Below are 230,686 nucleotides of genomic sequence, written 5' to 3'. Positions count from 1 at the left end.
TGTGCAAGCGAGTGTCCAAGTAATGTAGATGTTTCTGCATTGAAATCGGAATTTTTATATCAATATCAAGAAACGAATGGCTATTCTTGGAGAAATAAAGTTTTTGCTTACAATGCTAAACTGAATGGTTTGGGAAGTCTTTTTCCCAGACTTACTAATTACATGGTTAATTTGCCATTTGTAAAAAAAAGCATGGGAATTGCACCCAAAAGAGAAGTACCATTATTAGCTAAACAAACTTTTAGAAAGTGGTATGAGAAAAATAGTGAAAACGAAATTACTCGTGTTTTTGAAAACGGAAAAGTATTCTTGTTTTGTGATGAGTTTACAAATTATTATGATGTTTCAGTTGGAATAGACTCTTATCAAGTATTAACAAAATTAGGGTATCAAGTAATTCTTTTGGATCATGAAGAAAGCGGACGTGCGTTTATATCAAAGGGTTTTTTGGAACAGGCCAAAGCAATTTCTAATTATAATGTTTCTGTTTTTTCAGAATATGTTTCTGAAGATGCACCGTTAATTGGTATCGAACCATCAGCAATTTTGACGTTTAGGGATGAATACCTTCGCCTAGCAGATGATAAAGTAAAAGCGAAAGAGTTGGCTGAAAATGTTTACACTATCGAGGAATTCTTTAAAAATGAGATCACAAAAGGTAAAATTACAAAAGCTCATTTTTCAAATAAAAAACAAACCATAAAAATACATGGGCATTGTCATCAAAAAGCATTGAGTTCTACACAAGCTACATTTGCCATGTTAAATCTACCTGAAAATAGTACGGTTACTATTTTCAATTCGGGTTGTTGTGGTATGGCAGGTTCTTTTGGTTACGAAAAAGAGCATTATGAAGTGAGCATGAAAATGGGAGAGGATACTTTATTTCCAAAAATTAGAACTGCTGATCCTGAAATAGTTCTAGTTGCAGCAGGTACAAGCTGTAGACATCAAATTTTTGACGGAACAGGGAAAAAAGCAGAACATCCTATTACAATTCTGAAAAGTTTCTTAATCTAAATTATTAAAATAACATCAAATAAGTTAAAATTAAGTGAATTTAATTTTTTAAAGAATATTAAATAATTTATTTGACTTTTATTTTCATAATTCAAGTCATTTAAATCAAAAAATATTTAAAAAATAAGTGTATAAAACCGTATTAATTCAATTAGTTTTATACTTTTGAAACCGCAACTAACTTTTAGGAACATTTTGCATAGAAGTTTTGCACGAATAGTATCAATTAAAATAGTCAACATGGCATTAAAGGGTTTGTTTAGAAAAAAAACTGTTCAAGATATTTTGAATCAAGTTGAAAAAAACAATGCAGATGGTCACAACGCATTAGGAAAACATTTAACAGCTAGAGATTTAACTGCTTTTGGAATTGCTGCAATTGTAGGGGCTGGTATTTTTAGTACTATTGGAAAAGCAAGTGCTGATGGTGGACCTGCGGTGATTTTTTTGTTTCTATTTACCGCTGTCGCTTGTAGTTTTGCTGCTTTTGCTTACGCTGAATTTGCCTCAATGGTTCCTGTTTCTGGAAGTGCCTATACGTATTCTTATGTTGCTTTTGGTGAAATTATAGCTTGGATAATAGGTTGGGCGTTGATCATGGAGTATTCCGTCGGGAATATTACAGTAGCCATATCTTGGAGTGATTATTTTACCAGTTTACTCTCTAGTGGGGGTATTCATTTACCCCAATGGATCCAAATGGATTTCCTATCGGCGTCACGTGGATTTGACGAAGCCACAGCGCTCATGCAAGCTGGAAAAAGCTATGCAGATTTAAGTCCTGCATTACAAGATGCTTATACTGCTTGGAATACCTCTCCAGTAATTGGTTCTTTTCATTTCGTAGCTGATTTACCTGCTTTACTTATTATTGTATTGATTACTGCCTTAATTTACCGCGGTATGAAAGAGTCGCGTAATGCGAGTAATATCATGGTAGTTATAAAATTATGCATCGTTCTTTTAGTAATAGCCGTGGGTGTTTTTTATGTTGATACTGCAAATTGGGATCCGTTTGCTCCAAATGGAGTTTCGGGTGTTTTAAAAGGAGTTTCAGCCGTATTTTTTGCTTACATTGGTTTTGATGCAATATCTACAACTGCAGAGGAGTGCAAAGATCCACAACGTGATTTACCTCGAGGTATGATGTGGGCTATTATTATATGTACGATGTTGTACATTGCTATTGCACTTGTGCTTACAGGTATGGTGAGTTATGATTTACTTAATGTAGGTGATCCGCTTGCTTTTGTATTTGAAAAACTAGATTTAAAATGGATGTCTGGTATTATTGCGGTAAGTGCAGTAGTAGCAATGGCAAGTGTTTTATTGGTTTTTCAAATGGGACAACCTCGTATTTGGATGAGTATGAGTCGTGATGGATTATTGCCAAAACGTTTTTCTAAAGTGCATCCTAAATATCAAACTCCTTCGTACGCTACCATCGTTACTGGTTTTGTTGTTGCTATTCCTGCTCTGTTTTTAAACTTAACATTGGTGACTGATTTATGCAGTATTGGGACTTTGTTTGCTTTTGTGCTAGTGTGTGCGGGTGTCTTGGTTTTGCAAAATAAAAAAGATATTCCTCGTGGTAAGTTTAAAACACCTTATGTGAATTCAAAATTTATAATGCCTGTTTTATTACTTATAGGAATTGCTGCAGCATTTGGATATAACAAGAAAGCAACAATGGATTTTATTACGAATGAAACTCAGGCTAACAGTTCGTCAGCAATTATTACTGCTCTAAATAAAGAAGAAACTCAAAAAGTGTACCAATACTTAGTTACAGTTGATCCAAAAAATGGTACAACAGAAACACCTGATTTAGAACAGTTGTTAAGTCAGTATCAAGATGATGATGCGGCGTATGCAAAAATTATTTCGGGACTTCCTGTTGATGATGCTATTAAATATGAAAGTGGTTTTAGCTTGTTCAAGCACAAAATTCCAATGTGGATTTTTATCATCACACTTTTAGGACTTACAGTTTGGTCTTACAAAGAAAATTTATCCCTAATTCCTTTACTTGGACTAATATGTTGTTTGTATATGATGGCTGAATTAAGTGTATGGAACTGGATTTATTTTGGAGTTTGGTTGCTTATTGGGCTGGTGATTTATTTTGGCTTTAGCCAAAAAAACAGTAAACTTAACATTTAAAACTTTTTTAAATATCTTGACAAACCTTTATGCAAATAAAGGTTTGTTGTTTTTAAAAGCTTTTTTTGCTAGACCTGAAAAATTTTTCAAGAGTTTTAAATCTTTATTTTAAAAATAATTGCAATAGAAAGGATATTTATAATTTTGACAATCCAAAATCCATTTTCCTATATTTGCTATCTAAAATGTACACCCATAGTGACTCAAATCAATAAACTCAAAATATTTAATGATCCCATTTACGGTTTCATTACCATTCCAAATGCTTTAATTTACGACTTAATTCAGCATCCTTATCTTCAGCGTTTACGAAGGATTTCTCAGATGGGATTGTCCTATTTAGTTTATCCAGGTGCTAATCATACTCGTTTTCACCATGCTTTAGGTTGTATGCACTTGATGCAGAAAGCGGTCGATGTATTGCGTTTTAAAGATGTTACCATCTCTACAGAAGAAGAAAATGCACTCTATATTGCAATTTTATTACATGATATAGGACATGGACCTTTTTCCCATGCCATGGAAAAAAGTATTGTAGAGGATGTGCATCATGAAGCCATTTCATTGCTTTTTATGAATAAATTAAACAATGAATTTAATGGGCAACTCAGTTTAGCAATCCAGGTTTTTAAAGGAGAATACAATCGAAAATTCATGTTGCAATTGATCTCTAGTCAGCTAGACATGGATCGAATGGATTATTTAAAACGAGATAGTTTTTACTCTGGTGTTGCTGAGGGCAATGTTAATTCAGAGCGTTTAATCCAAATGATGAATGTGGTTGATGATTATTTAGTTATTGAAGAGAAAGGAATATACTCGGTAGAAAAATTCTTAATGTCAAGAAGATTGATGTATTGGCAAGCGTATTTACACAAAACAAGTCTTGTAGCCGAGTTGATATTAATGAAAATTTTGAAACGTGCAAAAGAACTTACTCTTAAAGGGATTGAACTTCCTTGCAGTGATCCACTTTTGTATTTTATGCAAAATAAAGTTACCATTGATACATTTGACGAAACTACATTAGATTTATTTGCGCAATTAGATGATTTTGATATTATAGGAGCCTTAAAAAGTTGGCAAAAAAACGATGATTTTATTCTGTCTTCTCTAAGCAAAATGATTGTTAACAGAGATTTGTTAAAAATTAAATTAACAACTGATAAAGTAACTCTTGAGGATTTACAGCCTATGCAAGAACGTTTTGCTGCTCAAAATTCTATTTCTATTGCCGATACCAATTATTTTATTTTTAAAGGAAAAATCAAGAATCAAGCATACAGTAAAGAGGCTGAGCCCATACGTATTCTTAAAAAAGACAGCACAATTGAAGACGTAATTGAGTCATCTGATCAGTTAAATTTGAAATCCTTATCAAAGTTAGTGACCAAGTATTATTTATGTTTCCCAAAACAACTGTTATAAAAACAGCATTTAAAATCTATTTTTTTATATTTTTGTCGCAATGAAATTTACAGCAGCACAAATAGCGGAGATTCTGGAGGGAGAAGTAATAGGGAATCCTATGGCTGAAGTTTCTACATTATCAAAAATTGAAGAAGGAATTGAGGGTTCACTTACTTTTCTTTCAAATCCTAAATACAACAACCATATCTATACTACAAAAGCATCTGTTACGATTGTTAATCAAAGTTTTGCACCCGATAATATGGTAAACACAACAATGATTAAAGTTGATGATGCTTATGCCTCGTTTACAAAATTATTAGAATTTTATAATCAAGTAAAACTCAATAAAGCAGGGGTTGAAGAACCTTCTTTTATTTCTAAAAATGTAATTTTAGGAGCTAATTTTTATTTAGGAAGCTTTAGTTATATTGGCGAAAACGTTTCAATTGGTGATAATGTGAAAATTTATCCAAATTGTTTTGTAGGGGATAACGTAGTTTTAGGAGATGATACAATTCTTTTTGCTGGTGCAAAAGTGTATTCGGAAACAATTATTGGAAAAAATTGTACCATTCACTCTGGAGCAATTATCGGATCTGATGGTTTTGGTTTCGCACCAAATCCTGACGGGACGTACACAAAAATACCTCAAATAGGTAATGTAATTATTGAAGATAATGTTGATATAGGTTCCTGTACTACTGTAGATAGAGCAACCATGGGATCTACTATAATTAGAAAAGGAGTAAAGTTAGACAATCAAATTCAGATTGCTCACAATGTTGAGATAGGGGAGAACACGGTTATTGCAGCTCAAACTGGTGTAGCTGGTTCTACAAAAATCGGCCGAAACTGTATGATAGGAGGTCAGGTTGGCATATCTGGCCATTTAACAATAGGTAACAATGTTCGTATTCAAGCCCAATCAGGTGTGGGGAGAAACATAAAAGACAATGAAGTTTTACAAGGTAGTCCTACCTTTGGGTACAATGATTTTAGTAAGTCATATGTGCATTTTAAAAACTTACCTAAAATTGTAGCTGAAATAGAAGAATTAAAAAAGAAAATTTTAAACCAAAAAAATGGAAACAATGGTTAAACAGAAAACCATCAAAACAGAAATTTCACTTACAGGAGTGGGCTTACATACCGGAAAAGAAGTTAAAATGACTTTTAAACCAGCTCCAGTAAATAATGGTTTTACTTTTGTGAGAGTTGATCTAGAGGGGCAGCCAGTGATAGAAGCTGACGCTAATTATGTGGTAAACACACAAAGAGGAACTAATCTTGAAAAACTTGGTGTAAAGATTCAAACTCCAGAGCATGTTTTGGCGGCATTAATAGGTTGTGATCTTGATAATATTATAATTGAATTAAATGCTTCTGAACTTCCTATTATGGATGGTTCTTCTAAATATTTTGTTGAAGCGCTAGAAAATGCAGGTTTTGAAGAGCAAAATGCAAAACGCAAAGTATATGTTGTAAAAGAGGTAATCTCTTATCTTGACGAAGCTTCTGGAAGTGAAATTCTAGTAATGCCAAGTGATCAATACTGCGTTACAACCATGGTTGATTTTGGAACTAAAATATTAGGAACTCAAAACGCAAACTTAAAAAGTATTACCGATTTTAAAAATGAAATTGCTGATTCTAGAACTTTTAGTTTTCTACATGAATTAGAGTCCTTATTAGAAAATGGATTAATTAAAGGTGGCGATTTAAACAACGCAATTGTATATGTTGATAAGGAAATTTCAGCATCTACAATGGAAAATTTAAAGGTTGCATTTGGTAAAGATGAAATTTCGGTTAAACCAAATGGAATTCTAGATAACCTAACGTTGCATTATCCTAATGAGGCTGCAAGACACAAATTACTTGATGTAGTTGGTGATTTAGCTTTGATAGGTACACGCATTCAAGGAAAAGTAATTGCAAATAAACCCGGTCATTTTGTGAATACACAGTTTGCAAAAAAGATGGCAAAAATCATAAAAATTGAACAAAGAAATTACGTTCCTGTTTATGATTTGAATCAAGAACCTTTGATGGACATTCATAAAATTATGGCGGTGTTGCCTCACAGACCTCCATTTTTATTAATTGATAGAATCATTGAAATGTCTGAAAGTCACGTGGTAGGTATGAAAAATGTGACCATGAACGAGAATTTCTTTGTAGGACATTTTCCAGAAGCTCCCGTAATGCCAGGTGTTTTAATTGTTGAAGCTATGGCTCAAACAGGAGGAATACTGGTTTTAAGTACGGTTCCAGATCCTGAAAATTATTTGACATATTTCATGAAAATTGATAATGTGAAATTCAAACATAAAGTATTACCTGGTGATACATTGATATTTAAATGTGATTTGATCACGCCTATCCGTAGAGGAATATGTCACATGCAAGCAAATGCTTACGCAAATGGTAAGCTTGTAGCCGAGGCAGAACTTATGGCGCAGATTGCAAAAAAACAGTAAAATTGGATTGATATGTTTTAAAGCATTAAACTTTCAATTGCAATAATTTAAAATTAATAAAAAAGAGCTGATGAATCAACCACTAGCCTATGTTCATCCGGGTGCTAAAATTGCCAAAAATGTTGTAATAGAACCATTTACAACCATTCACAATAACGTTGTTATTGGAGATGGAACTTGGATAGGTTCAAATGTTACCATTATGGAAGGTGCAAGAATTGGAAAAAATTGTAATATATTCCCTGGAGCAGTCATTTCAGCAGTTCCTCAAGATTTAAAATTTGGCGGAGAGGATTCACTAGTAATTATAGGCGATAATTGTACCATTAGAGAATGTGTAACTATCAATAGAGGTACTATTGCTTCTGGTCAAACTGTAATAGGTGATAATTGCCTTATTATGGCAACGGCGCATATTGCTCATGATTGCCATGTTGGTAATAATGCCATTATTGTTAATGGTGTTTTACTTGGTGGCCATGTAACCATTGGAAATTATGCCATAATAGGTGGATTGTCAGCAGTTCATCAATTTATAAGTGTAGGTGATCATGCTATGATTTCAGGAGGATCTTTGTTGAGAAAAGATGTTCCACCATATACAAAAGCGGCTAAAGAACCTTTGTCATACGTAGGGATAAACTCTGTAGGTTTACGAAGAAGAGGATTTTCTTCTGATAAAATAAGAGAGATTCAAGACATCTATAGAATTTTATATCAAAAAAATTACAATGTCACTCAAGCTTTGGGAATTATTGAAGCCGAAATGGAAGCAACTCCAGAAAGAGATGAAATAATTGATTTTATTAGAAATTCTTCACGAGGTGTTATGAAAGGATATTCTGGGAACTATTAATTCTATTTCCAAAATAAGAATCAAAAAAAACAAAATAATTAAGTAACTCATTTTCATTTCCTATATTCTCTTATTTTAGAATTAGGATAGATAAATTAAACAAACATTCAAATGGCATCTACATCAGATATTAAAAACGGATTGTGTATCAAGTACAACAATGATATTTATAAAATTATTGAATTTTTACATGTTAAGCCAGGAAAAGGGCCAGCATTTGTGAGAACAAAATTAAGAAGTTTAACAAATGGTAAAGTATTAGATAACACTTTTTCGGCAGGTCACAAAATTGATGAAGTTCGCGTTGAAAACCACAAATTCCAATTTTTGTACCCAGAAGGAGATCAGTTTCATTTTATGAACACAGAAACTTTTGAACAAATTACATTAAACAAGAATATTTTGGACTCTCCTGATTTATTAAAAGAAGGTGAAAATGTAATGGTAAGTATCAATACCGAAACTGACCTACCTTTATCTGTTGATATGCCAGCTTCAGTTATTCTTGAAGTTACGTATGCTGAACCAGGGATAAAAGGAAATACAGCAACCAATGCTACTAAATCTGCTACGGTAGAAACGGGTGCAAGTGTTAATGTACCTTTATTTATCAACGAAGGTGATAAAATTAAAATAGATACGGCAAGCGGTTCATATATGGAGCGCGTTAAAGAATAAGTTCTTACTTGTTCTATTTTTCAAGATATTTTGATTTTAATAAAAAATAGTAAATGAAGTTCAAAAAAAGACATGCTTTACAAGAAATAGCAAGCATCATCAATTGTAAATACATTGGTGATGCTGATTTTCCTGTTTACGGCATGAATGAAATTCATGTTGTAGTACCAGGCGATATCGTTTTTGTTGACCATCCTAAATATTATGATAAAGCATTACAATCTGCGGCAACCATAATATTAATCAATAAAGAGGTTGATTGTCCAGAGGGTAAAGCATTGTTATTGTCTGATGATCCTTTTAGAGATTTTAATGTTTTAACAAGGCATTTTAAACCTTTTCAATTTTCGAATGTTGCTATTTCTAACACTGCTGTAATTGGTGAAGGAACAGTCATTCAACCCAATACTTTTATTGGAAATCATGTGGAAATTGGTAATAATTGTTTAATCCATTCTAATGTGTCTATTTATGACCATACTGTAATAGGTAACAATGTTATTATACATGCTGGTACTGTTTTAGGGGCTGATGCTTTTTATTATAAAAAACGTCCAGAGGGTTATGATCAATTGGTTTCTGGTGGTAGAGTTGTTATTGAAGACAATGTTGGGATAGGTGCTCTTTGTACCATTGATAAAGGAGTGACTGGAGATACAACCATAGGTGAAGGAACAAAAATTGACAACCAAGTTCATATTGGACATGATACCGTTATTGGTAAAAAATGTTTAATTGCATCTCAAACTGGTATTGCAGGTTGTGTAATTGTTGAGGATGAAGTAACCATGTGGGGACAAGTAGGCACAACTAGTGGAATCACAATTGGGGCAAAAGCTGTTATTATGGGACAAACTGGAGTTACTAAATCTGTTGAAGGTGGTAAATCCTATTTTGGTACACCTATAGAAGAATCTAGGGAAAAGTTGAAGCAATTGGCTAATATTAAAAAAATTCCAGAAATTTTAAATAAACTGAAGTAATATGTCTGCTAAAGAAATAGTTCAAAATTTTTATAAATCAGATGCTTTAATTGATAGTACCCTTCTAAAAGAATTTTTGCATCCAGAAATAGTTTTAGAGTGGAATAGTAGCAAAGGATTTGTCGAACATGATTTTGCTTCATTATTATTACTTTCAGATGAATTAAGTAAAGCTTATGTTCGATCAAAAGTTAGAATTAGTCACATTATTGCCGAAAATGATTTGGTATCAGTGCGTTATTCTCATTTTGTTAAAACAATTGAAAATCCAAGAGAAGAAATGCTTTTAGCTCATTTTATTGTAATTTGGCAAATTAAAGATCAAAAATTATATCGCGGATATCAAATGAGTCAATTATCATAATTTAGTGTCAAAAAACTGAACGCTGAATACTGATTACTGATTACTATTTTATACTTTTGCATAACCATTTTAAAAACTACATAAAAAATATATCATGAGTGTTTTAGTTAACAAAGATTCCAAAATAATTGTTCAAGGTTTTACAGGAAGTGAAGGTACTTTCCATGCTTCTCAAATGATCGAGTATGGTACCAATGTTGTAGGTGGTGTAACTCCTGGTAAAGGAGGAACAAGTCACTTAGATAGACCTGTATTTAATACTGTAAAAGATGCTGTTGACCAAGCAGGTGCTGATACAACTATCATTTTTGTACCACCAGCTTTTGCTGCTGATGCTATTATGGAAGCTGCTGATGCTGGAATTAAAGTAATCATTGCAATTACCGAAGGAATTCCTGTTGCTGATATGATAAAAGCAAACAGTTATGTAAAAGAAAGAAATGCAAGATTGATAGGGCCTAACTGTCCTGGAATTATTACTCCAGGTGAAGCTAAAGTAGGGATTATGCCAGGTTTTGTATTCAAAAAAGGAACCGTAGGTATTGTGTCTAAATCAGGAACTTTAACGTATGAGGCTGCTGATCAAGTAGTAAAACAAGGTTTAGGAATCACTACTGCAATCGGTATTGGTGGAGATCCAATCATTGGAACTACTACAAAAGAAGCTGTTGAATTGTTAATGAATGATCCAGAGACTGAATGTATCGTAATGATAGGTGAAATTGGCGGTCAACTGGAAGCTGATGCTGCAAAATGGATCAAAGCGGATGGAAACCGTAAGCCAGTTGTAGGTTTCATTGCAGGAGTTACTGCTCCAGCAGGACGTACAATGGGGCATGCAGGTGCAATTGTTGGTGGATCTGACGATACAGCCGAGGCTAAAAAACAAATCATGAGAGAATGTGGTATTCACGTTGTGGATTCACCTGCTGAAATTGGTAAAAAAGTAAAAGAAGTTTTAGGTTAATCTAAGCTTTTTCTAAATAATAGTAAAGCCTCACAATTTGTGAGGCTTTTTTATGATTAATAGAATTAAAAAAATACCTTTGCACTTTATTGAAAATCTGATTTTACAGCAAAATCAATAAAATGCAAATGAACTTGTTATGGTTTATTTTACTACTCGTAAAATGATGTTCATGGCTAGTTCCTAATAAATAATATATATGTACAAAGAATTAGAAAAATTCAAAGTTACCAATCAATTTTCTTTCACAATTGAAGATAGTCTTGCTGAAGTTTGCAATGCTTCGGATGGATCAGGGGTGTTTTTAGTGTATGCCGTAGGTGATTCAAAAGAATTGATTATGGTAGGTTCTACAGGAACTGTTCAAAATAATGGTGCTTTAAAAGCAAAAAATGGCGGACTTTATGACAAGATTGTAGAGGGGCATCAATTTGCTAAAACGGGAAGAAAATATTCTTGGCCAGCACAAATGAAAATTGAAGACATTACCGCGCTTGAAGTAGTTTGGTATGAAACTTTTAATACAGACTCAAAAGGAATTCCAACTGCAGTTGAAGGTGTAATTTTACAAAATTTCTTTGATGAAAATGGAAGATTACCAAGATGGAATGTAGCTTTTTAAGTTCATTTTGATTAAAAATTAAAAGTCCCCAAATCTACATTTGGGGACTTTTATGTTATTTAAAAGGTGTTGACCATTTTGTATCTACATAGACATTTGTTCCAGTTAAGGTTTTTAGAAAGGCGATTAAAGCGTCTACTTCTGAGGCATTTAAATTTAATTTTTGACCAAAACCATTTGGCCTTAACCTAGCGTCAAGATTTGTATTTCCAGGTGCTAGGTTTATTGTGCCGTAATGGCCAATTACATTTTGAAGCGTATTCAAATTTGCGGTATGCATGAAAGCGCCATTGGTACTTCCATCTGCTTTTACCAAGTCTCTAAGTGATGGAGATTTAGTATTTGTGATGTCAATTCCATTTCCATTTAGTATCCCGATTATTCCATTATTTCTACTGTTTGGGTCAATACTAAATTCAGGAGCTTGATGGCAACCCGCACAACCTACTCCTCCAGCAGTTCTATTTCCAGTAGCGTCAAAAACAGGTGGTGTTAAAAATAAATTTTTACCTTGGTTTTCTTGAGCTGTGAAATTAGGAAACTGTTGATTGTCATTTGCAACAAGGGCGCGACCCACATCATATTCTGCATCGAATGATTGAATGCTTCTTACAAATTGTGATAAAGCAAGTTGAATTTTGTTTTCAGTAATATCCTCTGATCCATATACAAACTTGAACAATTCTTTATAATACCCTATGTTTTGTAGTTTAGTAATTAACGCAGTAAAGTTGCCATCGCCTAGTGTACCACTAAAGCCCATTTCAATATGGTCTTGAATAGGTTGGGTTACTTGATTTTCTAAAGTTGAAGCTCTCTCATCCCAAAAGAATTTATTTTCATTTGAAAATCTAGTATTTATCAATCTCATGGAGTGTCTGCTAGTTGTTCCATTTACTCCTGTACTAGCTACTGCAACATCTCCAAAAGCATTTGCTTGAATGTGACAAGAGGAGCAGGAGATGGTATTTTTTGACGATAAATTCTTATCGTAGAATAAGACCCGTCCTAAAGTAGCGCCTTTATCTGTAATGGCATTCCCTGCAGTATTATCTTTAGTGATATAGCTAGGAATCGTTTGGTTCGAATAATTATCTAGTTTGTTAACATTTATTTTGCCGGTAAATGTTGTTGTAATATTAGGATAGGGATCAATAGCCACATATTCATTTGCGTCATCATTTTTACTACAACTTAGAACTAAAATTAAGCCGATTAATAATATGAATTTTTTCATAATTATTCAATTAATGTTAATATTATATGAATTATATTATTTATTTTGATATTCATTAGACTATGTTTATCTAAAATAGTTTAATTTATGATAATTTTTAATTTGATAACACTTTATTTTATGAGATTTTTAATTTTAAATAAAGTTCCGTTTGTTAAATATTGCATAATATTTTAAATTTTAAAGTGTTTGTTTAGTTTATCATAAAATATTAATTACTTTTGCACCCGTTATCACGAATCCTTCAATAGGATAGCAACCTGCAACAACAAGCAAGGTGCTAAAACGATAAGCCAAATCTTTTGGAAAAAATGTTGTTTACATTCCCAATACCAGCTTTGTTTTTCGTCATAACACTTAATTTAAAATTATTTTTATGACAAAGTTTACTAAGGAATCTGGAAATCCTTTTGCATTGATTCCGCTATTTATTTTTATTTTTACTTTTTTAGGAGCAGGTATTTTGCTTAATGATTTTTATGCTTTTCCTTCTCCTGTTGCTGTTTTGGTAGGCATTGTTGCTGCTTTTATTTTGTTTAAAAACAGTACAGAAGATAAAGTTGATACTTTAATTGCTGGTTGTGGTGATAGTAAAATTATAACCATGTGTTTGATTTATTTATTTGCAGGCGCTTTTGCAGTTGTTAGTAAGGCAATGGGTGGAGTTGATGCAGTAGTGAACCTAGGTATTAATACCATTGATGTAGCGTACTTTCCATTGGGGATTTTCTTGATAGCCTCGTTTTTATCAACTGCTACAGGTACATCTGTTGGAGCTATAGTTGCAATAGGACCTATTGCGATATCACTTGCTGATAAAAGTGGTGCTTCTATGCCATTGATAGCAGGTGCTTTACTAGGCGGTTCTATGTTAGGAGATAATTTATCAATGATATCAGACACTACCATCGCTGCCACTCAATCTCTAGGTTGTGATTTAAAAGATAAGTTTAAGATTAATTTGTTTATCGCGCTTCCGGCGGCAATTGTAACTATTTTAATTTTCTTTTATTTGGGATTTAATTCAGATGTTGTTTCTGTGGATATTGCAAAAAGTGATTATTCATTATGGGCTATCTTGCCTTATGTTTTAGTGATAATTTTAGCAGTTGTAGGTGTCAACGTTTTTTACACTTTACTATTAGGTACCATAATTGCGGGTTTTATTGGTTTTTATAATGATTCTTTTACAGTAATGGAGTTTACTCAGAAAATTTATGAAGGATTTACGAGTATGACAGATATCTTTTTACTTTCTATGCTTACAGGTGGATTAGCAGCTATGGTGGACACAGCTGGTGGTATTACATGGGTTTTGAATCAGATAAAGAAAAGAATTAAAAGTAAAAAATCAGCACAAACAGGAATTGGAGTATTAGTAGGTTTTGCAAATTTAGCTATTGCAAATAATACGGTTTCTATTGTTATTACCGGGCCCATTGCAAAGGAAATTAATGATGAATACGGGTTGAGTGCTAAAAAATCGGCTACTATATTAGATATTTTTTCGTGTGTAATACAAGGGATATTGCCATATGGTGCTCAGATATTGTTGATATTAAACTATGCAAATGGTAAATTAAATTTTATAGATATTTTAAGTAATGCGTGGTATCATTTGTTTTTGCTAGTATTTACATTGATTGCCATTTATGCTGCTTTTTGGGATAAACTAGCATATCGTTTTTTGAAGGTTTAATTGTAAAAATTATTGTTCATAATCAAAGCTAAATTTTTTTTAAAAAAGGAAATAGTATATATTTGGCAAGTCGTTTTTAGCCCTGATAGCAACGGAAATCCTTTTGGGTAAGCGACAGCGGACCTAAAAGATTGCAGTGAATAGCAGGAATAGCTTCAAATAAAAAATAAACTAATTTTTGAATATGAAATTACTAGAAGGAAAAGTTGCCATTATCACAGGCGCAAGTCGCGGAATTGGAAAAGGGATTGCAGAGGTTTTTGCTAAACATGGAGCCAATGTTGCTTTTACATATAGTTCATCAGTAGAATCTGCGATGGCTTTAGAAAATGAGTTAAACGCTCTAGGTATTAAAGCAAAAGGATATCAATCAAACGCTGCAGATTTTAATGAAGCGCAAACATTTGTGGATGCTGTTTTGGCCGATTTTGGAACGGTTGACGTATTGATTAATAATGCTGGAATCACAAAAGATAATTTATTGATGCGTATGTCCGAAGAAGATTTTGACAACGTGATGGATGTGAATTTGAAATCGGTTTTTAATATGACAAAAGCGATTCAACGTACTTTTTTAAAGCAACGTGCTGGTTCAATTATTAATATGAGTTCAGTGGTAGGGGTAAAAGGTAATGCAGGACAAACGAACTATGCAGCATCTAAGGCTGGAGTTATTGGTTTTTCAAAGTCTGTAGCACTGGAATTAGGATCTCGCAATATTCGTTGTAATGTAATTGCGCCTGGATTTATTGAAACCGAAATGACTGCAAAGTTAAACGAAGATGTTGTAAAAGGTTGGAGAGATGGAATTCCGTTAAAAAGAGGTGGCTCTACAGAGGATGTGGCTAACGCTTGTCTTTTCTTTGCTTCGGATATGAGTGCTTATGTTACAGGGCAAGTACTGAATGTGTGTGGAGGAATGCTTACCTAGCTTTGTGAAATGAGTATTTAATTCATTCTACACTTCTATTGAATTCTAGATTACATTTAAGTTTTCAAATTTAAAATATTTTAATAAACACTACATGACAACATCTACCTTGCTACTATTAGTTTTATCATTATTAATAGCGGGCGTATTGTCATATTTTCAATATTTATATAAAGCTAAAAACAAGTCAAAATTGAGTTTGTTTTTAGCTTTTTTTCGTTTTACCTCTATTTTTTGTCTGTTTTTATTATTGCTAAATCCGATTATATCTCGGGATAATTTAATCATCACAAAGACGCCTCTTGCTGTTGTGGTTGATAATTCAAGTTCTATAGCTTTTCTTAAAAATGAAAAGAAAACTAAAGCAATTCTCCAAAATATTCAGAACAATACGGCTTTGAATGATAAATTTGACGTTCAAGTTTTTCAATTTTCTGAGGATTTTAGTCCTTTGTCAAGTATTGATTTTAAAGGCAGTCAAACCAATATTGATCTTGTAGCGAACAATCTAAAAAGTATATTTAAAAATACAGTTTTCCCAACGGTTTTGCTTACTGATGGAAATCAAACATCAGGTAACGACTATGTTTATAGTTTTGATCCATCAAATAGGGTATTTCCTCTTGTAGTAGGAGATACTGCTACTTATCTTGATTTTAAAATCAATCAGTTGAATGTTAATAAGTATGCTTTTCATAAAAATAAATTTCCAGTAGAGGTGTTTTTACAGTATTCAGGTTCAAAAACTATGGATGCTGATTTTTCATTGTCTCAAGGGAAAACTATTTTGAATAAGCAAAGCATGCGTTTTTCTCCTTCAAAACGAACACAATCCCTAACGTTGTTTTTACCTGCAGATAAAATCGGACTTCAACTTTATAAAGCGACAATTACTTCAAAGGTAAAAGAAAAAAACACCTTTAATAATGTAAAGAATTTTGCAGTTGATGTTATAGATCAAAAAACAAATATTGCAATAGTATCAGCAATAAATCATCCGGATTTAGGAGCTTTAAAACGAGCAATAGAATCTAATGTACAGCGTAAAGTTACAGTTGTTAAACCAAACGATATTAAAGATTTAACACCATATTCGGTTTTGATTTTGTATCAACCTAATTCAGATTTTAAATCAGTTTTTGATGCCAATACAAAATTGAAAATCAACAGCTTTATTATTACTGGTAATAGTACTGATTTTAATTTTTTGAACAATCAGCAAACGTCACTTAATTTTAAAATGAGTGGACAAAAAGAGGATTATTTACCTGTTTTTAACAATCAATTTAATTTGTTTGCTGCTGAAAATATTGGCTTTGAAAATCTGCCTCCTATTCAAAATCCATTTGGCACTATAACTACAAATGCTGGCGTTACCGTATTGTTATCGTCAAGAATTAGAGCAATTGATACGCAGATGCCTTTACTGGTTTTTGCAGAAAGTCAATCCGGTAGAAATGCTTTTTTAATGGGAGAGAATAGCTGGAAATGGCGTTTACAGTCTCATGTGACTAACAAATCTTTTGAAAAATACGATGTATTCCTTGATAAAATTATTCAGTTTCTAGCTTCAAACAATTCCAAAAAATCATTGGTGGTTGAGCATGAACGTTTTTACAACTCAGGAGAACCTATTGAAATAACGGCACAGTTTTTTAATAAAAATTATGAATTTGATGAAAAAGCTCGACTATCTATTTCTTTAAAAAATAAAGGCAATAAGCAAACTAAAAATTACGATTTAGTTAAAGGGAACAATACTTACAAAGTCAATCTTGATGGTTTAAAGGCGGGATCTTATGATTTTGTAGTTCAAGAATTGAATTCTAAAACATCTTATACAGGTAGTTTTGAAATTTTAGATTTTGATATTGAAAAGCAATTTGTAAATTCAGATGTTGAAAAACTAAGCCAATTAGCAACTCATACTAGCGGAAAAGTATTTTTTGCAAATCAAGAAGAACAATTAATAAAAACCCTACTCGAAAGTCAAGAATACAAAGCGATTCAAAAAAGCAATAGTGTTAAAACACCATTAATTGACTGGATTTGGTTACTCATAATTATTGCTATTTCACTTGCTACAGAATGGTTTGTACGTAAATACAATGGTTTACTATAATTCAGATTTATTATGGATTTTAGACTAAAAGTTTTTTATACCGTTGCCAATCGATTGAGTTTTACAAAAGCCGCAGCTGAATTGTTTATCACTCAACCTGCCATTTCAAAGCACATACAAGAATTAGAAGAAGAATACGGAATCAAATTGTTTGATAGAAATGGTTCTAAAATTGCTTTGACGCACGCCGGGACTGTATTATTAAAACATGCCAAAAATATTTTTGAAATGTATCGTGAGATCGATTTTGACATGAGCACGCTTATCAATCAGCGCTCAGGGTTATTACGATTGGGCGCGAGTACAACAATTTCACAATATATTATTCCGCCATTATTAGCTAAATTTCATTTAAAACTACAGGACGTCAAAGTAAGTTTGTTAAACGGCAATACGGAACAAATTGAGTATGCATTGGTACAGCAAGAAATTGAAATGGGCATTGTAGAAGGGCAGTCTAAAAATAAATTAATAAAATACATACCATTTTTAAAAGATGAATTGGTTTTAGTTTGTAATAGCTCCAATCCGCTGGTGCAACAAGATGAGATTGAGCTAACTGACCTCAAAAAAATGCAATTTTTAATACGTGAACAAGGTTCAGGAACACTTGAAGTAATTGAGCATGCTTTAAAACCTTTTGAAATTAAAGGCTCTGATTTGCAAGTAGAAATGCAATTGGGAAGTACTGAAAGTATTAAATCGTATTTATTGAACTCTGACTGTGTTGCTTTTATGTCAATTCATGCGGTGCAAAAAGAGCTTCAAAACAATGAATTGGCTATTCTAGACATTAAAGACTTAGTAATAGAACGTTATTTTTATATCATTACATTACAAGGAAAAACAGATTCTTTGTCTGAATTGTTTATTCAAAATATTTCGAATCATTATAATTTAAAGTTATAGTAGATTATAATTTACAATTGGTGCTTTTAGATTAATGTACGCACCTTTGTAAAGTACTAATTCAACAACTTTACATTGGAAATTCCTCATAAAGATATTCATAAACAATCCTATTTATTTTTTAGCGAAAGTAAACTTATACAACAACTTTTTTTTGTTGGGATGCTTTTAATTTGTACCACCGTTTTTGTTTCGCCTCCAATTGCTTTAGGATTAGGATTGATTGTGGCTAATGTATTTGGGCATCCTTTTTTAGCATGGAATCAAAAAGCTACTAATTATTTACTGCAATTTTCAGTTGTCGGTTTAGGATTTGGGATGAATTTTCATAGTGCAGTTACCGCAGGAAAAGAAGGTTTTTTATTTACTATTATTTCAATTGTAAGCACATTAATTTTAGGAACATTGTTAGGTAAATGGTTTAAAGTTGAAAGTAAAACAACTCATTTAATTTCTTGTGGAACAGCAATTTGTGGTGGAAGTGCTATAGCAGCAATTGCACCAGTAATCAAATCTGACGAAAAACAAACCTCAGTAGCTTTAGGAGTGATATTCATATTAAATTCGGTTGCTTTATTTTTATTTCCAGCTATAGGTCATTATTTTAATGTGTCTCAAAGTGATTTTGGAATGTGGTGTGCAATCGCTATACATGATACTAGCTCCGTTATTGGAGCAGCTAGTAAATATGGACCAGAGGCGTTACAAATTGCGACAACCGTAAAATTAGCACGGGCATTGTGGATTATTCCAGTTGCCTTATTCACGGCTTTTATTTTTAAAAACAAATCGGGTAAAGTGAAAATTCCATATTTTATCGGATTCTTTATTTTGGCGCTAGTTGCCAATACATATTTGCCACAAGTGCAGATTTTTGCACCGCAATTGGTTTCCATTTCTAAAATAGGACTCACGATTACCTTATTTTTGATTGGAGCAGGTTTAAATAGAAAGGTTTTAAAATCAGTTGGATTTAGACCACTTGTTCAAGGAATAACACTTTGGGTTTGTATTGCGAGTTTTACTTTTATATGGATTGTCTTGTTTTGAATTTAAAAATAAGCATCTAGCTAATCATTATATTTTAGTCAAATTTTTTTAGAAATGATTTAACATAATCTCAAAATGTTTTTCTTTATTATCACAAATTAATGAAATACATTTGCTTTTCTAAAAAAATAACATTTAATGAAAAATTTTAAATTTAAATCTACATTTATTGCATTATCGTCAGTTGGAGTTGCGTTTTTTTTAATTTCATGGGGCGTAATTGGTCATGAACGTATCAACCGAGCAGCTGTAATGGCATTGCCTAAACCACTGCAGACTTTCTTTTACAATCATATTGATTTTATTACTCAGGAATCAACAGTTCCAGATTTAAGACGTAATGTTTTGAATGATAAAATGGAACCACCACGTCATTATTTTGATATGGAAAACTTTGGTGATGCAGCTTCTTTTCCTAAAACAATGGAAGAAGCTAAAGCAAAATATGACGAAAAGTTTTTAACCAAAAATGGAATCTTACCTTGGCACATTCAAGATTTAATGGTAAAATTAACAAAGGCATTCAAAGAAAAGAGAAAAAACGAAATTCTTTTTATTGCAGGTGATTTAGGGCATTACATAGCAGATGGTCACATGCCTTTGCATACATCTGATAATCATGACGGGCAAAATACAAACCAAAAAGGAATTCATTCTTTGTGGGAAAGTCGTTTGCCAGAGTTGTTTGCTAAGGATTATAAATTCAATGTTCCTCAAGGCGTGTATTTAGAAAATGTAGAAAAATCTACTTGGGATCTGATTTTTGATACACACAGTTTAGTAGAGCCGTTATTAGCCATTGATAAAAAATTAAGAACTGCTACGGCTGAAAACAAAATTTTTGTTACTGATGCAGTTGGTGAAATTGTAAAAAATAAATACGGAGGTACTATGTATTCTGATGAATATGCAAAACAATTGCATGCTGATATGAACGGAATGGTTGAAAAGCAAATGCGAAAAGCTATAACTGTTACAGCTAGTTTTTGGTATACGGCTTGGGTAAATGCAGGAAAACCTGATTTGAGTGGTCTAGATACTCCAGAATTGACTAAAAGAAATAGCAAATTGCTAAAAAAAGACATAAAAACGTACTTGAAAGGGAATCTTTTTGGTTTAACAAGCGATAAAGAATAAGCTGTATTAATTGTCTAGTCCTGAAAAAGTGATACAGGATTAATAAAAAATAAAAGTACAATTTTAGACAGTAGCAAGCTCTGGTTTGCTACTGTTTTTTGTTTTATAGGTTCTCATTTTAATTTTGTTTTGGTGATGCATCTGATTTGGAGTAAGCATGTAATTAGAATAATGAGGTCTGATTTCATTATAGATATCAATAGCTTCTTTTACAATTTTTTGCATGATTTCTGCTTTTTGATTGTATTTGTCAATCCTAAATTCCTGTTTTAAAATACCATTGATCCTTTCTGCCACTGCATTTTCATAAGGGTCAGAGTTTTGTGTCATACTGCATAGAATTTTATTTTTATTAAGTTGCATTTGGTAGTCATTAGCACAATATTGAATCCCTCTGTCTGAATGATGTATCAATGGTAAGTTTTTGTTGTTTCTGTGTTTAAGAGCCATTTTAAAAGCCTTCAAACTGCTTTCTGTGTTCATGTTATCGGCAACATAATATCCCATAATCTTTTTAGAATAAGCATCTGTGACTAAGCTTAAATAGCAAGGATTATCTCTTTTTCCTATATAGGTTATATCAGAGACCCAAACTTGCTCTGGTCTGTTAATTTCTAAATCTAGAATTCGATTTTGATGTTTATTAAATCGATGATGTGAGTTAGTCGTTACATGATAACTTCGTTTAGGATGTATCAATAAATGATTGGCTCTGAGTATATCAAAGAACTTATCTCTTCCAATTTTCATTAATTGAAGTTTATCAAACAAAAGATAATATAGTTTTCGAGTACCTATTCTAGGCATTGTCTTCCTGATATTATTCACCATCAAAATCACTTCTTTGGCTTTGTTTTGTTTGGATGCTATTCTTCTAGTCTTTCGATAATAAACCTGTCTGTCTATCCCGAACAAATAACAGGTAAACGCTACTGTTTTTTGTTCTTTTGCTCTAAAGCGGGCGATTGTTCGGGTGCAGAGTTTTTTCGGATATCTATATGATATTCTTTCTCAGCTAAATCAATCATCATGTCAAACAAGATTGCTTTTTTATCTGCAACGTAAGCTTGTCGTTCTAAAAGAGCCTTTTGTTTTTCTAATAGCTTGACTTGGACTTCAAGTTCCATAATTTTTTGTTCGGGTGACTTTGCCATATTCAAAGGGGGTTGGTTTTCCCAATCAAAGTTACCAAATTTTCGTAACCAGCCCAGAACTGTAGCATGGCTTTGAATGCCATATTGTTTTCTAATTTGGGTAATTGATGAACTACCTTGCTCAACTTCTCTAACGATTTGAAGTTTTAAGGACATGCTGTTATCTCGCTGGGTGCGCTTTACATAATTCGTGTATTCTTCCATAACGATTGTTTTTGTGTATCGCTATTTCAGGACGGGACAAATTTAAAAATGAAGCGGGTGATACTTATGTTTCACCCGCTTTTTTTTGTTAATTTATTTTTTGATATTTTTTATTCTTTAGGATATCAGATGCCGATTGGTAATAGGAAATGGTTTCTTTAACAAGATCGGTTCTCTCGTTTTTTAAGGGAACTTGATCGTAATAAATTTGAAAAATTGGATCCACTTTTTGGTCTGTTTTTAAATGCAACTCAAATTGTTTAACCCTCTGTTTTGGTGAAATAATGGTTAGAACGTTATCTTTAATTAATCCTAAATCTTGATACGTAGCAATCAAAGCTCTTGGTTTATAGTCTGCTTTTAGTACGTCTTGTCCATAAAATTTACTTTGGTAATCAAAATTTAGAAGTCCAAATACCGTAGGCATAACGTCTATTTGTGACATTAGGTTAGTGTATTGAGCTGGTTCAATATAACCAGGACTGTAAATCATAGCAGGAATACGGTATTTATCAACCGGTAATTCTGTTTTTCCTGCACTTGAAGCACAATGATCAGCTAGAATTACAAAAACAGTGTTTGCAAACCAAGGCTGTTTTTGTGCCATTTCAAAAAATTTGCACATAGCATAATCCGTATACTTCACGCCACCATCACGTGATTTAGCATCTCCAGGAATGTCTATCTTTCCATTCGGGTACGTAAATGGTCTGTGATTGCTAACAGTCATGATGTGATTGAAAAAAGGTTGACCTGTTTTTGCTTCTTGATTCATTATTTTAATAGCCTTGTGATACATATCTTCGTCACAAACACCCCAAATATTGGCAAAAGTGATTTCTTTAGGTTCAAATGTTTTTTTATCTACAATGTCATAGCCATTGCCTGTGAAAAAATCCTCCATTTTATCAAAAAAAGCATCACCTCCATACATGAATTTAACTGCATATCCCTTTTGCTTGAAAATGCTCCCTGTTGAAAATTTATTTTTATTGTCTTCGCGCTTCACAACACTTTCGCCTGCAGTAGGAGGAAAGCATAAGGTTACGGCTTCAAGGCCTCTCACGGTTCTATTTCCAGCCGCATAAAGATTGGTGAAAACCAAACTTTTTGTCGCCAAACTATCTAAAAAGGGAGTAATACCATTTTCGTTACCATACATTTTCATAAATTCAGCACTGTAACTTTCAATCGTGATTAAAACAACATTTTTATGTTGTTCAGCAGCTACATTTTGAATGTCTCGTAAAGAGCTATTGTCTGTAATATTTGGAATTTGTTGCTTTAGCTGAGAAAATGCTTCTTGAGTTGGTATCGTTTTATAAAATTTTAAGTAATCCAATTCGCTGTGTACGAAAGCAAAATAAAATTTATAAATACCATTAGCTTGTAGCTCATTCGCAAATACATTTCTCGAATTTTCTTTAATCGATAAATAAGGCAAAGCAAGCAATGCGACACCAAAAAGGAAGAGATAGATTCCTGATATTTTAATTTTTTGTATAAAAGTGGGAATGTTTTCTATATAGCTTTTTGATTTTTGGACAATGAAGTACGTAATGAATCCCGCTAATGTAAACAAAGCCGAGAACAATGGAATTACGGGATAAGATTCCATGATGTTTCCTATTACTTCATTAGTATAAATTAAATAATTGACTGCAATAAAATTGTAGCGAACACCAAATTCATTCCAAAAGAAATATTCACTGATACCATTTTGTAAAATCAACAGAACATATAGTAAAATAACAAAAGAGAACAACCAAAACCGAATTGTATTACGATATTTCGGTAAAAAAAGTAAAAGTCCAAAAAGGATTGTTTTTATAGAAAGAAAACCAATTGCAATTTTTGGTAACGCGCTACCATATTCATTCAAAATAGTATTGCCAAAAGTTATGTAGCAAAGCATTGCTACAAAAAGTCCTAGGATTATATATCCGTAAGGAGAATGATATTTGGCGTTTGAAATGAATATTAAATAAAGCCACAAGAATGAGCTAATCACAATAAAAACCAAAACGTCCGAAAGAAATCCTAAAATATAAATCGAGAAAGTTTCAGTAGCAGTAAATGAAGACTGTGTTATCGGATGAAAATAAAGTGCGAGCCGAATTACCAAACTAATTGTCAGGTAGAACATCAGTAAATAATTAAATGGCGCCGTTAACTTAAAAAACTTCATAATTCTTTTTTCGGAAAATGTAACGGTAGTTAAAACATTGATATTTTAAGATTTGCTTAATGTTGCTCGCTAAATTAATATTAACTTAAGAAAGGCCATTGTGGAAATCAGCAATCAATAAAATGAATAATTTTACAGAGAATTTTAATTCAAGGTCAAATGAAGAAATCCATTATTTTTTTATTCCTCATGATAGGAACAATAGGTTTTTCACAAAGCTGGAAAACATCTTTTACCGAAGCAAAAGCTCAAGCTGCTGCCGAGAACAAAAACATACTTTTAGTTTTCTCAGGATCGGATTGGTGTGCTCCTTGTATAAAATTAGACAAAACCATTTGGCAATCGGAAGAGTTTAAAAGTGAATCTGCTCAAAAATGGGTGATTTACAAAGCGGATTTTCCAAAGAAAAAAGCCAATTTATTGCCAGCAGAATTAACCGAAAGCAATAAAAAGTTAGCTGAGCAATACAACAAAGCAGGAAATTTTCCGCTGGTACTGTTGTTAAATCCTGCAGGTTCAATATTAGGAATTAGTGGTTATAAAAACGTGAGTCCACAAGAGTATATTCAATTGATTCATTCTTTCGAACAAAAATGAAAAAGATAGCCTTTTTAATAGCAGTTATTTGTAGTCTTTCGGCACAGTCACAAATCATTCACAAACGCAAGTTGTTTATGTTAGGGAGCCCATTTGAGGTTACTGCCGTTGCAAAAGATACAATTTCCGCCAACGTTTATATAGATTTGGCTATAGCCGAATCAAAACGAATAGAGAACTTAATCTCAGATTGGATTCCCACCACTCAAATTTCTCAAGTCAATAAAAATGCGGGTATTAAGCCAGTTAAAGTGGACAAAGAAGTTTTTGAATTGGTCGAAAGAGCTATAAAAATTTCGAAGTTAACCAATGGAGCTTTTGATATTTCGTATGCTTCGATGGATAAAATCTGGAAGTTTGACGGGACAATGAAAGTAATGCCTACTGAAGAAGCCATTAAAAAATCAGTAGAAAAAATTGGCTATCAAAACATCATATTAGATCCTAAAGAGCAGACCATTTTTCTGAAATTAGAAGGAATGAAGTTAGGATTAGGAGGAATAGGACAAGGGTACATAGCCGACAAAATAAAGAGTTTATTATTTTCTAAAGGATGTTTGTCAGGAATCATAAATGTTTCAGGTGATATAAATGCGTGGGGAAAGCAACCTGACGGGAAACCATGGACAGTAGGAATTGTAAATCCCGTAAATAGAAATAAAATTTTCGCCACTTTTCCACTAACCGATAGTGCGGTGGAGACTTCAGGAAACTACGAGAAATTTGTTGTTTTTAATGGCAAAAGATACTCACACATCATTGATCCAAGAACTGGTTATCCTGCCACGGGAATTGTAAGTGTGTCTGTATTTGCAAAGCAAACAGAAATTGCAGATGCCTTAGCTACAGGAATTTTTGTGCTTGGAGTAGACGTTGGTTTGGATTTAGTCAATCAAATAAAAGGAGTAGAGTGCATCATTGTAGATGATACGGGTAAAGTTCATTCCTCAAAAGGAATAGATACCAAAAATGCAATCAATTAAATAGTAGTGCGATGATAAAGAAATTAGGATTAATACTAGTAGGATTGTTTGTTTTGCAATCTTGTAGCTCCGTAAAGGAATATGAAAAAGAAAAAATTAACGATCCTGATATGAAGCTATCAGCAAGAACGGCAGAACGTTATGAAACTTCTTTTCAAGTATATCGTGAAGCTTCAGCTGGAGCGAATGGTGGTAAATCAGGTGGTGGCTGTGGTTGCAACTAACCTTGCAAATATTTGACTTTAATAGCAATTCAATTAAAAATGAAGATAAAAATTATAGCACTCTTGCTTATTGGTACAGCAACTGCATTTGCACAAGATACAGCCAAGGAACCTGCATTTAAAAAGCGCGTATTAGAAACTACCGAAGTTGATTTTTTGGCAAGTTACTATACGCAAGATGGTTCAAGATCGGCTGTTTCAGGTGGGCTTGGTTCTGAAAAACTTACTGATGTAGCTTCAAATATTGTAGTGGCAATGCCATTAAATGATGATGATGTTTTAACTATTGATTTGGGTATTTCGGCTTACTCGTCAGCTTCCTCAAGTAATATCAATCCGTACGATACGACCAACGGTACGCCTTGGCAAGCCTCTTCAGGTGCATCACAGAGCGATCAGCTTACATCTATCGTAGCTAATTACAGCCATAGTAGTGATTCACGAGATCTTATTTGGAACGGAGATGTATCTTTTTCTAATGAGTATGATTACACTTCCGTTGGAGTAGGTGGTGGAGTAGCACGTTTGTTCAATGAAAAAAACACAGAGCTTAGCGTAAAAGTGAATGCCTATTTGGACCAATGGAGACCTATTTACCCAAAAGAATTATCAGATTTTGATGGTAATGGAAATAATTTTTTAAGTCAAGGTATTTTCAATGGTAGAACTATTTGGGATCAAAACGGACAAGCTTCGACAGCTTATTTACCGAGTGCTTTTAAGCCAGTTACTGCAGTTAATAGGAATTCATTTTCGGCTTCATTTGGATTTTCACAGGTTTTAACCAAGAAATTACAAGTTTCATTTTTCTTTGATGTGTTGCAACAACAAGGACTTTTATCCTCACCGTATCACAGAATGTATTTTGCTGATAAAGCAAACTTTTATGTAGGGCAGCCGCAATTTATTGCTAATTATACCAATGAAAACAATAAAGGAACGTATCAATTAGCCGATGATATTGAGCGATTGCCTGATAATCGTTTTAAACTTCCAATTGGAGCACGATTGAATTATTATGTAAATGAACGTGTTGCTTTGCGAACCTATTACCGCTATTATTCAGATAATTGGGACATACAATCGCATACCGCGAGTATTGAAGTTCCGGTAAAACTGACGGATAAGTTTACGGTTTTTCCAATGTATAGGTATTATACACAAACACAGTCTAAATATTATGCGCCTTACGAAACCCATTTGTCAACTGAAAAATTTTATACGTCAGACGCTGATTTAGCTACTTTTGATGCCAATCAATATGGTTTTGGAGTGAATTATACCGATATTTTCACAGTTGCAAAAGTTTGGAAATTTGGATTGAAAAATATTGATTTTAGATTCAATCATTACAAACGAAGTGATAATCTTACAGCCGATATTGCAACCGTTGCATTTAAATTTATAATGCAATAAAGCTTAATTTTACAAAAAAAGAAACATGCACTTATTAATTGTAGAGGATGAGGCTGGGATTATTCAGTTTTTGAAACAAGGATTAGAAGAAGAAGGCTATACCGTGAGCAGCGCTGCTGATGGGAGTCTTGCATTTGAGAAAATCCAAAAGGAAAATTTTGACCTCATTTTATTAGATTGGATGTTGCCCAAAATGACAGGTTTAGAGTTGTGCAAAGCCATTCGGTTAAAAAATAATACTACACCCATTATTTTTTTAACTGCTAAAGATACGGTTCAAGAAACTATTGAGGGGTTGAAAGCAGGAGCCAATGATTATATCAAAAAACCTTTTAGTTTTGATGAATTATTAGAACGAATCAAGATCCATTTTAGGAATCAAGGTGAGATTACAAAACTCACTTTAGGAAGCATAACAATTGACTTAGCGCAGCATAGGGTTTTAGTAAACAATGCGGAAGTTGCCTTTACACAACGGGAATTTGAGCTTTTGACATATTTAATTAAAAATAAAGGTAAAGTTTGTACCAGAACACAAATTATTGAAGATGTTTGGGACATTCATTTTGAATATGACACTGGTGTTATTGATGTTTTTATGAATGCAATTCGTAAAAAACTGAATTTAAAATTAGAACAAGACAATATAAAAACTATTCGTGGAGTAGGCTATATCGCTAATGATTAAATAAAAATGCAACAACTTTCATTTAAAAATAGAATTGCTTTCAATTATATTGTCACCACTGCTTTATTGATTTTTGTGGTGTTTTGTATTATCTATTCAATCGTAAAATTTAGTGTCTACAATCATGTCAACACTGATATTAAAAGCGAGGCAGACAAGCATTTAACCGAAATCGAAGTCGTTGGCAATTCATTTCATTTGACTCATAAAGAGGAATGGAAGGAACGCGAACACAACACACTTGATGTGAATCCTGTTTTTATTCAATTTATTGATCAAGATGGAAAATTAATTGAAAAGTCACCAAATCTTAAAAATATGACTTTGTCTTTTGATCCTAAGCATGTTTCAAATGTACTTTATGATGATGTTCTAGCCAATAGCGCCATCAGGCAGATGCAAGTTCCCATTTACAATAAATCTAAAATTATTGGATATTTAATCGTTGCTATGTCGCTTGAAGATGCTACGATGGTTCTTGATAATATCTCCAAAGTATTGATTATTACTTATCCTCTAATTTTATTAGTACTTTTTTTTCTGGCTCGTTTTATTGCTGGTCGCTTTATAAAGCCAATTAGTTCCATCATTACTACTTCAAACGATATTACAAAAGACAATTTGACTTCGCGAATTGTATTGCCTTTTCAAAAAGATGAATTATATGTTTTATCGCAAACAATAAATAATTTGTTGGACCGCATTGAAACTGCTGTAGAACGAGAAAAACAATTCACTTCTGATGCATCGCATGAACTCAGAACTCCACTAACAGTTATCAAAGGAACACTCGAAGTTTTGATCAGAAAACCGAGAGAACACGCTGAATATACCGAAAAAATAAACTTTTGTGTCAACGAAGTAAACCGCTTGAATAACTTAGTAGATCAATTGTTATTATTAGCTCGTTTTGAAAATCAAAAACAGACATTAAAAACAGAAAAAGTATATTTAAACGCCTTGTTTTTAGACACTATTTCTCGATTTTCAGCAATTATTCAAAGCAAGAAAATCAATGTTATTACCAATTTTTCGGCAGAATATTACACAGAAACAGATGGGTATTTATTTTCGATTGTAATTAATAATTTAATATCGAACGCTTTAAAATATTCGAATCAAAACGGAAACTTGACAGTAGTTTTGAAAGAAGTTGACTCTATAATTGAATGCCAAATTAGTGATACTGGGATAGGAATTCCTGCCGAAGATGTAGATAAAATTTTTAATCAATTTTACAGATCTCAATCCAGTAGTCATCCCGAAATTAAAGGCACCGGTTTAGGACTTTCTATTGTAAAAAGACTATGTACTTTACTGAACATTGATATTGCAATTAGCAGTCAAGAAAACAAAGGAACTACGATAATTTTAAGATTATTTGAAGCACACCTTAAGTAGTTCTTAAGGAAATACCTATCTTTAAACCTTACTTTTGAGGTATAAAAAAAGATTAAAATGCTTGAAAAAATAATTGCTTTCAGTTTAAAAAACAAACTCATTGTTTTACTATTCACACTCGGAATTTTTGGATTTGGTCTCTTTTCTGTTTTCCAAATTTCAATTGGTGCAGTTCCAGATGTCACCAATAACCAAGTTCAGGTAATCACAACTTCTCGTAATCTTTCTACACAAGATATTGAACAATTTATTACTTATCCGGTTGAAATAGAAATGGCTAATTTGCCTGGCGTAAAGGAAATTCGATCGATTTCTAAATTTGGTTTGTCTGTAGTCACCATTGTTTTTGATGAGAATTTAGGAACCTATCTTCCAAGACAACTTATCGCAGAGAAAATTAAAACAGCTTCTGAGAAAATTCCGCAAGGTTTTGGTACACCAGAAATGGGTCCAATTACCACAGGACTAGGAGAAATCTATCAATATACTTTAGAAGTTAAACCAGAATTTAAGAATAATTATTCAGTAACAGATTTACGCACCATTCAGGATTGGGTAGTAAAACGCCAGTTATCTGGAATTAAAGGTGTTGTGGAAATTAACACATGGGGCGGATTTTTAAAACAATATGAAATTGCAATTAGTCCATCGAGTTTAAAAGCGATGCACATTACTACCGCTGATGTTTTCACCGCTTTGGAAAAAAACAATAGTATTGCAGGCGGTGCCTATATTGAAAAAGTGAATCAAAGTTATTTTATCAGAGGCGAAGGTAAAGTTAATTCACTAGAAGATATCGGCAATATTGTGGTTACAACTACAAATGGTTTGCCGGTTTACATCAAGAATGTTGCGCAAATTCGTTACGGTCATGCCAATCGTTTTGGTGCCATCACTGGCAATGGCGAAGGTGAAAAAGTTTTGGGTCAAGTCATGATGCTAAAGGGCGGAAACTCCAAACAAGTTATTGATGATGTAAAGACTAGAGTTACCGAAATTCAGAAATCACTTCCTGAGGGAGTTTACATCAACGGATTTTTAGAACGAAGCGAGTTAGTAGGGAAAACGACTTTTACCGTTGCCGAAAACTTGATTTTAGGATGCTTAATCGTAATTTTTGTTGTGGTACTATTGCTAGGAAATTGGCGTTCTGGCTTGGTTGTGGCCTCTGTAATTCCATTATGTTTGTTGTTTGCCATTTCGTTCATGAATATATTTGGAATCGATGCCAATTTAATGAGTTTGGGTGCGATAGATTTTGGAATTATCATCGATGGTGCTGTGATTATTGTCGAATTTATTGCGTTCCAAATAGCCAGTAAATCAGCTCATTTAGGAAATCTTAGTAAGGAAGAACGCCAGTTAGAGATTGACCAAATCACCTATAAAAGCGCTTCTAAAATGATGAATTCGGCTATTTTTGGCCAATTGATTATTCTAATTGTTTTTATTCCAATTTTATCCTTATCCGGAATCGAAGGTAAAATGTTCAAACCAATGGCAATGACGTTTAGTTTTGCTTTGTTAGGCGCTATGATTTTTTGTTTTACCTACGTTCCTGTCGTTTCTTCATTGTTTTTGAAACCAAAAGAAGAAAATCCAAATTCATTATCCAGCAGGTTAATCCGTAAATTGAATTCTTGGTATTTTCCTATTATTACTTGGGCTATAGCCAATACCAAAAAGGTTTTATATGGCGCGCTTGGTTTATTACTGCTGGCTGCTGGTCTTTTTGCAACCATGGGTGGAGAATTTATTCCTACTCTTGACGAAGGCGATTTTGTAATTCAGCCCGTTTTAAAAACAGGAACATCATTGACTAAGACAATTGCAATTACTACAAAAATTGAAAAAATAATCCTTAAAAATTTCCCAGAGGTCACTCAAGTTGTGAGTAGAATTGGTGCTGCTGAAGTGCCTACTGACCCGATGTCTATGGAAGAAAGCGATGTCATTGTGAAATTAAAACCAAAATCCGAATGGACTTCGGCTGCTACCAAAGATGAATTGGCAGATAAAATAAAAGAAGCTTTAGAAAATCAAATTCCAAATATGGAAATCGAATTTACGCAGCCGATAGAAATGCGTTTCAACGAATTAATTTCGGGCACCCGTTCTGATGTTGCTGTTAAAGTTTTTGGCGAAGACCTAACTATTTTGGCTGAAAAGGCTGAGGAAATTAAAAATTCAATTGCAAAAGTAGAAGGTGCTTCGGATATTATCATCGAAAAAACGGAAGGTTTACCACAAATGTCCGTAGTTTATGATCGTTCGAAAATTGCCCGTTATGGGTTGAATGTTGCTGATTTGAACGAAATGATTGCCCTTGGCTTTGCCGGAAAAACCGTTGGAACTGTTTTTGAAGGCGAAAAACGTTTTGATATGGTTGTGCGTTTGGATCAAACCAACCGACGAGATATTGAGGATTTACGTAATTTATACGTTCCAACTCCAAACGGCGAACAAATTCCCTTGCGCGAGTTGGCTTCGATCGAATATACTGAAGGTCCTGCGAAAATTTCTAGAGATAATACCAATAGAAGAATTGTAGTGGGAATCAACGTTAGGAATCGTGATTTACAGAGTGTAGTTACCGATATTCAGCAAATTGTTGAAAACAAAATCAAATTACCAGCAGGTTATTACGTAAAATACGGCGGGCAATTTGAGAATTTACAAAGTGCCAAAGCCCGATTGATGATAGCAGTTCCTATCGCTTTATTTTTGATTTTTATCCTTTTGTATTTTGCATTTGGATCCGTGAAAGAGGCGTTAATGGTCTATTCAGCAATTCCGTTGTCAGCAGTTGGTGGTGTTTTGTTTTTATGGCTGCGTGATTTGCCGTTTAGTATTTCAGCAGGGGTTGGTTTCATTGCACTTTTCGGAATTGCAGTTTTAAACGGAATTGTCCTAATCGAACATTTTAAAGAACTTAAACATCAAGGAATGAAAGACATGGATGAATTAATTTTGAAGGGAACTACAGATAGATTGCGTCCGGTATTATTGACTGCAGCTGCTGCCGCACTAGGATTTTTACCAATGGCAATTTCATCTTCGGCTGGAGCCGAAGTACAGCGACCTTTGGCAACGGTTGTTATTGGTGGATTGTTTACGGCAACTATTTTAACCATGATTGTATTGCCTATTTTATACAAAGTTTTTGAAGGTCAGTCTTTCAAAAAAGCAAAGTTCAAAAAGAATCAAACTACTACTTTTATCATTTTGTTACTGTTGAGTACATCATTTGCTTTCTCGCAAAATACTAATCCAGAATTAGATAATTTATTGTCGAAAGCAATGCAAAACAATAAAGGAATTAAAGCGGCTCAATTGCAAGTGGATAAGACTAAAGCTAATATCAAATCGGCGAATACTTTTGATAAAACCAATATTTATTACAGTTACGATCAAAATAATTTGGCATTGAATGAACTGCCCTTGCGTGTTTTTGGCGTGCAACAACGTTTTGCTTTCCCAACGGTTTATGGGGCGCAGAAAAAAGTATTTTCATCTGAATATGAAAAGGAAAAAGCAAATTTTGAAATTCAGAAAAACAAACTTTCTTTGGCTGTAGCCAAATCGTATCAGCACATTGTTTATTTGCAACATCAAGAAAAACTCTATCAGTATTTGGATAGTTTGTATCAAAATTTCTCCAAAGCCAGCGATAGGCGTTTTGAATTAGGAGAAACAAATTATCTGGAAAAAATTACGGCTCAAGCCAAGTTTAGGCAAATAAGAACCAAGCTTTCACAAATTGAGAATGACAAAAAAGCACAATACGAACTGTTACAATCCTTACTTCAAAACGATGAAACAATTGTGGTAAAAAGCAATAAAATTATACCCTTAGAATCTTCTATTGATGAAACAAGTAAAGCGATATATGTTGCTTATTTAGAAAGTATTACATCTAATTACAAAAGCCAAATTATGTTGCAAAAACAACATTGGCTTCCGGATATTAACCTAGATTATTTTCAAGGTAGAAATAATGGATTATCGCAGTCGTTGTATGGTTTTCAAGTTGGGGTTGCGGTACCCATTTTATTCTCAGGACAAGTAGCAAAAAGTAAAGTAGCAAAGCTTGAATTGCAAAGTTGGGAACAACAAAAGCAAAATGAAGCCACAAAAATAGAGAAGTACATCACTCAAAAAAAGAATGAATTAGCAAAGCATCAAGAAGCAATAAACTACTACAATCAATACGGAAAAAAATTATCGGATGAGATTATAAAAGTTGGAAATAACAGCTACAAACATGGTGAAATTGATTTCTTTCAATACATCCAAAGTCTAGAAAATGCCACAACTATTCAAGTGGATTATTTAGATACTATTTTGCAATTCAACCAAACCCAATTAGATTTACAATACCTCAATTTTTAATATTTTACCAATGAAAAACGCACTCTATATAATTACTTTATCTCTTTTTTTATTTTCTTGCAAAGAAGCGAAAACAGAAGAATCAGAACCAAAAGATAACGGTTTAATTACAGTATCTGAAACTCAATTCAAAACCTCGGGAATGGAGATTGGGAGTCCAACAGAACAGGATTTTGATGTTACCGTAAAAGCATCCGGAAATATTGATGTACCGCCACAAAACCGAGCTAAAGTGAACACTTTTATGGGTGGTTACGTAAAATCGACAACGCTTTTGGTTGGAAATAGAGTCACAAAAGGTCAAGCTTTATTGACTTTGCAAAACACCGAATTTCTGGATATTCAAAAAGAGTATATGGAAGTAGCGGAGCAATTGAATTTCTTGAAATCAGAATACGACCGCCAAAAAACCTTGTACGATGAAAAAATTACTTCGCAAAAAAACTACTTAAAAGCCGAAAGCGACTATAAAAGAGCCAAAGCTATGCATCAAAGTTTAAGAGCCAAATTGTTGCTTTTGAATATTAATCCTAGAAATGTGGAGAGAGGAATTTTGACTTCAACAATCACCATTTTTTCTCCAATAACAGGTGATATTGTGATTATGAATGCCAATGTAGGTATGTATGTAGCGCCTTCGGATGTGATTTTAGAAATTGTTGATACGGATCACTTGCATTTAGAATTAGCCGTTTTTGAAAAAGATATTTTGAATGTGAAAATTGGACAAAAAATACAATTTAAAGTTCCCGAAGCATCAAAAGAAGTGTTTAATGCCGAAGTACATTTAGTAGGAAAATCAATTGAAGGAAACGACAGGACGATTAATATTCATGGACATTTAGACGATGCCATAAAACAAAAGCTTTTGACAGGAATGTTTGTAGAATCTGAAATAATTATCGATTCTAAAGAAGGTTTAGCGATTCCTGCTGAAGCATTGGTGACAGAAAACAATAAAAATTTTGTACTTTTAGTCAAGAATGAAAAAAATGGATATTCGTTCCAGAAAGTAAGTGTTACTGTTGGTTCGAAGTCTGAAAAGTTTGTCGAAATACTGCCAAACACAACAATATCTGCTTCTTCAAGACTATTAACAAAAGGAGTTTTTGATTTGGTTAATTAATAAAAAATGAAATAATGGACTTGAATAAACTTAAAGATCAGTTGCAAACAGAGGTTGATACGGCCTTTTTGTACGATAGTATTGCCGCCATTCAGTCTGATGAAAATCTTTCGAGAGTTTTACTAAGCTTAGGCGAAATCGAGAAGGGACACGCCAAACACATGTTAGATAAAGTTCGTACCATAGAACCGAATTTCAACATGCCTTTGCCATCTGGTAGAGCAAAATTTCAACTGAAGTTGGGTAAAATTTTTGGATACAGTTCCATAATTAGTTCCTTGTCTTCAATAGAAAAACAGTTTGCCGAAAATTCGGTTCGAAACAAAATTAAAACGGGTGAAAAACCAACTGGTTTTGAGCACAATCACCTAAATATTATTGAGGCTGTAAATAATAATGCTGCTCTAAATGTTTCTGGAGGGTTGTTGTCTAAATTTGAGAGTAGGCATAAATCCGTAGGCGGAAATGCTTTGCGTGCCGCCGTTTTAGGATCTAATGATGGATTGGTTTCTAATATGAGTTTGGTCATGGGAGTTGCTGGAGCAGCCGTTTCTAATGATACAATATTGTTAACCGGAATTGCAGGACTTCTGGCAGGCGCTATATCAATGGCATTAGGCGAATGGCTTTCGGTACAAAGTTCCAGAGAATTAAACCAGCGCCAAATTGATTTGGAAACCGAAGAATTAGAAGCTTCTCCTGAAGAAGAAAAAAAAGAATTGGTTTTATTGTATCAAGCCAAAGGAATGAATGTGGTCGAAGCACAAAAATTAGCTGACAAAGCTTTTGAAAATCCGCAAACAGCGATTGATGCCATTATTATTGAGGAATTAGGAATTGACAAAGAAGAATTAGGAGGATCAGCCTGGGAAGCAGCTATAGCATCGTTTGTGCTCTTTGCAATTGGAGCGATTATTCCATTATATCCTTTTATGTTTTTAGACGGAAAAAATGCTCTTTTATTGAGTGTCGGAAGCAGTGTGGTAGGGCTTTTTGGCATAGGAGCAGCCATCACTTTATTGACAGGAAAAAGCATTTTATTCTCGGGATTCAGACAAGTGGCTTTCGGTTTGTTAGCTGCAGCAGTTACTTACGGAATTGGTTCGTTAATTGGCGTTTCCTTAGCAGGATAAAACTCTTAAAAATTAAATATCACTAATAAATACTAACTTAAACTATAAAATTATGAATGATGCACACTTACACCTAGTTGTAAACCATTTTCCTATTATTGGAACAATTCTTGGACTTGGGATTTTAATCGCTGGAATAGTACTCAAGAATAAATCGGTACAAAATACTGCCTATGTATTATTTGTCGTTGCAGCTGTTTTTGGCTTTTTTAGCATGTCTACCGGTGAAGGAGCAGAAGAAATAGTGGAAGATTTCCCAGGAATAGGAAAAGCAATTATTCATGAACATGAGGAAATGGCTGAAAAACTTGCAATTGTTTTATATGCGCTAGCGGTTACATCTCTTTTTGGCCTTTATTCTAATTTCAAAAACAAGCCAAAAGCAAATCTAGTTTCTTATATCGCGACAGTTGTTGCAATCATCGCTGTATTTTTTGCACAACAAACGGGTACAACAGGAGGAGAAGTTCGTCATACTGAAATCAGAACAAATAGTGCGACAGTGCAGGGTAATACAGAAAAAATCAGCCCTTCAAAAGAGGAGGAAAAGGAATAAAAAAATATTCTAACAAAAAAGTAATATTTAGTTAAAGTATTAATTGCTTTTTAAAGAAAAAAGAATCTATCTTTGCAAAGAAAAATAAAACACATGTTTACAATACAATTACATCATCATCATTTTCATTATTGCTCTCAAGCGATGTGTTAATGGTATGCATGTAAATCATCATATTTAAAAACCCGTTTGAGTACATCAAACGGGTTTTTTATTACCTCACATTGTACTCAAACATTATCATTCTAAAAAAACAAAAAACAAAAAAATGAGTACATTAAAAATTGCAATTCAAAAATCAGGTCGTTTAAACGAAGACAGCATTCAAATTCTAAAAGATGCTGGTATCTCAATTGATAACGGAATCGACCAATTAAAAGCCGAAGCATCTAACTTTCCTCTTGAAGTTCTATACTTAAGAAATTCAGATATTCCACAATATTTAATGGATGGCGTAGTAGATATTGCTATTGTTGGGGATAATTTATTGGTTGAAAAAGGCGGAAATATTGAAGTTATTCAAAAATTAGGGTTTTCAAAATGCAAAGTATCTGTTGCTGTCCCAAAATCTTTTCAATATACATCTGTAAAAGATCTTGACGGAATGCGCATTGCTACATCTTATCCTAAAACAGTACTGGATTTCTTTAATTCAAAAGGTGTTACGGTTGACATTCACCAAATTTCAGGTTCTGTTGAAATTGCACCAAATATTGGTCTTGCTGATGCTATTGTAGATATCGTATCTAGCGGAAGTACCTTGTTTAAAAATAATTTAAAAGAGGTTGAAGTTATTTTTAAAAGTGAAGCGGTGTTGGCTGTTTCGCCAAAAGTAAGCCCAGAATCTCAAAAAATTATCGACACCTTGAAATTCAGAATCGAGTCGGTTTTAAGAGCTAGAAAATCAAAATATATTTTGATGAACGTTCCTAATGATAAAATTGAGGCAGTTGGTAAAATTCTTCCAGTATTACGCAGCTTAACCGTTTTACCATTGGCACAAGAAGGTTGGAGCAGTGTACACTCGGTAATTGACAAAGATACTTTTTGGGATGTTATCGATCAGTTGAAAGAGGCTGGAGCCGAAGGAATTTTGGTATGCCCAATTGAAAAAATGGTACTGTAACAATTTTGAATTATAAGTTATGAATTATGAGTTTAAGAACTTAATAATTCTATTTTTTAAATTTTGAATAAAATTAAAAATGAACAAAATATACAATCCAAAACCAGAAACGTGGTCTAGTATTTTAGAACGACCTACAAAAACGGTAGATGATATTGAGGCTACTGTAAAAGAAATTTTCAAAGAGGTACAGAAAAAAGGGGATGAGGCTGTGGCCAAATATACCTCGCTTTTTGATGGCGTTGCAGTAGACACAATGATTGTTTCTGAAGCTGAAATTCAAGAGGCCATCGCTGCAGTACCTCAAGAGTTAAAAGAAGCAATCGCTTTGGCAAAGGCTAATATTATGGCCTTTCACCGTGCTCAAAAAACAGAGCGTGTTGCTGTTGAGACTGTACCTGGAGTTTCATGCTGGCAAGAAAAAAGACCTATTCAAAAGGTAGGTTTGTACATTCCGGGTGGAACAGCGCCTTTGTTTTCGACTGTTTTGATGCTAGCCGTTCCTGCTGAAATTGCGGGTTGTAATGAGATTGTTTTGTGTTCACCACCTGATAAAGAAGGCAAAATTAACCCTGCTATTTTATTTGCGGCCAATTTATGTGGCGTAACTAAAATCATGAAAGTGGGCGGAATTCAAGCCATTGCAGGTTTAACTTTTGGTACAGAAAGTATTCCTAAAGTGTACAAAATTTTTGGACCAGGAAATCAATTTGTAACTGTAGCCAAACAATTGGCAACACAATTTGGCGTTGCTATTGATATGCCTGCTGGCCCGTCAGAATTATTAATTGTAGCTGATGATACTGCCGTTCCTGCTTTCGTAGCGTCGGATTTATTATCACAAGCGGAACATGGAGCAGATAGCCAAGTGATTCTAGTTTCGACATCAAAAAAATTGATCGATGCTGTTGCTGATGAAGTTGCTACTCAAATTGAGGCTTTGCCAAGAAAAGCCATTGCTGAAAAAGCCATTGCCAACTCTAAATTAATTTTTGTCGAAAATGATGCTATAGCTTTAGATTTAATTAATGAATACGGTCCTGAACACTTTATTATTTGTTCTGAATTTGATGATTTTTATAGCAATAACGTACTAAATGCAGGATCAGTTTTTATAGGAAACTATACGCCTGAAAGTGCAGGTGATTATGCCTCGGGAACCAATCATACCTTACCAACGAATGGTTATGCCAAGAATTACAGTGGTGTAAACTTAGATAGTTTTATGAAAACGATGACTTTTCAAAAAATTAACGAACAAGGAATTCAAGCCATCGGAAAGGCAATTGAAATTATGGCTGATGCCGAAGGATTACAAGCACACAAAAACGCAGTTACATTACGATTAAAAGCACTTGAAAATGGAAAATAAGTTCGATATTACTAATTTAGTTCGGGAGAATGTAAAAAACATGAAACCGTATTCATCTGCTCGCGATGAGTTTGAAGACTTTGATACAGCCGAAATGATATTTTTGGATGCCAATGAAAATCCGTTTGAAAATGGAGTAAATAGATATCCAGATCCGCAACAAATGCGTGTAAAACGCCTTTTAGCAAAACAACGTCGTGTACAAACGAATCAGATTGTATTAGGAAATGGAAGCGATGAAATTTTAGATTTACTTTTCAGAGCATTTTGTGAACCGAATACTGATAACGTGATTACTTTGCCTCCAACGTATGGCATGTACGGCGTTTTATCTAATTTGAATGCAATTGAGAATAGAGAAGTTTTACTTTTGGAGGATTTTCAGCCTGAGATTGAAAAAATCATGGAAGCGGTTGATGTTAATACCAAAATGATCTTTTTATGTTCGCCAAATAACCCAACAGGAAACTCCTTTTCGGATGAAAAAGTAGCCTATTTGTTGCAAAATTTCAAAGGACTCGTTGTTATTGATGAAGCGTATATTGACTTTTCTAAAAAAGAAAGTTGGATCAATGAATTGGATGAATATCCTAATTTGATTATCACTCAAACGCTCTCTAAAGCTTATGGATTGGCGGGTATCCGTTTAGGAATTTGTTATGCTTCTAGCGCGGTTACTACTATATTAAACCGAATTAAACCTCCTTATAATGTAAACGAATTGTCGCAAAATAGAGCGGTAGCAAGACTTGAAGATCAGCAAGCTATTTCTGCTGAAATTGAGTCAATTATATCACAAAGAGAACTTTTAATTGAAGCTTTGTCAGAAGTGAGTTATGTGGAAAAAATTCATCCTACAGAAGCAAATTTTGTTTTGGTTAAAGTGGATGATGCCGATAAAAGATACGCTGAATTGATTGCAAAAGGAATTGTAATTCGAAACAGAACCACACAAGCACTTTGTGAAAATACATTGCGTTTGACAGTAGGAACTGAAGAAGAAAATAAAAAATTAATAGTAGCTTTGAAAGCTATTGGAAACTAGTTAGGAACTTTGTTTCCGCGTGAGGGATAGCAGTGGAGCTCTTTGTAGGGCCGCGAAGCTGGGCAGTACAAAAGCGGGAACGAATAGCCCGACCCGACTTTTTTTGGAGGGTCACGCCCAAAACTTGAAATATTAAATTAAAATAACAGAACGCAACCGCACATGCCAATGCGTTTATTAGTAGGATACCATGAAAAAAGTGCTTTTTATAGATCGTGATGGAACGATGGTTTTGGAACCGCATGACTACCAGTTGGATAGTTTTGAGAAATTAGAATTTTACCCAAATACCTTTCAATATTTGGGAAAAATTGCAAAAGAATTGGATTTTGAATTGGTTATGGTTACCAATCAAGATGGTTTAGGAACGGCTTCTCATCCCGAAGAGAATTTTTGGCCGGTGCATAATTTGGTTATGAAAGCTTTTGAAAATGAAGGCGTTGTTTTTAGTGAAGTTTTAATTGATAAAACATTCCCACATGAAAATGCTCCTACACGCAAGCCAGCAACGGGTTTACTAACTAAATACATTGATAGTTCTAACTATGATTTGGTAAACTCATTCGTAATTGGAGACCGCATTACAGATGTGGAATTAGCAAAAAACTTGGGTGCAAAAGGGATTTTCATCAACACAGATGAAGCCTTAGGAAGTGACGAAATAGCTTCAAAAAGAGAAGAATTAGATTCGGTTATAGCACTACAAACTACAGATTGGAAAACGATTTATGAGTTTTTAAAATTAGAAGAACGTTCAGCAACCATTTCAAGAAAGACGAATGAAACTGATATTTATATCAATTTGAACCTTGATGGAACTGGGAAGAGTAAAATTGAAACCGGAATTGCGTTTTTTGATCACATGCTGGACCAAATTGCACGTCATGGTCAAATGGACCTGGAAATCCTTGTAAAAGGTGATCTAGAAGTTGATGAACACCACACGATTGAAGATACTGCTATTGCGCTTGGAGAAGTTTTTGCAAAGGCATTGGGTAATAAATTGGGTATAGAACGTTATGGTTTTTGCTTGCCAATGGACGACTGTTTAGCTCAAGTGGCAATCGATTTTGGTGGTAGAAATTGGTTGGTTTGGGAAACCGAATTCAAACGAGAAATGGTAGGTAAAATGCCAACCGAAATGTTCTTTCACTTTTTTAAATCGTTTTCTGATGGTGCCAAAGCCAATATCAACATCAAGGCTGAAGGTACGAACGAGCACCACAAGATTGAAGCGATCTTTAAAGCTTTTGCAAAAGCAATAAAAGTAGCTGTGAAACGTGATACCGAGAAAATGATTTTACCAAGTACAAAAGGTATGCTTTAAAAATGTTTCAAGTTTAAAGATTCAGGTTGATTCGAGCAACTTTAAACGTTAAACTTGAAACTTGAAACAAAAGTCAAATGAAAATAGTAATTATAAACTACGGAGCCGGGAATATTCAAAGCATTATGTTTGCCATCGAGCGCTTGGGTTTTACAGCAGTGCTTAGTAACGATTGGAAGGAAATAAAAGCGGCGGATAAAGTGATTTTTCCCGGTGTTGGTGAGGCAAGTTCTGCAATGAAAATGCTTATCGATAGTGGTCTTGATGTATTAATTCCTACTTTAAAACAACCTGTTTTAGGGATTTGTTTGGGTATGCAATTGATGTGTAACAAATCCGAAGAAGGAAACACTGCTGGTTTGGAAATTTTTGATGTAGACGTGGTCAAATTTACTTCAAAAGTAAAAGTTCCACAAATGGGGTGGAATCAAATTTATAATTTGAAATCAGATTTGTTCAAAGGAATTGCTGAAAAGGAATACATGTATTTGGTACATAGTTTTTATGCTCCAAATTGCCCCGATGCCATTGCTACCACAAATTATGAAGTAGAATATGCCTCAGCATTGAAGAAAAATAATTTTTACGGAACTCAATTTCACCCCGAGAAAAGCGGTGATGTAGGCGAACAAATTTTAGGGAATTTTTTAAAACTTTAAGTTGAGTCTTTTTGACTTTCGACTTTCAAACTTTAAGACTAATTATAATGAGAATAATACCAGCAATAGACATCATCGACGGGAAATGTGTCCGTTTGTCCAAAGGAGATTACAATACCAAAATTATTTACAACGAAAACCCCCTTGAAGTTGCTAAAGAATTTGAAGCGCACGGAATTGAATATTTACATTTGGTAGATTTAGACGGAGCAAAATCAAGTCAGATCGTGAATTATAAAATATTAGAACAAATTGCAACACAAACCAATTTAAAAATTGATTTTGGAGGTGGTTTGAAAGCAGATTCCGATTTGAAAATTGCATTTGAAAGTGGTGCGAATCAAATTACTGGTGGCAGTATTGCGGTAAAAAATAGAGAATTATTCGGAAAATGGATTGCAGAGTATGGTGCGGATAAAATTATTTTGGGAGCAGATGCCAACAATGAAAAAGTAGCTGTTTCAGGCTGGTTAGAAGATTCAAATGAAGATTTGATTCCCTTTATTCAAGACTATCAAAACAAAGGAATTCAATACGTAATTTGTACTGATATAGCTAAAGACGGTATGCTTGAAGGACCAAGTTTTGATTTGTATGCGAAGATTTTGGCGGAAGCCAATGGCATAAAATTGATTGCTTCTGGTGGAATTTCTACTTTTGACGAGTTACCTAAATTAGCGGAATTAGGTTGCGAAGGAACGATCATAGGTAAAGCTATTTACGAAGGACGAATCTCATTGAAACAGTTAGAGCAATACATATATTAAACAAATAGATTATTTCGCGAAGAAGCACAAAGAAGACGCAAAGATTCACCAAGATTTTTGTGTATCTCTGCGAAACCTTTGCGAATCTCTGTGTAACAATTATAAAAAATGTTAACAAAAAGAATAATCCCTTGTCTTGACATAAAAAACGGAAGAACCGTAAAAGGTGTCAATTTTGTAGACTTACGTGATGCCGGCGATCCGGTTGAATTGGCCAAAATCTATTCGGATGAAGGAGCTGATGAATTGGTTTTTCTAGACATTTCGGCAACGGAAGAAAGAAGAAAAACATTAATTGATTTGGTTCGGAAAGTAGCTGCAACTATTAATATTCCATTTACAGTTGGTGGCGGAATTTCCTCTGTCAAGGACGTTGATGTTTTATTGCAAAATGGAGCTGATAAGGTTTCGATCAATTCATCAGCGGTAAAAAATCCGCAGTTAATCAATGATTTGGCACAAAAATTTGGAAGCCAATGTGTTGTGGTTGCAATTGATGCTAAGCAAATTGACGGCCAGTGGATTGTGCATTTAGTTGGTGGAAAAGTACCTACTGAATTGAATTTATTTGATTGGGCAAAAGAAGTTGAGCAACGTGGCGCAGGTGAAATATTGTTCACCTCGATGGATAATGACGGAACTAAAAACGGCTTTGCTAATGAGGCTTTGGCCAAACTTTCGGAACTAGTTAATATTCCAATTATTGCATCGGGTGGTGCAGGAAATATTCAGCATTTTGTAGATTCATTCATCGATGGAAAAGCCGATGCAGCCTTAGCAGCAAGTGTATTTCATTTTAAAGAAATTGAAATCAAAACATTAAAAGAGGCTCTTAAAAATAATAATATCGAAGTTAGGATATAGAAACAGATACTAGAATAAAGAGAAAAGAGAATCGTACTAGATAATCTTTCAGTTTTTAATCTTTCAATCTTTAAATTAAAAAAATGAACATAGATTTCTCAAAAAATACAGACGAATTAATTCCGGCTATTATACAAGACAGTGACACGAAAGCCGTTTTGATGTTGGGTTACATGAACGAAGAAGCATATCGTAAAACTATCGAAACGCAAAAAGTAACTTTTTTTAGCCGCTCTAAGCAAAGACTTTGGACAAAAGGCGAGGAGAGTGGCAACTTTTTAAACTTGGTTGATATAAAAAATGACTGCGATGGCGATACATTATTGATTCAAGCAAAACCAGTTGGCCCAACATGTCATACAGGTGCTGATACTTGCTGGCAAACAGATAATAAAGCTGATTATGGGTTTATTTCACAATTAGAGCAAACTATCGAAACTCGTAGAGAAAAAGCTGACTCTGAAAAGAGTTATGTTGCTTCATTATTTCAATTAGGAATCAACAAAATTGCACAAAAAGTAGGTGAAGAAGCAATAGAAGTTGTAATTGAAGCCAAAGATGATAATGATGATTTGTTCTTAAGTGAAAGTGCCGACTTATTATTTCATTATTTGATTTTACTTCAAGCGAAAGGATTCAAATTGAATGATGTTGTTGAAGTGCTAAAAAGTCGCCAAAAATAGTCTGACGAAGAAATAAATTGTAACCCAATAGAAAATTTGATTTATTGGGTTATTTTTTTGAAGCAGTTTAGATTTTGTAACCTATTGCAAGTAATAGAAAAGCGATATGTTTATCCTTTTTAACAATTTTGTTAAATAACATTTAGGCAACATTGCTTTTAAGTTTCTGTCAAAATTGTTTTTATATCTTCGTGCGCATTAATAGTATTGCGCTAACCGTTTGAATCCCCTTTTATGAAAAAATTTGTTTGCATTTTTAGTTTTTTAGGATTCTTAAGTTGTAAAGCACAAATTCCTTCAACAGCAAGTCAACCATTAAAAAATAATGAAAACACTAGCTTTACTATTGCTTTTGGTTCCTGTGACAATCAAAAAATTAAAAATGAACTCTGGCCTGAGATAAATAAAAACAATCCTTCAGTTTGGATTTGGGGTGGTGATAATGTGTATTCGGATACAGAAGACATGCAGTTTCTTAAAAACAATTATACTATTCAGAAACAAGATCCAGAATATCTAAAATTCATTGATGGCAAAATTATTCTTGGAACTTGGGATGATCATGACTATGGCGCTAATGATGCAGGAGAAGAATATCCACACAAAAAAGAAAGTCAGCAATTGTTTTTAGATTTTTTAGATACTCCAAAAGATGCTCCAGAACGCAGTAGAGAGGGAGTTTTTAGCTCAAAAACAATTGAAGTTGATGGGAATAAAATTAAAATTATCATATTAGACACCCGTTATTTCCGAACAACGTTAACCAAAGATCCTAATTCAAAAAAGCGTTTTATGCCTAATAAGTTTGGCGAAGGAACTATTCTTGGACAAGCGCAGTGGGAATGGTTATCAAAAGAGCTATATAATTCAGATGCGCAATTCCATGTGATAGTGAGTAGTTTTCAATTTTTATCCAATAAGCATGGCTTTGAAACTTGGGGCAATTTCCCGCATGAGGTCGAAAAACTGGAACAATTACTAGTTTCCTCAAAAGCAAAAGGAGCCTTTATAATATCTGGTGATAGGCACATTTCGACATTTTCCTTAAAAAATGTAACGGGTTTGTCTTATCCTCTTGTTGATTTTACTTCAAGCGGCTTAACTCACACCTATACTGCATTCTCTGGTGAAGAAAATCCTTATGTGCAAGGTGAAGTTGTTAAAGAGATTAATTTTGGTTTGTTAAAATTTGATTTTAAAAATCAGAAAGTCCTAATGGAAATTCGTGGAAAAGAAAATAAAATATTACAAGATTATTCTTTGTCTTTTCCGAGAAATTAAGAAATAGCTGTTTTTTTTGATTCTAAAGTCTATTTTTGTTTTAAAATATAACACTATGAAAAAATATATCGGTTCTGCTTTATTATCCATTTTACTTTGTAATTCAATAAAAGCACAAGGATTATTGAATCAGAAACAATTAAAATTTACGAAACAAGATACCCTAAGAGGAAGTATTACACCAGAAAGAGCTTGGTGGGATTTGAAAAAATACCGTTTAGATGTTAAAGTAAATCCGCGAGATAGTACTTTAACGGGATCTAATACAGTTGTTTATAAAATATTGAAAGAGAATCAAGTCATGCAGATTGATTTGCAAAATCCAATGCAAATTACAAAGGTACTACAAGATAAAAAGAGTTTAAACTTCACAAGAGAAGGCAATGTTTTTTACATTCAGTTACTGGAAAAACAAGTAATAGGGGCCTTAAAAGAGCTTACTATTTTTTATAATGGTAAACCTAAAGTAGCAGTAAACCCGCCTTGGGATGGAGGAATTACTTGGAAAAAAGATAAAAATGGTAATCCTTTTATCGCTTCATCATGCCAAGGATTGGGAGCTAGTGTTTGGTGGCCAAACAAAGATCACATGTATGATGAAGTGGATGAAATGACTATTAGTGTTACTGCACCAAGCAAACTTGTTTCTGTGTCAAATGGAAGATTAACTAGGGTAAAACAGAATAATGATGGTACAAAAACGTATAATTGGGAGGTTAAAAATCCAATTAATAATTACGGAGTCAATATTAATATAGGTGATTACGTTACTTTTTCAGAGAAGTACAAAGGTGAAAAGGGTGAATTAGATTGTACGTATTATGTGTTACGAGAAAACTTAGAAAAAGCAAAAAAGCATTTTCAAGATGTCCCTAAAATGCTTAAAGCCTTTGAACACTGGTTTGGACCTTATCCATTTTATGAAGATAGTTATAAATTAGTTGAAACTCCCTATTTAGGAATGGAGCATCAAAGCAGTGTGACTTATGGAAACGGGTATCAAAATGGCTACCGTGGAAGGGATTTAAGTGGTACTGGCTGGGGATTAAAGTTTGATTTTATAATTATTCATGAATCTGGGCACGAGTGGTTTGCAAATAACATAACTTACAAAGATATTGCTGACATGTGGATTCATGAAAGTTTCACAAACTATTCTGAAAGTTTATTTTTAGAATATTACTATGGCAAGGAAGCTGGATATACTTATGTTAGAGGTCTTAGAAATATTATTGAAAATGATAAACCTATAATTGGTAAATACGATGTAAACAATGAAGGTTCAGGGGATATGTATCCTAAAGGAGCAAACATGTTGCATACTATACGTCAATTAGTGAATAACGATGAAAAATGGAGAGGAATACTAAGAGGTTTGAATAGTACTTTTTATCACCAAACGGTGACAACCAAGCAAATTGAAGATTATTTATGCAAGCAAACAGGAATTGATTTGTCCATTGTTTTTAATCAGTATTTAAGAGATACTAGAATACCTTCACTTGAATATTATTTGGATAACAACACTTTAAAATACCGTTGGACAAATATAGTTGCCGGTTTTAATATGCCTGTAAAAGTCATTCTAAATGGTGCGGAAGTTAACTTGAATCCAAAATCAGAATGGTCTGAATTTATCAACTCTAAAAAAATTGAAACTATTGTATTGGATCCTAATTTCTATGTTTTGAACAAAAAGATTGAAAAATAAGAATTTTTTAATTTAAATATTTAAAATAATAGAAACTCATTTTAAAATTGTCGGTTTAAAAAAGCTCAAGCATAATAAAAGTTTGAGCTTTTTTTGTTTAAAATTATTGTGTTAGGATTATAGTCTTTGATTAAATCATTTAAGTTATAATATTCAAAATCAAATCAAATTAGTGTATTTTTAGTTTATTAACAATCAGATACTTAATCGATTTCGTGATAATTTATTAACATTCAACTCTACTACAACGATAGAGTGCTAATAACTTTAAAAAAGCAAAATATAAATAAGAATAATAGCGAAAATTATATAAATAAAATATTAATTTCATAAAATATTAACTAAAAATAAACTTATGAAAGCAAAAAAATATTTATTGTTGCTCTTTTTACTATTATTGCACCCCATTGTTTATTCGCAAACAACTGCCACTGGGAGAGAAGTAATGATGCAAGGTTTTCATTGGACCACTGATGTTTCAACAACCAAATGGTACGATGTGATAAAAAGTAATTCAACAGCATTGCAAACTGGTGGATTTGATGCTATTTGGTTACCTCCACCAAGTAAATCAACTGGAGGAATGGGTTATATACCAACAGTTTGGTATGACTTGAATAATGCTCATGGTACCCAAGCACAATTAACATCATTAATAACTGATCTTCATTCAAAAAATATAAAGGTTATTGCAGACATTGTAGTCAATCATCGTGGAGGAACTACTGGGTGGTATGATTTTTCGACACCATCATGGAATACTCCAACACAAACTTGGTCTATTTGCAATAATTCAAATATTAGTCCTTCTGGACAAAAAGGAACTGGAAATCCAGATTATGATCCTGTTCAAGCAGGTTTAAAATCTCAAGGGACTTCAGGTTTGTTTTCTGCAGGTAGAGACTTAGATCATTCTAATGTTGAAGTTAGAAATGGTATCAAAACTTGGATGCTTTGGTTGAAAAATCAGATAGGTTTTGATGGTTGGCGATATGATTTTGTTCATGGATTTGATGGAAAATATATTAAAGAATATAACGATGCTACCTCGCCTTATTTTTCTGTAGGGGAATTGTTAGAAGGTGACCGAAATAGAATTGTAAAATGGTTAGATTACACAAAGGGTGGAACTAATACAGCTTCTTCAACTGCTTTTGATTTTGCAACCAAAAGTGCACTCCAAAATGCTTTTAATGATAATAATTTAAGTTATTTAAAAGATGGTTCTGGCAAAGCTTCTGGTTTAATTGGAGTTTGGCCAGATAAAGCAGTAACCATGCTTGATAATCATGATACGGGACCTGTGCCTTATGGTCAAGATTTATGGATTTTTCCTGGATCAAAAGTATTAAATGGTTATGCCTATATTTTAACTCATCCTGGAACTCCTATGGTTTGGTGGCCTCATTATTTTAATTGGGGAATCAAATCTCAAATTGACGCTATGGTTAAAATTAGAAAAGACAATTTACTATCTAACACCTCTACCTTAAATATAGTAGCAGCTTCAAATAATCTATATGCAGCTATTATTGACAATAAAGTGGCAATGAAATTAGGATCAGATAATTGGTCTCCTTCTGGAACTGGCTGGACATTAAAATTATCTGGAACAGGTTTTGCAATTTGGGACAAGGCAAGTGTTGTTGATGTACCAAGCCTTACAGTAAGTCAAGTAGGAGGGTTTTTTACAACCGGAACAACGGTTAACACTACTTTAACAGCTAATACTTCTACATCTACAATTTATTATACTCTAGATGGTACAACACCAACCATTGCATCGCCATCCGCAGTTGGTACAGTTACACTTTCCATAAATAGCACTAAAACTCTAAATGCTTTTGTGAGAAATACTGTAGGTGTAAACTCTACAATCAAAACAGAAACATACACTTTTGGTACACTACCAACATTTACTGTATATTTTAAAAAACCAGCAAATTGGAATTCAGCTGTAAAAGTATACTACTGGTCCCCAACAGGTACAGCACCAACAGTAGCCTGGCCTGGAGTTGCAATGACAAAAGATTGTGGTGATTGGTACAAATTTACTTTCCCATCTACTGTAAGCGCCACAAACTTAATATTTAACGATGGAACATTAAAAACTGCTGATCTTGCTACTACTGCCGGAATTAAGTATTATGATAATGCTTGGTTAGCTGGTGAACCAGCAAATCGTTGTCCTACTCAAACAACTATGACAGTTTATTTTAAACCTCCAACAAACTGGACAACAATACCAAAAATTCATTATTGGAATGCTATTCCTGCTGGAAGTGTAGCCAATACAACATGGCCAGGTGTTGTTATGGTAGCCGATGTAAATGGTTTTTATAAATATACTATAACAGGACCTACATCAATCAATTTGATTTTTAACAATGGCTCAAGTGGGACTGCTAATCAAACACCAGATTTATTAAATAAAATAAATGGATTCTCTTACTCTTGGGGCACTAGTACAGCAAAAGTTACACTAAATAAAGAACTTAAAACAGAAGATACAATCATTTCAGTATATCCAAATCCTGTAAGTAGTCTTTTATATATTAACTCAAGTTCTCCAGTTTTAAATTATAAAATTCAAGATATGAATGGCATACAAGTGAAATATGGAAAATCAAACAACAATGCTATTGATATGAATTATTTGAATAATGGGATATATATAATTCATATTCGCTTTGAAAATGGACTAGAATTAAAACAGAAAATTATAAAAAATTAAAGTATCTTTTAGATTATTAGAGGCTGTTCATGACAGCCTCTTTTTTTTTTTTTTTTTTGATGAAAAATTTAGATCCAAAAAAAAATAATTAAACTTTTAAAAAATAAAACTACAGTAAAACTTTTTTTACGCTATAAACTACAAAATCTGAAGAATTAAATTTTTGATTGTAAAAATACTTAACAAAAAAATCCTAATTATTATATGTTTAATAACTGAATTTGACTTTTTAATCGCTCTATGAGCATACTCATCATGCGTTTGTTAATGTTGGATGTATTAGTAATGTAATTTTCATATTCAGAAATTGTAAACAATCCAATAACTATTCCTTTAAGTGAATTTCTAAATTTAATATCTTTTTGAACTGCATTATCAATAGTTTTTAATTTCTTGTCTAATGAGAAACTATTAAAATCTATTTTATTCTTTTTTAGGTGATGTAGAAAAACTTTACAAATCATTTCGTTTTGAAGTTTTAAAATAGGTCTCAAAACCTCATTCTGAAAGGATTCTTCGGTTGTGGATTGACTAGTTATAATGCCTAATGTTTTTCCTCTAAATTCAGCTATAAATTGATCTCTTGTATTCATTATTTTTTCTTTAAAATTAAAAAATATAAAAGTAAAAAAGTATTATTTTTACCTATAAAATTATAAAAATGAGATTTCATACCAGAAAATGGGTTAAACCCGAAGATTTAAATCCCAATGGTACTTTGTTTGGCGGGAAACTGCTTGCTTGGATTGATGAAGAATTAGCTTTATACACTATTGTGCAGCTAGAAAATCCAAGAATTGTAACCAAATATATGTCTGAAATAAATTTTAGGAGTTCAGCAAAACAAGGCGATATAATTGAGATAGGCATAGATGTTATCAAGTTTGGAACCACATCAATTACTTTAAAATGTGAAGCTCGTAATATGATGACTCGAGAAACCATTATTTCTATTGATCAAACCACAATGGTTAATGTTGATGAGCATGGAAAACCTAAACCCCACGGAAAATCAGTTATTGAGTACGTAAAAGACAGGTTGTAAACAATTTTATTGATTGTTCAATTCAATTTTAGATTCGAATATTTCTAAGTCAAAGTATCCAACAGCAGCGATGATGTGATCAAAAATATCAGACATGATAAATTCATAATTTTCAAAACGTTTGTCATAAGAAAATGCATAAACCTCAAGAGGAACTCCATGCTCTGTTGATTGCAATTGTCTACAAAGCATGAGCATATCTTTGTTGAGTCCAGGATAATTGAATAAATATTCTGTGATGTATTTTCTAAAAAGACCTAAATTAGTCAAATTTCGACCGTTTATTGCAAGTGATTTGTCAATTTTATTTTTTAAGTTAAAAGAGTCAATTTCATTTTTTCGTTCGTCAATATAATCGCTTATCAGGTGTATTTTTTTTAACTCTACCAGCTCAGCTTCTTCAAGAAAGCGAATGCTACTTGTTTTAATTAAGATGTGTCTTTTTATTCTTCGTCCATCTGAGTTGAGCATTCCGCGCCAGTTTTGAAAAGAATCTGAACTTAGACTATAGGTAGGAATTGTAGTGGTAGTATTGTCAAAATTTCGAACCTTAACAGTTGCTAAATTGATTTCAATTACATCTCCGTCTGCGCCAAATTTATCCATCGTAATCCAATCCCCAATTCGAACCATATCATTTATAGAAACTTGCACACTCGATACAAAACCCAAGATTGTGTCTCTAAAAATCAAAATAATCACCGCAGACACGGCTCCTAATATGGTTAAAAGTTCTTTTTTGTCAATATCAAATAATTTAGAAACAATCAACGTGCTACCCACAACCCAAAGCATAATCATGATTACTTGAATAAAACTATCTATCGGCTTGTCACTGTATCGAGGTTTTAGTTTTAAATAATCTCGTAACGCATTAAAAATAGTTCTGATAATCCATAATACGAGTACAATAATATAGATACCAACTATTTTTGCAAAAATCCCTTCCCAATATTCAAATCGATCTAAAATTACGGGTACCGATTTGTAAATAAATAAAAGCGGTATCAAATGCGCAATGTATTTTGCGGTTTTATTTGATACCAATAAATCGTCAAACTTGGTTTTAGATTTCTGAGCAACTATAGCTAGAATGGTTACTAGTACAAGTCTGAAAACAATATAAATAACATACGAAAGTACACATAAGACAATTATATTTAGCAGTAAACTTAAATACGAAGCTACGCCACTACCCATACCTATTTTGCGTAAAATGGGATATATAAAAGTGAAAATTTTCTCGATGTATTTAAACATTTTTCAGGTATTTTCGCTCTATGTAAAATGTTCCAAATGGAGGTATCGAAGCAATACAAATGATAAAATATTTTTTAAAACCCCACTTTTCAGTAAATTTTAAAATAGTAGCTAAAACTATATAAGCAGTAAATAATACACCATGAGCCATACCAATATGTTTCACATAAATAGGATCGTTGAAAATATATTTCATTGGCATAGCAAAGAAAAACAATAATAAAGCTGAAATTCCTTCAACTATAGCTGTGATTTTAAAAATTTTAAGCATTTGTATTTTTTATTTTGAACACAAAATTAAGTATAAACATTGATTTTAGATGCTTAAATCATAAAACTAAATTACTTTTGTTTCTCTAAACTTTGATAATGAGCAAGCGAGATTTAAAAAAATATGTGGCACAATTGACTAAAGAGCAACTTGAAGAACAAATTATAGAGTTGTATGAGAAATTTAGTCCCGTAAAAGTCTATTATGATTTCGTTTTTAATCCAAAAGAAGAGACTTTATTAAAAGAAGCTAAATTAAAAATAGCGTACGAATATTTTCCAGTAAAAAAATCAGGTAGGCGTAGCCGACCCAAAATGAGACGTTCTGTGGCTCAAAAATACATCAAGCACTTTACAGCCTTAGGTGTTGACCCATTTGTCATAGCTGATCTCATGTTGTATAACATTGAAATTGCTCAAACATTTGCTTCAGAGAACATCATAAAACAAGATTTATTTTTCAAAAGTATGTTCAATTCCTTTGAGCAAGCTGTAATTTATCTCATTGCAAATGCTATTTTAACTGATTTTAAATCCAGACTCAACGCTATTCACAACAACGTATTAGATCAAAAATGGCATAATACTCCTGAATTTGATGCTATTATGGATCGATTAGAGTATTAAAAAGTTTCCTTAATTTAAATTAATTAATCAGATGCGGTTTTTTTTAAATAAAATTGACAATTAAACTGTTTTTTAGGTGTATTTTTGCAAAAATCCAATAATTAGCAATGTCCCAAAACACCTTAGAAATAGAAATAGAAGACAAAAAACAACTCTACGCATACCAACAAGGCGATATTGATGCCATTTTTGAGCGTATAGATAATGCACCACCACAACACCATTTATTATATCAATTACCTACAGGTGGTGGTAAAACAGTAGTTTTTTCAGAGATTGTGCGTCGTTACTTATCTCAACACGATAAAAAAGTGGTTGTGCTAACACATAGAATTGAGTTGTGTAAGCAAACTTCAAAAATGCTTAAAGGTTTTGATGTAAAAAATAAAATAATCAATAGTAAAGTAAAAGAACTGCCAGATCAAAATGATTATTCCTGTTTTGTTGCCATGGTAGAGACTTTAAAAAACCGTATCAATGATGATAAATTACACCTTGACAATGTAGGTTTAGTAATTATTGATGAGGCGCACTACAACTCTTTCAGAAAATTATTAAGTTCTTTCAAGAATGCTTTTATACTAGGAGTAACTGCTACGCCATTGAGCTCTAACATAAAATTGCCCATGCATGAAAGCTATGATGAATTAATAGTAGGTGATACCATTAACTCATTAATAGAAAAAGGTTTTCTTGCAAAAGCAATTACCTATAGTTATGATGTAGGCTTAACTTCTCTTAAAGTAGGTATTAATGGAGATTACACCGTAAAATCTTCTGATGATTTGTATACCAATATGGCTATGCAAGAAAAATTATTACATGCCTACACCGAAAAATCATTGGGCAAAAAAACCTTAATTTTCAATAATGGTATCAATACATCACTTTATGTATATGAAACCTTTAGAGAAGCTGGTTACGCTATAAGACATCTTGATAATACCAGTAGTAATGAGGAACGAAAAGACATTTTATATTGGTTTAAGCATACTCCAGACGCTATTTTAACCTCAGTAGGGATTCTTACAACCGGTTTTGATGAGCCTACTGTTGAAACTATTATTTTAAATAGAGCTACTAAATCCCTTACTTTATACTATCAAATGATAGGCCGTGGATCTAGAAAATTACCTGGCAAGGACAGTTTTAATGTAATTGATTTAGGTAATAATGCAGCCCGTTTTGGACTGTGGAGTGAACCTGTAAACTGGCAACACATCTTTAAATCTCCTGAGTTTTATCTAGAAAATTTAAGAGACGACACTGAAATCGAAATGTATTTTAAATACACGATGCCTCTAGATGTGCGAGCCAAATTCAGTAAAACCGAAGTCGTAACTTTTGATGTAGAGGAAGAACATAAACTAATTATAAAACAAAACTTGCGTTCAAAGGAAGTTTTAGATAAATCATTAGATCAACATGCGTCTATGTGCGTTGACAATTCCGAAACCTTGCAAGAAGCAAAAGCTTTAGGTAAATTATTAGATGATGATATTGAGTGCCGCATCAAGCGCTATGCAAAATGTTTGAGTCAGTGCAGTAAAAACTATAGAGAATGGCTTGTAGATGATTATAAACTTAAATTGGTTCTATTAACAGGTAAAAAATACCGAGAAAAAATTATGAATGAACCTGATGAAGATTAATTTCTTTATTAGGAGCTAATCCTGCTGTACACTGTATCTTTTGTGGTCTCAAAAAAGAGACCATAAAAGGATGCCGTTCCCATCAGGGCTAAAATTACGTTACAAAAGAACTATTATTTTAAAATACAAAATCCAAATACAAATGCAAAAACAATTCTCAGATTTAGGATTAGCAACACCGATACTTAAAGCAATAACCGAATTGAAAATTGTTATTCCTACTGAAATTCAAGTACAAACCATTCCATTGTTACTCACTAACAAGCAGGACTTAGTGGGTATTGCAAAAACCGGTACTGGAAAAACAGCTGCGTTTGGACTTCCTATTTTACAATTAATAGATACCAGCATACCTGCCATTCAAGCCGTAATTTTAGTGCCAACTAGAGAATTGGGACACCAAATCTTTAAAAATTTAGAAGATTTTGCAAAATATCTACCTCAAGTTTCTATAGCTGCAACTTGTGGAGGAATACCTATAAAACCTCAAATAGAAAGACTTACTTTGCCTACACATATTGTTGTAGCAACACCAGGACGACTAATTGATTTGATACAACGCAATGCCATAAATCTCAATGAGACAAGATTCCTTGTCCTTGATGAAGCTGATGAAATGGTCACGATTCTAAAAGAAAGTTTAGATGAAATTGTGGCTCAATTGCCTAGTTCACATAAAACATTTTTGTTTTCGGCAACTATGCCGGGTACAATTAAGCAATTGATTCAAAACTATTTGAATAAGAATGTTGTGCATGTAAGCGCTAACATGGAAACAATAGGTAATCAAGGGATAGATCATCAATACATTGTAGTAGATCCTATTGAAAAACTAGATGTTTTAATGCATTTTCTTACTACAAAAGAGGGTCAACGCGGAATCATTTTTTGTAAAACAAAAGCAGCCGTAAACAAATTGGCCAAAAATTTAGCGATAAATAGATTTTCATCTGGCGCCTTACACGGCAGTTTGTCTCAAGGTATACGGGATCGAATCATGGAGCAGTTTCGTGAAGGACACATTAATATTCTAGTAGCAACAGATCTTGCAGCTAGAGGAATAGATGTTAAAGAAATTTCATATGTTGTAAATTATCACTTACCAGATGTATACGAAGCATATGTACATCGAAGCGGTAGAACAGCAAGAGCAGGAGCAAAGGGGCTTGCCTTAACTGTGTTACAACAAGAAGAAGTAGTTGAAATTGCTGATTTTGAAAAAGAATTGGGCATCAAATTTTTACCTTTTGCTAAACCTAACAAAGCAAGTATTGAAGAGAACAATACTTTGTTGTGGGCAAAACAAATTTTCAAAACCAAACCCAATCATGAGGTTGCAGCTGAATTAAAAGAAAAAATAAAAACGGTTTTCCATCATTTAACTAAGGACGAGTTAATTGAAAAACTAATAGCAAATCAAGTGCAACAAACTAAAAATGAAGCACTACAAAAATTAGAAAAACCTATCAAAAAACAAAAAAAATAGTTTTTCTGCAAAAAGACATACAACTAGTACTCCCTCAATTTAAACAGAGGGTGTACTAGTTTTTTTTATTCTTTTTTTGCCTAAAATCAAGATTATTAGTGCAATTATCGTAGAAGTGGTTAAGATAAAAACCATAGGTAAAATTGAATTCTTTACAAATAAACCTACCGCAAACGATGCCATCGCACCCAAACCTAACTGAATAGCGCCCATTAATGCAGAGGCACTTCCAGCATTTTTTTCAAAAGGAGCAAGAGTCAGTCCCGCAGTATTTGGATTAGAAATTCCTAAACAAGCCAAGAAAATAAAAAGCATAGCTATGGTTTCATACAAACCTAATAAACCCTTGAGAGCAAGAAATAAAAATACAATAGAGATTATTGATTGCACTACCAAAGCACCTATTATCATTTGATCACTTCTAAATCTTCTCAGTAACAAGGAATTCAATTGGCTTGCGCTAATAAAGCTCAAAGACATAAAAGCAAATATCCAACCATACGTTTTCGCATCTACCTTATAAATGTCCATAAAAATAATAGGAGAGGCAGCCACATAAGTAAACAACCCAGAGAAAGCAATTGCTCCTGCAAACGCATAGGTATAAAATTGTGATACTTTAAGTATTGAGATAAATCCAGTAACAATAGGTTTAGGTTTTAAGGAAATAGTAGTGTCAGGCACAAAAGTATTGGGTAAGCCAAGCAATGCAGCAATTAAAATTAAAATCCCCATACACATCAAAATAAAAAAAACGGTATGCCAGCCAAAATCTTCAGTGATATAACCGCCTATAGTAGGCGCTAGCATTGGCGAAAGCCCAACTACCAGCATTAACATTGAAAATACTTTAGGAATATCTTTCACAGGAAATAAATCCCTAACCATTGATACAGATGCTACTGTTGCGCCACAACTACCTATGGCTTGTATAAATCGTAGTCCAATAAAAGTGTCAATATCAGTAACAAATACGCAGCCTAACGAAGCTAAAATATAAACCAACATTCCTATGAATAAAGGTTTTTTTCGACCAAAACGGTCTAATAATGGCCCATATAATAGTTGACCTGCTGATATGCCTATAAAATAACTGGATAATGTCAAGGAAACATTGGCCACAGTGGTATTTAAATCTTTTGCTATACCCGCAAATCCGGGTAGGTACATGTCAATTGAAAATGGACCAAGGGCTGTTAGAGATCCTAGAATAAGTATTAATTTGATGTATTGTGAACGAGACATTACATTTTGTACCTTCATATTTTATTTTTTGCAAAAGTAGCCAATATAAATGGGATGCTACGGTTGTTTATTTTTTTAAAAGCAAAACAAATCCAGATACAAATAAGAGCGAAAGCATGATTTTTTTTAATATAGTATCATTCAAAAAAAGATATACCTTTTTTCCCAATACTAAAGCCAAAATGAAAAAAGGCAACACATAAAGAGAGTTGTACAGTTGTTGCCACGTTAATATTCCTTCAAAAGCAAGAACAGGAATTCTAAATAACGTAATTAAACCAAGAACCCCAAACATGGTTGCTCTCATAATCTTCACATCCGAAGTTTCATTTTTAACAATGATCAAGTATAATGGCCCACCAGTTGAGAAAAGTCCTGAAAAAAAACCTCCTAAAAAACCAAATAGAAACTTCATTTTAGAAAAAAATTTGATTTCTTTAGCACTACGCAAACTATTTAAGACAAACAAAATAATGAAAATTCCTAAAGCTTTTTTTAATATTATCGGTTGTCCGTAGGCTAAAACAATAATGCCTACAAGCAAACCAAAAAAAGAGGAAACAGCTAATTTTTTTAATAAATCTAAATTTATGTTGTGCCACTCTTTATAAACATTAATAGGAGTAGAAATCATGTAAAAAATAGATAAATATCCAACAGCGTCTGGCAATGGCATGGCAAATAATAAAAAAGGTAATGCAATTAGAGCGCCAGCAAATCCAGTAATTGTTTGAACAAAAAAACCTGTAAAAATTCCTAGTGAAAGTAAAATCATCATCGTATCCATTTTGCAAAATTAAATGAAGAACAACTTCGTGGGAAATGGTTTCAATGGTAAAAAAGTTAAAAAACACATTTTTAAATTGTAAATTTGTATTTTAAAAACTTTTTTATGGTTGATACATTAGATTTAAAAATTATTGAATGTCTAAAACAAAATGCCCGATATTCATTTGTAGAAATTGGCAAGCAAGTAGAACTTTCGCCATCTGCAGTTAGAGAACGCATTCAAAAACTAGAAGACTTAGAAGTTATCAAAGGATATCGAGTAAGATTAGACTATACAAAACTAGGATTCGGACTTGAGGTTTTCATTATGTTTAAATTGTACAGTGGTAAATTGACTGTTTTTTGTGAAAATTTAGATCAATTTCCTGAGATTTTTGAAATTCACCGAATTACAGGTACTCATAATATTTTTATGAAAGTAATTCTAAATAATCAATTGCATTTACAAAAATATATTGATCGATTATTAGTTTACGGTGAACCAACAACTCATTTAATATTGTCTAATCTAAAAGATGATATTTAGTGATTGGCTTTTTTTTTAGATATATGTATTATGAACTATAATTTATATTATGTAAAATAGAATTTATTGAAATAAAAAAAACACTGCATTTAGCAGTGTTTTTTGAATAATTCTACCTATTCAATTAATCTATTGATTTATTTAATTTGTATTGGAATATACCAATGATCCCATTTCAAACTTAAAATATTTTCGTTAATTTGATAAGTTAGTTTTTCGGTAATAGGTCTTACAACTTGCGTTTTTACCACAACTCGCAACTGATCATCTTCTTGTTTGTATTTATAAGCACCCCATTGTTTGGCTACTTTATTAAAAATGATTGTACATTCTTTTTCATTTGGAATAATAAAAAAGGAATACTTTCCAGCTGGCAGTTTAGAACCTTGCACAGTTATATCTTTATCTGTTTCAAATGTGGTTGCATCATTTGCACCAGCACGCCAAATTTTGTCAAATGGCACTAATTCGCCCCAAATTTTTCTACCATTCATAGATGGACTTCCGTAGTCAACAGTTATTGTGGCATCTTTAATCTTACCCGTGATTGTCTCTTTACTACTTGTAGGCTTACTTTGAGCTCCCATTACATTTACTACTAGTAATGCAACCATTGCCAAACCAGTCTTGATAATTGATTTCATAATTTTTATTTATTAGTTCAATATAAAATTAAAAAAAGTGTGCCATAAACATACAAACAAAGACTTATTTTATGAAAAAATTAAGGAATGTATAATTTAATGGTAAACCATTTACAAAGCTATTGTATCTATCTAATATTTGCTATTTTTACAATAGAAAAATAAACATTATGAATTCAATTGCTGAGCAAATTGCTGACTTTTTAAGTGAATATCCACCTTTTAATTTTTTAGGATTTGAAGAACTTTCGAAAATAGCGAGTGATATAAAAGTTGTTGTTTTAGAAAAAAATCAAACTTTATTTCAAATAAATGATTTGCTTCATGATAGTTTTTATGTAGTAGCTTCGGGCGTAATTAATTTATCTGTTATTTCAGATTCTGAAGAGACTTTGTTAAATAAGTGTGCTCCTGGAGACATTTTTGGTCTAAGACCATTTTTTGCTAAAAATAACTATATGATGACGGCTAAATCTAGAGAGGAAGCTATTGTATATGCCATCCCAATTGTTTCATTTAGACCTTTTGTAGCCAATAATCCAGAGGTATTAAATTTTTTACTAGAAAGTTTTGCTGTTAACACTAGAAATCCAAAAGACAAAGAAAATTTAATAGGTAAGTTAATTTCTGATAATGTTTTTTATTCTGATCAACAATCAGAAATGCAATATTTCCAATCATTGACCTACAATATAAATCCGTTAAAAACGACTGTAAACATTACCATTCAGGATGTAGCACAACAAATGACAGCTTCTTTAACTAACAACATCTTGATTTGTGAAAATGATTACCCTATTGGTATTGTTACAGATACTGATATGCGAACCAAGATAGCTACAGGCAGATTTCCCATCACAGTTACTATTGACAAGATCATGTCTTCACCAGTAGTTACTGTACTTGAAAATGTATCACTTGCCGAAGCGCAATTATTAATGCTAAAAAACAATGTTACTCACTTGTGTGTGACTCAAGATGGCACAGACAGATCTTATGTAAAAGGCGTAATTAGTGAGCACGATTTAATAGTAGCACAAGCAAATAGTCCTGGAGTACTTATTAAAGAAATCAAACGCAGTCAAACTCCTAAAGAACTGAAACAAATTAGAGATAGAGTTACTGATTTGATACAAAAATCTATCACTAAAAACGTGCCTTTGTCTCATATTTTTAATATAACTAGTGAGATTAATTTGGCTTTACTAAAACGTGCTGTTGAATTGTCAATTTTAGATTTAGGCTCTCCTCCTGCCCGTTTTGCTTGGTTAGGTATAGGGAGTCAAGGTAGAAAAGAGCAATTATTACTTACAGATCAGGATAGTATTTTAATTTTTGAAGATGTAGCTGCTGATAAGTACCGAGATGTAAAAGATTATTTCTTGAAATTAGGAAAAAAGACTACCGCAACCCTTGAAAAAATAGGATACTCATCCTGTCCTAATGGACACATGGGTAGTAATATGTTGTGGTGTAAATCATTGACAGACTGGATAAAACAATATGATAACTGGATGAATACTCCAGGTGAAAACAGCGCTGATTTGAGTAGTATATTTTTTGATTATGAAATCATTTTTGGAGAACAAAAAATAGAAGATGCAATTAGTTCAGTAATATTTAAAAATGTCAAAAACAGTACCCTTTTCTTTGATTTTCTAGGGAATGATGCCTTGAGAGACAATTCTCCTTTAACATTTTTCAAGAAATTTAATGTAGTAGAAGAAGGTGAACATAAAGATCAATTTGATATTAAAACCCGTGCTCTTATGCCTTTAATAGATGGTGCTAGATTGTTTTGTTTATCTTTTGAAATAAAAGGAATTAACAATACATTCCAGCGTTTTAAACAATTGTCAATAGCTGATCCCAAGCATGCTGAAACGTATTTGAACTGCGCCGAAGCTTTTCTTACTTTATCTAAATTTAGAACTCTTGAAGGGTTGAAAAATGATTCTGATGGACAATACATTAAACTTGAAGAATTATCAAAAATTGACAAGGAAAAATTAAAAAATGCTCTCGCTCCTATGCGCGATTTAGAGGAATTAATAAAAAGTAAATTTCAACTTACACAATTTTCATAGTATGTTAGATTGGTTAAAAAATATCAATAAAGAATATCCAGATTTCTGGAAAGCTTATGTAGCTAAATTTGATAAAAAATCATCCAGATTTGTTGTGTTTTCAACTGAAACTACGGGTTTAAATCCTAAAAATGATGTTATTTTATCTATTGGATCTTTTTCGGTGGTTAATAATTCAATTTTGGTTGGGGATAATTTTGAGGCTGTTTTAACACAGTATAAATATTTTCATGACAACGGTTTAACTAATGAATTTTTAGTAGAAAGTAAAATTAAAAAAGTTAGTGAGCCCGAAGCCTTAAAGTCATTTTTAGAGTTTATAGGCAATGCAGTTCTAGTAGGACACCATGTTGATTTTGATGTAGATATGATCAATGAAGCTTTAGAAAGAATGGATTGTGGAAGGTTGAAAAATGAAGCACTAGACATTGATGTTATGCATAGAAAACTTCAAGATAGTACTGATAAAGACTGTCCGCTTGATGAGCTATGTGAGTTTTATAAAATTCCGGTTAGTGATCGCAATTCTGCTGCAGATGATGCATATAAAACAGCGCTGTTGTTTTTAAAATTAAAATCTAGATTAGGTATTAAATAACACTTAGCCAACAAGCATTACCCCTTTCCAAAACCTACCGTGATGTGTAATAGAAATTGGTTTTTCTGTTGATGTAGCAGCATCAATGATAAATGGAATAGAATTCTTTTTTACAATTGATGCTGTTTCTGGATTTATGATTGTTACTTTTTTGAAATCAAGCTCATGAATTACAGCAACAGAATAAACAGCGTTATCATCTATAATAGTTTTAGTGAAATAGCTTTTATCTAGAATAACCACTTTTCCGGTTTTTTCATCATCAAGGATACACTCTAAAAGTAATGGAAAAAAGCCTCTTTTACCTGTTTCTCTATTAAAAATTTTATAGGCTGCTTCTTTTCTAGTCCATAAATTCCAAACCATTAAATCTGAATCAACAGCATTTTTGATTAAGAATTGCTCTTTTGCAGTAAAAATTTTATCTAAATATCCGTTACGTTTCCAGTTACTTTCTTTTTTGGCTAAAGCCAAATCTACAATATCGTTTCCAATCATTTTACAAATTTTTAATTTTGCAATTGTTAGTTTTTCTCGGATAATTTTGCCTCAATAATTTCTAATGCTGCCTCTACGTTGATCATGCGTTCCATAGCTTCATTATCAATTATAATATCGTACTTCTCCTCTATGTCTAAAATTACATCCACTAAATTTGCTGAGTTTATCTTTAAATCATTTATAAAATCAGTATTAATAGTCATTAAATCAAATGCTTCTTGATTTTGAATGTATGGTTTTACTATATTTTTTAATTCTTGAATGGTTTGTTCTTTATTCATACTTAATGTTGTTTAATTTAGAGTTTTTAAAATTTTAAAAGTCATTCCTAATTACTATTTAATAATTTTGACCAAGGCTTCATTCCCTTTTTTAATGGTTAATTATGGGATTTATATTTCTTAAATATTACACACCCATTTACATCACCAAAACCAAAACTAGCTTTAGCAATGATATTTAATTCTTTTTCTATTAGTTGTTGTGGTACTCTCGATTCATCAATTATTGTTGTAATTTCGGGATGCAAATCGTCACAATTAATATTCGGAAAAACAAATCCATGATGCAATTGCAATACCGATGCCACACTTTCTATACTACCCGCCCCAGACAAACAATGGCCTACCATTGATTTCAACGAGTTTATATACGGAAAATCTTTTCCTTTTCTGCCCAAAGCTTCACTCCAATTCTGAATTTCTAAACTATCTTTTGATGTAGCTGTTAAATGTCCGTTGATTGCATCAACTTCATTTGCTGAAATTCCAGCATTTGTTAAGGCATTTTGAATACATTTCTGCACAGCAACAGGATTTGGAGCAGTCATTGTTCCTAAACCGCGTTGACCACCTGAATTTAAATTGCCTCCCAAAACTTCTGCGTAAATGGTTGCGTTTCTTGCAAGTGCTGTTTGTAAATCTTCCAAAACTAAAGCTCCTGCTCCACTTCCGGGTACAAAACCCGAAGCGCTTACTGACATTGGCCTTGAGCCGTGTTCTGGATGGTAATTATGCTTAAAAGTACATACTTTCATCGCATCAAATCCGCCCCAAATGTATGGGCCAGAATCACTAGTGCTTCCTGCTAGTATACGTGTGGCTTGACCTGATTTTATGCGGTCATAGGCCATCAAAATGCTTTCTGTACCCGTTGTGCAGGCCGAGGAATTTGTAGTGACTTGATTACCTAAACCTAATTTACCTCCTAAATAAGCGCTTACACCACTATTCATAGTTTGCGCTACGGCAGTACTACCCAATCTTCTGGTTTGATAATCATCAATTTTATAGATGCTTTCACGAAATTTTTCAATCCCAGATGTTCCAGTTCCAAAAATAGTTCCGCTGTCCCAATCTGGTTCTTCATTTATTTCTAAAGATAATCCGGCATCTTTCCATGCATCAATACCCGCTATTACACCATACAAAATTCCAGATGAATTGAAATTTCTTAACTCTAGTTCTGAAAAATAGTGTAAAGCTAATTCATTAGAAATTTCAGGTTTTCCCGCTATTTGACAAGAAAATTTCAATCGTTCCAATTCTGGTTCATGCTTAATTCCTGAAATTCCGTTTTTGATGGCATGTGTAAACGCATCAAGTCCAACTCCATTCGGAGCAACAACACCTAGCCCAGTAATAACAACTCTCTTTTTCATTTATTTAGAAATTATCATTCCAGCAATTGTTCCTGTACACACCACTTCTTCTTTTTCATTTTTCATGATTACTTTACATTTTAATTTTCCGAATCTGAAATAAATTTTCTGGGAAAAAACGGTTACTTTTTCGTTAGGAAAAACAGGTTTTAAAAATTCAATATCTGTAGATGTTAAGCCAATTACTATGTTTTTAGTTAAGCTTTCATTTAATAAAAATACACCTAAACATACTAGACCAATTTGTGCCATCACCTCTGTCAAGATTACTCCTGGTGTCACTGGATTGTCTTTAAAATGTCCTATATAAAAATCAAGATTTTCATCAAAAGTATAGGTTCCTTCTACTCCATTTTCATCAATTGAAATTATTTCGTCTACAAAGAGAAACGGTTTAGAATACGGTAACTTGGATATGATCTCTTGGTTTGTCATTATATTTAAAAGTGAATTAAAATTGTAACAAAACTCTTTGGGCAGAAAATCCTGGACCAAAACTTAACATTAAACCCCTCTCCCCTTTTTTAGGCTGATTGTCCATTATTCGTTCTAAAACATATAAAACCGTTGCACTAGACATGTTTCCGTACAATCGTAAAACCTCTTTTGTATCGTCTATATTTTTACCCAAATTTGAAAATAAACTTTCTACTGTTTGTACTATTTTCTTTCCTCCAGGATGAAAAATCAAATGATCAATATCTTCCATTTTTAAATTATATTTTTCTAAAAAGGGATGAATAATATCAGGGAAATGCGAAGCAATCGTTTCGGGAACTTCAATATCCAAGACCATTTGCAATCCAGAATTCGTTAATTTGAAGCCCATCATGTGTATGTTGTCATAAAAATGATACATCTCTTCAGCTAGAATTTCTGGACCTTCATCGTCCTCATGAGAAGATAATAAAACGCAAGCTGCTCCGTCACCAAAAATGGCGGCACTCACAATATTGGCCATAGAAAAATCATCCAATTGAAATGTAGCTGTTGGACTTTCAACTGCAATTACAGCGGCACGTTTTCCGGGATTAGCCTGCAAAAAGTTTTTAGCATAAATTATCCCCGAAATTCCAGCAGCACAACCCATTTCAGTAACTGGAAGTCGCACTATATCATGGCGTAGTTTTAACTTATTAATTAAATAGGCATCCAGTGACGGAATCATAATTCCAGTGCAACTTACTGTGATAATGTAATCTAAATCTTCAGGGTTCCAGCTGGCTTTTTTTAAGGCTTTTTCTAAAACTTTTTCGCCTAAATCAATCACTTCGCGTACATAGATGTCATTTCTTTCTTCAAAAGAAGTTTTGGTAAACACTTCAATTGGATCCATAATAGAATATCGTTTATCAACTGCAGCTCCTTCAAAAATTTTCTTTACTTTTCTAATAAAACGCTCGTCTTGCCCTACAAGCCAAGCATCCAAAAAAGGGATAATTTCATCCGTATTTTTAGAATATTTGGGTAACTGTTTAGTAACTGTTTTGATTTTTACGCTCATATTTTTGAAATTATCCATTGGTATCTAAAAGCCCATCGCCAGTGAATTGTATACCTTTTAAAATTTAATTTTTTTGAGAAATCTACTAATTCTTCTTTTTTAAAACCTCTTAAAATCGAAGTTAATCCATCCTCTCTAGACATATCATTTAATTGAAACACGAAACATAATGCTTGAAATAAGCGGTATGCAATTGGACTTCGATGTAAATCATTAATTACAATTCCTATCGATGAATTCTTATAGAAAACTTTTAATAAATCTTCAATTTCATGGTTTTTGAAATGATGTAATGTTAATGTGCACAAGACAATATCGTATTTTAATTCCTTAAAAGAATCCTTAAAAATATCTTCACACCGATAACTGATATTCGTATATTTTTCTGATAATTGTATTGCATGAGAAATTGTAAAATTGTTAGCATCAATACCTATCAACTTAAAATTTAGTTTGTTACTAATGCCAAAATCAGCTAAAGTTCGCAGCATATCACCATTGCCACAACCTACATCCACAATTGTAACTTCTTCTTTTTTAGATTGTTTAAGAAGTTCTTGTACTCCTTTTAACGTTAACTTATTTCCACCTAATAGTTGATTAATTTTTGCTATTTTGTCTAAAGCATCACGTAAAATCTCGCCTTCTAAGGCAAAATCGTCCATTATTTCTGGTTTATCAGTTCTATACTTAGTATTTAATGCCATTTAAGATTGTAAAAGGATTGGTTTTCCGTGTGTTTTTTTAATTATTTTAGGTAATAAAAAAGGAAATATACTTAATAAACGCATTAATACCCCTGAAAGTTTTTGGTTTTGCAAAATATTTGATAAAAACCGACCCATTTTTAGTCGATCTTTAAAGTTGAAATTCCATTCCTGTATGTATTCTTCTTCTAATTTTTCTCGAGATTTAATTTCACTGGTATAGTATTTATCAACTAATTCTGAAACAATTTTAGCACTATGAATTGCCATTGCCATTCCGTTGCCGCATAAAGGATGAATAAGTCCTGCAGTATCTCCAATCATTAAAATATGATTCTCAACAGCTTGTTTTTTTTCAAACGATACTTGGCTTATCGTTAATGGTTTTTCAAAAAGCATTTTTGTTTTTTTGAAAATTTCGTTCAAATGAGGGTTTTGCTTTAGAACATGACTTTGAAACTCTTCAATATTTTTATATTTTTTAAATGTATCATAATCTGCAAGATAACATATATTAATACTATCATTTTCCACTTTAGAGACGCCACAATATCCACCTTTGAAATTATGAAGCCCTACTAAATCATTAGGGAAATCACCCTTATAATGCGCCTTAACTGCCAACCAATGAGACTTTTTAGTTATGAAATCCCGGTTCATTTTTTGGTCAATATTAGAACGTTTACCAAAAGCACCAATAACAATTTCAGATTTTAAAATACTATTATTTACTGTTCTAACATTAAATTCATTGTTTGAATAGACAATTTCCTCTACAGTATCTTGCAAAAAGGTACAACCATTTTTGATTGCTTTTTGATACAAGTAATAATCCAATGCAAAACGACTAATGCCAAAACCTCCAAGCGGGAGATTACTTTTAATAGTTTTTCCACTTGATGTTGAAAATTCAAGAATAGTAATATGTGTAGGATTTAAATGAGATAGGTCAAGACCAAGCCAGTTGAAATAAGGTAAAACTTCGTTAGAAATATATTCTCCACAAACTTTATGTTTTGGAAAACCATTTTTTTCAATAACCGTTACTTGAAGTCCATTTTTAGACAAATGAATTGCAGCAGTCAAACCAGCTAAACCACCACCAATAATAAGTACTTCTTTGTCTTTCATCTGGAAGTAAATTTATGGATAAGTTTATTACCATTTGCTATATAAAACTTAAAAAAACTTACATAATTATGGTCTAAAAAAATAGAGCAACAAAAAAAAGCCGCTTTAAAATAAAACGGCTATTCTTATATTTAAACTTTTCCTTCTTTAATTTCTTCAACAATTTCAGGATTTAATAAAGTTGTAATGTCACCAAAGTTAGAATAATCTCCTTCGGCAATTTTACGTAAAATTCGCCTCATAATTTTTCCAGAGCGCGTTTTTGGTAAACCAGAAACAAACTGAATTTTATCCAACTTAGCAATAGGTCCGATATGATCTGAAATATGCTGATTGATTTCTTTACTTAAATTTTCTTTATTACGCGTTTCCCCAGTTTCTTTTAAAATAACAAAACCGTACAAAGCATTTCCTTTAATATCATGCGGAAAGCCTACAATTGCTGATTCAGCTACCGCAGGATGTTCATTAATTGCATCCTCAATTGGAGCTGTCCCCAAATTATGCCCCGATACAATAACCACATCATCAACTCTTCCAGTAATTCTGTAATATCCTACTTCGTCACGCAAAGCACCATCACCAGTAAAAAACTTACCTGGAAATGCAGAAAAATACGTGTCTTTATATCTTTGATGATCGCCCCAAATTGTTCTGGCAATTCCTGGCCAAGGAAATTTGATACACAAACTTCCAACGACTTGATTGCCTTCAATTTCGTTGCGCTTGTCATCCATTAATACCGCTTGAACTCCAGGAAGAGGCAAAGTTGCATAAGTTGGTTTTGTGGGCGTTACAAAAGCAATTGGTGCAATCATAATTCCTCCTGTTTCTGTTTGCCACCAAGTATCTACAACTGGACATCTTTTGTCCCCAACATGATCGTTGTACCAGTGCCAAGCCTCTTCATTGATAGGTTCTCCAACAGAACCAATTACTTTTAAAGATTTTAAAGGATATTTTTGTACAAATTCTATATTTTCTTTCGCCAAAGAACGAATGGCAGTTGGCGCGGTATAAAATTGAGTGATTTTATGTTTTTCGATTACCTCCCAAAAACGACTAAAGTCAGGATAAGAAGGAACTCCTTCAAAAATAACGGTCGTTGCACCGTTCAATAATGGTCCGTAAAGTATATAGGAATGACCCGTGATCCAACCGATATCAGCCGTGCACCAGAACACATCACTTTCTTCGTAGTTAAAAACATTTTTGAAAGTATACGCCGTATACACCATGTAACCCGCTGTGGTATGTACCATTCCTTTTGGTTTTCCAGTAGAACCAGATGTGTATAAAATGAATAAAGGATCTTCGGCATCCATTATTTCGGCAACATTATTGTCTGAGGCTTGATCTAATAATGGTTGAAGCCATTGATCACGATCTTCAACCATAGTAACATTAGAATGAATTCTTTTGGCAACTAAAACTTTTTCGACAGATGTACACTTCTCTATTGCTTCATCAATAATACTTTTCAAGTCTATTGTTTTGTTTCCTCTAAAACCACCGTCAGCCGTTATCACCATTTTGCAAGAACTATCATTAATACGACTGGCTACTGCCGATGCTGAAAATCCAGCAAAAACTACAGAGTGAATTGCACCAATACGAGCACAAGCAAGAACTGAAACAGCTAACTCAGGAATCATTGGTAGATAAATACAAACGCGATCTCCTTTTTTGATGCCTTGTTCACGCAAAACATTAGCCATTTTACACACTCTTTGGTGTAACTCATTATAGGTTATATGCAGAGCTTCTTCATCTGGATTATTTGGTTCAAAAATTATAGCGGTTTTTTCGCCTCTTTTGGCCAAGTGCCTATCGATACAATTTTTAACAATATTAACCTTAGCTTCGGTGAACCATTTTATATCGGCTTCGGCCATATTAAACTCAACAACCTTATCCCATTGCTGGTACCATGTAAAATTTTCTTCGGCTATTTTTCCCCAAAATTTTCTAGGTTCACGTACTGATTTATTATAATGCTTGAAGTATTGTTCTAGATTGTCAATTTTGTAGTAACTCATAGTGTAATTTTTTATAAAAGTATTAAATCTATGTCTATTGAGAAAATTATTTAAATCATAAATACTGCTAAAAAAAAGTAAAAGTGAAAAATTTAGACTGATTTTATTAGCAATTAACTTGTTTTAATTGATTTTGAATAAAAGTTCAAGTATACAAAAAGGCACAAAAGAAAAAATCTTCGCGCCTAGTTGCAAACAAAAATATATAAAAACAATTAATTTTTTTTCAAAAGCGTTTTCTAAAGTTTAAGAAAACGATTCACAAAAGGATTCAATACTAATCATAAAATGAATTAAGTTCCCAAAATTCATTTTTTGATTAATAATGGGATTGCCTCACTTAACTTTGAAAAAATCAAAGTTAAGTGAATGTAAAAGCATCCATATCTGTTGATCATTGTAACACTTTTTAACTAACTCAAGATATTATTATAATAAATGATATAATGCCAATCCCGCCACATCCTCATATGTGGTAAATTATATTGAAGCTATCCTATTTTTTTCATAGCAGTCATAGAAGTACGAAGCCATTCCCCAACTTCTTCAATTGGATGTTGTCTAATGGTTTTATTTACCGCAATCAATACGCTGTTATCAACTCCGTTTGAAGTTGCAAATGATTTACCAATTACATTTGTATTTACGGTTTTCATAAAATCACCCAATAATGGTTTGCAAGCGTGATCAAATAAATAACAACCATACTCTGCTGTGTCAGAAATGATTCGGTTCATTTCATATAATTTTTTTCGAGCAACAGTATTTGCAATCAAAGGCAATTCATGCAATGATTCGTAATATGCAGATTCTTCGATAATTCCAGATTCGGTCATAGTCTCAAAAGCCAATTCTACTCCTGCCTTCACCATCGCAATTAGTAAAGTACCATGATCAAAATATTCTTGCTCCGAAATATGAGCTGCAGTTGGAGCTGTTTTTTCAAAATTAGTTTGAGCCGTTGCCGCTCTCCAAGTTAAAAGATTTACATCATCATTTGCCCAGTCAATCATCATGTTTTTTGAAAATTCACCCGAAATGATATCATCCATGTGCTTTTGAAATAACGGGCGCATGATTTCTTTTAGCTCATCGGCCAAACGAAAAGCTTCAATTTTAGCAGGATTAGAAAGACGATCCATCATGTTTGTAATTCCGCCATGTTTTAGAGCTTCAGTAATCGTTTCCCAGCCGTACTGAATTAGTTTCGAGGCATAAGCAGGCTCAATACCCTCTTCCACCATTTTATCAAAACACAAAATAGATCCGGTTTGCAACATGCCACACAAAATGGTTTGTTCACCCATTAAATCAGACTTTACTTCCGCTACGAAAGAGGAAAGCAAAACTCCTGCTCTATGACCTCCTGTAGCTACTGCATAAGCTTTGGCTTGAGCCAAACCTACATTTTCTGGATCATTTTCGGGATGTACTGCAATTAGAGTTGGTACACCAAAACCACGCTTGTACTCTTCACGAACTTCTGATCCAGGACATTTTGGAGCACACATGATAACTGTGATATCCTTGCGAATTTGCATTCCTTCTTCTACAATATTAAAACCATGTGAATACGCCAAAGTAGCTCCCTTTTTCATCAAAGGCATAATAGCAGTTACTACAGCTGTGTGTTGCTTATCTGGTGTTAGATTACAAACCAAATCAGCAGTTGGAATTAATTCTTCGTACGTGCCAACCGTAAATCCGTGATCGAATGCGTTGTTAAAAGAGGCTCTTTTTTCTGCAATTGCATCCGCACGTAAGGCGTATGAAATATCTAAACCGGAGTCTCTCATATTCAAGCCTTGGTTTAAACCTTGGGCTCCACACCCCACAATTACAACCTTTTTGCCTGCCAATGCATTGATACCGTCTGAAAATTCAGATTGGTCCATGAATTCGCAAACGCCTAATTGTTCTAATTGTAATCGAAGTGGTAGTGAGTTGAAATAATTTGCCATTTTTTATTTTTTAAGAAAAGTATAGGTTTAGTTTTATGTTTTTTTTGATCAATTATAATTGCTCTAGCATAGCTGAAATTTGCATTTTTTCTTTAGAGACTGAAATTCGGCCTGACCGAACAAATTGCATGATTCCAAATGGACGAAGCTTTTCGTATAAATCTTGAATTTCAGCACGTTGTCCTGATTTTGAAATCACAAAAAAATCACGTGCTACAGTCACAATTTCAGAATGACTTTCTTTGATAATATTTTGAATTTGTTTTTCGTCAAAAAGTAAACTGGATTCTATTTTGAAAAGCGCGTTTTCAAGAAAAATTGTTTCTTCGTCAACGTGGTAAAACGCCTTGATTACTTCAATTTGTTTTTCAATTTGACCCACAATATTATGTACCCATTTTTCAGTAGTGTTTACCACGATTATAAATCGAGACACGTTTTCAATTTCGGATTCAGACACGTTTAAACTTAAAATATTGATGTGGCGTTTTAAGAATATACCTGATATTCTGTTCAATAAACCCACGTTGTTCTCTGAATATACGGAGATGGTAAATGTTTTATTTTCCATTTTTTTTTATGTTTAAAGTTTATGCGTTTAAAGTTTAAAGTTGCGCAACATTATTTTCAGGTTCTAACAACTTTAAACTCCAAACTTTAAACTATTTAGGACAAACGAATGTCCGATACCGATGCTCCTGTTGGGATCATTGGGAATACATTATTTTCTTTTTCAACCATCACTTCTAAGAAATAAGAATCTGGTGATGCTAACATTTCTGCGACAGCGCTATCTAAATCTTCTCTTTTAGTGACTTTTTTTGCTTTTATGTAATAGCCTTCGGCAATAGCAATAAAATTTGGATTGATCATTTCGGTAGAAGCGTATCTTTTGTCAAAAAACAATTGCTGCCACTGACGGACCATTCCTAAAAACTCATTGTTCAAAACCACAATTTTAACGGGAACTTTGGTCTGGAAAATAGTTCCTAATTCTTGAATGGTCATTTGAAATCCACCATCACCAATTATAGCTACTACTTCACGATTTGGCATTCCCATTTTCGCTCCAATTGCCGCAGGTAATGCAAATCCCATCGTTCCTAGACCACCGGATGTGACATTACTTTTGGTAGAATTGAATTTCCCGTAACGGCAAGCAAACATTTGGTGTTGCCCCACATCCGAAACCAAAATAGCATCTCCTTTTGAGTGTTTGTTAATCATTTCGATCGTTTCACCCATTGAAATTCCTTCCTTCTTGGGTTGCAACTCCTCATTTATGACAGCTTCTAATTCAATTTCATATTTAGCTTTGAATTCATTGTGCCAAGAATCATGCGTATTGTTTTCAATAAGCGGTAGCAAAGCGGTTAAAGATTCTTTCAAATCGGCTACCACGGCTACATCTGTTTTTACGTTTTTATCCACTTCCGCTGGATCAATTTCAAAATGAATTATTTTGGCTTGCTTGGCATAGGTAGCAAGGTTTCCGGTTACGCGGTCATCAAAACGCATTCCCAGAGCAATCAATACATCACATTCATTTGTGAGTACATTGGGGCCGTAATTACCATGCATTCCTACCATTCCTACATTTAACGGGTGGGAAGTTGGTAATGCTGATAAACCTAAAATAGTCCATGCAGCTGGAATACCTGATTTTTCTACCAAAGCTTTTAATTCGGCTTCGGCTTGGCTCAAAATGACACCTTGACCCCAAATAATAAAAGGTTTTTTAGCGTTATTAATTAAAGCTGCGGCTTCCTGTACCTTATATATATTAAGTATTGGTTTGGGATGATAACTTCGAATACTTGTACATTTTTTGTACCTGAATTCCATTTCATCAAACTGCGCATTTTTGGTAATGTCAATTAATACCGGACCAGGACGACCCGATTTGGCGATGTAAAATGCTTTCGCTATTATTTCTGGGATTTCAGATGCTTCGGTAATTTGGTAATTCCATTTGGTAACTGGAGTTGAAATTCCGATAATATCAGTTTCTTGAAATGCATCCGAACCCAATAAATGTTTACCAACTTGACCTGTGATGCAAACCATTGGTGTCGAATCGATTTGAGCATCAGCAATTCCAGTAACTAAATTGGTAGCTCCAGGGCCAGAAGTCGCAATTGCAACGCCTACTTTACCAGTTGCGCGTGCGTATCCTTGTGCAGCGTGCGTAGCTCCTTGCTCGTGACGCACCAATACGTGATGTAATTCGTCTTTAAATTTGTATAGTTCATCATAAACCGGCATGATTGCTCCGCCAGGATAGCCGTAAATTACATCTACGCCCTCTTCTAGCAAGCATTTTATAACGGCTTCTGCACCAGATATTTTATTATTTTCCATTTTCTATTTTTATTTAGCTGCTGCCTCTTATAAATTTCAGAAGCAACAGTAATTTCAATATCAATTTCAAAATTTGTGATACTAACAATTAAATAATTACACTGTTGATATTGCCTTTTGAAATTGCTATTGGTTTTTATTTATCAGTTACGCAACCTGTTGAGGCGCTTGAAACTGACCGAATATATTTTAGTAAAACACCTTTTTTTATTGGTGTTTCTGGTTGTTTCCATTGTGATTTTCGATTTGCAAATTCCTCATCCGAAATTTTAAGATTGATGGTGTTTTTGACTGCATCAATGGTGATAATATCCCCATTTTGAACTAATGCAATACCGCCACCATCATAAGCTTCGGGAGTAATATGTCCTACTACAAAACCGTGCGAACCACCAGAAAATCTGCCATCTGTAATCAAAGCAACACTTTTTCCTAAACCTGCACCCATAATGGCTGACGTAGGTTTTAGCATTTCAGGCATTCCTGGCCCACCTTTTGGTCCGCAGTATCTAATGACGACTACATTTCCGGGTTTAACCTCTCCATTTCGGACACCTTTAATTACATCATGCTCATTTTCAAAAACAATAGCATCGCCTTCGAAATATTCGCCTTCGTTACCGCTAATTTTAGCCACACAGCCTTCAGAAGCTAGATTTCCATATAAAATTTGAATATTTCCAGTACTTTTTAATGCTTTTTGAATTTTATGAATAACATCTTGACCATCATTTAAGTCAGGTACAGAAGCTAAGTTTTCGGCTAAAGTTTTACCCGTAACCGTCAAACAATGTCCGTGTAATAGACCTTCTTTTAATAAATATTTCATGACAGCAGGAACTCCGCCTACCGCATGAAGGTCTTCCATGAGGTATTTTCCGCTAGGTTTTAAGTCGGCAAGCAAAGGCGTTTTGTCACTAATTCTTTGAAAATCATCCAAAGTGATTTCGATATCTACTGAATGCGCCATAGCGATTAAATGCATCACAGCATTGGTTGATCCGCCTAAAACTGCTACCATTGTAATGGCATTTTCAAAGGCTTCGCGCGTCATGATATCTTTAGGTTTGATATCTTTTTCTAACAGAATTTTAATGGCTTTGCCCGCATCAAGGCATTCTTGCTTTTTTTCTGGGCTTAAAGCTGGATTCGACGAGCTGTAAGGTAAACTCATTCCCAAAGCTTCGATAGCTGAGGACATGGTGTTTGCTGTATACATTCCGCCACAAGCACCCGCACCAGGACAGGAATTTTGAATTACACCTTTGAAATCCTCAGGTGAAATCGTATTGTTAAACTTTTTCCCAAGGGCTTCAAAAGCCGATACAATGTTTAGTGATTCTCCTTTCCATTTTCCAGAATGGATGCTACCTCCGTACACCATGATCGAAGGACGATTAAGGCGTCCCATTGCCATAACTGAACCTGGCATATTTTTATCGCAACCCGGAATGGCAATCACGGCATCGTACCACTGCGCTCCTACAACTGTTTCGATAGAATCAGCAATAACATCTCGAGACACCAATGAAAAACGCATACCATCGGTACCGTTTGACATTCCGTCACTCACTCCGATTGTATTAAAAATCAATCCTACTAAATCTTCTTGCCAAACCCCAGTTTTAATGTCTTTTGCTAAATCATTAAGATGCATGTTACAGGGATTTCCCTCATATCCCATACTTACTATACCCACTTGGGCTTTATTCAAATCAGCTTCAGTTAAACCAATTCCGTACAACATGGCTTGCGCTGCAGGTTGCGTTTCGTCTTGAGTAATCGTTTTGCTGTATTTATTTAATTCCATTATTGATGTTTCGTTTTTGAAAATAGTTTTGTTTGTTTTAAACTATGGTTGACTGACCGATGTACACGTTATCGCTCTTAAAATATAAATCGTCTTTGCTAAGAATATAATTTGCAATAAAATCGCCTACTTCATTAGTTCCGAATTTAGAATACGGATTCAAATCAGCGGTGACTACATTTAATTCAATTGCTTTTTGCACCGCTTCGTACACTTTTAATGATTCGGCATGCAAGCCAAAGTGCTCTAATAACATTGCTGCTGAAATAATTGAGGCAATAGGATTGGCAATGTTTTTATTTTTTCCTTCTGGAAAAGAACCATGAATGGGTTCAAAAAGCGCCGATGAACTTCCTAAAGAAGCCGATGGTAACAATCCAATTGTACCCGTAATAACACTAGCTTCGTCAGATAAAATATCTCCAAATAAATTCTCTGTTAAAATCACATCAAAATGTTTTGGATTAATTATGATTTGCATTGCAGCAGCATCCGCTAGTAAAAATTCTAGAACAACGTCTGGGTAGCCTTCAGCTAGTTCAGTGACAACCTTGCGCCACAAACGCGAGGTTTCTAATATATTTGCCTTGTCAACTAAGGTTAATTTTTTGTTTCTTTTTTGAGCAGTTCGAAAAGCTAAATGACTGATTCGGATAATTTCTTCTTCAGAGTATTCGCAAAGATCAGAGGCAAAAGTGCCTGTTTCATTGCTTTTTTTCTCACTGAAATACGATCCTCCTGATATTTCTCTAAAGATGATGAAATCAGTATTTTCAATTATCTTTCTTTTTAATGGAGACAAATCAAGTAAGTCGGCATAAGGCTTTACAGGTCTAATGTTTGCATATAAACCGAGGGCTTGACGCAGATTTAATAAACCTTGAATAGGACGTAATTTAGTACTTGAAACAGTATCGTCTACGGCGCCAAATAACACGGCATCCGTATTTAAACAAAGATTTAAAGTTTGTTCCGGTAATGGATTTCCCGTCTTTTCTATTGCAATCGACCCAATTAAGGCATCCTCAAAAACAAATTCATGATCGAAAACGACACCAATAGCATACAAAGCTTTCTTGGCTTGTAAAATTACTTCTGGTCCTATTCCATCTCCTGCAAGTGCTGCTATTTTTAAGTTCATAATATTTGATTTTAGTTTAGGGGATTTGTTTAATTTAAAACTAACTCCTTATTGATTTTACAAGCTTCAATTATTTGATGAATGTCCTGATCTACTACTTCTTTTTTAATATCAGCAAATTTTAAGAACTCAATGTAAACCACATCAAGTTGCATTTTAGTCAATTCATAACCTACTTTTTTTGCTCTGTAAGCCAATGCTGCTCTACCACTTCGGGCGGTCAATACAATCGAAGATTCATTTACACCCACTTCAAGCGGATCCATGATTTCATAAGTAGCTCTATTTTTTATAACTCCATCTTGATGAATTCCGGAACTATGTGCAAAGGCATTTGCCCCAACAATTGCTTTGTTGGGCTGTACAATCATTCCCATACTTTCACTAACCAATCGACTCATTTCGTTCAATTGTCGAGTATTAATATTGGTATCTAAATTTAAATACGGATGCTGTTTGAAAATCATTACCACTTCTTCAAGTGCCGTATTTCCTGCTCGCTCTCCTATCCCGTTTATTGTACATTCTATTTGTCTAGCGCCATTTATAGCACCTGCGATTGAATTGGCGGTTGCCATTCCTAGATCATTATGACAATGACACGATAAAACCACGTTTTCAATACCTTTTACATTTTCTTTGAGATATTTAATCTTTGCACCATATTCTTCTGGCAAACAATACCCAGTTGTATCTGGAATATTTAATACGGTAGCTCCTGATTTAATAACTTCTTCACAGACTCGTGCTAAAAATTCATTATCGGTCCTTCCAGCATCTTCAGCGTAAAACTCTACATCTTCTACATAGGATTTGGCATGAGCTACGGCCGCTTTGGCACGTAAAATAATATCTTCTTTGGTTGTATTTAATTTATGGAAAATATGGGAATCAGAAGTTCCGATACCTGTATGAATTCTAGGTTTTTTGGCATATTGAAGCGCTTGTGCGGCTACATCAATATCATTTTTTACAGCGCGAGTTAATCCGCAAACTACGGCATTTTTAACAACCTTACTTATTTCTGAAACAGATAAAAAATCACCTGGACTAGAAACAGGGAAACCAGCTTCAATAATGTCTACACCCATTTCATCCAATCGATTTGCAATCACTAATTTTTGGTTGCTGTCTAACTTACATCCTGGGACTTGCTCTCCATCACGTAAGGTGGTATCAAAAATTTGAACTTTCTCTCTATTCATTTTAATTTATTTAATGTAATTTGCACAACTTGAAACAAAAATATCTTTCATTAGTTGGATAGAAAACACTATTTCCTGAAATATACTGCTCATAAGGGGTATTTAAACTTTATAAAATACTGATTATTAAAACATTAAGTTACACTATTCTACAATGGCTAACCATCAAAAAGATTTTTTATTTGTATTAATAAAGTCCCTTTCTAAATCTGAGAAAAGACAATTTAAAATTTTTGCAAGTAGATTAGAGACTAGTTCTAATACAAAATTTATCGAACTCTTTACTATTTTAGATAAATCAGAAGCTTATGATGAAAAACTGATTTTAAAAAGTGGGAGTATCAAAAAAGTGCAATTGTCAAATCTTAAATCCTATTTGTACAAACAAATTTTAGTGAGTATTCGGTTAAATATTCCGAGTCAAAATATGCGCTACCAATTGCGAGAACAAATTGATTTTGCAGCTATTTTGTATAACAAAGGTTTGTATAAACAAAGTTTGAAAATCTTGGATAAAACCAAAATTTTGGCTTTGGAGAATGATGAAAAGTTAATGGCCTATGAGATTGTAGAATTCGAAAAACTAATCGAATCACAATATATTACTCGAAGTATTCAAGGCCGCGCAGATGAATTAGTGGTGCAAGCGAAGGAGCTGAACTATCGCAATACTATATCAAGTAAGTTATCTAATTTGTCGTTGCAGCTGTACGGAATCATGCTTAAAACAGGTTACGTAAAATCCGATGAAGAGTATACCTACATTGATGATTATTTCAAAAAACATATCGCTAAACTCGACCAAAATAAATTTGGTTTTCGAGAAAAATACTGGTTTTACAATGCTAATTTGTGGCGTAGTTTTTTGGTACAAGATTTTTTGTCTTGTTATAAATATGCCTTAAAATGGGTGACTCTATTTTACGAAAATCCAAGTATGATATACTTGAATCCCGTTTTTTTCTTAAAAGGGAATCATTACTTATTGGAATCCTTGTATATGTTGAAGTACAAAACCAAGTTCAAAGAATATCTTGAATTGCTGGAGGAAACCATTAAAAATTCCCGCTTTCCTGTAAATGATAATATTGCGAGTTTGTCCTTTTTATATGTGTACAACAATAAACTTAATTTACACATTTTGGAAGGTACTTTTGCAGAAAGTGAATATTTGATTCCAGAAGTATTGTATAAATTGAAAATGCATACGGATCACCTTGACGAGCATCACGAAATGTTGTTTTACTACAAATTTGCTTCTATTTATTTTGGTAACGAAAAATATGCAGAATGCATTTTGTACTTGGAGAAAATTATCAACAACAAAAATCTTAGTATGCGTGAGGATTTAATGTGTTTTGCACGCTTGCTGTGCTTGATAGCACATTATGAATTAGGGAAAGATTACTACTTAGAAAATCAACTCAAAAATACGTATAAGTTTTTACTCAAAATGAACGACTTGCATGAGGTACAAAAAGAAATTATTAAATTCCTCAAAAATTTAAACTCTATTTATCCGACAGATATCAAGAAAGAGTTTATCAAAATGCGAACTCGTTTTGTCGAATTAGAACAAAATACCTATGAAAAACGTGCCTTTTTATATCTCGATATCATTTCCTGGTTAGAAAGTAAAATAGAAAATCGCAAGATTAGCGTCATAATAAAGGAAAAAGCAAAACTAAACAATCGGTAAAAAACAAAAAGGAGGCTAAAATGCCTCCTTTTCTATTCAATTTCTTTACGACCGCGCAATATATCCTCAAAACTGGAACATTTTACAAACTCTTGTTCACCATCAATAAGCATTGGTAAATAAATAAATTCTACTTCTGAAAGGTCTTCTTTCAAGTAAAAAGCCATATCATCTAATTTATAAAACCATTCTTTGTCAAATTGTACTTTATTTATAGTGGCATCTTTGACTAATAATTTTTCGTTAAGCGGCTTCATGACAACGTTTTTATTTTTTTTCCAAAAATAGAAACATCATTTTGTTACTACAAATTCAATTGAATTATTTTCGAAAAAAATGCACAACAATAAAAAGATTGGAATGTAAAAACTTATAGTTACTTTTAATAAAAAAATATGAACGGATTTTTTAAAACTATCATCGCCGGATATGGCGCAAAAAAATTAGGAGGCGGTTGTTTTGGAACCATCCTCCTATTCATAATTATCTATTGGATTTTAGGATATTTTTAAAATCCGAATTACTTTGCTTAATTTTAATAAGCTAATAACTCAAGTAGCTCATTTTTAAAACGATCTTTTGGTAAATACTGATCTTCAAGTGCTTTTGTAAAAGGAATTGGCGTGTCTAAACTGGCCACTCGTTTTACTGGTGCATCCAAATATTGGAAACAATTTTCCATAATCAATGCTGATAAATCACTAGCTATTCCCCCAAACAAACTATCTTCTTGATAAATTATTGCTCTTCCTGTTTTTTTAACAGAGGCAAAAATGGTCTCTGTATCCAAAGGTTGAAGCGTTCTTAAATCCAATAAATCTGCTGAAATTTCTGGATTTTTTGATAAAGTTTCTAAAGCCCAATGCACTGCCGCTCCAAAAGCGATAATAGTTACCGAATTTCCTTCTTTCAATAGAGCCGCTTTTCCTAATGGTAAGGTGTAATAATCTTTAGGAACGTCTTGGTATACGCTTCTATACAATTGCTTGTGCTCAAAGAACAATACTGGATTTGGATCATTAATAGACTCATTCAACAAGCCTTTAGCATCATACGGGAAGGCAGGATAAACTACTTTTAAACCTGGAGTTTTAGTAAACCATGCTTCATTAGTTTGCGAATGAAACGGTCCCGCTTGAGTTCCACCGCCACAAGGCATTCGTACTACAACATCGGCTTTTTCTAGCCATCTATAGTGCGATTTGGCCAATAAATTTACTATTGGATTGAATCCTGTCGAAACAAAATCAGCAAATTGCATTTCAACAATCGCTTTGTAACCATTAATAGAAAGTCCCATTCCCGCTGAAACTACTGCACTTTCGCAAATAGGTGTATTGATCACGCGCTCTTTGCCAAATTGCGCTACAAATCCATCAGTAATTTTGAATGCTCCACCATACTCAGCAATGTCTTGCCCCATGATGACTGAGTTTTCAAAGCGCTCCATAGACTGTTTCAAAGCACTGGAAATAGCATCTATAAAGCGGATGTTTTCTTTTTCCGTTGAAGGTTTAACTTCCTCATATATAAATGGTTTGTATACATCATTTAGCTCTTCAGTTAAGGAAGCCTCTATTTCAGGTTCTGCATTGGCTAGAGCCAAACTGTCGTCTATATCTTTCTTAATTTCTAATCGTAGTGCTTCATCAAATTCACTTGTAAGAATCTTGTTCTCTGACAAAAAGTTTCTAAAGTTTTCTACAGGATCTTTTTCAGCCCACATATCCATTAATTCCTGCGGAACGTATTTTGTTCCACTCGCCTCCTCGTGCCCGCGCATTCGGAAGGTTTTAAATTCCAATAGAACAGGTCTTGGATTATCTTTCATTGAAGCCTTTAATTCAGATAATAAATTAAATACTTCCAATATATTATTTCCGTCTACAATATGACTTTCCATTCCGTAACCAATGCCTTTATCTGCTAAATTTTCACAGCGGTATTGCTCATTTGTAGGTGTAGAAAGTCCGTATCCATTATTTTCAATTACAAATAAAACAGGTAATTCCCATACCGAAGCAATATTCAAGGCTTCATGAAAATCCCCTTCACTTGTTGCTCCTTCACCGGTAAAAACAGCTGTAACTTTACCGTTTTTATTAAGTTTATTTGCCAAAGCAATTCCGTCAGCCACACCCAATTGTGGTCCGAGATGCGAAATCATTCCGATAATTTTATATTGTTGCGAGCCAAAATGAAAACTACGATCACGACCTTTTGTAAAACCATTGGCTTTGCCTTGCCATTGCGAAAAAAGGCGGTATAACGGAATATCTCTTCCTGTAAATACTCCCAAATTTCTATGCATAGGCAAAATGTATTCATCTGAATCTAAAACTGCGGTAACCCCAACAGAAATTGCCTCTTGACCAATTCCTGAGAACCATTTTGAAACTTTACCTTGACGAATAAGGATTAACATTTTTTCCTCTATTAGTCGTGGTTTTAGTATTCGTTTATATAAATCTAATAATTGAATGTCAGTAAGATTTTTTCTGTCGAAGATCATGGTTGCGGTTTTAATGTATGGCTCAAAGATAAAAAAATATAACAGTTTTGTATTATTTTGTTATATTTTTTCATGTTGTTTATAAAATTTAAAATTCAGATATAAAATTATTCTTTACATTTGTAACTGCAAGATTTATTCCTTGCAATTTATAAAATTATTTAAGTATGCAAAACATTCCTAGTGTTGACTTGCGTGATTTCCTGTCGGATGACCCGGCACGTAAACAAAAATTTGTAAATGAAATCGGAAGTGCATTTGAAGACATTGGCTTCGTAGCACTCAAAGGGCATTTTTTAAATGATCAGTTAGTTGAAGAATTGTATGGTGAAATCAGAAATTTTTTCGCCCTACCATTAGAAACCAAACGCAGTTATGAAATTCCTGGAATTGGCGGACAAAGAGGTTATGTTTCTTTTGGAACAGAACACGCCAAAGGCAGAAAAGAAGGAGATTTGAAAGAATTTTGGCATTTTGGACAATACGTGTCTGAAGATTCAAAGTACGCTGCAGAATATCCTGAAAATGTTGAAGTAAACGAACTACCTCGTTTTAATGTAGTCGGAAAAGAAGCCTACCAAATGTTAGAAAAAACAGGTGTGTATGTATTAAGAGCTTTGGCTTTACGATTAGGATTAGATGAATTTTATTTTGACAATTATGCCAAAGATGGAAATTCTATCCTAAGACCTATTCATTACCCTCCAATTACATCAGAGCCTGAAAACGCTATTAGAGCTGCTGCTCATGGTGACATCAATTTGATTACGTTGTTGATGGGTGCTCAAGGCAAAGGCTTACAAGTACAAAACCACAACGGAGAATGGATTGACGCAATTGCTGAACCAGATGAATTGGTAATTAATGTAGGTGACATGCTATCACGTCATACCAACAACAAATTAAAGTCGACTATTCATCAAGTAGTGAATCCGCCACGTGAATTATGGGGAACTTCTCGTTACTCAATTCCGTTTTTTATGCACCCAGTGAGCGATATGCCATTGAATTGCCTAGAAAACTGTATTAACGCTGAAAATCCAAAACAATTTGAAGACATCACTGCAGGTGATTACCTTTATGAGCGTTTAGTAGATTTAGGTTTAATCAAAAAATAAATTTTAATTCAATAGTTCAAGAAAGACATCGAGTTCGCTTGATGTCTTTTTGTTTTTAACTAGCTAGAAATTAAACGTTTTTAAAACTTAATTTACCTTAAATTTCTTAATGGTTAAATAATCAATAATTATAAAGTTATGGACTTACAAGACCAATTAAAAAACCTTTTCCCTGATCACGAACCCTTGCCAGAAGAGGTTGAAGCACAGGAACCCCACGAATTATACGTTCAAAAAGAACCTATGATATGTAAATTTGAAAAACGTAAAGGAAAAGCAACCACAATCATTGAAGGTTACGAAGGTACGGACGAAGATTTTAAAATTCTAGCCAAAGAAATTAAAACTAAACTGAGTGTTGGCGGTACTTTCAAAGACGATTCGATTATCATTCAAGGAGATTACCGAGATAAAATAATGGAAATATTAAAACTAAAAGGATTCAAAGTAAAACGTGTTGGAGGTTGATAGTAAGCTGTTTGCAGTCTCAGTATACAGTCTCAGTTTTAATATTCAGTTGAGCAACTTAAAACTTTAAACTTTAAACAAAAAAATAAATGATACAATCATCAGAATTAATATTAAATCCAGACGGTAGCGTTTACCATTTGAATTTAAAACCCGAAAATATTGCGCACGATATCATCTTTGTAGGAGATCAAAATCGAGTGGAGAAAATCACCCAATTTTTCGAAAGTATTGAGTTTTCGACTCAAAAAAGAGAATTCAAAACCCAAACCGGAATTTTTAAAGGCAAGCGCATTACCGTGATGTCTACTGGAATTGGTCCAGATAATATTGACATTGTAATCAACGAGCTTGATGCTTTGGTTAACATCGATTTAGAAACGCGTAAGCCAAAAGAAAATTTAACATCCTTGAACATCATCCGTATTGGAACTTCAGGTTCTTTGCAGGCTGATATTCCTGTGGATAGTTTTGTACTATCTAAATTTGGCTTGGGATTAGACAACATGCTTCGCTCCTATTTAATTGAGGAAGTTTCGAATCTAGAAATAGAGGACGCTTTCGTTCAACATACTAATTGGGATCTCAGAAAAGGAAAACCGTATGTAATTGCTTGTTCTGAAAAATTAGAGAAAATGATTGAAAGTGACCAAATGCACAAAGGAATTACAGCAACTGCTGGAGGTTTTTACGGACCACAAGGACGCGTTCTCCGTTTGAACATTCAAGATGAAGCATTGAATTCAAAAATGGATAATTTTAAATTTGGAGAAAGTCAAATTACCAATTTAGAAATGGAAACCGCTGCAATTTATGGACTTTCGGCACTTTTAGGACACAATGCCTTGTCATTAAATGCCATTATTGCCAATCGTGCATCTGGAACTTTTAGCGAGGATCCTTATAAAGCAGTAGATGCCTTAATTGCGTATACACTAGATAAACTGGCCGCAGGAATCTAAATTTACAATTCTTGATATACACATTTGTAGTTTTAAAAAACAATTTATTCTTTTTTAAAACTACATTTGTTTTTTGAACAAACAACGAATGAAAATAATACTTACCGGTGCCACGGGCGTTTTAGGATCGCACGTCATGTATGAAATTCTAGAACTTTTTAGTACTTCTAATCCCGATGGGAAACTCTTTTTGATAGCGCGAAATAAAGGAAAAAAATCGGCCCACGATCGTATCAAAGAATTACTGACAAGCAGCTACACACCTTCTGTTTTGCTTCAGCAAGGTTTTGAAAAACTTCAAAAATTTATCGAAATCATTGATACAGATTTAGCTGATATTCAAAATACGGTAACCGAAAAAATCAAAGGAGCGTATTTTATTCACTCGGCTGGTTTGGTCAATTTGTCTACAGACGAATCCCAGCGCGAAAGAATTTTTAACGAAAACACTACGATCACCAAGTCTATTTTTGAACTTTTTCATCCGTTTATTACCAAATTTATTTACATCGGAACAGCATTTTCATCAGGCAACCGAACAGGAATGATTGATAACGATTTTCATTCCTTAAATTTTGAGCCTGAACACCGCAATGCTTACGAAAACGCGAAATTTGCTTCTGAAAATTTCATTGCAACAGCTTGTACAAAAATAGGTTTGCCTTTTCAAATTTTGCGTCCCAGCGTTATCGGCGGCAACTTGCTTACTCCTGAAAACCCCTATTTTATCTCAAAATACATGGTGTTTTATTTGTTGGCCAAATTTTTCCACTTTACCTCGCAACGCAAAGGCGATCAAGAAAACGTGAGGTTTATTGTCAATCCCGATACGGTTTTAAACATTATTCCTGTAGATTATGTTGCAAAAGTTATTGTTTCAGTTTTTCAACGAAAAGATATTGAACAGTTAAACATAGTCCACAGAAAAAGCTTTAACATGGCTAACGGATTGAAATTGATTATGAAAGAGGTTGGCTATTCTAATTTTACTTTAATAGAAAACATCAAAGACTTTACCTATCAAAACACGATCGAAAAACTGTATTACGAGAGCATTGGTAAGCATTTGAGTCCGTATTTTACAACAGCGGCTAACGAGTACGACACCGAGATTTTAAATCAAATTTTAGAAATTCCGAGTTTAGATGACGACGCTTTTACCAACATGATTCGTTATGCAAAAAATCAACATTTTAAAGATATAAATGTTTAATTTTAGGAGCTGTTTCCTGCTATCCGCTATATCTCTTGTGTTCACTAGCGCTACCACAAGAGGATACCGCTTATATCAGGGCTAAGGGAAATTGTGCTAAAGACTTAAAATTAATTTACTATGGACTTAATTCTAGAAACTGACCGATTACTTTTGCGAGAAATGAAACTTTCAGATGCTGAAGCCTTGTTCGAAATGGACCGAAATCCAAAAGTACACGAATACCTTTGGAACACTCCATTAACAGATGTAAATGAGGTAAAAAACATCATCAACTCCGTTCAAGAGCAATACAAGCAAAACAAAATTGGACGTTTTGTAATGGTTTTGAAAGAAACTAATGAGGTCATTGGTTGGGCTGGACTCAAATTCAACACCGAAATGGTCAATAACAAAATCCATTTTTACGATATTGGGTATCGCTTAGATGAAAAATTCTGGGGCAAAGGCTACGCCAGTGAAGCTAGTTTTTCGTGGTTGGACTACGGTTTCAAAACTATGAAAATTCCGGTTATGGAAGCGGCAGCGCATTCGGATAACATTGCTTCAAACCGAATTTTGCAAAAAATTGGCCTTCAAATGACCGAAACCTACTTAGAAGACGGTGTCTCTTGGAACTGGTACGAATTAAAAAATCCTTTTTTATAATGAAAACATTAAAAATAGCAGGAGTTCCTGAACATTTCAATTTGCCTTGGCATTTAGCCATTGAAAACGGCGATTTTGAAAATGAAAATATAGACTTACAATGGACAGATGTTCCTGAGGGAACCGGTAAAATGTGTCAAATGCTTCGGGATGGCGAAACTGATATTGCTGTTATCCTTACTGAAGGAATTGTAAAAGACATCACAGCTGGAAATCCGAGTAAAATAGTGCAAGTATATGTTGAAAGTCCTTTAATTTGGGGTATTCATGTTGCTGCTAATTCAAGTTTTAAAACCTTAGCAGATTTAGAAAACGCTAAAATTGCTATTTCCCGATTGGGCTCTGGTTCGCAATTGATGGCTTACGTAAACGCTAGTAATCAAAATTGGGATACAACTAATTTACAATTTGAAATCGTAAATACTATCGACGGAGCTGTTGAAGCATTAACCAATGGAACAGCAGATTATTTTATGTGGGAACGTTTTATGACTAAACCATTGGTTGATCAAGGTATTTTCAGACGAGTTGCAGATTGTCCTACTCCTTGGCCCTGCTTTGTAATTGCAGTTCGCGATGAAGTTCTGCTGGAACAACCCGAAATAGTTACGAAAGTATTAGAGATTATCAATCAAACCACACAAGAATTCAAAGACATACCAAGCATTGACAAAACATTAGCTCAAGCGTACAACCAAAAAATAGAAGATATTCAAGAATGGTTGCGATTAACGCGTTGGTCTCAAAAAGGATTAGAACATCAAATGTTAAACAAAGTTCAAAATCAACTTTTTGAACTCGGAATTATTGATAAAAAAGGTACTTTTGAGGACATTGTAAAAACAGTATAGGGAACTGTTTTTATTGTAACTATGATACAAAAAAAAGAAATTAATTTTCAGGGAATTAAACATCGTTTTCAGGTCAAAAAACCTTGGGATGATGTGATCATTTTTGTACTGAATGTATTAATTGCCATTCCTCTTTTTATCATTTTACATCAAAACTTAATCAATCCCAATTGGTTTTTGAACATTGATCGCGTAGTGATTTTTATCGTTATGGTCGTAATAATTCAGTTAATTTTAAGGTTATTACGTACCATTATCATACTTTGTATATTTGTTTACCTACTTGCTTTAATTTACGGTTCTACTATTGGTAATTATGGTTTTAATAGTGTTTATGAAGATTACAATTCCATGCTTTACACCATGTCTGATAATCCATATCCTCAAGATATTATCATTGCAAAATTGTTGCCTTTTCCAAATAAATCAAAAATTGTCAACGCAATAGAATATCAAAATCCAAAAATTAGAAATTTTGCCTTAATGGCCACGAATAAGCATTTTAAAGGACTAAAAGGCTATTCAGATTACAGAACCATTATTCAATGTTTTGCCGTTTTTAAAGAAATTAATAGCCGTTGGAATTACGTAAGCGACCCAAAAGCGCGTGATTACATTGCAACTGCATCAGAATCTTTGCTTTATTTTTCAGGAGATTGTGACGATCATTCTATTTTAATGGCAGCAACTATCAAATCCATTGGTGGAACACCACGACTGATACACACGACAGGACACATTTATCCAGAAATTTTAATTGGAACTGAAGCCGATTTAGAAAAAGTCAATTTTTTGATCAAGAATATTCTTTTCCCCAAGGAAAGCGCCAATCAAAAATTACATTATCACGTTGATGAACGCGGGCAAATTTGGATGAACTTAGATTATACGGCTCAATATCCGGGTGGACCCTTTTTGTCAGAAGAAATTTTGGGTGCCTTGACATTAGATTAAATGAACATCTTTTTTGTAATTCTTTAAAATAAGTCAAATCAAAAGTGTAATTTGTTTTAGAAAAAAAGTAACGAGAATAGTGGAAAATACAAAAACATATTGGACTCTTTGTCTCGAATGTAAAGGACGTGGTAAAAAAAGTAAAGGGCTAAGTAAGAAGGTTCGAAATAAATATTTAATTGAACTAGAGATTTTTAACAAAAACAATCAAGATAAGCCAGCTCCAACCCCACCCAAAGGACACTTGTATGCTTGCTCACACTGCAGCGGATCTGGCTTAGTTAAAACGATACATGCACCAAAAGCAGACAAAGAAAATTACCCACATGTTGCCATTATTGGCGGTGGTATTGGCGGAGTTGCTCTTGCTGTTGCTTGTTTACATCGTGGAATTCCTTTTACAATATTTGAACGCGATAACAACTTTGAAGCAAGATCTCAAGGTTACGGGCTTACTTTGCAACAAGCCAGCAAAGCTATTGAAGGCTTGGGAATCATTTCATTAAATGAAGGAGTAGTTTCAACAAGACATGTAGTTCACACGATTGATGGAACAGTTATTGGCGAATGGGGAGTTAGAAAATGGATACAATCGGATGCGAAAACTTTTCAAAAACGCACCAACATTCATATTGCACGACAATCTTTGCGCTTAGCACTTCTGGAGCAGTTAGGCGGGCATGATCCAATACATTGGGGTCACCAATTAACAGATTTTAAAATATGTAACGATGAAAGTATTGATTTAAACTTTCAAGTGGATGGAAAAATAAAAAGCTATAAAGCAGACCTCGTCGTTGGGGCCGATGGAATTCGTAGTTCGGTACGGAGGTTACTGATTGGTGATGATAGTAGTACTTTACGCTATCTCGGTTGTATTGTAATATTAGGTATTTGCCCTTTAAAAACCCTTGAAGGTCTCGATAGTCCGCTACTTGATTCGGCTACTGTATTTCAAACTGCCAATGGCAAAGAACGAATCTATGTTATGCCTTATGATTCATACTCAGTAATGTGGCAATTGAGTTTCCCAATGCCCGAAGAAGAAGCTAAGGCTTTGAGTGCTCAAGGAGCTCAAGCATTAAAAGAAGAAGCGTGTCGTAGAACACTGTGGCATAATCCTATTCCTCAAATTTTACTAGCAACACTAGAAGCTCAGATTTCAGGCTATCCTGTTTATGACCGAGAATTACTTAAGTCGGAGATTTTGGCGAAAGCCGGACCAGTAACCTTAATTGGAGATGCAGCTCATCCTATGAGTCCATTTAAAGGTCAAGGTGCGAATCAAGCTTTGCTTGATGCACTTTATTTGGCTCGCGTAATAACAAGAGGATGCAGGCCATTATCGCAATGGAGAAAAGTTGGAATAAGGGAAATTGTATTAACCGAGTTTGAATTAGAAATGTTAGAACGTAGTGCTACAAAAGTAAATGACTCTGCAGCTGCAGCTCAGTTTTTGCATTCCGAAATTGTGCTTCATGAGGGTGATGAACCAAGGGGAAGATGTTTGAACAGATAAATAGATTTGTTTTTTTAATACACTTGCGACTTTCTATTTTTATAGTTTATTGGAATTTTAAAAAAAAATAAATGAAGAATAGAAAAATATTTTAGAAAATAAAAAACTCCATTATTTCTAATGGAGTTTATCTTGTGGGCGATGAGGGGTTCGAACCCCCGACCCCCTCGGTGTAAACGAGGTGCTCTGAACCAGCTGAGCTAATCGCCCTATTTTATTAGGTTGCCATCATTACCTTATTGCGAGTGCAAATATAGTGTTAGAATTTGATTCTGCAAGGCCTTTTTGAAAAAAAATCAAAAAAAAAATTGAATTAAATTGTAATAATCTAGCAGACAGAATTCTACAAATAAAACGAAACACATGATATGTTTTGTATTGATATCTGTTAGTCCTACATTTGCAGTATAAACAAATATCAATGGCTAGGTTCAAAGAAAACGATTTACCAAAATCGAAAATTACGGCATCATCTCTGCAAAAAGCAACTGTTATTTTTCGTTTTGCTGGAAAGCATCAATGGAAATTTTATGTAGGTTTACTTTTTTTAGTTTTTACGGGGGGTACGGCTCTGGCATTTCCTAAGCTGATGGGAATGCTAATTGATTGTGTTAAGAATAAAGACAATGACCAAGCAAACCTAATTGCAGGCGGATTGCTTGTTATCTTATTTCTTCAATCTATTTTCTCCTTTTTTAGATTGTCTTTATTTGTGAATTTTACTGAAAATACTCTAGCAAATCTTAGGTTAGCGCTTTATTCAAATTTGGTAAAATTACCGATGTCATTCTTTTCACAAAAACGTGTAGGAGAACTTAATAGTCGTATTAGCTCAGATATTACGCAAATACAAGATACACTTACATCAACCATTGCTGAATTTTTACGCCAGTTTATCTTAATTGTTGGAGGAGTACTTCTATTAGCTAATGAAAGTATAAAGCTTACCTTATTGATGTTATCTGTTGTACCGCTGGTTGCAATTGCAGCTGTTGTATTCGGTAGATTTATCAGAAAATATTCTAAAAATGTTCAAGATAAAGTAGCTGAAAGTCAGGTTATTGTAGAAGAAACAATGCAAGGTATTAGTATTGTAAAGGCCTTTGCGAATGAATGGTATGAAATTGCTCGATACAATTTAAAAATTAAAGAAGTTGTTTCAATTGCAATAAAAGGTGGAAAATATCGCGGTTATTTTGCTTCCTTTATAATTTTCTGCCTTTTTGGGGCTATTGTGGCCGTAGTTTGGTACGGAGTTCATTTGAGTATTAGTGGCGAAATGAGTGTGGGTCAATTGATTTCATTTGTATTATACTCCACCTTTGTAGGCGCATCTTTTGGCGGTATAGCAGAGCTTTATGCACAAATTCAAAAAGCAATAGGAGCTACAGAACGTGTTTTTGAACTGCTTGACGAAACTCCAGAAAAAATAAACTCTAACAAAGAGAAAGTTGAAGTACAAAAAATAAAGGGAACAGTAGAATTTAAAAATGTTGCATTTAGTTATCCATCAAGAAAGGAAATAAAAGTTTTGAAAAACGTGAATTTTTCGGCTAGTTTTGGTCAAAAAATAGCAATTGTAGGACCTAGTGGAACGGGGAAATCTACAATAGCTTCACTCCTGCTTCGTTTTTATAATATTGATAATGGCGAAATTTTAATTGATGGAAAAAGTATTTACGACTACGATCTTGAAAACCTTCGCGGTAATATGAGTATTGTTCCTCAAGATGTTATTCTTTTTGGAGGAACTATTAAAGAGAATATTGCTTACGGAAAACCTAATGCAACGGACCAAGAAATTTTAGTGGCTGCAAAACAAGCTAATGCATATCAATTTATAGAAAGTTTTCCAGAAAAATTTGAGACAATAGTAGGTGAAAGAGGAATAAAACTTTCAGGCGGACAACGTCAACGCATTGCAATTGCTAGAGCTTTATTGAAAAATCCTAGAGTTTTAATCCTAGATGAAGCAACTTCAGCTCTTGATAGTGAAAGTGAAAAATTAGTTCAAGAAGCTCTTGAAATTTTAATGGAAGGTAGAACCAGTATTATTATTGCACATAGACTTTCAACAATTCGCTCTGCTGATCAAATATTAGTTTTAGATAATGGTATAATTGCCGAAAAAGGAACACATCAAGATTTAATTGTCCTTGAAAATGGAATTTATAAAAATTTAAGCAACCTGCAGTTTAGTAATTCTTAAATTATTTTTAGAACCAAAAAAAACTCCAATTTGATAACAAATTGGAGTTTTTTGGTTTTATTATTTTCCTTTTCTTCTATTTCTTTCCGCTTTAATCATCATTAACTCGCGGCTTGTTTGACCAGCTACTGATGTATTTTCTTCCGCACGACGAATTAAATAAGGCATAACGTCTCTTACAGGACCAAAAGGTAAATATTTAGAAACATTATAATTTGAATTGGCTAGATTATAACTGATATTATCACTCATGCCGTATAATTGCCCAAACCATATTCTATTATCATTAGATTTAATTCCTTTTTCATGCATTAAATTCATGAGTGTATACGTGCTTGACTCATTGTGAGTACCAGCAAATATTGACATCATATCTAAGTTTTCAGTCATGTAACTAATGGCCGCATCATAATTAACATCTGTAGCTTCTTTTGAGGCACAAATAGGTGTAGGATATCCTTTTTCTTGAGCACGTACATTTTCTTTCTCCATATACGCACCACGAACTATTTTCATACCTATATGAAATCCTTCATTTTTAGCTTGCTCATGTAATTTTTTCAGGTAATCCAATCGGTCCCAACGGTACATTTGTAAAGTATTAAAAACAATTGCTTTTTCTTTATTGTATTTGCGCATCATTTGAGTAACAAGATCATCGGCAGCATCTTGCATCCAACTTTCTTCACCATCTATTAATAATGATACATTTTTTTCATGAGCTTCCTTACAAACCAAATCAAATCGAGCTACCACTCTATTCCATTCAATTTGTTCTTCTTCATTTAATTTCTCATTGTTACCTAGCTTTTCATACAATTCAAATCGTCCAAAACCTGTTGGTTTAAAAACGGCAAAAGGAATTGCATCTCTTTTCTTAGCAAAGTCGATTGTTTTTAATGTCATTTTCAAAGCAGCATCAAACTGATCTTCTTCTTCTTTTCCTTCTACTGAGTAATCCAATACAGAAGTCACGCCTTTAGTAAACATTTTATCAACAACGCTAAGACAGTCCATTTCGTTAACACCTCCACAAAAATGATCAAAAACCGTTGCTCTTATTAATCCTTCTACTGGTAAATTTGCTTTGATTGCAAAATTGGTAACTGCTGTTCCTATTCTAACAAGAGGTTGATTAGCTATCATTTTAAATAAAAAATATGCACGATCAAGTTCTGTATCGCTTTTTAATGCAAAGGCAACTTGTGTATTATCAAATATCTTTTCCATTATCTGTTCTAATTTTATACAAATATAGGCAGACTTTGAATATTTTTATAAAATTTGATGTCAAAAAAAAGAAAAATGCAATAGGAACTTTTTTATGGTATTAAATAATTTAAGAATTGATAAATTTATACATTTGACAATTAAAAGTTTTATATTCAAAAATGCGAAATTATCAAATGCCTTTTAAAAAAAATAAAAGAGTAAATTAAAGTGTTTTGAATAGAAATAAAAATAGTATTAACCTAGCGTATCTCTTTAGATATTGAAACTAATTCTTACCAAAATTAAAATGAATACAGAAATTAAAAACGATACAGTACAAAGCTCATTTTATGAAAATTTCATGGCATTATTTTTTCTTTTTTGTTATTTTTTGATTGATTTTTTGCCTCATTTTAAAAGTATTGAAATACTAAACACGCAGTTTGTTTACATGGCTGTGGTCAATATTGTTGCATTACTCTACCTTTTTAGCAATAAAAAAGTAGCTTACAAAAAGACTAAATTCTTCTCTAGTGAAGGTTTAGTTTTAAAAATCTATTTTTTGTTTATTATTCTTTGTGGTTGCTCACTATTTTTTAGTAAAAATCTTTCACTGTCAATCAATAGCTTTATTCAATTACTGATTGTTGTTGTAATGATTCTTAATTTGATTCTTTTATTTAGAGATAAATTGCATTTATTGTATCATATTGCTGTGCTTGTGGGAATAAGTGTTTTTTTACAAACCGTATTTCAATTAAGTACTATATTGCAAGACTTTGAAAGTGTAACTAATGCTTTAAACAACTTAAAAGGGAATACAGGAAACGTTAATATTTTTGCAGCGAGTCTTAATGTTAAAATTCCTTTTTTAGTACTAGGAATTTTACACTACAACAACTGGAAGAAATGGTTTTTAGCTTTATGTTTGTTGCTAGCAAGTTTTACAGTAATCTTAATTAGTTCTAGAGCTGCTTATTTGGGGTTATTTTTTCAAGTTGTAGTCTTTCTAATAGTCTATTTTAAAATACATTCATTCGCGAAAAAAACAGCTGAACAAACAATCTATATTCTAATTCCAATAGCGTTGGCTGTTTTTTTAAGTAGTATCGTTTTTAAAAATAGTGATAGTGTTGGAAGGTTTGAATCCGTAAGTACTAGAATTGTGCAAATTGCAGATACAAATGAAGCTTCTGCATCTGCGAGGTTGAATTATTGGAACAATGCAGCGAAAATGATTTCAAAAGACCCCATAACGGGCATCGGTCTAGGAAATTGGAGAGTTGAAAGTATTCCTTATGAAAGAACCACCATTGATGAAGCATTAATTTCTTCACATACTCACAACGATTTACTTGAAATTGCAGCCGAAACGGGAATTATTAACGGCTTAGTCTATTTGAGTCTTTTTGTTTTAATATTTTTTATCAACGCTAAAAATATTTTCACAAAAAACGATACCGATAAAACTATTTCATTACTTGTTTTAATGCTTTTTACAGGGTATTTCATAGATGCCTTTTTTAACTTTCCGTTGTACAGACCTACAATGCAACTGGCTTTTGCATTGATGATTGTATTTACAGTTTTAAATTCAACCAAGTATTTAGCTGTAAATAGTAGCTCACAAAAGTTAGGTTTACTTTTAATTATTGTTAGCGTGGTTACAACTTGCGTCTCTTTTATGGACTGGAGAGCTGCTCAGTTAGAATACAGAATAAAATTTGATAAAACCCCAGTATCTTCTAATGCAATCCTTAATGAATTCCCAGCTATTACAAGAGTAGGTATTTATGGAGAAACATTTTACCAACACACAGCAATTGCATTGTTTAATGAGAATAACTTAGAGGAAGCTGAAAAATATTTTAAATTATCAAATACAATAAATCCATTTATGGGTATTTCAAATTGGTATTTACATAAAATAGAAAAATTAAAAGGCAATCAACAAAAAGCTTATGAGTACGTAAAATCAGCTTTTTATGCTAGACCAAGAACACTTAATTTTTATTTAGATGGCCTTAGAATGGCAGTTGTACATAAGGATACTGCTGAAATATTTAAGCTACACAAACTTTTTAGTCAATATAGAAGTATGCCTTCGAACTGGAAAAATACAGCAGTTGCTCTCAAACAGGCGGGTTACAATCCAAACAAAATAGAGGCTTTTATCAAAGAAGGGGTGAAAATTTATCCTAATGATTCTACATTAACTAAAAAAATAAATCAAGAAACATCAGCTTCTACTATTCAAAACAATACTTCTGAACCTCTAGAAAATGCCCCAAAAACAATAAATTATATGATTGAGGCAAAAAAATTGGGAGACGCTAAACAATTTGAAAAAGCTATTGTACTTTATGAAAAAGAACTAGCGTTACATCCCGAAAAAAAGGTAATTTACCAAGATATAGCCGTTTGTTATTTTAGTTTAAATAGAAGTGAAACCGCTATTAGTTATTTGCTAAAAATAGTAAACGAACCAACACTAAATGATGGTAAAACCGAATATTTGCTTTCAGGTTGTTATTATAAAATGCAAGACAAAATAAATGCTTGTAAGTACCTAGGGATTGCAGTTAATAAAAATTATCCAGGAACAACAGACCTCTTTAATAAACTTTGTAAATAAAAATAAAAATGCAAACCATACACGCCAATAACTATCCCATATACTTCAATGAAAATGCTTATACAGCGCTTAATGAATATATTAGTAATAATAAATTTTCTAATATTTTTATTATTGTAGATAATCATACAAATGAACACTGTTTACCAATTTTTCTATCAAATTTAGAAACTGATTTAACAATTGAAATTATAGAATTTGAATCTGGAGAGGAAAATAAAAATATTGAAACATGTGTTCAAATTTGGAATGTTTTAACAGAATTAAAAGCCGATAGAAAATCACTAGTTCTCAATTTAGGTGGTGGTGTAGTTACAGATTTAGGAGGCTTTGTTGCATCTACTTTTAAAAGAGGTATTGAATTTATCCACATCCCTACCACTCTTTTGGCTATGGTTGATGCTTCTGTAGGTGGAAAAAATGGTGTTGATCTTGGTAATCTCAAAAATCAAATTGGGGTTATTAATGTTCCTAAAATGGTATTGATAGATACACAATATTTAGAAACCGTACCACAAAACGAAATGCGTTCTGGTCTTGCAGAAATGCTTAAACATGGCTTAATTTATGATGCAAGTTATTGGAAAACATTTACCGATCTTGATGCATTTGATTTTGCTGATTTTGACAATCTCATATATCGATCTGTTGAAATCAAAAATGAAATAGTAATGCAAGACCCTACAGAAAATAATATTAGAAAATCGCTTAATTTTGGACATACATTAGGCCATGCTATTGAAAGCTATTTTCTGGAAAACGATTCTAAAAAAACACTTCTACATGGAGAGGCAATAGCAGCTGGTATGATATTAGAAAGTTATCTTTCATGGCAAAAAGGGCTATTGAAAGTAGACGAATATTCTCAAATAAAAGCGTGTATTAAACACATTTATGAGGATATAGTATTTGATCAAAAAGACATAGATCCTATACTTGAATTACTAGTTCATGACAAGAAAAATGAATTTGGAGAGATACAATTTGCCTTAATCGAAGGCATTGGTAAAATCAAAATAAATCAATTGGTTGAAAATGAAATGATTCTTCAAGCATTTCAAGATTATAAAAACTAAATATTTTTTATAAAAAAGGATTGCATCACGTATATATTATTTTTTACATTTGCACCAATGAAAAAAAGTCGAAACAAATTCAAGTATTGCTCTAATAAAAACAGTAACAAAATGTCTTTTTTAAGGATGTTAAAACGTTTTTATTCTATAAAGGGAAATTTTAGTTTTGATGTTTTTCAATACATGAAATCAGATACTGAGAAACTTCAAATTGTGTATGCTAATATTAGGGTTTGAATTATAGATTAATCTATTTTATTTAAATATTTAATCTACAAAATCCATATCCATGAATACAAAATATTCTGACTTAATAAATCAAACATACTATTTTCCACAAGAAGAATTTACATTAAATAAAGATCATTTACTTTTTCATAATATTGATTTAATGAAATTAGTAGAGCAATATGGTACGCCTTTAAAGTTTACCTATTTACCTCAAATTTCTAATAACATCAGCAAAGCAAAAAGCTGGTTTAGAAAATCAATGGAAAAAAACAAGTACGAAGCAAAATATTACTATTGCTACTGTACTAAAAGCTCTCATTTTGAATATATTATGAATGAAGCTTTCAAGAATAACATTCACATAGAAACCTCTTCGGCTTTTGACATTAATATTGTTGAAAACCTAATGGAGAAAGGTAAGATTAACAAAAGTACCTATGTAATTTGTAATGGTTTTAAAAGAGATCAATACATAGAAAACATTGCTCGTTTAATAAATAACGGACATAAAAATACAATACCAATCATTGACAATTTTGAGGAATTAGACTTGTTACAAGGTCAAATCAAAAATAAGTTTAAAATAGGTATTCGTATTGCAGCTGAGGAAGAACCTAAATTTGAGTTTTATACCTCTAGACTCGGTATTGGCTATAGAAACATAGTTCCATTTTACAAAAAAGAAATTAAAGAGAATAAAAAATTGGAACTGAAAATGTTACACTTTTTTATCAATACTGGAATCAATGATAATGCATATTACTGGAACGAATTAGTAAAATGTATTAAGGTTTATGTTGCACTTAAAAAAGAATGCCCTACACTTGATGGATTAAATATAGGTGGAGGTTTTCCAATAAAAAATTCATTAGCTTTTGAATATGATTACCAATACATGATTGATGAAATCATTAATCAAATTAAAATTGCTTGTGACGAAGCTGAAGTTGATGTTCCAAATATTTTTACTGAATTTGGATCCTTTACGGTAGGTGAAAGTGGTGGAGCTATTTACCAAGTTTTGTATCAAAAGCAACAAAATGATAGAGAAAAGTGGAATATGATTGATTCTTCATTTATTACCACTTTGCCAGATACTTGGGCCATTAACAAAAGGTTTATTATGCTTGCAGTTAACCGTTGGAATGATACTTATGAGCGGGTATTACTAGGTGGAATGACTTGTGATAGTGATGATTATTACAACTCTGAGCAAAATATGAATGCCATTTATTTGCCTAAATACAACAAAGAAAAACCATTGTATATCGGGTTTTTCAATACTGGTGCCTATCAAGAAACTATTGGAGGTTATGGTGGTTTGCATCACTGTTTGATTCCGCAACCAAAACATATCTTAATTGATAGAGATGAAAACGGAATTCTTGCTACTGAGGTGTTTTCTGAGCAACAAACGTCTCAAGATGTTTTAAAAATTTTAGGTTACGATCGAAAATAATCTATATCAATTAAGGGACGATTTCAAAAAAAATGTTAAATTTGAGATAATTTTAACATTAATTACAAAAAGATTTTAAAATTTATATAAAATGAGTAAAGGACCAATCAGTCAGTTTATCGAAAAGCATTATTTGCATTTCAACTCTGCATCTTTAGTTGACGCCGCAAAGGCATATGAAGACCAATTAGCAAATGGTGCAAAAATGATGGTGAGTATGGCTGGCGCTATGAGTACTGCTGAGATTGGAAAGATATTCTCTGAAATTATCCGCCAAGATAAAGTTCATATTATATCTTGTACAGGAGCAAATTTAGAGGAAGATATCATGAATCTTGTTGCTCACTCACATTATGAAAGAGTTCCAAACTACAGAGATTTAACTCCTCAAGATGAATGGGATTTATTAGAGCGCGGTTTAAATCGTGTTACGGATACTTGTATTCCTGAACATGAAGCTTTTAGACGTTTACAAAAGCATATTTATAAAATTTGGAAAGATGCTGATGATAAAGGAGAGCGCTATTTTCCACATGAATTTATGTATAAAATGTTATTATCAGGTGTTCTTGAAGAATACTATGAAATCGATTTGAAAGACAGTTGGATGTATGCTGCAGCAGAGAAAAATTTACCAATTGTTGTTCCAGGTTGGGAAGACAGCACTATGGGTAATATTTTTGCTTCTTATGTACTTAAAGGAGATTTGAAAGCATCTACAATGAAATCAGGAATTGAGTATATGACTTTCCTTGCTGATTGGTACCCAAAAAACAGTTCAAATGGAATAGGATTTTTTCAAATTGGTGGTGGTATTGCAGGTGATTTTCCTATATGTGTGGTGCCAATGTTATATCAAGACATGGAAATGCATGATGTCCCTTTTTGGAGCTATTTCTGTCAAATATCTGATTCAACTACAAGTTATGGTTCCTACTCAGGAGCTGTACCAAATGAAAAAATTACTTGGGGTAAATTAGATATCAAAACACCTAAATTTATTATTGAGTCTGATGCAACCATTGTTGCCCCATTAATATTCGCTTATTTATTAGATCTATAATATACATTTATGAAAAGAGTAATTGTTGATTACGCAAAACTTACCAATGAAATTTTAAACCTTCTTGTTGATAAATTTCCAGATGGTTATGATGATTCAAACATTATTAGTTTTAGAAACGCAAAAAATGAATTAGTTGAAGCAGTAGAAGTTAGAACTGAAGATACAATTTATTTAGTAAAAGTAAGTACTAAACTAGCTGATAGAATTGAGAACTATGACGAAGATGATGAAATTATCTTAGATGATGTAGTAGAACCAATCAAAGGCTTAGATCTAGATGATGACATCGATGATGATGAAGACGAGGCTATCGATAAACCTGATACAGATTCTGGTGATGATGAAGATGACGAAGATGATAATGACAGAGATTTTTCTGATGAAGATGAAGAAGATGAAGACGAAGATTAATTAGTTTTTAAAATAATTAAAAAAGGAACTCCTAAAAAGAGTTCCTTTTTTGTATAAATAGGTAAAACCAACCATGACTCAAGAAATTTTACACGCCAAATTGAAAGAAAATTTTGGATTTGAAAAATTTAGACCTAATCAAGAAGACATAATAAATAGCATTCTTTCAGGACAAGATACGCTTGCCATTATGCCTACAGGTGGCGGGAAATCAATTTGTTTTCAATTGCCTGCTTTACTTTTTCCGGGGATTACAATCGTTATATCACCTTTGATCGCTTTGATGAAAGATCAAGTGGACAGTTTAAGAGCTAATGGAATTGAAGCTTGCTTTATCAATAGCAGTCAAACAGAAAGTGAAAGAAGCTTTTATACGGAACGCTTACAATCAAATACTATAAAACTAGTTTATGTTGCACCGGAAAGCTTGTCTTTTTTGGACAATCTCTTTAATACCTTAACTATTAGTTTAATTGCTATCGATGAGGCACATTGTATTTCATCATGGGGACATGACTTTAGACCTGCTTATACTAATTTGGGTTATTTAAAAAACAGGTTTCCCTCCACTCCTATTTTGGCCTTGACCGCCACAGCCGATAAAGCAACTCGAAAAGACATTAGCAGTCAGTTGAATTTAAAAAATCCACAGTTATTTGTAGCTTCTTTTGACAGAAAAAATTTAAGTTTAGAGGTTCGTCCCGCACTTGATCGAGTACAACAAATTATAAAATTTATTCAAGATAAACCAAATGAAGCTGGAATAATTTACTGCCTGAGCAGGAAAACAACCGAGGAACTTGCAGAAAAACTAAAGAAAAATGGTATTCATGCTAAAGCTTATCATGCTGGTTTAGATAGCTCCGTTCGTTCTAAAACCCAAGATGAATTTATAAATGATGATTGTAATATCATTTGCGCTACTGTTGCTTTTGGAATGGGGATTGACAAATCAAATGTGCGCTGGGTTATTCACTACAATTTACCGAAAAACATTGAAGGCTATTATCAAGAAATTGGTCGTGCGGGTAGAGATGGTTTGCCATCAGAAACAGTTATGTTTGAAAGTTACGGAGACGTTATTCAGCTTCAAAAATTTGCATCACAAGGATTAAACGCCGAAGTGCAACTAGCAAAACTGGAGCGTATGAAGCAATATGCTGATGCACTTAGCTGCCGGAGAAAAATACTCTTATCCTATTTTGGTGAATTGGTAACAGAAAATTGTGGAAATTGTGATATTTGTAAAAATCCACCCTTGTTTTTTGACGGAACTGTTCTGGCTCAAAAAGCACTTTCCGCTATAGTTCGTTTGCAAGAATTAGAGCCTTTACCCGTAATTATTGATTTTTTAAGAGGGTCCAAAAATGCTTATATTTTTGAAAAAGAATACCAAAATTTGAAAACTTATGGTGTAGGTTCTGATCAATCTTGGTACGATTGGAACCAATACTTAATTCAGCTAATCAATTTGGGCTATTGTGAAATTGCATTTCATAGACAGAACAAGATTAGACTTACCACTTTGGCAAAAAAAGTTTTATTCGATAATGAAAAGGTTCAATTAACGGCTGTTCAAAAATTAAATGTAGAAAAACAAGAAACTAAAGTAAATAAAAGTAAAACAGTAGCAAATTCTCTTTTTGAAAATTTAAGGAAATTGCGTTACGAAATTTCTAAAGAAGAAGCAGTTCCTGCGTATGTGATTTTTAGTGATGCGGCTTTACGCCAAATGGAAACCGAAAGACCTACTAGTGAAAATGAATTACTAGCCATAGATGGTGTGGGTAAAGCTAAATTAGAAAAATACGGTGCTGCATTTATACAAGCTATACTTGATTTTCAAAAAGCCAAAGGGGTTAAAAAGAAAAAAGAGGCAACAACATACAAAGAAACTTTTGATCTGTATCAACAAGGATTATCAGTTGAAGAAATTGCTCAAAAAAGAAAACTGGGTTTAAGTACGATTATGTCCCATCTAGCAAAACTTTTTGTTGACGGTAAAAATATTGATTTAACTCCATTTATATCTGATGATGAAGTTATAGAAATTGCAGTAGCCAAAACGAAACTAGAAGCACCAAGTACGTTAAAACCTTATTTTGATTACTTTGAAGAAAAACTAGACTATGGAAAAATCAGGTTAGGATTGGCAATTTTAGAAAAAGAAAATGCAGTACTTTAAAATTTAATATGATTCATTCATTCCCACCTTTTGTAAATGCACAAACTAAAATTTTAATTTTAGGAACTATGCCTGGAATTGCATCATTAGAAAAGCAAGAATATTATGCGCATCAAAGAAATCATTTTTGGAAAATAATGTTTACACTATTAGATAGTTTTCCTGCAACTGAAGAATTTGAACTAAAAATACAAGTACTACAAGAGAGTAAAATTGGGCTTTGGGATGTTTTAAAAAGTTGTGATAGAAACGGAAGTTTGGATATTCATATAAAGAATCACGAAATAAATGATTTTGAAACATTATTTACACAATTTCCATCTATAAAAACAATTGTATTCAACGGAAAAGAGAGTCATAAGTACTTTTTCAAGAAATTTGGACAAATAAAAGGCATTACGTATTATGTGATGCCTTCTACAAGTCCTGCAAATACTATGTCGTTTGATAATAAACTTAAAATTTGGTCAACTGCTTTTTAATACATTATAAATATCTTTCTTCAAAAACTTTTTGATGATGTTTTTGATGACCAATCATAATGAATCCAATTGCTCTAACTGATATTGCTGAGTTGGATGCTGTTCCAATTCTTTGAAATTGATCAGAACTTAAGCTTTTAAAAAACAACAAACTTGAATGGCGCACTGCCGATAATTCTGTAAGCAATTCTTGAATGCTTCTTTTGTTGGCTTCAGTATTGATAACATAGATATTTTCATCAAAACCAGGTAAAGGCGTTTGATCGTTTCTAGAGATTCGTAACGCTCTATAAGCAAAAATACGTTCCGTATCAATTACATGTTGAATAATTTCTTTAATATCCCATTTTCCATCAGCATACCTGTAGTCAAACTTATCCATAGGAATGTTTTGAACAAATTTAATGAACTCATGTAATGAAATTTCTAATTCTTCAATAAGATCTACCTCTCCTAAAGCTTGAATATATTGAGCATAGAAGGGTGCATATTCATTAATTGGTAACTGTGTTGATTTCATATTTGTATTGTTTAAGCGGAGTTCCTACTGGCGTTTGTATTTCCAAATAAAGAACGGGTTACTATTTTCTCGTATACTTTTATTAAGGCTTCGTCTGGTTGCGATTCTTTATTTAATTCATTTATTCTTAATAATGCATATTGTTGTATTGTTAACAATGGCAATACAATACGTTCTCTTATTTGAATTGATGCTTTACCATCAGGGTAATTCTCCATTAATTCTTTATGACCAGCAATTTTTAATAATAATCGTTTTGTTTCTAAAAATTCGTCGTAAATAATTTGCCAAAAAGGACCAAATTTAGGGTCTTTTTTCATGTAAGCGGTCAAAGGGAAAAATGATTTAGCCAGTGACATCATACTGTTTTCAAGCAATGTTTTAAAGAACAATGAATTATCATATAAATATTGAACTTTATTCCACTGATTTGAATCTTCAAAGTGTTTTAAAGCTGTACCTACTCCAAAAAAACCAGGTACATTTTGCTTTAATTGACTCCAAGAACCTACAAACGGAATTGCACGTAAATCTGCAAAATCTAACTGTGCTGATTTATTTCTCTTTGCAGGTCGGCTACCAATGTTAGTCTTAGCATAATATTTAAGCGTACTCATTTCCTCTAAATAAGGAATAAAATGAGGATGATTTTTAAAACTTAAATATTTGTCGTAACCCAAATTTGCCAGCTGATCTAGAATATTCTTATCATTAATGGACAATTCGTTTTGATTTTTATCAAAAACTTGATTACTCACTCCGGCACTCAATAAGTTTTCTAAATTGTATCGACAGGAATCTAAAGTTCCAAAATTAGAGCTAATTGTCTGACCTTGAACAGTGACTTGAATTTCATTGTTCTCAATATTTGGTCCTAATGAAGCGTAAAACTTATGCGTTTTTCCTCCACCACGAGCTGGAGGTCCGCCTCTACCGTCAAAGAAAATAACTTTAATGTTGTATTTTCTCGAAATCTCAGTAAGCATTTCCTTTGCTTTATAAATACTCCAATTTGCCATTAAATAACCACCGTCTTTAGTTCCGTCAGAAAAACCAAGCATAATAGTTTGCTTATTGTTCCTGTTTTTCAAATGCTCAGCATAAATAGTATTGGTGTATAATTTTTCCATTATTACATCAGCATTTTGCAAATCATCAACTGATTCAAAAAGAGGAACAATATCAACTGTAGGATTTTCCCAATCACTCAATCGAAACATGGCCAAGGTTTCTAAAACATTTAGCGCACTTTCATTATTACTTATGATATAACGATTTGCCCCAAATTCACCATTATTTGATTGTATAACACGAATAGCATTAATTGATTCTAACGTAGATTGGGTAATCTCATTTTGAAATACTTTTGGGTCTACATTTCCTTTGATAGTTTCTAAAGCTAAAATCTTTTCAGTCTCAGAAAGATTCTTATAGTTTTTTGGAAAAATAGTCGATTCTACTTGATGGAAGTAATCAACGATATCACTAAAAACAGCATCATGAATTTTACTATTTTGTCTAATGTCTAACGTAGCAAAATGAAAACCAAATAAGTTCAACTTAATCAGCAAAGCATCTAATTCGTCCAAATATAAGGATTGGTGCTGCTCAATAATTATTTGTTTGATTTTTAATAATTGAGTGTTGAAATCTTCAAGAGTTATATAAATATCACCTTTTGAATAAAAAACAGAACGATATAGTTTTTGTTCAAGTTCCGTAATCAAAGTATCTACACCAGAAAACGTTAACTTTCTTTTTAAATTTCTTATTTCGATGTAATAACATTTTAAAATAGAGGTTCTTAGACGTTCAGCAACCTTCAAAGTAATCTCAGTAGTTACAAATGGATTTCCATCACGGTCTCCTCCTGGCCAAAAGCCTAGTTTTATTAAAGGATTTTTTATAGATAAGGAATTAAAAATATTTTTTTGTAAGTACTGAACAATCTCTCCAGAGGTTTGATAAAAAACGTTTTCAAGAAACCAAATCAAACTTACTGCTTCATCAAATGGGCTAGGCTTGTCTTTTTGAATAAAAGGAGTTTTTCCTAATTGGGCTAATAATTGTTTAATATCAAGAAGATCATTTTTACGAATGGCTTCGGTTAAATCATTAATTATTCCAAGCACTGCTCCAGGATAAAACTGAGTAGGATGCGCCGTTAAAACCGTTCTAACATTAAAATTCTCTAAAAACTCTACTAATTCTTCTTCATTATCTTTTACATCTGACTTTTCTTTGATATCTCTCAAAGAACCAATACCCTCCATATTATTTACCACAGGGAAAGCAGCATCTTCAATAGCATCAAAAAGCACAATTTGTCGTTCGATGTATTGAATAAAACGAAACATAATATCAATTTTCTCTTGCTCAGAGGCATTGTGTAAGTATCGCTCCGTAAAAAAATCAACAATTTCTTTAGGAGTTTCTTGTTTTTTAAACCCAGTATCACATATATCTGTAAAAAGCGGTAATAACGCTCCTGTATTATCTATAGAGTGAAAAGGCAAAGTAATAAAAACACTATTGTAAATATGGTATTTAGATAAAACATCTTGATTAAAACGTTCTATTTTAGGTAAAGTATACATAGTTTTGAGTGGTTGGTTTAGTTAATTTTTCATAAAAAAACCCCAAGAATAAACTTGAGGTTGTATTTAATTACAGCGCATTCAAGAATTACATGTTTTTGAATATGGTATGCATTAAGCGCTTCTTATCATTGATGCTTTCTTCAAGAGAGATCATAGTTTCTGTACGGTAAACTCCATCAATATCATCAATCATAAAAATAACATCCTTTGCATGTTTAGTGTCTTTGGCTCTTATTTTACAAAAAATATTAAACTTACCAGTAGTTACAGAAGCTACGGTTACAAATGGAATTTCATTAATGCGCTCCAAAACAAATTTTGTTTGAGAAGTGTTGTTCAAAAATACACCTACATATGCTATAAAAGAGTAACCTAATTTATCATAGTCCAATACAAGCGAAGAACCCATTATGATTCCTGCATCCTCCATCTTTTTTACCCTAACATGAACAGTACCCGCTGATATCAATAATTTTTTTGCAATATCTGTAAAAGGTACTCTTGTGTTGTCTATCAACATATCTAAAATTTGGTGATCTACTTCATCTAAACGAAATTTACTCATAACTCTCTAATTAACATTATTAATTGCTTTAACAAAGCATAAAATTATACATAAAAACAATAAAAAGACAAAAATATTAAATATTTATCATTCCATTAACAAATTTTATGTTATTATCTAAATAAAAATCGGCTTTTTGATTCAAAACAGGTAAAAAACCTGTGTTGTCAGAATACTTTGCGCCATTTGCATCATACTCATAATGACCATGATACTTTTCCAATTCATCTATTTTAGAAAAATAAGCATTAAAAAACAGCTGATTATCAACAATTTCTTCTTTATATTGTGCTGCAAAATTCGTTATTTTTTCAATACCATCATAATTTATCTTGACATTTTTATAAATAAAATCATAAAAAACGATTTTATTTTGAGGAATATTCAAATATTTATTGATTCCATTGCTAACTATAACGTTTTCGCTTAACGCTTTAAAACCCAAAACAAAAGCAATAAAGACAAATTTTCTAGAAATTTCTCGATTATAATCATTAGGAAAATGACCGGCTTCAAATAAAAGTGTTGGAACTCCTAAAAACTGAAAAGTATCACCAATACAGTTGATATTAAAAGAATCGTCAAATCTACCTATTCGACCTGGTAAAAACGACTGCATTCCGTCATTAATAGTAGCAATTAAGTTTATTGCTTTTAACCTACATTCATTCACTTCGCGCGCTTCATTATAAGAAGGAGCCAAAAAAGAAAGTGTAGCAGGAAGTCCACTATCAGCAACTCCAAAAATAGTTCTTTGATCATGTAGGTTAAAACAATAATCGGGTTTAAAATCATCAAAAACTTGTCTTAAAATGTTGCTTTCTGGCTGAGATAAAAGTTGAGAATCTCTATTTAAATCAATACCATTTGCATTTTCTCTAGTGTACGCTTGCGCTCCATCAGGATTTAACATCGGTAAACATAAAAAAGTGATGCTATCTAGCATTTGCGTCGCTAAAATGTCATCACTCTTTAAAAAAAACAAAAAATCAAGCAATGCTTTTGTAGTAGTACTTTCATTTCCGTGCATTTGTGACCAAAGGAAAATTTTAATTTTACCCTTACCAATTGTATAGGAATAAATAGGTTTATCTAAAACGGACTTACCGATAATTGCCAATTCATCTGAAGTATTCAAATCAACTAATATGTGCTCAATATGATCAAGCATTATGTATTTCCCTTTAAGTGATTGTACTAGGTTGTGACTATGTAAAGCTTCTAAATTCATAATTACTATTTAATTTACAAAAGTAAACATCTTTAAAGTTACAATTGTAAACAGACAAAAAACAATTATTTTTAATATTGTAAACACTTTCAGTTCTCAAAAAAGACTTCTATAAGAGATATTTGTAAACAAAAGGATTAACTTTAGTTAAAGATTATTAAAACGTTTATTATTAAGAACTTATATTGTTTTTAAAGTACTGTTACTTTAATACAAATGGTAATTTTAAATTCTTTTTAGACCTAATTTACCATTTATTCACTTATATTTTTTACATTTGTAAATAGATGTAATTTAAATATAATTTACAATGGTAAACATCGAAGATTTTATTAAAAGGTTAGAAATTATATTGGATTATTACGGACTTAATGCCTCTTCTTTTGCAGATAAAATAGGTGTACAACGTTCTAGCTTGTCACACCTCCTATCTGGAAGAAACAAACCAAGTTTGGATTTTATCTTGAAAATTTTAGATGTTTTTCCCGAAGTTGATTTATATTGGATTCTAAACGGGAAAGGAAGTTTTCCTAAATTACAGGAATTTGATGCAAATAACTTAAATGTCATCAAAAATAAAAACAGTTCCAATTTTGGTATCGAAGATAAAAACAATATTCCCGCTGCCGATTTGTTTACTGACTTTATACCTCCTATTCCTAACATAATTTCGGAAATTCCATTTCCAGTAAAAGACCCAACTGATTCAAACCAGGAAGAAATTGAAACAATCATGATTTTTTATAAAAACGGCACCTTTAAACAATATACTCCAAAATAAAAATGCTTCTCTAGAAACTCTAGAAAAGCATTTATTTTTGTGATAATTCAATCTTGTATCAATTTCTAAATTTTAATTTTAGAATTGAATTCCATTTTCGGGTATTTTACCCAAGACTCCTTTGTAGTGTTGTTTCAGTATTGTTAAGTCTTCCTCAATATTGCCAGACGGCTTAACCGGTTGTCCTAAATGAACTTGTTTTCTCCCAAAATCAAACGAAACAGGAACAATAGGGACTTTAGCTTTTAAAGCGATATAATAAAATCCCGTTTTTAATTCACTTACCTTTTTACGAGTCCCTTCTGGTGCCACAGCCAATCTAAAAGTATCTTTTTTATCAAATATGGCAGCTATTGAATCCACTTTGTTCAACCCTCCACTTCTATCCAAAGGTTCCCCACCCATATATCTAAAATAAATTCCGAGTGGAAAACGAAACAACTCTTTCTTGCCTACCCAATTCATTTCAAGTCCCGTAATTCCTCTTGTAAAAATGCCCAAGTAAAAATCATGCGCGCTGGTGTGTGGCATAACCATCATCACGCACTTTCTTAAATTAGGATCTATTCCGCCTACTATTTTCCAACCCATAAGTTTAAAAAACAGGAATTGGTATATTATTTTTTTCATTACTTAGATTTTGTGACAAAATAAATGATAAAAAACTTATTTTTGGTTAAAACCATTCGTAATGATTAAAAAAATATTGAGTTATTTACTTCCAATTAAAATTTTTGAAACAAAATCAAGTATTAACCAGTTAATTGAAGTTACTTGGGCAAATGGAGAATTGGTTTTAGATTCAAAAAATGCGAACTACTCTTATGGTAGTTTACAACGTATTTTAAGACTCGGATTGAAAAGTATTGGTTTTGAAAAAATAGTAAAAATGGAACGCATCTTACTACTAGGTGTTGCCGGAGGAAGCGTTATTAAAACACTAGTTGACGATGTAAAATTTAAAGGCAAACTAACTGGAGTTGAGATAGATCCCGAAATTATTCATATTGCAAATACCTATTTCAAATTGAATGAAGTTGAAAATCTGGAAATTATAATCGACGACGCTTTTGAATTTGTGTTAAAAACTAAAGAAAAATACGATTTAATAATCATTGATATATTTCAAGACACGACCATGCCTAATTTTTTATTTGAAACTTTTTTTACCAATAGACTTTGTTACCTCCTTAAATCAAAAGGTTTTATTCTATTTAATACCATGATTTTGAACGATGATCAGAATAATAGAAATAAAAAATATATTACCGATTTTGTCCATCCGCAATTTCAAATTAGAACTATTCCCCGAATAGAAATTCACAACGAACTCATTGTAATTGAAAAATTAGCGTAGTAACTCCTTATTTTAAAGTATTTTTCGTGCTTTTTCGAGATCTTCTGCCGTATCAATTCCAATCCCTACATGTGTGGTCTCGACCATTTTGATTCGTTTGCCAAACTCCAAATAGCGCAATTGCTCTAGTTTTTCGGATGCTTCCAAAGATTGCATTGGTAAACTATAAAAATCCAACAAAGCTTGTTTTCTAAAAGCATAAATACCAATATGCTGCATGTATCGAACACCAACATTTTGTTCTCGCGGATACGGAATTACAGATCGGGAGAAGTACAAAGCAAATCCGTTTTGATCCACTACAACCTTAACATTATTCGGATTATTGATATCTTCTTGATTAGTAATTTCGCGCATTAACGAAGCTAAATCTACTTTTTTATCCAAATCGTTTTTAAAAACTTCAATGACTTTGGCAAGGGGTTCGGCATCAATAAAGGGTTCATCACCTTGCACATTAATCACAATATCAACATCGAGATTTTCAACTGCTTCGGCAATTCGATCGCTCCCAGATTCGTGTTCTTTTACACTCTTAATAGCTTTTCCACCATTAGAAATAATTTCTTCATAAATCAAATCGGAATCAGTCACTACAAAAACATCATCAAACAATTGCGTGTTTATGGCTGCTTGATAGGTTCTTAGGATTACGGTTCTCCCTCCAAGATCTTGCATCAGTTTAGCGGGAAATCGTGTAGAGGCGTAACGTGCGGGAATAACTGCTATTATCTTCATGTAGTTTAAAAAGTTTGAGTTCAAAAATACATCATTGCAACCAAGGATGAAATTATTTTCGTGCTATTTTAGAGTTGGTTTTGATTGGTTTGGTTTACCAATGTTACATTATTTTTACCGAAGTCATACTCAACGATCCTCCCAGTAACTTATCATTGAACAAACTGAGTTCTTCTTGTTTTCCTTTTAAACCCAAAGTATAAATCAAAGGTAAATAATGTTCTGGAGTTGGAATCGCTAATTGAAAAGCTCGGCTTTGTTTTTCAAAATCTAGGAGTGGTTGAAAATTTCCGTCTAGCAAATAGGAATTGATAGTTTCACGAACTTCAATTGCCCAATCATAGCCGTAATTATCTTTATCTAAATTCGGAAAATCGACTAATCTCAAATTGTGAACAATATTTCCGCTTCCTACAATCAAAATTCCTTTCGTACGTAAAGCACTTAATTTTTGTGCCAAATCAAAATGGTATTGCGCAGGTTTTGTATAATCAATACTTAGCTGAATTACAGGAACATTGGCATCCGGATATAAATGTTTAATAACACTCCAAGCACCGTGGTCTAATCCCCAATGTTCGTCGAGTTCAACCGAAATCGGCGTCAATAATTGTTTAGTTTCTACTGCTAATTCTGGAATACCTTTTGCAGGATATTGCACGTCAAATAACGCTTGCGGAAAACCTCCAAAATCATGAATTGTTCGCGGCATTTCCATTGCTGTAACCTTGGTGCCGTTGGTATACCAATGCGCCGAAATACACAAAATAGCGTTCGGTTGTGGTAAGGATTTGGCTAAATTCCGAAATCCTGTTACAAACTGATTTTCTTCAATGGCATTCATGGGACTGCCATGACCAAGAAACAAAACTGGCATTTTCTCGGTGTTTGAAAAAGAGCCTGAAATCTTATGTAAATCGTTTAAAGCATTCATAACTAAACTATTTTAAAATTATTGAACCATATAAGTCTTATAAGATCATTAAAGTTTTCTTTGATTTTCCTTTCATGACTTAAATGTTTGTTTGATTTACTCTACAAAACTATCATCCTTAAAACCAATTAAGTACAATTTATTTTTGGCACGTGTCATGGCTGTATACAACCATCTAATGTAATCACGGTTAATACCATCTGGCAAATAAGGTTGCTCTATAAAAACCGTATTCCACTGCCCTCCTTGTGATTTATGACAAGTAATGGCATAAGAGAATTTTACCTGCAAGCCATTAAAATATTCATTCGCTTTTACTTTTTGGAATTGTTTGAATTTGGTTTCGCCCTCGTAATCCTTCAAAACTTCTTGATAAAGTCGGTTTGATTCTTCGTACGTAAGCGAAGGAGATTCGCTTTTGATGGTGTCCAAAAGCAAAACAGTTTCAATTGGTTTTTGATCTGGATAATCCACCATTCTGATTTTTACTTTGGCAAATTTGAAGCTGTACAACTCTTTGATGCTAAAAATTTCGAGTACTTCGATAATATCACCATTGGCGATAAAACCTGCCTGGTCAGAATCCTTTAGCCAAAAATAATTGTTCTTCACCACCATTAAAAAATCCCCAGTAGAAAGCTCACTTTCTTTGTCCAGAATCTTAGTTCGAATTTGTTCGTTGTATTGATTAGCTCTTTTATTAGAGCGCACAATAAAAGCGGTATCTTCGATGCTATAATTACTGTAAGCAGAATTAATGGCGTCTTGAATATCGTAGCCGTCTGTCAAACGCACAATATCTTTGAATTTTTTGAGATCGAATTTAAAATCAGTGATAAAAGATTCTTTGAGTACTTCGCGCAATTCTGTGGCGTTGAATAAAATTCCTGAATTTTCTTCTTGACGCATTACTTCGTCTAGCTCAATATGTTCAACTTCTTTATCGTAATTCATACTAAGTGTTCGAATATCAAGCGCTGGGCTGATATCCAAATTCACCGGAGGCAACTGAGCCGTATCTCCTAATAAAATCATTTTGCAATTCGTACCTGAGTAAACGTATGAAATCAAGTCATCTAATAAAGAGCCGTTTTCATACAACTTAGAATCTGAATTCGTATCCGAAATCATCGAGGCTTCATCGACGATGAAAATGGTGTTTTTATGTTTGTTGGGCTGTAAAGTAAAAGATACGCCACCACCAGAAGATTTTTTAGGGAAATAGATTTTTTTATGAATGGTAAAAGCAGGTTTGTCAGAATAATTAGCAATTACTTTAGCTGCACGACCTGTTGGGGCAAGTAGAACATATTTTTTATTAATGTCTATTAAGCTGTTAACAATGGTTGATATCACAGTAGTTTTTCCTGTTCCTGCATATCCTTTGAGTACAAAAATGGTCTTATTCTCTGTTTCAGTCAAAAAAATGGCTATTTTTTGAAAAAAGACATCTTGTTTGTAAGTGGGCTGAAATGGAAATTTTCTCTGTAAAAGACTGTAAAACAAGGAGGAATTCATAGGGATTTTGTTGGCATAAATGAGTATCAAAGGTACATATTAACTATCATTTACACTACAACAACTTTTTACATATTGATTGAAACGCGAAACAAAATTGATAGCATCTTGTTTTAGATTTTAAAAATTTTGTTTCGCATAGCTTCTTGTTTTTAAAATAGTTTATGAATACGGTTAATAGGAATCATCACTCCTTGTTTCAAGATGATATTTTTGTCCGTTACAGCCCAAACCGTGGTATCAACTACTTTCTTTGATTCAACATCTTCAAAAAATATTTTTATTTTAGAATGTTCTAGGTTTCCTAATGATAACGCTCTGTTGACTTCGCTAATTCTCATTTTTATTTGGTCATTATCCTCTAAAACATCAGTATTAGGGAATTTAAGTGCAGCAATGGCTTCTTTGTCGATTGTTATAAAATCTTCGGTCATGATAGTACTGTTTTAATTAACAATTAGTTAGGGTGATATTTAATGTTTTTGAAAATAAAATTATTTGTTCTTACAATTTACTAAACAAAGTGTACTATTAACGTGCTTGTAGTCCTAATTTTTTATTAAAGTTTAGGCACAAAATCTTTATTTTTACAATACAATTAACTAAAAAAGGAATAGATATATTGTATTTCAGTACTAGTAATGGAAATTTTTCATTTCAAAATGTGATTTGCGTGAAGGATGGAAGCGGCATCCTTTGCTTTTTTTCTTTAAAAAAGCAAAGATACAGCGCACAGCCTGCCCCAAGTGGAGTTTACGGAACTTGGGGGCACGCCCAATGAGAAAAAGAAAAAAAATAAATGGATTAGTTTACCAGTAGATGTCCTAAAATTTTATCAAAATATTAGTAGATTGGAGTGACAAAATGATGTAATTTGGCACTTTGATTACCTATTATTCAACAAAATTTGACACAGTTATGGAAGCGATAAAAATACTTTGGGTTGATGATGAAATTGACCTTTTGAAACCACATATATTATTTCTAGAAAAGAAAAACTACGAGGTTACTACCTGTAACAATGGCTTAGATGCAATTGCGATATTTGAAGAAAACAATTTTGACATCGTTTTTTTGGATGAAAACATGCCTGGAATGAGCGGATTGGAAACACTTTCAGAAATGAAGGAAAAAAAATCAGCAATTCCTATGATCATGATTACGAAAAGTGAGGAAGAGTATATCATGGAGGAGGCGATTGGGTCTAAAATTGCAGATTATTTAATCAAACCCGTAAATCCGAACCAAATTTTACTGAGTTTGAAGAAAAACTTAGATCATTCGCGATTGATTTCTCAAAAGACAACACTCGATTATCAAAAAGAGTTTCGCAAAATAGCGATGGAAATGGGGATGGTGAATTCCTTTGAAGATTGGATAGAATTGTACAAAAAATTGATTTTTTGGGAACTTGAGTTAGAAAACATTGATGATCAAGGGATGATTCAAATTTTAGAATCTCAAAAAGTAGAAGCCAACTCGCAGTTTGGTAAGTTTATCGAACGCAATTACGAAGATTGGTTTGCACCGATGCCTAAAAAAGTCGCAAGTGTTACCGATGCCGACCGACCAATACAATCGCATACCTTATTCAAGGAGCTCGTGTTGCCGGAACTTAAGAAAAAAGACAAGCCTATTTTATTTGTAGTGATTGACAACTTGCGCTACGACCAATGGAAAACCTTTGAAACGGTGGTAGGAAATTACTATAAATTAGAAAAAGAGGTTCCCTACTACTCTATTTTACCAACTGCCACGCAGTATGCAAGGAACGCAATCTTCTCTGGTTTAACGCCGTTAGATATGGAAAAACAGTTTCCGCAATACTGGAAAAACGATCCTGAAGAAGGTGGTAAAAACTTGTTTGAAGCTGAATTTTTGACTGCGCAAATCAAGCGATTAGGACTTAATATTAAAGAAGATTATTTTAAAATTACGAGTCTTGCTGGTGGTAAAAAATTAGCTGAAAGTTTCAAGGCTTTAAAAGATAATGATTTAGTCACCATTGTTTATAATTTTGTGGATATGTTATCGCATGCCAAAACAGAAATGGACGTAGTGAAAGAATTAGCATCTGATGATAAAGCCTATCGCTCTTTGACATTAAGTTGGTTTAAAAATTCGCCTTTGCTAGAAATTATTCAGCAGGCACAAAAAATGGGCTTCAAATTGATTATCACTACAGACCACGGCACTATAAATGTGAAAAACCCATCAAAGGTTGTGGGAGATAAAAATACGAGTCTAAATCTGAGATATAAAACAGGCAGAAGTCTTACGTACGAATACAAAGATGTTTATGCTGTAAAAGATCCAAAAAATATTGGCTTACCTGCAATTAATATGAGTAGTTCGTTTATTTTTGCAAAAAGTGATTTGTTTTTGGCTTATGTCAACAATTACAATCACTATGTGAGTTATTATAAAAACACATATCAACACGGAGGCATTTCTCTGGAAGAAATGATTATTCCGTTTTTAGTTTTTAATCCGAAATAAAAAAGCAATCAGTCTCAGTTTTCAATCTAAGACTAAAAACTTAAATTGTCAACTTTAAAAAATTTTATCAGAATGGATATCCTTTTTTCAATAGAACAGCTTGAAGAAGTAGCACAACAAATTATTGCCCAGAACCCGAATAAAGTCATACTTTTTCACGGTGAAATGGGTGTTGGAAAAACTACTTTGATTAAGCAACTTTGTACATCATTAGGCGTACAAGGCGCTACAAGTAGTCCAACTTTTTCTTTAGTTAACGAATACGAAGCATCTCAAAATCAATTGGTTTATCATTTTGATTTTTATAGAGTAAACAAAGAAGAGGAAGCTCTTGATATGGGTGTTGATGAATACTTGTACTCTGGGCATTGGTGTTTTATAGAATGGGCTGAAAAGATTGAAAACTTAATTCCTGATACACACTCTGTAATTCATATCGATGCTTTAGCAGATGGAACTAGAAAGTTAACTTTGACATAAAAAAGTATGATACAAGAAAACTTGGTTACCATAATTCCTTTTTCGGATGATTTGGCAGCGCCAATAAAGGATTTAAATCTCGAATGGTTGCAGAAATATTTTAAGGTAGAACCTAAAGATGAAATTGTACTTTCGGATCCTAAAAAAGAGATTATTAACAAAGGCGGAATGATTTTTTATGCCAAGTTCAACGATGCAATAATTGGCACCGTTTCCTTAATCAAAATAGACAACAGTTGTTTTGAATTGAGTAAAATGGCGGTAACAGATGGATTTCAAGGACTGGGAGTAGGAAAAAAAATGATTTTACACTGTTTTGCAATTGCTAAAGAAAAAGGAATAGAAAAGATCATTTTATACTCCAACAGAAAATTGAAATCAGCAATTCACTTGTATGAAAAGTTTGGCTTTGCAGAAATTCCGCTCGAATCAGGAATTTACGAAAGAGCCGATATCAAAATGGAAAAAATAATAGCTTAAATTTGAGTTTTAATTTACTAAAATGTAGTGCTTTAATTAGCAAAATTTACGTAAATTGGACGCTTAATTCATCATAAAAAATGTCAATTACTACTACGCCATTCACCAAACAGCAGCTTTTACCACAAGAAGAAAAGCTAGAGATTGCTAGACATAAAAGTGAACTTTTTATTGGTATTCCAAAAGAAACTAGTTTTCAAGAACGACGTATTTGCCTTACACCTGATGCCGTAAACTCCTTAACTTTTCAAGGACATCGCGTGATGATTGAAGCTGGAGCTGGACTTAGTTCTAGTTATACTGACAAAGAATACAGCAATGCTGGTGCCGAAATAACAAGTGATACCAAAAAAGTTTTTGGATGTCCCATGATTTTAAAAGTGGAACCTGCCACACTTAGTGAAATTGAAATGATGAATCCGCAAACGATCATAATTTCAGCCATTCAACTAAAAACGAGAACAAAAGCCTATTTTGAAGCTTTATCCAAAAAGAAAATCATTGCATTAGCTTTTGAATATATTAAAGATGAGGATGGTACCTATCCTGCAGTAAAATCATTAAGTGAAATTGCTGGTACGGCCTCTATTCTAATTGCTGCCGAATTAATGATCACTAATGACCTAGGAAAAGGATTATTATTTGGTAATATTACAGGAGTTCCTCCTACTGATGTTGTAATTTTAGGAGCTGGAACTGTGGGCGAATTTGCTGCAAAAACAGCCATAGGTCTTGGAGCTAGTGTCAAAGTTTTTGACAATTCTATTACTAAATTGCGAAGATTACAAAACAATTTAAACCAACGCATTTTTACATCAACCATTCAACCAAAAGCACTTTTAAAAGCTCTAAGACGTTGTGATGTAGCCATTGGTGCCATGAAAGGAAAAGACAGATGTCCCGTGGTAGTATCAGAAACAATGGTAGAACACATGAAAAATGGTGCCGTAATTGTTGATGTTAGTATTGATACTGGAGGTTGTTTTGAAACTTCAGAAGTAACCTCACATGAAAAACCTACCTTTATAAAGAGTAATGTGTTGCATTACTGCGTACCTAACATTCCGTCTCGTTACTCAAAAACGGCTTCCTTGTCCATTAGTAATATTATTTCACCCTACTTAATGAAAATTGCCGAAGATGGCGGCATTGAACGCGCCATTCGTTGTGATAAAGGCTTAAAAAATGGAGTTTATATGTACCACGGTATCCACACCAATAGTGCCATTGCAGACTGGTTTGACCTGCCTCATAGTGATATAAATTTAATAGTTTTTTAAGAAATTTTTCAAGTACCTTTGCACAAAAATATTTTATGAAATTTTTTCAGCGTTTTGCTTATTATTTAGTTGGTTTAGTGATCGGACTTTTTTTTGTAGCCCTTGTTTTCAGTGGGAAAGACACTCGTTGTAACTATTTTCCAAATGCCAGAGTCTTAAATGACTTGAGAAACAAACCTTTCTATTACTCTGATAAAGCATCTACAATATTGGCGCAAAAATGGATTGATACTGCTGATATAAAAAACTCTTTGCAATATGGTGATGTTGATTTTGACAACAGTAACCTAATTGTAAAAAAAGGAAAAATGTACACCATTGAAGGCAAAACAATCAAAAATCAAGAGGTTGTTTTAAAAATCATCAATTACAGTGACAAAGCTGTACTAGAAGATATTATCAAAAAATAATTTTCAGAGATTAATCATTTTTTGGGCGTGCCCCTACGCAAAAGCTTCGGGTCCTGCTGTACGTTCCCGCTTTTCTAGTCGGGCAAAAAAGCCCGCCTAAAAAGAGCTCCACTGCCATCAGTCACGCAAAACAACCAAATAACATTAAACATCTTGACTTAGGCTAACTATTTGTATTCCAAATAATAGCCTCTTTATTATTCGCTTCAAGGTAATCATTCACTTGACTAAAATGCTTGTTTCCAAACCATTTCCCTTGATTAGCACTCAATGGTGATGGATGACCCGATGTTAAAACTAAATGTTTGTTTCGGTCTATTTTTACTCCTTTTTTTTGAGCAAAACTACCCCAAAGTACAAATACAATACCTTCTTTTTTAGAATTGATGAACTCAATTACTGCATCAGTAAACTGACTCCATTTTAAATGCTTATGACTATTAGGGCTATCTTGTCTCACTGTTAAAGTAGCATTGAGCAACAAAACACCTTGTTGGGCCCACGACTCTAAGTTACCTGATGTAGGCAAAAAAACAGTTCCCAAATCGTCACTCATTTCTCTAAAAATATTTCTTAATGATGGCGGTATGCGCACCCCATCAGCCACCGAAAAACATAGACCATTCGCCTCTCCCACTCCATGATAAGGGTCTTGGCCAATAATCACCACTTTTACAACATCAAAAGAACATTGATTAAAAGCCTCAAAAATCAATTCTTTAGGAGGGAAACAGATTTGATTTTGATATTCTACCGCCACTTCCTTCATTAAGTCTTGAAAATAAGTTTTTTCTATTTCATCTGCAATAATGGTTTGCCAAGCAGGATTTAAATTTCGTAGCATAATGATTTCTTTTAGGAACTTTTTAAAAAATGTATGTATTAAACTTGACTATTGTCGAATAAAAAACACTTTAATGATGATATTGTCTTTAATTGTATAAATTGCTATAACATTTATGTCAATACCATTTGCTCTCCCAATCACAAGTTCTTTGTCTATTACTGTATTGTCAAGAAACATCCTTTCGTTTACAATAGCTTTTTGATTTGGATTAAGTTTCCAAGCATTTTCATAATAGTCTCTCATATTTTGGATTCCTGTGTAAAGTAACTCATTTGGAAAAGTATATATTTCAATATTGTCTGAAAAAAAACTTAAAAACAACTCTAAATCTTGCTTGTTGTATGCGTCTAGTTGTCCTTGAATGATGGTAATTGGATCCATTAAAAATAGTGCTTTTTTATAAAATTTATTGGTACAAATATACAAGAAGATAGAAGTAACTTTCCTAAAATTAGTAAAACAAAGCGTTATATATATGTGAGTTTCTTTCTGTTTTTATTTCTTTGAATCTATGTAGAATAACTACTCGTTTCTTTCTTAAAATAAGCTTATTTTTGTAGTTCAAAAGACTGTAGCATAAATGATCTCCATTACCGAAAAAACATTACAAGATTTACAATTTCCAACTGTACTAGAAACAATATCTTCTATTTGCAATACTGATATTGGAAAAGAAAAAGCACTTGAAATAACTCCTTTTAAAGACAAAGAAACTTTGATGCAAGCTTTATTGCAAACCTCAGAGTATGTATCGTCTTTTCAAAATAACAATGCCATCCCAAATCATGGTTTTGAAGCCATATCACACGAAATCAAATTTCTTGCTATTGAAGATAGTTTTCTTGAAGTAGGTAGTTTTAGAAAAATTGCAAGCCTTTCGAGTACCGTAAATTTTTTATTGCAATTTTTAAAAAAATTCGAAGACTATTATCCAAACTTAAATCTTAGAGCTAATCAAGTAGAATTGACCAAAGACATTATCACTATGATTGACGATGTGGTTGATAAATACGGCGAAATAAAAGACAATGCTTCTCCAGATTTATTGAATATCCGTAGAAGTATGAATGCGGTGCGCGGAAAAGTAAATCAGAGTTTTGGAACAGCACTGACACACTATAATTCGTTGGGTTACCTAGATGACATTAGAGAGAGTTTTGTGCAAAACAGAAGAGTTTTGGCTGTTCTGGCCATGTACCGCCGAAAAGTAAAAGGCTCTATCATGGGAAGTTCAAAAACGGGTAGTATTGCGTATATTGAACCCGAAGCAACTTTGCAATATTCCAGAGAATTGAGCAATCTAGAATATGAAGAAAAAGAGGAAATAACCCGAATTCTAAAACTTTTATCCAATCAAATCAGACCTTTTTTGCCTTTATTAGTTGAGTATCAAGATTTCTTAAGTGACATCGATGTTATTGCTGCAAAAGCCAAATATGCCAATAAAATAAACGGAATTCTTCCAAATATTACTGAAGATCGCAGATTGTATTTTAGAGATGCTTTTCATCCTATTTTATATCTAAATAACAAGCAAAAAAACGAAATAACACATCCACAAACCATTGAGTTAGAACAAGAAAATAGAATTATTGTAATTTCAGGACCTAATGCTGGTGGAAAAACCATCTCATTAAAAACTGTTGGTTTATTGCAATTGATGTTGCAATCTGGCATGTTGATTCCCGTACACGAGCGCAGTGAAACCTTCTTATTTGACAGAATCCTTACCGATATTGGAGACAATCAATCTATTGAAAATCATTTAAGTACGTATAGTTATCGATTAAAAAACATGAATTACTTTCTGAAAAAGTGCAACAGAAAGACTATGTTTTTAATTGATGAATTTGGAACTGGATCTGATCCTGAATTAGGAGGTGCTTTGGCTGAAATTTTCTTAGAGGAGTTCTATCACAGAGAAGCTTTTGGTATAATCACAACCCATTATTCGAACTTGAAAATTCTTGCGAATGAATTGCCCTTTGCAACGAATGCCAACATGCTTTTTGACGAGAAAACACTTGAACCGTTATATAAATTAGTTCTGGGTCAGGCAGGAAGTTCCTTTACATTTGAGGTTGCACTCAAAAACGGAATTCCTTTTAGCTTGATTAATCGCGCCAAAAAGAAAATTGAAGTTGGTAAAGTACGATTTGATAAAACCATTGCCACCTTACAAAAGGAACGCTCTAAGCTTGAAAAAACGTCGCAAACGCTAAAAGAAGAAGAAAGCAAAGCACGTGAAGAGGGCAAAAAAATGGAAAATATCAATGTAAAAATCAAGCAAAAACTGGAAAGTTACCAAGAGTTGTACGATAGCAATCAAAAGACCATTTATATTGGACAAAAGATTGAAGACATTTCTGAAAAGTATTTCAATAACAAAAATAAAAAAGAATTACTGGGTGAGTTTTTGAAAATTATTGAAATTGAAAATTCTAAGCGTAAAAAAGCAACTGCTAAAGAAACAAAAGCGCAGATTGAAAAAAAGAAAGAAGTCATCCAAGAAGTAACCGTTCAGGTGGAAGAAATTCGAAAGGAAAAGAAAGAGAAAAAACAAAAAGTAGTTGTTGAAAAGCCAAAACCAGTGCTAAAAGTAGGTGATCGTGTGCGTATGTTTGACGGAAAAGCCATTGGAACGATTGATAGTATCGAAAAAAACAAAGCCACAGTCAATTATGGTGTTTTTACTTCAAAAGCAAGCTTAGACGTTTTAGAATTTGTAGAGGCAGGAAAAAAGTAAATGCATGCGGAACGACACAATAATTGTTCTATAATTTTTTATTAATCTAATTTAAACTGATTTTTCAAAATGCAGGACCTTCCAAAAAATAAGAAAATAATACTCTTTGATGGCATTTGCAATTTGTGTGATACTTCAGTACAACTTATTATAAAGCATGATACAAAGGATATTTTTAGGTTTGTAGCTTTACAATCTGCTTTAGGTCAAGAGATCACTAATTATTTAGGAATTGATTCGCAAAAAATGGATAGCATCATCTTGTATCATCCAGGAGTTGCTTACTATTACAAAGCAGAAGCAGTATTTGAAATTGCCAAGGAATTAGGAGGAGTATTTACTTTTGCCCGTATTTTAGGATTTTTCCCTGTTTCATTTAGTAAAATTGCTTATGATTATGTTGCAAAAAACAGATACAAATGGTACGGTAAAAAAGAAAGTTGTATGATGCCTACAGAGACTCTTAAATCAAAATTTTTAAGTTAAAAACACAACTTAATTTATTTATTTTAAATAAGTTAATCAACTTCATCTAATTAATTACATAAAGATTCATTACCATAAAAAAGGCTGTCAAAATAGACAGCCTTTTTCAATAAAATAGAAGAAAATTAGTTGCGAATTAATTTTCTATATTTTAAACGTTTTGGAGTTAAATCACCACCTAAACGTTTCTTTTTATTTTCTTCGTATTCAGTAAAACCTCCTTCGAAATAATACACTTCAGAGTCGCCTTCAAAAGCTAAAATGTGGGTACAAATTCTATCTAAGAACCATCTATCGTGGGAAATTACCACAGCACAACCAGCAAAATTCTCTAAACCTTCTTCTAATGCTCTTAACGTATTTACGTCCAAATCATTGGTTGGCTCATCCAGTAAAAGTACATTTCCTTCTTCCTTTAAAGTCATTGCCAAGTGTAAACGGTTGCGTTCTCCACCTGAAAGCATCGAAACTTTTTTGTTTTGTTCGCCACCTCCAAAATTGAAACGAGACAAATATGCTCTAGAATTTACTTGTTTTCCACCCATCATGATTAGTTCCTGACCATCAGCGAAATTTTCCCAGATGGATTTATTTGGGTCTATATTCGAATGCGATTGATCTACGTAAGCAATTTTTACAGTTTCACCAACAGAAAAAGAACCACTATCTGTAGCTTGTTCACCCATTATCATTTTGAAAATAGTAGACTTACCAGCTCCGTTTGGTCCGATAATACCAACAATTCCAGCTTGTGGTAACGTAAAGTTTAGATTGTCATATAATAATTTGTCTCCAAAAGCTTTAGCAACATTTTTTGCTTCAATAACATTAGTTCCCAAACGCGGCCCATTTGGAATGTAAATTTCCAAGTTTTCGTCTAATTGTTTTTGATCTTCGTTTAACAATTTATCGTAGTTCTGTAAACGTGCTTTTTGTTTGGTTTGACGGCCTTTGGCACCTTGACGAACCCAATCCAACTCACGCTCTAAGTTTTTTCTGCGTTTTGAAGCTACTTTTTCTTCAAGTGCCATTCTGCTTGATTTTTGATCTAACCAAGAAGAATAATTTCCTTTCCACGGAATACCTTCTCCTCTATCCAACTCTAGAATCCAACCAGCTACATTATCAAGGAAATATCTATCGTGCGTTACAGCGATTACTGTTCCTGAATATTGTGCTAAATGCTGCTCTAACCAAAGAACGCTCTCAGCATCCAAGTGGTTGGTTGGCTCATCTAAAAGCAAAACGTCTGGTTGTTGCAACAACAAACGACACAAAGCCACACGACGACGCTCACCTCCAGAAAGATTTTTAATTGGAGTATCACCATCAGGAGTACGCAAGGCATCCATAGCGATTTCTAATTTAGTGTCAATTTCCCAAGCTCCCAGCGCATCAATTTTGTCTTGCAAAGCCGCTTGACGATCCATCAATTTGTCCATTTTATCTGGGTCAGAATAGTTTTCTTCAAGTCCAAACAAATCGTTGATTTGATTGTATTCTGCTAAAACAGCCATGGTTTCTGCTGCACCTTCTTGAACTATTTCTAAAACGGTTTTAGAATCATCTAATATTGGTTCTTGCTCTAAGTATCCTACCGTATAACCTGGTTGAAAAACAACATCGCCTTGATAATTTTTATCTACACCTGCAATAATTTTTAAAAGTGATGATTTTCCAGAACCATTAAGTCCTAATATACCTATTTTGGCGCCATAAAAGAAACTCAAGTAAATATTTTTAAGTACTGGTTTATCTGCACCTTGGTAGGTTTTACTCAATTTTTGCATTGAGAATATTACTTTTTTATCGTCTGACATAATTTATGTTTTACAGTTATCTTTTTATTTATTTTTCTCTTTGTGTTTGTATTTTTACAACCTGCCTTTTAGCGAACTAAACACCCAAGCATTTGCTAAAAATCCAATTCCTACTGCTGCAAATCCCCATCCAGCAACATCATCATATCGAAACGCGCCCAGAGCAATAAGCAATAATCCCATTAAAATCATAATGAGTGTTGCCCAACCTAAGATTGTATTTTTATTCATGTTCCTTACTTTATTTATAAATGTTTTGTTACGATTTGAGTTGCAAATATCGGAAATTTTATAATTTTAATTGAATATTTTAAAAAGCATCTCTCGTAATAAATCCGATTGTGAAATTGCATTTGCACCGACTCCTTTACTTTTGACGTCAATATCTCGAAGTGCTCCAACTATTTGGCTCACTTTTTTCATTGGATAATTTTTCAAAGCAACATCGTATTCTTTCATAAAAAATGGATTCACACCTATTACGGCTGCCACATTTTTTGGGTTTTTATCCTTTAAACCATGATATTTTAATAGCTGTATAAAAAATCCAAATATTAAACTCGTGGTCACCACCATGGGGTTTTCCTTTGGATTTTGGGCGAAGTTTTCAGCTATTTTATATGCTTTCAACTGATTGCGCTCCCCAAGTGCTTTCCTAAGTTCAAACACATTATAATCTTTACTAAAACCAATATTATCCTCAATATGTTGGGGCGTTATTGTACTCCCAACGGGTAAAATAATTTGCAACTTTTCTAATTCATTGTTTATTTTACTCAAATCAGTACCTAAAAACTCTACGAGCATTGCTGTAGCTTTAGGCTCTATCATGTATTTTTTGCCAGAGAGTACACGCTTAATCCAATCGCCTACTTGGTTTTCATATAATTTTTTACTCTCGAAAACCAATCCGTTTTTCGCAATAAGTTTGGTTACTTTTTTTCGTTTGTCAACAGTTTTGTATTTATAACACAATACTAAAACGGTTGAAAGCATTGGGTTATCTGCATAAGCTTCAAATTTATCAAACGTTCGATTTAAATCTTGAGCTTCTTTTACAATTACAACTTGACGGTCCGCCATCATAGGATATCGTTTTGCAGTAGCCACCACATCCTCAACTGTTACATCTCGTCCGTATAAAACGGTTTGATTGAATCCTTTTTCTTCATCAGACAATACTTTTTCTTCAATAAAATCTGAGAGTTTGTCAATATAATAAGACTCCTCACCCATTAAAAGGTAAATGGGTTTTATAGAACCACTTTTAATATCATTTACAATTTTTATGACTTCGTCCATTTCAATTTAATTCAAGTTTTAATAAGCAAAGTATCTTTTTATCAGAATGGATCTTTAAACTTTACTTTTTAAACTTATTTAATACTTTTGCACCATGCAAATTCTCAATTTTCCACACTACACTTTTCGGTTCAAAAATAGCGAAAATAAAACAGCTATTTTTGATGTTATTCGTAAAAAATTTATAATTCTTACACCTGAGGAATGGGTAAGGCAGCATGTAGTTCGGTTTTTATTGGAACAAAAAGAATACCCCCTTTCTTTAATAAATGTTGAAAAAGTTTTAAAAGTCAATGGCTTACGCAAAAGGTACGATGTTGTTGTTTACAATACTGACGGTACCATTGATATCCTTGTAGAATGTAAAGCCCCCAAAATTCAAATAGCACAAGTTACATTTGACCAAATAGCGCAATACAATATGACATTACAAGCCAAATTTTTGATGGTAACCAATGGATTGAATCATTACTTTTGCCAAATGGATTTTGAAAATGAAAAATATCAATTTCTGAAAGATTTGCCCAATTACGGGCAACTTTAGCACATTATTACACCATGAAAATAGCCGTTGTTATCCTTAATTGGAATGGAACCAAATTATTAGAACAATTTTTGCCCTCAGTAGTACAGTTTTCAAAAGAAGCGACTATATACGTTGCAGATAATGCATCAACCGATTCATCTGTTTCTTTTGTAAAACAAAATTATCCTGAGGTTGTGATTATTCAAAATTCTGGTAATTTTGGGTTTGCAAAAGGTTATAACGAAGCACTTCAACATTTAAATGCCGATGTATATGCGCTAATCAATTCTGATATTGAAGTAACTGAAAACTGGTTGCAACCAATCCTTGAAATATTCGAAAAAGATACAAATACCGCCATTATCCAACCCAAAATACTAGATTATAAAAGAAAAGATTATTTTGAGTACGCGGGTGCCGCGGGTGGATTTATTGATAAGTATGGCTATCCTTTTTGCCGTGGAAGGTTATTTGAAACTCTAGAAAAAGATTTAGGTCAATATAATGATCACACATCTATTTTTTGGGCTTCAGGTGCATGTTTCTTCATTAGAAGCGAAGTATATAAGGAACTAAAAGGCTTTGATGGAGATTTCTTTGCTCATCAAGAAGAAATTGATTTATGTTGGCGTGCTTTCAATAAAGGATATGGCATACAATATTGTTCTCAATCTGTTGTATATCATGTAGGTGGTGCAACGTTACAACAAGGAAACCCCTTAAAAACATTTTTGAATTTTAGAAACTCCTTATTGATGTTAACGAAGAACTTACCTAAAAATCAATTGTTTCCTATTCTATTTACAAGAATGATACTTGACGGAATTGCTGGAGTTCAATTTCTAACTCAAGGAAAAGGAAAACATTTTTTAGCCATACTTAAAGCTCACGCCGCGTTTTATACCCTTTTTAGAAAAAATTTTGCAAAACGAGATACTGTACAAGTAGATAGGTATTATAATAAAAAAAGTATTGTTTATCATTATTTCATTGAAAAACGGCACGTTTTTTGGTAAAATTTATGATAATTATAAACAAAACTTAACACCTTTAAACTAAATTTGTAACAATAATAAAAACTATTATCTATGAAAAAAATAGCATTGACCCTAACTGTTTTAGCCCTGATGACATCATGTGTTTCTAAAAAGAAATTCGCAGATCTAGAGGCTAAAAACAAAGAAACACAAGACTTATTAAACACTGCAACAGTAAAACTAAATTCTTGTTTAGAAGAAAAAGCAGCTCTTGCAGCAACTGCAGCAACCTTAAAAGAGCAAAACCAAGGTTTGATAAGTGTTTCTAAAGACATGACTGTTTTATCTACAAAAGGAGCCGAAAATATTGAAAAAGCCTTAGAATCAATCAAAGAGAAAGATTTAAAAATAAGCAGAATGCAAGATGCTTTAACTAAAAAAGACAGTGTAACTCTTGCTCTTGTTACTAGTTTAAAAAGATCTGTAGGAATCTCTGATCCGGATATTGAGGTAAATGTTGAAAAAGGAGTAGTTTTTATATCAATTGCTGATAAATTATTATTTAAAAGTGGTAGTTATGAAGTGACTGATCAGGCAAAAGGAGTACTTGAAAAAGTAGCTAAAGTTGTTAATGACAAACCTGATTTTGAATGTATGGTAGAAGGTCATACAGATAATGTACCTTACAATGGTACTGGAGTTTTACTTGACAATTGGGATTTAAGTGTTAAACGTTCTACAGCCATCATACGTGTATTAACAAATCAATTGGGTGTAAAACCTGAGCAATTGATAGCTGCAGGTAGAAGTTCATATATTCCGCTAGTTGCGAATGATACACCTGAAAATAAATCAAGAAACCGTAGAACTAGAATTGTGGTATTGCCTAAAATTGATCAGTTTTATGAAATGATTGAAAAAGAAATGAAAAATCAAAAGAAATAATTTTTCATCAAATTATAATTTAAACGCCTCAATAAGAGGCGTTTTTTTGTTATTAAAATCATGTTTTTATCTAATTTTAATGTTAAAAATATTTAATAAGCAATCAACATCATTTCCATTGTAATGAGATACTTATTACTGATTAAATTTGTAAGTTTGCGAGGTCAAAAAAATATGTGTTTTTATGGATGTAATCGAAAAAAATTATAAAAAATTATCTATTCAAGTTTCCTTGACTGGACTTTCTTTTTGTTGTTTTGATACCCTAAATGATACGGTTTCTTCATTTAATGAGGTATATTTCGATGCTTTTCCAAAGACAACAAAAATCGAAGATTTATTTGCAAATGCTTTTAAAAACCATTCGGAGTTATCTCAAAAATATGACGAAATTCTAATAATCCACAACAATAATTTAGCAACATTTGTTCCTGCTTTATTTTTTGATGAAGAAGCACTTGGTAGTTATTTGCAATACAATACTAAGGTTTTTGAAACTGATTTTTTTGCTTTTGACACACTAGAGAACCACCAGATGAATACGGTTTATATTCCTTACGTGAATATCAATAATTTTTTCATAGATCATTTTGGTTCCTTTACATACAAGCACGCACATAGTATTTTAGTATCAAAATTATTAGAATTAACAAAAGACAAACACCATAAAAAAATGTTTGTTCACCTTAATACGGGTCATTTTGAAATAGTAGTTATAGAAAATCAAAAACTTATATTTTTCAATTCATTTGATTACAAAACCCCTGAGGATTTAATTTATTATATTCTTTTTACTGCAGAACAGTTAGGAATGAATCCAGAATATTTTGCATTAGAATTTATTGGAAAAATAGATGTAGAAAGTGATTTTTACACAATTGTTTACAAATACATTCGAAACGTATCCCTTATAGATGTCGAAGATTTACGTTGGAACAATTATTTTTCTGTTGCCGAAAACAGAGCCCATTACATACTTTTTAACTCATGAGAATCATATCCGGAAAATATAAAGGAAGAAGAATTTCACCTCCAAAAGGCCTACCTGTTCGACCTACGACAGACATGTCTAAAGAAGCATTATTCAATGTTTTGAATAACCATTTTAATTTTGAAAATCTCAAAGTATTAGATTTGTTTGCAGGAACAGGAAACATAAGTTATGAATTTGCTTCTCGTGGTAGTACACCCATAACTTCTGTTGATGGTGACTTTGGTTGCGTAAAATTCATTAAACAAGTTGCCTCTGAATATGATTTTAATATAGCTGCGACTAAAAGTGATGTGTTTGCTTATTTGGAAAAATGCAAAACATCTTATGATATCATTTTTGCAGATCCACCTTATGGATTAGACCAAAAAACATTCGAGAGAATAGTGATGTTAGTTTTTGAGAAAGAATTACTCAATGAAGATGGTATGATGATTATTGAACACTCTAAGTATACGAAGCTCGATCACATGATGCATTTTTCATTTCAAAAAAGTTACGGAGGATCTATTTTTAGTTTTTTTGAAATTGAAAGCGAAGATGAAGATGATACTAAAGTAATTTCTTTGAATCTAGAAGAAGAGTAATTGTAATTTTTCAAGTTAATTTCTTTAAAATTTGCTGATACTTAGGCGTAAGAACCCCATATTTTAAACCTTCATTAACTACATATTCTGTTAGCGATTTTACTTCTGTAGTATTTCCAGCAAGAAAATCTCTATGCATTGATGATGTATTATCTTGCGGTGATTTCTCTAGTTTGGTTATGGTTTGAGCAATGATATCGTTCGGTAATTTGATCCCTTTTGCCAAAGCAACAGCAGATATTTCCTTTAATAATGCATTGTAAAGTTCTTTATTTCTATGATTATTTAAAATACCGCCAATATTTTGATTTAAATACGAAGTTGCAGAGGCTAAAGCGGAGATGAAAATAAATTTTTCCCAAACCGTTTCCTTGATATTTTCTACAAGATAGCTTTCTATTTTTGCATTTGTAAAAATAGACTGTAATGTTTCTAATTTTGAAATTGGTACTGTTGTAGAACCAAAAAATAGTTTTTCATACGAACCAATTTTCTTAATATTTCCAGGAGCGGTAATCATAGAAACAATATAAACACAAGCTTGCAAAATTGTATTTTCAGGAAATAATGTTTGAATCCGTTCCGTTGCATCAACACCATTGTATAATGGCAAAATCATAGTGTCAGAGGTTATACAATCTTTTATAGACATCAAACTGTTTTCAATATCATAGGTTTTTGTAGCACAAATAAGGACATCTAAAGTTTCAATCTCTGATGGGTTATTGGATATCAATTTAGGAAACACAATGCTTTCAGTAGTATCTGTAACTATTTTCAATCCATTTTGCGCTATAAATTTTTGGGTATCACCACGGGCAATAAATACAATTTCAATAGTATCTGAGTCTACGTAAGCCTTTGCTAATAATCCCCCAAAATAGCCTCCTACTCCACCAATTCCTAAAATTCCAATTCTTGTTTTCATATAATAACTCCTAATTAGAAATACTTTATTGATTTCCATCAAAAATACCGATTTTTTTGTAATAAACTTCTATTGTTTTGCAGTGAAAAAGCAAATCAAAATGGTAACTTTGTTTTTTTTTGCAAAAAAAAGAATACAATTCAAAAATTAATGCAACAATTACTAACGTAATTCTTTTTCTATTTTATGGTACTAAATGCTATCATCGTTGATGATCAAAAAAATTCGAGAGAACTTATTAAAAGTTTCTGCGAATTGTATAGTAATGGAGTTATTCAAATTGTAGCCCTATGCCCTTCTGTTGATACCGCATTAATAGCTATCAAAACCCACAAGCCGGATTTAGTGTTTTTAGATATTGATATGCCCGAAAAAAATGGTTTTGAATTAATCAATAGTTTTGATGTTCTGCCTTTTGAAGTGGTATTTGTTACCGGACATGCCAATCAGTATACAAAAGCTATTGAAATAAGTGCCATGAATTATTTAATGAAACCCATAAACCCATTAAACATAAAGGCCATTGTTGAACAATTCGAAACTAAAAAGGCATTGGCCAACACTGTAAACAGAAACGAAATCCTAAAAAATAATTTGAAAGGAAATCAAACTACCATTTTATTCCCGTCTAATGACGGTTTTACTGTAGTTGATCTAACTGAAATCATAAGTTGCCAGTCACAAAATGGAACTGGAAAATGTACAATTATAACAACAAACGACACCATTGTAATTCATAAATATTTAAAAGATGTTCTTTTATTGTTGCCCGAAAGTAGTTTCATTAAAGTAAGTAGTAGCGCCATAATAAATAAGAAAAAAATCGTTTCTTTTAACAGTAAAACGTATACTCTAAAGATGTCAAATGGTTCAAACATTAAAGTTTCAGATGCTTATTATAACAAAACTAAACTTATAGATGCACTTGCCAACTAAAGTTTTACTTTTTCTTGTGTGTTTTTATGGTGTGTATTGTTCAGCTCAATACAAGCCTTCCATCAATTACACTACTTCAAATGGATTACCTAATAATGCAGTACGGGCATTGTTTTTAGATAAAAATGAAGACTTATGGATTGGTACTGAAAATGGGATTTCGAAGCTGGAAAATGGAGCCTTTTCAAATCTAATTTTACCAAAAACAATTAATAATAACAGTTGCTGGGACATAGCTCAAGATCGCAATGGCAACTTATGGTTTGCTAGTTATGGAGGTGGAGTATACAAATATGACGGTTTACAATTTACTGTTTTTGATAAACAAAAGGGCTTACCATCATTACGAGCTCGAAAAGTATTGGCTCACAACGACAAAATTTATGTAGGTACAGAACTAGGAATTGCAATTATCGACACTAAAACCAATGCCATTGTAGTCCCGAAAGGAATTGTCCCACATTTTGGAGTGTTTATTGTTACCGATTTCGTAGTGTACAAGAACTATGTTTATTTTTCAACCGCCAACGAGGGAATTTTTAAAATTGAAACCAATAAAAACAATCCAGAAATTGCACCTGTACATCAGTTTAAATATGCCTACAGTTTGGGTTTATTTGAGGGAACTTTACTAAGCGCAAACAAAGGATTCCTCCAATCCTTTCAGATCGAAAAATTATTACAAGATCAACCAACTTCAAAATCTCTTGGGCAATCTATTTTTTGGGACTTCATTGCAGATAGTGATCGTAATCTTTACGCGGCTGCTTGGGGTGTGTTTGACAACAGTGGTGGTTTGTATGCAATTGCAAATAACCAGATGAAAAACATTTCGGAATTGTACGGAATTGATTCTAAAAATTTATTGAATGTGGTGCACGCTCGTAAAAAAAACATTCTTTACGTAGGTTCAAAAGATAAAGGAATATACGAAATTCAGCTCGATAAAACCATTAACTACAACCCATTTGAAAATAAAACGATAGTGGATTTTACCTCCATCGGAGCAAAAAAAGTGATACTGCATCAGGATGGAGTCTCCTTTTTAGAAAAAGACAATACCATTACCACATCAGTTTCATTAACTGATTTTAAAAATGCAGAACTAGCGTACATTAAAAATTCAAAACAAGAACTGCCTTCACATGCTGACGGTTATTATGAATTGAACTATAAAATACCCGCAAACCAAATCGAATTTTATGAAATCATAAAACATCAAAAATCGTTTTGGATTAGCAGTAATATCGGTTTATTTGAGATGAGCTTTATAGGTGAATTAATCAATTACGCCCCCATTCACAGTTATAAAATTGGTTTTACCTACGATCAGCAATTAATAGAAACAATACCGTATGCAGGCGTTAGAGTCTATGATGATCTTACTGGTTTAAAAGCCAAACATTTCTCGGAATTTAAAACAAATACCCCTTTGGACGTAGTTGGAATTTTAAATTCAAATGACAAAACCTATTTCATCTCAGTGTTTCAAGGATTGTTTATTTATGAAAATAAAACTTTTAAATCGCTGCTAAAAGAAGGTATTTGGAACGAAAGCAAACTCAAATTTATTACCCAAAATAAGCAAGGAAACTTAATTATTGCATCTGAATTTGGTGCTATTTATGTAATTGATAACACCAAATCTTTTAAAATACTAAAAACAATTCAAAAAAATCAGTTGATCGGTACTACAATCACGTTTCTAGAAAGTTACCAAGACTATATTTTTATAGGTACCGAAAAAGGAATAAACTGCTATCATAATGGAGTGATACAGTTATTTGATAAGGAACAAGGGCTGAAAGATACCGCCATAACTAGTTCCCAAATTTTTGAAAATCAATTGTGGCTTGGCACTAAGAAAGGGTTTTACAACATCGATTTAAAGAAAATTACAGCAACTAAAAATTCGGTTACCGATATCAAAATCAGTTCAATTGCCATTAATTCCGTTCTGATTGCTCCAAAAAACTACCGTTGGTTTTCGTATCAATCCAATCAATTAATTACAGATTATGAACACAATACAATCGCATTAGATTTTGTTCCAAAAGGACATTTGTACCCAAACAAATTAAAATTTAGATACCGCTTGAAGAAATCAAATCGATGGAGTCCTTATACAGAAAAGCCATTCGTTTATTTGTCTTACTTACCAAATGACACTTACAATCTAGAAATTGAAGTTTTAGATTTACACGCCGGAAAAACAACGCGTTTTAGTATTTTAAAAATTATCATTCAACCTCCATTTTGGAAAACAGGCCTATTTTATTGTGTAATCGGAATTCTTATCATTCTAGGAGCAGCGCTATTAATTTTCAGAATAAAAAAAAGAGCCCAACAAAAAGCAGCAACCGAAAATCAACTTGCTAAGGCAAAACTAGAAGCCTTATTAAGTCAGATGAATCCGCATTTTACGTTTAATGCTTTATACACCATTCAACAATTTGTTTTTAATAATGACAAACTAAATTCTACAATTTATATTAGCGAAGTTGCTAGTTTGATGCGTCAAACATTAGACAATTCTACCTACCAAACCATAACAATTGCTGATGAAATTAAATATTTAGAGACCTACATTGCTATTGAAAATAAACGATTTGACAACCGTATTCAATTTACAATTGAAGTAGATGAAAGCATCGATAAACACCAAATAGAAATACCTACAATGTTATTACAGCCCTTTGTAGAAAATATTTTCAAGCATGCTTTTGATGAGGAATCTCCTCACCCTTCTTTTACAATTGATTTTACAATTACGGTTGATCAGCTGCTTCAAATCCAAATTTTAGATAACGGGAAAGGCAATACCAAAAATATAAATACCCACAATTCAAAAGGCATTGCCATTGCCAAAAAGCGCCTTCAAATTATGCAACCTAGCAATATCAATCCTATTCAAATCAATTTTTCGGAAACAGGAACTACAGTAATTATCCGATTAATTATTTAGCTGAAAAAAAATTATAACATAGATTACCCATTTTATAGCCCAGAAACCCCAATTTATAATTTCGGGGTTTTTTGTTGTTTTAAGTTTTTTAGTTTTGACTGATAACCATAAATCAACACCAAAATATGTCAAATTTTTATTGTGCCAATTGCGGATCGAAAAGTTCTAGTATTTCGAGTTTTACGGCTAACTCTTGTCCGCGTCACCCTCTTGGACCAAGCAAAGGAAAACACACGCTGTATGAAGGTTCCGAAAAATCAAAATACAGCTGCAAATACTGCGGTTCATCTTCAAATAGTATATCAAGTTTAACTGCTAATTCCTGTTCAAGACATCCAAACGGATCAAGCAAAGGAAAACATTCACCAGCATTGTAAATAAAGGTTAATAAGTAGATTTCAAAATGATCGATCCAAAAAGACCTTACAGCAGAATAGCAATTGACAAAATTTTTGGAACAAGGAAAAAAGCTATGCAAAAAGAAGCATTAATTAGAGGAAGTGATGGATTAGCACTTTATACCGATTGCTACACTGGACAAATTTTAAGAGGCGGCGAAAGATATGACTATGAACACATACGTTCCTCTGAAATGTTACATTCCAAATACAAACATATCTTGACAGATGAACAAATTGCATTAGTGGTGAATTGTCCCGAGAATGTTTCGGTAACTCTGAGAACAATAAACCAATCAAAACTAAAACAACTCATGGAGGATTGGATGACAAAATCAAATAATATTACGAAACACAATATCAACTTAAAATTAACTCTCTCAAATTTAAAAATAGCAGATGAGGGTATTGAGCGAATGGTTAACAGTTTAATGAAATAAAAAATACAGCGACAAAAATTAACGTTTTGGAAGGGTAGATTTGACACAACTAAAATTAGAAAATGAACTTAGAAATTAGCTTTAGTGAAATTAAAATTTTTCTAAAAAAAAAATCAATATTAAAATAGGTTTAAATAATAAAAACCGTAGCCAAGTTGTAATAGATATTCCTCACTTATTATTATTAATAGAAATAAAAGAAGTTAAGACAAATGCAGTAGTACTAGGATATAAAGCTGGTAGTTTTTTGTCAAAGGCAAAAATATGGTTTTTCAGTAGCAAAGTCGATGAAATAATCGAAAAAGTAAATAGTCCAATGCTTCAATTTGATAAAAATAAATCAGAAATATTAATCGATTTAACAAATATTGATAAACTTGAGGAGATCTTATCCATTTTATCAATATCCGAAATTTATTTCGTTAGCAATAGCATTAAAATTGTCTTAAAAATTTGTTGATTATTATTTTTTTTGGGCAATAAAAATGATTTACCATTATGATTTATGATTATTGAAATAAAAAAAGACTGGCATAACTTGGCAATTTATAGGAGTATTTTCGATACAGATAACAGTTTAAAACACTTTAAATTTAAAGTTAAAGAAATAAAATAGATAAGTGAAATTTTAAATTAAATAAAATGGAAAAATTCTGTGGCTGTATTAATCTGTTTTTCCATCAAGAATTCATTTTTACAAGACAAACCTAAACAATAAAAAAAATTAAAACTAAATATAAAATGGCAAAAGAAAAATTATCAGAAACGATTATAATGAAAACACTTGATTATGCTTATGATAAAGCTTTAAATGGAGTACCTGGCTTAGATTCAGCACAAGAAATGGCCGAAAATTACTTAGCTAAAGGTGGAAAAAAAATCGATATGGCAAATTCTTTAATTAGATGGCAAAATACAAAAGCGACTACTAGTGGCTTTTTAACTGGACTTCCAGGTCTAATTGCAATGCCAATTACTATACCTGCTAATATTGCTAGTGTTTTATATGTTCAGGTCAGAATGATAGCTGCATTAGCTTATATTGGTGGACACGATATTAAAGACGATAAAGTAAAAACTTTAGTGTATTTATGTTTAGCTGGGAATGGAGCTAAAGATATTGTAAAAGATCTTGGAATTGTAGTTGGTAAAAAAATTGCTACAAGAACAGTTCAAAACATATCAGGAAAAACTATTACTATAATCAATCAGAAAGTTGGATTTAAACTTTTGACTAAATTTGGAGAAAAGGGTGCCATTAATCTCGGAAAAGCAATTCCGATTGTAGGAGGTTTGATTGGCGGAACTTTTGATCTTGTCGCAACTAATACAATTGGAAACATAGCACGAAATACATTTATAGATAAAGAATAAACTTTATCAAAACAATTATAACCCAGTTTTTAGAACATACACAATTAAAATATACAACTTAAGCATAAAGATTTTATTTATTTTTTTAGTTTCCAAAACTTATCAATGTTTGTTCAGATACCATAATCTTAAATTTAATTAAATGATAAAAGGTTCTGCTTTTAAAATTTTAGTAGAACCTTTTTATTTTTACAAATACCCCTCAAACCCTTTTCTCAACTCTTCCTTAATCTCTTCTTTCAGCCATTCGGGCTCCAGAACTTTAACTAAACTTCCATACTTCAAAATCTGTTGGCTAAATTCGAAATTAGGGTGAATAATCATTTCTATATCAAACGTCTTCCCGTTTTCAAGGTTAATTTCTTTTTGAGTGCGATGCATAGGAAGCGAAACAAGATAAGGTTTCTGAGAAATATCAAATGAAAGTTTTACAATTTGTAACTTATGATCAACATAATTTAAACCTATAACATGACTAAACTTATCTTTGGCTTCTATGGTTTTTGATTTGAACTTTTTAGTACCAACACTAATATTTTCTATTCTGTCAATTCCGAAAGTACGATATCCTTTTTCAGTTTCGCCAATAACATACCAACGGTTTTGGTATTGTTTCAAGAAGTAAGGTTTTAAAGTGTATTCTTCCTCTTTTAAATGGTAAAAACTATAGTGTTCAAAACTAATAGGTAATGCTTGGTGAATGGATTCTAAAATAATTTTAAAATTTAAAATTGAGGACATGGACGCACTATTTTCAAATTCAATAAAGGCTAATGCGTTATTTGTTTCGTTAAAACTAGACTTTATAAGTTCAGCTGTCGATAAAATCTCAATGTGACTTAAAAAGGACTCAATATTAACCGATTTTTCCTCGTTTAAATAATAGTGTTTATTGCCTTTATTAAAAGTAATGACAATCCCATAATCTTCATTTAAATCTTTTACATATCGTTGTATTGTACGTACAGATATATTCCTAAGATCCTTTGCAGATATTTCTTTTATAAGTACATCACGATGCACAGATAGATTTTTTTTTAAAAGTTCCACCAAAATTTTAGTGCGATAAACTTGTGTTGAATTCAGATGCTTTTTATTGTCTTTTTTCATGCTGTTTTTAATTATTCAAAAATAGAAAAGAAAAGTGAAAATTACTGTCGCAATATTTTTTTCAAATCATTTTTAAACGACACTAATTGTCGCGTTTGAAACATAATTTAGCCCCGAAATTTAAAAACAATTATCATGAAAAATTCATTAAAAAAACAAAGCACAGAAATGGACTTTAGTAGCTTAAGTACCATTTTAACAACAAGCGCAGCGGCGGGTATTGCTATTGCTAATCACTTAGAAAAAAAACCTCAAACCGGAGGGATTATTGGCGCTGGAGTATCGTTACTGATAACAGGACTAGTCACCGCATTAGAGGATGATAAAACAACAACAAACTTACAAATTTAAAGTACAACTATTATTAAAAAAACACTTAGTAACCTGACAAAAATCACTTAAAAAATCAAAATTATGCTTTTTCAATTTTTATTAAATACAATCGTTTTCTTTATAAAATGTCTAGTTTGGATCGTTGTCGTTTTAGCAGCTATTCCTTTCGGTATTTACATGTTTTTAGTAGAATACTTTCCAGAATTTACATTAGCCTATGGTTTTGGATTTTGGTCTGTTTTTTCCATTCTATCAATTATAGGCTTTATTGTACTTTGGAAACCAATTATATGGATTGTTGGCATTTTACAAACATTAGGACTAGGAATGGAGTAAGATGTAAATACAATGTAACCGAAAAACGCTAACTACAATTAGCGTTTTTTTTATACCTCATTTTAACAGAAACTTCTAAACTGTTGCATCAAAAGAACAAATCAAAATGGTAACTTTGCTTTTTTGCAAAAAATTATGCTAGACAAAGACAATACCATTGAAGTTCAAGGCGCTCGTGTGCACAACTTAAAAAATATAGATGTTTCCATTCCAAGAGAAAAGCTGGTTGTAATTACTGGACTTTCGGGATCTGGTAAATCCTCCTTAGCTTTTGATACCATTTATGCCGAAGGGCAACGCCGTTATGTAGAAACGTTTTCGGCCTATGCGCGTCAATTTTTAGGTGGTTTAGAACGTCCTGATGTTGATAAAATTGACGGGCTTTCGCCTGTAATTGCTATTGAACAAAAAACGACAAGTAAAAGTCCGCGTTCCACTGTAGGAACTATTACTGAAATTTATGATTTCTTACGTTTGCTCTATGCTCGTGGTGCCGATGCCTACAGTTACAACAGTGGCGAAAAAATGGTTTCTTACTCTGACGAGCAAATTAAGGACTTGATTATTCAGGATTTTGCAGGAAAACGAATCAATATTTTGGCTCCTGTAATTCGAGCTCGAAAAGGACATTACGCAGAGCTTTTTCAACAAATTGCCAAGCAAGGTTTCTTGAAAGTTCGTGTCAACGGCGACGTACTTGATATTACTATAGGAATGAAGCTCGACCGTTACAAAACCCACGACATCGAAATTGTTGTGGACCGAATGGTAATTGAAGACACACCAGATAATGCCAAACGTTTGATGGAAAGCATCAATACCGCCATGAATCAAGGTGAAAATGTATTGATGGTTCTCGACCAAGATTCGAATGAGGTGCGCTATTTTAGTCGGAACTTAATGTGTCCTAGCACCGGAATATCCTATCAAAATCCAGAACCTAATTTATTTTCTTTCAATTCTCCAAAAGGAGCTTGTGATCATTGCAACGGACTTGGAACTGTGAATGAAGTCAACAGCAAAAAAATTGTTCCAAACCCTAAATTATCTATCAAAGCTGGTGGTTTTGCCCCTTTGGGCGAATACAAAAGCTCTTGGATTTTTAAGCAATTGGAAACTATTGGTGAGAAATTTGGTTTTAAATTGACTGATGCCATTGAAACCATTCCAGCTGAGGCCATGGAAATGATTTTGAATGGTGGTAAAGAAAAATTTAGCATCGAATCGAAAACAGCTGGAGTTACCAAAGAATATAAAATTGATTTTGAAGGAATTTCGCATTTCATAAAAAACCAATACGATGAAAGTGGTTCAGCCACGATCAAGCGTTGGGCAAAAGAATTCATGGACGAGATAAAATGTCCTGTTTGTGAAGGTTCCCGATTAAAAAAAGAAGCGCAATTCTTTAAAATTAACACGAAAAATATCACCGAATTGTGCGACATGGACATTTCGGATTTGACTGCTTGGTTTAAAGATTTAGATAACCATTTATCTGATAAACAAAAGCGTATTGCCACTGAAGTAATCAAAGAGATTAAGGATCGATTGCATTTTTTGATGAATGTAGGTTTGGATTATTTGGCTTTAAGCCGAAGTTCGAAATCACTTTCTGGTGGTGAAGCGCAAAGAATTCGTTTGGCCACACAAATTGGTTCACAATTGGTTGGTGTCTTGTATATTTTGGATGAACCGAGTATTGGTTTACACCAGCGTGACAATGAAAAACTAATACAATCGCTAGAGCAATTGCGTGATATTGGGAATTCAGTAGTGGTGGTGGAACATGACAAAGACATGATAGAACGCGCTGATTATGTGATTGACATTGGACCAAAAGCCGGGAAATATGGTGGTGAAATCATTAGTAAAGGAACGCCTGCCGAAATCTTGAAACACCATACTATTACAGCGATGTACATGAATGGCGAAATGAAAATTGAAGTTCCTAAAAAACGAAGAGAAGGCAATGGAAAATTCCTAAAACTAACCGGAGCAACAGGAAATAACTTGAAAAACGTTTCAATTGAGTTGCCTTTGGGTAAAATGATTTGTGTAACTGGAGTTTCGGGAAGTGGAAAATCGACTTTGATTAACGAGACGCTCTACCCTATTTTGAATGCGTATTATTTTAATGGTGTTAAAAAACCACAACCGTACAAAAAAATTGAAGGTTTGGAACATATCGATAAAGTAATTGATATTGACCAAAGCCCGATTGGTAGAACACCACGTAGCAATCCAGCAACCTACACCGAAGTTTTTACAGAAATCAGAAATCTGTTTACGATGACTTCTGAAAGTATGATTCGGGGATATAAAGCAGGACGTTTTAGCTTTAATGTAAAAGGAGGACGCTGCGAAACCTGCGAAGGATCAGGTGTTCGAACAATAGAAATGAACTTTTTACCTGATGTATATGTAGAATGCGAGACGTGCCAAGGAAAACGTTTTAATAGAGAAACACTAGAAATTAGATACAAAGGTAAATCTATCTCGGATGTATTGAACATGACTATTGACGAGGCTGTTCCATTTTTTGAAAATATCCCGAAGATATATAGAAAAGTTAAAACTTTACAAGATGTTGGTTTAGGTTACATCACACTTGGCCAACAGAGTACCACACTTTCTGGTGGTGAAGCACAACGCATCAAGCTTGCGGGAGAATTGTCCAAAAAAGATACTGGAAATACCTTTTACATTCTAGACGAACCTACAACAGGACTTCACTTTGAGGATATTAGAGTTTTAATGGAAGTGATTAACAAACTGGTTGATAAAGGAAATACGATCCTAATTATTGAGCACAATATGGACGTAATTAAACTGGCTGATTACATTATTGATATTGGACCTGAAGGCGGAAAAGGTGGCGGGCAACTAATCGCCAAGGGAACGCCTGAAGAAGTAGCGAAAAGTAAAAAAAGCTATACCGCACAGTTTTTAAAGAAAGAGTTGGTTTAATTTACCTCTTTTGCAGGGGAATATGAGACTAAAAAAAATTAGAAAAAAACTACAAAAGCAGTACGCTTCAGTTTTAAAAAAAGAATTACTTTAGCAGGCTCGATTTTTAGCCCTGATGGAAGTGGCATCCTTTTTATTTTTTTCTTTAAAAATAAAAAGATAGAACGTACAGCAGGATTAAGCTCCTGAAAAAAAATAGAAAAGATAATTAAAATACAGAATATGAGATTAGAAGATTTTGATAATGATGAGGATAAAGTAATCCAAGACCGATTGAAGCAGAAAGATTGGAATGAAATACGTACTAACGACAGCTGGGCAATTTTTAAAATCATGTCGGAGTTTGTAAATGGGTACGAAAGCATGGGGCGAATAGGTCCTTGTGTGTCTATTTTTGGATCGGCGAGAACCAAACCAGAGGATCCGAATTATTTATTAGCAGAAAAAATTGCTTACAAGATTAGTAAAGCGGGTTACGGGGTAATTACTGGCGGTGGTCCTGGAATTATGGAAGCTGGAAATAAAGGTGCGCATTTAGGCGGTGGAACCTCTGTAGGATTGAATATTGAGTTGCCTTTTGAGCAACATTTTAACCCATATATTGACACGGATAAAAACTTAAACTTTGATTATTTCTTTGTTCGCAAGGTAATGTTTGTAAAATATTCGCAAGGATTTGTAGTTATGCCAGGAGGTTTTGGAACACTAGACGAACTTTTTGAAGCTATAACGCTGATTCAAACGAAGAAAATTGGAAAATTCCCAATTATTTTGGTAGGTAGCAGTTTTTGGTCAGGATTGTTAGACTGGGTAAAAACCGTACTTGTAGAAAAAGAAAAAACAGTGAGTCCTGGGGATTTAGACTTAATTAAAATTGTAGATACCGAAGATGAAGTTGTAGCAGTAATTGATGCCTTTTATAAGAAATACGATTTATCTCCTAATTTTTAATACGATAAAGAAGCTGCTCACAACAGCTTCTTTTTTTTGTCAAAATTTAAAAAAAATAAGAATTTCGTATTGAATAATACTTATATTTAGCCCTTTGAGTGCAGCAGGTTTATTTTAAAAAGAAATGATTTTAATAAAGAATCTTAAATTTTTAAACCCTTTTTTTACAAAAAGCACTTGATTTATTATTAGCATTAATTTTAAACAAAGGAGTACAAATTTGAAAACCTATATAAGAGTTACGTTAACATTTTTTTTGTTTATTGGAATACAAAAAAATTACAGTCAGCATTATACTAAAATGCAAGCGGTTGTTCATCCTGAAAGCAAAACTATCACCGTGGAACAGGAATTTGTGTATCACAATGAGTCGAATGATACGCTTACATCTTTAGTTTTTAACGATTGGAACAATGCATATGCTACTAAATTTACTCCTCTAGCCAAACGTTTTTCGGACGAATTTTATAGAGGTTTTCACCTAGCCAAAGAGGATGATCGTGGAAGTACTCAAAATTTAAAAATACTAGATACAACCACCGAATTACAATGGAACCGACCTGAAAAAAACGCAGATTTAGTTGTTGTTACGCTTTCTAGCGCTTTATTACCAGCTCAAAAAGTAAAACTTAGTTTTACCTACACCTTAAAAATACCAAATTCAAAATTCACAAATTATGGTGTTGATAATAACGAAAACTACAACTTAAAAAACTGTTTCTTAGTTCCTGCTCGCTACGATAATAACAACTTTGCACTTTACAGCAACAACAATCTTGATGATAGTGCAAACGGAATTACAAGCATGGAAATTTTACTGACTATTCCAAGTACAAAAATCCTTTCTACTGACTTAAATTCACAGGAACTTACTGCAAATGGTGGTATTACAACACATCTTTTGAAAGGTAATAATAGGACAAATGTAAGCTTGATACTTACCTCAAAGCCTCAATTCATAAGTTATAAGAATAATATTGTAGATGTTGTTACTGATCTCAAAAATACTAAATTAGACGATATTCAAAAAGCAATGATTATTGATAAAGTAGTCAATTATACGCATACACTTATTGGGAAATATCCTCATGAAAAAATCATTGTTTCACAAAATGATTATGATAAAAATCCGTTTTATGGTTTAAACCAATTACCCTCTTTTTTAAGCCCATTTCCTGAAGAGTTTCTTTATGAAATTAAGTTTTTAAAAACATACTTGAATTCTTTTCTTAAAACAAGTTTACACCTTGACCCTAGGAAAGAAAATTGGATTTATGATGGGATTCAGGTTTATGCTATGATGCAATATATTGACCAAAATTATCCTAACACAAAAATGATTGGCAACCTAGCCAGATTTAAACTATTGCGCAATTTTAATATTGCAAATATTGGTTTTAATGACCAGTACAGCTATTTTTATATGTTAATGGCTCGTAAAAATCTGGATCAACCTCTAGCTGAATCAAAAAATAATTTAATTAAATTTAATGAACAAATTGCTAATAAATACAAAGCTGGATTAAGTATTAGGTTTCTTGATGATTATCTTAAACAAGATATTGTGACCCAAAGTATTCAAGATTTGTATGCAAAAAAACAAAATGCACTTGCAACTAGAACTGATTTTGAAACGCTTTTAAAATCTAAAACTAAGAAAGATATAGGTTGGTTTTTTACAACCATGATCAACTCTAGAGATCTTATTGATTACAAATTTACAACTCTAAGTAAGACAAAGGATAGTATTACTTTTTCTGTAAAGAATAAAACAGGAACGGCAATTCCTATACCTGTTTATGGAACTAAGAAAGGTGCTACTGTTTTTAAACAATGGTTTGATATTGAAGCTTGTGACAGCACTATTACCATTCCTAGAAAAAACATTGATCGCTTGATTTTGAACTTAAAAAATGAGGTGCCAGAATTTAACTTGCGGAATAACTGGAAAAAATTAAACGGTTTTTTCCCAAATAACAGACCTATTAAATTTGTTTTTATGAAAGATCTTGAAGATCCGTATTACAATCAAATTTTGTACGTCCCTTCTATTTACTATAATTTATACGATGGCCTTACACCTGGAATTAGATTGCACAACAAAACTATTCTGGATAAACCTTTCCTTTTTGATGTAAATCCATCCTACTCTACTCGATCACAAAATGTTTCAGGATCAGCGGCATTTGTTGTAAATCAAAACATTCGAACAAGTTCTTTGTATAATATTCGTTACGGCATAAGTGCTAATTACTTTAATTATGCACAAGACGCAGCGTATTTAAGGCTAAATCCATCTATTCAATTTCGTATTCGTGAACCTAATTTTAGAGATAATAGAAAACAATTGATATTGCTAAGGCAAGTCATAGTGAATAGAGAAGAAAGCGCTTTTGTAACCGATAATACAACTAATAACTATTCTGTTTTTGATGCTCGCTATATCAATACTAAAACTGAAGTTACCAATCACGTCAATTTTACAACTGATTTACAAATAGCAAGTCAATTTAGTAAACTAACAGCCGAAATGGAATTTAGAAAACTTTTTGAAAACAACCGGCAACTTAATTTGCGTTTCTACGCAGGAAGTTTTTTATACAACAAAACCCAATCTGACTTTTTTAGTTTTGCATTAGACCGTCCAACTGATTATTTATTTGATTACGGCTACATTGGTAGATCAGAAAACAGTGGTATTTTTAGTCAGCAATACATCATTGCCGAGGGTGGTTTTAAATCAAAAATAGACACTCCATTTGCAAACAGGTGGTTGACTAGTCTAAATGCTAGCTATAGTATTTGGAACTGGATTGAATTGTATGGAGATATAGGATTTATGAAAAATAATGGTTCAAAAGAGCGTTTTGTATACGATAGCGGTATACGCTTAAATCTAGTAACCGACTACTTTGAACTGTACTTTCCTGTTTATTCTAACAATGGTTGGGAAATTTCTCAGGATAAGTACAACGAAAAAATACGCTTTATAGTAACTTTTTCACCTAAAACATTAATCAACCTTTTTAATCGAAAGTGGTTCTAAACGGAAGAGATATTGTCAAATTATTGAATTATTATCAAATATTTACTGATAAAATTACACATAATAAAAAAATAAAGTTCTTTTACTTAGAATAAATTGTGAAAATTAAATTCTATTTTTTTCAATGTGCTATGATAATAGGTTGTTTTTAAGTAAATTTGCAGCATAAAGTTATACTTTTCTATTATGATAAAAGAAAAAACCAATTCTGCATTGACATTTGAAGATTTCAAAATCGAAGTTTTGAAAGACTATACCACAGCAATAATAAGCCGTGAGTGCAGTTTATTAGGACGAAAAGAAGTATTAACAGGAAAGGCCAAGTTTGGAATTTTTGGTGATGGTAAAGAAGTTCCCCAATTGGCTATGGCCAAAGCTTTCAAAAACGGCGATTTTAGATCTGGGTATTACCGTGATCAAACCTTTATGATGGCAATAGGTGAACTTACAATTCAACAGTTTTTTGCTGGACTGTACGGTCATACCGATATCAAACACGATCCAATGTCGGCCGGAAGACAAATGGGTGGACATTTTGCTACGCACAGTCTCAATGAAGATGGATCATGGAAAGACTTAACAAAACAAAAAAATTCAAGTTCAGATATATCTCCTACTGCAGGCCAAATGCCACGTTTGTTAGGACTTGCTCAAGCCTCTAAGATTTACAGACAGGTATCAGGCATTCCTAATGCGGCAAATTTTTCTAACCAAGGAAATGAAATTGCTTGGGGAACTATAGGTAATGCAAGTACATCTGAAGGATTATTTTTTGAAACAATCAACGCAGCAGGTGTTTTACAAGTACCAATGGTGATGAGTGTTTGGGATGATGAGTACGGAATTTCGGTTCATGCTAGACATCAAACTACAAAAGAGAATATTTCTGAAATCTTAAAAGGTTATCAAAAAGAAGCAGATACTAATGGGTATGAAATCTATAGAGTAAAAGGTTGGGATTATGCTGATTTGATTACTACTTATGAAAAAGCAGCTACAATAGCTCGTGAAAATCATGTACCCGTATTAATTCATGTAAATGAGCTAACACAACCTCAAGGACACTCGAGTTCTGGATCACATGAGCGTTATAAAAATGCAGATCGATTAGCTTGGGAAAGAGAATTTGACTGTATCAGACAAATGAAGTTATGGATGATAGCCATAAACATTGCCTCTCCCGAAGAAATTGATGCTATTGATGCTCAAGCAAAAAAAGAGGTTTTAGAAGGTAAAAAGGCAGCTTGGACAGCTTTTCTTGAGCCTATAATTGAAGATCAAAAAGACTTAATAGCACTATTGCAAAAAATTGCAAGTACTAGTGCTCACCATGAGCGCATCATGCAGTATGTAGGCGAACTAAGTGGTATAAAATCTCCTCTTAAAAAAGAAATCTTGGTTGTAGCTCGAAAAGTACTGCGATTAATTTTGAACGAATCTGGAAAAAATGAGCTTTCACAGTGGATCACAAACTACATTAAGAAAGAGCAGATAAACTTCAGTAGCAATTTATTTTCTGAAACAAAGGAAAATATATTTTCATCAAAAATAGCATTACCTACTTATGCAGATGATGCAAAAGAAGATACTGATGGAAGAATGATTTTGCGTGATAACTTTGATGCTATTTTTACTAAATATCCTGAAACATTGATATTTGGTGAAGATGCTGGAGCAATTGGCGATGTAAACCAAGGTCTCGAAGGAATGCAAGAAAAGTATGGAGAACTAAGAGTAGCTGACGTAGGAATTAGAGAAGCTACTATTTTAGGACAAGGAATAGGTCTTGCCTTGAGAGGCTTACGTCCTATTGCTGAAATTCAGTATTTAGATTATTTATTGTATGCGATTCAAATCATGAGTGATGATTTAGCTACTTTACAATATAGAACAGTAGGAAAACAAAAAGCGCCACTAATTATTCGTACACGCGGTCACCGTCTGGAAGGAATTTGGCATTCAGGTTCACCAATGGGAATGATCATCAATGCAGTGCGTGGTATTCATGTTTTGGTACCTAGAAACATGACTCAAGCTGCCGGATTTTATAACAGCTTATTAGAATGTGACGAACCAGCTCTAGTAATTGAATGCTTGAACGGATACCGATTGAAAGAAAAAATGCCTTTGAACTATGGAGAATTCAAAACTCCAATAGGTGTAATTGAAACCCTCAAACAAGGAAACGACATCACACTTGTTTCTTATGGTTCTACGTTGAGACTCGTACAACAAGCTGCAATAGAATTACAAGAAGTTGGTATTGATTGCGAAGTTATTGATTTACAAGCACTTTTACCATTCGATATCAATAAAGACATTATCAAAAGTATTGCAAAAACAAATCGTTTGCTAGTAATTGATGAGGATGTTCCAGGAGGAGCTTCGGCTTATATCATGCAACAAATTCTTGAGGAACAAAATGCTTATGAACACCTTGACAGTAAACCGCAAACTTTAACTGCAAAAGCCCACAGACCCGCTTATGGTACTGATGGCGATTATTTCTCTAAACCATCGGCTGAGGATATTTATGAAAAAGTTTATGATATGATGCACGAAGTAAATCCATTAAAATTTCCTTCATTGTATTAATTTTTTTAAAATAATTTTAAAACCAATCTAAATCAGATTGGTTTTTTTTTGTCACTTAATTTTCTAAAAAACAATCCTCAACAAAAGTTAAACTCTACCGTACAACTTCCCATTTAATTATTTTTACTACGAGTAAAATAATTATGATAAAATATAATTGGTATGGATGGCAAATAGGAACATCAACATTTGGAATTTTTGACACTTTTGAAACGGAAGAAGGTCGGAAAGCACATTTGGCAGGTAAAATAGCCGAAGCTTTAATGGTAAATGCAGGAACACTTTTATCAAAAGATCCTGTAATTGAATTTGTAGACTTACTTGCTGTAAAATAAGTACCTCTAAAACATATTGTATTTAAGAAAACATCTTAATTAATTGTTATAATGCCAATATAGCGGGGCTATATTGGCATTATTTTATATTTTTAATGAAAAAAATTATGCAACCGCTAGAAAACATACTAAAAAACATTCATGATTGTAAAGTAATTGATAATACAATTTCATATAGTGATTATATTCCACTGGATTTATCAGTACACAATACTCATTTTCAAAACCTACAATTGAAAAATGCCCCCGAATTTGAGCATTACATAGACAACTATTTATTAGAAAAAAATGCTAAAGTAGCTTATGGAGGTTACAATGAAACTAGAGATTTGTATAAGCGTAGTGGTATATTTAATGATCCTAATATTGAAGAAAGGAACATTCACTTAGGACTAGACTTATGGATAAAAGCAGGAACGTCAGTATTAGCGGCTCTTGACGGTACCATTCATAGTTTTAATTACAATACTGGTTTGGGTGATTACGGTCCTACAATAATTTTAGAGCACACCATTGAGGAACATCTGTTTTACACCCTTTACGGACATTTATCTTTAGATAGTTTAAAAAATATTGCTGTTGGTGATTTCTTTGCAAAAGGTCAGTTGCTAGCTACACTTGGAGAAGCAGCTGTAAACGGAGATTATGCCCCTCACCTACACTTTCAAATTATAAAAAACATACAAGGAAAGCATGGAGATTATCCAGGAGTTTGTAGTAAAAAAGATTTAGATTTTTATCTTGAAAATTGTCCCGATCCTAACCTATTACTTAAAATATAAATATGAAAAAATTAATTTTACTTACAGCTATCTTATTGGTTATTATTGGTTGTAAAACCACTAAAGGCATAACAATGAATCCCAAAATAGCAACGAATACAATAAAAATAGCTGTAGGTGAAATCAGTGATATTCAAAAGAACAAGGCCTATGAACTAGGTAAACGTGTTTTAATGACGTGTAACACTTCTAAATTCAAACCTTTTACGGCTGATGAAGCAACATCATCAGTGATTCAAAATACCACACAAGAAAGACTTACTAAAACATGTCAACGATTTAGACAATATTACGGCACATTTGAGGATTTAAAACTGATAGAGGCCTACGCAATTAAAAGCGATAATTCCATTATTTTTAGATACAAAGCACTTTATTCTAAAAATGTCGCCAATAAAGAATTGAGAGTCACAATGACATCTACTAATAAGGTTTCCTCCATAAAATCATTAGACTGGAAAGATGAAATTAGTATAAATTAATCACTCATTTAATTTCTAAGTTTCCCATTTAATATATTTACCTTGTAATAAACTCAAAATCAAGAGCTATTTTCTATTTTCCTGAAATATTTAACCTAAATTATTTTACAAGTTTTCAATTTAATTATATAACAAATAAAATGTTGACTTAGTATAATTTTACAGTATCGAAAAAACGAACAAAATATTTGATTGTATTATTTCGATAATTGTATTTTACTATTTTTTAAACGTCTCTAAAATTAATTTTATAAATAATTAGTTTTTGTGAAAATTAAATTCATTTGGAAGCACCTTTAAATTAAATAACGTAACTTACATATATTAAACACGTTACAAACACAACATTAAATAAATTTATTTGAAACTATACATTAAATACATGGTGAGCAATCGTTGTAAAATTGCTGTCAAAGAAGAGTTAAAAAAGCTGAAACTCCATTTTGTGGTTGTTGATTTAGGAGAAGTCGAAATCATGGAAAACTTATCTATGGAGCAAAGACAAATCTTAAAAGCTGCACTTCTTGATTCAGGGCTTGAGTTGATGGATGATAAAAAATCTATGTTGATAGAAAAAATAAAAAATGTCATTATTCAGATGGTACACCACTCAACTGAAGTCATTAAAATTAACTTTTCAGATTATTTAAGTCAGCAGTTAAACCATGATTACACCTATTTATCAAATTTGTTTTCTGAGGTTCAAGGTACTACTATTGAACAATTTATTATTTCACATAAAACTGAGCGCATTAAAGAGCTTATAATTTACGGAGAATTAAACATTACTGAAATTGCTTGGAAAATGAATTACAGTAGTGTAGCCCATCTTTCGAGCCAGTTTAAAAAAGTGACAGGCTTATCTCCTTCACATTTTAAAAAATTAAAAGATAAAAGGAGAAGTCCAATTGAAGAAATTGGAAATCACAAAAACAACTTATAGATATGTATTACAAAAATGGAGAAATCCAAGAAAATAACGATGTTCAGTATAACCGAAATTTAATAGAGTCTATACTAGAGCCTATTTTTATTGTAAACATACAAGGTGAAATTATTGATTTCAACAAAGCAACTTCATTAATTATTGGTAAAGAACGTGAAAATATACTGTATTCCAATTTTGAAGATTATTGTCATCCCGTTCAGCAAGTTCGAAATCTTATATCAATAGTTTGCCAAAAAGGATCTCTATACGATCAAGCATTAGAAATTAAAGGTGAAGCTGGTAATTTAATACCCATCTTATGTAATGGAACACCTTTTAAAGATAACGAAGGAAAATTAATTGGTGTTATTTTTGTTGTACGTGAAACCTCAAAACAAAAATGGTCTATTGAATTAGAGGAAGCTCATAAAGAAAAAGAAAAACAACAAGACCTTAATAAAGAACTTGAAAAACTTAATAACTCTGCAATTCTAGCATCTCAATATACTTTGAGTTTAATTGAAGCCAGCCAAGATCCGCTAGTTACTTTGAACACCAAAGGTAAGATTACGGATATGAATCAGGCCTTGGTAAACAGTACTGGTATGTCAAGAGAAGAGCTAACTGGATCTGATTTTTTTGATTATTTTACCGAAAAAAAGAATGCTCGTGAAGTGCATAAAGAAGTTTTTGATAAAGGAAGCGTTTCTAATTTACCACTTACTATAAAACACAGAAATGGAAAATTAACTGATGTACTTTGCAACGGTTCTGTATACAAAGATGCACAAGGAGAAGTGGCTGGTGTAGTTATAGTAGCGAGAGATGTAACAGAACAAAAAAAAATAGCTTCGGCCCTGATAGAAGCACGAGTATTTGCTGAACTAGCAACCGAAATTGCAGAAGAAGCTAAAAAAAATGCCGAAAGTGCAGCCATAATTGCTAAAAATGCTGTAAAAGCCAAACAGCAATTCTTATCTAATATGAGTCACGAAATTAGGACTCCAATGAATGCAATTATTGGATTCACAAAAGTTGTTTTAAAAACAGATTTGACGGTAAAACAATTAGAATACATCAATGCTATAAAAATGAGTGGCGATGCATTAATCGTTTTGATTAATGATATCTTGGACCTTGCCAAGGTAGATTCTGGAAAAATGACTTTTGAGAAAAAACCATTCAAATTGAATGCTTCACTTGAATCCATGCTTCATTTATTTGAAAATAAAATTCAAGAAAAAAACTTAAAACTTATTAAAGCATACGATCCAAACATTCCAAAAGTTTTAGTGGGTGACCCTGTTCGTTTGCATCAAATTATTTTGAACTTAGTGAATAATGCAGTAAAATTTACACAAAAAGGTAAAATAACAGTTAGTGTACAACTGGTTTTTGAGGATGATGATCGCGTAGTTATTGAATTTGCTATTACAGATACCGGAATAGGAATTCCACAAGATAAATTAAATCATATTTTTGAAAATTTTAATCAAGCATCAAGTGGTACTTCTAGAATGTACGGTGGTACAGGATTAGGTTTAGCAATTGTAAAACAACTTGTTGAATTGCAAGGTGGCAAAATAAGAGTAAAAAGCAAAGTAAGAAAAGGATCTAGTTTTAGTTTTTCATTAAGCTTTCAAAAAACAAATGCAGATGCAGCTCTTGAGAATGATTTGCTCGAATTGGATTCTGAAATAAAAAATATCAAAGTTCTAGTAGTTGAAGATATAACCTTAAACCAGTTGTTGATGAAAACTGTTTTGGATGATTTTGGTTTTGAACGTGATATTGCCGATAATGGCAAGATTGCTATTGAAATGCTCAAAAACAAAGAGTACGATATCGTTTTGATGGATTTACAGATGCCTGAAATGAATGGATTTGAAGCTACGGATTTCATTCGAAAAAAAATGAAATCACAAATCCCTATTATTGCCTTAACTGCAGATGTAACAACTGTGGATCTTGATAAATGTAAGGCTGTAGGAATGAATGATTATCTTGCTAAGCCTGTTGATGAAAGGCTTTTGTATAGCAAAATTGTAGGGATTCTTAAAAAACCTAAACTTGCTAAACTATCTGCTAAATTAAACGAAAATTTAGATACAACTGTAAAAAAGATTAGATGTATTGACCTTGTATATTTAAATCAAAAAACAAAATCAAATCCAGAACTTATGATGGAAATGATTGATTTATATCTTGCTCAAACACCAACATTAATAAATACCATTAAACAGAGTTTTGCAGAACAAAATTGGCAATTATTGGCTGCAGCAGCACATAAAATGATTCCTTCATTCTCTATTATGGGTATTAGTACTGACTTTGAAGATATTGCCAAAAGAATTCAGGAGTTTGCAAATTCACAAGAAAAATTAAATGAAATTGATGGATTAGTATTGCAATTAGAGGAAATTTGTTTGCAAGCTTGTGGAGAATTAGAAGAAGAATTAAACATTATAAAAAATAAAAAAAAGTGATAAACGAAAATAAAATTAAGATTTTTCTAGTAGATGATGATGCTTTATTTTTAAAATCATTGGAAATTGAATTTAATCAGAACACAAATTTTGTAGTAGAAACCTACCCTACTGGAGAAAAGTGCATAGAAAATTTAAATCATTCACCTGATTTAGTTATTCTTGATTTTCAATTAGATGGAATTGTAATAGGTGCTATGAATGGCTTGCAAACGTTAGATAAAATAAAAGAATTAAACTCAAATATTCCTGTCATAATGCTTTCATCTCAGGATAAGATAGAGGTTGCCGTGCAATGTATGCATCACAAGGCATTTGATTATGTGGTAAAAAGTGAAACCGCTTTTTTACGCTTAGAAAAAATAATTTCTACAATTTTTAAGTATCAAAAATTAGAAAAAGAACTGCAATGGTACATGGATAGAATGTAGATTTTTCTCTTCTATTATATTACAGCTACGCTTTAGCTTTCAATTTTAAATAGTTTTAAAATTGAAAGCTAAAGCGTTTTTGTTAGTGCAAAAAAGACTTTAAATCATTTTGTGTGAATGATATAAGTATTATAAAAAATTGTACAACAATTACAGAGTTCTTTACAACTATTTTTGTTTAACTAAATTATAAAAAAATGAACATCAAAAGAATTTTTGGAACAATACTCACTGTCCTTGGAATAGGTGGATTAATTTATACAGCTATATTATTCTCATCGGCAAATTCTGATTTTGAATCTGTTAAACCTTTACTCATTTATGGTATTCTTGGTGCTGTATTTTTTATTTCAGGAATCAGTTTAGTTCGTACTACTAAAGACGAATCTTAAATTGAATTAATTGGATTCTTCTAATTTTTAGAATTTCTATTGAATTAAAAGATCTTCAAGAAGTTTTGTATTTAAAGTATGAGTACATAGTATTTTTTTAATTATTCATAAATTCCAAAAAGATCATTAAATGAGAAAATTAAAAATTAATAGGTTTGAATTATTGAAAAATTATTTTCAAAATGAAAGTGATTTAGAGTTTGTAGGACCTAAAAATCAAACCTGTAGAAACATTTATCTTGAGGAATTACAAGACATATACTTTTCTGAAAAATTACTTTTAATATCGATTCCCATATTGATCCAGAAAGCAGCGAGTAAGGAAATTTCGGATGCACTTACAACCCATTTACAGTTTACAAAAGAACACATTCAGCGACTTGAAGATTTCTTTGATTCAATTGGAGAAAAAAATATCGCATTAAACTATTCTTCTTTATATGAAAACGAATCTAATACTCCATAATCAGTTCCTACTCTATTGGTTTTATTTTCAATTTTCTTGTAAAAAAATGTCCAAGAAACAATTAAAAAAGAAAATAGAAAATGTTAATCATATAACTTTTTCAATTAATAATGTAATATAAAATTACTGTACAAGATTCACCTTTGTAAAAATTTAATTCTTGATTACAGGACAAAAAAAATCTGGTTAATAACAATCAATAATTAATTATAAAAAAACTCATTATGAAACTAAATATTGGAATCACGGAAGAGCACTTAAAAAGTAGTATTACAATTTTGTCATCACTTTTAGCAAATGAAATGACTTTGTATATAAAACTTAGAAAATTTCATTGGAACGTATCTGGGCAAAGTTTTATGGAATTGCATCAATTATTTGAAGCTCAATACACAGAGCTTGAAGTAGCTATTGATGAAACTGCCGAACGAATAAGCAAATTAGGCGGGAAAACAATTGGGACTATGAGCGAGTTTAGTAAATTATCTGTTATAAAAGAATCTCCTAATGTATACCCAGTTCAAAAAGAAATGCTACAAGAACTTGTAAATGATCATGATACGTTAATTGTACAATTAAGAGAAGATATTGATACCTGCGACAGCAAAAATAATGATGCTGGAACCGCTGATTTTCTTACAGGATTAATGAAAGATCATGAAACAATGGCTTGGAAGTTAAGAAGATACTTAGAATAAAAAATTAAAAAAAAGTTATGATCAATTTAAAAAATGAGGTTTTAAAACCATCAAATAGTAATTGTAGAGTGGGAAAAACAGCCCCTTCTCAAAGATACAATTATACACAAAGAAATACAGTTTCTATAAATACGAGTAAAGTGAAATTTACTTAAATAGAAATTATAAATTCCTTTTTTATAAAGTGAAATTATCAAAAATAGGTTGAGTTTTGTTTGGTTTGGGCTGTTGGAAACAACAGCCTTTTTTTTACAAATTAAATAAAACATTCTCCCACAAAGTAAACTTGAAGTATCATTTTTTTTACCCTCATTTAGAATATATCTTATCCGTAAATATTGCAACTTTTCTGTAAAGTTGTGTAACAAGGTTTATGGTTATTTATATGAATTTTGCAAAGAGAAATTTATTGAAATGTGGTAGTATTTTAAACACCCTCTAATGCCCAGCCTGAAACATAAATAGCACAATCAAAATCATAAGATATGAATATTAAAAAATCAGTTGATGTATTAAACAATTTAATAGCATCTCATAAAGATAGGGTAATAGCGTATCAAAATGCAAAAAAGGGATTTAATGAAAATGACTTAGTGCAATTATTCAATGAGTTTGAAAAAACAAGCAATTTGTTTAATGAAGATTTGATATTTGAACTGAGTAAAATAAATGGTGCCCCAAAAGAAAATGCTAGAAATCATACTTTAATTGATAAAATTTGGGGAAATTTAAAAATAAACTTTTTCATAAAAGACAAAGAAGAAATTCTAAACAGATTGGAATATTCTGAGTTTGAAATACTCAAAGTATATAAAAACTCATTGACGAACAACACTGATTTTATTCCAAAAAAGCTGAATAAAATTTTACAACAGCAACAAATATTACTAACAAATCAACATGACAAAATTAAAGATTTGGGAGATAGTATGATAGCAAAATCAAGTATGAGTTTTTAAAAGGTAATTGTATTTTTTAAAAATATAATTCAGATTAAATTTAAAAATAGAGGAATGAACCAAACATTAACGATACAAAAAGAACGATTGGGAACTTATCTCAATCAAAGTTTTATTGAAGTTGGCCGTGCTACAGAATTTGCTATTCGTTTTTTTAAAGAAGCCATTAGGCCTCCATATGAATTCAAGGAGTTGCTCAAACAATGTTACTTAATAGGATATAAATCTTTACCATTAGTAACTATTACTGGTTTCATAATGGGGTTGGTTCTTACCTTACAATCGAGACCAACTTTAGCAGAATTTGGAGCCGAATCTTGGTTGCCTAGCATGGTGGCTCTGTCTTTAATTAGGGAAATTGCTCCTGTAATTACTGCTTTAATTTGTGCTGGTAAAATAGCCTCAGGAATTGGAGCTGAATTAGGTTCAATGAAAGTAACAGAGCAAATTGATGCCATGGAAGTTTCAGCTATCAATCCATTCAAGTATTTAGTTGTAACAAGAATTATGGCCACTACATTAATGATTCCATTACTGGTAATTTATGCTGATGGAATTGGAATAGTTGGGGGATACATGGGGATTAATATTCACGGCGATGTAAATGTAGTCCGCTATTTATCACAAGTGATTGAATCTATAACCTATTTAGATATTTTTCCCGCAACTATAAAAACTTTTTTCTTTGGATATTTTATAGGAATGATTGGTTGCTATAAAGGATATAATGCTGAAAATGGAACTGAAAGTGTAGGTAAAGCAGCAAATTCTGCTGTAGTTACAGCCTCATTAACCATTTTTATAATTGATATGATTGCGGTACAAGTAACTGATTTATTTTTTTAATATGGAAAAAAAATACACTCTTCAAAAAAATAATCCAGTAATTGAAATTAAAGACTTACACAAATCATTTGGTACAAATGAAGTTTTAAAAGGAGTAACATTTAACTTAAACAAAGGAGAAAACCTGGTAGTTCTAGGTAAATCCGGTTCTGGAAAGTCAATTACTATTAAATGTATCGTTGGACTAATTAAGATAGACAGCGGCATTATAACAGTATTTAACCAAGAAATCAATTCATTAGAAATTAACGAGTTAAACAAAATTAGAACACGCATTGGATTTCTTTTTCAAAATGCTGCTTTATATGATTCTATGAGTGTTCGAGAAAATCTTTCTTTTACATTGAGAAGGCATGATACCACATTATCAGGTGATGAAATTAATAAACACGTTTTAGAGGTACTCGAAAGTGTGGGATTGAAGGAAGCCATAGACAAAATGCCCTCTGAATTATCTGGAGGAATGCGCAAACGAATAGGGCTTGCAAGAACGCTGATTCTTAAACCAGAGATTATCTTGTATGATGAACCCACAACAGGACTTGATACCATTACCTCAAGAGAAATAAGTGAACTCATCTTAGAACTCCGACAAAAAAACAAAACATCATCAATAATTATAACGCATGATATGCCCTGTGCAAGACTTACATCTGATAGAATTGTAATTTTAAAAGAAGGTGTAATACATGTTGAAGGAACATATGATGAGCTAGAGAAAAGTGAAGATGAATGGGTTCGTTCATTTTTTATTTAAATTAAAAATTAAAAATCATGGTTAAAGAGTCAGGATACCAATGGAAATTAGGAATGTTTGTAATAGTTGGACTATTTTTATTTGTAGGTACCATCTATTTTGTAGGCAAACAAAAAAACTTATTTGGATCAACTATTGAGTTGTATTCAAAATTTAATTCAGTAAACGGTCTTGCAGTAGGCAACAACGTTAGATTATCAGGTATAAATATTGGTACTGTAGAACATATTGAATTCCTCAATGATACCTCGGTTGTTATTAAAATGGTAATCAAAGATGAAGTTCGTAAATACATCAAGAAAGATGCCGTGGCAAGCATTAATTCAGATGGTTTAATGGGCGATAAAGTCTTGACTATAACTTCAGGAAAAAAATCTACTATATTGATTAATGATCAGGATTATATTAGATCTAAAAAAGCCATTGAAATGGATGACCTGATGGTGAGTGTTAAGAAAAGTGTAGATAATGCCGGACTGATAACAGCTGAGCTAGCGCAATTTAGTTCAAGTATGAATAATGGTGATGGTGCATTATCTAAACTGGTTTCAGATAAAAAATTCGGGAATACCGTGGACAACATGGTAACCAGTTTAGAAGCAAGCGCATCAGAGTTTAAAACTTTTACTACTAGTATGAACAATGGTAAAGGTGCTCTATCAAAACTTATAAGTAACGAGCGAATGGGGAATTCAATAGATTCTTCATTAACCAATGTTAAAACAGCTACAAAAGGCTTAAATGAAGTAATTGAGGCAGCAAAACATAATTTTTTATTGAGAGGTTTTTTCAACAAGAAGAAAAAAGAAGAAGATAAAAAACTCGAGGAAGCACAAGAAATTGAAGAAGCCGAAATGAAAAAAGCTCTGAAAATGGATCAAAAAAATGATTCTCTTAAGAAATAATTCTCTTGTTTTATTGAATCCAAGCTATTTTTAGAAGTCTAAAACTATTTTGAATAAATAAGGTAAGTTAGTATACAAATCAGTGAAAATCACAACAAATAGCCATAGTTATATAATTTAATTAGTTAGTATTTTGGGAACTTTGGAGGGTGAAGATTATTTCACTATTAATAACCAAAATTATGAATTCAAATGATTTAGAGGGCAACTGGGAACAACAGAAGGAGAAATTAAAAGAAAAATTTGTTGCTTTGACTAGCAACAAGTCATTATTTTCAGAATCTAAGAAAGAAGAAATGCTTAAAAAATACCAAGACAAACTAGGAAAAACTAGAGAGGAACTTATTGTTATTTTTCAATCCTTATAATTTTTTTTTATCTCTTACTTACAGGATGTTAAATTAGGTTTCACTAAAACTGTAATTTATAAAATACTTTTTAATCAAAATAAATGTGACTAGAATACAGGATACTAAAATTGATTTTTTTGTTTCGTTAATTTTAAAATACAGATTATATTATGAAATGCAAGTTTTACAACTTGCATTTTTTTTACTTAAATACTGTTTATCAATGTTTTAATTCTAAAATTTAAAACCCGTAATTACTAAAGTGTGAATCTTGAAACATTCCATAAAAGTAATGTAACAACTAAACTGTGTTAATTAAAGACCTTTGTAATATACAAATCAATAAAAAAAATAAACAATGAAAAAGTCTAAAAATTTAATTTTCGCATCAATAACATTAGGATTATTATCTTTCACGGGAATCCAAGCCCAAGAAAAAACTCCAGCTTTTGGTTTTAAAGGAGGACTTAACTTTTCAAACTTATACACAGATACTGTTGATGACAATAATGTATTAACAGGTTTTAATGCTGGTTTATATGCTAAATTCCCAATTACAAACAGTATCGCAATTCAACCTGAGATTAGCTACACTACAAAAGGATCTGAATTAGTGTATAACAGTTTTGGAGTAAATGGAACAGCAAAATTCAATATCAATTATATCGAAGTACCTATTTTACTTGTTGCTAATTTAACGGATAACTTCAATGTACAAGTAGGTCCTTATTTAGCATACATGGTTAGCGGTAAAACTACAAATGATTCTAATCTTGGTTCATCAGTTCGTACATTAGATACTGATGATTTCAATAAATTTGATGCTGGTATTTCTGGAGGTTTAGGTTTTGATTTAGATGCAGTAAATTTTGGAGTACGCTACAATTACGGACTAACTAAGATTGGTAAAGATGATAGTTTTACATCTTCAGATGCTAAAAACAGTGTATTTAGCGCTTACGTAGGACTTAGACTAAACTAATAACTAACATTAAACATATTTATCATGAGCAATCTTCTTTACACAATAGCAGTTATTTTAGTGATTTTTTGGGCAATCGGTTTTTTTGCTTATAGTGTTGGATCCATCATCCACATTCTTCTTGTTCTAGCGGTAATAGCTATACTATTCAGATTAATTTCTGGTAGAAAAATATAATATTCAATACTAATTCTAATCATTAAAACTATAAAATATGAGTAATCTTCTTTATACAATAGCAGTCATTTTGGTAATTTTTTGGGCAATCGGATTCTTTGCTTATAGCGTAGGTTCAATAATTCATGTCTTATTGGTAATTGCTGTAATAGCAATATTGTTTAGGCTTATTTCAGGTAGAAACGTATAAATAAATAATTATAACTTTAAAAAATTGCATTATGAAATCAGATAAAATAATATTAGGAGTTTTAGGTGGAGTAGCTGTAGGAGCATTATTAGGTGTTTTATTTGCACCGGATAAAGGTAATAACACTAGAAAAAAAATTGCTGACAAAAGCAATGATTATGCTGACGAATTGAAATACAAATTGGACAACATTTTGGGAACTATTACTCAAAAATATGAAAAAATTTGGGCAGAAGGTGAGAAACTTGTTGCTGAGGGCAAATCTAAAATGAATGAAGTTAAACATGATGGAGAAGATCTTTTAGCTCAAGGTAAAGCTTCTTTTAATGAAGTAAAAAAGGATATTAATTCAATATAATTTGTATTACTTCTTTAAAAAATTAATTTTGATATAAATTTCAGGAAAATGGAAAACAATGCATCATCAATAGAAATGCTTTTTGAAAGAGCAGAGAATTATACTAAAACTTCAATAGAGTTAGCTAAACTTAATGCAATTGACAAAACTGCCGATGTGGTTTCATCATTAATCTCTAGAATGGCAATTTCTGTTGTTTTTGCGATGTTTATTTTTCTTTCAAACATTGGGCTTTCGTTATGGGTGGGCGAGCTTGTAGGTAAAGTTTATTATGGTTTTTTTATTGTTGGCGCCTTTTATCTAGTAATAACAGTTTTACTGTATTATTTCAAAGACAAATGGATAAAAATGCCTATCAGTAATTTAATAATTGTAAAAATGCTTAAAACCAGTTAATATGAAAAAGACAACTGAATCAGAGATGCTAAAAGAAGCTATTCAATTATTGAAAGAAAAACAAGCTTTAGAACTTATACAACTTAAAGATCAATATCATGTAACTTATGAAAGTTTACAACCTGTAAACCTTATAAAAAATGCTTTTGGACAGTTAACAAAAACTTCGGAGTTTAAAGGTAATATTCTTAACAGTGTTATTGGTATTGCATCAGGATACTTATCAAAAAAAGTATTATTAGGTTCTTCCCATAATCCAATCACAAAGGTACTCGGTACTATTTTACAATTTGCAATTACTAACTTTGTAAGTAAAAAAGCTGAGACTTTTACTCAAGACAAGGTATCTTGATTGGTACTTTTATATAAAGATTTAAAAATTAATTAGAGGATAGCACAAAAAGCTATCCTCTTTTTTTTATAAAAACAGTTTGATTTGATTTCTAAATATTTTTTTGAAGAAAATATATAGTTGTTTAACTATAAATTTAATAGATTTACTAAAATTAAACACCATGAATGCTAACGAAAATACAATCATAAAATTCTATACTGCCTTTGCAAATGCCGACTTTAAAACTATGAGTGAGTGTTATGCAAAAGAGGTTCACTTTAGAGATCCTGCTTTTGGTACTTTAACAGGAGAACAAGTTACTATGATGTGGAAAATGCTTTTAGAACGAAGCAACGGAAATTTAAAAGTAATTTTTTCTAACTGTAAAGCCAATGAATTTTCGGGTTCTGTTCAGTGGCAGGCTACCTATTTGTTTAGTAAAACTAATAGGATGGTCATCAACAATATTTCTGCTCAATTTCAATTTAAGGATGGACTCATTATAAAACACGTAGACGAATTTGACTTATACAAATGGTCTAAACAAGCTTTTGGAATAACTGGATTTTTGCTAGGATGGACCGGATTTTTTCAGGGAAAAATTCAGAAAAATGCTCAAGAATCGCTACAAAAATACATCGCAAAACAAGAAAAGAATTAATTTTTTTAAACTTGCTAATAAACCTTTACTTGAACTTTGAAAAGTCAAAATCCCAATCAGTTGTGGGGTTGTACCACAAATGACCATTTGCAACATCAAGCGGACAATCAAAATTATTAGTGTACAAAGCTCCAGTTCCTAATCCTTGTGGCATAGCATTATTTTTCTCAAATGTCCATTGTGCTATGGCATTTAATCCTATATTACTTTCTAGTGCAGAGGTAATCCACCACCCTATTTGATGCTTTTCAGCCAAGTCTATCCATTCTTGAGTGCCTTTGAAACCGCCTATAAAACTTGGCTTTAAAATAATATAATGTGGCTTTATTTGAAGTAATAATTGCTCTTTATCCTCTTTCAAAAAAACTCCTATCAACTCTTCATCTAGCGCTATAGGAAATGGAGTTTTCTCACACAGCTCTGTCATATTTTCAATTTGATTTTTTTGAATTGGCTGTTCAATACTATGTATCTTAAATTCATTAAGTTGTAGTAACTTATCTAAAGCGTTTTCTACCGCAAATGCACCATTAGCATCAACCCGAATTTCTATTTGCTCAGGTGTAAAATGATCTCTTATAAACTTCAGTAATTGTAGTTCTGCATCAAAATCTATAGCGCCTATTTTAAGTTTAATACACTTAAAACCATCTGCCAACTTTTCTTCTATTTGCTTTTTCATGAACTGCTCCTCACCCATCCATACCAGTCCATTTATTACAATTGCTTCTTGGCCAGCAGTAAATTGAGATGGAAATAACACAAAAGGATGGTCACTCTCTAGCGATTGAAAAGCCATTTCTACACCAAACTGAATAGAAGGAAATTCTAATAAAGCTTCCCATAGTTTTTCCTTTCCTAAGTGAATGTTTTCACAAGTCCACTTTAATTTTTCTTCATAATCAGGTCGGTCATCTATACTTAAACCACGTAAAATACCACACTCACCAATTCCTTTTTTGCCGTCTTGTTTTAATACTATAAACCAAGTTTCTTTATCGTTCATTACCCCGCGTGAAGTACCAGATGGGCGTTTAAAATTAAGAATGTATTTGTGATAGGTTGCTTTCAAAATATATTTTTTTGGTGTAAGTGAAGATCTTGATTGATTTAATCTACTATTTTTAAAACTTTCTCAAAATCATTAGACACGATTCCAGCTTTTTTAAAGGCTTCAAAATCTTGCTTAATTTTTTGTATCCAACTCAAACTATCCGTTACATTTTGAGTTTGGTATTGTTTATAAATGGCTTTGGCCAATGAAAAATTTTCGTTTAACAAATACGCATGCGCCAAATTAAGCTGAATTAATAATTCTGTTTCATCCTTTTTTTGACCATCTTTTAAAAATTTTATGGCTTTGCTATACTGTTTAGTTACCAGATAACTATATCCTAGATTGTTATAATCCAGCGCTGAGGCTTTTCCATCATTGATAATGGTAGTCAGTTTTTGTATGGCTTCACCATGTTTGCCTTGTTTTGCTAATGCAGTAGCTTGTTTTCTTAAGTCTTCATAAACAGCAGTCGAAAGGTTGCTTTCTCCAAAACAACTATTACCAAAATCTTTAAACGCTTTAGCGCGCTCTACGGCTAATAATTTTTGAAACTCAGAATAGGTATATTTAGTTTGAATTTTATCCAATATACAAACACAAAAATCATCAGAATTACTCATTTTTTGAGCCAAGTTTGATGTTTTGCATTGGTCAATAATACCTTTTTTATTTTCAACTGTCCATCCACGGCTTAGTTTTTTATCAACCCAGGGCACAACTTCAAGTATTATTTTCTGGTTCATAATCCAGTTTTTACTTTCAAAACCAAACCACAAGTTTCCCTTGTTGCTTTGCATACAAGCCGATTTATCAGTTGAAAGGCGTTTAGCATCTTTGCTTATTGGTGTGTTTTGAACCAAGCAGGCAGTATCTGTTTTTCCGTTTTCTTTGTATTGTGTTGCCAAGTCAGCACTTGAAAAAACAGCATACTTGCAGGTATCATCTCCTGAAATTTTAGACAAAATAAAAACTGCCCCGGCTGACCCTTGACTAATGCCTGTGGGATCTGGAATAGATTTTAAAACTGAAACCAAACTTCCAGCCATTTGCTGGTTTTTATCCAAAAGGGTAATTCTAAAAACTACCTCAGTGGTTCCCTCAGGAAAATCTTGGGTTTTGATGATGATTCTGTCTCGTGCAGATACCGTAATTTCTTCTGATGTAGCGCGGGTTTTATCCCAATAACCATCTTGTTGTGCAAAAATAGTGTGGAAAGAAAGTAAGAATAGAACAAAAACAAATAGCTTTTTATATCGCATGGTAAAATAAAATAATGGATAACATGTCATTCTAAAACGTGTTTAGGAGTACGTTTAGTACTTATGAATGGTATTTTCCTAGCCCTGATAGCAGTGAAAATCCTTTTATAAAGCCGTAAGCCCATCTAGGCTTACGGCTTTGTAAAAGATTGTAACGAATAGCAGGAAATAGCTCCTAAAAAAATTACAAATCAATAGATTTCCCTATTTCTAGCAACATTAAATCTTTTCCTTTGTTAAAAAACTTACGAATGGACTCTTCTTTATTGATTTCGATATACCCGAAAGTATCAAAATGGTATCCTAAAATTTTATCACATTCTACAAAATCTGATGCAATGATAGCGTCTTCAACATCCATGGTGAAGTTATCACCTATTGGTAAAATGGCTAAATCAAGTTTTGTACGCATCGGAATCAATTTCATATCCATGGTAAGTGCCGTATCACCTGCAATATAAATATTTTTGTGCTCGCCTTCTATGACAAAACCACCGGGGTTTCCTCCGTAAGAGCCGTCTGGGAAAGAGCTGGAGTGAATTGCATTTACGTATTTTACTTTACCAAAATCAAATTTCCAACTTCCACCGTGGTTCATAGGATGCGATTGAAACCCTTTTGCACCATAATATCCTGCAATTTCAGCATTGGATACAATTACAGCATTTGTTCTTGAAGCTATGGCTTCTACATCAAGAATATGATCTCCGTGTGCGTGAGTTAATAAAATGTAATCCGCGGCTAGAGTGTCAATGTTGATGTGTGCTGCTAAAGGATTTGCCGATATAAATGGATCAACAAGTATGTGTTTGCCACCAACTTCTATTCCTAATGATGCGTGACCGTAAAATGTTATTTTCATTGTTATTGTTTTAAAAGTTTAGTTCTTAAATTATCTTCCGCCGAGAAATAAATTTACAAATAAATCCTGAATGAATGAAACCATACATATTGATAATAGTATGGCTAAAGCAAAGGTGCTCAAGGCTAATTTTTTAAGTTCAGGGTCAAGATCTTTTTGATTTTTATTGTTATAAACCGTTTTTAAATGTTTTAATAATGGAATAAATGCGATTATAAATAAATACTGATCAAGTCTGTACTGACTGATTACAGCAAAAATTACAACAAGCAACATGGCTGTTATAATTAAAAAATAGTGATATTTCTTGGCATTTTCTCCACCTATTTTAACCACTATCGTATTTTTATTTGATTTTCTGTCTGAGACTTCATCGCGCATGTTGTTCAAATTCAAAACACCGGTACTTAATAATCCTATTGCAATGGCCGGTAAAAACAAATTGAAATCCAATTGTTTAGTATACAAAAAATGAACGCCTAAGGTGCTCACTAATCCAAAGAAAACGAATACAAATACATCTCCAAAACCATGATATCCATAAGCAGACTTTCCTACCGTGTAACGAATAGCAGAAATAATGGCTGCTACTCCTAGCACTAAGAAAAATAGGGAGTATAATATATTGGTATCTGCGAAAGATTCATAAATTAATAAAATTGCTGCAATCAATGTGGCTATTGAAGTAATAATAATTGCCTTTTTCATGGCCTGTGGTGTTATTACACCGCTTTGTATGGCACGTTTAGGCCCTATTCTATCCTCATTATCGGTTCCTTTTATGCCATCACCGTAGTCGTTAGCAAAATTAGACAGCACTTGCAATCCTAAAGTAGTTAAAAGCGCTAAGCCAAAAATGGCCCAACTAAAAACTTCGGTAGGTGTTAAAATATTCTCGGTAGGATTTGCAAGAGCATACATACTTCCTACGATTATTCCAGATACTGATAATGGCAGTGTGCGTAAACGCGCGGCCTCAATCCAATGTTTCATAATTATTTTTTATTTAAATCTCAATCCCTTATGAATTGAGTTTTTCTTTTACATCCAGTTGCTATCGAACTTTTCCATTCGATACAACCACAAATTTACTTTACTTTTTAATATTGTAAAATTACCCATCTGGAACGAAATAGTTCCTCCAGCAGTGTGCAAAATAACCGAACCAAGATCTAATTTTTTATGCCAAAAATATTGCGATGTGGAAATGGCTTGTATTTTATGAGGCTCGATAATTGCCGTGCTGATATCCCAAGCTCCACTTTGTTTGATGATAAAATTATCATGAATGAACAATCTATTATTTTTGAATTTGAAATACTGTAGTAAACCTATAAAAATTACATAAACAGGAACTAAATATACAAAGTCAAATGCAGCGGGTTCCATCCAAGATCCTATGGCGTAGAACAATAAAACAGGAAGAAGTATATACAACAATAACGCTACAGCTAACACTCTAAAATTAGGCTTCAAGGCTAAACCTTTTTCAGGTATTTGATCATACAATAATTGTAAAACCGAACTGCTCTCTAAATCACTGCATCCTGGAATTTCAATGATAGATTTTCTGTCTTCGGCAGTACCGCTGGTAGCTTGTCTTATTCTTAATTCTAATATACCGAGCTTTTTTTGGAAAAAATTTCTTTTAATGGTTGTAATTTGGACTTTTTCAGGCTTAAGAATGGTACTTTTAGAATTGAATAATCCATAAGACAATAACATAGAATTTTTTTGAAGTGCAATTGTGTACCCAAAAAATTGAATAATTACCCGTGCAATATTCAGTACCAATACACCTGCTAATACAAATACAAAACCAATTACAAGAGATTGAGAAGCTAAACCTTTATCAACATAAGAATTAACTTGTTCTTGATACACGGAATCACTCTCACTGAATTTTCTAAAATTTTCATAAATAGTGCTTCCAAAAATAATAATTAATCCGATGGTTTTACCGTAGTTTGAGGTTATTCCTAACTTTAATAAACTCAGCAACCCTATGGTTACAAAAGGTGCCTCAGTTACTTCTGCTTCTTTATCAGCAAGGTTTAAATTTATATCTAAACCTTGACTTATTTTTAAAGCCGATTGGTCAAGCAAACGCGATTTTAATTCTAACGCCACTTCATGAGAAATAGCTTTAATATGACCCTCTTTTTTTGCACTTCCTGCAGTATCAACATGCAATTCATACACACCAATTAGTTTTTGAATAAAGGACTGATTGATGTTTACTTGTTGAATTTTATCCAGTTGTATGGCAGTTTTGGTTTTGTTTAAAATCCCATCAGAGATAATAAATTCTTCTTTTTCAGCATCTAAAAAAAAGGTGAAACTGCGGTATTTCAAATAAGATATAACGCCTATCAAAAGTAAAAACAACACAATACCTGTAACCAAGTACAAAACATTTAGCTCCTTGAATTTAAAAGCATATACTACAATTAGCGGCCAAAAAGAGCGAGCATTTTTTTGTAAAGCATAAAAAAACAACACCAACACTCCCACTGGAGATTGTCTTTGCGGCGCACTAAAACTTACATCCATTACAGTTGTTTTTGAATTTTAACCATCAATAACTGTTTGATATTTTCGGCTTGTTCCTTTTCAATTCCGGGTATTTGAATGTCACTAGAACTTCCGCCCGCTGTAAATATTTCTATTTCGGCTAAGCCAAAAAAACCAGGTATAAATCCTTCATGTAAGGCTACATGTTGCACTCTATTATAAGGAATTATGATTGTATTGGTAGCCAAAACTCCATATCGATACAAAACGTCATGTTCTCTAAATGCAAAACCTTTTTTTCTAAAACTAAGCAGCGCAAATAAAACGATAAATAGAAATACAAATGGAGACATTAAACCTAATAAAAATGATATTCTACCTGAAAAACCATCTGGTTCAAAGTACAAATAAATAAAAGGAGCTGCAATTAGTGCAATAATCAAAATAGCAAGCTTGATTGCCATCACAAAAATATATTTGGGATGCAATTTTGTAAAAATTACTTCCTCGTATTTTGGGAGTAAATCGGTATCAATTATTTCGTTCGAAAAGTTTTGCATTTTTTTATTTTCTTTCAATTTTAAAGTGTAACGTTTTAGGTTTTCGAATTGAAAACCTAAAACTTAAAACTTTTTATGGCAACCATTTTTTTTCAAAATTTGGTTTTCTTTTTTCTAAAAATGCATTTCTACCTTCTTTTGCTTCTTCGGTCATGTATGCTAATCGAGTAGCTTCACCAGCAAATACTTGTTGGCCCACCATACCATCATCAGTCAAGTTCATAGCAAATTTTAGCATTTTAATAGCCATAGGCGATTTTTGCAAAATTTCTTGTGCCCATTCGTAAGCTGTTGCTTCTAATTCATCATGAGGCACCACAGCATTTACCATACCCATATCCATAGCTTCTTGAGCCGAATAATTACGTCCTAGAAAGAAAATTTCTCTAGCTTTTTTTTGACCTACCATTTTAGCCAAATAAGCTGATCCATAACCTCCGTCAAAACTAGTTACATCCGCATCGGTTTGTTTAAAAATAGCGTGCTCTTTACTAGCAAGTGTCATATCACACACTACATGTAAGCTGTGTCCACCACCTACTGCCCATCCTGGCACTACTGCAATAACCACCTTTGGCATAAAACGAATTAATCGTTGTACTTCTAAAATATTCAAACGATGTTGCCCGTCATCACCCACATAACCTTGATGGCCACGTGCGTTTTGATCGCCACCACTGCAAAAAGAGTACACACCATCTTTAGAAGATGGTCCTTCAGCTGACAACAAAACTACACCTATTGAGGTATCTTCTTGGGCGTCATAAAAAGCATTGTACAACTCGGCAGTAGTTTTTGGTCGAAAAGCATTGCGTACATCGGGTCTGTTAAACGCAATTCTTGCAACGCCGTTACATTTCTTATAGGTGATATCTTCGTACTCTTTGGCAGTAATCCAATCCATGGTAATTGTTTTAAATTATTTCAGTGTAAAAATAAATCATTTTTTACATTATATCTAGTCTATTTTGAATAAGCTTATGGTAATCCTTCTCTGATGAAAGGATTTAAAATGTTAAAAATCAGAAAAAAAACGATATTCTTAATGGTTATTAGCATACTATTTTTTAAATTTATAATAAGTTAATCATCTTATTACAAGCTTCAAAGTTGATTTTCTTAATTATACTTCACTGAGTTATTAACCTAAAAAAAGAATGTATTGTTTACCATTAAAAATGTTACCGCTCTTTTTTCTAAGGAAATTATTCGCTTTATTTTTTCAGAATTCCAGAGCAAAAAATCTATGAACAAGTCATTAATCTTAGTCGTAGTAAAAATAAAGTAGCACCTGAGGTTTAACCAAAGTATTATTTTTCTTGTTGTTGCTGTGCAAAACAGTATTAAAAATATTTTTTAGAAAATAATCTAATCTATTAAAGAAAAACCAAGGTCATAGCGAAACTATTTTTTCACGTTAGCGCAATGAATTGAACATATAATAAAAGAGGTCAAAAGCAACTAATGTCGCTGTTACATCTTAAAAATAGTCATAAATACTATGATGAGCATGCACATACCGTTTCTTTCAACCATTATTATATTTTAATACTTGTACTATTTTTTTATTGTAGTATTAAAAAGAGAAAGACTAACCTTTATAGATTAGTCTTTCTTTTTTTTATTCTTTAACTAAATAAATTCCGTCTTCCTTAATTTCAATCAATTGCTCCCTGTATAAAGAACCAATTGCTTTTTTAAACGTTTTTTTACTCATCTTCAACACCGTTTTAATGTCTTCGGGATGAGAATTATCAGTCAATCTCAAAAAACCTCTGCTTGCGCGCAGTTCATCCAGAATTTTTTCGGCATTGGGTTCAATACTTTGATAACCTTGTATTTGTAAAGAAACATCAATTTTATTGTCTGGCCTGATTGTTTTAATGTAACCACGCATGCGGTCTCCCGTTCGAATGGCATCATCATACACTTCATCCTTGTACATCAATCCTTTATACTTTTCGTTGATAATCACGTTGATTCCCAACTCCGTAATATGCGACACAATCAAATCAACTTCCTCACCTTTCTCAACAGTTAGGTTTTCATTTTTCAAAAACTGATTCAATTTACTAGAAGCGACTAATCTATTGGTTTTTTCATCCATATAAAGGTACACCAAATAGCGTTTTCCTTTTTCCATAGGGCGCGCCTGCTCTTTAAACGGAACCAAAATATCCTTTTCCATTCCCCAATCCATAAACGCTCCTACTTGATTGGTATAATTCACTCTTAAAAGTGCAAACTCATTCAGTAAAATATACGGTTCCAGAGTGGTAGCAACTGGTCTTTCTTCATGGTCCAAATACACAAACACGATCAACTCCTCACCTATCTCAAATTCGTTAGGAACGTATTTGTTGGGAAGCAAAATGTCATGAATTCCCTCTGGATCTTGCTCTGGATTTCCCAAAAACAAACCCACTTTGGTATCACGTAATATCGTTAGCGTATTGTATTTTCCTATTTCAATCATTATATTGTATTTTGTAAAGTGCAAAGGTACGAAGTTTGAAAGTAGGATATTAAGAAACCGTCCACAAAAAAACTTTTGCGAAAATAGCTCCTCTTTTCCTTTTTAGGAGCACCCATCTTCGTTGTTTCATCACGTGTAGTCCCGCTGTACGCAGTATCCACGCCCAAAAGCGTGGGATACTCACTTCCATCGGGGCTAGATTTGCAATTTATGTTTTCAGAAAACGTTCTCCAGAGTAAGTCTCATAAAATTCATTTGGCTGAGACCTAACAGGTTTTTAAAACCTGTTAGGTCTTAAATTCTCAATTCACGATTCAAATTCCAATCCAAATCCCGACCAATACTTTCTAGCCTTAACTTCAAACAAATCCTAAAATTAAACACGCAAGCAGCATTCTTTTTCTTTTTTCTTAACTTTGGTCAAACTAATAAAAACTACTTAATGAAATCTAACTCCATTTTTACATTTGTACTGTTGGTTTGTTTCTCACTTACGAGCGTGGCACAAGCAACGGTTGACGATCCCGAAATCAAAAAAATGCTGTCCGAAGTGAAATCGGAAAACATGGAAGCTACCGTACGCAAACTCGTTTCGTTTGGTACACGCCATACGTTGAGTGACACCAAAAGCAATACACGTGGTATTGGCGCAGCACAGCGCTGGGTAAAATCAGAATTTGACAAATATGCTTTGGCTTCTGGCGGGAGACTTACTTCTGTTATTGATTTTTTTACCATCAAAGCCGATGGAAAACGAATTGCAACAGATAGCGAATTAGGAAACGTAATGGCAACTTTAAAAGGTACTAATCCTACTGATGATCGCGTAATGATAATTAGTGGTCACTTAGATTCAAGAGCTTCGGATGTAATGGACGCAAAATCTGACGCGCCTGGCGCAAATGATGACGCTTCTGGAGTGGCTGCCATGATGGAACTTGCCCGAATTATGAGTCAAAGAGAATTTCCTTTTACACTCATTTTTGTGGCTGTGGTGGGTGAAGAACAAGGACTATATGGTGCTAAACATCTTGCTGATCTTGCCAAAGAAGGCAAATGGAATTTGATTGCTATGCTTAACAATGATATGATAGGCAACAGTTTATCAAGCGGCACTTTATTGCGTGATAATACTAGAGTGCGTGTTTTTAGCGAAACTATTCCCTATCTAGAAACTGAAGCCGAAGCAAAAATGCGAAAATCAACTAATCGCGATAATGATAGTCCATCCAGACAGTTAGCACGTTACATTAAAACAGTAACCAACCAATATGTTGATCAATTAGATATTAATCTGGTATACCGCAACGACCGTTTCTTGCGTGGTGGTGATCATACTCCTTTTAGTCAAAATGGTTTTACTGCGATTCGTTTTTGTGAGATGAACGAAAACTACGATCACCAACACCAAAATGTGCGAAAAGAAAATAACATTCAGTATGGTGACCTTCCTGAATTCATGGACTTTGAATACATGAAAAAAGTAACCTGTTCTAACTTAGCTACTTTCAGTAACTTAGCGTGGTCACCAAAAGCTCCAACTAATGTTGGAATTGAAGTAAAAGATTTAACCAATTTCTCTACTTTACTTTGGACTGCCCCAGAAGGAAAAGCTGTTTATGGCTACAACATCCTTATTAGAGAAACAGGATCACAACACTGGGAAAAAACTATTTTTGTAAAAGATACAAAGGCCGAAATTCCATATTCTAAAGATAATTTTTTCTTTGCAGTGCAAGCGGTTGATGCTTTAGGTCATTCTAGTTTACCTGTTTTCCCTATCCCTATTCGTTAACTTTCAAGAATGAAATCAATTTAATAGAAACTAATTCTCGTGTTTTTGATTAAAAAAGTGATTTAACAAAAAAGCGTTTGTCTCAATTCGACAAACGCTTTTTTTATGCATTTTGTAATCAATCTTAAGATTAATTGTAAACGCTCTCTTTCTTGAAATGAACTGTAAGTAAATAATAAATAACGGCTCTGTACTTATTTCTATTAGATCTTCCATATTTTTCCATTACCGAATCTATTGCAGCGTCTAGTTCTTGTCCATCAGTAAGTCCTAATTTCTTAATCAAGAAATTGTTTTTTACTGTGTCCAATTCTGACTGCTGACTTCCAGCTACCGTTGCTGAATCAGCATTGTAAATTGACGGTCCGCAGCCTATTGTAACTTTAGTTAATAAATCCATATCTGGATCAACGCCGCATTTTTCTTTCAAATCTGCTGCGTATTTTACAATTAATTCTTCTCTTGCGCTCATAAATAAAAGTTTTTAGTTGGTTTTTTTGTTTATAACAGACTAAAATTAAACATTATATCTTAGAGTTGTATTAAAAACAAGAAAAAAATTACACTAATTCTTTAAAAAATTGCAATAAAATACTATCATTTTGTAATGTAGGTGTAAACACTTCTAAAATACATGGCTTCTCATTTTGTGCGTACAATGCAATCAGACCACTTTCTAGACTTACCTCATCACTAGCAATTGTATATTCTAAACCATACATTTTTGCTAAATTTTCGGCGGTCAAGCAATGGGATGTCTCAAAAAAAGTATTAAAAACTGGCGTTTCTTCATGTCCCGGTAGAATTCTAAAAATTCCTCCACCACCATTATTAATCAATATAATTTTGAAATTTTTAGGAATATAGCTGTTCCACAATGCATTGCTATCATACAAAAAACCTATGTCACCCGTTATAAAAATGGTTGGTTTTTTATTGGCCACAGCCGCACCAATCGCTGTTGATGTACTGCCATCAATTCCACTAGTTCCACGGTTACAATACACTTCAATTGTAGGGTGAATGTCTATCAATTGCGCATAGCGGATGGCCGAGCTATTACTAATTTGTAAATGGCTGTTTATTGGCAAACCCTGAATAACCCTATCAAATACTTTAAAATCCGAAAATGGAATTTTATCTAAATAAATTTCGCTTTTTAATTTTCGTAATGCTTTTACTGCGTCTAATTGATTGAAATAATTACTTTCTATTGCATTTGTAAGTGGCAGAAAGGTTTCAAAAAACACATTTGGATTTACTTCAAAATGGTGCGTCAAAGCACCAAAAGTGTCATACGCTCTCCAAGAATCAATATGCCAATGGTGTTTGGGTTTGTATTTGCGTAAAAATGCTTTGATTCTTTTTGAAACGACCATTCCGCCAAATGTTACTAAAATATCCGGACGAAAATTTTCAAAATCTTCATTCGTAAAAGGGGTAATTATCGTGTCAATATTGTTTATAAAAGTATCATGGTGTAAGTTGGAAGTCGTTTCGGTCAACACTACAACCGACTCATCTTTGGCGAAAGCCTCAATTACTTTATCGTTAACGGTATTCGGTTCGTTAACGCCAACCAAAATCATTTTCTTTGTAGCATTGTTCCAAATCGTTGCAAATTCCGAAAGATCTTCTATGGAAATCGTCTCAGTCACATTTGCGGAAGCGAAAGTATTTACTTTGACTGAAAGTTCCGAAACGGTTTCATACAAAGGTTCTTCAAAAGGAGCATTGATATGAACGGGACCTTTTTGAGAAATAGCCGTGTTAATGGCCTCGTTGATTTTTAAATCATTCTCGGCCGAAACATCCTCATGCAAATTAGCATTGTATAACGAATGGTTTTCGAATACATTTTCCTGTCTAATGGTTTGTCCATCACCAATATCAATCTTACTTTGAGGCCTATCTGCTGAGATCACCACAAGTGGAATTTGACTGTAAAAAGCCTCTGCAAAAGCGGGATAATAATTCAATAAAGCGGATCCAGAGGTACAAACAAGTGCCACTGGATGTGCCGTTTGTTGTGCCATTCCTAAACCAACAAAGGCTGCGCAACGTTCATCAGCAATGCTGTAACATTTAAAAGCAGGATTGTTTACAAAACCTATGGTAAGTGGTGCATTTCTGGAACCCGGGGAAATAATTATGTTGGTGATTCCCTTGGCTAAGCAAATTTCAATTATGCTTTGCGCCAAAGGTATTTTGGGGTATATCATTGTATCTAATTTCTTTGATACAAAGTTACAAATTCGCTGGTCTTTTTCCTTGAATTTGAACTGTTATTTGCTATTTTTGAAGCAAATAAATACCCCATGAAAACTACGATACGTACCTATAAAACCGAAGATGCTCAAGCTATTTTAGAGATTATAAATTACAATATTTTACATTCTACAGCATTGTATGATTATAATACAAGAACACTAGAGCAACAAATGAGTATTATAGCTGATAAACAGAGTAAAAATTTCCCTGTGATTGTTGCAGAAATTGACGGAGTTGTTGTAGGTTTTGGTATGTATAGCGAATTCCGTTTTCGAGAAGCTTATAAATTTACGGTTGAGCATTCTGTATATGTAAGCCAAGATCATCATGGAAAAGGAATAGGTAAATTACTTCTTGAAGAATTAATAGTTCTTGCAAAAAAACAAAATTTACACACAATGATTGCTGTTATTGATTCTGAAAATCAAAGTAGCGTTGAATTTCATGAAAAATTTGGTTTTAAAACGGTAGGCATAATCAAAGAATCCGGATTTAAATTTGACCGTTGGTTGCACTCTGTATTTATGCAGTTGATTTTAGAATAAGACTCCTTAATTAGCGTTACTGGCTTGAAAAAGGTACCTTTGCATTTTTATAGTACTTATGAGTTTTACATTGCTTTCCTCCCCTTTGCAGGGTTTTACCGACTTTAGATTTAGAAATGCCCAAAACAAACTTTTTGGAGGTATTGATACTTTTTATTCGCCATACATTCGCCTAAATGGGAAATTAGTGATCAAGCCTTCTTACGAGCGCGATTTACTTTTAGAAAACAATCTTGAATTAGAAGTAATTCCGCAAGTAATTACAAACGATGCTGAGGAATTTTTGTTTGTTGCTAAGTATGTACGAGAACTTGGTTACAAAGAACTAAACTGGAACTTAGGCTGTCCTTACCCGATGGTAACTAAATCTGGTATGGGATCTGGGTTGATTAGCAACACTGAAAAAATCAATCACATACTAGAAAGAGCGCACAATGAAACAGATATCCTAGTATCTATGAAAATGCGATTGGGATATGAATCTCCTCAAGAAATTATTGATGTCCTCCCTATTCTTGATAAATATCCCTTAAAAAATATAGCAATCCACGCCCGTTTAGGAAAACAATTGTACAAAGGCGGTGTAGATCTTGATGGATTTCAAAAATGTATTGATACTACCAAACATAAATTGTATTACAACGGAGACATAACCTCAGTAGCGAAGTTTCATGAAATGCAAGAACGTTATCCAAGTATTGATCACTGGATGATTGGGAGAGGATTAATTTCGGATCCCTTTTTGCCAAGCATGATTAAGAATAATACGCATGAGTATCCTACTAATAAAATGGAAGTATTGAACGCTTTTCACGATACTTTGTATGCTATTTATAGTGAGTCACTTTCTGGACAGGCTCATATCTTATTGAAAATGTATCACTTATGGGAATATTTTTCAGATACTTTTGCCAATCCGCACAAAGTATTGAAAAAAATTAAAAAAGCACAAAGCATTCGTAATTACGAAGCTGCTGTAGCTGAAATTTTCAAAAACGAAAAATTCTAGAGAGAAAAATAAACCATTAATAAATTAAGAAAAATTAAGTGCTGATTCTTAATGTAACTTAATTTCTTAATAGTTCAAAGTTTAGAAAATATTCAACACTGAATTAAACCACAAAAAAAGAGATTTTCATTTGACTGAAAATCTCTTTTAAAATATTTAACTTTATAAAGTTAGCTAACTGCCTATGCTTTAATCCAATTAATAACTTCAGGATCAGTTACAAGCACTCTAGGTGAAATTACTTTTTCTAGTTCTCCATTTTCATTAATTAAATATTTTTGAAAATTCCATTCAACACTTGAATCTTGCAAACCATTTTTAGATTTTTGAGTTAAAAACTGATAAATAGCAGCCATATCATCACCTTTTACAGAAACTTTATCCATCATCGGGAAAGTAACACCGTAATTCATTTGACAAAATGTTGCAATTTCCTCGTTTGTTCCTGGCTCTTGTGACGCAAAATTATTTGCTGGAAAACCAACAATTACCAACCCTTTATCTTTGTATTCTTTATATACCGCTTCTAAATCTTTGTACTGAGGAGTTAATCCGCACTTAGATGCTGTATTTACAATGATTACTTTTTTTCCTTTTAGCGTACTAAAATCAAATGTTTTGCCTGATAAATCTTCTACTTTAAACTGATAAATGTTTTCTTTAGCTGTAACTGCTGTACTCATAATTTTATCTGATTTTTTTGGTTGTGCTTGGTTTTGACAGCTGTAAAGAGAAAAAATAACAGTTGTAAAGAATAATAATTTTTTCATAGTATTTTTTTGGTAAAATTAATCAAATATTTGTTCTACTGATAATTAAATTTGTTAAACAGTAGTTAAAAAAGAAGCTTGGCTGTATGATGAACCAAGCTTCCAAACAAATAAAACAACGAAACTAATGTGGTATTTAAATTTCTATTGCTAAACCTCAGGTTTAACTTGTTTATGGACATTAATTTATAAGCTTCCGTTTTGCTTTATTTTATTCAACTATCTGTAAAAGCTTTTAATTCATTTACGTAAAGAATTCAAAAATAGTTTTATAAAAAGCTGTTTTTAATCTCATATCTAATTGTATCCTATAAATTTACATCTAGAATAAATTCATTAAAGATAATTTTACTATTTTTATGCATAGTAAAGTTTAAGTTTGTAGTACTAAAAATAAAGAAATATATGAGTCAAGAAGAACTATTGGTATTAATCTATAAAAAAGACGAGAGAGCTTTTACACATCTATATGATATGTATTCTAAGAGTTTGTTCTCTGTCATTAATGTTTTGGTAAAAAACAGAGAAGAAGCAGAAGATGTGCTTCAAGAAGTATTTGTTAAAATATGGAAAAACATCGATTCTTATAATGAAAGTAAAGGACGTTTTTATACTTGGATTTTAAATATTGCTAGAAACACTTCAATAGATAAACTTAGATCTAAGAACTTTAATAATAGCCAAAAAAACCTATCTACAGATAATTTCGTAAATCATTTTGAAGACAGTTCGAAACTGGCAGATAAGATGGATACTATTGGATTACAGGACTTTGTAAAGAAGCTTAAACCAAAGTGTATTCAAATTATAGATTTACTATTTTTTAAAGGTTATACCCAACAAGAGGCTAGTGACGAGTTGGCAATTCCTTTAGGAACCGTAAAAACGCAAAATAGAAATTGTATTAACGATCTAAGAAATTATTTGAAAATCTAATGGAAACAAAAGAATATATAGAATCAGGAATTCTGGAACTTTATGTTTACGGCTTACTTAGTGAGTCTGAAAGCGAAGAAGTGGCCAGCAAAGCAAAAAATTCTGCTGAAATAAACTCAGAAATTATTGCTATAGAAAAAGCAATCGTTGCTTTATCATCAAGTTTTTCCCCTTTTCACTCAGTAGCCAACTTTGAGAAAATTAAAGAAAAACTAGAATTGAAACACGCTCCTGTGATAACACTTGAAAGTAGCAGTAATAAAATGCAATATTTGGGTTGGGCTGCAGCTTTACTTTTACTTTTAGGCGTAGGATATCAATACAATGAACTCAATGTTTCTTCAAGTCAAGTAGCTGCTACAAAACTTGAAAAAGCAACTTTAGAGAAAGAATTTAAAAGTTTAAAAATTAAAAATACAGCAGTTGAAACCAGTTTAGCCGTAGTAAGAGATACTAAAAATACGGTTGTAGGTTTGGGCGGTCAAGCAGTTGCCCCAGAGTCTTTTGCCAAAGTATATTGGAACCAAGACACAAAGGTAGTTTATGTTGATGCATCGGGATTACCTGAACCACCAAAAGGAATGGTTTATCAAGTATGGGCTTTAAAACTAGATCCGTTAACCCCTACAAGTATTGGTTTATTAGAAAATTTTGATAAAAATGATCAAAAATTATTTGCTGTAAATAACGCGAATGAAGCACAAGCTTTTGGGATAACACTTGAACCTGCTGGCGGAAGCCCTACTCCTACTATGGAACAGCTTTATACTCTTGGAAAAGTATAATACGAAATACTATAATTTTAAAGGTTCAACTTTCGTTGAACCTTTTTTTATTCAATTTATAACATTCTACTTTTAACGTACCCAATACCAAATAATTCCTGGATTATCATTACCACAACAACCCATCCATGGCGCTGGAGAAAATCCGTTTGTGGAAACTAAAGTACCCCACCATGCTCCATTGGGGTCGCTACTTGTTGTTATAGCTCCTTGTGAACCATTTGCATACCAAGGCATAATTTGTTCAATTCCGTCATTATTGTAATTCCAAGAATCAAATTTTGTATTTAAAGTAATATCCGTTTGAGTATTATTAGTGTTTACAAAACTATACGCTTGGTTAGCAGTCCAAATACCACCCCAACGACCTCTTGCTGAAGCTTCGATCATATATTGAAAACCACTAGCACTCTTTTTTAGATAATCTGCATAGACTATAATAGAATATTGACCATTAATCGTTGGAACTGTTTCATGTCTTAAAATAGCATTAGTTCCATTCCATCCGGAATTATTGTTATTACATAATATCAATGTCCAACCTCCGCCATCAGTAGTCATATCTGCATAAATTTGAAACGGCGTACCACCATTAATATTAGGATTTACAATCCAATACAATCCATCCGTTGCAGATGGATAATCTGTTTTTATTTGAAGTGCACTACTTCCTGCTGTAGCTGCCGAAAGTCCGTCATTTGATCTTGTATTGGTTTTACCTCCAAACGGTGTTAGCGAATTACTGGTTTGCAATGCACCGTTTTTATTGATATAATTAGAATCTGTGGTCGAAATTTTTCCATTTCTTGTTAGTACAGTAACGCTATTTACCGTTAATGATGCAGTTATAGTTCCGGCAAAATGAGTCCCTGTAAGATCTTGCGTAGCAGTAATTGTAGTAGTTCCTGGACCTGTTATTGTCACATTAGATCCGCTTATGGTGGCAACGCTAGGATTACTACTGGCGTATGAAATGCTTCCATTACTTTGACTTGTTGGTGGCGTAATAGTATAAGATCCGTCAAAAAAAGTCTTGGTTACGTTTCCAAAACTACTAAGATTTGGATCTTTTAAAACAGTTACTGTTACTGAATTGTTTACAACACAAGAACCATTTAAAGAAAAACCAGATACATAGTATGTTGCTGTTTCAGTTGGAGATACATCTATAGATGCTGTAAGTCCCAAGGGAATATTTGGAAAAATTCCATAATAGTTTCCTGTGCTTAGCTCTACCTTTATTCTGTCTACTTCTGAAAGTACGGTGTCAAAGGCAAAAATATCTGCAACATCCGCATCAGACGGTTCACTTTCATTAATTCGTAAGCCATTTGGACTGCCATTACCTCCATTTTGAGAAATCGTTTTTGCAATACTATTTTCAAAAACAAATGACGTTGACCCGTTTCCTGTTCCTGAGTATACATAAGCGTTATTGTCTGCAGGAATTCCGTTTTCTTGTGAAACCCAACCCTCAAAATAGGCCTGACTTTTACTTCCTCCCCACCATCCTAAAAGCCAATTGTTATTAGAACCATTTAAAACTCTACCTCTACTAGGACCTGTTTGTTTTGCCGTATACACAATCGAGTAAGGAGTAGAAAAATTAAAATTATTTTTAATACTTTGTGACGTATTGAACCTTAAAATAGGTTTTGAATTTAATCCAGATGCAACGTAAAGTGGTTGTGCACTAGTTGAAGGTGCAACCATGTCATTTCCATTTCCTGACTGGTCATACAGTTTTACACAATATCCAGATGAAACTCCGAGCCATGAATCAATTGCTGCTGTATCTAGATTTTTACCTGAAAAGCCAAAATCAGCTTCAACATTATCACTTGCACGTCTTAAGCGAACCGCAAATCCCGTATAATTAGATTTTAGCAATCTCAATCCAACAGCCAACTTAGCAGTTGTTACTTGATCCAAAGGGGTATATAAAACGCTACTCCATGAATAAGTAATTGCACCGGATGCTGTAAGGGTAGCCGTGTCTCCCGCATTAATGGTAACTGAAGTAGGATTTATGGTAACAGGCCCTAGTTCCTCGACGGTTACAGGCCCTGAAATGAGACTTACCGCTGGTAAACCCAAACTTCCAGAAACAACTACGTAGTAATATGTAGTGCCGTTATTTACGGTTGGAGGAATAAAAGTAGCTGAAGTAGCATCAGCAATTAATGTACCACCCACAGTGCTTGGAATGGTGTTGCTATACCATTGAAAAGTTAGGTTTTGACCTGTAGCTTCTACGCTTAATGGAGTTGCAACGGTTCCTTTACATTCAAACCTATTTAGTGGTGAAGGACCGGTTAGGATTGCTGTTGTGCATAACGTTAATGGAATTCCGTAATAACTTCCTTGATTACATTCTAATAATTGTCTAACTCCTACTGTATTTAACGTAGAAAAACCAATTGCTTCGTTTTGTAAAATAGAGCCTCCATTAGATCCACCATCATAATTACCAATGAAAATTTGGCTCAAATTATCCGTACTGGTAGTAATTGACAATACCATGCTTTCATTTGTAGGCCCTAATGAACTCGAAATCAATTTTGAAATTCCGTTTCTCCAAATAGCTACAGGAGACACATTAGAATGAAAATTAGTTCCTCCGTTTTCTAATATTCCCCCAATTCTAGGAGTCCCATCTAGAATACAGTGATAACCTGGCCAGTTAGTAGATTCTGATCGTATCACTGCTGTAACACTTGCTAAATTTAAAGATCCAGAATAAACCAAGCCTTTATTCCCCGAAAAATCAATTGCAATCTTAGTCCCTATATATTTAAAGATTCCGTTTGATACAATTCTAGGTTGTTGACTTAAATCTGGTTTTATAAGGTGTCTATTATTTCCACTTTGATCGTACCAGATACTAACATAACCATCTTGTACGCCCACAAATGCTAATAATGCTGCAGAATCTAACGATCCATTACTATCAAATCCAATATCTTGGGTAGCGTTGTCTAAACTACGACGAACTTGAATGGCACTTCCAGTATACGAACTACTTAATTTTCTTAAGCTGAAAGCAACGGCTGCTGGATCAGTAATGCTCAGTCCTAAAATATCCAAACTATTTTGAGCATTTCCTTGAAATGTAAAAAACAGTGAAAGAATAAAAACAATTTTTATAAAAAACTTCATATTGTTTTGGTTTTAGAAGCTACTATTAATAAAAATAATCAAATTGAATTCGGTCATTTACTGACAACGAGTAAGATCCGTTATTAGATGGAATATAAGTTAATGTATTTCCTGATACGGAATATGCAGTATTACTAATTCGTATTCCATTGATATACATTTTAACCTTGCTGTTGGGTGATTTAGTTTGCGTTAAAGTAAATGAAGTTTGAGCCGTAGTTGCACTAAATTCGTCTGCAACTTCCAAAATAGCTTCAGTTGAAACTGAACCATCTGCTTTTAAAAATTGTGCGGCTGTTCCTCCAGCTACTTTGAACGAAGCTGCAGTGATAGCACCACTAGTTTTTACATCTGTTATAGGTGCATGTGAACCACTACCATCTGATCCTAATTGAATAGTATTTGAAGAGGTAACTATTGCATTTGCGCCAATTGCTACCGAATTAGAAATACCATCTGTTGCAACATTTGCATTTTTTCCAATAGCAGTATTTTGTGACCCTGATACATTTGTCTGCAATGTTTGCGTACCTATGGCAACATTGTCTGTTCCTGAAACATTGTTTGATAATGCAATATAACCCAATGCCGTATTTCCTCCTGCCGCCCCATTTGAGGCTAATGCCCCTCTACCTACTCCAGTATTAGCATACCCAGCATTATTTGCTAAAGTTCCTAGTCCCACAGCTGTATTTGAATTTTCATTAAAATTCCCTCTACCTACTGTAATTCCATTAATCACTGCATCAACGCTAAAACTTTTTACCCCTGAAATTGTTTGAGCAGATGTTAAATTAACGAAATTAGTATTCGTATTTGCTGTAGCAGTTGCAACAGCATCTGTTACAAATTCTGTTGTTGCTATTAAGCCATTAGAAACTCCTGCGGTTGGAGTTGGTGCTAGAGGTGATCCTGTAAAAGTTGGTGAAGCCAAATTCGCTTTTAAATCTAAAGCGGTTTGCGCTGCCGTAGAAACTGGTTTGTTCGCATCGCTAGTGTTATCGACATTTGACAATCCAACCATCGTTTTATCAATTCCTGAAACCGTTCCTGTGAATGTTGGTGAAGCCAAATTCGCTTTTAAATCTAAAGCGGTTTGCGCTGCCGTAGAAACTGGTTTGTTCGCATCGCTGGTGTTATCCACATTCGACAATCCCACCATTGTTTTATCAATTCCTGAAACCGTTCCTGTAAAAGTTGGCGAAGCTAAGTTCGCTTTTAAGTCCAAGGCAGATTGCGCAGCAGTTGAAATAGGTTTGTTCGCATCGCTGGTATTGTCCACATTGGATAATCCCACCATCGTTTTATCAATTCCAGAAACGGTTCCTGTGAAAGTTGGAGAAGCCAAATTTGCTTTTAAATCCAAGGATGATTGCGCAGCAGCTGAAACTGGTTTGTTGGCATCCGAAGTATTATCAACGTTCGATAAGCCAACCATTGTTTTATCAATTCCTGAAACGGTTCCTGTGAAAGTTGGAGAAGCCAAATTTGCTTTTAAATCTAAAGCGGTTTGCGCAGCAGAAGAAACTGGCTTGTTCGCATCGCTAGTGTTATCCACATTCGACAATCCCACCATTGTTTTATCAATTCCTGAAACCGTTCCTGTAAAAGTTGGCGAAGCTAAGTTCGCTTTTAAATCTAATGCTGATTGTGTTGCTGCTGAAGTTGGTTTGTTTACATCGCTGGTGTTATCAACGTTTGCCAAGCCCACCATCGTTTTATCAATTCCCGAAACGGTTCCGGTAAATATTGGCGAATTCAAATTCGCTTTTAAATCTAAAGCTGATTGTGTTGCTGCTGAAGTTGGTTTGTTCGCATCGCTGGTATTGTCCACATTGGACAATCCAACCATCGTTTTATCAATTCCTGAAACCGTTCCTGTAAAAGTTGGCGAAGCTAAGTTCGCTTTTAAGTCCAAGGCAGATTGCGCAGCAGTTGAAATAGGTTTGTTCGCATCGCTGGTATTGTCCACATTGGATAATCCCACCATCGTTTTATCAATTCCAGAAACGGTTCCTGTGAAAGTTGGAGAAGCTAAGTTCGCTTTTAAGTCCAAGGCAGATTGCGCAGCAGTTGAAATAGGTTTGTTCGCATCGCTGGTATTGTCCACATTGGATAATCCCACCATCGTTTTATCAATTCCAGAAACGGTTCCTGTGAAAGTTGGAGAAGCCAAATTTGCTTTTAAATCTAAAGCATTTTGAGCAGCAGCTGAAACTGGTTTGTTCGCATCGCTGGTATTGTCCACATTCGCTAAGCCAACCATTGTTTTATCAATTCCTGAAACGGTTCCTGTGAAAGTTGGCGAAGCTAAATTTGCTTTTAAATCTAAAGCGGTTTGCGCAGCAGAAGAAACTGGCTTGTTCGCATCGCTAGTGTTATCCACATTCGACAATCCCACCATTGTTTTATCAATTCCTGAAACCGTTCCTGTAAAAGTTGGCGAAGCTAAGTTCGCTTTTAAATCTAATGCTGATTGTGTTGCTGCTGAAGTTGGTTTGTTTACATCGCTGGTGTTATCAACGTTTGCCAAGCCCACCATCGTTTTATCAATTCCCGAAACGGTTCCGGTAAATATTGGCGAATTCAAATTCGCTTTTAAATCTAAAGCTGATTGTGTTGCTGCTGAAGTTGGTTTGTTCGCATCGCTGGTATTGTCCACATTGGACAATCCAACCATCGTTTTATCAATTCCTGAAACCGTTCCTGTAAAAGTTGGCGAAGCTAAGTTCGCTTTTAAGTCCAAGGCAGATTGCGCAGCAGTTGAAATAGGTTTGTTCGCATCGCTGGTATTGTCCACATTGGATAATCCCACCATCGTTTTATCAATTCCAGAAACGGTTCCTGTGAAAGTTGGAGAAGCCAAATTTGCTTTTAAATCCAAGGATGATTGCGCAGCAGCTGAAACTGGTTTGTTGGCATCCGAAGTATTATCAACGTTCGCTAAGCCAACCATTGTTTTATCAATTCCTGAAACGGTTCCTGTGAAAGTTGGAGAAGCCAAATTTGCTTTTAAATCCAAGGATGATTGCGCAGCAGCTGAAACTGGTTTGTTGGCATCCGAAGTATTATCAACGTTCGCTAAGCCAACCATTGTTTTATCAATTCCTGAAACGGTTCCTGTGAAAGTTGGCGAAGCTAAATTTGCTTTTAAATCTAAAGCGGTTTGCGCAGCAGAAGAAACTGGCTTGTTCGCATCGCTGGTGTTATCGACATTGGACAATCCAACCATCGTTTTATCAATTCCCGAAACGGTTCCGGTAAATATTGGCGAATTCAAATTCGCTTTTAAATCTAAAGCTGATTGTGTTGCTGCTGAAGTTGGTTTGTTCGCATCGCTGGTGTTATCGACATTGGACAATCCAACCATCGTTTTATCAATTCCTGAAACGGTTCCTGTGAATGTTGGCGAAGCTAAATTTGCTTTTAAATCTAAAGCGGTTTGCGCTGCCGTAGAAACTGGTTTGTTCGCATCGCTAGTGTTATCGACATTGCCTAAGCCAACCATCGTTTTATCAATTCCTGAAACGGTTCCTGTGAAAGTTGGCGAAGCTAAATTTGCTTTTAAATCTAAAGCTGATTGTGTTGCTGCAGAAACAGGTTTGTTCGCATCGCTGGTGTTATCTACATTCGACAATCCAACCATCGTTTTATCGATTCCTGAAACCGTTCCTGTGAAAGTTGGAGAAGCCAAATTTGCTTTTAAATCTAAAGCGTTTTGAGCAGCAGCTGAAACTGGTTTGTTCGCATCACTAGTGTTGTCGACATTGCCTAAGCCAACCATTGTTTTATCAATTCCTGAAACCGTTCCTGTAAAAGTTGGCGAATTCAAAGGTGCTTTTAAATCTAAAGCGTTTTGAGCAGCAGCTGAAATAGGTTTGTTCGCATCACTAGTGTTATCGACATTGCCTAAGCCAACCATTGTTTTATCAATTCCTGAAACCGTTCCTGTGAATGTTGGTGAAGCCAAATTCGCTTTTAAATCTAAAGCGGTTTGCGCTGCCGTAGAAACTGGTTTGTTCGCATCGCTAGTGTTATCGACATTGCCTAAGCCAACCATCGTTTTATCAATTCCTGAAACGGTTCCTGTGAAAGTTGGCGAAGCTAAATTTGCTTTTAAATCTAAAGCTGATTGTGTTGCTGCAGAAACAGGTTTATTCGCATCGCTGGTATTGTCCACATTCGACAATCCCACCATCGTTTTATCAATTCCTGAAACCGTTCCTGTGAATGTTGGTGAAGCCAAATTCGCTTTTAAATCTAAAGCTGATTGTGTTGCTACTGAAGTTGGTTTATTGGCATCGCTAGTGTTATCCACATTCGACAATCCAACCATTGTTTTATCAATTCCTGAAACCGTTCCTGTAAAAGTTGGCGAAGCTAAATTCGCTTTTAAATCTAAAGCGGTTTGCGCTGCCGTAGAAACTGGTTTGTTCGCATCGCTAGTGTTATCGACATTGCCTAAGCCAACCATCGTTTTATCAATTCCTGAAACGGTTCCTGTGAAAGTTGGCGAAGCTAAATTTGCTTTTAAATCTAAACCTGATTGTGTTGCTGCAGAAACAGGTTTATTCGCATCGCTAGTGTTGTCCACATTCGACAATCCAACCATTGTTTTATCAATTCCTGAAACCGTTCCTGTAAAAGTTGGCGAAGCTAAATTCGCTTTTAAATCTAAAGCGGTTTGCGCTGCCGTAGAAACTGGTTTGTTCGCATCGCTAGTGTTATCGACATTGCCTAAGCCAACCATCGTTTTATCAATTCCTGAAACGGTTCCTGTGAAAGTTGGCGAAGCTAAATTTGCTTTTAAATCTAAACCTGATTGTGTTGCTGCAGAAACAGGTTTATTCGCATCGCTAGTGTTGTCCACATTCGACAATCCAACCATCGTTTTATCGATTCCTGAAACCGTTCCTGTGAAAGTTGGAGAAGCCAAATTTGCTTTTAAATCTAAAGCGTTTTGAGCAGCAGCTGAAACTGGTTTGTTCGCATCACTAGTGTTGTCGACATTGCCTAAGCCAACCATTGTTTTATCAATTCCTGAAACCGTTCCTGTAAAAGTTGGCGAATTCAAAGGTGCTTTTAAATCTAAAGCGTTTTGAGCAGCAGCTGAAATAGGTTTGTTCGCATCACTAGTGTTATCGACATTGCCTAAGCCAACCATTGTTTTATCAATTCCTGAAACCGTTCCTGTGAATGTTGGTGAAGCCAAATTCGCTTTTAAATCTAAAGCGGTTTGCGCTGCCGTAGAAACTGGTTTGTTCGCATCGCTAGTGTTATCGACATTGCCTAAGCCAACCATCGTTTTATCAATTCCTGAAACGGTTCCTGTGAAAGTTGGCGAAGCTAAATTTGCTTTTAAATCTAAAGCTGATTGTGTTGCTGCAGAAACAGGTTTATTCGCATCGCTGGTATTGTCCACATTCGACAATCCCACCATCGTTTTATCAATTCCTGAAACCGTTCCTGTGAATGTTGGTGAAGCCAAATTCGCTTTTAAATCTAAAGCTGATTGTGTTGCTACTGAAGTTGGTTTATTGGCATCGCTAGTGTTATCCACATTCGACAATCCAACCATTGTTTTATCAATTCCTGAAACCGTTCCTGTAAAAGTTGGCGAAGCTAAATTCGCTTTTAAATCTAAAGCGGTTTGCGCTGCCGTAGAAACTGGTTTGTTCGCATCGCTAGTGTTATCGACATTGCCTAAGCCAACCATCGTTTTATCAATTCCTGAAACGGTTCCTGTGAAAGTTGGCGAAGCTAAATTTGCTTTTAAATCTAAACCTGATTGTGTTGCTGCAGAAACAGGTTTATTCGCATCGCTAGTGTTGTCCACATTCGACAATCCAACCATTGTTTTATCAATTCCTGAAACCGTTCCTGTAAAAGTTGGCGAAACTAAATTGGCTTTTAAATCTAAAGCAGTTTGAGCAGCAGCTGAAACGGGTTTATTGGCATCGCTAGTGTTATCAACGTTTGCTAAGCCAACCATTGTTTTATCAATTCCCGAAACCGATCCTGTAAAAGTTGGTGAAGCTAAATTTGCTTTTAAATTTAACGCTGATTGAGCAGCCGTAGAAATAGGTTTGTTGGCATCGCTGGTGTTATCCACATTCGACAATCCTACCATCGTTTTATCGATTCCCGAAACGGTTCCTGTAAATGTTGGCGAAGCCAAATTTGCTTTTAAATCTAAAGCGGTTTGCGTTGTTGCAAATAGTGTATTTATTCCTGTATCTACATACGTTTTAGTTGCTTTCACAGTTGGAAACTTAACGTCCGAACTTCCATCTTGTGTAAAATTAGTGCTTTTGTTGGCTATATCTTCTTTCAATTGGAGTGCTGATTTCGTAGCATCACTAATTGGCTTTGCAACATCCGATGTGTTATCAACTTGATCCAGTTCCAATGTCGTTTTGGCTCCTAAAATCGTGGTAGCATTCGTACCTCCATTTTCAACAGCTACAACACCTGTTACATTCGTACTATTTATTGCGGCATAAGCAAACGGAACGGTCGTAAACGGTTGATTGCTAATTTCAGTAAATGACGAACAATCGCCTGAAATGTTAATACTTACAACCAACTTTTTTTGAGCCGCAACCCATGCTATATTATCAAAAGATGATGCATAACCACCATTGCGAGTACCTGTACCTATTACAAGATTTACCATCCCGTATTGATCTGTCGTGGTTTGAATAACTTCCTGGTATTCGATCTTTGAAAACTCATCTACAAACTGGAATTGCATGCATACGTTTTTGTTTGCTACAGGCAGATTTTCACTAGTTACTGAAGAAATTTTATTAGTGGGTTTCAAAATAACGGCCTGATACGTAATTCCATTGCTTTGTGCAAAACCCTTTACACAAAGAAAAAAGATGAAGAGCAAAATAATTTTTTTCATAATTTGATTCATTAAATGTGATAAATTTTAAAAAAATAAGATTGAAGTTGTTCTAAAAAAATTAGAATTGCCTACACGTTTTCGATAGAACTTTTGGAAGTTCCACTACAATGGGAAGTATTAAATAACTCATATTGCTATTCTGAAGATTCTTATTGGCGAATACTCTAATTATTCTGCGTTGAATAAGAAGCAACTGTTTTCGAAAATCGGAGAAGAGTAAAGGAAAATTTCGCACGGCAGTAAACGGAAAAAAAATAAAAGCATGCTTCGACAAAAAATTTACTTTCATTATTCGGAAAAATGCTGCTAAATACTCACATAAGGAAGTGTAATTTTTTGTCATAGTTTTATGATTTTGGTATATACTGAAAACGTTGAAGTATTTAAGCGAACTAGGTATTCTCCTCTTGATAAAAACGGAAGCAAAACAGTCAAGAGGAAATTATCTGCTTTTTTACTTTGATTAAAAACCAACCTACCACTGATATCAAAAACATTTACTTCAATATCTTCTGAAATAAGTTTTGAGAATTCAAAATTTAGTGCGCTAATAAATGGATTGGGATATGTATTAAATTTTATTTTCTCGGGTGGATTTGAGGCAATATACTTTCCCCAAAAACTCTGTTGAAATCCCTGCTGAATCACATAATCAAAACTTGAAGTTCCAACATTACTGTTTTGGCCAATCGTTTGTGAAACTGAAATCCCATCTGGTAATTTTTTGGAAGCTCCTTGTGCAGAAACCATCTGATGATGTAAAACTTGACCTTGAAAAGTCACCGTAAATAATATAAGTAAGTACCTCATAAATATAATATTTTATACAATATTACATAAATAAAATGTATTTCAACGATAAAATTTGCATTTAATCGGAAATAATAATTATTAACAAGTGTATAATTACATATTATAAATACATGATTAACAATGCAATATAAAATTGAAACTTTTCTTTTTAGATACAAAGTGAAAGGTTATTAGCAGCCTATCACCACACGTACAATTTTGAAATAACCAAAAAATACAATACATAAAAGTTCAAGGTGATATATGGCACAAAAAAAGGGTTTAACTCTACTACAGTTAAACCCTTTTCAATAGATAGAAATGCTATTTATTTCTTATAATACTTTCTATATTTTGGATAGGATAAAGCACCAAATAATGCAATTACTCCACTAGTATACCAAATCCAACTTAGTGAATGTGCTTCACCACTTGCATACGAGTGTAATCCTACTAAGTGAAAGTTCACTCCATAATACGTAAACAATGTAGAGATGAAAGCAAACATACTCATTAAATTAAAAATCCATTTTCCACGCAATGAAGGAACAAAACGAGCATGAATTACAAATACATAAACCATAATGGTAATCAAAGCCCAAGTTTCTTTTGGGTCCCATCCCCAATACCTACCCCAACTTTCATTTGCCCATTGTCCTCCCAAAAAGTTACCAATGGTAAGCATGATAAGTCCAATTGTAAGTGCCATTTCATTGATATAAGTAATTTCTTTAATGTTTAAATCCATTTTTACTTTATTCTTTTCATTGGTAAACATAATTAGCAATAATGCTACAGCTCCCAGAATCATACCTAAAGCTAATGGACCATAACTTCCTACGATCACCGCAACGTGAATCATTAACCAATACGAGTTCAAAACAGGTTGTAGGTTGGCAATTTCGGGATCAATCCAGTTCAAGTTTGCTGCAAATAAAATCATTGCAGTTACAAATGCTGAGGAAGCCACAGTAAGTTTTGATTTACGGTCAAATGCCAATCCAAAAAACATTGTTGCCCATGCAATATAAATGATAGATTCATAAGCATTACTCCAAGGTGCATGTCCAGAAATATACCATCTTGCAATTAAACCTACTGTATGTAAAACAAAAAGTAAACCTATTATTATATGCATCCCATTTACTGAAAATTGCAACCACTTACGTTCTTTGAAAATTTGTAAAATGGTGAAAAACAACATTGCAATAGCAGCTAAAATATACCAAGTGGTTAATTTACTAAAAATATCGTATTTGTTATACAATACCTCTGATGTAATTCTGTCCTCACTTGGTCTTACTTTACTACCAAAACGTTTTTGAAAACCAGTAATACTTTCTACCAATTCATCAGCAGTTTTAAAATCTCCTGACGTAGATGCCGTTGCTAATGAACCAAAATACAAAGGCAACACATTTTTAGTATATGTGGCTTCCATACCTTTAAAACCAGCCTCATTCAATTCTAAAAAGGAAACCCACTTATTATTTTTATCCTCTGGAATCGGGAAAATTTTCAGGATACGCCCACTCAATGCAGACTCCATAAGATTTACCCTTTTGTCTGTATCTATAAAATCTTTCTCAAATCGATTAGGATTAGCCGCTTTATAGGACTCGTCTAGGTATTTAGAAAGTTTGTAATTCCCTTTTTCGTCAAAAAAAGCTACAAACGGAGCAACTTTGGCTTTCTTGTCTACCCCAATTATTTTCCGCAAACTGTCGTTTCCACTTCTTAAATGAATGATAGGAATCTCAATCCAATAACTAGCATACTGAGTTATAGATAAGAAAACTTGATCTGAATTCATATCATTATAAGAATCACTCTGGCTTACTTTTCGCAATAATTCTGATGAAAAAGTGTTGATTGGTTTCATTCTTCCACCACCATCTTGAATCACTAATCTACCAAATTTTGCGGCATGAGCCTCAGAAACCTTATATTTTGTTATTAAAGCCAATAATTCCTCTTGGCTTAATTTTTTCTTAGAATGACTGCTGTGTTGTGCTGGTTTTTCACTAGTAGTTGCTTTACTTGCAGGAGCTTCAGTATGGGCGTGACCTTCATGTTCAGCATGGTCGTGTTCTTGAGCCATACCGCTCATACTAAAAAACAAAAGGCAAACCCCTAGCAATTTTGCTTTTTTGGATTTTACTACATCCAATTTTCTTTTTAGATCAGCAAATCTTGAATATTTAGTAAACATAATGGCCATCATAGCAAAATATAACATAAAATAACCGATGTACGTTAACAAAGTACCCCAAAAATCATGGTTTACGGATAAAATAGTTCCTTTTTCATCCGGGTCAAATCCCGATTGAAAAAAACGATATCCTTCATAATCTAAAACATTATTCATATAAATTCGGGCATCAAATGGCTCTTTATCTTGAACCGTTACTTTACTTTCAAAAGAGGAATAACTTTTCTCTGTTCCTGGGTATTTTTGAGCAATAAAATCATTCAATTTGATTTTAAAAGGTAATACATAGGCTTTGCTTCCATAGAAAAAAGAATAATCTATTTTTCCAATTTTAACCGTTTTAGACTCCCCTACTTTACCTTTGGTTCCTAAAAGAGTAACTGTTTTTTCCTGACCTTCTGCTTTTATTTTAAATGTAATAGCATCTTCATGCGTTTTAGCTTTAAAATCATTATCCGATTCGTAGTCTATTACTCCTTTTACGGCAGGATCTGGAAATACAAAACGCATTTCGCCTATGCTGTATAAAGAACGCATCATTAAGGGTTGTGCATTATCCTTGGTCACTTTACCTTGTAACTTATCGGCCATACGCATAAAATTCCCTTCAAATGGAGTTTGAATGGTGTATTGCTTTCCAGTTGTTGTAATATTAATAGCTCCATCAGTGAATTTATTAAGTGAAAACAAAACGTTATGAATGTTTTGAACTTCACCTTCTTTCAGGAAATGTTCGTGCCTGCCACCATCACCGGCTTCAACAATTTTTAAGTATACAATTCCCTTAGGATCAGGTTTTATAATTTCCTTGGCACCCATCACAAAGCTTTCATATTCTACTTCAAATGGGGTATCGGCAAATTTTCCAGTAATACTAAAATCATTATTTGTAACAGGTGAAAGTAAAACTTGTTTTTCAAAAACCCTACGCTTCATTTCGCCTTTATATTCGCCATCAACAAAGACGGTAAGAAACGTTTTCTCTGAAAAAATTTGATTTTCAGCAGCTCCTTCACGTATAGGCATTACTCCTTCATAACTGATGTAACGGGTTACAAATGCCCCTATAATGATGAAAATAAAAGACAAATGGAGCAACAAGGTAGCCCACTTTTCTTTTTTTAATAATTGATATCGCTTGATGTTACCAATAAAATTAATCACAAAAAAGACATGAATGGCCTCAAACCACCAAGCATTGTAAATCAAGATTTTTGCAGTGTCTGTATTGTATTTACTTTCTATAAAAGTTCCGGTACCCATAGCAACTGCATATGCTATAAACAAGAAAGCCATCAAACGTGTAGAAAACAAAAAAGAAACTATTTTTTTTTCCATTTTTAGGAGATTATGTTTTGTAAAATTGCCACAAAAGTACTTAAAAATGTTGAGTACTTTTAGCTGACATTTGTTAATTAAATCAAAATTAAGGAGGTGTTAAGAGATAAAAACATTTATTTTCGGTTTCAAACTGTTACATTTTTACAGTAATCTCCAATTGATTTTTTTTTCTAATTTTTTTTCTAATTTTGTATGATGCATAAAGTAGTAATTATAGGTTCTGGAAATGTAGCTCAACATTTAATTGAGGCTTTTCAAATTGAGGAACAAAACAAAGAAATTGAATTAATACAAGTCTACACAAGGCAAAAATCAACACTGTCTCACCTACTGTCTTGGAATCAAATTACAGATGATTTTAATTCCCTTGCCGAGGCAGATGTATACATTATATGTGTTGCCGATGATGCTATTGAAGAAGTTTCGGCAAAGCTCCCTTTTAAAAACCGATTAGTAGTACATACATCAGGTAGCATTCCACTTACCGCAATCCATGAAGACAATAGAAAAGGTGTTTTTTATCCTTTACAAACTTTTACAAAAAATAAAAAAGTAGACTTTTCTAAAATACCTATTTGTCTTGAAAGTGAAAACGCACCAGATTATCATATCCTACTTAAAATAGCACAATCAATTTCTAAAAAAGTGTATGCAATCAATTCAGAACAAAGAAGAGCATTGCATGTTGCTGCCGTATTTGCCAATAATTTCACCAATCATTTGTTCCAAATTAGCCAAGAAATTTGTCAGGACAACCAAATTCCTTTTGAAATTTTGAAGCCGTTAATTTTTGAAACTGTTCAAAAACTTGAAATTTTAACTCCACAAGAAGCCCAAACTGGGCCTGCAAAAAGGAACGACCAAAAAACCATTGAAGCGCATGAAACTTTTTTGGCACACAAAAAATATTTAAACATTTATAAAATTCTAACCCAATCTATTCAAGAAAATGTCAAAAAGTTATAAGGAAATAATGAATGATATCACTACATTTATTTTTGATGTAGATGGTGTACTTACAGATGGATCTGTTTTTGTGACCAATGAAGGTGAAATGTTAAGAACAATGAACATTCGCGATGGATATGCCATGAAAGCAGCTGTAGAAAGCGGATATAAAGTGTGTATTATTTCTGGCGGCAGTAACGAAGGTGTTCGAATACGCTTACGAAATCTAGGTATAACCGATATTTATTTGGGCACACCTAATAAAGTGGAAACCTTTAATGAATATGCCGGTTTGTACCAAATAAAACCTGAAAACGTATTATACATGGGTGATGATATTCCAGATTATCATGTGATGAAATTAGTAGGTTTGGCTACCTGCCCGCAAGATGCTAGTCCTGAAATAAAAACCATTTCAGGCTATATATCTCATAAACATGGCGGTAAAGGGGCTGCGCGTGATGTTATTGAACAAGTTATGAAAACTCAAGGAAAATGGAACACCCATTTTGAAGGTAATCATGATTAGTTAATACTATTTTTTCTCCCAATACTAAATAAAATCAATTTAGTTTTAAAATGATTTTAAACGTAAAATTATGCACTATTTAAAACTCATTCGATATCAAAATCTCTTAATGCTTGCTTTGATGCAACTCGTTTTTAGATTTGGATATTTTCAATTCGAAAATGTAACATTGGCACTTCAAGATTGGCAATACCTTTTGCTTGTTTTATCTTCTGTATGCATTGCAGCGGGTGGCTATGTGATAAATGATATTTTTGATCAAGGTACAGATGCCATCAACAAACCCAGTAGAATGACCGTTGGAAAAAGCATTTCTGAATCTCAAGCTTACAATTTATATGTGGGACTCACAATTTTGGGAGTAGGAATAGGTTTTTATCTTTCAAATGTAATTTCTAAACCTGGTTTTGCCTCAATTTTTGTACTGATCGCAGCTACGCTCTACCTTTATGCAACAAGTTTGAAGCAAATGTTACTTATAGGCAATGTAGTTGTAGCACTTTTATTGTCTTTTAGTGTTGTAATTATAGGTGTTTTTGATTTGTATCCTGCCACTGGGCCTGATAATAAACAGCAAATGGGTATCTTATTTTCAATACTTCTTGACTACGCTGTCTTTGCTTTTATGATTAATTTTATTAGAGAAATTGTCAAAGATATTGAGGATAATGATGGTGATTTTAATCAAGGTATGTACACGCTGCCTATTGCAATAGGAAAGTCTAGAGCCGCAAAAACTGTTTTTGCCCTAAGCTTTATTCCTCTTGCAACCATTTTATACTATATTAACAGTTACTTACTAAACTTGTTTTTTGTAACTATTTATTTGTTGTTATTTGTAGTAGGCCCGCTATTATTTTTTATTGTTAAAATATATACTGCAAACGCAACAAAAGATTTTAAAAATTTGAGCGTTGTACTCAAGTGGATACTCTTTTTTGGAATTTTATCATCAGCTATTATCCGAATAAACATCAAATACAATGCTTAAAAACAAACTGAAAGATTACAAAATAATTCTAGCTTCGGGTTCGCCAAGACGCCAACAATTTTTTAAAGATTTAGACCTCGATTTTGAAATTAGACTCAAAGAAATAGAAGAAGTTTATCCACCTGAATTAAAAGCACATGAAATAACTGATTATTTAGCGGTATTAAAAGCATCGGCTTTTGAAAACGAACTGGATAAAAATGAACTTTTAGTAACTAGTGATACCATTGTTTGGCATGAAGGTAAAGCTTTGGGTAAACCAAAAGATAAAGCAAATGCTTTTGAAATTTTAAAATCCTTATCGAATGCGACACATGAAGTAATTACATCGGTTTGTTTTAAAACTTCGGAAAAAATAGAGGTTATTCATGAAGTTACAAAAGTCACTTTTACTGCACTAAGTGATGAAGCTATTGCGTATTATTTAGAAAATTATAAACCTTATGACAAAGCTGGATCTTATGGAATTCAAGAATGGATTGGTTTTATAGGAGTTTCAAGAATTGAAGGATCTTATGCAAACGTAATGGGAATGCCTACTGATAAAGTGTTTGATTACCTTTCAAAACTATAAAGCTATGTTAATTCAATTGGTAAACGAATATTCTAAAGAGGTTATAGCTACAGGAATTGTAGGTGTATTACTCTTTTTGTTACGATATATCACAACAAAAATTGTGAGAAGATATGCAAAGTCTAATTTAACAATTGAGCACAGAACTAATTTAGTGATCAAATACCTTCATTTGTTCATCAATATATTGGTAGTAATTGCGTTGATTATTGTTTGGGGAGTACAACCCAAAGATATTATTATTGCTTTATCTTCATTTACCACCGTTGTTGGTGTAGCCATGTTTGCGCAATGGTCTATTTTAAGTAATATTACATCAGGAATAATTCTTTTTTTTTCATTTCCGTTCAAAATTGGTGATGTAATAAAAATTCATGATAAAGATTTTCCCATTCAAGCAGAGATTGAGGATATAGGTGCATTTCATGTTTTTTTATTGACCGATGAAGGTGAAAAAATCATTTTTCCAAACAATTTATTGCTGCAAAAAGGGATTTCGATTATTAAAAATAAACATGCTGATCAAGAATTTACAGATTAATAGTTTCCTATAGTAAAGAGAAACAAGAATTTATTATGTGATAATATTGTAATCATTTGAAGTAATGATGTAATTACTAGTTGAGGTTTTTTATTGATTTTTGTACTGTAAATTGTTCTTATATATTTGTAAGACAACTCAAACTATTTCTATATGAACGAAGAACTAAAATTTCCTTTTTACGCTAAGCTTACTTTTATCACATTGGGTTTAATTGCCTTGATTTTTATATTTTACATAGGGCAAAATATAATTGTTCCCATTATAATGTCGTTTTTGTTTGCAATCTTATTATATCCAATTGCTCAATTTTTAAAATTAAAACTTAGGTTTCCCAACGTCTTAGCAGTAATGATTGTAGTGATTTTATTCATCTTGTTCTTCATTGGACTATTTGTTTTTTTATCCTATCAAATTAGTGATTTTGCTGAAGATTTTGATAAGATTGAGAAAAACATAAACATCCATCTATCCAATATTCAAGGTTTCATTAGAGATACGTTTCATGTAAGTTCCAGAGAACAAAAACAATATATTGATACTGCAGCCGAAGATTCCTTAGAAAAAGGAAAAGAGATTTTGGGCACAACATTGATGTCATTTACAGATACTCTTGTAAATTTAACCCTAATACCTATTTACACTTTTTTAATATTATTATACCGAACCCACTTTTTGATGTTTTTATCAAAACTTGTTGATAAAGAACACCATCATAAACTAAAAGATATATTGACCAACATTCGTATTGCTATAAACAGTTATATCGTGGGGTTAATTATAGAAATGATATTAGTAGCTACAATGACAACAATTGGATTGATGTTAATAGGTGTTAAATATGCCATATTATTAGGAGTGATGACCGGAATTTTAAACTTAATTCCATACATAGGAATTCTTTTTGCAGGAGTTTTAAGTATCGTGGCCACTTTAACAGGCACACCTGATTTATCTATAATTATTGGTGTTATCGCAGTAACTGTAGTAGTTCAGCTTATTGATAACAATATTTTGGTACCGTTAATTGTAAGTTCAAAAGTTGAAATCAATGCATTTATATCTATTATTGCCATCATTATTGGTGGTGCCATAGCAGGGGTTTCTGGAATGTTTCTTGCACTGCCTATATTGGCTGTTTTGAAAGTAATTTTCGACAGAATAGACACACTAGAGCCTTGGGGTTACCTTATGGGTGATCATTTACCCAAAACATACACGTGGCGTAACATAAAATTACCCCTTTTTGATTCAGAGGAAGAGTCAAAACCCAATGTTATAATCACAGAGGTTCAACTTCCAATGTTTACAGAAACTACAACTGAAATTGACCCCTCAAAAACTAAAGAATAGATCAATAAGTTTTAGTTTCTATATCCTATGCCTACCCCATCATTGATTGAGGGGTAGTTATTTCAGTCTGTCAACTGTACCCTTGATTTTTATAAAATGAGTACCCTAACAAAAACTTTATTATCCCTGCTTATTCTTTGTGCAGGACAGTTGACTTTTGCACAAAAAAAAGCGACTTCAAAGGATAGTACTGCCATCTATTCCAATATTAAAAACTTTTCTAAAAAGACCAAGTTTACACAGGTGATGCACAAACTAATCTTTAGATCTTCAGTTATAAAAAGCAGAAGCACTAAACAAGTACAAAAACAATACTCCAATTACGAAGGTAAAATTATTCGAAAAATAAACATCGTAACCTTAGATCCTTTTGGATACTCTGATGTTGACACTTCAAAAAAACCAAAAAATTGGGCAGAGCGTACCGGTAATAAAATCCATGTAAAAACCAATAGGCTAGCTATTTTAAATTTACTTTTAATTAAAAAAAACAAACCTTTTGATTCTTTACTTGTAAGAGAATCTGAACGATTGATTCGCTCGCAAAGATACATAAACCGCGTAGATGTGGCTCCGCAAAGCATTGCCAATAGCCCTGATTCCGTTGACATTTCTATTCGTATTTTAGATTCCTGGAGTATTATTCCAAAAGGATCACTTTCAAGCTCAAAAATGAATATTGAAATTAATGAACGTAATTTTTTAGGGTCAGGACATCAATTTGAAAATAAAATAAAAAAACAATTTAGTGATTCAAAAACTGCTTATGATGTGGCGTATAGTGTCCCTAACATTAAAAATACATTCATAAACACCAAAGTAAGGTACCAAATAGATTTAGACGGGTATTATGGCAAAAGTATTACTATTGAACGGCCATTTTATTCGCCTTTGACAAAATGGGCAGGCGGAATTTATATCGATCAACAGTTTAGAAAAGATTCTCTTCCTGACTTAACTAATGTTTTTGCATTTCAAAATTTTAAATACAATACACATGACTTATGGGTAGGACGTGCTTTCAAACTATTTAAAGGGAACTCTGTTAGTGACCGAACTACAAATCTTGTTGTAACGAGCCGATTTATGAATTTAAAATATTTAGAAAGTCCTACAGCGGTATACGATCCCGAAGATTTTTATTCTAGTGAAAAACTTGCCTTAATTGGGATAGGAATTTCGTCACGCACCTTCGTTCGTGATCGTTACATATTTCAATATGGTATTATTGAGGATATACCTATTGGTAGAATATATGCATTAACAGGCGGATATCAATATAAAAATAATGCTGGACGTATGTATCTAGGTTCTCGTGCGTCTTTTGGTAACTTTTACAAATGGGGCTTTTTAAGTACCAATTTTGAATTTGGAACATTTTTAGAAAACTCAAATACGATGCAAACTGCATTTACTTTTGAAGCCAACTATTTTACTAACTTAATGACAATTGGTAAGTGGAAAATTCGACAATTTGTAAAACCACAGATAATAATTGGTTCTAAAAGAGCTAATGCCTACGGTGATCAATTATCAATAAATGACAATAATGGTCTTAGTGGTTTTACAATGGCAACTTATGGAACTCAAAAGGCTATTTTAACACTACAAACTCAAGGATACTCCCCATGGAACCTATGGGGATTTCGCTTAAATCCATTTATCAACTACTCAATTGCAGGGCTAGGCAACAGCTCAAAAAGTTTTTTAAAAAGCAAAGCCTATTCTAAGTTGAGCATTGGATTCATTATCAATAACGATTACCTTGTTTTTAATTCTTTCCAAATTTCGCTATCCTATTACCCAACAATACCTGGCAATGGGAGTTCAATTTTTAAAACAAACGCAGTTGAAACAACTGATTTCAGCTTACAAGATTTTGATTTAGCGAAACCAAGAATAGTAAAGTATAAATAACTAAAAATCAAACATCTAAAAACCTTAATTCACATAAAAAATTGCGTGTGAATTATACAATTTATAGTTCAAATTATATAAGTCAAGAGTATACTAATGGTTTAAATTTGTTAACATAATAATCACTTTTAAAACCAATAATAATGAAAAAAGTTACCTTCTACTTAATGATGATGGTGTTGTCATTAAGTGTACTACCAACACAAGTATTTGCCGCTGAAAAAAATCCAACTACAATTTCTTCTACTCCAAAAGAAGTCCCAGCAGAAGTTAAAGTTTTATTGAATCGTCTTGAAGAGATAAAAGCAATGGACAAATCACAAATGAGTCGTACAGAAAAAAAAGAGCTGAGAAAAGAAGTTCGTGCTATAAAAACAGAATTAAAATCTACGGGGAATGGTGTCTATTTATCTGTAGGGGCAATAATTATCATTGTGCTTTTACTTATATTGTTGTTATAAATTAAAAAGGATCAAGACTTATGAGGAAACGAATCATCGTTTCCTCATTTTTTTTCTTGGCATCATACATTTTAACACTAATTCTATAAAAATTTATCAAATGAAAACAATCCAAATCCTTTTAATAGGAATATTGTTTATGACATATTCTTTCTCCACACAAGCACAAGTATCTGTAAATGTAAATATCGGTACACCTCCAGCTTGGGGACCATCAGGATATTCAGCAGTAGACTATTATTATTTACCAGATATTGAAGCGTATTATGACGTTAGAGCAACAGTATTTATTTTTTTAGGTAATGGTCGATGGATCAGATCTAGAAATTTACCCAATCAATATCGAAGCTATAACTTATATAATGGATACAAGGTAGTGTTGAATGATTATCGTGGTAAAACTCCTTACGCTAATTTTAAAACACACAAAATAAAATATTATAAAGGGTACAAAGGTAAACCTCAAAAAAATATTGGAGTTTACAAAGTGAATAATTCAAGTTCAATCAAAGCCAATAAAAATTACAAAAGCGAGCCGGGAAATCACGGAAACAATAAAAAAGACAAAGGAAATAATGGTCATGGGAAAGGTAAAAAATAAATATAAATATTTAATAATCAAATACTTAAATATTAACTTATTTTTTTTATGTATTTTACTTTTTCTTAAGTAAATGTTACTTAATCTGTTTTGGCACAGTTGTTGAAAATTGTTGTTAGTGATAATAAAACAATTTTTTAATAAATTACTAAAATAGGATAATATGAAAACGATCAAATTAATAGTTGCTGGAATTATTTTATTAGTTTCAAGTTCAATACAAGCACAAATATCTGTAAATGTAAATATCGGTAGAGCTCCTTCTTGGGGACATGTAGGAAATGTAAATGCGGAGTATTACTACCTTCCAGACGTAGAAGCGTATTATGATGTAAGAGCTACCCGATTCATTTATTTTGATCATGGACGATGGATTCGTGCAAGGTTTTTACCCAACCAATACAGAAATTACAATTTAAACACAGGGTGTAAAGTAGTTCTTAACGATTACCATGGTCCAAGTCCTTACAATCATTTTAGAACACATAGAGTAAAATATTATAGGGGATATAGAGGTAATGAACCTAGAAATGTTGTTTATCATGTAGATAGAAGAGTGTACTTAAACGAGAGACCTAGTAATCCTGGAGATCATAGAAATCGTAGAGATAATGACCGCCATGATGATCGTAAATATTACAAAAATAAAAGACACGACAGAGATGATGATCGAGGCCGTGATAGAGATTAAGCATTAGCACATAAAAAAGGGAGAAAGACATTAGTTGTTTTTCTCCCTTTGGTTGTTTAAAAGATTTTATAAACAGTATCGAACGTTAAAAAATTTTGTAAAAAATATTTAATCCCTACATTTGGAGTTAAAGGAATAATATATTTAGATAATGTATAAAAAAAGCTACTTAATCAGTATTGTATTGCTAATTTGTTTGCAAATCACAAATGCACAACAACCTCAAAAACTTAATTCAGTTGAAATTTACAATCAAATTGAAAAACTCAATTTTTTAGGCTCAGTATTATACATAGCTGCTCACCCTGACGATGAGAATACGAGACTTATTTCTTTTCTTGCCAATGATCAAAAAGCACGTACAGCTTATCTCTCTTTAACCAGAGGAGATGGTGGTCAAAATTTAATTGGTACACAGTTACGAGAATTACTGGGTGTTATTCGAACACAAGAACTTATAGAAGCTAGGAAAATAGATGGCGGAGAGCAATTTTTCTCAAGAGCTAATGATTTTGGTTTTTCAAAAAATCCAACGGAAACTTTATCCATTTGGGAAAAAGAAAAAGTATTGGCTGATGTAATTTGGGCCATTCGAAAATTCCAACCAGATGTAATTGTAAATCGCTTTGATCATAGATCTCCAGGAACTACACACGGACATCACACCGCATCAGCCATGCTAAGCGTTGAAAGTTTTAAAATGGCTAATGATCCGACTGTTTTTCCCGATCAATTACAATTTGTAAAGCCTTGGCAAACTAAAAGACAATTTTTTAATACTTCGTGGTGGTTTTACGGTTCCATAGAAAAATTCAATGCTGCTGATAAAACCAATTTAATTAGCCTTCAAACAGGAACCTATTACAGTAATTTAGGAAAATCAAACCAAGAAATTGCTGCTTTGAGTCGCAGTCGCCATCAATCGCAAGGTTTTGGTAGTACAGGTGCACGCGGCGAAGAGACTGAATATCTAGAATTCATAAATGGAGATCCTTTATTGGATAAAAAAACACTTTTTGAAGGTATTGATACCTCATGGAATCGTGTAAAAGGAGGCGCTCCTATTGGCGAACTACTAGCAATCATAGCAAAAGAATTTGATCACAAAAACCCTTCGGCAAGTATTCCAAATTTGGCGAAAGCCTACACCATGATGCAAGCCTTAGAGCCTAATCAATGGACACCAGTAAAAGCAGCCGCAGTAAAAGAAATCATTGCCGCTTGTGCCGGTTTATACCTAGAGGCAGTTGCCCAAAACCAAGAGGCAACTCCCGGTAGTACTCTAAAATTAAAACTTGAAGCAATCAATAGAAGTGCCATTCCCATGGAATTGATTAGTGTACAAACATTGCCAAATAATACCATTTCTAGTCAAAATCAAGATTTAAAAAATAATGTACTGAAAATAATAAATCTTGATTTTAAACTTCCTGAAAACCTAAATTATACACAACCATATTGGTTGCAAGATGCGGGTACAACCGGAATGTATACCGTAAACGACCAAAATGAAAGAGGCGTTCCTGACATTTTAAGAGAAGCGAAAGTAGAATTTAATATTCGAATCAACGGAATTGAAATTCCATATGAGCGTACCATTGTTTACAAATATAATGATGACGTAAAAGGTGAAGTTTACAATTACCTTGATATTGTTCCAGAGGTAACTACTGCAATTACAAATAAGGTTTTGCTTTTTAAAGACACAAAAACTAAACAAGTAGGTGTTAAAATTAAAGCTGGTAAAGATAATATTAAAGGAAATTTACAGCTTGAACTTCCAAAAAACTGGACAGTAACACCTCAAAACATTCCGTTTTCATTTGAAAAAAAGGGAATGGAGCAAATTTTTTATTTTGATGTTACAGCTCCAAAAAAAGCCGAGGAAACAATAGCTAAAAGTGTTGCAATTATTGACAATAAAAGATTTGATAAAGAACAAATTATCATTTCTTACGACCATATTACGAAACAGCAAGTACTACAAACAGCTTCGGCTAAATGTATCAAAACCGATTTAAAAACTAATGAAGAAAAAATTGCTTATATCATGGGTGCAGGTGATGAGGTGCCAAATAGTTTATCCCAATTAGGCTATAAAGTTACTTTGCTTAAAGCTGAAGATATCACTCCAGAAAAGTTAGAAAACTTTGATGTAGTAATGACAGGAGTTAGAGCTTACAATACCATAAACGCATTGGTTAACAAACAAGCAATCCTTTTTGATTTTATAAAAAATGGAAAAACAATGATTGTTCAATACAATACTGCAGGTGATTTAGTGACCAATGACATAGCACCTTATCCTATAAAATTATCTCGTGATCGTGTTACCGAAGAGGATGCAGAAATACGATTTTTGGATCCAAATCATCCCGTCATGAATTATCCTAATACAATAACGGCACAAGATTTTAAAGGCTGGAAACAAGAGCAAGGATTATATTACCCAAATGAATTTGATCCGGCCTTTACTCCTATTTTTTCATCAAATGACAAAGGAGAAACCCCAAAAAATGGTGCGTTACTCATAGCACCTTACGGTAAAGGTCACTATGTTTACACAGGTTTAAGCTTTTTTAGAGAGCTTCCAGAAGGTGTTACAGGAGCGTATAAATTAATTTCGAATATCATTTCTTTGAAGCCATCACAAACTATTTCAGTTCAAAACAACAAGCTTTAATTCATAACTATGGAACCACCGAAACAAAAAACTTGGAAAAAAAATTACACATGGGTATTGGTGGCAAATGCCATATACATTGCCATTTTTTGTCTTATTATGAAATTATACTCTTAAACTATGCAATTATTTGACTGGATTATACTAATTGTTACATTACTTTTTATTGTTGTTTACGGAGCTTGGAAAACAAAAGGAAGTAAAAACGTTGAAGATTTTATACTTGGTAATAACGAAACTCCGTGGTATGTCGTAGGACTATCGGTAATGGCAACTCAAGCAAGTGCAATTACTTTTTTATCTACACCTGGTCAGGCTTATCATGACGGAATGGGTTTTGTGCAGTTCTATTTTGGTTTGCCTATTGCCATGGTTATAATTTGTGTAACCTTTATTCCGTTGTACCACAAGTATAAAGTGTACACTGCTTATGAATATCTTGAAAAAAGATTTGATTTAAAAACACGTTCACTAGCTGCAATCTTATTTTTATTTCAAAGGGGCCTTGGAACGGGTCTTACCATTTATGCACCTGCCATTATTTTATCAGCCATATTGGGTTGGAACCTCACCTACATGAATATTGTCATTGGGGTTTTAGTGATTATTTACACGTTTTCCGGAGGAACAAAAGCGGTTAATGTGACTCAAAAACAGCAAATGTTTGTAATCATGTCTGGAATGTTTATCACATTTTTTCTAATCCTTTATTATTTACCTAATGACATGACCTTTACTAGTGCACTTCATATTGCGGGTGCCAATGATAAAATGGATATTGTCAATTTCTCCTTTGATCCCGAAGAAAAGTATACATTTTGGAGTGGAATTACAGGCGGTTTTTTCTTGGCTTTAGCCTATTTTGGAACAGATCAATCCCAAGTAGGTCGGTACTTGTCAGGAAAATCTGTCAGAGAGAGTCAAATGGGGCTTATCATGAACGGACTTTTAAAAGTTCCAATGCAGTTTTTCATATTACTTACAGGTGTCATGGTTTTTGTCTTTTTTCAGTTTAATCCGGTGCCTTTAAATTTTAATCCAAACAATAAAACATTGATTGAAAAATCAGTTTATAAAGGAGAGTATAACGCATTAGAGCAAAAATTGAATGATCTTTCTGAAGATAAAAAAGTAATCAACTTACTGTATATTGATCAGCTTAACCAAGATTATGACAATCCTATATTGAGAAAAGAATTGGTTGCATTATCTAATAAAGAAAAAGATTTAAGAGACAAAGCCAAAGAAATCATTCTAAAAGCAGATGGTACTAGCGAAACTAACGATAAAGATTATGTGTTTTTTCATTTTATTCTTAATTATTTGCCCAAAGGTCTTATTGGGTTATTATTGGCTGTAATTATATCGGCAGCCATGTCATCAACTGCCTCAGGACTTAATGCCTTAGCATCTACAACAGCAATCGATATTTATAAAAGAAATGTAAAAGGTGAAAAATCAGATAAACATTATTTGTATGCAACCAAGTTTTTTACGCTTTTATGGGGAGTAATTGCCATTCTATTTGCCTGTGTAGGGACCCTTTTTGAAAACTTAATACAACTCGTAAACATCATTGGATCAATATTTTACGGAACAGTTTTAGGGATATTTTTGGTTGGTTTTTACATCCAGAAAGTACAATCAAAAGCTATTTTTTATAGCGCAGTGCTAAGCCAACTCACCATTTTTATTATTTTTTACTATGCTATTTATGTCTATCCTAGCGGGCAGGAAAAATTAGGCTATTTATGGCTGAATTTTATTGGCGCCATGCTAACTATAATGATTTCATTGCTGTTTCAGTTTACAATTTTTAGAAAATCCCAAAAAGAAGTAGCGCACTAAATACTGTGCTTATTCTTGATAAAAATCTTATTCTTGTTTTATAGTTTTAAAACCTGAATAAGATTTTTTATTTAATATTCGTTCCTATAATAAATATAAAAGTGAGAGCCAGCAAATTTTAGTTTAGTACTACTATTATGGATTTTATCAAATTTTCAACTTGAATACATGAAGTTGAGCAATAAAATATAAACAGATTATTTAATAAGAAAGGAGCTTATTGAAAATCCCATAATCCAAGATTATCACCTAAAAAAAATCCCGAACTACCATGGTAATTCGGGATTTAAAATATTTTGTTTTGCTTTTTAGCTTTTACTCCACTCTGCAATACTATCTTTATTCATTTTTACATAATCTTGATTTTTTGCAATTTCTGCTGCTGCTAAAGAAGCTTTTGCAGTTTCAACAGCACCTTTTTTATCGCCTAATTTTGCTTGAATCAAAGATTTTAATCTGTTGTACCAAAAAGGTTTTTCTTTTGTCATGTCTAATGCTTTGTTAACATGAGCCAATGCTTTGTTAGCATCTCCATTAGATTGAAACAAAAATTGAGCTGCAGAGAAATAATCCCCAGCAGATGGACCAGCTAAAACTTTTTCAATATTAGCTGTTGCTTTTTGCTGAGTAGGCACTTCAAACTTTACTGCAGCATAAGAGTTTTCCCAATACATTTCTAGAAAAGCATAATTATTGTCTAAACCGCTCACTCCTATTGTAAAAGTCTCTACGCTTTTGTTTAATGTTTCTGGCTTAACCGATGTTTTTAAGGCCACATTTTCTTCTTTCCACTCCTCAGGATTTCCCCAATTGTCAATCGTTTTATAGAAAATAACATCCCAACTTTCAATTTTTGGAATAGTAAATAATGAATATTTCCCTTTTTTTAATGTTTTACCATCAATTACTACATCATCACTAAACGAAACTATGGTATTTTCATTAGCACCTGTTCTCCAAAGTTTACCAAACGGAATTAAATTTCCAAAAACAACTCTACCTTTTGCACTTGGTCTTGAGTAAGTAATTTCAACATCAGTTAATCCTACCACTTGATTTATAGTAGTTTTAGGACTAGATTGAGGAGTTCTTAATTGTGCTTCGGCACTAAAACCAGCCACAAAAAGGGCTAGCGCGATAATCATTTTTTTCATGGTTTTTTATTTTATGAGATTCAAATTTACAAATTCAGCACTTCTTAAATGTTAATTATTCCTTAATTTAGAATCCATTTTACTCACAATGGTAGCGTCAAGCTCCATAAAATGATGAATAACAACATCTGCAAGAGATAAATCTTGATTTATAGAATGTTCGCTGTCATATCCTATACATAAAAGTCCAGCGTCTTTTGCTGCTTTAATGCCATTAGTACTATCTTCGATAACAATGCAATTCTCTTTTGGGGCAATAGAAAGGCTTGCTGCATGTTCAAATATGGCAGGATGTGGTTTTGATTGTGGAAAATCTTCGCCACTAACTACATGTGAAAAATAATGGTGTAACTTAAACCTGTTAAAAACGCGTTCTATGGTAACTTTTGATGCTGAGGACGCCAAAATCAATTGTATACCATTGCTATGTAAATCTTTGATTAAATGCGCTACACCATTCAGTAATTCTAAATCTTCTTTATGATCAAAAGCATCATTGAATAAGGAACGTTTCCTTTGAATTAACGTTTCAACATCAGCTTCAACATCAAAATGTTCCTTTAATTTCTGGAATGTATTTTTAGTTGAAAAACCTGTAAATGAAGTGTACATTTCCTCGGTAACAGCAATATTTAGCTCTTCAAATTGCTTGAAATACGCGTAGCGGTGAACCGGCTCTGTATCTACGATTACGCCATCCATATCAAAAATTACTGTTTGTATCATTTTAAATTATGAGTTATGAATTACTAGTTATGAATTAATTATAATTGAATACAGACATAAAAAAGACATTACTATTTTTTAATCAAATAACGAATCACCGTTTCAGCGGCATACAACCCAAACAAACCAGGCATATAGCTGTTAGTTCCGTAAAACGATTTTTTAAAATTAGAGCCATCGGTCATTCTTAAACTAGATTCGTCTTGAATTTCAGAGGAGAAAACAACTTTTAATTTATCTATTTTTAGCTCTTTCAAGCGTCTGCGAATTGTTTTGGCAAAAAAGCAATTTACAGTATTCGTAATATCAGTCACTTTTACTTTGGAGGCTTCCATTTTTCCACCAGCGCCCATGCTGCTTATGATTTTTACTCTTTTGCGTTTTGCTGCAAGGATTAAATTTAGTTTTGGCGTCACACTATCAATACAATCCAAAACATAATCAAACTCCTCCGTAACAATCTCAAAAGCACGCTCAGGTGATAAAAATTCTTGCACGCGTGTTAATTGCAATTCTGGGTTAATATCCATCAATCTATCGCCAACGATCATAATTTTTGGTTGTCCAACTGTAGAGTGCAAAGCAGGCAATTGTCTGTTAATATTGGTAATATCTACCACATCCCCATCTACAATTGTCATTTTGCCTACTCCGGCTCTCGCCAAAAATTCAGCAGCAAATGAGCCTACGCCTCCTAATCCTACTACTAATACGTTTGCATTTTGTAAATTAGCCAAACCTTCTTTTTTAAATAAAAGTTCTGCTCTTTCTGTCCATTCTGCCATTTTTTTATGTTTAAAAGTGTATTGTTTATATGCTATCCAATTAAAATTGAATTCCAAAAACAGTACTAAAGTTATTATTTATGATTTTTTGAATTTCTTCGACTGTGGTTTCTTTGTATTGGGCAGCACGTTCATAAACGGCTTTTATCCCATCTGCAACAGTATCGGTTTCTAGAAAAAAACGTTCTTGGGGAATGCTTTTAAAAACCGACTCTAAAGCTGGATTACGCAATAAATATTTTCCAAAAGAAAGGTAAAATCCCTGCTCTAACAATTGCTTAGCTACAATTGCATTTTTAGAAAATCCATGAATTAGTATCGGAACTGAGATGTTGAGCTTTCTTTTAATGACAATCAATTCATCAAAAGCAGCCACACAATGAATGACAACTGGTTTATTGAATTTTTGTGCTAAAAGCAATTGCTTTTCAAAAACCACTTGCTGCAATTCTAGCGGGATTTCAATGCGTTTATCCAGGCCACATTCGCCTACTGCAAGACAATTAGATTGTTGTAATTGTGTTTCAATGATTTTTAAATCAGCCTCAACACGTTCTTCTGTGATATACCAAGGATGAATCCCGATAGAATAAAAAGGGAGTTTCGCATCAAATTCATGAGGATATTGATTCACCAACTCTAGGATCCCAGATTGATTTGTAAAGTGATGCGTATGTAAATTGAAAAATTCCATTAGTCATGAAACTTTTTAACACCAGCCTTAATAGCTATACTTAAATCATTTTCTAATGGTACTAAGGGACAAGAATAACCGGGATTATACGCACAATACGGATTGTATGCCTTATTAAAATCTATTGTTATAACATCACCCTCAGGTATTTGTAAATCTATGTATCGCCCGCCAAGGTAACTTTCATGACCTGATGTTACATCCGAAAATGGTAGAAATAAGTAATTGACGTATTCCTTTTTTTTAGACAACTCCATATTTTGATATACATTCAACTTAAATTCTTGACCATCCATAGTAAAATAAACTTCACCGTATTTAATGTACGTTGGTTTTCTATCGGTTGATGTTTTCATTAAAAAAGGTTGCTCACTAGGTGTTCTAACTAATTTTGCAGTCACAAAATAAGTTGGGTTTGCAGGAAAAAATTCCAAAGATTTAAAAACTGCTCGATCTTGTGCCGTGAGCGGACTTTTTTCTGGGTTTGAATACTGCGCGTTTAGTTCTTGTTGAAACTGAGTTAACGCATTAGCATTATAGGACTCTTGTGCCACAACAAAAGTGAGTTGTAAACAAATAAAAAAGGTCAGTGCAGTTTTCAATGGTTTGATTTTTATGCAAAAATAGTGTAAAAGTTACAATACCACAACGAAAATTAAGGAGCAAGAAACGTCATGAAAAGCCTATTCCTTAGCCCAGATAGCAGCGAAAATCCTTGTATTTTTTTTCTTTAGAAAAAATACAAGATTGTAGCGAATAGCTGGAAAAAGCTCCTAAAAAACATTGTAAATTTGTAACTCACAAAACTACTTTATGCTGCAAACTGCTTTTCAACGCTACATCAATAATTTTAGAGGATTTACCAGAGAAATTTGGATCCTTACCTTAATTACTTTTATTAATCGTGCCGGAACCATGGTGCTTCCCTTTTTATCGAAATATTTAAAGGAGGATTTACATTTCTCCTACGCGCAAGTGGGCTGGATTATGGTAGCTTTTGGCTTTGGATCCATGCTTGGCTCTTGGTTGGGAGGTAAATTATCAGACAAAATAGGGTTTTACAAAATTATGATATTCAGCTTATTCACTAGCGGACTATTGCTTTTTATGGTACAATATATAAGAACATTTTGGGGATTGTGTGCCGGAATGTTTGTGATCATGACCGTTGCTGATATGTTTCGTCCCGCCATGTACGTCTCACTAGCTACCTATGCAAAACCTGAAAATCGTACCAGAGCCTTGACATTAGTGCGCCTTGCGGTAAACCTTGGTTTTACGGCAGGACCAGCATTAGGAGGATTAATCATCATGAATATGGGCTATAGCGGCTTATTTTGGGTTGATGGGAGTTCTTGTATCATTTCTATTTTAATTTTTACACTTCTCGTAAAAGAACGCAAAAAACCATCCGATTTGAATAGCATCACTAGTGAAACTGAGATTCCAGCATCAGTTTTCAAAGACAAAATATTTTGGATTTTTCTTTTTGTATGCTTTATAACTGCAGTTTTATTTTTCCAACTTTTCACCACTTTACCGCTGTATCACAATGAAAAATTTGGATTAACGGAGTTTCAAAGCGGACTTTTATTGTCCCTAAATGGTCTCTTAATTTTCTTTCTGGAAATGCCCATTGTAAGTTTTAGCCAAAGAAAAAATATCAAAAAACTTAGGATAATCCTTTGGGGATCCTTACTTATGTCACTTAGTTTTTACGTTTTATTGCTTAATATTTGGGCTGGCATCTTAGTGGTTAGTATTATTTTTATCACTTTTGGCGAGATGTTTATATTTCCCTTCTCCAATTCCTTTGCCCTTAGTAGAGCACCAAAAGGTCATGAGGGCCGCTATATGGCTTTGTTTACCATGAGTTTTAGCTTAGCGCATATTGCCAGTTCAAAAACAGGTTTGGAAATTATTGACAGTTGGGGTTATCAAGCAAATTGGTTCATTATGGGAACACTTGGGATTTTTGCCGTTGCAGGTTGCATGTGGTTGCAAAAACTAGTTCAGCAGGAAAAACGATCTAAATAATTTTATAATTTGGGCGTGACCCTAATCTAAAAAGGGGCTTATCAACATAGCGTTGAATAAGCCCCTTTTTTAGATTACGGTCGGGCTATCCACACCGCTGCGGCGGTTTGCTCCTATCCCTCACGCGGCCCAACCTGAAACAGTAAAACAATATATAACAGATATTTAGACTATTTAAAAACATACCACCCATTACAAAAACTATAATTTTAGTTAAATAACTATAAAAATAGTTTGTAAACTAGAAATATAGTTGTACGTTTGAATCAAATAAAAATATCATGCAAAAACTAACTAACAAAGAAGAAGAAATCATGCACATTGTCTGGAAACTACAAAAAGCTTTCGTGAAAGACATTATGAATGAAATTACCGAAGACCAACCGCATTACAATACATTATCAACCATAGTTCGCAATCTTGAAGAAAAAGGATATGTATCGCACACCGCCTATGGCAATTCGCATCAGTATTTCCCAACGGTGAGCCTTGAAGAATACCGCAAGCGTTTTATGCATACCGCAATTGACACGTTTTTTAATAGCTCCTATAAAAATATGGTTTCCCATTTTGCAAAAGAAGAAAAAATTTCGGCAGCTGAATTGCGTGAAATTTTAAACATGATTGAGCAACAAGAACAAAACAGCTAAGCTATTTAAAACCAACTAACCAAAAACTAAAACCAGCATGGAAGCACTTTACTTATATCTCATAAAATCCAGCGGCTTATTAGCACTTTTTTTTGTAGCGTATCATTTTTTACTACGAAAAGAAACTTTTTTTACTGGTAACCGATGGTTTTTAGTATTGGGTTTATTCACTTCGGTTGTTTTGCCATTGGTGGCTTTTACAAAAATTGTTTGGGTTGAACCAAGCACAAACATAATTGACTGGTCCCAAATTCCATTATCTACTAGTTCTGAAAAGGATATTTCGGAAATCAATTGGTACTTAGTTATTGGAATGCTATACGCCATTGGAATACTTCTTTTTCTACTAAAACTTGCTTTGGATTTGTATAGTTTATACCGTGTATTAAAAGGAAAACACTTTAAAAATCAAGCCGATTTTAAATACATTGACACCACAGAAAACATAGCGCCTTTCTCTTTTTTTAATACTATAGTTTACAATTCTACCTTGTACAGCAAAGCCGAATTAGAAGATATTTTGGAACATGAAAAAGTGCACAGCGAGCAAAACCATACTGTTGACGTATTAATTTCAAGACTATTTTGTGTTGTATTTTGGTTCAATCCTTTTGCTTGGTTGTATAAAAAAGCAATCTTGCAAAATTTAGAATTCATCGCAGATAATGAAGCCACTAAAAAAATATCCGACAAAAAAGCGTATCAATTCACGCTCTTAAAAATAACTACACACGAAAATTGTGTTGCCATTACCAATCATTTTTATCAATCATTAATCAAAAAACGAATCGTTATGTTAAACAAAAATCAATCAAAAAAATGGAATTCATGGAAATATGTAGTAATTGTTCCAGCATTAGTTGCCTTTGTGTTCTTGTTTCAAATTAAAGTTTTAGCGCAAGAACAAAATCAAATTGAAAATAAAGAGCCAATTGATGTTGATTATACGATTAATCGATATTCAACAGATGAAGAAATAAAAGAAGACATTAAATCTCTAAAAAAAGACTTTAACATTAATTGCCAAGTTAAAGGAATTAAAAGAAATTCAGATGATGAAATTACTGCTTTAAATATTGAACTTATACAAGAGTCCGGTGAAAAAAGTACAATAACATTAGCTGGAAACACACCAATTCAAGAAATTAAATTTGAATGTTATTTTAATAATATTGGACAAGGAAAAGTTCGTATTTACTCGGGAGAGATTAATAAGAAAAAAAAATCAGTTGCATCTATAAATAACTTAACTGAAACCGAAGAGGATTCAGATTATATAGATAGTATTCACGAGGAGCTTTCAGAACTAACTCCCCCAACACCTCCAACCCCTCCAAATCACCCTTATGAAAATTTAATGGAAGCGCCAATTGCACCCGATTATCCTGAAGTTCCGCAAGTTCCCTCAAACATCTTTAATAAAAAGGCTATGGAGAAATATGAAAAAGAAATGGCAACCTATGAGCTAAAATTAAAAAAAATTGAACCTAAAATAAAAGACTTTGAACGTAAGTTAGCACTTTATGAAATGGAAATGAAAAAACTTGATCCTGCTGTAAAAGATTACGATAAGGAAATGAAAGTATTTGAAAAAGAAATGAAAATTTTTGAGAAGGAAATGAATGAATATGAATTACAATATGAAAAAATTAGTCAAAAGTTAAATAAAAAGTAATACCATAAAAAGACAGTCTCAACCCAAGACTGTCTTTTTTTATACCTTTGCCTCAAAAAAATAACAGATGTACAAAGTTTTAGCTCAAATCAATAAAATAGTGTTACCCAGTTTCACCAAACGCGGAACAGACATCTCTAAAGCCAAAAAATGGCAACTTGCTTTATTAGCCTACCGCTATTATGTAACTTCGCGTGCGCTGAGCTAATACGTTAGCACCGCAAAAGTGTCGTAGTTTTTAATTTTATCGCGACCATTTAAAAAGGACAACTCCATTAAAAAATTGCACTGCACCACCACTCCACCTAAACGTTCTACTAATTCACATACGGCTGCTGCAGTCCCACCAGTAGCCAAAACATCATCATGAATAAGTACGCGGTCGCCTTTTTTGATAGCATCAATGTGAATTTCTAACGAATCGGTGCCATATTCAAGTGCGTACGTAGCCGAAATTGTTTCATAAGGCAACTTTTTAGGCTTTCGAACTGGAACAAAACCCACATTTAATTGTTGCGCCAGCAATGTTCCGAAAAAGAAACCCCTACTTTCAACACCAATTACGGTTGATATTTGCAAATCTTTCACAGCATTGACTAGTTCTTCAAGGCATTTTTGAGTTGCCTGAGGATCTAAAAGTAGCGGAGTGATATCTTTAAACACAATTTCTTTTTTAGGAAAACCCTGAATATCACGGATGTAATTTTTTAAGTTCATTTTTTTTTATTTTTTTACATTTTTACGCTTGCAAATTACACATTTATGCCTATATTTGCACCCGCAAGCAAGACAAATAGTCGCTTTATAAAAAAGGCCTCGTGGCGCAACTGAATAGCGCACTTGATTACGGCTCAAGAGGTTACTGGTTTGAATCCAGTCGAGGTCACAAAACCCCAGCATTTGTTGGGGTTTTTTTTATGTTTATACTCTCTGCAGGTCTCAAAAAATTCCTTTTTAAAAACCTACACAGAACCATCGGGCTTGTAATAATTGACAGAAGCGCAAAAACTTTTTCTGTTTCCTTTTTTTCTGTTTTGATATCTCTGTTTTTTGTACTAGTTTAGAAAAAAACTAATGTGTTACTAAAGACGATTTCATGAAAAAATTTCTAACCCTTTTATTATTTATTCCCATTCATTTTGCAAGTGCACAAAATGGCAGTGATCTAATTGAACTAACCGATCTGCTAAAAATAAAAAACGTAAATAGTATTACTAGTTCTCCAGATGGAAAAAAAGCTGCTTTCACTGTTACCTACATTGAGAGCGACGAAAACAGTTCATTAGATTACACCTATCGCACCCAGATTTACTCTTGGAATAAAGAAAATTCAAATACTGTAAAGCAAGTAACATCTGATAAAAATGGCGCATCAAGACCAGCATGGAGTCCTGATGGAAAAAAACTAGCTTTTACAAGGTTTGTAAAAGACAAAACTCAAATTTTTGTCCTTGATATGGAAGGCGGAGAAGCCACGCAACTTACCAATTTTAAATATGGTGCCAATAATCCAAAATGGTCGCCTGATGGAAAAAAAATACTTTTTTCAGCTAGTATTTCACTACAAGAACTTTTGAAAGACTCTATTTTAAATCCTAAAAAAGAAGTTCCAAACTGGAATACTGAAAAACCTGGTTTTACATCAAATGATTATTTGGCCAATACTAAAATCAAAGCCAATCCGAACGGATCATTGGCTGAAGTAAGAGCGTATTTAAACCAAAACGCTACCGATAAAAAAGCTATTGTCTTAAACAAGTTAAACTTTCAAAGCGAAAGTAATTTATCATCTGAACTAAATTTTAACCATTTTTTTGAAACAGTAGCAGAGCAAAACAGCATCCCAAAAGCCATTACCAGTGGATTTTATAGCTTTTCATCGGCAGAATATTTTGCAAATGGAACTCAAATATTATTATCTGGTGACGTAGACAATCTCGAAAATCCAGACCGTTCCCAAGAAAGTGAATTATTTACGGTAGCCCCTGACGGTAGCAATTTTAAAATGATTTTAGGCGAGAACGGGAAACGCTACAGCAATGCATCTGTTAGTTCTTCTGGAAAATGGATTGCATTTTTATCAGGAGCCACTTCATTCGTGAGCATTCCAACTTTATCAATTATGTCCCTAAACGGGGAGCCTGAATCAATTCAAACGATTCCGTTTGACCGCAACATCTCTAATCTAAAATGGAGCAAAGACGACAAATTCCTTTATTTTACATCGCAAATGAACGGTGGGAATGTTTTACACCGAATTGCGCTATCATCTAAAAAAATTGAGGCTTTATCAGCAGCAGATCAAGGAATCTCTAGTTTTGATTTAGTTGCAGATGGTTTTCTTTACAGCAAGACTCAAGTAAGCAATCCATCAGAGTTGTATACAGCTGACTCCAATTTCAAGAAAGAAAACAAAGTAAGCACCTTCAACAATTGGGTTTTAGCCAAAAAACTATCTTATCCGGAAAAGAAAAGTTTTGTAAACGAGTTAGGACTAACCGTTGAATATTGGGTAATGAAACCAACTCAAACCACAAGTGGTGAAAAAGCGCCTTTGTTACTAGAAATTCATGGCGGACCATCTGCTATGTGGGGACCGGGTGAGGAAAGTATGTGGCATGAATACCAATATTTTTGTAGTAAAGGATATGGCGTAGTATACAGCAATCCGCGTGGATCTGGCGGTTACGGTCTTGACTTTTTGAGAGCCAATGTTAATGATTGGGGCAAAGGACCAGCAAGCGATGTTTTAACCGCTCTCGACAAAACCGTTGCCGAAGGTTGGGCAGATCAATCTAATTTATTCATCACCGGTGGTTCTTACGCAGGATATTTAACAGCTTGGATCATCAGTCATGACAATCGCTTTAAAGCGGCTTGCGCTCAAAGAGGTGTTTACGATTTGAATACATTTTTTGGAGAAGGAAATGCATGGCGATTGGTACCAAATTATTTTGGAGGTTATCCTTGGGAACCAAAAGTTAAAGAAATACTAACTCGTGAATCACCAATTAATTACGTTCAAAACATTACAACACCTTTTATCATTTTTCACGGAGCTAACGATCGTAGAACAGGATTTGTGCAAGCCGAAATGATGTTTAGAAGTTTAAAAGTTTTAGACCGCCCGGTAGAATTCGTTGTTCATCCGGGAGCTACACACGAAATTACTCGTAATGGCGACAACAGGCAACGTTTGGATCAAATGTTAAGAACTTACGAATTTTTTCAACGTTTTTTGACTAAATAATTAAAAGTACTTAGACAAAAAAAAATCGCTACCAATAATTGCTGGTAGCGATTTTTTTTGCTTTAAAACAGTAATCTTTTATTACAATGTAGCCATATCAATTACAAAACGGTAGCGCACATCTCCTTTTGTCATACGTTCATACGCTTCATGAATATCTTTCATATCGATTAATTCAATATCTGATACAATACCATTAGAAGCACAGTAATCTAACATTTCTTGTGTTTCTGGTAATCCTCCAATTAACGATCCAGCTAAACTACGTCGACCACCAATTAAACTAAAAGCATGAACTTGATAAGGCGTAGGTGGCACTCCAACACAAATATGAACTCCGTTTACGCGTAACAAGGACAAATACAAATTTAGATCATGTGGCGCTGAAACAGTATCTAAAATAAAATCAAATGTTCCTGCTGCTTTTGCTAATTGTTTTTCATCTTTGGTCACAATAAAATGATGTGCCCCTAGTTTTTTTGCATCTTGTTCTTTATCTGGTGAAGTACTCAAAACAGTAACTTCAGCACCAAAAGCAACACCAAACTTAACGGTCATATGCCCAAGTCCTCCAAGACCTAGTACAGCCAGCTTATGTCCTTTTCCTACTTTCCAATGTTTTAATGGAGAATAGGTTGTTATTCCTGCACACAATAACGGAGCTACTGCCGCTAAATCTAATTTATCTGAAATATGCAATACAAAATCCTCATGAACTACAATGGTGTTTGAATACCCTCCGTATGTGGGTGTAACGCCATCTTGACCCAGTGCATTATACGTATCTGTTCTTCCGTTGATACAAAATTGTTCTAATCCCTCTTTACAATTTTCGCAAGTTCTACAAGAGTCCACAAGACAACCTGTTCCCGCTAAATCACCTACTTTAAAGCGTGTTACCTTTTCCCCTACTCCAACTACTTTACCAACAATTTCATGTCCAGGAACCATTGGGTAAATAGATCCTCCCCAATCATTTTTTATTTGATGTAAGTCACTGTGACAAACACCACAAAATTGTATATCAAACTGAACATCATTTGGTCCAAGAGCTCTTCGTTCAAAATTCCAAGGAGCTAAATCTGATTTGGCATCTTGTGCCGCATATCCTTTTGTAAGTATCATAATAAGTAAATTTAATTGTTATAAAATTATGAAAATTTAACTCATCAATAATTTTAAAGAGTTACATAATTCCCAGTATAAACTATTAAACCACATCTTTTATTATGAAACTGCCAGAGCCTTTTAAATAACATAAAATTACTTTTACTATCTGAAAACTAATTTTAAGAATAGATCTTTTTCCATCAAGATAATGTGTTACTTTGTGCAACTACATTTTACTAATCATCAAACTTTTAAATGGCTTCATACACCTATGACAATCAATTTACTGACATTCTTTATAGCGAACATGAATTGAATCATCAGGAGTTCGAATGTTGTACTTTTACCAATTGTAATTTTTCTCAATGTACTTTTGTAGCTGTTACTTTTATTGATTGCACCTTCGATGATTGTATATTTAGCAAGGCAAAAATTAATTATGTCGCCTTTAGAACTGTAACTTTCAATCGCTGTGAAATCAAAGACGTGAATTTTGCGATGTGCGATAAATTAATTTTCGAAATTGCTTTTAAGGATTGTGTTTTGGATTTCTCCAAATTTTATTCTTTAAAAATAAAAGGAACATCATTTACGAATTGCAGTATTATTGCGGTAGATTTTATGAGTACAGATTTGACCGAAGTCGTTTTTGAAAACTGTGATCTATACCGTTCTGAGTTTGCGAAAGCAATTGCTAACAAAGCTGATTTCAAAACCAGTTACAATTATATGATTGACCCCAAAACAACAAAATTAAAAAAAGCGATTTTTGCTTTAGAAGGTTTGAAAGGATTGCTCTACAAACACGAAATTATTGTTAAATAGAACTTTAAGAAATTATTTTCCCATCTTCCATGGTAATAATTCTATTGGTTTTTTGGGCAAAATCATTGTCGTGCGTAACCACCAATAAAGTTTGATTTTTCTCCTGAGTTAATTTATTGAAAATATCAAAAACCATGTCACTGTTTTTCTTATCTAAATTCCCTGTAGGCTCATCCCCCATTATAATCAACGGATCGTTGATCAAAGCACGTGCAATTGCCACACGCTGTTTTTGTCCACCGCTCAATTGATTAGGCATTTTCAGCGCTTGATCCTGCATGTCTAACGTTTTTAAATGTTGCATGGCGCGATGCTCTAATTCTTTATCCGAGTATTTAGCTAACTTCATCCCCGGAAGCATTACATTTTTTAGCACATTATATTCTGACAGTAAGTAATGAAACTGAAATACAAAACCTATTTTTTCATTTCTGATTAATGCCAATTCTTTGTCGGTTTTTCCCGTGACAAGTTCGTTGTGAATCATTATCTGACCGTCATAATCCGTATCCATCGTAGAAAGTAAATACAATAATGTCGATTTGCCACAGCCAGATTTCCCAACTATCGAAACAAACTCTCCGTGATTAACACGCATACTTATTTCTTTCAATACCTGAAATTTTACAGGATCGTAAAAATATTTACTTAGTCCAATGGTCTCTAAAACAGCATTATTTTCCATTTTTATTTTCCTCTGATGATTTCTACTGGATCTACTTTACTGGCTTTTAAGGCAGGAAAAAGTCCGGCAATAGTCGTGGTAAACAATGCAAAAGTAATCCCGATGCCATAATATATAGGATTGTAATTAATAGGATAGGTTTTCACCGTAGGTAAAGAAGCCGTTTCAAACGGAATCACATCTATGATAGAAGAAAAAACAAATCCAAACAGCAAACCAAACAACCCTCCCACCAAACCAATAATAATAGATAGTGAAACAAAAATCCATTTCACATCATTTCCAGAAAATCCTGTCGCTTTCAAAATCGCAATACTGTCCATTTTTTCATAAATCATCATGTTCAGAATATTATAAATCCCAAAACCGGCAACAATTAGCAACACCACACCAACGGAATAGGAAATGATACTTCGCACTGAGCTTCCTGTTTCAAACTGAGAATTTGCGGTTTGATAATCAATTGTATCTAAATTAAAGGTGTCCTGAAACTCTTTTGCAACAGCAGGTGCAGCACTCATATCATACAAATTTAGCTGAATGTCCGTGATGTAATTTGTAGGTTCTCCCAGTATTTTTTGAGCTGTCGTCAAAGAGGTATAACTCATCACATTATCAATTTCAGAAATACCAATTTCAGAAATACCCACAATTTTAAGCGAAGCTAAATTTCCTTTAGAAGTCGTAATCTTGATGATATCTCCATTGGTAAGCAACATTTTATCTGACAAACCTTTCCCTATAATAATGCTGTTATTCTGAAGCAGGTCAGCTACTTTTCCTTCAATGATATAATCGCTGATTTTAAATAATTTATCTTCAGATAAAACATCAATCCCATTAATTACCCCTGATATTTCAATAGTCCCTGAATTAAAAAAAACCGGCGAAGTCACCTTTGGTGCAACGTCAATAACACGCGGATCTTGTTTTAAAACAGCCAGAATGGTTTTACTGTTGTAAATGGACTTTCCTCGGTCTTTGGGTTTAATAGAACGAACAAAATTGGTGTTTTTTTTAAAGTCCTCGGACAAGAAAACAGGTTGGTTTTCTGAAGGTTTTATTTCATTGTACAACAGTACATGAGGAGTTCTATTGAGCATTAATCCATCCAATAAATCATTCAAACCATTCATAAAACTAACCAAAGCAATAAACATCGCAATACTGAACGTTACTCCAATAGCTGCAACAATCGTTTGTTTCAATCGAGCCCGTAGCAAATGCAATGCAACGTTTAAAATGAGTTTAAAGTTCATTATTGAGGTTTATAAATGGTTTCTACGGCGGTTAAACCGGATAGTATTTCTACTTTTTGATAATCACTTAAACCCGTTTTTACTTCGCGTTTTTCATCTTTATTTACTAAAACATATTTGCCTTGTATTAAATATGCTTTTGGAATCGTAATGGCATTTTTCTTAATCTGAATGATAATATTAGCTTCGGCAGTAAGATTTGGGTAGAGTTTTTTGGGTGGTTTTATAAAATGTGCTTCAATTTTAAAAGTACGGGAACGTTCGTTCATTATTGGATAAATTTTATCAATGACAGCATCAAAAACCTGCCTTTTATAACTATCCATTGTCACCAATACTTTTTGACCCGTTCTCACGCGAACCATATCATTTTCGTCTACTTCCAGTTCTAATAAATATGAATATTCTTGACCAATTATTGCTAAAGGAGTTTGCGGCGTAACTAATGTTCCTTCTTTTACTAAGACATCAAATAATTTTCCAGAGAAAGCACTTTTAACACTAAAATCACTCTGGGATTTCTGGTTGATTTTTAAGTTGACAGAATTTCTGCTTTGATCATTACGCAATTGGGCTTTGAGTTGTGCTAATTGCTTTTTAGCAGATTCGAAATTAATTTTGGAACTTTTATACGCTAATTCGACTCTTTCAAAATCAACTTCCGAAATTCCACCTTGATTTCTGATGTTTTTATTTCGGTTATAAATGGATTCGTCCAGGGTAAATTTGTCTCTGCTTGATTGGACTTTCATTTCCATTTCGGCAATTTTATCCTGAATATAACGACTGCTTTCCAAACTTAATTGATACGCTAATCGAGCATTCTCAGTATTTAATTCCGCTTTATCACTTTCCAATTCAAATAGCGACTGCCCTTTACTAATGGATTGACCGGCAATAACATTTACTTTTTGCAGTGTTCCATTTACAGTGGCAAATACCGTATACTGCCCATCCGCTTTTAAAACTCCTGAGGCATACACCGTTTCAGTAACTTCTCCTACAGTTGGTTTCATTTCTTCTGTTTCCTTTTTGGAACAAGAAAGCAGACTCAGCATTACCAAAAAAAATTGCACTTGTAATTTCATATTCATTTCATCTTATATTTATCTTTACAGATTGCTGTAATTTCTTTCTATAAATATACGCAAATATCCATGTTAAAGCTACTTAAAGCACTGCAAAATTTGAAACTCCGACACTTTTTCTACAAATAGTAAAAATTGAATTTCAGTTTTTTAACTTATAAAACTTTAAATTAAAAAATGCTTTGAATAGTATTTTGAAATGATACTTTTTGTGGGATTAAAATTTAATGGGATTAAAGAACGGTTTGTATTTTATCCGTGTATGGTTTCACTGTTCCCATATTTTGTAATTACCGACTCTTCAAATTCTAACCACTCTCTCCAACGTTTTTCAACATCAATTCCTTCGCCGTATTTACGTGCATAGGTTATAAATGTGGTATAATGACCTGCTTCACTCTCCATTAATTCTCTGTAGAATAAAGCTAATTCTGGATCCTTAATGTTTTCGGATAAAACTTTAAATCGCTCACAACTTCTGGCTTCAATCATTGCTGAAAAAAGCAAACGCTCTACAAGACTTGAAACTCTACTGCCATTGCTGCTTTTTTTCATGTACAGGTATAGCTCATTTACATAATCGTCTTTTCGTTCTCTGCCCAATTTTAATCCACGCTTAATGATGATATTATGCACTTGCTCAAAATGATCAATTTCTTCTTTGGCTAGAGCCAATAAATCTTTAACTAAGTCCTGATGTTCAGAGTTGTTCGTAATAATTGTAATGGCATTTGTAGCTGCTTTTTGTTCGCACCAAGCATGATCTGTTAAGATTTCTTCAATATTTTTCTCTACAATATTGACCCATCTTGGGTCTGTTGGCAATTGTAATCGTAATACACCCATTTTAAATTAGTTTCAAGTTTTAAAAATAGTTTCAAGTTTCAAGTTTTACTTAGAACTAAAAAAGTTTAAAATTTTGCGATACCATTCCGTAAACACAAAACTTTAAACTTTAAACCTGAAACCTTAAACAATTAATTAATAAACGAAAATAGCTCTTTCGCTCATCATTTCATTTACTTCATTGGCCACAGCCTCTATCACAGCTTCATTAGTATGATCTACAATCACTCTATCAATTAAATCTACGATAGTTTCCATATCAGCCTCTACAAGACCTCGGGTTGTAATTGCCGCAGTTCCCACACGAATACCAGAAGTAACAAATGGTGATTTATCATCAAATGGAACCATATTTTTATTCACTGTAATTTCAGCTTTAACCAAAGCATTTTCAGCCTCTTTACCAGAAATATTTTTATTTCTTAAATCAATCAACATCATGTGATTATCAGTACCACCAGAAATAATTTGGTAACCACGTTTTACAAAAGCTTCGGCCATAGCTTTAGCATTTTTTTGCAATTGTAGTGCATAGGTAAAAAATTCGTCTTGTAATGCTTCTCCAAAAGCAACCGCTTTTGCAGCAATGATATGCATCAAAGGTCCGCCTTGATTACCAGGAAATACAGCTAAATCAAGCAAAGATGACATCATTCTAATTTCTCCTTTTGGAGTAGTTAATCCAAACGGATTTTCGAAATCTTTACCCATCAAAATTAATCCTCCACGTGGTCCACGTAAAGTTTTGTGAGTCGTTGTAGTTACAATATGGCAATGAGGTAAAGGATCATTCATCAAGCCTTTTGCAATAAGTCCTGCAGGATGAGAAATATCAGCTAATAAAATAGCTCCAACGCTGTCAGCAATTACTCTAAAACGAGCAAAATCCATGTCGCGCGAGTAAGCAGATGCTCCAGCGATAATCAATTTTGGTTGTTCTCTAGTTGCAATTTCTTGAATTTTATCGTAATCCAAAAGACCAGTTTCTGGGTCTACACCATAAAAAGAAGGTGTATATAAACGTCCAGAAAAATTTACAGGTGATCCGTGTGTAAGATGACCTCCATGAGATAAATCAAATCCTAAGATTTTATCACCTGGCTTTATACAAGCATGGTAAACTGCTGTGTTAGCTTGTGAGCCAGAGTGTGGTTGTACATTGGCGTAAGCCGCACCAAAAAGCTCTTTAGCTCTATCAATAGCAATTTGCTCTACCACATCAACTACCTCGCAACCTCCGTAGTATCTTTTGCCAGGATATCCTTCGGCATATTTATTAGTTAGTACAGATCCTGCAGCTTCCATCACCTCGTCACTTACAAAGTTCTCTGATGCTATTAGTTCTAATCCGTGTATTTGTCTTTCTTGTTCTTCTAGAATAAGGTCAAAAATTTGTTCGTCGCGTTGCATTTTTTTGAATTTCGTTAATTTATAGCAAAAATACAAAAAAACGTTTGGTTAATACTTAGATTATAATATATTTGATGAGTAATTTTTTAACAAAATAATTAACATCATATGCCAATAACAGCAAACGATACCAATAGAAAATCATGGTTAGAAGTACCTGAAAACAGTGATTTCCCTATTCAAAATATACCCTTCGGAGTTTTCCTAACTAAAGAAAATATTGTTACTGTAGGAACAAGAATAGGCGACTATGCCATAGATCTAGGTGCACTACAACAACTCAATTATTTTGAAGGTATTGAACTTACCGATGATATGTTTATGCAGGATACACTGAATGACTTCATATCAGATGGGAAAAAAACATGGAGACTGGTAAGAAACCGCATTGCTGAACTCTTTGATGCCAATAATACCAAACTACAAAATAATACTAAGGACAGAGATATTGTAATCTTTAAAATGGAAGATGTTGAAATGCAATTGCCTGTTTTAATAGGTGATTACACTGATTTTTATTCGAGTAAAGAACATGCTACTAATGTTGGGAAAATGTTTCGTGATCCTGAAAACGCGTTATTACCTAACTGGCTTCATATTCCAGTGGGTTATCACGGTCGTAGTTCAACGATCGTTCCATCTGGAATTCCTGTTCACAGACCCATGGGACAAACATTACCTCACGGGGAAACTAGTCCAGTTTTTGGTCCGTCCCGTTCTGTTGATTTTGAACTTGAAACTGCGTTTATCACAACTGACGTCAATATAATGGGTGAAAATATTCCTGTAACCGAAGCCGAAGATTATATTTTTGGGATGGTGTTATTAAATGACTGGAGCGCTCGTGATATTCAAAAATGGGAATACGTTCCGCTAGGACCATTTTTGGCTAAAAATTTTGCCTCTTCAATTTCACCATGGATAGTTACTATGGATGCACTAGAACCTTTTAGAACAAAAGGTCCTAAACAAGAGCCTACGCCCCTACCGTATTTACAACAAAAAGGAAAACACTCCTTTGACATTAACTTAGAAGTAGCCATTCAACCTGAAAATAGCGAGGCTACTGTAGTTTCTAAGTCTAATTTTAAATACATGTATTGGACTATGAGCCAACAATTGACGCACCACACCTCAAATGGATGTAGAGTAAACTCTGGAGATATGATGGGATCAGGAACGATATCGGGACCTACTGAAGATAGTTTTGGTTCTATGCTTGAACTTACTTGGGGTGGAAAAAACCCAATAAAAATGAGCGATAACACAGAGCGTAAATTTATAAATGATAATGATACCGTAATCATGAAAGGTTTTTGCAAAAACGGTCATGTACGTATTGGTTTTGGAGAAGTTTCAAGCAAGCTATTACCTCCTTTCGTTCGAAAATAAAATTTATATAAAATTACATTTTGAAACCTAACAATTATACTATTTTTGTTAGGTTTTTTTTGGCATTATATTTGAATTTAGCTTTTTGAAATATTCTTTTCGCTAGAAATAAAAAATATTGCTCAACATTCTACCCCTAAAATTAACGCTTATGAAAAAAATTACTACTCTATTTATCTTATTTATTTTTATTTCCTCCTGTGGAGTAAAGCAAACCCAAAATGCATTAAGCTCAGGTAATTATGATCAAGCAATAGATAATGCTATTTCAAGTTTAAGAAGTAACAAGGATAAAAAAGGAAAACAAGATTACGTTTATCTCCTGGAAGAGGCTTTCGCCAAAGCTAAAGATAGAGATCTCAACTATATTAACTTGTGGACTAAAGAAAATAATCCTGCTCAGCTAGAAAAAATTTATAACACCTATGTACAATTAAATCAAAGACAAGAAAACATAAAACCAATTTTACCCTTAAAATTATTAAACGAAGGTAGAAATGCCATCTTTCCCTTTGATGATTATAGTGATAAAATTGTAAGTAGTAAAAATGCACTAGCGGCTTATTTATATGCAAATGCAAAGAAATTAATGGTGTCAAATGATAAAATGAATTTTAGAAAAGCATTTAATGACTTAAATTATCTCAACCAGATCAATCCAAACTATAAAGACGTTTTAAAATTAATGGATGAAGCAAAATTTAAAGGCTGTGATTTTGTTTCGGTTACTACAAAAAATGAGACAAACATGATCATCCCAGCACGTTTGCAAGATGACTTGTTAGATTTTAGCACTTTTGGATTAAATGATGCTTGGACAGTTTATCACAACAACAAACAAAAAGGTATTGTTTATGATTATGGAATGGTCATCAATTTTAGAGATATTTTTATTTCACCAGAACAAGTTAAAGAACGCGAATTTGTTAAAGAACGAGTGATAAAAGACGGTGTAAAAAAACTAATTGATGCTAATGGTAAAGAGGTTCTAGATGAAAAAGGAAAAGTAGTAATGGTTGACAATTTAAAAACGGTAACCGCCAGAATTTATGAATTCAGACAATTTAAATCTTCGCAAGTTACAGCTAAAATAGATTACGTTAATCTAAGAACCAATCAACTAATTCAAACATTTCCTTTGACAAGCGAGTTTGTTTTTGAAAATACTTATGCCACTTGTAATGGAGACAGACGCGCCTCGGACGATAACTATTTTGCGTATTTTGACAGAAAACCTGTTATGTTCCCTAACAGCGAACAAATGATTTATGATACTGGTCAAGATCTAAAAGCAAAAATTAAAAACATTATTACTCAAAATAGATTTAGAAACTAACCTTTATAAATCTTTCATTAAAACTCCTAGAGCACTACGTTCTAGGAGTTTTTTTTTTTTTTTTAATAACACAATAGTTACATAATTTGTTACAAATAAAAATTAAATAGTTGAAATTCAAAAAAAAATGTACTTTTGCAGCTGTGAATAATACAAACGTACATATAACTTCTTTGTCACGGACAAACATGCTAACCGCTTCTCCCGAAGTACGGACACTATAACTATATTTTCCTAGAGCTGTTTCTCATTTATTCATATTTTCATTTTTTTTGTTTTGACATTATCAAACTCTATTGGATTATTATATCCTTTATTTTTTATAGTATTTACTGTATTTTATTGTAAATCAAAATACTACATCTATTCTTTAGATTTTAGTGCAAATTCATATTGCCTAAAATTCATTTTAGCTTTTAATCAAAAATCATTTTATAACATCCAAATTCTACTTTTGAAATGAACATTTCCATTGTCACAACTCAGGAAGAGCACTACAAATATGCGCAAGAAATATGCGAAACAATAGAGTTATCAGCACTTTTAAGAGGTACTGGTATTGCTAAAAGAACGCCTGAGTATATCCAGAAAAAAATGGAGACTCAAGACGCCGTTATTGCACTTGACAACGGGAAATTTGCAGGTTTTTGTTATATCGAGAGTTGGCAACATGGCCAGTTTGTAGCACATTCAGGCTTAATTGTTCATCCAGATTACAGAAATCTTGGTTTGGCAAAAAAAATAAAGTCGTTTGTGTTTGATTACTCGCTAAAAAAATATCCTGAAGCAAAAGTTTTTGGGATTACAACAGGCTTAGCAGTAATGAAAATAAATTCTGATTTGGGATACAAACCAGTTCCTTTTTCAGAGCTTACAAATGACCCGAGCTTTTGGAAAGGCTGTCAAACCTGCACTAATTATGAAATTTTGAAAAGCAAAGACAACAAAATGTGCTTGTGTACAGGCATGCTATATGATCCAAATGAAAAACCAAAAGACCCACCAAAACATCCTTTCAATGTCCGGATTTGGAACCGTTTGAAGAAAATAAAACAAGCGGTATTTTTAGATAAATAAACCCCCTACTTGAAGGGACGTGAGCCAAGACATAGAAGAAAAATTACATAAAATAACATTCCCTTTTGCCAGTATTGGCACCCTCTCCTTCGGAGGGCTGGGGGAAGAAAAAAATGAAAAAATGAAAAAAGTAGTATTAGCATATAGTGGAGGTCTTGATACTTCCTACTGCCTGAAATATTTAAAAAACGAAAAAGGTTTTGAAGTTCACACCGTACTAGTAGATACTGGTGGATTTACCGCTGAAGAATTAGAAAGCATAACAACAAGAGCGTATGAACTTGGAAGTGCAAAGCACACCAATCTTACCATTGTAGATAAGTATTATGATAAAGCCATCAAGTATTTAATTTTTGGAAATGTATTAAAAAACAATACCTATCCACTTTCTGTAAGTGCTGAACGTGTTTTTCAAGCTATCGAAGCCATTAAATATGCAAAATCTGTTGGCGCAAGTGCCATTGCACACGGAAGTACTGGCGCTGGTAATGACCAAATTCGTTTTGATTTAATTTTCCAAACCATCGCACCCGAAATTGAAATCATCACTCCTATTCGAGATTTGAAATTATCAAGACAGGAAGAAGTAGATTATTTAGCTAAAAACGGAGTTTCATATTCTTGGGAAAAAGCACAATATTCTATTAACAAAGGGTTATGGGGAACAAGTGTAGGCGGGAAAGAAACTTTAACATCGCATCAAGCGCTACCTAGCGAAGCTTATCCTTCTCAATTGGTAAAAGAGGGCGCAGAAAAAGTAACCTTAGAATTTGAAAAAGGAGAATTAGTAGCTATAAATGGCATTAAAGACAAACCTTCGGCTAATATTGTTACTCTTGAAAAACTGGCTAATGCCTACGCAATAGGTAGAGACATTCACGTAGGTGATACCATTATTGGCATTAAAGGAAGAGTAGGTTTTGAGGCTGCCGCACCTTTAATTATCATCAAAGCACACCATTTATTAGAGAAACACACACTAGGAAAATGGCAGCAATACTGGAAAGAACAACTCGGCAACTGGTACGGAATGCTGTTTCATGAGGGGCAATTTCTTGATCCTGTGATGAGAAATATCGAAACTTTTTTGCAAGACACCCAACATACTGTCAACGGAAAAGTGACCGTTACACTAAAACCCTATCATTTTTCGCTTGACGGAATCGAATCTGAAAATGATTTAATGAATACGAGTTTTGGACAATACGGAGAAATGAACAATGCATGGACTTCTGATGATGCCAAAGGATTTATCAAAATTCTTGGTAATGCTCAAAACATATTTTCATCGGTAAATAATGAAACATACGAATAATAAATAGCGTTTTTTTTAGGAGCAGAAATATTTTGCATTTCCAGAAAAATCGTCCCGCTTTACGCTACAATCTTTTCCTTTTTGAAAAAAAAGGAAAAGGATTTCCACTGCAATCGGGGCTAAAGAGAAAAATAGTGCTTTTTTAGAAACTTAAAAAAATACAATATCAAATCTATGGAAATCAGTAAAATCTGTGACAATAAATAATTCGAAAAAATAAAAATTATGATTACTATCGGTATAATAGGTGGATCAGGATATACAGCAGGAGAATTAATTAGAATTCTAATGTTTCATCCTCACGCAACCATTGATTTTGTTTTCAGTACAACAAATGCTGGAAAGCCGCTTTCTGTAGCGCACCATGATTTACTCGGTGATATCGAAATGAATTTTACTGATACCGTAAATCCAAACGTGAACGTAGTTTTCTTGTGTTTAGGTCATGGAAAATCAAAATCATTTTTAGAACAAAATCAATTTGCAAGTCATACTAAAATTATTGATTTGGGTAATGATTTCAGATTGACAAAAGACAAAGAATTCAATGAAAAGTCTTTTGTTTATGGTTTACCTGAATTGAACAAATCAGCCATTAAAAACGCTCAATTTATAGCTAATCCAGGTTGTTTTGCAACAGCAAT

206 protein-coding genes, 2 tRNA genes and 1 riboswitch (2 of these 209 cut by a window edge) are annotated in these 230,686 nt (G+C 33.1%); of the genes, 137 read left to right on the top strand and 71 right to left on the bottom strand.

Annotated elements, in window-relative coordinates:
* The 11 genes from LQ189_RS07295 to LQ189_RS07245 all read left to right on the top strand — a co-directional run.
* A protein-coding gene (locus tag LQ189_RS07295) for an FAD-binding and (Fe-S)-binding domain-containing protein (protein ID WP_230155389.1) crosses the window boundary here: on the top strand, positions 1 to 1,020 show its end. It extends 1,896 nt beyond the left edge of the window; only the last 1,020 of its 2,916 coding nucleotides appear in the window; its start codon lies off the left edge, out of view; the stop codon is at positions 1,018 to 1,020.
* A gap of 240 nt (positions 1,021 to 1,260) precedes the next feature.
* A complete protein-coding gene (locus LQ189_RS07290) occupies positions 1,261 to 3,183 on the top strand; it encodes an amino acid permease (RefSeq protein WP_230155388.1) in 1,923 nt (640 codons plus the stop codon).
* A gap of 198 nt (positions 3,184 to 3,381) precedes the next feature.
* Entirely contained in the window at positions 3,382 to 4,611 is a 1,230-nt protein-coding gene (locus tag LQ189_RS07285) for an HD domain-containing protein (RefSeq protein WP_230155387.1), read from the top strand.
* A 40-nt stretch (positions 4,612 to 4,651) separates the two neighbouring features.
* Positions 4,652 to 5,695, top strand: a complete 1,044-nt coding sequence (gene lpxD, locus LQ189_RS07280) for a UDP-3-O-(3-hydroxymyristoyl)glucosamine N-acyltransferase (protein ID WP_230155385.1) — start codon at positions 4,652 to 4,654, stop codon at positions 5,693 to 5,695.
* On the top strand, positions 5,688 to 7,076 hold the full coding sequence (locus LQ189_RS07275) for a bifunctional UDP-3-O-[3-hydroxymyristoyl] N-acetylglucosamine deacetylase/3-hydroxyacyl-ACP dehydratase (RefSeq protein WP_230158645.1): 1,389 nt from the start codon (positions 5,688 to 5,690) through the stop codon (positions 7,074 to 7,076). Before lpxD ends, LQ189_RS07275 begins: the two co-directional genes overlap by 8 nt.
* Before the next feature lie 70 nt (positions 7,077 to 7,146).
* The gene (gene lpxA / locus LQ189_RS07270) at positions 7,147 to 7,932 is read left to right on the top strand and encodes an acyl-ACP--UDP-N-acetylglucosamine O-acyltransferase (protein WP_086454391.1); all 786 of its coding nucleotides are present in this window, start codon (positions 7,147 to 7,149) and stop codon (positions 7,930 to 7,932) included.
* A gap of 111 nt (positions 7,933 to 8,043) precedes the next feature.
* Entirely contained in the window at positions 8,044 to 8,610 is a 567-nt protein-coding gene (efp, locus tag LQ189_RS07265; protein ID WP_086454390.1) for an elongation factor P, read from the top strand.
* Between the two features lie 53 nt (positions 8,611 to 8,663).
* Positions 8,664 to 9,593, top strand: a complete 930-nt coding sequence (locus LQ189_RS07260) for a UDP-3-O-(3-hydroxymyristoyl)glucosamine N-acyltransferase (protein ID WP_230155383.1) — start codon at positions 8,664 to 8,666, stop codon at positions 9,591 to 9,593.
* A 1-nt stretch (position 9,594) separates the two neighbouring features.
* A complete protein-coding gene (locus tag LQ189_RS07255) occupies positions 9,595 to 9,957 on the top strand; it encodes a nuclear transport factor 2 family protein (RefSeq protein ID WP_230155381.1) in 363 nt (120 codons plus the stop codon).
* Positions 9,958 to 10,051: 94 nt separating this feature from the next.
* A complete protein-coding gene (gene sucD / locus LQ189_RS07250) occupies positions 10,052 to 10,924 on the top strand; it encodes a succinate--CoA ligase subunit alpha (RefSeq protein ID WP_086454387.1) in 873 nt (290 codons plus the stop codon).
* A 199-nt stretch (positions 10,925 to 11,123) separates the two neighbouring features.
* A complete protein-coding gene (locus LQ189_RS07245; RefSeq protein ID WP_144890897.1) occupies positions 11,124 to 11,546 on the top strand; it encodes a hypothetical protein in 423 nt (140 codons plus the stop codon).
* A gap of 55 nt (positions 11,547 to 11,601) precedes the next feature.
* Here LQ189_RS07245 and LQ189_RS07240 read toward each other — a convergent pair whose 3' ends face one another.
* Positions 11,602 to 12,783 carry a cytochrome-c peroxidase gene (locus LQ189_RS07240; protein ID WP_230155380.1) on the bottom strand — a complete coding sequence of 394 codons (1,182 nt, stop codon included), beginning with the start codon at positions 12,781 to 12,783 and terminating at the stop codon, positions 11,602 to 11,604.
* A gap of 225 nt (positions 12,784 to 13,008) precedes the next feature.
* Positions 13,009 to 13,105, top strand: a riboswitch (SAM-I-IV-variant riboswitch).
* Positions 13,106 to 13,159: 54 nt separating this feature from the next.
* Here LQ189_RS07240 and LQ189_RS07235 point away from each other — a divergent pair.
* The 6 genes from LQ189_RS07235 (at position 13,160) to LQ189_RS07210 (ending at position 20,631) form a co-directional block, all read left to right on the top strand.
* Positions 13,160 to 14,482: a Na+/H+ antiporter NhaC family protein gene (locus tag LQ189_RS07235; protein ID WP_230155379.1), complete on the top strand. Its 1,323-nt coding sequence runs from the start codon at positions 13,160 to 13,162 to the stop codon at positions 14,480 to 14,482.
* 184 nt (positions 14,483 to 14,666) lie between these two features.
* A complete protein-coding gene (gene fabG, locus LQ189_RS07230) occupies positions 14,667 to 15,413 on the top strand; it encodes a 3-oxoacyl-[acyl-carrier-protein] reductase (protein WP_144890891.1) in 747 nt (248 codons plus the stop codon).
* Between the two features lie 94 nt (positions 15,414 to 15,507).
* The gene (locus LQ189_RS07225; RefSeq protein ID WP_230155378.1) at positions 15,508 to 17,535 is read left to right on the top strand and encodes a hypothetical protein; all 2,028 of its coding nucleotides are present in this window, start codon (positions 15,508 to 15,510) and stop codon (positions 17,533 to 17,535) included.
* A 12-nt stretch (positions 17,536 to 17,547) separates the two neighbouring features.
* Positions 17,548 to 18,444 carry a LysR family transcriptional regulator gene (locus LQ189_RS07220; protein ID WP_230155377.1) on the top strand — a complete coding sequence of 299 codons (897 nt, stop codon included), beginning with the start codon at positions 17,548 to 17,550 and terminating at the stop codon, positions 18,442 to 18,444.
* Between the two features lie 162 nt (positions 18,445 to 18,606).
* Positions 18,607 to 19,494 (top strand): YeiH family protein, encoded by an 888-nt coding sequence (locus LQ189_RS07215; RefSeq protein ID WP_230158643.1) that lies wholly within the window; start codon positions 18,607 to 18,609, stop codon positions 19,492 to 19,494.
* 138 nt (positions 19,495 to 19,632) lie between these two features.
* The gene (locus LQ189_RS07210; protein ID WP_230155376.1) at positions 19,633 to 20,631 is read left to right on the top strand and encodes a zinc dependent phospholipase C family protein; all 999 of its coding nucleotides are present in this window, start codon (positions 19,633 to 19,635) and stop codon (positions 20,629 to 20,631) included.
* Positions 20,632 to 20,694: 63 nt separating this feature from the next.
* On the opposite strand, the gene LQ189_RS07205 is transcribed toward LQ189_RS07210, so the two are convergent.
* The 3 genes from LQ189_RS07205 to LQ189_RS07195 all read right to left on the bottom strand — a co-directional run bounded on the left by LQ189_RS07205 (position 20,695) and on the right by LQ189_RS07195 (position 24,177).
* The gene (locus tag LQ189_RS07205) at positions 20,695 to 21,546 is read right to left on the bottom strand and encodes an IS3 family transposase (protein ID WP_221917391.1); all 852 of its coding nucleotides are present in this window, start codon (positions 21,544 to 21,546) and stop codon (positions 20,695 to 20,697) included.
* Positions 21,547 to 21,560: 14 nt separating this feature from the next.
* Positions 21,561 to 21,989 carry a hypothetical protein gene (locus LQ189_RS07200; RefSeq protein WP_230154403.1) on the bottom strand — a complete coding sequence of 143 codons (429 nt, stop codon included), beginning with the start codon at positions 21,987 to 21,989 and terminating at the stop codon, positions 21,561 to 21,563.
* An 88-nt stretch (positions 21,990 to 22,077) separates the two neighbouring features.
* Positions 22,078 to 24,177: an LTA synthase family protein gene (locus tag LQ189_RS07195; RefSeq protein WP_230155374.1), complete on the bottom strand. Its 2,100-nt coding sequence runs from the start codon at positions 24,175 to 24,177 to the stop codon at positions 22,078 to 22,080.
* A gap of 159 nt (positions 24,178 to 24,336) precedes the next feature.
* Between LQ189_RS07195 and LQ189_RS07190 the strand changes: the two genes are divergently transcribed.
* From LQ189_RS07190 to LQ189_RS07090, 21 genes are all read left to right on the top strand, one after another.
* Complete coding sequence (locus LQ189_RS07190; protein WP_230155373.1) at positions 24,337 to 24,774, top strand: thioredoxin family protein; 438 nt, start codon at positions 24,337 to 24,339, stop codon at positions 24,772 to 24,774.
* Entirely contained in the window at positions 24,771 to 25,757 is a 987-nt protein-coding gene (locus LQ189_RS07185; protein ID WP_230155371.1) for an FAD:protein FMN transferase, read from the top strand. Before LQ189_RS07190 ends, LQ189_RS07185 begins: the two co-directional genes overlap by 4 nt.
* 11 nt (positions 25,758 to 25,768) lie before the next feature.
* Positions 25,769 to 25,981 carry a DUF4266 domain-containing protein gene (locus LQ189_RS07180; RefSeq protein ID WP_086453315.1) on the top strand — a complete coding sequence of 71 codons (213 nt, stop codon included), beginning with the start codon at positions 25,769 to 25,771 and terminating at the stop codon, positions 25,979 to 25,981.
* A gap of 39 nt (positions 25,982 to 26,020) precedes the next feature.
* A complete protein-coding gene (locus LQ189_RS07175; protein ID WP_230155369.1) occupies positions 26,021 to 27,397 on the top strand; it encodes a DUF3570 domain-containing protein in 1,377 nt (458 codons plus the stop codon).
* 25 nt (positions 27,398 to 27,422) lie between these two features.
* Positions 27,423 to 28,085 carry a response regulator transcription factor gene (locus tag LQ189_RS07170; RefSeq protein ID WP_210789487.1) on the top strand — a complete coding sequence of 221 codons (663 nt, stop codon included), beginning with the start codon at positions 27,423 to 27,425 and terminating at the stop codon, positions 28,083 to 28,085.
* A gap of 6 nt (positions 28,086 to 28,091) precedes the next feature.
* Positions 28,092 to 29,486 carry a HAMP domain-containing sensor histidine kinase gene (locus tag LQ189_RS07165; protein ID WP_230155367.1) on the top strand — a complete coding sequence of 465 codons (1,395 nt, stop codon included), beginning with the start codon at positions 28,092 to 28,094 and terminating at the stop codon, positions 29,484 to 29,486.
* Between the two features lie 57 nt (positions 29,487 to 29,543).
* Positions 29,544 to 33,878 carry a CusA/CzcA family heavy metal efflux RND transporter gene (locus tag LQ189_RS07160; protein ID WP_230155365.1) on the top strand — a complete coding sequence of 1,445 codons (4,335 nt, stop codon included), beginning with the start codon at positions 29,544 to 29,546 and terminating at the stop codon, positions 33,876 to 33,878.
* A 10-nt stretch (positions 33,879 to 33,888) separates the two neighbouring features.
* Positions 33,889 to 35,004, top strand: a complete 1,116-nt coding sequence (locus tag LQ189_RS07155; RefSeq protein ID WP_230155363.1) for an efflux RND transporter periplasmic adaptor subunit — start codon at positions 33,889 to 33,891, stop codon at positions 35,002 to 35,004.
* Positions 35,005 to 35,018: 14 nt separating this feature from the next.
* Entirely contained in the window at positions 35,019 to 36,137 is a 1,119-nt protein-coding gene (locus LQ189_RS07150; RefSeq protein ID WP_230155360.1) for a VIT1/CCC1 transporter family protein, read from the top strand.
* A 52-nt stretch (positions 36,138 to 36,189) separates the two neighbouring features.
* Entirely contained in the window at positions 36,190 to 36,693 is a 504-nt protein-coding gene (locus tag LQ189_RS07145) for a hypothetical protein (protein WP_230155358.1), read from the top strand.
* 268 nt (positions 36,694 to 36,961) lie between these two features.
* On the top strand, positions 36,962 to 37,819 hold the full coding sequence (gene hisG / locus LQ189_RS07140; protein ID WP_158729799.1) for an ATP phosphoribosyltransferase: 858 nt from the start codon (positions 36,962 to 36,964) through the stop codon (positions 37,817 to 37,819).
* 79 nt (positions 37,820 to 37,898) lie between these two features.
* Positions 37,899 to 39,191 carry a histidinol dehydrogenase gene (gene hisD, locus LQ189_RS07135; RefSeq protein WP_230155357.1) on the top strand — a complete coding sequence of 431 codons (1,293 nt, stop codon included), beginning with the start codon at positions 37,899 to 37,901 and terminating at the stop codon, positions 39,189 to 39,191.
* The gene (gene hisC, locus LQ189_RS07130; protein ID WP_230155355.1) at positions 39,181 to 40,236 is read left to right on the top strand and encodes a histidinol-phosphate transaminase; all 1,056 of its coding nucleotides are present in this window, start codon (positions 39,181 to 39,183) and stop codon (positions 40,234 to 40,236) included. The genes hisD and hisC overlap by 11 nt, the downstream gene beginning before the upstream one ends.
* A 190-nt stretch (positions 40,237 to 40,426) precedes the next feature.
* Positions 40,427 to 41,563 carry a bifunctional histidinol-phosphatase/imidazoleglycerol-phosphate dehydratase HisB gene (gene hisB / locus LQ189_RS07125; protein WP_230155353.1) on the top strand — a complete coding sequence of 379 codons (1,137 nt, stop codon included), beginning with the start codon at positions 40,427 to 40,429 and terminating at the stop codon, positions 41,561 to 41,563.
* Positions 41,564 to 41,640: 77 nt separating this feature from the next.
* Complete coding sequence (hisH, locus tag LQ189_RS07120) at positions 41,641 to 42,222, top strand: imidazole glycerol phosphate synthase subunit HisH (protein ID WP_166134353.1); 582 nt, start codon at positions 41,641 to 41,643, stop codon at positions 42,220 to 42,222.
* Positions 42,223 to 42,269: 47 nt separating this feature from the next.
* Positions 42,270 to 42,989, top strand: a complete 720-nt coding sequence (gene hisA / locus LQ189_RS07115) for a 1-(5-phosphoribosyl)-5-[(5-phosphoribosylamino)methylideneamino]imidazole-4-carboxamide isomerase (protein ID WP_230155352.1) — start codon at positions 42,270 to 42,272, stop codon at positions 42,987 to 42,989.
* A 108-nt stretch (positions 42,990 to 43,097) separates the two neighbouring features.
* A complete protein-coding gene (gene hisF, locus LQ189_RS07110; RefSeq protein WP_086453301.1) occupies positions 43,098 to 43,853 on the top strand; it encodes an imidazole glycerol phosphate synthase subunit HisF in 756 nt (251 codons plus the stop codon).
* Positions 43,854 to 43,936: 83 nt separating this feature from the next.
* Positions 43,937 to 44,536, top strand: coding sequence for a bifunctional phosphoribosyl-AMP cyclohydrolase/phosphoribosyl-ATP diphosphatase HisIE (hisIE, locus tag LQ189_RS07105; protein WP_230155351.1), 600 nt, complete (start codon positions 43,937 to 43,939; stop codon positions 44,534 to 44,536).
* Positions 44,537 to 44,770: 234 nt separating this feature from the next.
* A complete protein-coding gene (locus tag LQ189_RS07100) occupies positions 44,771 to 45,817 on the top strand; it encodes an alkaline phosphatase D family protein (RefSeq protein WP_230155346.1) in 1,047 nt (348 codons plus the stop codon).
* A 55-nt stretch (positions 45,818 to 45,872) separates the two neighbouring features.
* Positions 45,873 to 47,528 carry a M1 family metallopeptidase gene (locus tag LQ189_RS07095; protein WP_230155345.1) on the top strand — a complete coding sequence of 552 codons (1,656 nt, stop codon included), beginning with the start codon at positions 45,873 to 45,875 and terminating at the stop codon, positions 47,526 to 47,528.
* 355 nt (positions 47,529 to 47,883) lie between these two features.
* A complete protein-coding gene (locus LQ189_RS07090) occupies positions 47,884 to 50,262 on the top strand; it encodes a starch-binding protein (RefSeq protein ID WP_230155344.1) in 2,379 nt (792 codons plus the stop codon).
* Between the two features lie 200 nt (positions 50,263 to 50,462).
* On the opposite strand, the gene LQ189_RS07085 is transcribed toward LQ189_RS07090, so the two are convergent.
* Complete coding sequence (locus LQ189_RS07085) at positions 50,463 to 50,855, bottom strand: glyoxalase (protein WP_230155343.1); 393 nt, start codon at positions 50,853 to 50,855, stop codon at positions 50,463 to 50,465.
* Between the two features lie 68 nt (positions 50,856 to 50,923).
* Between LQ189_RS07085 and LQ189_RS07080 the strand changes: the two genes are divergently transcribed.
* Positions 50,924 to 51,307, top strand: a complete 384-nt coding sequence (locus LQ189_RS07080; protein ID WP_086454644.1) for an acyl-CoA thioesterase — start codon at positions 50,924 to 50,926, stop codon at positions 51,305 to 51,307.
* A 6-nt stretch (positions 51,308 to 51,313) separates the two neighbouring features.
* On the opposite strand, the gene LQ189_RS07075 is transcribed toward LQ189_RS07080, so the two are convergent.
* Together LQ189_RS07075 and LQ189_RS07070 are read right to left on the bottom strand one after the other, a co-directional pair.
* Entirely contained in the window at positions 51,314 to 52,567 is a 1,254-nt protein-coding gene (locus LQ189_RS07075; RefSeq protein WP_086454643.1) for a mechanosensitive ion channel family protein, read from the bottom strand.
* Positions 52,560 to 52,838: a DUF3817 domain-containing protein gene (locus tag LQ189_RS07070; RefSeq protein ID WP_086454642.1), complete on the bottom strand. Its 279-nt coding sequence runs from the start codon at positions 52,836 to 52,838 to the stop codon at positions 52,560 to 52,562. Before LQ189_RS07070 ends, LQ189_RS07075 begins: the two co-directional genes overlap by 8 nt.
* Positions 52,839 to 52,936: 98 nt before the next feature.
* Here LQ189_RS07070 and LQ189_RS07065 point away from each other — a divergent pair, with 98 nt between their 5' ends.
* The 3 genes from LQ189_RS07065 to LQ189_RS07055 all read left to right on the top strand — a co-directional run bounded on the left by LQ189_RS07065 (position 52,937) and on the right by LQ189_RS07055 (position 56,602).
* Positions 52,937 to 53,464 (top strand): DUF6155 family protein, encoded by a 528-nt coding sequence (locus LQ189_RS07065; protein WP_230155342.1) that lies wholly within the window; start codon positions 52,937 to 52,939, stop codon positions 53,462 to 53,464.
* 107 nt (positions 53,465 to 53,571) lie between these two features.
* On the top strand, positions 53,572 to 55,116 hold the full coding sequence (locus LQ189_RS07060; protein WP_086454640.1) for a DEAD/DEAH box helicase: 1,545 nt from the start codon (positions 53,572 to 53,574) through the stop codon (positions 55,114 to 55,116).
* A 142-nt stretch (positions 55,117 to 55,258) separates the two neighbouring features.
* Complete coding sequence (locus LQ189_RS07055) at positions 55,259 to 56,602, top strand: DEAD/DEAH box helicase (RefSeq protein ID WP_230155340.1); 1,344 nt, start codon at positions 55,259 to 55,261, stop codon at positions 56,600 to 56,602.
* Positions 56,603 to 56,641: 39 nt separating this feature from the next.
* Here LQ189_RS07055 and LQ189_RS07050 read toward each other — a convergent pair whose 3' ends face one another.
* Both LQ189_RS07050 and LQ189_RS07045 read right to left on the bottom strand, forming a co-directional pair.
* On the bottom strand, positions 56,642 to 57,865 hold the full coding sequence (locus LQ189_RS07050; protein WP_370634837.1) for a multidrug effflux MFS transporter: 1,224 nt from the start codon (positions 57,863 to 57,865) through the stop codon (positions 56,642 to 56,644).
* 49 nt (positions 57,866 to 57,914) lie between these two features.
* Complete coding sequence (locus LQ189_RS07045; protein ID WP_230155338.1) at positions 57,915 to 58,634, bottom strand: sulfite exporter TauE/SafE family protein; 720 nt, start codon at positions 58,632 to 58,634, stop codon at positions 57,915 to 57,917.
* 105 nt (positions 58,635 to 58,739) lie between these two features.
* On the opposite strand from LQ189_RS07045, the gene LQ189_RS07040 reads away from it, so the two are divergent.
* Positions 58,740 to 59,162 (top strand): Lrp/AsnC family transcriptional regulator, encoded by a 423-nt coding sequence (locus LQ189_RS07040; protein ID WP_230155336.1) that lies wholly within the window; start codon positions 58,740 to 58,742, stop codon positions 59,160 to 59,162.
* 137 nt (positions 59,163 to 59,299) lie between these two features.
* Here LQ189_RS07040 and LQ189_RS07035 read toward each other — a convergent pair whose 3' ends face one another.
* A complete protein-coding gene (locus tag LQ189_RS07035; protein ID WP_230155335.1) occupies positions 59,300 to 59,806 on the bottom strand; it encodes a DUF2911 domain-containing protein in 507 nt (168 codons plus the stop codon).
* A 170-nt stretch (positions 59,807 to 59,976) separates the two neighbouring features.
* Between LQ189_RS07035 and LQ189_RS07030 the strand changes: the two genes are divergently transcribed.
* Positions 59,977 to 61,893 carry a DUF294 nucleotidyltransferase-like domain-containing protein gene (locus LQ189_RS07030; protein ID WP_230155334.1) on the top strand — a complete coding sequence of 639 codons (1,917 nt, stop codon included), beginning with the start codon at positions 59,977 to 59,979 and terminating at the stop codon, positions 61,891 to 61,893.
* Position 61,894: 1 nt separating this feature from the next.
* The gene (locus LQ189_RS07025) at positions 61,895 to 62,491 is read left to right on the top strand and encodes a PolC-type DNA polymerase III (protein WP_230155332.1); all 597 of its coding nucleotides are present in this window, start codon (positions 61,895 to 61,897) and stop codon (positions 62,489 to 62,491) included.
* A gap of 3 nt (positions 62,492 to 62,494) precedes the next feature.
* Here LQ189_RS07025 and LQ189_RS07020 read toward each other — a convergent pair whose 3' ends face one another.
* The 14 genes from LQ189_RS07020 to LQ189_RS06955 all read right to left on the bottom strand — a co-directional run bounded on the left by LQ189_RS07020 (position 62,495) and on the right by LQ189_RS06955 (position 78,511).
* The gene (locus LQ189_RS07020; protein WP_230155331.1) at positions 62,495 to 62,989 is read right to left on the bottom strand and encodes a 4'-phosphopantetheinyl transferase superfamily protein; all 495 of its coding nucleotides are present in this window, start codon (positions 62,987 to 62,989) and stop codon (positions 62,495 to 62,497) included.
* 26 nt (positions 62,990 to 63,015) lie between these two features.
* Complete coding sequence (locus LQ189_RS07015; RefSeq protein WP_086454947.1) at positions 63,016 to 63,273, bottom strand: acyl carrier protein; 258 nt, start codon at positions 63,271 to 63,273, stop codon at positions 63,016 to 63,018.
* Between the two features lie 98 nt (positions 63,274 to 63,371).
* On the bottom strand, positions 63,372 to 64,652 hold the full coding sequence (locus LQ189_RS07010) for a beta-ketoacyl synthase (RefSeq protein WP_230155330.1): 1,281 nt from the start codon (positions 64,650 to 64,652) through the stop codon (positions 63,372 to 63,374).
* Positions 64,653 to 65,087, bottom strand: coding sequence for a 3-hydroxyacyl-ACP dehydratase FabZ family protein (locus LQ189_RS07005; protein WP_230155329.1), 435 nt, complete (start codon positions 65,085 to 65,087; stop codon positions 64,653 to 64,655).
* Positions 65,088 to 65,103: 16 nt separating this feature from the next.
* Positions 65,104 to 66,156 carry a type III polyketide synthase gene (locus LQ189_RS07000; RefSeq protein ID WP_230155328.1) on the bottom strand — a complete coding sequence of 351 codons (1,053 nt, stop codon included), beginning with the start codon at positions 66,154 to 66,156 and terminating at the stop codon, positions 65,104 to 65,106.
* A complete protein-coding gene (locus tag LQ189_RS06995) occupies positions 66,153 to 66,863 on the bottom strand; it encodes a methyltransferase domain-containing protein (protein ID WP_230155326.1) in 711 nt (236 codons plus the stop codon). The genes LQ189_RS07000 and LQ189_RS06995 overlap by 4 nt, the downstream gene beginning before the upstream one ends.
* Complete coding sequence (locus LQ189_RS06990) at positions 66,864 to 67,994, bottom strand: NAD(P)/FAD-dependent oxidoreductase (protein WP_230155324.1); 1,131 nt, start codon at positions 67,992 to 67,994, stop codon at positions 66,864 to 66,866.
* Between the two features lie 131 nt (positions 67,995 to 68,125).
* Complete coding sequence (gene acs, locus LQ189_RS06985) at positions 68,126 to 70,033, bottom strand: acetate--CoA ligase (protein WP_230155316.1); 1,908 nt, start codon at positions 70,031 to 70,033, stop codon at positions 68,126 to 68,128.
* Between the two features lie 491 nt (positions 70,034 to 70,524).
* Positions 70,525 to 71,994, bottom strand: a complete 1,470-nt coding sequence (gene ilvC / locus LQ189_RS06980; RefSeq protein ID WP_230155314.1) for a ketol-acid reductoisomerase — start codon at positions 71,992 to 71,994, stop codon at positions 70,525 to 70,527.
* Between the two features lie 52 nt (positions 71,995 to 72,046).
* Positions 72,047 to 72,565 carry an acetolactate synthase small subunit gene (gene ilvN / locus LQ189_RS06975; RefSeq protein WP_086454453.1) on the bottom strand — a complete coding sequence of 173 codons (519 nt, stop codon included), beginning with the start codon at positions 72,563 to 72,565 and terminating at the stop codon, positions 72,047 to 72,049.
* A gap of 95 nt (positions 72,566 to 72,660) precedes the next feature.
* Positions 72,661 to 74,355, bottom strand: a complete 1,695-nt coding sequence (ilvB, locus tag LQ189_RS06970) for a biosynthetic-type acetolactate synthase large subunit (RefSeq protein ID WP_230155312.1) — start codon at positions 74,353 to 74,355, stop codon at positions 72,661 to 72,663.
* Between the two features lie 136 nt (positions 74,356 to 74,491).
* Complete coding sequence (gene ilvD, locus LQ189_RS06965; RefSeq protein ID WP_210789611.1) at positions 74,492 to 76,165, bottom strand: dihydroxy-acid dehydratase; 1,674 nt, start codon at positions 76,163 to 76,165, stop codon at positions 74,492 to 74,494.
* A gap of 37 nt (positions 76,166 to 76,202) precedes the next feature.
* The gene (gene leuB, locus LQ189_RS06960) at positions 76,203 to 77,306 is read right to left on the bottom strand and encodes a 3-isopropylmalate dehydrogenase (protein WP_230155309.1); all 1,104 of its coding nucleotides are present in this window, start codon (positions 77,304 to 77,306) and stop codon (positions 76,203 to 76,205) included.
* Positions 77,307 to 77,335: 29 nt separating this feature from the next.
* Positions 77,336 to 78,511 (bottom strand): 2-isopropylmalate synthase, encoded by a 1,176-nt coding sequence (locus LQ189_RS06955; protein ID WP_086454457.1) that lies wholly within the window; start codon positions 78,509 to 78,511, stop codon positions 77,336 to 77,338.
* Positions 78,512 to 78,665: 154 nt separating this feature from the next.
* Here LQ189_RS06955 and LQ189_RS06950 point away from each other — a divergent pair, with 154 nt between their 5' ends.
* Positions 78,666 to 80,210, top strand: coding sequence for a hypothetical protein (locus LQ189_RS06950; protein ID WP_230155307.1), 1,545 nt, complete (start codon positions 78,666 to 78,668; stop codon positions 80,208 to 80,210).
* Between the two features lie 32 nt (positions 80,211 to 80,242).
* On the opposite strand, the gene LQ189_RS06945 is transcribed toward LQ189_RS06950, so the two are convergent.
* Complete coding sequence (locus LQ189_RS06945; RefSeq protein ID WP_221916998.1) at positions 80,243 to 80,467, bottom strand: hypothetical protein; 225 nt, start codon at positions 80,465 to 80,467, stop codon at positions 80,243 to 80,245.
* 278 nt (positions 80,468 to 80,745) lie between these two features.
* On the bottom strand, positions 80,746 to 82,722 hold the full coding sequence (locus LQ189_RS06940) for a thiamine pyrophosphate-dependent enzyme (protein WP_230155305.1): 1,977 nt from the start codon (positions 82,720 to 82,722) through the stop codon (positions 80,746 to 80,748).
* A 167-nt stretch (positions 82,723 to 82,889) separates the two neighbouring features.
* Between LQ189_RS06940 and LQ189_RS06935 the strand changes: the two genes are divergently transcribed.
* The 8 genes from LQ189_RS06935 (at position 82,890) to LQ189_RS06900 (ending at position 90,455) form a co-directional block, all read left to right on the top strand.
* Entirely contained in the window at positions 82,890 to 83,840 is a 951-nt protein-coding gene (locus tag LQ189_RS06935; protein ID WP_230155303.1) for an isopenicillin N synthase family oxygenase, read from the top strand.
* Positions 83,841 to 83,978: 138 nt separating this feature from the next.
* On the top strand, positions 83,979 to 84,308 hold the full coding sequence (locus LQ189_RS06930) for a translation initiation factor (protein WP_230155301.1): 330 nt from the start codon (positions 83,979 to 83,981) through the stop codon (positions 84,306 to 84,308).
* Positions 84,309 to 84,397: 89 nt separating this feature from the next.
* On the top strand, positions 84,398 to 85,270 hold the full coding sequence (locus tag LQ189_RS06925) for a nucleoside phosphorylase (protein ID WP_230155298.1): 873 nt from the start codon (positions 84,398 to 84,400) through the stop codon (positions 85,268 to 85,270).
* Positions 85,271 to 85,358: 88 nt separating this feature from the next.
* Positions 85,359 to 86,483 (top strand): SDR family oxidoreductase, encoded by a 1,125-nt coding sequence (locus LQ189_RS06920; protein WP_230155296.1) that lies wholly within the window; start codon positions 85,359 to 85,361, stop codon positions 86,481 to 86,483.
* 120 nt (positions 86,484 to 86,603) lie between these two features.
* Complete coding sequence (locus tag LQ189_RS06915) at positions 86,604 to 87,131, top strand: GNAT family N-acetyltransferase (protein ID WP_230155288.1); 528 nt, start codon at positions 86,604 to 86,606, stop codon at positions 87,129 to 87,131.
* A complete protein-coding gene (locus LQ189_RS06910; protein ID WP_230155286.1) occupies positions 87,131 to 87,982 on the top strand; it encodes a substrate-binding domain-containing protein in 852 nt (283 codons plus the stop codon). Before LQ189_RS06915 ends, LQ189_RS06910 begins: the two co-directional genes overlap by 1 nt.
* Positions 87,983 to 88,003: 21 nt before the next feature.
* On the top strand, positions 88,004 to 88,936 hold the full coding sequence (locus LQ189_RS06905; protein ID WP_230155284.1) for a transglutaminase: 933 nt from the start codon (positions 88,004 to 88,006) through the stop codon (positions 88,934 to 88,936).
* A gap of 79 nt (positions 88,937 to 89,015) precedes the next feature.
* Positions 89,016 to 90,455, top strand: a complete 1,440-nt coding sequence (locus tag LQ189_RS06900) for an NAD(P)/FAD-dependent oxidoreductase (protein WP_230155282.1) — start codon at positions 89,016 to 89,018, stop codon at positions 90,453 to 90,455.
* Positions 90,456 to 90,590: 135 nt separating this feature from the next.
* Here the strand turns inward: LQ189_RS06900 and LQ189_RS06895 are convergent.
* Positions 90,591 to 90,665, bottom strand: a tRNA-Val gene (locus LQ189_RS06895).
* Between the two features lie 211 nt (positions 90,666 to 90,876).
* Here LQ189_RS06895 and LQ189_RS06890 point away from each other — a divergent pair.
* Positions 90,877 to 92,664, top strand: a complete 1,788-nt coding sequence (locus LQ189_RS06890; protein WP_230155280.1) for an ABC transporter ATP-binding protein — start codon at positions 90,877 to 90,879, stop codon at positions 92,662 to 92,664.
* Between the two features lie 60 nt (positions 92,665 to 92,724).
* Here the strand turns inward: LQ189_RS06890 and LQ189_RS06885 are convergent, their stop codons facing one another.
* Positions 92,725 to 93,894: a proline dehydrogenase family protein gene (locus LQ189_RS06885; protein WP_230155276.1), complete on the bottom strand. Its 1,170-nt coding sequence runs from the start codon at positions 93,892 to 93,894 to the stop codon at positions 92,725 to 92,727.
* A 289-nt stretch (positions 93,895 to 94,183) separates the two neighbouring features.
* Here LQ189_RS06885 and LQ189_RS06880 point away from each other — a divergent pair, with 289 nt between their 5' ends.
* From LQ189_RS06880 to LQ189_RS06850, 7 genes are all read left to right on the top strand, one after another.
* Positions 94,184 to 96,511 (top strand): O-antigen ligase family protein, encoded by a 2,328-nt coding sequence (locus tag LQ189_RS06880; protein ID WP_230155275.1) that lies wholly within the window; start codon positions 94,184 to 94,186, stop codon positions 96,509 to 96,511.
* Between the two features lie 8 nt (positions 96,512 to 96,519).
* Positions 96,520 to 97,587 (top strand): 3-dehydroquinate synthase, encoded by a 1,068-nt coding sequence (gene aroB, locus LQ189_RS06875; RefSeq protein ID WP_230155274.1) that lies wholly within the window; start codon positions 96,520 to 96,522, stop codon positions 97,585 to 97,587.
* 289 nt (positions 97,588 to 97,876) lie between these two features.
* Positions 97,877 to 99,277 (top strand): arginine decarboxylase, encoded by a 1,401-nt coding sequence (locus tag LQ189_RS06870; protein ID WP_230155273.1) that lies wholly within the window; start codon positions 97,877 to 97,879, stop codon positions 99,275 to 99,277.
* A 91-nt stretch (positions 99,278 to 99,368) separates the two neighbouring features.
* Positions 99,369 to 100,340, top strand: a complete 972-nt coding sequence (locus LQ189_RS06865; protein WP_086454768.1) for a deoxyhypusine synthase family protein — start codon at positions 99,369 to 99,371, stop codon at positions 100,338 to 100,340.
* Positions 100,341 to 100,349: 9 nt separating this feature from the next.
* Positions 100,350 to 100,754: a DNA primase gene (locus LQ189_RS06860; protein ID WP_230155272.1), complete on the top strand. Its 405-nt coding sequence runs from the start codon at positions 100,350 to 100,352 to the stop codon at positions 100,752 to 100,754.
* Between the two features lie 73 nt (positions 100,755 to 100,827).
* Positions 100,828 to 102,939, top strand: a complete 2,112-nt coding sequence (recQ, locus tag LQ189_RS06855) for a DNA helicase RecQ (RefSeq protein ID WP_230155271.1) — start codon at positions 100,828 to 100,830, stop codon at positions 102,937 to 102,939.
* An 8-nt stretch (positions 102,940 to 102,947) separates the two neighbouring features.
* The gene (locus tag LQ189_RS06850; protein WP_230155270.1) at positions 102,948 to 103,421 is read left to right on the top strand and encodes a DNA-deoxyinosine glycosylase; all 474 of its coding nucleotides are present in this window, start codon (positions 102,948 to 102,950) and stop codon (positions 103,419 to 103,421) included.
* A 4-nt stretch (positions 103,422 to 103,425) separates the two neighbouring features.
* On the opposite strand, the gene LQ189_RS06845 is transcribed toward LQ189_RS06850, so the two are convergent.
* From LQ189_RS06845 to LQ189_RS06830, 4 genes are all read right to left on the bottom strand, one after another.
* Entirely contained in the window at positions 103,426 to 103,941 is a 516-nt protein-coding gene (locus tag LQ189_RS06845; protein ID WP_230155268.1) for a DinB family protein, read from the bottom strand.
* 11 nt (positions 103,942 to 103,952) lie between these two features.
* On the bottom strand, positions 103,953 to 106,538 hold the full coding sequence (locus tag LQ189_RS06840) for a phosphoenolpyruvate carboxylase (protein WP_230155266.1): 2,586 nt from the start codon (positions 106,536 to 106,538) through the stop codon (positions 103,953 to 103,955).
* Positions 106,539 to 106,626: 88 nt separating this feature from the next.
* Positions 106,627 to 107,106: an Lrp/AsnC family transcriptional regulator gene (locus tag LQ189_RS06835; protein ID WP_072943262.1), complete on the bottom strand. Its 480-nt coding sequence runs from the start codon at positions 107,104 to 107,106 to the stop codon at positions 106,627 to 106,629.
* A gap of 76 nt (positions 107,107 to 107,182) precedes the next feature.
* Complete coding sequence (locus LQ189_RS06830; RefSeq protein ID WP_230155264.1) at positions 107,183 to 108,337, bottom strand: M14 metallopeptidase family protein; 1,155 nt, start codon at positions 108,335 to 108,337, stop codon at positions 107,183 to 107,185.
* A 310-nt stretch (positions 108,338 to 108,647) separates the two neighbouring features.
* Between LQ189_RS06830 and LQ189_RS06825 the strand changes: the two genes are divergently transcribed.
* Positions 108,648 to 109,118 carry a helix-turn-helix transcriptional regulator gene (locus tag LQ189_RS06825; RefSeq protein ID WP_086453725.1) on the top strand — a complete coding sequence of 157 codons (471 nt, stop codon included), beginning with the start codon at positions 108,648 to 108,650 and terminating at the stop codon, positions 109,116 to 109,118.
* A gap of 78 nt (positions 109,119 to 109,196) precedes the next feature.
* On the opposite strand, the gene LQ189_RS06820 is transcribed toward LQ189_RS06825, so the two are convergent.
* Entirely contained in the window at positions 109,197 to 109,748 is a 552-nt protein-coding gene (locus tag LQ189_RS06820; protein ID WP_230155262.1) for a 1-acyl-sn-glycerol-3-phosphate acyltransferase, read from the bottom strand.
* A gap of 61 nt (positions 109,749 to 109,809) precedes the next feature.
* On the opposite strand from LQ189_RS06820, the gene LQ189_RS06815 reads away from it, so the two are divergent.
* A complete protein-coding gene (locus LQ189_RS06815; protein WP_230155260.1) occupies positions 109,810 to 110,475 on the top strand; it encodes a spermidine synthase in 666 nt (221 codons plus the stop codon).
* A 12-nt stretch (positions 110,476 to 110,487) separates the two neighbouring features.
* On the opposite strand, the gene kdsB is transcribed toward LQ189_RS06815, so the two are convergent.
* From kdsB to LQ189_RS06795, 4 genes are all read right to left on the bottom strand, one after another.
* Positions 110,488 to 111,213 carry a 3-deoxy-manno-octulosonate cytidylyltransferase gene (gene kdsB / locus LQ189_RS06810; protein ID WP_230155258.1) on the bottom strand — a complete coding sequence of 242 codons (726 nt, stop codon included), beginning with the start codon at positions 111,211 to 111,213 and terminating at the stop codon, positions 110,488 to 110,490.
* Between the two features lie 103 nt (positions 111,214 to 111,316).
* Positions 111,317 to 112,147: a 4,5-DOPA dioxygenase extradiol gene (gene ygiD, locus LQ189_RS06805; protein ID WP_230155256.1), complete on the bottom strand. Its 831-nt coding sequence runs from the start codon at positions 112,145 to 112,147 to the stop codon at positions 111,317 to 111,319.
* Positions 112,148 to 112,243: 96 nt separating this feature from the next.
* Positions 112,244 to 113,665, bottom strand: a complete 1,422-nt coding sequence (locus LQ189_RS06800) for an ATP-dependent RecD-like DNA helicase (protein WP_230155254.1) — start codon at positions 113,663 to 113,665, stop codon at positions 112,244 to 112,246.
* A 152-nt stretch (positions 113,666 to 113,817) separates the two neighbouring features.
* Positions 113,818 to 114,099 (bottom strand): hypothetical protein, encoded by a 282-nt coding sequence (locus LQ189_RS06795; protein ID WP_144890709.1) that lies wholly within the window; start codon positions 114,097 to 114,099, stop codon positions 113,818 to 113,820.
* A 484-nt stretch (positions 114,100 to 114,583) separates the two neighbouring features.
* Between LQ189_RS06795 and LQ189_RS06790 the strand changes: the two genes are divergently transcribed.
* The 5 genes from LQ189_RS06790 (at position 114,584) to LQ189_RS06770 (ending at position 118,814) form a co-directional block, all read left to right on the top strand.
* The gene (locus LQ189_RS06790; RefSeq protein ID WP_230155252.1) at positions 114,584 to 116,164 is read left to right on the top strand and encodes a bifunctional response regulator/alkaline phosphatase family protein; all 1,581 of its coding nucleotides are present in this window, start codon (positions 114,584 to 114,586) and stop codon (positions 116,162 to 116,164) included.
* 72 nt (positions 116,165 to 116,236) lie between these two features.
* Positions 116,237 to 116,644 carry a tRNA (adenosine(37)-N6)-threonylcarbamoyltransferase complex ATPase subunit type 1 TsaE gene (gene tsaE / locus LQ189_RS06785; protein ID WP_230155251.1) on the top strand — a complete coding sequence of 136 codons (408 nt, stop codon included), beginning with the start codon at positions 116,237 to 116,239 and terminating at the stop codon, positions 116,642 to 116,644.
* 6 nt (positions 116,645 to 116,650) lie between these two features.
* Entirely contained in the window at positions 116,651 to 117,124 is a 474-nt protein-coding gene (locus LQ189_RS06780) for a GNAT family N-acetyltransferase (protein ID WP_230155250.1), read from the top strand.
* Between the two features lie 80 nt (positions 117,125 to 117,204).
* The gene (locus LQ189_RS06775) at positions 117,205 to 118,404 is read left to right on the top strand and encodes an alanine dehydrogenase (protein ID WP_167496929.1); all 1,200 of its coding nucleotides are present in this window, start codon (positions 117,205 to 117,207) and stop codon (positions 118,402 to 118,404) included.
* A 35-nt stretch (positions 118,405 to 118,439) separates the two neighbouring features.
* Positions 118,440 to 118,814, top strand: coding sequence for a DUF4258 domain-containing protein (locus LQ189_RS06770; protein ID WP_086453736.1), 375 nt, complete (start codon positions 118,440 to 118,442; stop codon positions 118,812 to 118,814).
* A 163-nt stretch (positions 118,815 to 118,977) separates the two neighbouring features.
* On the opposite strand, the gene ung is transcribed toward LQ189_RS06770, so the two are convergent.
* Both ung and LQ189_RS06760 read right to left on the bottom strand, forming a co-directional pair.
* Entirely contained in the window at positions 118,978 to 119,658 is a 681-nt protein-coding gene (gene ung / locus LQ189_RS06765; protein WP_230155249.1) for a uracil-DNA glycosylase, read from the bottom strand.
* Positions 119,659 to 119,706: 48 nt separating this feature from the next.
* Positions 119,707 to 120,042 (bottom strand): nuclear transport factor 2 family protein, encoded by a 336-nt coding sequence (locus LQ189_RS06760; protein WP_158729781.1) that lies wholly within the window; start codon positions 120,040 to 120,042, stop codon positions 119,707 to 119,709.
* Between the two features lie 199 nt (positions 120,043 to 120,241).
* On the opposite strand from LQ189_RS06760, the gene LQ189_RS06755 reads away from it, so the two are divergent.
* Together LQ189_RS06755 and LQ189_RS06750 are read left to right on the top strand one after the other, a co-directional pair.
* Entirely contained in the window at positions 120,242 to 122,407 is a 2,166-nt protein-coding gene (locus tag LQ189_RS06755) for a DNA mismatch repair protein MutS (RefSeq protein ID WP_230155248.1), read from the top strand.
* Between the two features lie 69 nt (positions 122,408 to 122,476).
* Complete coding sequence (locus LQ189_RS06750) at positions 122,477 to 122,893, top strand: thiol-disulfide oxidoreductase DCC family protein (RefSeq protein WP_230155247.1); 417 nt, start codon at positions 122,477 to 122,479, stop codon at positions 122,891 to 122,893.
* A 125-nt stretch (positions 122,894 to 123,018) separates the two neighbouring features.
* On the opposite strand, the gene ettA is transcribed toward LQ189_RS06750, so the two are convergent.
* The 3 genes from ettA to holA all read right to left on the bottom strand — a co-directional run bounded on the left by ettA (position 123,019) and on the right by holA (position 126,015).
* Entirely contained in the window at positions 123,019 to 124,713 is a 1,695-nt protein-coding gene (gene ettA / locus LQ189_RS06745; protein WP_158729784.1) for an energy-dependent translational throttle protein EttA, read from the bottom strand.
* A gap of 54 nt (positions 124,714 to 124,767) precedes the next feature.
* Positions 124,768 to 124,944, bottom strand: a complete 177-nt coding sequence (locus LQ189_RS06740) for a CAL67264 family membrane protein (RefSeq protein ID WP_086453741.1) — start codon at positions 124,942 to 124,944, stop codon at positions 124,768 to 124,770.
* 66 nt (positions 124,945 to 125,010) lie between these two features.
* Positions 125,011 to 126,015, bottom strand: a complete 1,005-nt coding sequence (gene holA, locus LQ189_RS06735) for a DNA polymerase III subunit delta (protein WP_230155246.1) — start codon at positions 126,013 to 126,015, stop codon at positions 125,011 to 125,013.
* 94 nt (positions 126,016 to 126,109) lie between these two features.
* On the opposite strand from holA, the gene LQ189_RS06730 reads away from it, so the two are divergent.
* The 5 genes from LQ189_RS06730 to LQ189_RS06710 all read left to right on the top strand — a co-directional run bounded on the left by LQ189_RS06730 (position 126,110) and on the right by LQ189_RS06710 (position 130,041).
* Positions 126,110 to 126,559 (top strand): type I restriction enzyme HsdR N-terminal domain-containing protein, encoded by a 450-nt coding sequence (locus LQ189_RS06730; protein ID WP_230155244.1) that lies wholly within the window; start codon positions 126,110 to 126,112, stop codon positions 126,557 to 126,559.
* A 14-nt stretch (positions 126,560 to 126,573) separates the two neighbouring features.
* Positions 126,574 to 127,557 carry a glycosyltransferase family 2 protein gene (locus LQ189_RS06725; protein WP_230155242.1) on the top strand — a complete coding sequence of 328 codons (984 nt, stop codon included), beginning with the start codon at positions 126,574 to 126,576 and terminating at the stop codon, positions 127,555 to 127,557.
* Between the two features lie 72 nt (positions 127,558 to 127,629).
* Positions 127,630 to 128,463, top strand: a complete 834-nt coding sequence (locus LQ189_RS06720; RefSeq protein WP_086455550.1) for an OmpA family protein — start codon at positions 127,630 to 127,632, stop codon at positions 128,461 to 128,463.
* Between the two features lie 184 nt (positions 128,464 to 128,647).
* Complete coding sequence (locus LQ189_RS06715; protein ID WP_230155241.1) at positions 128,648 to 129,454, top strand: DUF3822 family protein; 807 nt, start codon at positions 128,648 to 128,650, stop codon at positions 129,452 to 129,454.
* A complete protein-coding gene (locus LQ189_RS06710; RefSeq protein ID WP_230155239.1) occupies positions 129,451 to 130,041 on the top strand; it encodes an RsmD family RNA methyltransferase in 591 nt (196 codons plus the stop codon). Before LQ189_RS06715 ends, LQ189_RS06710 begins: the two co-directional genes overlap by 4 nt.
* 10 nt (positions 130,042 to 130,051) lie before the next feature.
* Here LQ189_RS06710 and LQ189_RS06705 read toward each other — a convergent pair whose 3' ends face one another.
* Positions 130,052 to 130,969 (bottom strand): ketopantoate reductase family protein, encoded by a 918-nt coding sequence (locus tag LQ189_RS06705; protein ID WP_230155237.1) that lies wholly within the window; start codon positions 130,967 to 130,969, stop codon positions 130,052 to 130,054.
* 186 nt (positions 130,970 to 131,155) lie between these two features.
* Between LQ189_RS06705 and LQ189_RS06700 the strand changes: the two genes are divergently transcribed.
* The 5 genes from LQ189_RS06700 to LQ189_RS06680 all read left to right on the top strand — a co-directional run bounded on the left by LQ189_RS06700 (position 131,156) and on the right by LQ189_RS06680 (position 137,082).
* Entirely contained in the window at positions 131,156 to 131,905 is a 750-nt protein-coding gene (locus LQ189_RS06700) for a LytTR family DNA-binding domain-containing protein (RefSeq protein ID WP_230155235.1), read from the top strand.
* Complete coding sequence (locus LQ189_RS06695) at positions 131,895 to 134,870, top strand: histidine kinase (RefSeq protein ID WP_230155233.1); 2,976 nt, start codon at positions 131,895 to 131,897, stop codon at positions 134,868 to 134,870. The genes LQ189_RS06700 and LQ189_RS06695 overlap by 11 nt, the downstream gene beginning before the upstream one ends.
* A 125-nt stretch (positions 134,871 to 134,995) precedes the next feature.
* Positions 134,996 to 135,247: a hypothetical protein gene (locus LQ189_RS06690; protein ID WP_230155231.1), complete on the top strand. Its 252-nt coding sequence runs from the start codon at positions 134,996 to 134,998 to the stop codon at positions 135,245 to 135,247.
* A 26-nt stretch (positions 135,248 to 135,273) separates the two neighbouring features.
* Positions 135,274 to 135,708 carry a hypothetical protein gene (locus LQ189_RS06685; protein WP_230155229.1) on the top strand — a complete coding sequence of 145 codons (435 nt, stop codon included), beginning with the start codon at positions 135,274 to 135,276 and terminating at the stop codon, positions 135,706 to 135,708.
* A 741-nt stretch (positions 135,709 to 136,449) separates the two neighbouring features.
* The gene (locus tag LQ189_RS06680) at positions 136,450 to 137,082 is read left to right on the top strand and encodes an EcsC family protein (RefSeq protein ID WP_230155227.1); all 633 of its coding nucleotides are present in this window, start codon (positions 136,450 to 136,452) and stop codon (positions 137,080 to 137,082) included.
* Positions 137,083 to 137,271: 189 nt separating this feature from the next.
* Here LQ189_RS06680 and LQ189_RS06675 read toward each other — a convergent pair whose 3' ends face one another.
* Entirely contained in the window at positions 137,272 to 138,192 is a 921-nt protein-coding gene (locus LQ189_RS06675; RefSeq protein WP_230155225.1) for a YafY family protein, read from the bottom strand.
* Positions 138,193 to 138,327: 135 nt separating this feature from the next.
* Between LQ189_RS06675 and LQ189_RS06670 the strand changes: the two genes are divergently transcribed.
* From LQ189_RS06670 to LQ189_RS06540, 27 genes are all read left to right on the top strand, one after another.
* A complete protein-coding gene (locus LQ189_RS06670; RefSeq protein ID WP_230155223.1) occupies positions 138,328 to 138,543 on the top strand; it encodes a hypothetical protein in 216 nt (71 codons plus the stop codon).
* A 63-nt stretch (positions 138,544 to 138,606) separates the two neighbouring features.
* The gene (locus LQ189_RS06665) at positions 138,607 to 138,861 is read left to right on the top strand and encodes a hypothetical protein (protein WP_144890660.1); all 255 of its coding nucleotides are present in this window, start codon (positions 138,607 to 138,609) and stop codon (positions 138,859 to 138,861) included.
* A gap of 135 nt (positions 138,862 to 138,996) precedes the next feature.
* Positions 138,997 to 141,828, top strand: a complete 2,832-nt coding sequence (gene uvrA / locus LQ189_RS06660) for an excinuclease ABC subunit UvrA (protein WP_230155221.1) — start codon at positions 138,997 to 138,999, stop codon at positions 141,826 to 141,828.
* A 222-nt stretch (positions 141,829 to 142,050) separates the two neighbouring features.
* Positions 142,051 to 142,779, top strand: a complete 729-nt coding sequence (locus tag LQ189_RS06655) for a TIGR00730 family Rossman fold protein (RefSeq protein ID WP_086455190.1) — start codon at positions 142,051 to 142,053, stop codon at positions 142,777 to 142,779.
* Between the two features lie 220 nt (positions 142,780 to 142,999).
* The gene (locus LQ189_RS06650; RefSeq protein ID WP_370634836.1) at positions 143,000 to 145,825 is read left to right on the top strand and encodes an aminopeptidase; all 2,826 of its coding nucleotides are present in this window, start codon (positions 143,000 to 143,002) and stop codon (positions 145,823 to 145,825) included.
* A gap of 186 nt (positions 145,826 to 146,011) precedes the next feature.
* On the top strand, positions 146,012 to 148,420 hold the full coding sequence (locus tag LQ189_RS06645; RefSeq protein ID WP_230155219.1) for a thiamine pyrophosphate-dependent enzyme: 2,409 nt from the start codon (positions 146,012 to 146,014) through the stop codon (positions 148,418 to 148,420).
* Between the two features lie 143 nt (positions 148,421 to 148,563).
* Positions 148,564 to 148,755: a hypothetical protein gene (locus LQ189_RS06640; RefSeq protein ID WP_230155218.1), complete on the top strand. Its 192-nt coding sequence runs from the start codon at positions 148,564 to 148,566 to the stop codon at positions 148,753 to 148,755.
* A gap of 107 nt (positions 148,756 to 148,862) precedes the next feature.
* On the top strand, positions 148,863 to 149,537 hold the full coding sequence (locus LQ189_RS06635; RefSeq protein WP_230155215.1) for a peptidoglycan DD-metalloendopeptidase family protein: 675 nt from the start codon (positions 148,863 to 148,865) through the stop codon (positions 149,535 to 149,537).
* Between the two features lie 74 nt (positions 149,538 to 149,611).
* The gene (locus LQ189_RS06630; RefSeq protein ID WP_370634835.1) at positions 149,612 to 150,019 is read left to right on the top strand and encodes a hypothetical protein; all 408 of its coding nucleotides are present in this window, start codon (positions 149,612 to 149,614) and stop codon (positions 150,017 to 150,019) included.
* Positions 150,020 to 150,401: 382 nt separating this feature from the next.
* Positions 150,402 to 150,962, top strand: a complete 561-nt coding sequence (locus tag LQ189_RS06625) for an AraC family transcriptional regulator (RefSeq protein ID WP_086455095.1) — start codon at positions 150,402 to 150,404, stop codon at positions 150,960 to 150,962.
* A 2-nt stretch (positions 150,963 to 150,964) separates the two neighbouring features.
* Entirely contained in the window at positions 150,965 to 153,433 is a 2,469-nt protein-coding gene (locus tag LQ189_RS06620) for a PAS domain-containing hybrid sensor histidine kinase/response regulator (RefSeq protein WP_230155211.1), read from the top strand.
* A complete protein-coding gene (locus LQ189_RS06615) occupies positions 153,430 to 153,864 on the top strand; it encodes a response regulator (protein WP_230155209.1) in 435 nt (144 codons plus the stop codon). Before LQ189_RS06620 ends, LQ189_RS06615 begins: the two co-directional genes overlap by 4 nt.
* 197 nt (positions 153,865 to 154,061) lie before the next feature.
* Complete coding sequence (locus LQ189_RS06610; RefSeq protein WP_230155207.1) at positions 154,062 to 154,256, top strand: hypothetical protein; 195 nt, start codon at positions 154,062 to 154,064, stop codon at positions 154,254 to 154,256.
* A 130-nt stretch (positions 154,257 to 154,386) separates the two neighbouring features.
* The gene (locus LQ189_RS06605) at positions 154,387 to 154,722 is read left to right on the top strand and encodes a DUF892 family protein (RefSeq protein ID WP_230155205.1); all 336 of its coding nucleotides are present in this window, start codon (positions 154,387 to 154,389) and stop codon (positions 154,720 to 154,722) included.
* Between the two features lie 224 nt (positions 154,723 to 154,946).
* Positions 154,947 to 155,420, top strand: coding sequence for a Dps family protein (locus LQ189_RS06600; RefSeq protein WP_230155203.1), 474 nt, complete (start codon positions 154,947 to 154,949; stop codon positions 155,418 to 155,420).
* A 485-nt stretch (positions 155,421 to 155,905) separates the two neighbouring features.
* Positions 155,906 to 156,379, top strand: a complete 474-nt coding sequence (locus LQ189_RS06595; RefSeq protein WP_230155201.1) for a DUF2383 domain-containing protein — start codon at positions 155,906 to 155,908, stop codon at positions 156,377 to 156,379.
* Between the two features lie 54 nt (positions 156,380 to 156,433).
* Positions 156,434 to 157,225, top strand: coding sequence for an ABC transporter permease (locus LQ189_RS06590; RefSeq protein WP_230155199.1), 792 nt, complete (start codon positions 156,434 to 156,436; stop codon positions 157,223 to 157,225).
* A gap of 1 nt (position 157,226) precedes the next feature.
* Positions 157,227 to 157,982 carry an ABC transporter ATP-binding protein gene (locus LQ189_RS06585; protein ID WP_230155197.1) on the top strand — a complete coding sequence of 252 codons (756 nt, stop codon included), beginning with the start codon at positions 157,227 to 157,229 and terminating at the stop codon, positions 157,980 to 157,982.
* 17 nt (positions 157,983 to 157,999) lie between these two features.
* Entirely contained in the window at positions 158,000 to 158,887 is an 888-nt protein-coding gene (locus tag LQ189_RS06580; protein WP_230155196.1) for an MlaD family protein, read from the top strand.
* Between the two features lie 182 nt (positions 158,888 to 159,069).
* On the top strand, positions 159,070 to 159,255 hold the full coding sequence (locus LQ189_RS06575; protein WP_144890614.1) for a CsbD family protein: 186 nt from the start codon (positions 159,070 to 159,072) through the stop codon (positions 159,253 to 159,255).
* Positions 159,256 to 159,595: 340 nt separating this feature from the next.
* Positions 159,596 to 160,219: a porin family protein gene (locus tag LQ189_RS06570; RefSeq protein ID WP_230155194.1), complete on the top strand. Its 624-nt coding sequence runs from the start codon at positions 159,596 to 159,598 to the stop codon at positions 160,217 to 160,219.
* A 24-nt stretch (positions 160,220 to 160,243) separates the two neighbouring features.
* The gene (locus LQ189_RS06565) at positions 160,244 to 160,396 is read left to right on the top strand and encodes a lmo0937 family membrane protein (RefSeq protein ID WP_140344716.1); all 153 of its coding nucleotides are present in this window, start codon (positions 160,244 to 160,246) and stop codon (positions 160,394 to 160,396) included.
* Between the two features lie 37 nt (positions 160,397 to 160,433).
* Complete coding sequence (locus LQ189_RS06560; protein ID WP_140344717.1) at positions 160,434 to 160,586, top strand: lmo0937 family membrane protein; 153 nt, start codon at positions 160,434 to 160,436, stop codon at positions 160,584 to 160,586.
* 31 nt (positions 160,587 to 160,617) lie between these two features.
* Positions 160,618 to 160,944, top strand: coding sequence for a YtxH domain-containing protein (locus LQ189_RS06555; RefSeq protein ID WP_230155192.1), 327 nt, complete (start codon positions 160,618 to 160,620; stop codon positions 160,942 to 160,944).
* A 48-nt stretch (positions 160,945 to 160,992) separates the two neighbouring features.
* The gene (locus LQ189_RS06550; protein WP_158727858.1) at positions 160,993 to 161,340 is read left to right on the top strand and encodes a hypothetical protein; all 348 of its coding nucleotides are present in this window, start codon (positions 160,993 to 160,995) and stop codon (positions 161,338 to 161,340) included.
* Position 161,341: 1 nt separating this feature from the next.
* Entirely contained in the window at positions 161,342 to 161,692 is a 351-nt protein-coding gene (locus LQ189_RS06545) for a hypothetical protein (protein ID WP_230155191.1), read from the top strand.
* Between the two features lie 163 nt (positions 161,693 to 161,855).
* Entirely contained in the window at positions 161,856 to 162,335 is a 480-nt protein-coding gene (locus LQ189_RS06540) for a nuclear transport factor 2 family protein (RefSeq protein WP_230155189.1), read from the top strand.
* A gap of 25 nt (positions 162,336 to 162,360) precedes the next feature.
* Here LQ189_RS06540 and LQ189_RS06535 read toward each other — a convergent pair whose 3' ends face one another.
* The 8 genes from LQ189_RS06535 to LQ189_RS06500 all read right to left on the bottom strand — a co-directional run bounded on the left by LQ189_RS06535 (position 162,361) and on the right by LQ189_RS06500 (position 171,063).
* Entirely contained in the window at positions 162,361 to 163,407 is a 1,047-nt protein-coding gene (locus LQ189_RS06535; RefSeq protein ID WP_230155187.1) for an o-succinylbenzoate synthase, read from the bottom strand.
* 38 nt (positions 163,408 to 163,445) lie between these two features.
* Complete coding sequence (locus LQ189_RS06530; RefSeq protein ID WP_230155185.1) at positions 163,446 to 164,681, bottom strand: tetratricopeptide repeat protein; 1,236 nt, start codon at positions 164,679 to 164,681, stop codon at positions 163,446 to 163,448.
* A gap of 154 nt (positions 164,682 to 164,835) precedes the next feature.
* Positions 164,836 to 165,513 carry a metal-dependent hydrolase gene (locus tag LQ189_RS06525; RefSeq protein WP_230155184.1) on the bottom strand — a complete coding sequence of 226 codons (678 nt, stop codon included), beginning with the start codon at positions 165,511 to 165,513 and terminating at the stop codon, positions 164,836 to 164,838.
* Between the two features lie 30 nt (positions 165,514 to 165,543).
* Positions 165,544 to 166,506: a 1,4-dihydroxy-2-naphthoate octaprenyltransferase gene (menA, locus tag LQ189_RS06520; RefSeq protein WP_230155183.1), complete on the bottom strand. Its 963-nt coding sequence runs from the start codon at positions 166,504 to 166,506 to the stop codon at positions 165,544 to 165,546.
* Positions 166,507 to 166,554: 48 nt separating this feature from the next.
* Positions 166,555 to 168,066: a PH domain-containing protein gene (locus tag LQ189_RS06515; protein WP_230155182.1), complete on the bottom strand. Its 1,512-nt coding sequence runs from the start codon at positions 168,064 to 168,066 to the stop codon at positions 166,555 to 166,557.
* Complete coding sequence (locus LQ189_RS06510; protein WP_230155179.1) at positions 168,066 to 168,587, bottom strand: PH domain-containing protein; 522 nt, start codon at positions 168,585 to 168,587, stop codon at positions 168,066 to 168,068. The genes LQ189_RS06515 and LQ189_RS06510 overlap by 1 nt, the downstream gene beginning before the upstream one ends.
* Positions 168,588 to 168,660: 73 nt before the next feature.
* On the bottom strand, positions 168,661 to 169,491 hold the full coding sequence (locus tag LQ189_RS06505) for a 1,4-dihydroxy-2-naphthoyl-CoA synthase (protein ID WP_086454479.1): 831 nt from the start codon (positions 169,489 to 169,491) through the stop codon (positions 168,661 to 168,663).
* A 717-nt stretch (positions 169,492 to 170,208) separates the two neighbouring features.
* Positions 170,209 to 171,063: a S1 RNA-binding domain-containing protein gene (locus LQ189_RS06500; protein ID WP_182650041.1), complete on the bottom strand. Its 855-nt coding sequence runs from the start codon at positions 171,061 to 171,063 to the stop codon at positions 170,209 to 170,211.
* A gap of 442 nt (positions 171,064 to 171,505) precedes the next feature.
* Between LQ189_RS06500 and LQ189_RS06495 the strand changes: the two genes are divergently transcribed.
* Positions 171,506 to 172,858 (top strand): M28 family metallopeptidase, encoded by a 1,353-nt coding sequence (locus LQ189_RS06495; protein WP_230155178.1) that lies wholly within the window; start codon positions 171,506 to 171,508, stop codon positions 172,856 to 172,858.
* A 130-nt stretch (positions 172,859 to 172,988) separates the two neighbouring features.
* Here LQ189_RS06495 and LQ189_RS06490 read toward each other — a convergent pair whose 3' ends face one another.
* Positions 172,989 to 173,330, bottom strand: coding sequence for a DUF2853 family protein (locus LQ189_RS06490; RefSeq protein WP_230155177.1), 342 nt, complete (start codon positions 173,328 to 173,330; stop codon positions 172,989 to 172,991).
* Between the two features lie 88 nt (positions 173,331 to 173,418).
* The gene (menD, locus tag LQ189_RS06485) at positions 173,419 to 175,080 is read right to left on the bottom strand and encodes a 2-succinyl-5-enolpyruvyl-6-hydroxy-3-cyclohexene-1-carboxylic-acid synthase (protein ID WP_230155176.1); all 1,662 of its coding nucleotides are present in this window, start codon (positions 175,078 to 175,080) and stop codon (positions 173,419 to 173,421) included.
* Positions 175,081 to 175,176: 96 nt separating this feature from the next.
* Between menD and LQ189_RS06480 the strand changes: the two genes are divergently transcribed.
* Together LQ189_RS06480 and LQ189_RS06475 are read left to right on the top strand one after the other, a co-directional pair.
* Positions 175,177 to 175,674 carry a GNAT family N-acetyltransferase gene (locus LQ189_RS06480; RefSeq protein ID WP_230155174.1) on the top strand — a complete coding sequence of 166 codons (498 nt, stop codon included), beginning with the start codon at positions 175,177 to 175,179 and terminating at the stop codon, positions 175,672 to 175,674.
* A 58-nt stretch (positions 175,675 to 175,732) separates the two neighbouring features.
* The gene (locus LQ189_RS06475) at positions 175,733 to 176,683 is read left to right on the top strand and encodes a tRNA-dihydrouridine synthase (protein WP_230155172.1); all 951 of its coding nucleotides are present in this window, start codon (positions 175,733 to 175,735) and stop codon (positions 176,681 to 176,683) included.
* A 182-nt stretch (positions 176,684 to 176,865) separates the two neighbouring features.
* Here the strand turns inward: LQ189_RS06475 and LQ189_RS06470 are convergent, their stop codons facing one another.
* Positions 176,866 to 177,453, bottom strand: a complete 588-nt coding sequence (locus tag LQ189_RS06470; RefSeq protein WP_230155170.1) for a glutathione peroxidase — start codon at positions 177,451 to 177,453, stop codon at positions 176,866 to 176,868.
* Positions 177,454 to 177,858: 405 nt separating this feature from the next.
* On the opposite strand from LQ189_RS06470, the gene LQ189_RS06465 reads away from it, so the two are divergent.
* Both LQ189_RS06465 and LQ189_RS06460 read left to right on the top strand, forming a co-directional pair.
* The gene (locus LQ189_RS06465; RefSeq protein WP_230155168.1) at positions 177,859 to 178,389 is read left to right on the top strand and encodes an RNA polymerase sigma factor; all 531 of its coding nucleotides are present in this window, start codon (positions 177,859 to 177,861) and stop codon (positions 178,387 to 178,389) included.
* Complete coding sequence (locus tag LQ189_RS06460) at positions 178,389 to 179,174, top strand: anti-sigma factor domain-containing protein (protein WP_230155166.1); 786 nt, start codon at positions 178,389 to 178,391, stop codon at positions 179,172 to 179,174. The genes LQ189_RS06465 and LQ189_RS06460 overlap by 1 nt, the downstream gene beginning before the upstream one ends.
* A gap of 72 nt (positions 179,175 to 179,246) precedes the next feature.
* On the opposite strand, the gene LQ189_RS06455 is transcribed toward LQ189_RS06460, so the two are convergent.
* The 4 genes from LQ189_RS06455 to ccsA form a co-directional block, all read right to left on the bottom strand.
* Positions 179,247 to 182,333, bottom strand: a complete 3,087-nt coding sequence (locus LQ189_RS06455) for a fibrinogen-like YCDxxxxGGGW domain-containing protein (RefSeq protein ID WP_230155164.1) — start codon at positions 182,331 to 182,333, stop codon at positions 179,247 to 179,249.
* Between the two features lie 25 nt (positions 182,334 to 182,358).
* Positions 182,359 to 189,243 (bottom strand): hypothetical protein, encoded by a 6,885-nt coding sequence (locus tag LQ189_RS06450; RefSeq protein WP_230155162.1) that lies wholly within the window; start codon positions 189,241 to 189,243, stop codon positions 182,359 to 182,361.
* 342 nt (positions 189,244 to 189,585) lie between these two features.
* Entirely contained in the window at positions 189,586 to 190,056 is a 471-nt protein-coding gene (locus LQ189_RS06445; protein ID WP_230155161.1) for a T9SS type A sorting domain-containing protein, read from the bottom strand.
* 310 nt (positions 190,057 to 190,366) lie between these two features.
* Positions 190,367 to 193,588 (bottom strand): cytochrome c biogenesis protein CcsA, encoded by a 3,222-nt coding sequence (gene ccsA / locus LQ189_RS06440; protein ID WP_230155159.1) that lies wholly within the window; start codon positions 193,586 to 193,588, stop codon positions 190,367 to 190,369.
* Positions 193,589 to 193,783: 195 nt separating this feature from the next.
* Here ccsA and LQ189_RS06435 point away from each other — a divergent pair, with 195 nt between their 5' ends.
* The 12 genes from LQ189_RS06435 (at position 193,784) to LQ189_RS06380 (ending at position 206,728) form a co-directional block, all read left to right on the top strand.
* Positions 193,784 to 194,557 carry a Rossmann-like and DUF2520 domain-containing protein gene (locus LQ189_RS06435; protein ID WP_370634834.1) on the top strand — a complete coding sequence of 258 codons (774 nt, stop codon included), beginning with the start codon at positions 193,784 to 193,786 and terminating at the stop codon, positions 194,555 to 194,557.
* A complete protein-coding gene (locus LQ189_RS06430; protein ID WP_230155154.1) occupies positions 194,541 to 195,068 on the top strand; it encodes an HAD family hydrolase in 528 nt (175 codons plus the stop codon). The genes LQ189_RS06435 and LQ189_RS06430 overlap by 17 nt, the downstream gene beginning before the upstream one ends.
* Before the next feature lie 70 nt (positions 195,069 to 195,138).
* Positions 195,139 to 196,059: a geranylgeranylglycerol-phosphate geranylgeranyltransferase gene (locus LQ189_RS06425; RefSeq protein ID WP_230155153.1), complete on the top strand. Its 921-nt coding sequence runs from the start codon at positions 195,139 to 195,141 to the stop codon at positions 196,057 to 196,059.
* Positions 196,052 to 196,633: a Maf-like protein gene (locus LQ189_RS06420; protein ID WP_230155152.1), complete on the top strand. Its 582-nt coding sequence runs from the start codon at positions 196,052 to 196,054 to the stop codon at positions 196,631 to 196,633. Before LQ189_RS06425 ends, LQ189_RS06420 begins: the two co-directional genes overlap by 8 nt.
* A gap of 4 nt (positions 196,634 to 196,637) precedes the next feature.
* Complete coding sequence (locus LQ189_RS06415; protein WP_370634833.1) at positions 196,638 to 197,174, top strand: mechanosensitive ion channel domain-containing protein; 537 nt, start codon at positions 196,638 to 196,640, stop codon at positions 197,172 to 197,174.
* A gap of 153 nt (positions 197,175 to 197,327) precedes the next feature.
* Positions 197,328 to 198,527, top strand: a complete 1,200-nt coding sequence (locus LQ189_RS06410; RefSeq protein WP_230155147.1) for an AI-2E family transporter — start codon at positions 197,328 to 197,330, stop codon at positions 198,525 to 198,527.
* Between the two features lie 96 nt (positions 198,528 to 198,623).
* Positions 198,624 to 200,444: a hypothetical protein gene (locus LQ189_RS06405; RefSeq protein WP_230155146.1), complete on the top strand. Its 1,821-nt coding sequence runs from the start codon at positions 198,624 to 198,626 to the stop codon at positions 200,442 to 200,444.
* A 143-nt stretch (positions 200,445 to 200,587) separates the two neighbouring features.
* The gene (locus LQ189_RS06400) at positions 200,588 to 200,905 is read left to right on the top strand and encodes a hypothetical protein (RefSeq protein WP_230155145.1); all 318 of its coding nucleotides are present in this window, start codon (positions 200,588 to 200,590) and stop codon (positions 200,903 to 200,905) included.
* Between the two features lie 100 nt (positions 200,906 to 201,005).
* Positions 201,006 to 201,506, top strand: coding sequence for a hypothetical protein (locus LQ189_RS06395; protein WP_230155144.1), 501 nt, complete (start codon positions 201,006 to 201,008; stop codon positions 201,504 to 201,506).
* A 163-nt stretch (positions 201,507 to 201,669) separates the two neighbouring features.
* The gene (locus tag LQ189_RS06390) at positions 201,670 to 202,197 is read left to right on the top strand and encodes a hypothetical protein (protein ID WP_230155143.1); all 528 of its coding nucleotides are present in this window, start codon (positions 201,670 to 201,672) and stop codon (positions 202,195 to 202,197) included.
* A gap of 151 nt (positions 202,198 to 202,348) precedes the next feature.
* Positions 202,349 to 204,880 carry a PIG-L family deacetylase gene (locus LQ189_RS06385; RefSeq protein ID WP_230155142.1) on the top strand — a complete coding sequence of 844 codons (2,532 nt, stop codon included), beginning with the start codon at positions 202,349 to 202,351 and terminating at the stop codon, positions 204,878 to 204,880.
* A 120-nt stretch (positions 204,881 to 205,000) separates the two neighbouring features.
* Positions 205,001 to 206,728, top strand: a complete 1,728-nt coding sequence (locus LQ189_RS06380) for a sodium:solute symporter (protein WP_086454585.1) — start codon at positions 205,001 to 205,003, stop codon at positions 206,726 to 206,728.
* Positions 206,729 to 207,036: 308 nt separating this feature from the next.
* Here LQ189_RS06380 and LQ189_RS06375 read toward each other — a convergent pair whose 3' ends face one another.
* The 5 genes from LQ189_RS06375 to LQ189_RS06355 form a co-directional block, all read right to left on the bottom strand.
* On the bottom strand, positions 207,037 to 207,882 hold the full coding sequence (locus LQ189_RS06375; RefSeq protein WP_230155140.1) for a DUF2911 domain-containing protein: 846 nt from the start codon (positions 207,880 to 207,882) through the stop codon (positions 207,037 to 207,039).
* 51 nt (positions 207,883 to 207,933) lie between these two features.
* A complete protein-coding gene (locus LQ189_RS06370; protein WP_230155138.1) occupies positions 207,934 to 208,608 on the bottom strand; it encodes an HAD family phosphatase in 675 nt (224 codons plus the stop codon).
* A gap of 71 nt (positions 208,609 to 208,679) precedes the next feature.
* The gene (locus LQ189_RS06365; protein ID WP_230155136.1) at positions 208,680 to 209,393 is read right to left on the bottom strand and encodes a ThiF family adenylyltransferase; all 714 of its coding nucleotides are present in this window, start codon (positions 209,391 to 209,393) and stop codon (positions 208,680 to 208,682) included.
* Positions 209,394 to 209,433: 40 nt separating this feature from the next.
* A complete protein-coding gene (locus LQ189_RS06360) occupies positions 209,434 to 210,087 on the bottom strand; it encodes a TatD family hydrolase (protein ID WP_230155134.1) in 654 nt (217 codons plus the stop codon).
* Positions 210,087 to 210,689: a DUF1684 domain-containing protein gene (locus LQ189_RS06355; RefSeq protein ID WP_230155132.1), complete on the bottom strand. Its 603-nt coding sequence runs from the start codon at positions 210,687 to 210,689 to the stop codon at positions 210,087 to 210,089. Before LQ189_RS06355 ends, LQ189_RS06360 begins: the two co-directional genes overlap by 1 nt.
* A 211-nt stretch (positions 210,690 to 210,900) precedes the next feature.
* Between LQ189_RS06355 and LQ189_RS06350 the strand changes: the two genes are divergently transcribed.
* The 4 genes from LQ189_RS06350 (at position 210,901) to LQ189_RS06335 (ending at position 214,657) form a co-directional block, all read left to right on the top strand.
* Positions 210,901 to 212,124, top strand: a complete 1,224-nt coding sequence (locus LQ189_RS06350; protein ID WP_230155130.1) for an MFS transporter — start codon at positions 210,901 to 210,903, stop codon at positions 212,122 to 212,124.
* 281 nt (positions 212,125 to 212,405) lie between these two features.
* Entirely contained in the window at positions 212,406 to 212,774 is a 369-nt protein-coding gene (locus LQ189_RS06345; RefSeq protein ID WP_230155128.1) for a BlaI/MecI/CopY family transcriptional regulator, read from the top strand.
* Between the two features lie 37 nt (positions 212,775 to 212,811).
* Positions 212,812 to 214,449, top strand: coding sequence for a M56 family metallopeptidase (locus LQ189_RS06340; protein WP_230155124.1), 1,638 nt, complete (start codon positions 212,812 to 212,814; stop codon positions 214,447 to 214,449).
* Positions 214,450 to 214,516: 67 nt separating this feature from the next.
* Positions 214,517 to 214,657 (top strand): SsrA-binding protein, encoded by a 141-nt coding sequence (locus LQ189_RS06335; protein WP_230155123.1) that lies wholly within the window; start codon positions 214,517 to 214,519, stop codon positions 214,655 to 214,657.
* On the opposite strand, the gene LQ189_RS06330 is transcribed toward LQ189_RS06335, so the two are convergent.
* Positions 214,654 to 215,166 (bottom strand): adenine phosphoribosyltransferase, encoded by a 513-nt coding sequence (locus tag LQ189_RS06330; RefSeq protein ID WP_230155122.1) that lies wholly within the window; start codon positions 215,164 to 215,166, stop codon positions 214,654 to 214,656. The two genes, LQ189_RS06335 and LQ189_RS06330, sit on opposite strands and share 4 nt — an antisense overlap.
* 95 nt (positions 215,167 to 215,261) lie before the next feature.
* Between LQ189_RS06330 and LQ189_RS06325 the strand changes: the two genes are divergently transcribed.
* A tRNA-Arg gene (locus LQ189_RS06325) sits at positions 215,262 to 215,335 on the top strand.
* A 210-nt stretch (positions 215,336 to 215,545) separates the two neighbouring features.
* Entirely contained in the window at positions 215,546 to 217,699 is a 2,154-nt protein-coding gene (locus tag LQ189_RS06320; RefSeq protein ID WP_230155121.1) for a S9 family peptidase, read from the top strand.
* An 81-nt stretch (positions 217,700 to 217,780) separates the two neighbouring features.
* On the opposite strand, the gene LQ189_RS06315 is transcribed toward LQ189_RS06320, so the two are convergent.
* Positions 217,781 to 218,824 (bottom strand): NAD(P)-dependent alcohol dehydrogenase, encoded by a 1,044-nt coding sequence (locus LQ189_RS06315; protein WP_230155120.1) that lies wholly within the window; start codon positions 218,822 to 218,824, stop codon positions 217,781 to 217,783.
* Positions 218,825 to 219,064: 240 nt separating this feature from the next.
* Between LQ189_RS06315 and LQ189_RS06310 the strand changes: the two genes are divergently transcribed.
* On the top strand, positions 219,065 to 219,634 hold the full coding sequence (locus tag LQ189_RS06310) for a pentapeptide repeat-containing protein (RefSeq protein ID WP_230155119.1): 570 nt from the start codon (positions 219,065 to 219,067) through the stop codon (positions 219,632 to 219,634).
* Positions 219,635 to 219,638: 4 nt separating this feature from the next.
* Here the strand turns inward: LQ189_RS06310 and LQ189_RS06305 are convergent, their stop codons facing one another.
* The 5 genes from LQ189_RS06305 to glyA form a co-directional block, all read right to left on the bottom strand.
* Positions 219,639 to 220,319, bottom strand: coding sequence for an ABC transporter ATP-binding protein (locus LQ189_RS06305; RefSeq protein WP_230155118.1), 681 nt, complete (start codon positions 220,317 to 220,319; stop codon positions 219,639 to 219,641).
* 2 nt (positions 220,320 to 220,321) lie between these two features.
* Complete coding sequence (locus LQ189_RS06300) at positions 220,322 to 221,578, bottom strand: FtsX-like permease family protein (RefSeq protein WP_230155116.1); 1,257 nt, start codon at positions 221,576 to 221,578, stop codon at positions 220,322 to 220,324.
* Positions 221,578 to 222,672: an efflux RND transporter periplasmic adaptor subunit gene (locus LQ189_RS06295; protein ID WP_230155115.1), complete on the bottom strand. Its 1,095-nt coding sequence runs from the start codon at positions 222,670 to 222,672 to the stop codon at positions 221,578 to 221,580. The genes LQ189_RS06300 and LQ189_RS06295 overlap by 1 nt, the downstream gene beginning before the upstream one ends.
* Before the next feature lie 246 nt (positions 222,673 to 222,918).
* A complete protein-coding gene (locus tag LQ189_RS06290) occupies positions 222,919 to 223,512 on the bottom strand; it encodes a tRNA-(ms[2]io[6]A)-hydroxylase (RefSeq protein WP_086454676.1) in 594 nt (197 codons plus the stop codon).
* A gap of 135 nt (positions 223,513 to 223,647) precedes the next feature.
* Positions 223,648 to 224,922, bottom strand: coding sequence for a serine hydroxymethyltransferase (gene glyA / locus LQ189_RS06285; protein WP_086454675.1), 1,275 nt, complete (start codon positions 224,920 to 224,922; stop codon positions 223,648 to 223,650).
* A gap of 108 nt (positions 224,923 to 225,030) precedes the next feature.
* On the opposite strand from glyA, the gene fahA reads away from it, so the two are divergent.
* From fahA to argC, 5 genes are all read left to right on the top strand, one after another.
* Positions 225,031 to 226,314, top strand: coding sequence for a fumarylacetoacetase (gene fahA / locus LQ189_RS06280; protein WP_230155114.1), 1,284 nt, complete (start codon positions 225,031 to 225,033; stop codon positions 226,312 to 226,314).
* 151 nt (positions 226,315 to 226,465) lie between these two features.
* Positions 226,466 to 227,650, top strand: coding sequence for a hypothetical protein (locus tag LQ189_RS06275; protein ID WP_230155113.1), 1,185 nt, complete (start codon positions 226,466 to 226,468; stop codon positions 227,648 to 227,650).
* 459 nt (positions 227,651 to 228,109) lie between these two features.
* Complete coding sequence (locus LQ189_RS06270; RefSeq protein ID WP_086455018.1) at positions 228,110 to 228,727, top strand: GNAT family N-acetyltransferase; 618 nt, start codon at positions 228,110 to 228,112, stop codon at positions 228,725 to 228,727.
* A gap of 121 nt (positions 228,728 to 228,848) precedes the next feature.
* The gene (locus tag LQ189_RS06265) at positions 228,849 to 230,042 is read left to right on the top strand and encodes an argininosuccinate synthase (protein ID WP_221916908.1); all 1,194 of its coding nucleotides are present in this window, start codon (positions 228,849 to 228,851) and stop codon (positions 230,040 to 230,042) included.
* Between the two features lie 225 nt (positions 230,043 to 230,267).
* Positions 230,268 to 230,686, top strand: the 5' end (the start) of a protein-coding gene (gene argC, locus LQ189_RS06260; RefSeq protein WP_230155112.1) for an N-acetyl-gamma-glutamyl-phosphate reductase. 559 nt of this gene lie beyond the right edge of the window; 419 of the gene's 978 nt are visible here — the first part of the coding sequence; its start codon is at positions 230,268 to 230,270; its stop codon lies off the right edge, out of view.

Origin of the sequence: Flavobacterium sp. CECT 9288 (assembly GCF_918731615.1) — a bacterium.
Taxonomy (GTDB): Bacteria; Bacteroidota; Bacteroidia; order Flavobacteriales; family Flavobacteriaceae; genus Flavobacterium.
This window is presented reverse-complemented; position numbering and strand designations above follow the sequence as displayed.

Bases quoted from the DNA above. Each gene is read 5' to 3' on its own strand.
- LQ189_RS07290 (WP_230155388.1), top strand. From the start codon at position 1,261: ATGGCATTAAAGGGTTTGTTTAGAAAAAAAACTGTTCAAGATATTTTG.
- lpxD (WP_230155385.1), top strand. From the start codon at position 4,652: ATGAAATTTACAGCAGCACAAATAGCGGAGATTCTGGAGGGAGAAGTA.
- LQ189_RS07275 (WP_230158645.1), top strand. From the start codon at position 5,688: ATGGTTAAACAGAAAACCATCAAAACAGAAATTTCACTTACAGGAGTG.
- lpxA (WP_086454391.1), top strand. From the start codon at position 7,147: ATGAATCAACCACTAGCCTATGTTCATCCGGGTGCTAAAATTGCCAAA.
- efp (WP_086454390.1), top strand. From the start codon at position 8,044: ATGGCATCTACATCAGATATTAAAAACGGATTGTGTATCAAGTACAAC.
- LQ189_RS07260 (WP_230155383.1), top strand. From the start codon at position 8,664: ATGAAGTTCAAAAAAAGACATGCTTTACAAGAAATAGCAAGCATCATC.
- LQ189_RS07255 (WP_230155381.1), top strand. From the start codon at position 9,595: ATGTCTGCTAAAGAAATAGTTCAAAATTTTTATAAATCAGATGCTTTA.
- sucD (WP_086454387.1), top strand. From the start codon at position 10,052: ATGAGTGTTTTAGTTAACAAAGATTCCAAAATAATTGTTCAAGGTTTT.
- LQ189_RS07245 (WP_144890897.1), top strand. From the start codon at position 11,124: ATGTACAAAGAATTAGAAAAATTCAAAGTTACCAATCAATTTTCTTTC.
- LQ189_RS07240 (WP_230155380.1), bottom strand. From the start codon at position 12,783: ATGAAAAAATTCATATTATTAATCGGCTTAATTTTAGTTCTAAGTTGT.
- LQ189_RS07235 (WP_230155379.1), top strand. From the start codon at position 13,160: ATGACAAAGTTTACTAAGGAATCTGGAAATCCTTTTGCATTGATTCCG.
- fabG (WP_144890891.1), top strand. From the start codon at position 14,667: ATGAAATTACTAGAAGGAAAAGTTGCCATTATCACAGGCGCAAGTCGC.
- LQ189_RS07225 (WP_230155378.1), top strand. From the start codon at position 15,508: ATGACAACATCTACCTTGCTACTATTAGTTTTATCATTATTAATAGCG.
- LQ189_RS07220 (WP_230155377.1), top strand. From the start codon at position 17,548: ATGGATTTTAGACTAAAAGTTTTTTATACCGTTGCCAATCGATTGAGT.
- LQ189_RS07215 (WP_230158643.1), top strand. From the start codon at position 18,607: ATGCTTTTAATTTGTACCACCGTTTTTGTTTCGCCTCCAATTGCTTTA.
- LQ189_RS07210 (WP_230155376.1), top strand. From the start codon at position 19,633: ATGAAAAATTTTAAATTTAAATCTACATTTATTGCATTATCGTCAGTT.
- LQ189_RS07200 (WP_230154403.1), bottom strand. From the start codon at position 21,989: ATGGAAGAATACACGAATTATGTAAAGCGCACCCAGCGAGATAACAGC.
- LQ189_RS07195 (WP_230155374.1), bottom strand. From the start codon at position 24,177: ATGAAGTTTTTTAAGTTAACGGCGCCATTTAATTATTTACTGATGTTC.
- LQ189_RS07190 (WP_230155373.1), top strand. From the start codon at position 24,337: ATGAAGAAATCCATTATTTTTTTATTCCTCATGATAGGAACAATAGGT.
- LQ189_RS07185 (WP_230155371.1), top strand. From the start codon at position 24,771: ATGAAAAAGATAGCCTTTTTAATAGCAGTTATTTGTAGTCTTTCGGCA.
- LQ189_RS07180 (WP_086453315.1), top strand. From the start codon at position 25,769: ATGATAAAGAAATTAGGATTAATACTAGTAGGATTGTTTGTTTTGCAA.
- LQ189_RS07175 (WP_230155369.1), top strand. From the start codon at position 26,021: ATGAAGATAAAAATTATAGCACTCTTGCTTATTGGTACAGCAACTGCA.
- LQ189_RS07170 (WP_210789487.1), top strand. From the start codon at position 27,423: ATGCACTTATTAATTGTAGAGGATGAGGCTGGGATTATTCAGTTTTTG.
- LQ189_RS07165 (WP_230155367.1), top strand. From the start codon at position 28,092: ATGCAACAACTTTCATTTAAAAATAGAATTGCTTTCAATTATATTGTC.
- LQ189_RS07160 (WP_230155365.1), top strand. From the start codon at position 29,544: ATGCTTGAAAAAATAATTGCTTTCAGTTTAAAAAACAAACTCATTGTT.
- LQ189_RS07155 (WP_230155363.1), top strand. From the start codon at position 33,889: ATGAAAAACGCACTCTATATAATTACTTTATCTCTTTTTTTATTTTCT.
- LQ189_RS07150 (WP_230155360.1), top strand. From the start codon at position 35,019: ATGGACTTGAATAAACTTAAAGATCAGTTGCAAACAGAGGTTGATACG.
- LQ189_RS07145 (WP_230155358.1), top strand. From the start codon at position 36,190: ATGAATGATGCACACTTACACCTAGTTGTAAACCATTTTCCTATTATT.
- hisG (WP_158729799.1), top strand. From the start codon at position 36,962: ATGAGTACATTAAAAATTGCAATTCAAAAATCAGGTCGTTTAAACGAA.
- hisD (WP_230155357.1), top strand. From the start codon at position 37,899: ATGAACAAAATATACAATCCAAAACCAGAAACGTGGTCTAGTATTTTA.
- hisC (WP_230155355.1), top strand. From the start codon at position 39,181: ATGGAAAATAAGTTCGATATTACTAATTTAGTTCGGGAGAATGTAAAA.
- hisB (WP_230155353.1), top strand. From the start codon at position 40,427: ATGAAAAAAGTGCTTTTTATAGATCGTGATGGAACGATGGTTTTGGAA.
- hisH (WP_166134353.1), top strand. From the start codon at position 41,641: ATGAAAATAGTAATTATAAACTACGGAGCCGGGAATATTCAAAGCATT.
- hisA (WP_230155352.1), top strand. From the start codon at position 42,270: ATGAGAATAATACCAGCAATAGACATCATCGACGGGAAATGTGTCCGT.
- hisF (WP_086453301.1), top strand. From the start codon at position 43,098: ATGTTAACAAAAAGAATAATCCCTTGTCTTGACATAAAAAACGGAAGA.
- hisIE (WP_230155351.1), top strand. From the start codon at position 43,937: ATGAACATAGATTTCTCAAAAAATACAGACGAATTAATTCCGGCTATT.
- LQ189_RS07100 (WP_230155346.1), top strand. From the start codon at position 44,771: ATGAAAAAATTTGTTTGCATTTTTAGTTTTTTAGGATTCTTAAGTTGT.
- LQ189_RS07095 (WP_230155345.1), top strand. From the start codon at position 45,873: ATGAAAAAATATATCGGTTCTGCTTTATTATCCATTTTACTTTGTAAT.
- LQ189_RS07090 (WP_230155344.1), top strand. From the start codon at position 47,884: ATGAAAGCAAAAAAATATTTATTGTTGCTCTTTTTACTATTATTGCAC.
- LQ189_RS07085 (WP_230155343.1), bottom strand. From the start codon at position 50,855: ATGAATACAAGAGATCAATTTATAGCTGAATTTAGAGGAAAAACATTA.
- LQ189_RS07080 (WP_086454644.1), top strand. From the start codon at position 50,924: ATGAGATTTCATACCAGAAAATGGGTTAAACCCGAAGATTTAAATCCC.
- LQ189_RS07075 (WP_086454643.1), bottom strand. From the start codon at position 52,567: ATGTTTAAATACATCGAGAAAATTTTCACTTTTATATATCCCATTTTA.
- LQ189_RS07070 (WP_086454642.1), bottom strand. From the start codon at position 52,838: ATGCTTAAAATTTTTAAAATCACAGCTATAGTTGAAGGAATTTCAGCT.
- LQ189_RS07065 (WP_230155342.1), top strand. From the start codon at position 52,937: ATGAGCAAGCGAGATTTAAAAAAATATGTGGCACAATTGACTAAAGAG.
- LQ189_RS07060 (WP_086454640.1), top strand. From the start codon at position 53,572: ATGTCCCAAAACACCTTAGAAATAGAAATAGAAGACAAAAAACAACTC.
- LQ189_RS07055 (WP_230155340.1), top strand. From the start codon at position 55,259: ATGCAAAAACAATTCTCAGATTTAGGATTAGCAACACCGATACTTAAA.
- LQ189_RS07050 (WP_370634837.1), bottom strand. From the start codon at position 57,865: ATGAAGGTACAAAATGTAATGTCTCGTTCACAATACATCAAATTAATA.
- LQ189_RS07045 (WP_230155338.1), bottom strand. From the start codon at position 58,634: ATGGATACGATGATGATTTTACTTTCACTAGGAATTTTTACAGGTTTT.
- LQ189_RS07040 (WP_230155336.1), top strand. From the start codon at position 58,740: ATGGTTGATACATTAGATTTAAAAATTATTGAATGTCTAAAACAAAAT.
- LQ189_RS07035 (WP_230155335.1), bottom strand. From the start codon at position 59,806: ATGAAATCAATTATCAAGACTGGTTTGGCAATGGTTGCATTACTAGTA.
- LQ189_RS07030 (WP_230155334.1), top strand. From the start codon at position 59,977: ATGAATTCAATTGCTGAGCAAATTGCTGACTTTTTAAGTGAATATCCA.
- LQ189_RS07025 (WP_230155332.1), top strand. From the start codon at position 61,895: ATGTTAGATTGGTTAAAAAATATCAATAAAGAATATCCAGATTTCTGG.
- LQ189_RS07020 (WP_230155331.1), bottom strand. From the start codon at position 62,989: ATGATTGGAAACGATATTGTAGATTTGGCTTTAGCCAAAAAAGAAAGT.
- LQ189_RS07015 (WP_086454947.1), bottom strand. From the start codon at position 63,273: ATGAATAAAGAACAAACCATTCAAGAATTAAAAAATATAGTAAAACCA.
- LQ189_RS07010 (WP_230155330.1), bottom strand. From the start codon at position 64,652: ATGAAAAAGAGAGTTGTTATTACTGGGCTAGGTGTTGTTGCTCCGAAT.
- LQ189_RS07005 (WP_230155329.1), bottom strand. From the start codon at position 65,087: ATGACAAACCAAGAGATCATATCCAAGTTACCGTATTCTAAACCGTTT.
- LQ189_RS07000 (WP_230155328.1), bottom strand. From the start codon at position 66,156: ATGAGCGTAAAAATCAAAACAGTTACTAAACAGTTACCCAAATATTCT.
- LQ189_RS06995 (WP_230155326.1), bottom strand. From the start codon at position 66,863: ATGGCATTAAATACTAAGTATAGAACTGATAAACCAGAAATAATGGAC.
- LQ189_RS06990 (WP_230155324.1), bottom strand. From the start codon at position 67,994: ATGAAAGACAAAGAAGTACTTATTATTGGTGGTGGTTTAGCTGGTTTG.
- acs (WP_230155316.1), bottom strand. From the start codon at position 70,033: ATGAGTTACTACAAAATTGACAATCTAGAACAATACTTCAAGCATTAT.
- ilvC (WP_230155314.1), bottom strand. From the start codon at position 71,994: ATGGCAAATTATTTCAACTCACTACCACTTCGATTACAATTAGAACAA.
- ilvN (WP_086454453.1), bottom strand. From the start codon at position 72,565: ATGGAAAATAAAACATTTACCATCTCCGTATATTCAGAGAACAACGTG.
- ilvB (WP_230155312.1), bottom strand. From the start codon at position 74,355: ATGGAAAATAATAAAATATCTGGTGCAGAAGCCGTTATAAAATGCTTG.
- ilvD (WP_210789611.1), bottom strand. From the start codon at position 76,165: ATGGAATTAAATAAATACAGCAAAACGATTACTCAAGACGAAACGCAA.
- leuB (WP_230155309.1), bottom strand. From the start codon at position 77,306: ATGAACTTAAAAATAGCAGCACTTGCAGGAGATGGAATAGGACCAGAA.
- LQ189_RS06955 (WP_086454457.1), bottom strand. From the start codon at position 78,511: ATGAATAGAGAGAAAGTTCAAATTTTTGATACCACCTTACGTGATGGA.
- LQ189_RS06950 (WP_230155307.1), top strand. From the start codon at position 78,666: ATGGCTAACCATCAAAAAGATTTTTTATTTGTATTAATAAAGTCCCTT.
- LQ189_RS06945 (WP_221916998.1), bottom strand. From the start codon at position 80,467: ATGAAGCCGCTTAACGAAAAATTATTAGTCAAAGATGCCACTATAAAT.
- LQ189_RS06940 (WP_230155305.1), bottom strand. From the start codon at position 82,722: ATGATCTTCGACAGAAAAAATCTTACTGACATTCAATTATTAGATTTA.
- LQ189_RS06935 (WP_230155303.1), top strand. From the start codon at position 82,890: ATGCAAAACATTCCTAGTGTTGACTTGCGTGATTTCCTGTCGGATGAC.
- LQ189_RS06930 (WP_230155301.1), top strand. From the start codon at position 83,979: ATGGACTTACAAGACCAATTAAAAAACCTTTTCCCTGATCACGAACCC.
- LQ189_RS06925 (WP_230155298.1), top strand. From the start codon at position 84,398: ATGATACAATCATCAGAATTAATATTAAATCCAGACGGTAGCGTTTAC.
- LQ189_RS06920 (WP_230155296.1), top strand. From the start codon at position 85,359: ATGAAAATAATACTTACCGGTGCCACGGGCGTTTTAGGATCGCACGTC.
- LQ189_RS06915 (WP_230155288.1), top strand. From the start codon at position 86,604: ATGGACTTAATTCTAGAAACTGACCGATTACTTTTGCGAGAAATGAAA.
- LQ189_RS06910 (WP_230155286.1), top strand. From the start codon at position 87,131: ATGAAAACATTAAAAATAGCAGGAGTTCCTGAACATTTCAATTTGCCT.
- LQ189_RS06905 (WP_230155284.1), top strand. From the start codon at position 88,004: ATGATACAAAAAAAAGAAATTAATTTTCAGGGAATTAAACATCGTTTT.
- LQ189_RS06890 (WP_230155280.1), top strand. From the start codon at position 90,877: ATGGCTAGGTTCAAAGAAAACGATTTACCAAAATCGAAAATTACGGCA.
- LQ189_RS06885 (WP_230155276.1), bottom strand. From the start codon at position 93,894: ATGGAAAAGATATTTGATAATACACAAGTTGCCTTTGCATTAAAAAGC.
- LQ189_RS06880 (WP_230155275.1), top strand. From the start codon at position 94,184: ATGAATACAGAAATTAAAAACGATACAGTACAAAGCTCATTTTATGAA.
- aroB (WP_230155274.1), top strand. From the start codon at position 96,520: ATGCAAACCATACACGCCAATAACTATCCCATATACTTCAATGAAAAT.
- LQ189_RS06870 (WP_230155273.1), top strand. From the start codon at position 97,877: ATGAATACAAAATATTCTGACTTAATAAATCAAACATACTATTTTCCA.
- LQ189_RS06865 (WP_086454768.1), top strand. From the start codon at position 99,369: ATGAGTAAAGGACCAATCAGTCAGTTTATCGAAAAGCATTATTTGCAT.
- LQ189_RS06860 (WP_230155272.1), top strand. From the start codon at position 100,350: ATGAAAAGAGTAATTGTTGATTACGCAAAACTTACCAATGAAATTTTA.
- recQ (WP_230155271.1), top strand. From the start codon at position 100,828: ATGACTCAAGAAATTTTACACGCCAAATTGAAAGAAAATTTTGGATTT.
- LQ189_RS06850 (WP_230155270.1), top strand. From the start codon at position 102,948: ATGATTCATTCATTCCCACCTTTTGTAAATGCACAAACTAAAATTTTA.
- LQ189_RS06845 (WP_230155268.1), bottom strand. From the start codon at position 103,941: ATGAAATCAACACAGTTACCAATTAATGAATATGCACCCTTCTATGCT.
- LQ189_RS06840 (WP_230155266.1), bottom strand. From the start codon at position 106,538: ATGTATACTTTACCTAAAATAGAACGTTTTAATCAAGATGTTTTATCT.
- LQ189_RS06835 (WP_072943262.1), bottom strand. From the start codon at position 107,106: ATGAGTAAATTTCGTTTAGATGAAGTAGATCACCAAATTTTAGATATG.
- LQ189_RS06830 (WP_230155264.1), bottom strand. From the start codon at position 108,337: ATGAATTTAGAAGCTTTACATAGTCACAACCTAGTACAATCACTTAAA.
- LQ189_RS06825 (WP_086453725.1), top strand. From the start codon at position 108,648: ATGGTAAACATCGAAGATTTTATTAAAAGGTTAGAAATTATATTGGAT.
- LQ189_RS06820 (WP_230155262.1), bottom strand. From the start codon at position 109,748: ATGAAAAAAATAATATACCAATTCCTGTTTTTTAAACTTATGGGTTGG.
- LQ189_RS06815 (WP_230155260.1), top strand. From the start codon at position 109,810: ATGATTAAAAAAATATTGAGTTATTTACTTCCAATTAAAATTTTTGAA.
- kdsB (WP_230155258.1), bottom strand. From the start codon at position 111,213: ATGAAGATAATAGCAGTTATTCCCGCACGTTACGCCTCTACACGATTT.
- ygiD (WP_230155256.1), bottom strand. From the start codon at position 112,147: ATGAATGCTTTAAACGATTTACATAAGATTTCAGGCTCTTTTTCAAAC.
- LQ189_RS06800 (WP_230155254.1), bottom strand. From the start codon at position 113,665: ATGAATTCCTCCTTGTTTTACAGTCTTTTACAGAGAAAATTTCCATTT.
- LQ189_RS06795 (WP_144890709.1), bottom strand. From the start codon at position 114,099: ATGACCGAAGATTTTATAACAATCGACAAAGAAGCCATTGCTGCACTT.
- LQ189_RS06790 (WP_230155252.1), top strand. From the start codon at position 114,584: ATGGAAGCGATAAAAATACTTTGGGTTGATGATGAAATTGACCTTTTG.
- tsaE (WP_230155251.1), top strand. From the start codon at position 116,237: ATGGATATCCTTTTTTCAATAGAACAGCTTGAAGAAGTAGCACAACAA.
- LQ189_RS06780 (WP_230155250.1), top strand. From the start codon at position 116,651: ATGATACAAGAAAACTTGGTTACCATAATTCCTTTTTCGGATGATTTG.
- LQ189_RS06775 (WP_167496929.1), top strand. From the start codon at position 117,205: ATGTCAATTACTACTACGCCATTCACCAAACAGCAGCTTTTACCACAA.
- LQ189_RS06770 (WP_086453736.1), top strand. From the start codon at position 118,440: ATGAAATTTTTTCAGCGTTTTGCTTATTATTTAGTTGGTTTAGTGATC.
- ung (WP_230155249.1), bottom strand. From the start codon at position 119,658: ATGCTACGAAATTTAAATCCTGCTTGGCAAACCATTATTGCAGATGAA.
- LQ189_RS06760 (WP_158729781.1), bottom strand. From the start codon at position 120,042: ATGGATCCAATTACCATCATTCAAGGACAACTAGACGCATACAACAAG.
- LQ189_RS06755 (WP_230155248.1), top strand. From the start codon at position 120,242: ATGATCTCCATTACCGAAAAAACATTACAAGATTTACAATTTCCAACT.
- LQ189_RS06750 (WP_230155247.1), top strand. From the start codon at position 122,477: ATGCAGGACCTTCCAAAAAATAAGAAAATAATACTCTTTGATGGCATT.
- ettA (WP_158729784.1), bottom strand. From the start codon at position 124,713: ATGTCAGACGATAAAAAAGTAATATTCTCAATGCAAAAATTGAGTAAA.
- LQ189_RS06740 (WP_086453741.1), bottom strand. From the start codon at position 124,944: ATGAATAAAAATACAATCTTAGGTTGGGCAACACTCATTATGATTTTA.
- holA (WP_230155246.1), bottom strand. From the start codon at position 126,015: ATGGACGAAGTCATAAAAATTGTAAATGATATTAAAAGTGGTTCTATA.
- LQ189_RS06730 (WP_230155244.1), top strand. From the start codon at position 126,110: ATGCAAATTCTCAATTTTCCACACTACACTTTTCGGTTCAAAAATAGC.
- LQ189_RS06725 (WP_230155242.1), top strand. From the start codon at position 126,574: ATGAAAATAGCCGTTGTTATCCTTAATTGGAATGGAACCAAATTATTA.
- LQ189_RS06720 (WP_086455550.1), top strand. From the start codon at position 127,630: ATGAAAAAAATAGCATTGACCCTAACTGTTTTAGCCCTGATGACATCA.
- LQ189_RS06715 (WP_230155241.1), top strand. From the start codon at position 128,648: ATGGATGTAATCGAAAAAAATTATAAAAAATTATCTATTCAAGTTTCC.
- LQ189_RS06710 (WP_230155239.1), top strand. From the start codon at position 129,451: ATGAGAATCATATCCGGAAAATATAAAGGAAGAAGAATTTCACCTCCA.
- LQ189_RS06705 (WP_230155237.1), bottom strand. From the start codon at position 130,969: ATGAAAACAAGAATTGGAATTTTAGGAATTGGTGGAGTAGGAGGCTAT.
- LQ189_RS06700 (WP_230155235.1), top strand. From the start codon at position 131,156: ATGGTACTAAATGCTATCATCGTTGATGATCAAAAAAATTCGAGAGAA.
- LQ189_RS06690 (WP_230155231.1), top strand. From the start codon at position 134,996: ATGTCAAATTTTTATTGTGCCAATTGCGGATCGAAAAGTTCTAGTATT.
- LQ189_RS06685 (WP_230155229.1), top strand. From the start codon at position 135,274: ATGATCGATCCAAAAAGACCTTACAGCAGAATAGCAATTGACAAAATT.
- LQ189_RS06680 (WP_230155227.1), top strand. From the start codon at position 136,450: ATGGCAAAAGAAAAATTATCAGAAACGATTATAATGAAAACACTTGAT.
- LQ189_RS06675 (WP_230155225.1), bottom strand. From the start codon at position 138,192: ATGAAAAAAGACAATAAAAAGCATCTGAATTCAACACAAGTTTATCGC.
- LQ189_RS06670 (WP_230155223.1), top strand. From the start codon at position 138,328: ATGAAAAATTCATTAAAAAAACAAAGCACAGAAATGGACTTTAGTAGC.
- LQ189_RS06665 (WP_144890660.1), top strand. From the start codon at position 138,607: ATGCTTTTTCAATTTTTATTAAATACAATCGTTTTCTTTATAAAATGT.
- uvrA (WP_230155221.1), top strand. From the start codon at position 138,997: ATGCTAGACAAAGACAATACCATTGAAGTTCAAGGCGCTCGTGTGCAC.
- LQ189_RS06655 (WP_086455190.1), top strand. From the start codon at position 142,051: ATGAGATTAGAAGATTTTGATAATGATGAGGATAAAGTAATCCAAGAC.
- LQ189_RS06645 (WP_230155219.1), top strand. From the start codon at position 146,012: ATGATAAAAGAAAAAACCAATTCTGCATTGACATTTGAAGATTTCAAA.
- LQ189_RS06640 (WP_230155218.1), top strand. From the start codon at position 148,564: ATGATAAAATATAATTGGTATGGATGGCAAATAGGAACATCAACATTT.
- LQ189_RS06635 (WP_230155215.1), top strand. From the start codon at position 148,863: ATGCAACCGCTAGAAAACATACTAAAAAACATTCATGATTGTAAAGTA.
- LQ189_RS06630 (WP_370634835.1), top strand. From the start codon at position 149,612: ATGAATCCCAAAATAGCAACGAATACAATAAAAATAGCTGTAGGTGAA.
- LQ189_RS06625 (WP_086455095.1), top strand. From the start codon at position 150,402: ATGGTGAGCAATCGTTGTAAAATTGCTGTCAAAGAAGAGTTAAAAAAG.
- LQ189_RS06620 (WP_230155211.1), top strand. From the start codon at position 150,965: ATGTATTACAAAAATGGAGAAATCCAAGAAAATAACGATGTTCAGTAT.
- LQ189_RS06610 (WP_230155207.1), top strand. From the start codon at position 154,062: ATGAACATCAAAAGAATTTTTGGAACAATACTCACTGTCCTTGGAATA.
- LQ189_RS06605 (WP_230155205.1), top strand. From the start codon at position 154,387: ATGAGAAAATTAAAAATTAATAGGTTTGAATTATTGAAAAATTATTTT.
- LQ189_RS06600 (WP_230155203.1), top strand. From the start codon at position 154,947: ATGAAACTAAATATTGGAATCACGGAAGAGCACTTAAAAAGTAGTATT.
- LQ189_RS06595 (WP_230155201.1), top strand. From the start codon at position 155,906: ATGAATATTAAAAAATCAGTTGATGTATTAAACAATTTAATAGCATCT.
- LQ189_RS06590 (WP_230155199.1), top strand. From the start codon at position 156,434: ATGAACCAAACATTAACGATACAAAAAGAACGATTGGGAACTTATCTC.
- LQ189_RS06585 (WP_230155197.1), top strand. From the start codon at position 157,227: ATGGAAAAAAAATACACTCTTCAAAAAAATAATCCAGTAATTGAAATT.
- LQ189_RS06580 (WP_230155196.1), top strand. From the start codon at position 158,000: ATGGTTAAAGAGTCAGGATACCAATGGAAATTAGGAATGTTTGTAATA.
- LQ189_RS06575 (WP_144890614.1), top strand. From the start codon at position 159,070: ATGAATTCAAATGATTTAGAGGGCAACTGGGAACAACAGAAGGAGAAA.
- LQ189_RS06570 (WP_230155194.1), top strand. From the start codon at position 159,596: ATGAAAAAGTCTAAAAATTTAATTTTCGCATCAATAACATTAGGATTA.
- LQ189_RS06565 (WP_140344716.1), top strand. From the start codon at position 160,244: ATGAGCAATCTTCTTTACACAATAGCAGTTATTTTAGTGATTTTTTGG.
- LQ189_RS06560 (WP_140344717.1), top strand. From the start codon at position 160,434: ATGAGTAATCTTCTTTATACAATAGCAGTCATTTTGGTAATTTTTTGG.
- LQ189_RS06555 (WP_230155192.1), top strand. From the start codon at position 160,618: ATGAAATCAGATAAAATAATATTAGGAGTTTTAGGTGGAGTAGCTGTA.
- LQ189_RS06550 (WP_158727858.1), top strand. From the start codon at position 160,993: ATGGAAAACAATGCATCATCAATAGAAATGCTTTTTGAAAGAGCAGAG.
- LQ189_RS06545 (WP_230155191.1), top strand. From the start codon at position 161,342: ATGAAAAAGACAACTGAATCAGAGATGCTAAAAGAAGCTATTCAATTA.
- LQ189_RS06540 (WP_230155189.1), top strand. From the start codon at position 161,856: ATGAATGCTAACGAAAATACAATCATAAAATTCTATACTGCCTTTGCA.
- LQ189_RS06530 (WP_230155185.1), bottom strand. From the start codon at position 164,681: ATGACATGTTATCCATTATTTTATTTTACCATGCGATATAAAAAGCTA.
- LQ189_RS06525 (WP_230155184.1), bottom strand. From the start codon at position 165,513: ATGAAAATAACATTTTACGGTCACGCATCATTAGGAATAGAAGTTGGT.
- menA (WP_230155183.1), bottom strand. From the start codon at position 166,506: ATGAAACATTGGATTGAGGCCGCGCGTTTACGCACACTGCCATTATCA.
- LQ189_RS06515 (WP_230155182.1), bottom strand. From the start codon at position 168,066: ATGGATGTAAGTTTTAGTGCGCCGCAAAGACAATCTCCAGTGGGAGTG.
- LQ189_RS06510 (WP_230155179.1), bottom strand. From the start codon at position 168,587: ATGCAAAACTTTTCGAACGAAATAATTGATACCGATTTACTCCCAAAA.
- LQ189_RS06505 (WP_086454479.1), bottom strand. From the start codon at position 169,491: ATGGATTGGATTACTGCCAAAGAGTACGAAGATATCACCTATAAGAAA.
- LQ189_RS06500 (WP_182650041.1), bottom strand. From the start codon at position 171,063: ATGATTGAAATAGGAAAATACAATACGCTAACGATATTACGTGATACC.
- LQ189_RS06495 (WP_230155178.1), top strand. From the start codon at position 171,506: ATGAAATCTAACTCCATTTTTACATTTGTACTGTTGGTTTGTTTCTCA.
- LQ189_RS06490 (WP_230155177.1), bottom strand. From the start codon at position 173,330: ATGAGCGCAAGAGAAGAATTAATTGTAAAATACGCAGCAGATTTGAAA.
- menD (WP_230155176.1), bottom strand. From the start codon at position 175,080: ATGATATACCCCAAAATACCTTTGGCGCAAAGCATAATTGAAATTTGC.
- LQ189_RS06480 (WP_230155174.1), top strand. From the start codon at position 175,177: ATGAAAACTACGATACGTACCTATAAAACCGAAGATGCTCAAGCTATT.
- LQ189_RS06475 (WP_230155172.1), top strand. From the start codon at position 175,733: ATGAGTTTTACATTGCTTTCCTCCCCTTTGCAGGGTTTTACCGACTTT.
- LQ189_RS06470 (WP_230155170.1), bottom strand. From the start codon at position 177,453: ATGAAAAAATTATTATTCTTTACAACTGTTATTTTTTCTCTTTACAGC.
- LQ189_RS06465 (WP_230155168.1), top strand. From the start codon at position 177,859: ATGAGTCAAGAAGAACTATTGGTATTAATCTATAAAAAAGACGAGAGA.
- LQ189_RS06460 (WP_230155166.1), top strand. From the start codon at position 178,389: ATGGAAACAAAAGAATATATAGAATCAGGAATTCTGGAACTTTATGTT.
- LQ189_RS06455 (WP_230155164.1), bottom strand. From the start codon at position 182,333: ATGAAGTTTTTTATAAAAATTGTTTTTATTCTTTCACTGTTTTTTACA.
- LQ189_RS06450 (WP_230155162.1), bottom strand. From the start codon at position 189,243: ATGAAAAAAATTATTTTGCTCTTCATCTTTTTTCTTTGTGTAAAGGGT.
- LQ189_RS06445 (WP_230155161.1), bottom strand. From the start codon at position 190,056: ATGAGGTACTTACTTATATTATTTACGGTGACTTTTCAAGGTCAAGTT.
- ccsA (WP_230155159.1), bottom strand. From the start codon at position 193,588: ATGGAAAAAAAAATAGTTTCTTTTTTGTTTTCTACACGTTTGATGGCT.
- LQ189_RS06435 (WP_370634834.1), top strand. From the start codon at position 193,784: ATGATGCATAAAGTAGTAATTATAGGTTCTGGAAATGTAGCTCAACAT.
- LQ189_RS06430 (WP_230155154.1), top strand. From the start codon at position 194,541: ATGTCAAAAAGTTATAAGGAAATAATGAATGATATCACTACATTTATT.
- LQ189_RS06425 (WP_230155153.1), top strand. From the start codon at position 195,139: ATGCACTATTTAAAACTCATTCGATATCAAAATCTCTTAATGCTTGCT.
- LQ189_RS06420 (WP_230155152.1), top strand. From the start codon at position 196,052: ATGCTTAAAAACAAACTGAAAGATTACAAAATAATTCTAGCTTCGGGT.
- LQ189_RS06415 (WP_370634833.1), top strand. From the start codon at position 196,638: ATGTTAATTCAATTGGTAAACGAATATTCTAAAGAGGTTATAGCTACA.
- LQ189_RS06410 (WP_230155147.1), top strand. From the start codon at position 197,328: ATGAACGAAGAACTAAAATTTCCTTTTTACGCTAAGCTTACTTTTATC.
- LQ189_RS06405 (WP_230155146.1), top strand. From the start codon at position 198,624: ATGAGTACCCTAACAAAAACTTTATTATCCCTGCTTATTCTTTGTGCA.
- LQ189_RS06400 (WP_230155145.1), top strand. From the start codon at position 200,588: ATGAAAAAAGTTACCTTCTACTTAATGATGATGGTGTTGTCATTAAGT.
- LQ189_RS06395 (WP_230155144.1), top strand. From the start codon at position 201,006: ATGAAAACAATCCAAATCCTTTTAATAGGAATATTGTTTATGACATAT.
- LQ189_RS06390 (WP_230155143.1), top strand. From the start codon at position 201,670: ATGAAAACGATCAAATTAATAGTTGCTGGAATTATTTTATTAGTTTCA.
- LQ189_RS06385 (WP_230155142.1), top strand. From the start codon at position 202,349: ATGTATAAAAAAAGCTACTTAATCAGTATTGTATTGCTAATTTGTTTG.
- LQ189_RS06380 (WP_086454585.1), top strand. From the start codon at position 205,001: ATGCAATTATTTGACTGGATTATACTAATTGTTACATTACTTTTTATT.
- LQ189_RS06375 (WP_230155140.1), bottom strand. From the start codon at position 207,882: ATGAAAAAAATGATTATCGCGCTAGCCCTTTTTGTGGCTGGTTTTAGT.
- LQ189_RS06370 (WP_230155138.1), bottom strand. From the start codon at position 208,608: ATGATACAAACAGTAATTTTTGATATGGATGGCGTAATCGTAGATACA.
- LQ189_RS06365 (WP_230155136.1), bottom strand. From the start codon at position 209,393: ATGGCAGAATGGACAGAAAGAGCAGAACTTTTATTTAAAAAAGAAGGT.
- LQ189_RS06360 (WP_230155134.1), bottom strand. From the start codon at position 210,087: ATGGAATTTTTCAATTTACATACGCATCACTTTACAAATCAATCTGGG.
- LQ189_RS06350 (WP_230155130.1), top strand. From the start codon at position 210,901: ATGCTGCAAACTGCTTTTCAACGCTACATCAATAATTTTAGAGGATTT.
- LQ189_RS06345 (WP_230155128.1), top strand. From the start codon at position 212,406: ATGCAAAAACTAACTAACAAAGAAGAAGAAATCATGCACATTGTCTGG.
- LQ189_RS06340 (WP_230155124.1), top strand. From the start codon at position 212,812: ATGGAAGCACTTTACTTATATCTCATAAAATCCAGCGGCTTATTAGCA.
- LQ189_RS06335 (WP_230155123.1), top strand. From the start codon at position 214,517: ATGTACAAAGTTTTAGCTCAAATCAATAAAATAGTGTTACCCAGTTTC.
- LQ189_RS06330 (WP_230155122.1), bottom strand. From the start codon at position 215,166: ATGAACTTAAAAAATTACATCCGTGATATTCAGGGTTTTCCTAAAAAA.
- LQ189_RS06320 (WP_230155121.1), top strand. From the start codon at position 215,546: ATGAAAAAATTTCTAACCCTTTTATTATTTATTCCCATTCATTTTGCA.
- LQ189_RS06315 (WP_230155120.1), bottom strand. From the start codon at position 218,824: ATGATACTTACAAAAGGATATGCGGCACAAGATGCCAAATCAGATTTA.
- LQ189_RS06310 (WP_230155119.1), top strand. From the start codon at position 219,065: ATGGCTTCATACACCTATGACAATCAATTTACTGACATTCTTTATAGC.
- LQ189_RS06305 (WP_230155118.1), bottom strand. From the start codon at position 220,319: ATGGAAAATAATGCTGTTTTAGAGACCATTGGACTAAGTAAATATTTT.
- LQ189_RS06300 (WP_230155116.1), bottom strand. From the start codon at position 221,578: ATGAACTTTAAACTCATTTTAAACGTTGCATTGCATTTGCTACGGGCT.
- LQ189_RS06295 (WP_230155115.1), bottom strand. From the start codon at position 222,672: ATGAATATGAAATTACAAGTGCAATTTTTTTTGGTAATGCTGAGTCTG.
- LQ189_RS06290 (WP_086454676.1), bottom strand. From the start codon at position 223,512: ATGGGTGTATTACGATTACAATTGCCAACAGACCCAAGATGGGTCAAT.
- glyA (WP_086454675.1), bottom strand. From the start codon at position 224,922: ATGCAACGCGACGAACAAATTTTTGACCTTATTCTAGAAGAACAAGAA.
- fahA (WP_230155114.1), top strand. From the start codon at position 225,031: ATGCCAATAACAGCAAACGATACCAATAGAAAATCATGGTTAGAAGTA.
- LQ189_RS06275 (WP_230155113.1), top strand. From the start codon at position 226,466: ATGAAAAAAATTACTACTCTATTTATCTTATTTATTTTTATTTCCTCC.
- LQ189_RS06270 (WP_086455018.1), top strand. From the start codon at position 228,110: ATGAACATTTCCATTGTCACAACTCAGGAAGAGCACTACAAATATGCG.
- LQ189_RS06265 (WP_221916908.1), top strand. From the start codon at position 228,849: ATGAAAAAAGTAGTATTAGCATATAGTGGAGGTCTTGATACTTCCTAC.